Origin of the sequence: Tenacibaculum haliotis (assembly GCF_025215075.1) — a bacterium.
In the GTDB taxonomy this organism is placed as follows: Bacteria; Bacteroidota; Bacteroidia; order Flavobacteriales; family Flavobacteriaceae; genus Polaribacter; species Polaribacter haliotis_B.
Genome location: NZ_JAOBTH010000028.1, coordinates 1 through 230,686, shown reverse-complemented (window position 1 = coordinate 230,686; position 230,686 = coordinate 1). Strand labels below are relative to the sequence as shown.

Below are 230,686 nucleotides of genomic sequence, written 5' to 3'. Positions count from 1 at the left end.
TTCTTTTGGCGCGCGTGTAACGTATAGCAAACATTTTATAGATAATGCAGTGCTGTATGAGTTAGAATCGTATCCGGTGTTTTCAGATAAATTATATAGTTTTATTAATGTGAGTACATCTTCTAAATCAGATTTTTTTCAAAAATTAGGTGTAAGAGCCTCTGTGTATTATACAGTTGTAAAGTGGTTAGAAATAGAAGGAGGTTTTCGTTATTTAAGTTACGAAACAAATGATTTTATTTCATATGTAATTGGAGCCACTTCGTACAGAAATAAGTTTTATTTAAATGTGCGTGCATTTATAGGTCCAAAAATAAAAGATGCCTTTATACAAAATTACCAAGCAAATGTACGCTACTATTATGGTAGTGCCGATGATTATGTGTCTATTAGATTAGGAACAGGAATTTCGCCAGACGAATCATCAAGGTTTGTACAAGTAACATCTAACCCTAATTTAAACTCTTATTATGCAACTATAGGAGCAACAAAATGGTTGAATAATAATTATAATATATCAGCAAGTATTGGGTATTTAACAGAAGAACTTACTAAGAATAGAGATGGAAAACAATTACTTGGAAATATTGGCTTGAAGTATCGTTTTTAAATGTTTTTTATAATTTGTTAAGGTATAGGCTTTTAATGATTCCGTCTGAAAGACCTATTTTTGGAACAAATATTTTACGAGCACCACTCCATTTCATGGCAGAAAGATAAATTTTGGTTGCTGGCACAATTACATCGGCTCTATCAGGGTTTAAACTTAATTCAGATATTCGATCCCTATAACTCATCTTTTTTAAGAATTGATATTGCGCATTTAAGTAAATGTATGAGATTGGTTTACCAATATCTCTTCCCGACATTTTAAATATTTTATTGATATTTCCACCAGATCCAATTAAAGAAATACGTTTGTAACTTTGAGTGTTTTCTTCAACCCATTCTTGTACTTTTTTAAAGATAGCTTTGTTTTCAGATTTTTTATTATTGATCAATCGAACGGTACCTATTTTAAAAGATTTCGATTTAACAATTCTTCCTTTCGAGAACAACGTAAACTCCGTACTACCACCACCAACATCAACATAAAGATAGGTTAAGTCAGATTCTATTAACTCATTTAAATCGGTAGCAAATATAATGGCAGCTTCTTTTTTACCATCAATGATATCAATTTCGATATCTGTTTTCTTTAAAATCGTTTTTATTACTTCTGTTCCGTTTTCGGCTTCTCTCATTGCTGAGGTAGCACAAGCTTTATATTTTTCAACACCATGAACTTTCATGAGTAATTTAAAAGCATTCATAGCATCAATCATTCGATTGGTGTTTTCTTCAGAAATTACCCCTGAAACAAAAGTGTCGGCACCTAAACGAATCGGAACTCGAACTAATGAGGATTTTTTAAATTGAGGTTCTTTATCTTTTTCTTCAATAACATTTGCTATTAAAAGTCTTACAGCATTCGAACCTATATCAATCGCACCGTATTTTTTAATTTTCAAAATATATAGTTTTATCTATGGTTTTTAGGAAATTCAACTAAAGCTGTACTTCCTTTTTTTATATTTTTCCAATGTTTCTCTTCAAACTGAATACCAATAACTCCGCAAGTAGATACGTGAGCGATGGGTTTATCACCAAATTTATTAACAAAACTATTAATACCATGATCGTGGCTAAATATAATAGCACTGTGAAAACTATCATCTAATGCTTTTACTGTTTTAACCAAGTACCCATCACTAAAACTGTATAATTGACGTTTTATTTTCAGGTTAGAAAGTGGATATTTAAAGTTTTCGCAAAAAATAACAGCCGTATGTAAAGCTCTATTTGCACTACTAGACACAAATACATCTGGTCTTTTAATTTTTTTTGATAGATGTTTAGATAAAAAGTGAGCATCTTTAATACCACGTTCTTTTAGCGGTCTATCAATATCATCTACACCTTCGTATTTCCAAGAAGATTTTGCATGACGAACAATATATAGTGTTTTCATTTATTTTTTTAAAGCTTTGTAAATATAAAACTAAGGAGCCAAACGTTCAAGTTTCCAAGAAAAATCTTTTTCTAAAGTATATCGAATTCTATCATGCATTCTATTAGGGCGACCTTGCCAAAATTCAATCGAAATAGGTTTTACTAAAAAACCACCCCAATGTGATGGACGTGTAATTTCTTTTCCTTTAAATTTATCAGTGGTGTTTTTTAATTGTTTGTCAAGTATTTCACGAGACACAACAACTTCACTTTGGTTTGATGCCCAAGCACCAAGCTTACTTCCATCAGGTCTAGATTCAAAATATCCATCAGATAAATTTTCTGATAATTTCTCAGCCTTTCCTTTTATAATTATTTGCTGTTCTAAACCAGCCCAAAAAAAAGAAAGACACACATTATTGTTCTTTAAAATTGCTTTTCCTTTTTCTGAATTATAATTCGTGTAAAAGATAAAGCCTTCCCAAGTATATTTTTTTAATAATACAATCCTACTCTTCGGAAAACCATCTAAACCTATTGATGAAATGGTCATCGCATTAGTTTCATATACCATATCAGAATTATCGGCTATTATAAACCAGTTTCTAAATAATTCAATCGGGTTTTCAGGGCAGTTTTCCTTTAAAAGTTCCTGTTTTTCGTATGATTTTCTATAATCGCTTAAATCGTGTGACATTATGATTTTTTAGACTATGTAAAAATACAGTTTTATGAAATGTTTTAAGCTATTTTGACTTAAAATTTAGCAAGATTTGTAAAGAAGATGGCAAGATTAGGTAAATATAAAAAAGGTGTAGTAATTAATTTTGTGGTAGAAAACAGTTCGTCATTAAATTTATACAGTTGAGTGTGTCTTTTTATGTTAAGTTTTAAAAAGAAAGCAATTTTGTACTATCAAATAACAAAAAAAATGAAACAATTATTATTTATTTTATGCTTACTAATTCAAGGTTATGTGGTTGCGCAAACAATTATTTCAGGAAAAGTAACAGATAAAAAAGGAAATCCGATTGAAGGAGCAAATGTATATTTAGACGGAACTTATGATGGAGCTTCAACAGATATTAAAGGGAATTTTTCTTTTTCAACTTCAAGAAAAGGGATAAAAACGCTAATCGTTTCTTTTATATCTTTCGAAACATTTTCAAAAACAGCAAATGTTTCTTTATTGAATAACTTAAAAATTAAGTTACGAGATGATGTAAATACATTAGATGCGGTAACCATTAACGCAGGAACTTTTGAAGCTGGTGATAATGCAAAAGTAACCGCTTTAAAACCGTTAGATGTGGTAACAACAGCAAGCGCATTGGGCGATTTTGTAGGTGCTTTACAAACTTTACCAGGAACATCAAAAGTAGATGAAGATGGGCGACTTTTTGTACGTGGAGGAGAAGCTGAAGAAACGCAAATTTTTGTAGATGGAATTCGAGTGTTTACACCATATTCACCATCAGCAAATAATATACCTTCTCGCGGACGATTTTCTCCTTTTTTATTTAAAGGAATTACTTTTTCTACAGGAGGTTATTCTGCGGAATACGGACAAGCATTGTCGGGTGTATTGTTGTTAAATACAACAGATGAGGCTGTTGAAGAAAAAACAGATTTGTCTTTTATGACGGTTGGTTTGGGTGTTGGTAATACTCAGATTTTTGGTAAAAACTCTTTAAGTGTAAACGCATCGTATGTAAATTTAGCACCATATCAAGCTGCTTTTCCAGATAGAAATACTTGGCATAAACCAGTGCAAGCCATGAGTGGTGAAGCGGTATATCGTTTTAAGTTTAAAAACGAATCAATGTTAAAAATTTATGGAGCCTTTAGTTATTCTGATTTAGATTTAACGCAAGATGATATAAATTATGCGGATGGTTTGCGCTTTGGATTAACAAACCGAAACTTATATTTTAATACTTCATATAAAAATAATTTTGGTGATGGATGGAAAATTGCAACAGGTGTAAGTTTTACGAACGACCATTCAGATATTAAAATTATAGAAGATAAGGTTACAGATGATGAGAATTCTGCACATTTTAAAGTTGCATTGAAAAAACGTTTTTCGAATCGATTTAAATTAAATTTTGGAGCAGAATATTTTGTTACTGATTTTAATGAAAATTATAAGAGTGTAGGTAATCCGAAGTTAGAGTATGGATTTGATAATAATATTTTAGGAAGCTATGTTGAGGCTGATATATTTTTCTCAAAAGAATTGGCATCTAAAATTGGTGTTCGTGGTGAATACTCTGAATTATTAAATGAGTTTACGATTTCACCAAGAGCTTCTATTGCTTATAAATCAGGAAAAAACGCACAGTTTTCATTTGCTTATGGACGCTTTTTTCAAAATCCTAAAAATGATTATTTAAAATTCAATACTGATTTTAAAGCCGAAAACACGTCGCATTTTATAGCTAATTATCAATATGTAAAAAGCAAACAGATTTTTAGAGTAGAAGCATATTATAAAAAGTATCAAGATTTAGTAAAGTATGATACAAATTTAGCTTTACCAACATCTAATTATTCAAATTTAGGAGCAGGTTTTGCAAAAGGAATAGATGTATTTTGGAGAGATAATAAAAGTATAAAAAACACGGATTATTGGATTTCATATTCGTTTTTAGACACGGAAAGAGATTATAAAAACTATCCAACAAAGACTACTCCAAATTTTGCGTCAGCACATAATTTATCGGTAGTAGCAAAACATTTTATTAAGGATTGGAAAAGTCAGGTAGGGTTGAGTTATAATTTTGCTTCTGGTAGAAATTATACTAATCCTAATAAAGTTGGATTTTTAAATGATAAAACAAAAAATTATAATTCGGTAAGTGTAAACTGGGCGTATTTAATTAGTCAACAAAAAATACTGTACTTCTCAGTAAACAACGTTTTAGGAACCGAAAATGTATTTGGATATAACTATAAAAACACGCCTAATATGAATGGTGTTTTTAATAGACAAGCAATTACACCAAATGCAGATAGATTTTTCTTTGTAGGTTTCTTTTGGACAATTAGTGATAATAAAAAAGATAATCAATTAGATAATTTATAAGCATAACAATTCAGCTGTAAAAAGTTACAACTCGGTTTCCTTTTTTATGGAATACGTTAGAAAGTAGAGATATTTGAAGTATCAATAAAGAGTAAAATAAAAATCAATCAAAAATAAGAAACATGAAAAAAGTAATTACGTTAATCGCATTAGTACTTGCAGTAAATTTATCAGCACAAAGTGAATATGAAAAAGGAATGACCAAAGCTTTTGAATTTTGGAGTGCAAATAAGAGTGCCGAAGCAGGACAGTTATTTGAGCGAATCTCTAATGCTGAAAAAGAAAATTGGTTACCGCCATTTTATGCAGCAACGGTTCAAATATTAGAAAGTTTTCAAATAAAAGATGAAAATAAATTAAAATCAAAATTAACAAAAGCACAAGAGTTTATAGATTTGGCGGCATTAAATTCTCCGAATAACCCTGAAATATTAATTACACAAGCACTTTTAAATACAGCTTATATAGTTTTTGATGGTCAAAAATACGGAATGTCAATGTCTATGAAAAATACAGCTTTGTATGCAAAAGCATTAAAAATAGCGCCTAATAATCCGAGGGTAATATTTAGTAAGGCAGAAAATGACATAGGTGCAGCTCGTTTTTTCGGTCAGTCTATAGCACCTTTTTGTAAAGATGTAAAAAAAGCGATTGCTTTAAGTAAAGAAGAAAAAATGACAGTAAAGTTTTACCCTACATTTTTGCTGAAAAGGGCAGAAGAAGTATTGAAGAAATGCGAGAAAAAATAATAGGGTTCTCTAAAGTCAATTACCTATTTTTGTACGCATAACACAAACTAAAAACAATGGCTTTAAAAGCAGTTTTATTTGATATGGATGGTGTAATTGTAGACACCGAACCGTTACACAAACAAGCATATTTTTTAATGTTTAAAAAAGTAGGTATTAAGGTTTCTCAAGAACAATATAATGCATACACAGGGCAATCTACTATAGATATTTGTAACGATTTAGTAGTTAAATTTAAACTCTCATTAGCCGCAACTGAATTAGTTGCCTATAAAAGAGCTTTTTTTAAAGAACTCTTTTTTTCTGAGGATAACGATTTACAGTTGTTAGATGGGGTTTTAGAATTAATTAAAGATTATTATACAAACGGAGTTACGTTAGTTTTGGCATCGTCGGCATCTATGGTTACGATAAATAATGTTTTTAATAAATTTGATTTGAATCAATATTTTAAAGGCAAAATTAGTGGGGCGGATTTAAAAGCTTCAAAACCGCACCCTGAAATTTTTATAAAAGCAGCTGAAATTGCTGGGTTTGATAAAAAAGAATGTTTGGTGATTGAAGATTCTACAAACGGAATTAAAGCAGCCTACGATGGTGGAATTTATTGTGTAGCTTATAAGAGTGAGCACTCTAAGGCTCAAGATTATTCGTTAGCTCAAAAAGTGATTTCTGATTATGCTGAAATTAAATATAATAAAGTAAAAGATGTTGTTTAATTTTGCTTGATCATAATCTTTTTTAAAATAAGATTAACAACCAAAAAGCCTTAATAAAACAAGTGTTTTTTGGTTGTTTTTACGTTAAATAAGTATCGTTCTTAAGAGGGCTAGAATACCACCTTATCAAAATATCATGCTTATTCAGTTAATGAATTTTTAATATATATTGTCTGTTGAGTATTACTGAGGTCAAAATAAATTTGAACGAAAGCAGCTAATGAAGTTATTGATAATTGTTTGATTATTAAAAATAGTAGTAACTATCTAATAACCTCTAATTATTTTTAAAGAAACTAACCGACTTTTTGCTATACCGAAATACTCCATTTAATTTCCCAACCCAAATGGCATTATTTTTATCTTCATTTATACCAAAAAGCATTCCGTTATCACTAAATATTTGCGTAGCTTTTGGTTTCTTGTTTAATAATGATTTTTTGTTGTAACGAGAAAGTCCAGCTTTTTGATTGTTAGAAGCGCCATGGGTAAACCAAATATTTTCTTTTGTATCTTCGTAAATAGCAGTAATATTTGTTGATGCTAGTTTAGTAAATGAATTACCACTGTAACGCCAAAGTCCATATTGTCCGCCTAACCAAATAGTACCATTTTTATCTTCTAAAATAGCCCAAATATTCTTAAAGGTTTTGCCTTTGTAATCAGTTACTTCTGTAAAAGATACTTTGCCAGAATTAAGTTTAATTAAAGGATTGTATATGGCTAACGTTCCTCTAGTACCAACCCATATTTTACCTGTTTTATCTTCTAGAATTGTATTAATACTGTTGCTTGTAAGTCCATTTTTTACAGTGAAATTACGAGTAATTATTTGTTTGTTAGGAGGTGTTTTTCCGTTGAAATAACTTATTCCTCCTTCAGTACCAACCCAAATTCCACCAGCCATATCTTCGTAAATACACATAGTTCTGTTATGGGCAAGTCCATTTTTTGTGGTAAAATGGTTAAACGATTTTTTATTTGCTTTGAGTACTGTAGATTTAGGATATTGAAATACACCAAAATGAGTGCTAGCAACCCAAATAGTTTCATTTTTATCTTGCCAAACATCAAAAGCATCATAAGAAGCGAAGCTTTCTTGTGTTTTGATATTTGTAAACGAGACTCCATCATATTTAATGATGTTTTTATATGCGGCAAATAATAAATTTCCTTTTAGATCTTTCCTAATTTTGCGTGTAATTTTTGAAGGGGCATTAGTAGATTGTATCGTATCTACTTTTTTAATAGGGTATATGTTGTTAAGAGTAACAATCTCTTTGTTCTTTTTTTTTTAGTTGATCTGTTCGGTTTTGTGTTTTACAAGCGGCAAAAGAAGTGATAACTATAATTATACTATAAATTTGTAAAATTTTCTTCATTTTATACCGTTGCTTATGTTTTATAAATTACATATAAAAAACAATTATTCTACTTCTTTATTATCAACATAAAAATTTTCATCAATTTTAATTGTATTAGAATTAATTGATGTTGTTTGCCATTTTTCAGTCGGATTTAACTGTTGTTTTTTACTATCAACTAAAATAGTTAAAGGCATATTAAAATCAGCAACAACATTGTTCCAACGATAAGAAAGTTGGTTGTTTTTTATTTTATATTCAAAAACCGGGATTTTAACGGTACGTAAATATTGATCAAAAACTTTGGTTAAATCAATTCCGGATTGTTGTGAAATATAGTTTTCAACTTGTTTGGTATTTACTGTTTTGTGATAAAAGACTTTGTTTAATCCGCGTAAAATTTGTCGCCATTTTTTATCATTATCGATTAAAGTTCTAATAGTATGTAGCATGTTTGCGCCTTTGTAATACATATCTCCAGAGCCTTCGCTGTTTACGTTATATTGTCCAATAATAGGAATGTCGTTCTGAATACTTCTACGAGTTCCAATAACATATTCTTTTGATGCTTTTTTACCGTAGTAATAATCTAAAAACAGGTTTTCAGAATAGGCAGTAAAACTTTCATGAATCCACATATCGGCAATGTCAATATTGGTAATATTATTAGCAAACCACTCGTGCCCCGATTCGTGAATAATAATAAAATCGAATTTTAAACCCCAACCAGTTCCAGATAAATCTCTACCTAAGTATCCGTTCATATATTTATTGCCGTAGGTAACAGAACTTTGGTGTTCCATTCCTAAATACGGAGCTTCTACAAGTTTAAATCCGTCTTCATAAAAAGGATATTTTCCAAACCAATGCTCAAAAGCTTTCATCATTTTTGGCGCATCTTTAAATTGCTTTTTTGCTTTTTCTAAATTATCACGCAACACATAATAATCCATATCTAATCCACCATCTTCACCATTATATTTTTCAGAAAAATGTACATAGTCACCAATATTTACATTTACTCCGTAATTATTAATCGGATTATTTACAAACCAATGATACGTTGTAGTGTTGTCTTTATGATGTTCGGTTTTGCGTAATTTTCCGTTAGAAATATTCATTAAATTTTTAGGAACACGCACGCTAATCGCCATACTATCTACTTCGTCATACATGTGGTCTTTATTTGGCCACCAAACACTTGCGCCTAAACCTTGGCAAGAAGTTGCTGCAAAATGATTTCCGTTATTGTCTTTTTTCCATGAAAATCCACCATCCCAAGGAGCGTTTTTTGCAACTTTCGGATGTCCCTCATAATACACATCTAACGAATTTATACTTCCAGTTTTTTGAATTGCTTTTAACTGAATAAAATGAGCATTTCCATCTGAAATTACTTTTAATTTTTTTCCGTTTTGGATGACTTTGGTAATTTTTAAAGGAGCCTGCAAATCAATTTGTAAAACATTATGAGGTTTTAAAACTTTGTACTGCACGGTATTTTTTCCGTTGATAAATTTTTTATCCGGATTTACCGTAATATCTAAATGATAATAGGTTAAATTCCACCAAACTCTTTCAGGAGTAATAGATCCTCGTAAAGAGTCTTGTTTTGTAAAGGTTTTAGAGTGGTCAAACAAAGATGTTTGTGCTAAAAGACTAAAACTAATTAGAAAAAATAAAATACTAAAAATTGATTTCTTACTCATAATGATTGTGTTCTTACAATATATGGCTAATATAAGTGATTAAACTCTTTTTTTATTGCGATGAACTTTAAGATATTTGCTTAAAATTATTTAAAATGTCTAAAGTTATTCTAATAACAGGTGCTTCTTCAGGAATTGGAAAAGCAATTGCTACGTATTTACATGCTAAAAATTACACCGTTTACGGTACAAGTAGAAATCCTGATAAACTTAATTTACCGTTTAATATGGTTGCTTTAGATGTAACAAAACCACAAACCATAGAAAGTGCAGTTGCAGAAGTAATTGAAAAAGAAGGCAGAATAGATGTGTTAATTAATAATGCAGGTAAGGGTATAACAGGGTCGATAGAAGATACTCCAACCGATGAAATGCGAGCTAATTTTAATACGAATTTTTTCGGAGTTATAGATGTAGCTAAAGCTATATTACCACAAATGCGAAAGCAAAATTCGGGAACAATAATAAACGTTACTTCGATAGCGGGTTATATGGGGTTACCTTTTAGAGGAATTTATTCGGCAAGTAAAGGCGCTTTAGAGTTGGTAACTGAAGCCTTAAGTATGGAGGTGAAAAGTTTTGGTGTTAAGATGATAAATGTAGCTCCAGGTGATTTTGCAACCAATATTGCTTCGGGTAGGTATCATACGCCAGTATATGAAGATTCGGCATATAAAGAAAAATATACTGAAAATTTAGCTTTAATGGATGGGCATGTAAGTTCTGGAATGGATCCTTTAGTAATGGCAAAAGCGATGCATCAAATTATAGAAAAAAGTAATCCGAAGATTCATTATAAAATAGGCGGATTTATGGAGAAGTTTTCAGTTGTTTTAAAACGTGTTTTACCAGATAAAACTTACGAAAAGTTATTAATGAATCATTATAAATTGTAAATTTGTACAGTATTTTGCGTTAGGGATTGCAGCATTTGTTTGAGCTCTTTTTAATTATTGAACGTAGTGAAATTATTAAAAAAGCGAGTGCGTAAAGCCCGCTCGAACGCCCAAAAATAAATAACACAACTTCAAAATAAATTATAATAGCATGAAATTTTTTATAGATACAGCTAACTTAGATCAAATTAAAGAGGCGCAAGCTTTAGGTATTTTAGATGGAGTAACTACAAATCCGTCTTTAATGGCAAAGGAAGGAATTACTGGTCAGGCAAACATTATTAACCATTACAAAGCAATTTGTGAGTTGGTTGAGGGTGATGTTTCTGCTGAGGTAATTTCAACAGATTTTGACGGAATGGTAAAAGAAGGGGAAGCTTTAGCTGCATTAAATCCGCAAATTGTGGTAAAATTACCAATGATAAAAGACGGAATTAAAGCGTGTAAATATTTTTCATCAAAAGGAATTAAAACAAACGTAACTTTAGTGTTTTCTGCGGGTCAAGCATTGTTGGCTGCTAAAGCAGGAGCAACGTATGTTTCTCCGTTTATTGGTCGTTTAGATGATATATCAACAGATGGTTTAAACTTAATTTCTGAAATTCGTCAGATTTATGATAACTACATGTTCGAAACACAAATTTTAGCAGCATCGGTACGTCATACCATGCATATTATTGATTGTGCTAAATTAGGTTCTGATGTAATGACAGGCCCTTTAAGCGCTATTGAAGGATTATTAAAACACCCTTTAACAGATATTGGTTTAGCGAAGTTTTTAGAAGATTATAAGAAAGGAAACTAATCAATTTAGTTGGTTTTTGTATAAATAAGTCAGAAAGTAGAAAATGTTTTACTTTCTGATTTTTTTTTGCGTTATAACTTTTTGACTTTGTAACTTTGCAGCCTTGTAATTAAATAGAATGTATCCAAAAAAAGAACTTGCGCAATTAGTTATTTCAGCCTGTAATCAATATAATATTGATACGGTTGTAATTTCTCCAGGTTCAAGAAACGCTCCGTTAACTATAGGATTTTCAAATCATCCAGAGATAGAAACGTTAAGTGTTGTTGATGAGCGTTGTGCTGCTTTTTTTGCAATGGGAATAGCACAGCAAAAGCGCAAACCGGTGGCAATTATTTGTTCATCAGGTTCGGCGTTGTTAAATTATTATCCTGCGATAGCAGAAGCTTTTTATAGCAATATTCCACTAGTTGTAATTTCTGCGGATAGACCTAAGCATTTAATTGATATTGGGGATGGACAAACAATTCGTCAAGAAAATGTGTTTAAAAATCATATTCTGTTTTCTGCAAATTTAGTAGAAGACGAAAATCAATTAGAAAAGAATACTAACTTAATAGTAGAAGCATTACAAACGACGATTGCAAAAAAAGGACCGGTGCATATTAATGTTCCTTTTAATGAGCCGTTGTATGAAACGGTTGATGATTTAAAAGAATTTAATTTTTCTAACGTTATTGCGAACGAAGTGAAGCAATCTGTTAATTATCAAAAACTATCTGAAATTTGGAACTCTTCATCTAAAAAAATGATTTTAGTAGGGAATAATTTTCCTGATGATGAGTTGCAAAAAGTGCTACGTAATTTTACGAATGATGAATCGGTGTTGATTTTAACAGAAACAACGTCTAATTTATATCATCCGAAGTTTATAAACTCGATTGATAAATTAATAGCTCCGTTAACTGAATCGGAATTTTTAGCCTTACAACCAGATGTGTTGGTAACTTTAGGTGGAATGGTGATTTCTAAAAAGATAAAACAGTTTTTAAGAAAATACCAACCAAAGCATCATTGGCATGTTGACTCACTAAAGCCGATGGATACTTACTATTGTTTATCGGAATTTATACAAGAAAAACCAATTAGTTTTTTACAGGAAATTGAAAGTAGAGGAGACACTATAAAGAGTAGTTACCAAAATAATTGGCTAACAAAAAAAGAAGAAAGAGCTAAAAAGCATCAGGGTTATTTAACTGATTGCGTATATTCAGATTTAAAATCTTTTGAGACTATTTTAAATTTTATTCCTGATAATTCTCAGGTGCAAATAAGCAATAGTTCAATAATTAGATATTCTCAATTATTTGATTTGAATGCAACATTTCAGGTGTTTTGTAATAGAGGAACAAGCGGAATAGATGGTAGTACAAGTACAGCAATTGGCGCAGCATTTGCTGATGAAAAACCAACTACCTTTGTTACCGGTGATTTAAGTTTTTTTTACGATTCTAACGCATTGTGGAATACAAATATTCCAAATAGTTTTAGAATTATTATTTTAAATAATGCTGGCGGCGGAATTTTTAGATTCATTCCAGGGCCATCAACTACAAATGCGACTGATTATTTTGAAACACCACATAGTTTAACTGCTGAATATTTAGCAAAAATGTATGGTTTTAATTATACGGCTGTTGCTAATCAAGAAGAATTAAATGTTGAATTGAATGATTTTTATGAAACATCAAGTCAACCAAAAATAATGGAGGTTTTTACTCCAAAAGAAATAAACGACGTAGTTTTAAAGAACTATTTTAAAAACTTATAAAATGGAATTAGAAGACGGATTACAAGAGGATTCACAAAATAGATTACAAGAAGGAGATCAGGTAAATTTAAAAATTATTGAGCAAACTCCACTAGGATATACTGTTTTAATTGATGATGAATTTGATGGTTTGTTGTTTAATAGTGAAGTATACCAAGACATAGAAGAAGGTATGGAAACTTACGGGTATGTTAAAAACATAAGAGAAGACGGGAAGATTGATATTTCTTTGCGACCTCAAGGTTTTAGAAATGTAATTGATACAGATGCAGATGTAATTCTTAGAAAATTAGATGAAAAAGGTTTTTTAATGCTTACCGATAAAAGTTCTCCAGATGCAATTAAATTTCGATTACAAATGAGTAAAAAAGCCTTTAAAAGAGCTATTGGTGGTTTGTATAAAGATAAAAAAATCTTATTAAAAGAAGATAGAATAGAGCTGATAAAGTAAATAAACGAACACAAAATAAAAAACCGCGACTTATTTAATTAAGTCGCGGTTTTTGTTTTAGATATAATACTTTATTTATCGTCCTCTTTTTCCTCTTCATTATCATCCTCTTCAGGAAGGTCTTCAATAATTTCTTCTTTTGGTTGACTTTCTTTTAAGCTAGTTGCACGTTTAATATTTTCGTAAAAAGCATTTGCGTTAGGATCAGAAGGTTCCATTTTACCATAAGCTGCTTTGTAATAAAACTCTGCTTTTTCGTAGTCCTTTCCTTTTTCGTAATACTTTCCTACATAAAAATCACCAATATGAGAATCAGGATATTTAATCATTACAAAATCACCTAAAACACGCAAATAATCGCCATCTAATTTATCAATAACGATTCCTTCAATAGCAAAAATATCATCTAAACGAACATTTAAATTCGATCCATATAAATATTGAATGTCTAGGTATTTTTTTTCAACATATTTAATAGCTTCTAAAGGTCCTAAATCTTTAATATTTGTATCAAATTCGCTTTTCGTTATTTTAGCATACAAGTAAAACATTTTCTCAAAAGCTCTTGGTATTGTTTCTCCAATAACCGACAAGTGATTCGGTGCATTTGTAAATTTATCAAAAGTAATGTGCATGTTTTCTGCATTAAAAGAAGATAAAAATGTGCCTAATTGGCTAAATCGATCGTTTTGTTTAGCAGTAATATATTTCTTGTTGTTACTAGTGTATAAAAAATAAGAGTTATCTATCGAGCCTAATCTACTTAAAGAATAAGATTCTATTCTGCTTGCGCTAAATTCAGTAAATCTTGGAGTGATACATATAAAAGAGTTGAAAATAGGTTCAGCATCCTTTAAGAAATAAGTGATAAAATCAGCACCTTTTCCTTCACTTGCAATAGTCATAAAAGGAGAAGTTCTGTAATTTATTTCCATATGCGGAATTAACTCCTTTTTTATGAAATTCTGGAATTTCTTAGCGCTATTTGTTAAAGCATTGTTAGATGGAATAATCGCAACATCTTTAGTATAGGTTTCTCTCATGTCAATACCAACTACTATTTGTCGAGGTGCTTTGTCTGTATCTGCATATAGTTTCGCATTACCTACATAAAGGTCAAAAAGATATTGATCACCTAAAACAATTGCTACTGGGTAGCTAACAGTTTCGTCTTTGTCATAATTTTTAGGGATGTAAATTTTTACAGTTCTACCTTTAGCAAATTCTGTTGAATTGATCTTTTCGGTAATTATTTTTTGTGAAAAAAGACTGGTACTTAGTAATAAAGTGACTAAAAAATATAGTTGTTTCATAAGATTCGTATTATATCGTTCAAATATAGAAAAGAAAAACAAAGTTATTATGTTATTTTTGCTCTACTTACTAACGTTAATATTTTAAAATTATGATACAACCTCAATGGAAAGTTGCCAAAGAGTATGAAGATATTACTTATAAAAAGTCGCACAATGTAGCGAGAATAGCTTTTAACCGTCCTAATGTGCGTAATGCATTTCGTCCGCATACAACATCAGAATTGTTAGACGCTTTTCAGGATGCACATGAAGATACGAATATCGGAGTGGTATTATTATCTGCGGAAGGGCCATCAACAAAAGATGGAATTTGGAGTTTCTGTTCAGGAGGAGATCAAAACGCACGTGGTGAAAAAGGATATGTGGGAAAAGATGGCTATCATCGTTTGAATATATTAGAAGTACAGCGTTTAATTCGTTTTATGCCAAAAGCAGTGATTTGTGTTGTTCCGGGTTGGGCAGTTGGTGGCGGACATAGTTTACATGTTACTTGTGATTTAACTTTGGCGAGTAAAGAGCACGCTATTTTTAAGCAAACAGATGCAGATGTTACTTCGTTTGATGCAGGGTACGGATCAGCATATTTAGCAAAAATGGTCGGTCAGAAAAGAGCCCGTGAAATTTTCTTTTTAGGAAGAAATTATTCAGCACAAGAAGCCTATGATATGGGAATGGTAAATGCGGTTGTACCTCATGACGAATTAGAACAGACTGCTTTTGATTGGGCGCAAGAGATTTTAGAAAAATCGCCAACATCAATAAAAATGTTAAAGTTTGCAATGAACCTAACGGATGACGGAATGGTAGGGCAGCAAGTATTTGCTGGTGAAGTTACGCGTTTGGCATATATGACAGAAGAGGCTAAAGAAGGTAGAGATGCTTTTCTTGAAAAAAGAAAGCCAAACTTTCCTAAAACATGGATTCCATAGATCTGTGTATATAGTTTGTCAGTTCGAGTGAATTTATGAAGAAAGAATAAATTTATATCGAGAATAATTTAAATATTTAGTTTTTCAATAAAATGAAAATAATTTGTATTGGGCGTAATTACGCCAAGCATATCGAAGAATTAGCAAATGAAAAACCAGAAAATCCTGTTGTTTTTCTGAAACCAGATTCAGCAATCCTTCCGAAGAAAATGCCTTTTTTTATTCCGCCTTTTTCTAATGATATTCATTATGAAGTGGAGGTTTTGGTGAAAATAAATAAAGTAGGAAAACATATTTCTCCTAAATTCGCTCATAAATATTATGATGAAATAGGGTTGGGAATCGATTTTACGGCACGCGACGTGCAAGCAAAATGTAAAGAAAAAGGATTGCCCTGGGAAAAAGCAAAAGCTTTTGATGGTAGTGCCGTTATTGGTGCGTTTTATCCGAAGGAAGATTTTAATTTAGAGAATATTTCTTTTCAGTTGTATAAAAACGAAGAGGTAGTTCAGGATGGTAATTCAACATCGATGTTGTGGAAAATAGATGAATTGATTAGTTATGTGTCGGAATATTTCACTTTAAAAAAAGGAGATGTTATTTTTACAGGTACTCCAGCGGGAGTGGGTAAAGTTGTAGAAAATGATGTGCTAAGTGGAGTTCTTGATGGAAGAGAAGCTTTTAATATTAAAGTGAAATAGGTTTTTAAAAATTGTGAATGAGTATTTTAGGATATATATTGTTGTTTTATATTGGTTTTTATTTTTATAGACTAGCAGAAAATCATAGCAAACATAAATGGCTATATGCTTTTTTGGGAGTTGTTTTTTTCTTCTTAGGTTTATTTACTTATGTATTGTATGTAAGGATTTTTAAAGTTGATGAGATAAACGGATTTGATATTGCAATGATTACCATGAAATCAGTCCTAATAGGTGTTTTATCTTCTTTTATAATGTTTCATTTACTTGATTTTATTTGGAAAAAGAATAAAATCAATAAAAATTAATTTTTACTTATTTCAAAATAATATGAACGCAGAAATAATTACAATAGGAGATGAGATTCTTATAGGTCAAATTGTAGATACAAATTCACAATGGATTGGGCAGGAATTAAATAAAATAGGCGTTTCAGTATATCAAATAACCTCTATTCAAGACGAAAAACAACATATTTTAAATGCTTTAAAAGAAGCAGAAAGTAGGGCAGATATCGTAATTATAACAGGAGGCCTTGGTCCAACAAAAGACGATATTACTAAAAAAACAATCGCCGAATATTTTAAAGACGATGAGTTTGTTGAATATCCAGATGTAATTGAGCACATAAAAGGTTTATTCAAAAAAATAAAGCATCCGTATAAGGAAATTCAAAGGTATCAAGCGCAATTACCATCTAAGGCAACGTTGTTAATGAATCATTTTGGGACCGCGCCAGGTATGTGGTTTTATGAGAATAATACTGTTTTTGTTTCGTTACCAGGTGTGCCTTATGAAATGAAAGGATTAATTACGAATGCGGTATTGCCTAAAATTCAAGAGAAATTTAAATTACCATTTATATCACACACAACAATAATGACGGTTGGTGTTGGTGAAAGTGTTATTGCCGAAAGAATAGAAACGTGGGAAAACAACTTGCCAAACTACATTAAATTAGCATACTTACCGTCGTTTGGTAAAGTAAGATTGCGAATTTCAGCAAAAGGAGCTGATAAAGAATTTATCGAAAAAGAAGTTGCAAAAAGTGTTTTTGAGTTAAATGCTTTAATTTCTGATGTTATTGTAGGCTATGATGAAGAAGCATCTATAGAAAGTAGTGTAGGTGTTTTGTTAAAGAAATTCAATAAAACGGTAAGCGTTGCTGAGAGTTTAACAGGTGGTAGAATAGGAGCCGATTTAGTTTCTGTAGCAGGATCTTCTGCTTATTTTAAAGGAGGTTTTATTACCTATACGGCAGCATTAAAAGGACAATTATTAGGGGTTTCAAAACAGGTAATTGAAGAATTTACAGTGGTAAGTAAAGAAGTTGCTGAAGAAATGGGGATTGGTTGTTTGGAAAGATTAAAAACAGATTATGCAATTGCAGTGACAGGAAATGCAGGACCAACTACTGATCATAATGATAAAAATGTAGGATTGGTTTATATTGCTATTGCTGATAAATACAATGTAGAGGTGCACAAATTTAATTTTGGACAGCCCCGAGAAAAAGTAATAAATAGGACGGTTACTAAAGCATTAGAACTGCTAAGCGAATATGTTTTGAAAAACAATTAAAGACTTGTTTGTTAGTTGTTTAAAGTTTGTTGATAGTTGTTTGCGAGTAAATAATTAAAAACTTATTAGTATAGCGTGTTTTTATTGATATAATTTCGTAAATTTGCCGACTGTTACGATTCCGGTAGGTTAGATGCTTAGCCTCAGTTAGAATATATCAAAAATAATAAGAATTTAAAAGAGAAATTTTTGCGCAATCAATATAAATGCGTAAATTTGCACCTCGTTTAGAAATAATACTAAAAACTGTCAAGAAGATGTCTAGAGTTTGTGAACTTACAGGAAAAAAAGCAATGGTTGGGAACAATGTTTCTCACGCATTAAATAGAACTAAAAGAAAATTTAACGCTAATTTAATGACTAAGCGTTTTTATATACCTGAAGAGGATAAGTGGATTACTTTAAAAGTATCTGCTTCTGCATTAAAAAATATTAATAAAAAAGGAATCTCTGCAGTGATTAAAAATGCTAGAGTAAACGGTTTCTTAACTAAGTAATTCCTTACTAGATAAAATTTTACAGAGATGGCAAAAAAAGGAAACAGAGTTCAGGTTATTTTAGAATGTACTGAACACAAAGCAACTGGTAAACCAGGAACTTCACGTTATATTACTACAAAAAACAAAAAGAACACTCCTGATAGAATGGAATTAAAGAAATTTAATTCTATCTTAAAGAAGATGACAGTTCATAAAGAAATTAAATAATTAAAAGTTTTTTTAAACTTTAAATAACCCATATAACATGGCAAAGAAATCAGTAGCATCGTTACAAACAGGCGCAAAAAGGTTAACTAAAGCAATTAAAATGGTAAAATCTCCAAAAACAGGAGCTTATACATTTGTTGAAGCTATTATGGATCCTTCAAAAGTAAACGATTTTATCGCGAAAAATTAATACTTTTCATACAAAATAAATAAAAGCTACTTTCATAAGAGAGTAGCTTTTTTTTTGTGCTAAAAAACTGTATTTTTGGGCGTTACCCTTCGGGTCAGGCTTTTGGCAGTCGCTCTCTGCGAGGAGCTTCAACAATGCCGCAATCCTTAACGCGAAAGTAATCGTATAATGACAATTTGACTATATAATAAGTTTGGTATAGTTTTTAACCTATATAAACGATTATAAAATATAACTATGAGTTTTTTTAAGAAAATCTTCTCTAAAGAGAAAAAAGAAACATTAGACAAAGGATTAGAAAAAACAAAATCTAGTTTTTTTACGAAGCTTTCTAAAGCTGTTGCAGGAAAAACAACAGTAGATGATGATGTTTTAGATAATTTAGAAGAAGTATTAGTCTCTTCTGATGTTGGTGTAGATACTACGTTAAAAATTATCGAAAGAATTGAAGCAAGGGTTGCTAAAGATAAATATGTAGGAACAGAAGAGTTAAATCAGATTTTAAGAGAAGAAATTGCAGGTTTACTTTCTGAAACAAATACAAAAGACGACACTGAATTTACAATTCCAGCAAACACAAAACCATACGTAATAATGGTGGTGGGAGTAAACGGAGCAGGTAAAACAACTACGATTGGTAAATTAGCAGCTCAGTTTAAAAAGCAAGGTTTAAAAGTTGTTCTTGGAGCAGCAGATACATTTAGAGCAGCTGCAATAGATCAATTACAAGTTTGGGCAGATAGAACAGATGTACCTATCGTTCGTCAAGAAATGGGTTCTGATCCTGCTTCTGTAGCCTTCGATACTGTTAAGTCAGGCGTAACGCAAGATGCAGATGTAATTATTATAGATACTGCAGGGCGTTTGCATAATAAAGTTAACTTAATGAACGAGTTAACGAAGATTAAACGTGTAATGCAAAAAGTTGTGCCAGATGCACCACATGACGTTTTACTAGTGTTAGACGGTTCTACAGGTCAGAATGCGTTTGAGCAAGCAAAACAGTTTACAAAAGCAACTGAAGTTACTTCTTTAGCAGTAACCAAATTAGACGGAACAGCAAAAGGTGGAGTAGTAATTGGTATTTCAGATCAATTTAAAATACCTGTAAAATATATCGGAGTAGGAGAAGGTATAGACGATTTACAAGTGTTTAATAAATACGAATTTGTAGATTCTTTTTTTAAATAGATTTGCATAAGTATAGAATATAAAAAAACTCCTTTTAAGGAGTTTTTTATGCTTTATTGAGTTTTTTTTAATTATGTTTAATAATTAATGAGCGCTTTAAAAGTTGAGTTTAATTTATGTATGTTTAAATTATCATCAAAAGAATTTTTAACTTCCAAAAGTTTATTTTCTAATTCAAATATTTTGTAATCTATTTTACTCGAATCTCCAATGTTTTTACTTTTTAATAAAACATTTTTAAGTGAAAGTTGATAAATAGTAAATATTGATGCATATTCTTTACTTAAAGATTCAATTTCATCTCGAATAAATTTTGCTTGGTTCAATGCGTAGTTTGGGTATATTAACTTGTTGTTTGCAAGATGAGAGCTATATGCTACAGGTTTACTGTTAATTATTTGATCTACTCTTTGTTGTATAATGTTTTTTGTGTAATACTTATTTATTAATTTTGTTAAAGAATTTTTTTTGTCTTTTTCAGATATTGTATTTGGAATCAACGTGTTTGAACGCTCGGTAGTATATTGTGTTAAGAGTAGAACTAATCCTTTTTTTCTAATATCTAAATTCCTTAAATTTTGCTCAAAATTAACTTGAGATTTCGCTAAACCATCATAATGATCTAGGTAAACCTTTAAAGATTTCTTTAATTCGATAATATGATTTATTGATGTTTTTTTGTCTTTTATAGCATTACCGATAACCAGATCGACAATTGATTTAATTGAATTAACTACAGGAATAGAACTTGATAATGTTTTGGTAATTGGTGATTTTAGAATATTATCAACAAAAAGTAAAAATTTTGATTTTTTAATTCCATTAATTTTATTTTTACCTTTAAAAACACTTTTTTCTATAATTATTGATATTTCATTAGATAATGAAAAACCTAAGTCAGAGTTTTCTGGGTTATTTAAATTAGAAATTTGAGTAAGATAGTCGCTAGTGGCATCTAACTGTTTTATAGCATTTAAACTAGCGTTTGAAGCAAAGACAAACTCAGTAGTGTTAATTATTTTTTTTCTTCGCTGGTGAAGTTGTTTTTTTAAACTGAAAAGCTCGGCGTCTGTTAAGCTTTTAATTTTTTTGTTATTAGATTCCATCAATTCTTGAAAATTTTCAACTTTAAGTACAATGGTGTCTAGCTTTTCTTTAGTATTTAATAAGTCAAAGTAATTTTTATAAATAACATTTATTGAATCTTTAAATGTTTGTCCATTCATTTTCGAAGACGAAATAATAATTATAATAAGTAATATTTTTCTCATGCTGATTAACCGTTTCTATTTACGTATAAAATACAAATCTACTGAAAACGAAATTAATAGATTTTATATTAACAGATACTCTTAAATTTTTAATAGTGTAAAGTTTATCAAGGCTTATTTAAACTGTATATTTGCAGTCTATTAAAAAATGAAATGCGTACAAAAACAGTAAAGAAAAATAAAATTAACGTAGTTACTTTAGGATGTTCTAAAAACATTTACGATAGTGAAGTGTTAATGGGGCAATTAAAAGCCAATGGTAAAGACGTGGTTCATGAAGACCCTGAAGATGATGGTAATATTGTTGTAATTAATACTTGTGGTTTTATAGGTAAAGCCAAAGAAGAAAGTATTGATACTATTTTGCATTATGCGCAGCGTAAAGAAGCAGGAGAGATAGACAAAGTTTTTGTTTCTGGTTGTTTAAGTGAGCGTTATAAGCCAGATTTAGAAGCTGAAATTAAAAATGTAGATCAGTATTTTGGTACGCATGAATTACCAGAATTATTAAAAGTATTAGAAGCAGATTATAAACACGAATTAATTGGCGAACGTCTAACAACAACACCAAAACATTATGCGTATTTAAAAATTGCTGAAGGTTGCGATCGCCCTTGTTCTTTTTGTGCAATTCCTTTAATGAGAGGGAAACATAAATCTACACCAATTGAAGAAATTGTTATCGAAGCTACAAAATTAGCCGAGAAAGGAATTAAAGAATTGATGTTAATTGCACAAGATTTAACCTATTACGGATTAGATATTTATAAAAAACGTGCTTTAGCTGATTTATTAAAAGAATTGGTAAAGGTAGACGGAATAGAATGGATTCGTTTGCATTATGCATTTCCTACAGGTTTTCCGATGGATGTATTAGACGTAATGAAAAACGAACCAAAGGTTTGTAATTATTTAGATATTCCGTTACAGCATATAAATACCGAGATTTTAAAATCGATGAAGCGTGGTACAACCCACGAAAAAACAACTTCACTAATTCATAAGTTTAGAGAAGCTGTCCCAAATATGGCAATCCGTACTACTTTAATTGTTGGGTATCCGGGAGAAACGGAAGAACAATTTCAGGAATTAAAAGATTGGGTAGAGGAAATGCGTTTTGAGAGAATGGGTGCTTTTGAATATTCTCATGAAGAAAATACGGGCGCTTTTGTTTTAGAAGATGATGTTCCTGCGGATGTAAAGTTCCGTCGTGTAAATGAAATTATGGAAGTGCAATCTCAAATTTCTTGGGAATTAAATCAGCAAAAAATAGGAAAAACGTTCCGTTGTTTATTTGATAGAAAAGATGGAGAATATTTTTACGGCCGTACAGAATTTGATTCGCCAGATGTAGATAACGATGTAATTGTAGATGCTACGAAACATTATATAAAATTAGGTGAGTTTATTGATATTAAAATAGATGAAGCTGGTGATTTTGACTTGTACGGAACTCCGTTAGTGAAGCAAGAAAAACCAACAAGCTTAAATCAAAAAAGAAAATAAATAATTAAGAGTCTGTTTTAAATTCTAAATAAAGTGTTTTTTTAGATGTAAACGTCATGCTGAATTTATTTCAGCATCGCATAGAACTAAGAACTATAGTAAATTAAGGTGCGAAACCGAAATAAATTCAGTTTGACGGATTTGATTTTTTAGCTTTAGTGATAAAAGGTTTTTAAATGAAATTTAAACAAACTCTAATAAACTTATTTTTAAAATATAAATCCTGCTTTTAGCAGGATTTTTTATGCTTTAAATTCTATAATTTAGCCTTATGAAAAAAGCTTATTTTAATTGGAGTTCAGGAAAAGATTCGGCATTTGCATTGTATAAAGTATTACAGCAAAAAGAATACCATATCGAAAAGTTGATAACGAATGTAAATGAAGATTATCAACGTGTTTCTATGCACGGACTTCATGAAAACTTATTAGAAGCACAGGCAGAAAGTATTGGTATTCCATTAGAAAAAATATATTTTCCTGCGGATGTAACGATGGACTTGTATAATGAGAAAATGTTAGGAAAAACTGCTGAGTTAAAATCATTAGGATTAAATCATGCTGTTTTTGGAGATATATTTTTAGAGGATTTAAGAAAATACAGAGATACAAAATTACAAGAAGTTGGTATTACAGGCGTGTATCCGTTATGGAAACAAGACACGAAAGAATTATTGAGAGCATTTTTGGCGCTCGGTTTTAAAACGATTACCGTTTGTGTAAATGCTAAAAAACTAGGAGAAGAATTTGTTGGTAGAATAATTGATGAAGATTTTATAAATGAATTACCAGAGGATGTTGATGTTTGTGGTGAGAACGGAGAGTTTCATACTTTTTGTTTTGATGGACCAAATTTTAGTAAACCAATTGAATTTGAAATAGGCGAGAAGTTACTAAAATCATATACGTTAAATAAAGATGACTCTCAGAACTGTCATAAAGGCACGTCAGAAAAAGTTAAAAATTACGATACTAGTTTTTGGTATTGCGATTTAATTTTAAAAGAATAAGCGCCTTTTTAAACTTTAAATAAAGTGTTTTTATAGATATAAACGTGATGCTGAATTTATTTCAGCATCACGTAAAACTAATAAACACGGCAAATGAATCCGTAAAACTGAAATGAATTCAGTTTTACGGATTCGGTTTTTTAGCAATAATAGTTTTTTTAAATGTAGCATAAGTTTTTAGCCCCGATTGAAGCATTTGTTTGAGCTCTTTTTTTGATTTTTTTTCAAAAAAAAGCGAGTGCGTAAAGCGGGAAATAGCTTCAAATAAATTATATAAACCTAGCGCTTATTTTGTTTTAAAAGAAGGCTGTTATAAACTTTAAAATCGATATTGCTGGAGTGTTTTCGTAACACGTTTTACAGTTGGTGTACATAAACAAGCAATCTATTAAATCGGTAAGCATGTGTAGTAAAAGACCTATGCCAATTATGCGGTATGATTTTTTAAAGAACAATAAAATAACGTAGCCAATCATGGCGAAGTATGAGTGAAAAAGATGAAAACCAAAGCTGCATCTATTCGGTTGAAATATTGGCGTAGACAATAAATGATCTAAATCGACCAGCATGGTTGCTATTAAAATTAAGTAGACTTTTTTCCAATTATTGTTAAAAAATAAATAGGCAATTATAAGCGGAAATCCGAAGTGTAAGAAGTAGTGAATGAATGTTTGCATCTTAATAAAGTTAAGCAACTTCTCTTTCTAAGGCTAAAAAATGAGTGGTTCCTGATTTAGAAAACAACGGAAAAACATTCAACTCACATTTGTAAGTAGATTTGTCTTTTCTGTAATTAACAATAACTTCTTTAAATGGTTTATTGGCTAATATTTTTTTGCGAATACTACTTTTTGTAGCTTCAGATGTTTCTTTGCCTTGTAAAAAAAATGGTGTTTTTTGCAAAGCATATTCCTTATCATAACCGGTCATTTTTTTAAAGCCATCGCTAACCCAAATTATTTTTTTGTTAGTATTTGTTATCACAAGGGATTCGTATGGATTGTTATTTAAAATTTTAGCAATTTTATTTTTCCAGTTAAAGTTATTAGCAAGTATTTGAAGGTTTTTTATATCTTCTTTGGTTTTGTTATCGTAAAATAAATCTTGTATTCCCCAGCTTAATAAATTAATATTTTGTTTTGGTGATGGCTTTAATAAGGCTTTAACTTCGTTATATTTCTCTTTATTTAAAGAAGATATGTATATATCTAAGCAAATCATATCCGTTAAGTCGTTTTTCATAGAAGTTAAGTTGATTTATATCGTAAAAGTAAGGAATTAAAATTTTTCAAAAATGCCTAACCCAAATAAAGCAAAATCGTATTTTACGGGATCATTTTTATCGAAACTTCGTAAGGTAATATCTAATTCGGTTAAAGCTTTCCAATCATTTTGTTTTCTGGTTAATATTCCCAGTTTTCGAGCAACATTTCCTGAATGTACATCTAACGGACAGTGTAAATGTGCAGGTTTGTGTGTTTTCCAAATGCCTAAATCTACACCAGTATTATCATTACGAACCATCCAGCGTAAAAACATATTTATACGTTTTGATGCTGAGCCTTTCAGCGGGTCAGAAACATGTTTTAATGTTCTTTGTTGGTGTTGAATTTCAAAAAAAACTTGTTTAAAATTATGTATTGCGAGTTGATAATTATCTTTATTTTGGGTTGATAATATTGCTTCTAATCCGTTATGATTTTCATAAATGTTTTTAAGGGATTTTATAAAAAATCTAAAATCATCAGCATTAAAAGTACGATGTACAAATCCGTTAAAATTATCTAAATCATCATTAGTGTGATTCATTACAAAGTCATAGGGCGAATTGCCTAGTAACTCAACCATTCGTAATGAATTTTTGATTATCATTTTACGATTTCCCCAAGCTATAGTTGTCGCTAAAAAACCTGCAATTTCAATATCTTCTTTTAAAGAAAATTGATGCGGAATTTGAATTGGGTCACTATCAATAAAATCTGGATTATTATACGTTGTTACTTTTTCGTCAAGAAATTCTTTAAGTTCAATCTTATTCATAATTATACAAAATCTGAAGCAAAGCTCATTAAAATAAAAAAGGCATTGTAGCTGGCGTGTAAAAGGATACTCCAAATTAAGCCAAAACGGACTCTTATAAATCCTAAATAACCACCTAATATTATTTGCGGTGCGACTAAAATAGGTGCTAGTATAAGTACGTTTGTTGTTATTTCGAAATTAGATAAATGTATGAACCCGAAAATGAAAGCAAAGGCGTAGAAAACCAGTTTAAAATATTTTTTGCGATGAAATAAAGTGATTGGAGCTCTAAAAAACAACTCTTCTAATAAAGGCGCAGCAACAACTACAAATAGAAAAAGCTTGAGTTTAGACATGCTTTTTATTAATTCTTCCATTGCATGCGTATTCATGTCTACGTAACCGAAATGCTCTATTAAAGCAAATAGTGGAGTTATTATAAATGCTGTAAGTATGCTTATAACAAGTAAGTGTAAGAATTTTTTAAATCGATAAGAATTATCTTGATTTGGGTCTTTTTCTAAAACAGGATTTTTTAAATACTTAATCAATTCGTTAAACGTGTTTTTCATGTTTACTTTTATTTATAAGTAATTAAAAAGAGTAGGATGTTACATTAAGCAACTATAACTCCGTCTTTCATAGTTAAAGTACGATCTGCCATTTTAGCTAATTCTTTGTTATGAGTAACAAGTACAAAGGTTTGTCCGAATTTATCACGTAATTCAAAAAATAATTTATGTAAGTTTTCTGCGGATGTTGAATCTAGATTTCCAGAAGGTTCATCTGCAAAAATTACTGAAGGTTCGTTTATTAAAGCTCTTGCAACTGCTACGCGTTGTTGTTCTCCGCCAGAAAGTTCGTTTGGTTTGTGGTTTTCTCTATGTGATAAGCCTAAGAAAGACAATAACTCTTTAGCCCTTTTTTCGGTAGCTATTTTAGATTTGCCACCAATAAAAGCAGGAATACAAACGTTTTCTAACGCTGTAAATTCAGGAAGCAATTGATGAAATTGAAAAATGAATCCGATATGTTTGTTTCTAAAAGAAGAAATTTCTTTATCATTTAGCCCTTTGGTAGAAACGTTATTAAGAGATAACTCATAGTTTTCATTTACTTTGGGTTTATCTAAGGTTCCTAAAATTTGAAGTAACGTAGTTTTTCCTGCCCCCGAAGGACCAACAATAGCTACAATTTCTCCTTTTTTAATATGAAGATTTACACCTTTTAAAATTTCAACTTCCCCATAGTGTTTATGGATGTTTTTAGCAACAATCATAGTTATATATTCAATGTAACGAATGTATAAAAAAGAAATCAGATAACCTTTAAAGGCTATCTGATTTCAAATCATATATAAACACTTTTGTTAAAAAATATTTTTTAAGTTATTATAGTCAATAAAATACACAAAACGAAGTGAAAAAGTATGTCTGTTAGATTCTTCTAAAAGAGAATTTAAGTTCTCTGAAAAATTTTGAGTAGCATTATCACTCGAGTTCGAAATAGAATTTCTGTAAAATGCGATTAATTGACTACCAGGAGCAAATTGCCATAAGTAATTTACATCTAAATTCCATCTATTAAAATTTTTGTGATGAACTTCGTTATAGTTATTTGCTATAAGTTCTCCATTGTTTTTATTTAATGTGTAAAATTGATTTTTATAAGGAACTTTACTCCAATTATGCCTAAAAGATAACGAAAGTGATGACTTTGTGTTGAAACTATATTTACCTGTTAAAGAATTATTATAGGTGGTAAAATCTCTTTGCCCAAAAACAATTTCATTTAATAAAGGAGTCAACGAAGGGTTTTCAGCTACATCATCTTGGTCAATGTCATTAACAAAACCTTGATCGTTATTTGTTTTATTAAACCTAAAACTATAAACTAATGAAAACTGCTTGTTAAAACGATATCTCGGAGAAACTTTAAAGCCATAGCCTTCTTTAGGATTGTCTTTAAAGAAATTATAATACCAATCATAATCGATCGCGAATTTATTTCTGTAATCGGTAGATCCCCAATGGTTAATGTTTATTCTCTGTGGCCTTTTAAAGAAAATACCATTTGTATTACCTTGTCTTGGTTCGTTAAAATCTTTTCGCTCGCTGTTAAAATTAAGGTTAGTACCAAAACCAAAACGATTTTTTGTATCTGCCCTAAAAGAAAGACTTATATTGGTGCCAGTATAAGTACTCGGTTTATGCAAAAAGTTAATATTGTAAGATGTACTTATTCTGTAACTGTTAAATATTCCTTTAGGTTTTAATAAGTGATAGGCAGCAAAACCGTAAATAGCTTGCTCGTTGTTACTAAATAAAATTCCCATATCATTTGGGTTAAAATCTTTGTTTTCGAAATTATAACCAATTTCACCTCGCCAGTTACCAGATTGTTTACCAATACTGGTATCAAAAGTATACCCAGTATTTGGATCTTCTTCATCATTAAAAATATTACTCATTTTAAAAGAACCATCAATATTATACATGCTCTTTTTATCTTCAATATGCCAAAGTAAACCAGAAACATTAGCATCTCTAAAACTACCATTACGAGTAACATTGGTATTAATTAATGTAACCGATGAATTTTGATTAAACTGTTGGTCTAATACCAAAATGTTATAGTTAGAAAGCGGATTGATAACTTCTGTTCTTGTTTCTTTTGTTGAATTATTTCTGATTGTTGCTTCTGTCTTGTCGGTAATAGCATTAAAAAAACCAATTCCTAAACCATTTTTTGTTCTTCCAGATATTTTTATAGCATTTAGCATTTGTACTTTTTCTGGTGAATCTATTAAGGTTTCAATGTTTTCATCTACCGAAGCTGATCTTATAGGAGAACTACCAATTCTACGAGAATAGAATAAACGTCCTTTGGTGAAAAGTTCTGTTCCTTCAGTAAAAAACTGACGTTGTTCAGAGAACTGCTGTTCAAAAGGACCTAAGTTTAAACTTACATCGTCAAAACCTACTTGTCCAAAATCTGGAATTAAAGTAGCATCTAAAGTGAAATTTTCGGTAAGCCCGTATTTTAAATCCATACCAACACTCCAGTCAAAATCAGTTTTTCCTTCAAAAGTTGTTGTGGTTGCAGATGCGTATGGATAAAAATTTAAACGAGTAGGTGGTGTAATGTTTTTAAAACCTTCAATTAAACCATCATATTGTGTCCAACTTCCTTGTGTGTTATCAATAGGATTCCATGTAAAACGAGCATTTAAGTTTTTTACTTCTCTATGAAAATTTACACCCCAAGATTGTACAGGCGTATTTGCAAAACGTAATGCGCGATATGGTATTTTCATTTCTACTGACCAACTATCAGCATTTATTTTAATAGCACTTTTCCAAACAGCGTTCCAATTATAGTCTTCATTACCTGTAGAAACTTTTGAATCAGCCTGAACACCAGAAGCGGTTACAATAAACATGGTAGGGTTTTGACCATCATCATTTGGATTTATCATCAACATAAAAAAATCTGAATTACCAATAATATCTCTACTGTTAAATTCTGCAGGTATTTTAGATGGCGTAGGTGTGTACATTACTGCACTTACATAAATAGCATCATCATCGTAACCTAATTTAACTTCAGTTTTATGGGTATTTGGTTCTTTTTGTCCGTTAGTAGGTCGCATCATTACAAAATCTTTAGCGACTGGAATTTTCGACCATGCAACTTCATCAGTAATTCCGTCAATTTGAGGAGGAAACTCTAAACGAGTAGCATTCATTTTTTTTCTATTCTGATTAATTTCCTGAGCTTTAATTCCTTTAGAAAAAAGTAAAATAACGAATAGTGATGTGGCAATTTTATACATAGTTGATTGATATGGTAAAATAACTTGCAAAAATATTTATGATTTCAATTTTTAAATCATAAATTCATGTTAATTACTCTAAAGACATGTTAAAAAAATAATTGCTGCAGTTAGATAAGTTAAAGAAGTGTAAAAATAAAAATTACAATAAATAGTAATGTATTATAAATTGAATTCGTATTTTTGTTCGACTTTAAAAATTCATATCTAATGAACTTACACGAATATCAAGGTAAAGAAATATTAAACAGTTTTGGGGTTCGTATCCAACGTGGAATCGTTGCAAATACACCAGAAGGAGCTGTTGAAGCAGCAAAGAAATTAACAGAGGAAACAGGTACAGGTTGGCATGTAATTAAGGCACAAGTACACGCAGGTGGTCGTGGAAAAGGTGGTGGAGTTAAGTTGGCTAAAAACTTAGATGATGTAAAAAGTATTTCTAATGATATTTTAGGAATGATGTTAATTACACCTCAAACGTCAGCTGAAGGTAAATTAGTAAACCAAGTTTTAATCTGTGAAGATGTATATTACCCTGGTGCAAGTGAACCAGATGAATATTATATGTCAGTTTTATTAAACCGTGCAACTGGTAGAAACATGGTTATGTATTCTACTGAAGGAGGTATGGATATTGAAACTGTAGCGGAAGAAACTCCACATTTAATTTTTACAGAAGAAATTGATCCAGCTTTAGGATTAATGCCTTTTCAAGCACGTAAAATTGCTTTTAACTTAGGTTTAAGCGGTGCTGCATTAAAAGAAATGACAAAGTTTGTTACTGCTTTATATACTGCGTATGTAAAATCAGATTCGGCAATGTTCGAAATTAACCCAGTATTAAAAACATCTGATGATAAAATAATGGCTGTTGATGCTAAAGTTACTTTAGATGAAAATGCTTTATATCGTCATAAAGATTATGCAGCAATGCGTGATATTCGTGAAGAGAACCCTATTGAGGTTGAAGCGAAGGCTGCAGGTTTAAACTATGTAGATTTAGATGGTAATGTTGGATGTATGGTAAACGGAGCTGGTTTAGCAATGGGAACTATGGATTTAATTAAGCAAGCAGGTGGTGACCCAGCTAACTTTTTAGATGTTGGTGGTACTGCTGATGCTGAACGTGTTGAAAAAGCTTTCGGAATTATCTTAAAAGATAGTAATGTAAAAGCAATTTTAGTAAACATTTTCGGAGGAATCGTTCGTTGTGATCGTGTTGCTCAGGGAGTTGTAGATGCTTATAAGAGTATGGGAGACAAAATTAATGTGCCTATTATTTGTCGTTTACAAGGAACAAATGCTAAAGAAGCAAAAGAATTAATTGATAATAGTGGAATGGAAATTATTTCTGCTACTGAGTTTCAAGAAGCTGCAGATAAAGTTGCAGAAGTTTTAGGAGCTTAATAATTAGTTTTTAGTTAAATATAAAAAAATCCTCACTTTTAAAAGTGAGGATTTTTTGTTTTATCTTGTTGAAATATAAATACTACATAATGAGAAAATTATTAATCCTTATTTTATTACCTTTTCAATTACTAGCACAAGAAAAATCAAATTCTGAATTATTTTGGAATACTTTACAAATTCATTGTGGAAAAGCATTTGAAGGGGAAATTACAGCAGGAGGAAAAGAAGGTGATGGTTTTACAGGAGAGAAATTAGTAATGCATATTCGTTCTTGTGAAAACAACACAATTAGAATTCCGTTTTTTGTAGGTGATGATAAATCTCGTACTTGGGTTTTTACAATGAGTACAGATAAATTAATTAAATTAAAGCACGATCATCGACATAAAGACGGCTCGGAAGATAAAATTACGCAATATGGAGGAACGAACCCTAATATGGGATTGTCTAATATTCAATTTTTTCCTGCGGATAAACATACAGCCAATTTAATTCCGTATGCATCTAATAATATATGGTGGGTTACGATTGATAAAACAAGTTTTACGTATAATTTACGTAGAATAGGAACTGATAGATTGTTTTCTGTAAAGTTCGATTTAACAAAAGAAATAGAGACTCCAAGTGCTCCTTGGGGAAGTGAAGATTAATTTAATAGCGATTTTTTTTAATATTGCATTATTGAGTAGCTTTTTTTTTATTAAAATGATATGTATATATGATGGTAGTTTATTACATATAATTATTAACTATTTTTTTCACTAAACGTATATTTTCCAAGTCTTAATATGCAAAAGAAAACTAATGTAACCGCCTGTAAATTGTAATCTGAATATTGTAAAAATGAATGAGCAATATTATTCCTTAAATTCTTTCCTTTTTGAGTAAAAGTATATTTAAATAGTGCTATATCTTTTGCGGTAAAGTGTTTCTTTGTTGTTGGATTATCCAATAACTCTTCAAGAAGTTGCTCTTTTATTTCTCCTCTTTTCGAAGTGGAAGTGTTCCCTCCAGACAAGCGAATAAAATCTCTTAATGCACCTTCAAATTTGACAGACAATGAATCCATAGCTAATATGAAATTATTAATTTTATTGGTGTTCATTAAAACTGAAAGTTCAAATTGAGCAAATAAATTATGAATTCCAGGTGCAAGCATAGTTAACCAAGATGAATTTTGGTCAATTTCATTGTCGGTCATTCCTCTTTTGAATTTCATTCCATACCAAGTTTGGACTTCTAAAAATTCAAATATTTTATAATAATTTAATTTGCCTGTAATAATTCCATCAACGAATACTTTTAAGAAAAGACTAAAGCATTTAACTCCGTGAGCAATGGTATAGTTTTGAATTATTTCTTTGTCAATTTTCTCCGAATCTTCAAGATTTTTAAAATTGCTATTTATATCAAAAACACTTGTGTTGAATAGATTACTAATAGAGTTTTTTATAGATTTTTTTGCATTTTCCTCATTTTCGATTGGGTCAACTAGAATCTCTTCATTCATTGAAAAGAAAGCGAGAATCTTTTCAGTTGGCATGTCTAAAATGATTTTTGATTTCATATTTAGATATTTGTTAAACATTTCTGTTTCCTTTTCGCCAAGTTCCCAGTTTACTTTTCCTAGTTTAACCGTTTGTTTTAATCTATTATATTCTTTTAGATTCTGTTCAACTTCCTCTGTTTTTCCTGCAAGTCTTAAATATTTGGCTTTTGTTCCAATAGCAGTAAACTTAACAAAATCAGTGTCTTCTTGATGTTGTTCTAAAATTAGATCTTCGTTCTTTGCTAATAATTCATATAGTCCATTTAAAGAAAGCCCAATTGAATTATAAAGTCTAATTCCAGCTTCGAGTTTATTTTTATTTGTGAAATATGAAACAGGTTTGTCATCTTCAATCCATTGAGGTAGTTTAAACGCAATATCATTTAATTCTTCGTTTGAGAGTGTATTATTATCTAAAATAGAGTTAAGGATACCTGGTTTAAACCAATTCGGCAAATCATTTACTAATGTTATAGCTGTCTTTTTAGTTATATCTGTTTTCTTCTTTGATTTTTTTGAGATGTATAATATTGCGGATAGAATTATAGGTAATTCTCGAGTTTCATCTGCCTTAATTCTATTTATTGTTTGGATATAATTGTCAATTGCAATTTCTGCATATTTGTTATGCTTTGTTTTTTGCCATAATAAATGTGAATATCTAGATTTTAACCAAGTATTTTCAGTTTCCTTTAATCTATTCTTTAAATATTCAAGGTCATCTTTGTCTAACTCAAGGTTCGCTATTTGACCTTTTGAATCAGTAACTTGAACATTGGTTATTAACTCTCCTTTATTTAAATTATAGTTTAATGATTTTCTCTCAATAATTAGTTTTTTTTCCCAATCACCTTTGATTTTTTTCGTTGGCTTAAGTTCTCTTTGAATATTCCAAACGTTCAAAGATTTTAGATTTTCAATTGAGTTATAGAATTCTTTTAATTCATCTGGTATTTCATTCATATGAGTTTTGTTAAACTTGTAGCTAATGTTTAGATACCCATTATTTCAAGGAAGAATATCAATCAATAACGAATTTACTTGATTTTAGGATAAGAATCAACCCAAATATTTCTACAAACTCTTCCTTAAAACTGCAATTTCATCACGTAATTGTGCGGCAACCATAAAATCTAAACTTTTGGCAGCTTCTTCCATTTGTTTGCGTTTTGCACGAATACGTTTTTCAATTTCTTCTTTAGGTAAATATTGTAAATCTTGTTCTGCAGCCTTTTGTATCGCGTTATCATACTGATATGTCGCTGTGGTATCTTTAGATAGCGTATTGTCTAATTTCTTATTAATTTGCGTTGGTGTAATTCCGTTTTTAGTATTGTAATTAATCTGTTTTTCACGTCTACGATCGGTTTCATCCATGGTACGTTGCATACTATTGGTAACTTTATCGGCATATAAAATTGCGAGTCCGTTTACATTTCTTGCTGCTCTACCAACAGTTTGTGTAATAGATCTGTGGCTACGTAAAAAACCTTCTTTATCAGCATCTAAAATAGCAACTAATGATACTTCGGGTAAATCTAATCCTTCACGAAGTAAGTTTACACCAATTAAAACATCAAATATTCCTTTACGTAAATCTTGCATTATTTGTACACGCTCTAAGGTATCAACATCCGAATGTATATAACGACATCGAACCTGTATTCTGGTTAAGTACTTAGCCAATTCTTCTGCCATTCGTTTGGTTAAAGTTGTAACCAAAGTACGCTCGTCTTTTTCTACACGAATTTGAATCTCTTCAATTAAATCATCAATCTGATTCAAACTTGGTCGCACTTCTATTACAGGATCTAATAATCCGGTAGGGCGAATTACTTGCTCTACAAATACACCTTCGGTTTTTTGTAATTCATAATCAGCAGGCGTTGCAGAAACATAAATAACTTGATTTTGTAACAATTCAAATTCATCAAACTTTAACGGACGGTTATCCATCGCAGCAGGTAAACGGAATCCGTATTCTACCAAGTTTTCCTTTCTACTTCTATCACCACCATACATGGCGTGTGTTTGCGGAATGGTAACGTGGCTTTCATCAATAACCATTAAATAATCTTCCGGAAAATAATCTAATAAACAGAAAGGACGCGTACCAGGATCTCGACCATCTAAATAACGAGAATAGTTTTCGATACCCGAGCAGTAACCTAATTCACGAATCATTTCTAAATCGAATTCGGTACGTTCTAACAATCGTTTAGCTTCTAGGTGTTTTCCTATTTCTTTAAAATAATCTACCTGTTTAACCATGTCTTCCTGTATTTTATAAATCGCATTTTGCAATACATCAGGCGAGGTAACAAATAAGTTTGCAGGGTAAATGGTTAGTTCGGTTAATTTTTCAATTACTTGATTGTTCTCTATATTAAAAGTTTCAATTTCTTCAATTTCATCACCAAAAAAATGCACACGATAACCGCTATCTCCGTACGACGGATAAATAGTAACAACATCACCTTTTACTTTAAAAGTTCCGCTTTTTATCTCTATTTCAGTTCTAGAATACAAACTGGTAACCAATTGATGTAAGAATTTTGTGCGCGAAATTTGCTGATCTACTTCAATCGGAATTACATTTTTCTTAAACTCATTCGGATTTCCGATACCATACAAACAGGAAACAGAGGCAATTACAATAATATCTCTACGACCCGAAAGTAGGGAAGAGGAAGTGCTAATTCGTAAGCGTTCTATCTCATCATTTATAGATAAATCTTTTTCGATAAAAGTACCTGTAACAGGAATATATGCTTCAGGTTGATAGTAATCATAATAAGAAACAAAATACTCTACAGCATTGTTTGGGAAGAACTGTTTAAACTCAGAATACAATTGTGCAGCCAATGTTTTGTTGTGTGCCAGGACCAAAGTAGGTCGGTTTACTTCGGCAACAACATTGGCAACAGTAAAGGTTTTACCAGAACCAGTAACCCCCAACAATGTTTGGTGTTTCTCGTTGGTATCTAATCCGTTTACTAATTGTTTTATTGCTGTTGGCTGATCGCCAGTAGGTTTAAAATCTGAGTGTAATTCAAAGTCCATACAACAAAAATACGGATAGTTTATGTGAAAAACTATCCGTACTTATTAGATATAAAAGAAGTTTTTTTTATTTTCTTAAAAGAGAAAAATGCCCTTGATGTTGGTGAACTTTACCTTTTCTGTCAACTAAATAAATTTTAAACCAGTAATCATTAGATGGTAATAATTTACCTTTATAGGTTCCGTCCCATCCTTGATTATCAATAGGAATTATAGCTACAATTTTACCATATCGATCAACAATTGTAATGTTACTTGAAGGATAAAAACTAGAATTAGCTCCTTTAATTTTCCAAGTATCATTTTTGCCATCTCCGTTTGGAGTTAAAAATTTGGGATATTCAATAACTGATATTTCTATAGTAGCATCAGGTTGACATCCATTTTTATCTCTAACTAAAACAGTATAAAAACCTCCCGAAATGTTATCAAATAAAGGTTCGTCTTGAAAACCTGTTATATTGTTATCTTCATCAGTAATAGCAAACTCGTAATCACCAATTCCTAAATTTTGATTTTTGGTAATTATTTTGACAGCGTAATTATTTTGCCCATTATTATTTGTGTCGTCAATTATAACAATATCATCACTTGTTAAAGTAGGATTTATAGATTCGTTTACTACAATTTCTCTACTTCTTTTACAACCAGTTCCATCTTGCTTTGTTGCAGTAATTACATAGGTTCCACCTACTGTAACGTCATAAAAAGCATTGGTACTTAAAACAGTAGAGTTGCCTTTTAATGTCCATTCATAACTATAAGTAGCATTAGGGTTTATAGGTTCTAATCTTGTTTGTGGGTTGTTTAAACATACAATAACAGGGCTATATACTATGAAATCAGGTAAAGGTTGTGTCCAAATTGTGAAATTACCCAAGCCTTCGCAGTTGTTATTTGTTTTGTCGATTATCTTAATATATAATGGTTGAGGTGTTATTGCTGGGACATTTTTATTACGATAATTAGTGGTATTTGTAATGTTGTTAATTACGGCATTTCTATCAGTAATAGTTTCAAAAATTAAAACTTCTAAATTAGGCCTTTTAATTAAGGGGAATGTGGCCTTAATATCACTCTCTACAGTACTTAAATCAAAATAAGTAATACCATCAGTGTCGTTGTTATTGATTGTGTTATTACCATCAGGATCTAAATAATCATCGCAATTAGTGAATTGTTTTGTGTAAGTAATATTAGCTTGATAGCCTACTGTAATTTCTATTTTAGATATTTGATAGCAATTTTTATCCGAAATTGTTCTCACCCAAATCATATCTCCATCACTAACCGAATGGGCTGTTTGGTTGGTGATTTCTGAAGTGTCATTTATAGCGTCATTTTCGGTAGGATAATATTTAAATGTTTCGTTTAAATAGTTAGCTGAAATGTTTTTTTCAGCTAATGTTAAGTTGATATCTGTGATTAAATCAGTATCAGTATCACATTGGTTTAGTGTAACAATTGTATTTGCAATTACCGGAAGTGGTAAAAAGTTAATAACAACATCATCAGAACCTTTATTACCTAAATTATCGGTGATTATACTTTTGTATGTTCCTGAGAGGTTGTTGTTAATTGTTAAAGTAGCATTGTTTTCTCCGAGTATGGTTGTAAACCCAGTACCTGTATCTACTTGCCACTCATAATTGGTAACTGTTCCAACGGTAGGCGTACCATCTAAAACAACGGTTGTATCATCACAAGTTTCTTGATCAGGCCCTAGTTCTCCAGAAACAATAGAGCAATCTGTCGTACCTGACCCTGTATTAGTAAAATTGGTTTGCTCTAATTTAATTTTACCAGAGAGATTATCAAAATTTGTTATCAATAAAACATAAAACTCACCTGCTTGTGCATTATTAATAGTAAAATTTTCTCTACTAGATCCAGAATAACTACAATCAATAATATTGGTGTTGTCTAAATTATTGGTATAAAAATTAGGAGATGTAATGTTATCGGGACAGAGGATTGAATTTCCACTACTATCTATACATTCTTTGGCTAAAGACGTACAGTTAGAATTAGAGGTGTTAAATGGCCCCCAGGCAGCAAAATCAACATCAATACTTGTTCCTGTAGGATTACCGTTTGTATCGAAATCGGTAGATTGAATAATTTCAAACTCTAGGTTTCCGGTTGATTCCACTTTAATATAAAACCAAGAAGGGTTAGGGGTTGAATATAAACAAGCAGTACTTCCATTGTCAGGAGTGTTTGTAGTGTTGTTAAATATTTTTACACCACTATTATCTGAGCACATAGGCTCAGAAGTATCACAAGTTGTACCACCGTCTTGAGAGAGAATGATTGAAGGGAATAAAATTAATAATAAAATAATGATTTTTTTCATAGCAAGAAAAATAAAAGTTTTGAGGAGGTAAATATAAGTTTAGTTTCTTAATAGAGAGAAATGACCATTTTTTTTTCGAACTTTACCATTGGTGTTGATTAACTTAGCATTATACCCAATAGTCGTTAGAAGGTAAGGTACTACCATTATATACGCCGTCCCAACCTGTTAAATTTTTATCCGTTATCTCTTTTATTAGCTTTCCAAACCTATTAAATATCTGAACTTTAACAACTGTATAATAACTATTATTAATACCTAAAACATTCCAGGTGTCATTGTAACCATCTTCGTTTGGAGTGAAATGTCGTTGAAAATAAATCGTAGAAATTTTGTTAGAAGATATAATTCCACATCCATTTCGATCTCTGATTGAAATAGCATTTAAACCAGGAGGGGTATTTGTGAAGGTATGAGAAAAGTTTTCTTCTCCTTTTATAAAATCACTAAGATTTGTACTGTTTAAGGCGTATTCATAATCACCAATACCATCTATTGTAATTTTAATTTTATTGTTTTCAGGAATATCGTTGTCATCAGCAGATGTTATTTTGATAACTAAAGCTTGATTAGATTCTTTTACTCTAAAAGTATTATATCCCATGTAAGGTGTGGTGATATTAGGGTGATTTCGATAAGCCTCAACTTTATATAATCCACTAGCAGAAGCATTGTGTATAGCAGATATCTCACCTGGTATTTGAACTCCGTTTAAAAACCATTTGTAAGTATCTGTACCAGTACCAGTATCAGCATTTAAAGAAGTCGTTTGAAGTTGTGGTGTTCTTCTAGGGTTATCAACACATAAAATAATTTCATTTAAATCACCTTGAGGAATTGGTAGCTTTTCGACAAAAATTTGATTCGTTTGTAAAGAAGCGTCTTGAGAAGTGCGATAATACTGAAAATCGTGTGTTGTTACAGAAAGAGCTCCACTTGAATTAAATATTATTTGTTGTGTTTTTTTTGAGAAATCAAAAATACCATTATTAGAGCCAATACTAAATTTAGCAGTTAAATTTATTTCGTTTTCATCCAATTCTGGAATATGTTCATTGGTGTAAGACGTTAAACCAGTAGGGTTTACTTGTAAATTGATTGTAGCAGTTTGATAGCAATTTGTTATCGTATTAGTTGCCCTTACTAATACTGAATGACTCGTTGAAACACTATTTATATAATTTACCTTATTTAAAGGTGAAGAAAAACTACTATCTGATGTTTCAAAGAAATCAAAAGACATATTTGTAGAATCGTTTACTAAATCATTTTCTAAGTTTTGAAGATTAAAGGCAGCAAATCCATCAACAGGATTGCTGTCAAAATCGCATTGAATATAAGTTGATATATTGTTTATAGTAGGTTTGGGTACAAAAGTAATTTGAACCCTTCCTGTAAAAGTTTTTTTACAATCAGATGTCGATTCTATTTTAACTTCATATAAACCACTGCCAAAATTGGTGTTGTCAATTGTTAATATTCTAGAAGTAGTAATTTCTATACCATCTTTAAGCCAAGTGTAGGTATCAGTAGGGTCATTTTTCTCGGGTTCAATTTCATAGGTTTCGCCGATACAAAATACCTGATTTGAATTATTTAAAACTACATTTGTAGTTGTGTTTATTAAATTAACGGGGGCAAAAAAAGACTGTATAAAAGGCGGTAATCCTTGTGAAGATATTGCACCACCTAAATGTGTTTTATCAGGTACGGATGCATAAATTCTTCCATCTGGGCCTAGTTGCAATGCTCCTCGGTAGCCTGTGCCAGACCAAACGTTAGTTTTTGTATTTGGTATGTTTGCTTTTAATAAATCATACTGAAGAATATTAAAAGCATCAGAGCTTTGTGTGTATGTAGAGGTGTATAGCTTTGTTGAATTTTGTGAAAACTCAACTCCATAAGGACTCCCATCAAAAGCCCCATCAGTAAGAAGTAATCCATTTGATGTTATTTTTCCTGAAGCATTATCAAAATCATATAAAACAAATCTACCACTTCCGTCGTTGGTGAAATCAGCTAAAGCTACTTTTGTTCCGTCAGGTGAGGCTTTTAAATAACCTCTTTTATCTTTTAAGGTGTATGAAGATAAAGAGGTAACAGGACTTGTGTTTTTTACACCATCTTTATCAACCTTATAAGCATAAAAAGTGTTTTGTACTATTGAAAGAATCCAAATTTCCGTACAGTCTTTTCCTTGAACAGCTGTTACTTTTTCAGACCAAGTTAAATCTTTTCCGTCGGAAAGGTTTATTGGGCCGTTAGTAATTTCTCCACCGTTACCTTTTGATATATCAATTGTATAAAAATTAAAACCAGGGTTAACAGGGTATACACTTCCATTACCTACATAGTCTGTACCTACAGTAAAAATATAGTAGATATTTTTATCTTCAGGATTCGGGATGATTAAGCCAGATTGCGTACTCGAAGGGTTTCCTTGTAAATTATTTGCAAGACTACCGTTCGAATATTTCATTAACTCATGGTTTTTAGTCCAGACGTTAATTCCGTCAGAATAAAACAGAAGAGCACCATTTTCATCAGCAATAGATGAGCAGCCTTCATCGGTGTTTAATAATCCATTATTTAATGAGGTTACGGTGTTATTATTGAAATCTATCCCTGCATTTCTTCCAAAAAACCAAAAATTAGCTTCTTTTTGACTATATATTGATAAAGAAGTAAAAAAGATAAAAAGTAACAGAGTTCTTCTCATTATTAAAGTAGTTTATTGTTATAGTAAAACAGCTAAACTACTTATTACCCTCTATAAATCTCGTTTTTTTAACAAAAAATATGAAGCATATATAAAAATGGTAGTCCATATTAAAACAATACCAATATTAAGAAGGCCAACAGAATAATCTTTAGTGAAATTTTCCCCTATTTGATTAGCAACAGATTTAACAGCGCCTAGCCTTGTGAATGGTTCTTTTATTAGATTAGCCATTGCTTCTAATGGAAAAAATTGCATAATAGCATCTACGGCAGACTCGGTACCTGTTTTTAGGTCTTTAAATGTCCAATATAAATAGCCTTTAAAAATACTTTCTATAATTAACCATACAATCATTGCTGCAACAGCAAAGGCAGATCGTTTAATTAAGATTCCTAAAAATAATCCGAAAGAAAAGAAACCTACTAGTTTTATAAAGAAAGCAAATAGATAACTTAAATCAGAAAAAATAATAGATAATTCATTGAAGTCTGAATAAATACCTCCTAATATTAAAGAAATAGCAAAAACAAAAATAGTTGATACTACAGCAAATGCAATCACGGTATAAAATTTTGAAAGAATAAATTCTTTTTTACTTAACCCGTCAATTAAATTTTGTTTTAAAGTTTTGTAACTGTATTCATTGGCCATCATAGATACAATTACAAGTAGTAAAAAGAACTTGAAAATAGCAGCCATATAGGTGTTAAAATGCCAGATGTAAGGAAAGTTGAATATGCCTTGATCGGCTAAATGAAATTTTATTGGACCTACATCAAATTTAATTGCTGCAATTAAAGCAACAGATGTTAGTAAGGCAAAATAAATTATTGAAAGAACTTTACTAGCTCTATTGTATCTTAATTTATGGAATTCTATATATAAAAGGCGTAACATATTTGTTGAATTAGTTGTTGTTAGTTAAATCTAAAAATTGTTGTTCTAAGCTAAGTTTACGTTTAACTAAATGCGATACAATTATTCCGTTTTCATATAAGTGTTTGTTTAATTGTGAAGCAGGAATTTCATTTTCTAAACGTGCAGTAACCAAATCACCTTCAACATCAACAGAGGCAACTTCATAATAGTTTTTTAAAACATTTACTAATTTATCAATGTTATCGTCTGTTTTTACTTCTATAACTCCGTTTGAAACAACCATATTATCAACATTACCGCTGTATAGTTTTACCCCGTTTCTTATAATTAGTACGTGTGTACATACCTTTTCAACTTCATCGAGTAGGTGAGAGGCAAGTAAAATTGTGGTTCCGTTTTTGGCAATATCCTTAATTATTTGACGAATTTCATGGATTCCTTGCGGATCTAATCCATTAGTAGGCTCGTCTAAAATTAATATTTCAGGATCATTTAACAATGCTGAAGCAATTGCTAAACGTTGTTTCATTCCTAAAGAGTAGGTTCTGAATTTGCTATTTCTTCTTTCGAAAAGATTAACTACTTTTAATTTTTCATCAATTTTATCAGCAGAAACTTCTTTAATCTTACAAATTAATTGTAAATTTTGAACAGCGGTCATGTATGGATAAAAATTAGGACGCTCAATTATAGCACCTACTTTTTTTAAGGCTTCATGAGTAGAAAGCTTTCCGTCGAACCAACTAAAACTTCCTGAGTTTTCATTTACTACATTTAAAATAATACCTAAAGTAGTTGATTTTCCGCTTCCGTTGGGTCCAAGAATTCCATAAACATTTCCTTTTTGAATATCAAAAGAAAGGTTATTTACTGCATGGACTTTGCCGTATTTTTTATCGAGGTTTTTTATTGATAAAATTGTTTCCAAATTTTTCGATTTTGTTGATTATAAGTATTCGACGAATTACTAAAATTATTGTTACAATTTATAAAAAAGAAAAGACTTCCAGGGAAAAGGAAGTCTTTAAATTCGTAATTTTTAGAATTACTGTTCTATATTTTCTCTAACAGTCTAAATCCTTCTCCATGAATGTTTAAAATCTCAACATTTTCATCACCTTTTAAATACTTACGAAGCTTAGCAATGTACACATCCATACTACGAGAAGTAAAATAATTATCGTCTCTCCATATTTTTGTTAAGGCTAATTCACGTGGCATTAAATCGTTTTTATGCACAGCTAACATTCTTAAAAGTTTGCTTTCTTTAGGTGAAAGTTTTTGCGCTTCAGCACCGTTAAGTGAAAGGTGACGAAGTTTAGAGTTAAAATCAAAACCTCCAATCTTAAACTCAAATTCATCAGTGTCACTCGATTTTTCGTTTTCTTTACGCTGTAAAATTGCTTTTATTTTATGTAATAAAACTTCAGAATCGAAAGGTTTATTTAAATAGTCATCAGCACCTACTTGATATCCTCTTAAAACATCTTCTTTTAATGTTTTAGCTGTTAAGAATACAATCGGAATTTCTTTGTTTGTTACACGGATGTCTTGCGCTAACGAAAAACCATCTTTACGAGGCATCATTACATCTAAAATACATAAATCATAATCTCCGTTTTTAAACATGATTAATCCATCTATACCGTCTTTAGCATGTGTTACATTGTAATCATTTAATGCTAAATAATCTTTAAGAACTGTTCCGAAATTCGGATCGTCTTCTACTAATAATATTCTTTTACTTCCCATTTATTTTATTTTATATTAATGGTATTTTCACAGTAAATAAGCTTCCTTTGCCTTTCTCACTTTCAACATGAACACTACCCTGGTGGCTTTCTATAATTTCTTTAACGTAAGCTAACCCTAAACCATGACCTTTTACGTTATGTATATTCCCTTTATGTTCTCTATAAAATTTATCAAAAACATATTTCTGAGCATTTCTACTCATTCCAATCCCTTCATCTTTTATTTTAAAGATAAAGTATTTATTTGTGTTTTCTGTATAAACATCAATTTTAGGAGCCTCATCTGAATACTTTAAAGCATTTTCTAACATATTTACAATGATGTTCGTTAAATGAAATTGATTTCCAAGAACTTCAGTTGATATCGCTTCAAAATGTGATGTTACACTTCCTTTTTTATCATCTACTAATAATTGAATATGTTCAATAGCTTCCTCTATTGTGTCGTGCATATCGGTAGCATCCTTACTAATTTCAACTTGATTTTTTTCTAATCTAGAAATTCGTAGTACATTTTCTACCTGTCCGTGCATACGTTTATTTTCTTCACGTATCATGCGTACATAGCGCTTTACTTTTTCTTCATCAGATATTATTTTAGGGTTTTTAATAGCATCTAGCGCTAAATTAATAGTAGCAATAGGTGTTTTAAACTCGTGTGTCATATTATTGATAAAATCTGTTTTTATTTCTGATATCTTTTTCTGACGAACCAACTGATATAGTGATGCAGAAAAAGCAGCAATAATTATTCCAATAAATAATAAAGATAAACCTAAAATTTTCATCATTCCAGATAATAAGTTTTTACGCTCATTAGGAAACTTTATATATAGCTTATATTTACTATCTCCATTGTCGTCTTCAAACAACGGGTAATTCGCATCTTTCGGATGTATATTAAAATAACCCGATTTTAATTGTGTAGCTAAACCATCTTCATAAACACCATACTTAAAGTTTTGGGTTATATTCATTTTGGCAAGCTCTTCTTGTATCGTAAAATTCAATTCTTTATTACCAATACGTTGATTAATTGGATATAGCCTATTTCTTTGGCGTAACATATTTTCAATTAATCGCCTATTAAATTTAGGGTAGGTTTTAAAAGTTGAATAACTATTTTCTTCTATAAAAGAATTAAAATCATTATTATCTGATTTAATTACCTGAGAGAAATAAAAATCTTGTTTTCCTGAATAACGTTTAACAACAATAGAATCATTATCAACAAAATCACCAGGCATTTTTATGCTTTCACCCAAAATAGTGGTACCGAATGTAAACTTTCTTTTATTCGTTGTGTCTATTTGTTGAAATAAATACGTGGTTATCTCTGCATCAGAAACAAACTTCTTATCCTTAAGAAATTCTTGATTATCTTGAAGGAATTCAGAGTATTCTCTGTCTTTTATCCTTTCGGATGTTCGTGCCAATGCAATTGTAATGTTGTTGTCGAATTGTTGTTGCTTATTCTTTATAGCATCCTTAATCCAATATACTTGAACTGAGATGATTCCTATTAAAGAAATACTCATTAAAACAACAATAAGAATAAAAATTCTCTTACCCATTATTCAAAAATAAATCAATAAAATGAAGGAGTGTCTGCTTTTAACTTAGATTAACAGAGTTTCTGTAAAATTAAGATAATTTTAAGAAATACTATTGGTAAAACGCAAACTATTTGGTTGTTTTTGTTAAAATATTATGAATATTTAATATTTGGAGTTCAGTTTTTGTAAGTGTATTGTTTTCAATAATATAATGAGATTGTAATGTTTTTTTTGTTTGATTCCATTGATTTTTAATTCTACTCTTAACAGCAGCAATCGTTGAATTATCTCTTTTTAAAACACGCTGAATTCTGATGTTTTCAGGGGCAGTTACCGTAATTATTTTGTCGCAAAAAGCATTGCTGCCATTTTCAAAGAGAATTGCATTTTCATATAAAATGTATTCTTTGTTAACGTTTTGGAGTATAAATTGTTGTAGATGATCATTTACAACAGGATGTACAATGGCATTTAGCGTTTTTAATTTTTCTGGATCATTAAAAACAATGCTCGCTAAATAAGGTCTGTTGAGTTGATTATTACGATATGTTTCTTTTCCGAACTTAGCAATTAGTTGCGTTTTAATTTTATCCGAAGAATTCATTAGTTTTTTAGCCTCATCATCTGCAATGTAAATAGCAATGTTATCGAATTTAGAAAACATTTTTATAACTGTAGATTTTCCGCTGCCAATACCTCCTGTTAAGCCTATTACCATTATTTATGTATTAAGAAATCTATTTTTTCTGGTACGGTTCTTACAAGCGTAATAGCACCTGGAGACTTTATGATTTGTGGCGTTAAGTATGAAGTGCCGTTATTTTTAACTTGATTATAATCGCAGATTACCTCAAATAGATTTGCATTTATTTTATTAAAATTATTTAAACCTACTTTATAAATTATCTTCACTTTTTTAGGGAAAATATTTATTCCTTTTGGGGCATTTTTAACTAAAATCGGAACCTCTATTTCTCCTTCGGTGAATTTATCAATAACAATATTTATTTCAGCAGAAGTGATATCTGTTCTTACGTTTTCAGGAATATTTATTACTGCTTTTATTTTTGTGCTTTCAGAAATATTTTCTAAACTAATATTCTCTAAACTCAAATGTTTTATTTTCTTTAACAACGATTGTTCTCCCGAGATTAGTACTGTAGCGGGTTTTATACTTATAGGAGTAGCTAAATCATGACCAAGTTGAAATGTAATATCTAAGGCTGTTTTTAAAGGAACTTTTTTTGAATGTAATGTACCTACTTTTAACGGAATTGTATCTGTTTTAATACTAATTAACTCAATGCCCGATTTTAATTGATCTTGTATTTCAGACTGTAATTTATTAGTTAAAAAGTAGTAGTCAGTATCTTTTTTGTTGTTGATTTTTTCTAAATCTAACATTATCGGATTATTGGTAAGACTTGTAGTAATTAATTTAAATCCACTTCCTTTTACAAGTAAGGGAATTTCTTTTACAGGAATATCAATAATCGTTTTTTTGATAGGTAAATTGGTATATACCGTGCTAATTGTTATTTCAGTAGTGTATTCCTTAGAAAGGTTTATAAGGAGCCAAATGAATACAGAGGCTAATAAAAAACCAAAAAAGGTTTTGGGTATGTTAAGTTTATTTTTCACAGTTAGTAATATAATGCAATCTACATAAAAAACAAAAAAGAGCGCTAATTAGCGCTCTTTTTTTTGATAAATACTTTAAATTATTTCTTAATCTCAGTATTGTATTTTTTACTTAACTCCATTGAAATAGCAGAACGTTCAAATTTTATTTTCCCAGCACCTGTTTCAACAGTAATGGTATTATCGTTGTCGTTAATTTCAACAATTTTACCGTGAATTCCGCTAGTAGTAATTATTTTAATTCCTTTTTGAACGGTAGTTTGAAATTTCTTTTCGTTTTTTTGACGTTTCATCTGCGGACGAATAATCAAAAAGTAAAATACTCCAATCATTGCAACAAAAGGAAGCATATTCATGATGCTTTCTTGTGTGCTTGCTTGTAAAAAAATGGTTGCAAACATTATATTGCTTTATTTTTAGGAGTTACCATACCTGAAATCTTTAAAATTTCTCTACCTTTTGTTGTGTTGGTAGTTAATGTTATCGATTTAGATTGTTTGTTTGGTTTTCCGTTTGTGTTAAAACTTACTTGTATTTCTCCAGTTTTTCCAGGAGCAATTGCTTCTTTTGGCCAAACAGGTATCGTACAACCGCAAGTTGCTTGTGCATTTGTAATTACTAAATCTCCTTTACCTGTATTTGTTACGATAAAAGTAGTTTTAACAATTTCTCCTTCTTTAACAGTTCCGAAATTATATTCTTCTTTGTCAAAAGAAATAGAAGCTGAACCAGCACTAATAGTAACATCTCTTTTTTCAGCGTTTTCTACGTTTTCTTTTTTTACTTTAGATGCTGCATTTCCTTGTCCACAAGAAACTAACATTCCTGTTGAAAGAACAAATGCAATTGCTACGGCTATTTTCTTCATTTTAATATGTTTTAATTTATTTTTCGTAAAAATAATGATTTTTTATAATAATCCTCTACCAATTTTAACCATCTTATTGTCTGCGAGGTAGTTTTTAGATAATTTATCTAAAACACCATTTATAAAATAACCACTTTTATTGGTAGAATAATCTTTTGCTAATTCGATGTATTCATTGATACTAACTCTGCTTGGTATAGATGGAAAATGTAAAAATTCGGTAATAGACATTTTTATGATAATCATGTCAATATCTGCAATTCTATCAGCTTCCCAGTTAGGTGTTTTTTCAATAATATCTTCTTGATATTTATGTTGATGTAAAACTGTTTTTGTAAATAGATCACCTACAAATTGCTTGTCTTCACTGTCTTTATATAAACTTCCTAAAATAAAAGGATTTTGAGCTTTTTGTTTATTTAAAGATTTCACAATCCAAGTATTTACAAAAGGAATATCATCTACCCATGAAATCATTTTATCTTCAAAATAATCTGCTAGTTTTTCATTAGGAGCAATTATTTCTTTAAAAAAATCGATAATAAAAGTTTTATCAACCTTGTATGAATCTTCAGCAGCATCCATGTATTTTTTATACAAATCACTTTTTTGTAATTCGTCTAAAATAATACGTACATATTCATTGTCAAATTCCCAATAATTAAGATTATTAAGTTCAACATAAGCTTCTAAGCTAGTGCTTTCACTTAGTAAACTGAAAATTTTGTTGTCGATAAATTTCGTATTCGGATTTAAATCGTCCTTAGTAACGAGTATTTTCTTTTTAGAAAGTTGCATTCTCTTATGAGCCAATTTCTGAACTTCAACCAGTAATTGAAGGTTTAGAACATATAAATCATACATCTTTTGAATGCTGTTTTTTAAGAACTTTTCTTCTTTTACAATATCATCACTCTGCGATTGCTGCATTGCATAAACCGACTGCATTACCTTAACTCGAATATGTCTTCTGTTAATCATTTTAAAGAACTTTAAAAAAAAGAGCGATAGAAACTATTTCTAACGCTCTGCAAAAGTAAAACTTTTTTGTTTTTTATCTAGTTATTTTGCTCTTTTTTACGAGCATCAATTCTTGCTTGTGCAATATTAAAAGCAGCTTGGTGTGTTGTGATACTTTCTTTATCAGCTAAGTTGAAAATATCTAAGGTAGTATTGTAGATGTTTTCAGTTCTTTTAATGCTTTCAGCCTTGTCATAACCAACAACTTCTGCATATACATTTATAATTCCACCAGCATTAATTAAGAAATCAGGAGCATAAGCAATTCCTTTTTCTCTTAATAATTTACCGTGTTTTAATTCGTCTGCTAATTGATTATTTGCAGCACCTGCAATAACTTTCGCTTTTAATTGCGCAATACTTTGGTCGTTTACTGTTGCACCTAAAGCACATGGAGCATAAATATCTACATCTAATCCGTAAATATCATTTCCTAAAACTACGTTTGCACCGTATTTTTTACTTAATTCTTCTAAACGAGCTTCGTTTATATCATTTAAGATAACCTTTGCTCCTTCATCAGTAATGTGTTTTACTAAAGTTTCACCAACATGACCAACACCTTGTACTAAAACTTTTTTACCTTCTAAATTGTCTGTTCCAAAACGATATTTTGCAGCTGCTTTCATTCCCATGTAAACACCATAAGCAGTTACAGGAGATGGGTTTCCAGATCCACCTATAGCTTCAGAAACTCCAGTTACGTGTGGTGTAACCTCACGGATAACATCCATATCGCGAGTTTCCATACCAATATCTTCTGCTGTAATATATCTTCCGCTTAAAGAATTAACATACTCTCCAAACTTACGCATTAAAGCGTCGTTTTTTTGAGTTTTAGCATCACCAATAATTACGGCTTTACCACCACCAAGATTTAATCCTGTAATAGCAGATTTATAAGTCATTCCACGAGATAAACGTAATACGTCATTAAGCGCTTCCCATTCATTCGTATATTGCCACATTCTAGTACCTCCTAAAGCAGGTCCTAAAGTTGTATTATGAATACCAATTATTGCCTTTAAACCTGTATCTTCGTCATTACAAAAAACGATTTGTTCGTGATTGTCGAAAGATAACTGACCAAATACTGGGTCGTTCTTAAGGTCTTTAGTATCAATGATTTCTGATGTCATTTGTTTTGATTTTTAATTTGAGAGTGTTTTAAGAATCTCAAAAATTCGAGTACAAAAGTAAGAAATCGTTAAAACATAAGCAAAAAAAGTGGTCTTAATTGTGTTATCTTTAACAACAAAGGGTTATTAGCCCTGAATTTTAACTAAAAAAACATTTTTCACATTGAATTCATTAAAATATCTTAATAAATACTTTATAAAATATAAATGGAGATTATTATTAGGAGTCTTAATTACAGTATTAGCAAAGATTTTAACACTTAAAATTCCCGATTTTGTTGGTGATTCTTTAAATGTCGTTGAAGATTATCAGTTAGGTAAAGTAACAGATTTGTCGGTGGTAAAATCGGTTTTACTAAATAATATATTACTTATTATCGGAGTAACTTTATTGGGAGGATTTTTTACTTTTTTAATGCGACAAACAATTATTGTAATGTCGAGAATGATAGAATTTGACCTGAAAAATGAAATTTATCAGCAATATCAACGCTTATCTATTAACTTTTATAAGAAGAATAGAACGGGTGATTTAATGAATCGTATTAGTGAAGACGTTTCTAAGGTTCGTATGTATTTTGGACCAGCAATTATGTATTCTTTAAACATGTTGGTGTCTCTAGCAATTGGGTTTTCTCAAATGTATGCCATTTCACCAAAGCTTACATTATATACGATGATTCCGTTTCCTATTCTGTCGGTTTCTATTTTTGTGTTAAGTAAACAAATTAATAAACGAAGTACAGTTGTTCAACAATATTTATCAAAATTAACAACATTTAATCAAGAGTTTTTCTCGGGAATTAATGTGGTGAAATCCTATGCGATAGAACAAGAGGTGATTGCGTCGTTTGATGAAATAGCAGATCAGAGCAAGGAAAAGAACATAGAGTTGTATAAAATTCAAGCTTTATTTTTTCCTTTGATGATTTTATTAATTGGGTTAAGTAATATTATTGTATTGTATGTTGGTGGTAAACAATACATCGCAGGCGAAATTCAACTAGGAGCAATTGGGGCATTTGTAATGTATGTAAACATTCTTACTTGGCCTGTAGCGGTAGTTGGTTGGGTAACTTCTATGGTGCAGCAAGCCGAAGCTTCGCAACAACGAATTAATGAGTTTTTAGAAGAGATTCCAGAGATTGTAAATAATACAGATGTAACGACGAAAGTTGAAGGAGAGATTGAATTTAAAGATGTGTCTTTAACGTATGAAGATACTAATATTACAGCTTTAAATAAAGTGAGCTTAGTAATTAAAAAAGGAGAGACTCTAGCTATTTTAGGAAAAACAGGAAGTGGTAAATCAACCATTATTAATTTGATTTCTCGTTTATATGACGTGAATGAAGGAGAAGTTATAATTGATGGTAAAAATATTAAGGATTGTAATTTGTATGATGTAAGAAGTCAAATAGGTTTTGTACCTCAAGATCCGTTTTTGTTTTCTGATACGATTCAGAATAATATAAAGTTCGGGAAGGAAGGTGCTTCTGAGGAAGAAATTATAGCAGCGGCAAAAAATGCGATGATTCATGATAATATAGTCGATTTTAAAGAAGGTTATAAAACTATTTTAGGTGAGAGAGGTGTTACTTTGTCGGGAGGACAAAAGCAACGAACTTCTATTGCAAGAGCTATTATAAAGAATCCTAAAATTTTAATATTTGATGATTGTTTGTCTGCAGTTGATACAGAAACCGAAGAACAAATTCTTTCAAATTTAGAAAAAGTATCAAGCGATAAAACTACAATTATTATTAGTCACAGAGTTTCATCAGCAAAAAACGCGGACAAAATTATTATTTTAGATGAAGGTAAGATTATTCAGCAAGGTGTTCATAATCAATTAATAGAAACAGCAGGTTATTATAAAGAGCTGTACGAACAGCAACTTTTAGAAAAAGAAATGTAAGGTTTCGTATTGCCAAGTCAATTATTTTGTTAGATTTGTTGAGCAATTTTAAGTAAACAATTATTATTTAAGAAACGAATTATGAGTGAGAGAGAGAGAGTAGAGCAAGAAGAAATTTTTTCACAAGTTTTAAGAGCAGGAAGAAGAACCTATTTTTTTGACGTAAGATCTACAAAAGCAGATGACTATTACTTAACAGTAACCGAGAGTAAAAAATTCACCCATGATGATGGTTCTTTTCATTATCAAAAGCATAAAATTTACTTATATAAAGAAGATTTTTCTGACTTTAAAGAGATGCTAAATAAAGCGACTGATTTTATTGTAAACGAAAAAGGATCTGAAGTAATAAGTGAACGTCACCAAAAAGATTACAAAAAAGAAGAAGAAACAGCAGGTGAAGAGCAAGAAGTAGCTTCAGCTGAAAGTTTTACAGACGTTTCTTTCGACGATATTTAAGCAGAAGATAACTGTAAGCAAAAACCTAAATACAAACTATAGTTTGCATTTAAGTTAAAGCTAAAAAAATCAATTCAAATTCAATTTACACATAAGAGCACTAACTGTTAAAGGTTGGTGCTTTTTATTTTTTACAATGCTAATTAACAAGCTCTCTTGTTTTGTTGCTTGTTTTAGATGTTGTTTCAATTAGTTGTTCTTGTGTTAAGATTCTACCAACTTTACTATTAAGTTTATAGTAAAGATTGTTTTTTTTAAGTAATTTTTCTCTCATATAACCAATTTTAATGAGCTTAAATATAGTTGATTATATGGTTATTGTCAATTGGTAAGTTTAAATACAAGGAAAATATTTTTTTTACAGAGTGTTTTTCCTCTATAATATTTTTTTCATTGTTTTTGTTTTCGCAATAGTTTCTTTCCATTCACTTTTAGGGTTGCTTTCTTTGGTAATTCCGCCACCAATAAAAATAAAAGCTGAGCTGTTTTTAATTTCCATACACCTAAGGTTCACAAAAAGTTCAGAAGTGTTTTTGGTATCAATTTTTAAATTCAATTCGCCTAAAAAACCAGTATAATAACTTCGGTTATAGTTTTCGTTTTTTAAAATAAAGGCTTTAGAGGTTTCTAAAGGCAATCCGCAAACAGCCGGAGTGGGATGTAGTTTTTTTATTAAAGTCGAATTTTCTGAATTCATTTCTCCAGAAATTAAAGTTCTTAAGTGTAATAAATTTCCTGCTTTTATAGTTTCTACAGTTTCTTTTGCTGTTTTATTACAAATACTTATAAGTTTATCTGTTATATAATCGGTTACAAATTGTTGTTCTTCAATTTCTTTTGGAGACCAAGAAACATTGGTTGTGTTATTAAAAACTTGTGTTCCTGCTAAAGACATTGTTTTAAAATTGTTATCTTTAATTTGAACTAAAGTTTCTGGCGTTGCACCTAGCCACATTCCAACTTTCGGATGAAACCATATATAAGTAAACGCATTTGGGTAGTTTGCAAGTAGCTTTTTAAATGTTTTAATAGCGTTAAAATCGGTAAGTTTTACTTCTTCTTTTCTTGATAAAACAACTTTTTTAAATTGATTTTCATCAATCGCTTTAATACCTTTTTCAACTAAATGGATATGTGTTTTTTCTGATGAATAATCAGGCTCAAAATTATTTTCATCACTTAAATCAATCTTAAATAAGGCTTCTTCTTCCTGAAAAAGAGAATGTTCTTTAGGAAGTAAAATAGCCGCATTTTTATCATCAAAAGGCGCAAATATAAATCCGCTTTCGGTATACTCTTTCGAAGTATATAAATTATCGTTTTTTTGAAACCATCCTTTTAATAATGTAGTATTTGGTTTTCGATAAACGACAAAAGGAAGCTTGCTTTCGAGAGCTTTTTCTATGCTTAAAAATATAGTCAATCTAATTGATTTAGTAATTGTTGTTTAATTTCTTTAAAGTTGCTCCATATTAATCCATGTCCTGCATTATCAAGAGTAGTTAATTCGAACTGCTCTTTAGGAAATTGATTTTGTAAGAATAAAGAATTTTCATTAGGAACAATCCAATCATTGGTTCCGTGAATACTTAAAATTTTATTAGGAGAAGATTTCCAGTTGCTTTCAAAATGCTGTAAATCTTTTTTATGTGATATTTTCTCTTTAGAAGCCTCTTTCCAAATCGCAGGAATCAACCAACGCGTTACGTTCCATTTGTAAAAATTAATAGCCCAAGGCATCGGTTCTACTTTACTATAAACTGCAGGAGCTAGTAAAATAACTTTCTTTACCTCTTTTTTTACAGCTAAAGCAATTGGTCCGCCATAAGAATAGCCGACTAAAATTGTTTTTTTAGGATGTAAGTTTTTAATAATATCGTGTAGCATATTACGCTCAAAAGCAATGCTTTCTTGTACCGAATTGGCATCTTTATAATTGTAACCAATTCTGTCATAAGAAACCATATTTGTTTTAGTTAACAGCAAACTATCAGTCATATACTCAATAAAATCGGTAGATGAACCAATGGTTCCATGAACAAAAACCAATGTAGGCAATGTAGTATCTTTTTGTATGGTTAGTTTTCTGAATTTATAAGAAGCAAAGGTTTCGTGTGTTATTGTAGGTTTTATACTACTATTAATAAACTTACTAATTACTTTTTTGTCAGATTTTGGTGCAGAGAAACTAGAGAATAAGAAATATATAATTACAAGTGCTAAAAAGAAAAATAGCACTATAATTTTAAAAATTTTCTTAAATAATCTCATTTATTTTTTGTCTAAAACTATGTTAGTTATTTTACATAGAGAAATTAAATTATCCTCTTCATCTACAATTTTAACTTCCCATAAATGCGTTGTTCTTCCTTGGTGAATTGATTTCGCAGTAGCAAAAACTTCTCCTTCTCTTTTACTTTTTAGGTGATTAATACTCAATTCAATCCCTTTTACGATTTTACTTTTATCATTTAAGAAAAAAGCAGAAGCAGAACTACCAACAGTTTCGGCCAAAGCAGCTGTTGCACCGCCGTGTAAAATTCCATAAGGTTGGTGTACTTTTGAATTTACAGGCATTTTTGCAGTTAAAAAATCAGCACCAACATTAACGAACTCAATTTTAAGAGTTTCCATTAAAGTGTCTTTGTTGTAGCTGTTAAGTATATCGAGAGATTCTTGCTTATTCATTTACTAAAATTTTTAGTCAAAAATACGTATTTTTGTGCCGACTAAAAATGATAGAATGTATAAAGTACGTGTAATATTAGATACCAAAAAAGATGTAATTAGAACATTAGTGGTTAATGAAGTAAAATCATTAGAAGATTTACATTTCGATATCGCTAAATCGTTTGGTTTTAACGGACAAGAAATGGCTTCTTTTTATCGTACCGATGAAGATTGGAACCAAGGAGAGGAGATTCCGTTATTTGATATGGCAGAAGCAGGAGAAGAAGCTTCAATGGCTACTTGTATTTTAAAGGAAACACTACCAAATATAAATGATAAACTGATATATGTGTATGATTTTTTACAAATGTGGACGTTTTATGTAGAAGTTGTAGAGCAATCAGACGAAGTAGTTACCGAATCTAAAATTATCCTAACAGTAGGAGAAATACCTGATGAAGCACCAGAAAAAGAATTTAAGGCAGATATTCCTGATGATTTAGATGATGAGTTTACTGATGATTATCCTGGCTTTGAAAATATAGACGATTTCGATTTTGATAAATTTTAAGGCATGGCACAATTCATAAAACTGTATAACGACAACCCGAACCCCAAAGAAATAGCTAAAATTGTAAAAGTTTTACAAAATGGTGGTTTGGTAATTTATCCAACAGATACTGTTTATGGATTAGGCTGTGATATCACCAATACAAAAGCATTAGAAAAAATAGCAAAGATAAAAGGCGTGAAGTTAGAGAAGTCTAACTTCTCGTTTGTTTGTAACAATCTAAGTCATTTATCAGACTATGTAAAACAAATTGACACGGCTACTTATAAAATTTTAAAAAGGGCGTTGCCAGGGCCATATACTTTTATTTTACCCGGAAGTAATTCATTACCAAAAGTATTTAAAAAGCGTAAAACCGTAGGTATTCGCGTGCCAGATAATGCAATTGCTATAGCAATTGTAGAAGCTTTAGGTAACCCAATAGTTTCAACATCTATTCACGATGAAGATGAGGTTATAGAATATACTACCGACCCTGAATTGATTTTCGAGAAGTGGCAAAACATCGTTGATGTTGTTGTAGATGGTGGTTTCGGAGATAATTTCGCCTCTACAGTTATCGATTTAACAAACCATTTACCAGAAGTAATCCGTGAAGGAAAAGGAAGTTTAGATATTCTGTAAATATTTTTTTCAATTACATATATTATTTGAAGCTATTTCCCGCTTTCCGCACTCGCTCTCTGCGAGGAGCTCAAACAAATGCTACAATCGGGGCTACCTCTTTTTATGAATTTTCGAGTATCGTAAACGTCACTCTTAATTTACTTTTGATATTGAATGCCTGTATTATGTGAACCTGAAACAAGTTCAGTTTTACGGATTCAAGAGTATAAAAATTTCAAAGAAAGAAAAAGAACATAGAACATGTTTTTTTAGTCAGGATTTTATTTGTTAACGTCATTCCGAATTTATTTCGAAATCACATCCTGTGAATCACAACTGTTTATTAAATAAGTTTAAAAAATATTTAGGTTGATGTATTCAATACCTAGGAACCATTAAAAAAAAACAGTAAAAAAGAGCTATTTCAGTTTGTTAAAGGTAGTTCTTCCCAGTGCATAACATTGCCAAACAACAGAAGTATGTTTGTTGTAATCCGCTTTTTTTTGTAGCTTTTTTCTTTTTCCTAAAAACTTAAAGAAGTTTGCATAGAAACTAAAATGCGCTTTTACGATAGCAATTGTGTGTTGAGGTTTTAACTCTGTTAAGAATTTTACGCCAGCAATTCCGTCTAAGATCAAACGAGAAAAAACAACGAACAAAAACCATTTTCTAGGTACGTTTTTAACAACGTTTAGTAAGCTGTTTCTAAAGTTTAAGTATGTTTTTTTAGGGTTGATAGCTTCTAATGTAGCTCCGCCAACATGATATACTGTTGAATCCCCCACATACTTTATGTTAAAACCTTCGTTTTTTGCACGCCAACATAAATCGATTTCTTCTTGATGCGCAAAATAATCTTCATCAAAGCCATTTAGTTTATGATACACCTCAGAGCGAATAAATAAACAAGCCCCCGAAGCCCAAAAAATATCAGTCGTATCGTTAAATTGTCCGTTATCGGTTTCTAAATGATTAAAAATACGCCCGCGACAATACGGATAGCCATATAAATCTATAAATCCGCCACCAGCACCCGCATATTCAAATTTCGATTTGTCTTTAAAGTCTAAAATTTTAGGCTGAATAATAGCTGTGTTTGGAGCTGTTTTAAAAGTAGTTAAAATAGGTGTTAACCAGTTTTTAGTAACTTCAATATCTGAATTTACTAAACAATAAATATCGGCATCAATATGTTGTAAAGCATCATTATACCCTTTTGCATAACCGCCGTTAATACTGTTTTTTACAATTTTTACAGTAGGATAATTTTGCTTGATAAATTCAATAGAATCATCAGTAGAAGCATTGTCGGCTACATAAACTTCGGCTTCTTGCGAGCTGAAATTTACGATCGATGGTAAAAACTGTTCTAACAATTTTTTACCATTCCAATTTAATATAACGATTGCTGTTTTCAAGAGAGCGAATTTACAGTTTATGTTCTTGTTTTTTGTAAGATCGAGTGAAATTATTTTTATAGAGAATTAATAAGTAAGACTTTTCGATACATTTTTCATTCTTCAAAAACTACTAGAAGTTATAGTTTGTTATTAATATTTGTCAGTTCGAGTAAAACTCTTTTTTTAGAGTTTTGTATCGAGAACTAATTCGAAATACTTTTACATTCTTCAAAAATGATGTAAAGTCATTGTTTATTTATAATCAGGAATATCTTCTAAAAATATATAGGTTTCATTTTCTTTATCGAGCTTGCAAAAATAATGCTGTAATCCGTTGGTAACAACTAAGTAATTGGCATCTAATTTTAAATTATAGCGTGCAATTTGATCGAAAGTATCTTGTGCTATTTTAATTTTCGGAGCCTTGCATTCTACAATAATATTTGGCGTTCCATCCGAAGAGAAAATAACAATATCAGTACGTTTTTTTAAGTTGTTTATGGTGAGTTGTTTTTCAAGAGCAATTAACGAAACAGGATATTTTTTTTCATCAATTAAAAACTGTACAAAATGTTGACGTACCCATTCTTCTGGAGTTAATACCAAGTATTTTTTTCTCCATTTATCAAAAATAAGCGTCTTATTTTCGTTACTTTTGAGCTTGAATGTATAGTTGGGAAGATTCAATTTTTGCATGTTTCAAATATATGTAAAAATAGAAAGTCATTGCGAGCAAAGCGTGGCAAACTTAAGTTAAAGATTGTATTATTTTCTTCCAAGTAATACCTTACTTAAAGTTATGAACGAAATTAAAAATATTATAGCTGATATAAAAGGAGGAAACATAAAGCCTGTTTATTTCTTAATGGGTGAGGAGCCTTATTATATCGATAAAATTTCTGATTATATAGAAAAAAATGTACTTGATGAGTCTGAGAAAGGATTTAATCAAGTAGTAATGTATGGTCGTGATGTTTCTATTGATGAAATTATTTCGTCAGCAAAACGATACCCGATGATGGCAGATCGCCAGGTGATTATTGTAAAAGAAGCACAAGATTTAAGTCGTACTATTGATAAGATTGAGGCTTATGCTACAAATCCGCAACCAACTACAGTTTTGGTTTTTAATTATAAATACAAAAAGTTAGATAAACGTAAAAAAGCCTATAAAGCAATTGCTAAAAATGGATTGATTTACGAGAGTAAGAAATTATATGAAAATCAAGTTTCTGATTGGATTCGTAGAGTTTTAAGTGGAAAAAAATACAATATAGAACCTAAAGCATCTCAGATGTTAGTTGAGTTTTTAGGAGTTGATTTAAGTAAAATAGCAAACGAATTAGATAAATTAACTTCTGTTTTACCAAAAGATACCATTATAACCGATAAGCATATTGAAGATAATATCGGTATTTCTAAAGATTTTAATAATTTCGAGTTACGTAAATCAATAGGGCAAAGAGATGTGGTTAAGGCAAATAGAATAATCAATTATTTTGCGCAAAACCCGAAAAGTAATCCGTTAGTAATGACTATTTCATTGTTAAATAGTTTTTTTACACAACTATTAATGTATCATGGATTAAAAGATAAATCGAAAGGTTCGGTAGCTAAAAATTTAGGTGTGAATCCGTTTTTTGTAGACGATTATAGCTCGGCTGCAAAAAATTATCCAATGCGAAAAGTATCACAAGTAATCGCTTTATTACGTGAAGCAGATGTAAAAAGTAAAGGGGTAGGAGCTAATCAATCACATAGAGATATTTTAAAGGAATTACTATTTAAAATAATGCATTAAAAACCGCATTTATCAACACGAATAGGTTTTTTCATTATGCTTTTTTTTAATGATAAGATTCAGAAATAAATACGGAATGACTTTGAAAGATAAACTTCGAAAAAGATAATTACCTGTTATCAATTATAAAAATATCCGTCAATCTGAACTTGTTTTAGATTCGCATAATAACTAAATGTTATTCATTGCGTATTATCTCAATATAATTTCCCTTTCTTGTCAATTGGCAAGTTCTATTATAAATAGCTGTAGTATTTTTGACATAAATATTAAAATATGACACCAGATTTACCACTTTATATTTCAATTTCGTTTTTATTAATAACAGCTTATATAATTCTTGCGTTTGTAAAATCGAACAACTTAAAAAAAACAACTTTACCGATAATAATAGGTTGGTCAGTTTTAATTTGCATACTTGCCTATAACGGAGTTTACCATTATACAGAAGGTGATACATATTCTACCTTCCCATTGGTAATGGCGCCACCAGCATTTTTTATCGTATATTTAATTAGGAATAAGTTTTATGAAAATAGAGATATTCGTTGGAGTACCGCAGTGCATATTGTACGTTTTCCGGTGGAATTATTGTTGTTTGAATTAGCAATAAGAGAATTATTACCAATGGAAATGACTTTTAAAGGTTGGAATTTTGATATTATTCCGGGGATTACATCTATTTTATTATTACTTTGGATGAAATACGGAAACGTAAATAAAAAACTTTTATTAGGATGGAATGTCTTAGGATTGATTTTTATTCTTTTCATTTTAACAAACGGATTTTTATCACAAGAATTATTATATAAAAACTTTGGGTATACGGTTCCAAATACTGCGATTACTTATTTCCCTACCATATTATTAGGTGGTGTAATTGTGCCGATTGTAATTTATGCACATATTTCAGATATTATTTTATTAGCAAAAAAATCATAAAAAATGAAAAACATTTTTAACAAAGAAATTACGAACGAAGTAATTAATAGAATAGCGCAATTAACACCAACAAGTCAACCTAGTTGGGGTAAAATGGGCGTTGCTGAAATGTTAGCGCATTGTTGTGTTGCTTATGAAATGATTTATACAAGCAAGCATCCAAGGCCAAATGTTTTTGTTAGAATGATGCTTAAAACATTCGTAAAAAAAGCGGTAGTAAATGAAACACCTTTTGCTAAAAACGGAAGAACTGCTCCGCAATTTATAATTACTGATGAACGAGAATTTGAAACAGAAAAAAAGCGTTTAATCACCTTTATAATAAAAACTCAAGAATTAGGCGAGCAATATTTCGATGGAAAAGAATCACACTCTTTTGGTAAATTATCTACTAAAGAATGGAATAATTCTTTTTACAAACATTTAGAACATCACTTAACGCAATTTGGTGTTTAAAAAAGGGTATCGAATTTAAATGTTAACATAAAATACAACATTCCTATTGTAAACAAAAAATGAAATCCGAAGCCAATATAATTGATCACTTTCACAACGGTTTTACTATAAAAACCGCTGATAGAATAAAGGGCTGCTATTAAAATACAAACTTCTATACCTATTGCAGATAATTCTATAAAACCGAAATTATGTTGTTTTACGTTAAGGTTATCAATGATCCAAAAAATGAAGAAACCAACTACAATAATTGCATTTAAATAAGAAATTATTAAAGTAGTTTTTTGCTTTTTATAGCCAATGAGAATAGCTGCCGTGTGGCAACCTAAAATAAGAATCATTGTGATGCTTGCAACTATATCATTCATAATTATTTGGTAGTTGTATTTTTAAAATTACTGGTACATTCTTTTATGAGTTATATTTTTATAACAGTTTTAGCACTTACAACTACTCTTGTTCAAAAATAACACTTCTTTCCGTTTTTTTCTTGTACATGTTTTTGGTAATCATCTCTTTATTTGCTGTAGCAGCATAGTTTTTGTTATTTGGGTTTAGCGCATATTCGAGTTGATGGTCTATCATTTTTTCGAAAGGAAGCAAAATTTTTTTTGTATCGCATTGTTCTAAATCACTCTTGTTAAGTAAGTTTATTACGGTGTAAACAGACTCAATTGTACTAAGGCAAAGAGATGCTGGTTGTTGCTTAATAATAAACTTCGATTTTATTTTATTATCAAAACTGACCCTTTTTAATTGTTGTAAATTGGTACTTAGTTTAAGCATTTTACGAGCGCAAGGCCAGGTCCCATCAAGAATAAAAATGTGTGGATTATCACCCATAAAATAATTTATTTCAGCACTTTTTCTTGTAGAGAAGTTAAAATTATCTTTTCCTGGGTACAGTAAGAAAGCATTATTTTCTTTATCAGCAAGTATTTCATTTACTCGGCTATTATTCGTGAAATCGACACCAACTATAATTTCTGAATTTTCAAGTTGAAGATTCGTAATATGCCCTGTTCCGCTTTTTTCTTTTCGGTATTCCTTCGGATGCATCAAAATAATAAAACGAGTATTGGTATGAAAAGAATTAAGATGTTTACAAATACATGTGCTAGCAGGGCGCATACATTTGTAACATTTTATTCGTGGATTTTTTATTTCTACTTGCAAGGTGAATATCTGTTTATTTTAATTGGCTAGAATTAGTAATAAATTATAAGTGTTGTAGGCTTTTTTTTATTTTGAATTATTAAAAGTTTTAGTTCCGATTTCAATATAAATTTGAGATTCAGTTTTTTTACTTAATTCTGTAGGGATTTCAAATAAGTCAAGCAACCTTTTTTTCTCACCTCTAATTAAAGGATTTATTTTGTTTCTATTTAAATTAGAGAACCCAATTTCACTGAATTTATGGAAAACAAGATGTTTGCCATTCTTAACTTCTTCTCCTATTATTTTCCACCATTTTTTATCTGTTGCTCCCATAGATAAACCATGAAGACAAATTAAGTCAGCATTTCTAATATCTTGCTCTAACTTTTTATTGATTAAGATATCATATGAATCATTTACAAAAGGTTTAATTAAATGTTCTTGAATTTCAATGTTTTTTGATAATTCTATATTTGATATTTGTGATTCGTCATTAACTCCAAAGATTAACCCATTATCAATTAACCCATGTATATGATTTATATTTTCTAATTGTGTAACTGAATTGAATATGTTTTTTGTGTTTATTTTTAATGGAAAATTAGGAGAGTTAAATATTTGCTCAACAGAGTTTGTATAATTAAAAGTTGAAATATTTAATAATATTTTTTTTTGAGAATGTTTTTTTATAAATGAGATTAGCCTTCTTTTGTCGTTTGGTGATAAGTATTTTTGAGGATTTATAAAGTCATTTATTATTTTATCTTTTAAAGGTTTTGAAATAACAAGATTTGATTGTTCATTTTTTAAATAATTAGAAAGTTCAATTTGCAAGTCATCGTAAATTAAAATGAACTCTTGAGGTTTTTTTATGTGTTTAGTATAGTCGCCTAAATATTCTTCTAGTTTAAACCAAAGTTCAGAGTCACCTTTTAAGGTTGATTTGAATTTTTCAATTATAGGATTATCATTTTTAATATCTCTGTATACATTTACAAATTCTTTATAGGAAGTTTTTAAATTTAAATTTCTATCAAAACCATTTCCAATAATATAATTTATTCTCATAACTCTTTTTCATTCTAATATTTTCCACTCCATTATAACCAAAACCTCATTCCATTCATCCCAATTATAAAAACGGATAGTATAAAGTATTAGCAATTTTTCTTGTAAATATAACAAAATCAATAATTGGTATTCCTTAAAGTTTTTAATAAGTTATGCACAGTTTTTGCTAATTTCGCCATTCAAAATATAGATACATGATTACTGTAGATCAATTAACGGTTGAGTTTAGTGGAAAAACCTTATTTAAAGATGTTTCGTTTGTAATAAACGAAAATGATAAAATAGCTTTAATGGGTAAAAACGGTGCCGGAAAATCAACTATGATGAAAATTATAGCAGGAGTTTCTAAAGCTAGTAAAGGCGGAGTTAGGAGTCCGAAAGATACAGTAGTTGCATACTTGCCACAGCATTTATTAATGGAGGATAATTGTACGGTTCGTGAAGAAGCTTCTAAAGCTTTTGATGCTGTTTTTAAGATGAAATCTGAAATGGAATCATTAAATAAGCAGTTAGAAACACGTACAGATTACGAATCGGAAGAATACATGAAAATTATTGAGCGTGTTACCGATTTAGGCGAAAGTTATTATGCTTTAGAAGAAGTAAATTACGAAGCTGAGGTAGAAAAAGCGCTGAAAGGATTGGGGTTTAAACAAGAAGATTTTGACCGTTTAACAAGCGAATTTAGTGGTGGTTGGCGTATGCGTATTGAATTGGCTAAAATTTTATTACAAAAACCCGATTTAATTTTACTCGATGAACCTACGAATCACGTAGATATCGAATCTGTGATTTGGTTAGAAAACTTTTTGTTAAACAAAGCCAAAGCTGTTGTGGTAATTTCTCACGATAAAGCATTTATCGATAATATAACCAACCGAACTATTGAGGTTACCATGGGGACGATTCACGATTATAAAGCCAATTATTCTCATTATTTAGAGCTTAGAAAAGAACGTCGTTCACATCAAATAAAAGCATATCAAGAACAACAAAAAACAATTGAAGATATTAAAGGCTTTATAGAGCGTTTTAAAGGAACCTATTCAAAAACAAATCAAGTAGCATCGCGTGTGCGAATGTTAGAGAAAATTGTGCCGATTGAAATTGACGAAGTAGATACTACAGCGTTAAAATTGCGTTTTCCACCATCTCCACGGTCTGGAGATTATCCTGTAAAAGTAGAAGGCTTAACAAAAAAATATGGCGATTTAACTGTTTTTGAAGATGCTAATTTTTCAATTGCTCGTGGCGAAAAAGTATCGTTTGTAGGGCGTAATGGAGAAGGGAAATCAACCATGATAAAAGCTATTATGGGCGAAATAGATTTTGATGGTGAATGTGGCTTAGGACACAATGCCAAGGTTGGATATTTTGCACAGAATCAAGCCTCATTATTAGATCCCGAATTAACCGTTTTTCAAACCGTAGATGAGGTTGCAGAAGGTGATGTTCGTACGCAAATAAAAAATATTTTAGGTCGTTTTATGTTTGCTGGTGATGATATTGAAAAGAAAGTAAAAGTGCTTTCTGGTGGAGAGAAAACGCGTTTGGCAATGGTTAAACTGTTGCTAGAACCTGTAAATGTGTTAATTTTAGATGAGCCTACAAACCACTTAGATTTACGATCTAAAGATGTAATTAAGGAAGCATTAATGCATTTCGACGGAACCTTAATTTTAGTATCTCACGATCGTGATTTCTTACAAGGATTATCAGAAAAAGTATTCGAATTTAAAGAGCAGCGTGTTATTGAGCATTTCGAAACTATCGATGCTTTCTTAGAGCGAAATAATATAAAAGCATTAAAAGAAATCGATTTATAAAATTATTTTTTGAAGCAATTTCCCGCTTTCCGCACTCGCTTTTTTTTGAAGAAAAATCAAAAAAAGAGCTCAAACAAATGCTGCAATCGGGGCTAGAAATTTGTGCTAAATTTTATATTTAGAGTTTAAATTTTTATAGAAAGGAAACAGTCAATTGAATCCGTCAAACTGAATTTATTTCAGTTTCTCATCCTAAATTTGCTACAATTTTTTCAATTCGAGTGATTTTAATGACTAAAAGGAATTAAAATTGTATCGAGAATTTGAATCGTTTTATTTTGATATTAAAAAAGTTCTCGATACAATTTTTTGAAGAAAAAAAATCACTCGAACTGACAGTTTGTTTTTAAACAAGCTCTTAAACAAAAAACACCGTTAAATAATTTTAACGGTGTTTTGTATAAATAAATAGGGTTTAAAATAGTTATTCAGTAACTTTTAAACGAGCTTTTGATGTAACTGAAATATCAGAAAAATCATTGTTTAAATATTTTAAATAGCCAGCAATGGCAATCATGGCAGCATTATCAGTCGTATATTCAAATTTAGGAATATAGGTTGTCCATCCCCAATGTTTTTCAGCAAGCTCTAAACGTTTTCTAATTTCTGAATTAGCAGAAACTCCACCTGCAATAGCAATGTGTTTTATATCGGTTTGTTTCACGGTGTTTTTTAATTTATCCATCAATATTTCAACAATCGTATGTTGAATAGAAGCACAAATGTCATGTAAGTTTTCTGCAATAAAATTAGGATTCTCTTTTACATTTTTCTGAATAAAACGTAAAATACCTGTTTTTAATCCGCTAAAACTAAATTGTAAATCGCCCACTTTAGGCTTTGTAAATTGATATGCCTTCGGATTTCCTAACTGCGCATATTTGTCAATTAAAGGACCACCAGGATAAGGTAAGCCTAATATTTTTGCAGACTTATCAAAAGCTTCACCAACAGCATCATCAATTGTTTCACCTAAAATTTCCATCTCAAAATGATTGGTAATTTTTACAATCTGCGTATGTCCGCCACTTATGGTTAAACATACAAAAGGAAAAGGTGGTATTTTACTATCTTCTTCTATAATAAAATGAGCCAAAATATGCGCTTGCATATGATTTATAGCTATTAACGGAATATTTAATCCTAAAGCAAAAGATTTGGCAAAAGAGGTACCTACTAACAATGATCCCATTAAGCCAGGTCCGCGTGTAAAAGCAACGGCATTTAAATCGCGTTTGGTAATATTAGCTTGTTCAATAGCTTGTTGTACTACCGGAACAATATTTTGTTGGTGCGCTCTTGATGCAAGTTCAGGAACAACACCGCCATATTTAGCGTGTATTTCCTGATTGGCAACCACATTACTGATTACTTTTCCGTTGTAAATTACCGAAGCACTTGTATCGTCACAAGAGCTTTCAATACCTAAGATGTAGCTGTTTTTTGTACTCAATGTATCATGTATTAAAGTGCAAAAATATCGATATTGCGTTAGAATTTCGTTAAAATTAATATTTCTTTAAAATAAGGCAACATTTTTGCAGTTTGCTGATTACATTTGTTAGGTGTTTTATGAAAAATATGCTCATTAAAAAAGTAGGTAAAATATTGTGGAGATACTTAAAGTACATGTTGCTTTTTTTAATCTTGCTTATTATTTTGCTATCGCTACCGTTTGTTCAAAGTAAGTTAGCAAAAGAAGCAACAAACTGGCTTAACGAAGAATATAATACGAATATTGTTATAAAAAGAATTGATTTATCGTGGTTAGGAAGTGTTCAGTTAAAAGAAATTGAAATTAGAGACCATCATAAAGACACCCTTATTTTTGTTCAGAATTTAAGTACTTCACTTTTAAATGCCAAACGAGTAATAGAAAACCAAGTTGATTTAGGGGAAGCTTCTTTAAGTGGTACTTATTTTAATATGAGAACTTATAAGGGCGAAAAGAACGATAACATGTCTATCTTTATAGATAGTTTTGAAGATGGCAAACCACGAGATAGTTTATCAAACCCTTTTGTTTTAGGCAGTGATAAAGTTACTATTAAAGATTTAACTTTTAAATTATTCGATGAAAAGGATAAAAAACCATTGCAGTTTGCAGCCTATAATGCAAGCGGAAACCTATTAAATTTTTCAATTGTTGGTCCTAATGTTTCTCTGAAAATGAGAGAAATGAGTTTTACCGAAAACAGAGGCATTAAAGTATCTAATTTTTCTACAGATTTTGTGTACACTAAAAAGTATATGAATTTTGATAAAACACTTATAGAAACTGATAATGAATCAAGAATAGAGGGAGATATAAAGCTCACTTACAATCGTAAAGATTTTGCAAATTTTAATGATAAGGTAAATTTTAAAGCAAAATTATTAAAGAGTGCACTTTCAATTAAAGATTTAAGCAAATTATACACTGAATTAAATGGAAACGATATTCTGTATTTTACAGGAAATATGAATGGTGTTTTAAATAATTTTAGTGCTAATAATATTAGACTTCATTCTAAAAACGGAATGAAAGTTATTGGTGATATGGGGTTTGTAAACGCGGTGAAAAAAAGTAGAGGTTTTGTTTTTGATGCCGAACTAGCCAATGTTACTGCAAATTATATTCAATTAAAAAATGTATTACCTAATTTATTAGGAAAGTCGTTGCCGTCAGAATTTCAGAGGCTTGGTGACTTTTCACTTAATGGAATTGTAAGAGTTACACCAGAACAAATAAATGCAACGCTTTCTGTAAAATCAGAAATAGGAACTATAATGTCTGACCTTCAGTTAACAGAAATAGATAATATTGATGAAGCGGTATATGTTGGTGAAGTAGAATTTGAAAATTTCGATTTAGGAGTCTTTGCAAACGATCCTATACTTGGTAAAATATCATTAAGAGCGGATGTTAACGGTAGTGGATTTAATGTAGATAATATAAATACCATTATTATTGGAAAGGTTAGTAGCCTTGGTTTTAATAATTACGATTACAAAAACCTAAATGTTAATGGTCAGTTTCAAAACAAAAAATTTGATGGATTATTAAGCGCAGAAGACGATAATTTTAAACTAAAGTTTGAAGGATTAGCAGATTTTTCTTCAGTAATAAATAAATTCGATTTTATTGCAGATATCGATAAAATTGATCTTAAAAGAACAAACCTTTTTACTCGTGATAGTATCGCTGAGATAAAAGGAAAAATTCAATTAAATATTTCAGGAAACACCTTTGATGATATTATTGGTAAAGCAACTTTTAAAGATGTTGTATATAGAAATCAGAAGCAAGAATATCCGTTTAAAATATTTGAAATAAATTCATCGGTAAAAGACAGTATTAAAACAATTGAAGTTAACTCAGAAGATATTGTTAAAGGACAATTAAACGGAAAATTTTCTTTTGAAGAATTATTACCAATTACTCAAAATGCTTTAGGAAGTGTTTATACAAATTATAAAGCAAACAAAGTAGCACCAAATCAGTTTATAGATTTCGATTTTACCATTTATAACCAAATTATAGATGTCTTTTTACCAAACATATCTATAGGAAAGAATACAAGGTTAAAAGGAAAAATTAATTCTGATAAAAATGCCTTAAAACTTACGTTTACATCACCAGAAATAGCTATTTATAAAAATGAAATTGAAAATATAGTGTTAAGGTTAGATAATAAAAACAAGCTATACAATACGCATTTAACGGTAAATAAAATTAATACGGAGTATTATAATGTAGAAAAACTGAATCTATTAAACAGAACACAAAATGATACGTTGTATTTTAAATCTGTTTTTAAAGGAGGGAAAGATTATTCAGAAAGTTTTAATCTCGATTTTTATTATACAATTAATGAACTACAAAAATCGGTTGTAGGTCTTCAAAAATCGAAACTTAATTATAAAGGGTTTGATTGGGTTATCAATAAAAAAGAAGATAAAAACCATAAAGTAGCCTTCGATTTAAAAGAAAATAATTTTACGATAAGTCCATTTTTATTTCAATCAGGTGAACAAAAAATCGAATTTAACGGAGTTGTTCGTGATAGTACTTATAAGGATTTAAAAGCTAATTTTAGTAAAGTGAAATTAGGTAGTTTTTTACCTTTAATAGATAATTTAAGTTTAACAGGTGATTTAAGTGGTACTGTTGATTTTAAACAAGAAGGAGAAAAATTAGCGTCAAAAGGAAACTTACTAATAGAAGATTTTCATATCAATGACTTTGTTCAAGGAGATTTAGCGTTGAATGTAACGGGTGATAATTCGTATGAAAAATACCAAGTAAACCTTTCTTTAATTAGTGAAAAGGCTAAAAATATTTCAGCAGTTGGAGGAATAGATTTCTCAGAAAAAAAACCAACAATTGATTTAAATGTATTTTTAAAAGAATATGAAATTGCTGCCTTTAGTCCTTTAGGTGAAGAAGTTTTAAATAAATTAAGAGGAAAAGTAACTGGTGATTTTACAGCTAAAGGATTTTTAGAGAATCCTGATTTTCAGGGAGTATTAAATTTTGAAGAAGCCGGTTTAACTTTTCCGTATTTAAATATCGATTTTGACTTAAAAGGAAATACAAGTATTGTTTTAGATGGTCAACAGTTTATGTTAGATGCTGTTTTACTAGAGGATACAAAACACCAAACCCAAGGTAGTTTATCAGGTTATATTGCGCATCAAAATTTTAAAGATTGGTATTTGAAATTAGATATTGATACAGATAATTTACTAATATTAGATACCAAAGAGAAGGAAGAAACATCCTATTACGGAACTGGTTTTTTAGATGGAAATGCAGAGATTAGAGGACTTACCAATAATTTAGATATTCTTGTAGAAGGTAAAACAAATAAAGGTACCGTATTTGTAATTCCCTTAAATGATGTAAAAACGATAGATAACTACAAGTTAATTCGTTTTAAAACAGGGAAACCTGATGAAGAAAAAATTAACAAAGGAATTAAAGACATAAAAGGGCTCGATTTAAAAATTAATCTAGAAGTAACTAAAGATGCAATTGCCCAGGTGGTAATAGATAAAGTTACTGGAAGTGAGTTGAAAGGAAGTGGAGAAGGTAATTTAAGGATTGATATTAATACCTTGGGGAAATTTAAAATGTACGGTGATTTTGAAATAGACAAAGGCTTGTATAATTTTAAATATCCAGGAATAACAAAACCTTTTATTGTTCAGAAAGGAGGAACTATTGCATGGAATGGGAATCCATATGAAGCAGAATTAGATTTAACAGCAATTTATAAAACTAAAGCAAATCCGGCACAATTGTTAGATAATATCAATTCGAGTCGTAAAATTCCGATTGATTTATATACTAAAATTACAGGAGGTTTATTTAATTCAAAACAAGAGTTTGATATAAAAATTCCGAATGCAAATTCAACAGTAGCATCAGAATTAGAATTTATTTTAAACGGAAATGATTTGAATACTAAAATGCAACACTTCTCATTTTTATTAGCCTTTGGTACTTTTTATAATGAAGATGCTATTGGTACAAGTGCTGCATCAGGATTAACAGGTACGGCATCAGAAATTGCTTCAGGTATTTTAACAGATATGCTAAATAGTGAGGGGAATAAGTTTCAATTAGGACTGGGATATACACAAGGTGATAGGGGAGATGTTAACGATTTAAAGTCCGACGATCAGGTAGATGTATCTATTTCTACTCAATTGAGTGATCGAATTTTAGTAAACGGTAAAGTAGGAGTTCCTGTGGGAGCAAATACACAAACCAGTGTAGTTGGTGAAGTAAAAGTTGAGGTATTGTTAAACGAAGAAGGTAATTTAAGAGGAACTGTTTTTAATAGACAAAACGAAGTACAATATTCAACAGAAGAAGAAGGGTATACACAAGGAGTAGGTATCTCATATCAAGTAAATTTTAATAATTTATCAGATTTAAGTAAAAAAATAGGACTAAAGAAAAAAAGAATAAGAAAAGATACTTTAAAACCTAAAAAGAATAAATTAATTAGATTTAAAACTAAAGAGAAAAAAGAATAATCAAGTTTATATGAACAGAACAAATAAAGATTACTTGGTAATCATGTTAAAAGGAGTTGCTATGGGTGCAGCAGATGTTGTGCCAGGAGTTTCTGGAGGAACAATTGCTTTTATTTCAGGAATATATGAAGAACTGTTAAGCTCAATTAGTAATGTTAATTTAAGTTTGTTAAAAACATTAAAAAACGACGGATTAAAAGCTGCTTGGAAACAATTGAATGGTAACTTTTTAGCATCACTTTTTATAGGAATGTTTATAAGTGTAATTTCTTTAGCTAAAGTGATCTCTTGGCTATTAACCAATCATCCAATTTTATTGTGGTCTTTTTTCTTCGGATTGGTTTTAGCAAGTGTAATTTATATTGCAAAGCAAATTACAAAGTGGAATATTGTAGCTATATTTTTAGTCGTTTTAGGTGCCGTATTAGCATATTATATAACTACTTTAAATCCGATGATATCGGAAAGTTCATCAACACTTTTTATGTTTTTTGCGGGAGCAATTGCTATTTGCGCTATGATTTTACCAGGTATTTCAGGTTCGTTTATATTAGTGCTTTTAGGGGCTTATAAACCTGTATTAGCAGCGGTAAATAATCGTGATTTTACTACGATAGCAGCTATTGGTGCAGGAGCAATTATAGGATTGTTATCATTTTCTAGAGTTTTAAAATATTTATTTTCGAACTATAAAAATTACACGTTAGCTATTTTAACAGGTTTTATAATAGGTTCGTTAAATAAAATTTGGCCATGGAAAGAAGTACTAACATTCAGAACAAATTCCCACGGAGAACAAGTTGCGTTTAATGAACAGTCCATTTTACCATTTTCATATGATGGAGATCCACAATTAATGTATGCATCTCTACTAATCATTATTGGATTTGCATTCATTTTATTACTTGAAAAACTAGCAGTAAAAGAGCAATAGAAAAGAAGTATCTTAGGCAGGTAATAAACTAAAATGTATAAAGAACGTTCACTATCAGAAAAAGCGCTCCTTTTTTTTAAAGGATTGATCATGGGAGGTGCGAATAAAGTACCAGGTGTTTCAGGTGGTATGGTAGCTTTTGTAATGGGGTTTTATGAAGAGCTTATTTTTTCTTTTCAAAGAATAAATGGTAAAGCTTTTATGTTGCTTTTTAAAGGAAGATTTAAAAGTTTTGCAGAGTATACCAATTTGCAATTTTTAGTTTCGGTAATGCTAGGAAGTATGTTTAGTTACTTTAGCGTTTCTTTATTGCTTGATTATTTTTTAAAAAACTACGAATTATATGTTTGGGCTTGGTTTTTTGGAATGATTATAGGGTCTATTTATTTTGTATCAAAAGATTTTAAGGATTGGAAACTTAAAAATTTCTTAGCCTTAGTAATAGGAATGTCTATAGGTATATTTATTAGTTTTATGACGCCTGCAAAAGAAAATGACAATCTTTGGTTTGTTTTTATATGCGGAATTATAGGTGTTTCTGGAATGACATTACCAGGGCTCTCGGGTTCATTTATTCTAATTTTATTAGGTAATTATGTATTGTTGTTGGTTGATAGTGTTAATGTTTTAGGAGGTGTAGTTACAAGCGTTTTGTCAGGAGATTTTGAGGTTTTAAAAGATTCTGTAAAAATTAGGTATTTAAAAATTATAAGCGTTTTTACAGCAGGTTCGGCATTTGGGTTAGTATCTATGTCGCATATATTAGGTTATGTTTTAAAAAGGTGGAATCAGATAGTAACAGCAGTTATTATCGGTTTTATTACGGGGTCTTTAGGTATTGTTTGGCCTTGGAAAAAAACAATATTTAAAGTTAATGATAAAACTTTTTTGTTAGATCAACAAGGAAATAAAATTGTAGAGAATTACGAGCGATTTATACCCGATCTTTCAAGACAAGAAACATGGATTTCGATAGGTTTTATTCTTTTTGGTGTAACCTTAATTTTAATGATAGATTTTTATGGAAAAAAAAGAAAATAGCAATGTTTATGCTTTAGTAGGTAAAAACATTTCATATTCATTTTCAAGAGGATATTTTACAAGTAAATTTGAAGAGTTAAAACTTCAAAATAACGAATATATTAATTTTGATATTCAATCGATAAAAGAGCTTCCTCAAAAAATAAAAGAGCAGCAACATCATTTAAGAGGGTTGAATGTAACCATTCCATATAAATTAGATGTCTTTAATTATCTAGATAAAATAGATAAAACAGCACAAAAGGTAGGAGCCGTTAATACTATAAAAATTTCTAAAAAAGGAAAATTAAAAGGATTTAATACTGATGTTTACGGATTTAAAAAATCGCTAAAACCTTTGATAAAAAAGCACCATAAAAAGGCATTGATTATAGGCACAGGTGGTGCTTCTAAAGCAGTAGCTTACGTACTTAAAAAATTAAATATTAAGTATAAGTTTGTGTCAAGGAACCCTAAAGGTAAAAAAGAAATGTCATACCAAGATTTAACAAAAAAGGTAATTGTATCGCATCATTTAATAATTAACTGTACCCCTTTAGGCACGCATCCTAATATAAATGACTGTCCAGATATTCCATATAAGTTTATAAATGATAAACATTTATTATTTGATTTAATATACAACCCAACAGAAACTACTTTTTTAAGAAAAGGAAAAGAACAGAATGCGGTAATTAAGAATGGGCTAGAGATGTTAGAACAACAAGCAGAAAAAGCTTGGAGAATTTGGAATGATAAATAGCAATAACTACTTTAAAATAAAAGTTGATATTCTATAAGAATCCGTATATTTATAAAATTAATTTAAAGGAACTTAAACATTGTAGATATGTTAGAAAATAACGAAGAAAAATTACAAGAACCAATTACTCAAGAAGAAACTGTAGTAAAGGAGCAAACTGAAAATGCGGTAAACGCTGTTGAGAATGAAGTCGCAAATGAAGCTGAAAAAGTTAATGAAAGGCATGAGATACCAATGCAAGATTATACTTTAATGGAGTTGGATTCTTTGGTTGAGGAGTTAGAAAAGTTATTAAACAACTATCAAATACAACAATTAAAATCAAATATAGACGCTCTTAAAAATGCGTTTAATGCAAAGTTTGGTGCTTTGTTAGCAGAAAAGAAAGAAGCTTTTTTGGCTGAAGGAGGAAATTCAATAGATTTCCAGTTTACTAGTCCTGTAAAATCGGCTTATAATAAATTATTAGGAGAGTATAAAGCGAAACGAGATGCACATTATTCTCAGTTAGATAAGCAATTAAAAGAAAATCTTGATAAAAGGAATAATTTAATTGACGAGCTAAAAGAGTTGATTGTAAATGCTGATGCAAAAACAATGTATAACGATTTTCAAGTTATTCAAAAAAAGTGGAAGACCATTGGGCCAGTACCAAAAACAAAATATAATGATACTTGGAAAATTTACCATCATCATGTTGAACGTTTTTACGATTTATTACATTTAAATAAAGATTTTAGAGAACTTGATTTTAAACATAATTTAGAAGAAAAGCTTAAATTAATTACACGAGCAGAGGCACTAAATGAAGTAATAGATGTAAATGTAGCCTTTAAAGACTTACAAGATTTACATCGTTTATGGAAAGAAGAAATAGGGCCTGTTGGTAAGGAGCATCGAGAAGATGTTTGGGGTAAATTTAGTGAAGCTACTAAAAAAATACATGATAAACGTCACCAGTACTTTAGAGAGTTAAAATCTAAGTATCAAGAAATGATTGACGCTAAGTTAGAAGTAGTATCAGAAATTAATGCACTTGATACTTCTAATAATAAATCACATAATGATTGGCAAAAAAGTATTGTAGAACTTGAAAAACTTCGTAAAAAGTACTTTGATATAGGTAAGTTACCTTACAATAAAAGTGAAGCTGTTTGGCAAGAGTTTAAAAACGCTACTAAGAAATTTAACAGTTCTAAAAATGTATTTTATAAAGGTGAAAAAAGCACTCAAAATGACAATTTAAAAAGTAAAATTGCTTTAATCGAATTAGCTGAGAGTATTAAAGATAGCGATGATTGGGAAGAAGCTACTAACACGATGAAGCGTATTCAGTCTGATTGGAAGAAAATTGGACATGTGCCAAGAAAATTCTCTGATGATATTTGGAAGCGTTTTAAAAACGCATGTAATTTTTATTTTGATAGATTACACGCTCAAAAGGATGAACAAAACAAAGAACAATTAGCTGTTGTAGAAGCTAAAAAAGAGTTTATTGAAGCGATTAAGGTCTCAGAAGGTTTAACATTGGAGAATATTCAAGAAAATATTGTTAAATGGAGGGCATTAGGTACGCTGCCAAGGAATGCACGTCATTTAGATGAGAAATTCAATAAGGCGATAGATGCTCATTTAGGAAGCTTAAATATGAGTAAAGCTGAAATTGAAATGATGAAGTTCGAAAATGCAATTGAAACTTATTTAGCGCAAGAGGATTATAAGAAATTAGATAATGAACAGTATTTTATTCGTAAAAAAATTGATGAAACAGTTCGTGAAATGCAACAATTAGAAAATAATTTAGGCTTCTTTTCGAACGCTAAAGATGATAACCCTTTAGTTTTAAACGTAAGGAAAGGTATTCAGGAGTTCAAAGATCAATTAGATGTTTGGAAATCTAAGCTAAGTTTTATTAAGAAATTAAATTACTAGTGTACTTTGTATCGAAATTAAAAGCACGAATCATATGATTCGTGCTTTTTTTATGTGGTTAAATCATTAGTATTTTAATTTATGAAAAATAACACTTTAAGAGAAAGGGTAAAAAATTGTAAATATTATTTATGGAATTTTACACCTCATGAGGTAATCGGCGTTGGATTTCTAATGAGGCTTGTAAATGGTATAGAAGACAAAATTAAAGAAAGGGAATATAAAATCATTAGTTCTGGCCGATATTGATATAAAAAACAGTCTTAAATAGCCATTTTTGATGTTAAATGAAACTCAAAGTTCAAATAAGTATTTCATTAAATCACATAAAAAAAGCTTCAAATTAATTTGAAGCTTTTTTATGAAGAACTATTTTATTTATTGATTCTGTAATGTAAAGTTAATAGGTATGTAGTACTCAACGTTTACTGGCTTACCGTTTTGTTTACCAGGGGTAAAAGTAGCTAATTTAGTAACCATTCTTTTAGCTTCTTGTTCTAAAAGTTGACCATTTTTAGGTCCTCTCATTTTGATGTTACTAACTTTACCATCTTTACCTATTATGAATCCAACCCAAACTTTACCTTCAATTCCTTGAGCAGATGCAGCTGCTGGGTAATTAAAGTTTCTTTGAATATGGCTAATCATTCTTCTGTTAAAACAATTAACTTTTTCAGCGTCATCAACTTTTAAACAAGCGTTAAATTGAGGTATGCTTTGAACATCTTTAAATTTAATAAAATCTGTAATTAATTTCTCTTTTTTTACTTTAACAGGTTGCTTTCTTGCAATCGTCTTGCTTACTGATTTCTCAGTAGTTTTAGGATTTGGATGCTCAAAAGCAATAGAAATACCATACTTAACTTTTACTGCTTTACCATTATGTTTACCAGGTATAAATGCAGGAAGTTTATTTATAATTCTACTAGCTTCATTTTCTAGAGAAGTACCATTTTTTGGCCCTCTCATCTGAATAGTCCCAACATTACCTTGTTTGTCAATAGTAAATTGTACTGAAACTCTACCAGCAATACCTGCATCAAATGCATCTTGTGGGTATTTGAAGTTTTTTATGATATGCTTATGCATTTGAGTTTCAAAACACTTAGATTGTTTTATTAAAGGAACATTATTACATTTTGAGAATAATGGAATTTCTTCAACAAGATTAAATGGAATTCTTTCGATAGTTTCAGAATTGTCTTCTAATTCAAGTTTACCAACTAATAGAGTATTTTTTTTGATATTAGCAACTTTTTGAGATGCTGTAGTACCACCAATAGCAGAAACGGTTTCGTTCTTTTTACGAACAACACGTCTTCTTGTAGATACTTGAATTGTTAATTGTTTCTTTCCTCCGTCTCCAGTGTCTTCAACAGCACATTTAGTAATACTGTTAGGGTCAGCAATAGATTCATCAGGAGTGTCACAAACTTCTTGTTGCGCAACAGCTATTACAGTCATAAGCATAGCAGCTACTAGTAAGGGGAATTTCTTCATAATCAGACTCTTTTAAGGGGTTAACAAGAGTAGTTAACTTGTTTAAGTCGTAAAAATATAAAAAAATATATAAATAATCAAATATATTTACTTTTTGTTTTTGAGTATAAAGTATTGGTTTTTATTGTTTTAGTATGTAGTAGTAGATAAACAGTAGGTTTAATCAATAATAAGTCACTTATATAAAGAAATTTTAAAAGGGTCTATTTTTTTCAATTCATGGGTGAATTGCTGTTTTAATAACGTGAAAATTAAGGCCTTTTTTCTTGTGACATTTTTTTAAAAAATTTTTAAAAAGCAACATTTATTACTATTTAAATATTATCAATTTAATGTTAAGTTAAGAGGGAAAGAGTAGGTGACAATAACTGGTAATCCTTTTTCTTTTCCAGAGATGAATGGAGGTAACTTATGTAAAATTCTATTTAGTTCTTTGTGGAGTAATTTATTATTCTTCTTGCTTTTTATTTTTGAATTAATAACGTTACCATAAAGATCTACACTAAATTTAATAAAAATCTTATCTTCAATAGTTTCATTATTGAATTTTTCTGCATAGAAATTTTTTGAAAAGTGCTTTTTGATTTTCGTCTTAAAACATTTTATATTATTCTTTCTAGTACTTTTTTTGCAAGACGAAAACATCGGAATTTCTTCTACTAATGTAAATAATACTTCTCTAGAAAGGTTTTTTGATTTGTAACGCGTAGTGTTTTTTGATTTTCTAGGTCGAGAGCTAATTCTTTTCCTTGTGGAGTTCGTTTTTGTTATTTTTCTAGTTCCTTTTTTCTCAGTAATATCACATTTTTTAATTGAAATTTCATTTAAATCAACAATATTCTCTTCTGGAGTTTTACATACTTCTGTTTGGCTATAACAATTAGTTAAATTAAAAGTTAATAGCATAATAAGGGGGAACATTTTCTTCACTTTGTTGTTGTTTTTAAGACACTGTAAAGATGAACAAGTAAGTTCGGTTATACTTTAAGTAAGTGTAATATGTATTTTATCATATGATGTAATAAATGTTAAGAAGGTTAATTTAGGGTAAATAAAAACTCTCTATTTTTCAATAGAGAGTTTTAAAATATTTTAATTAAAATGAAAATTATTTCACATTCATTAATTCAACATCAAAAATTAAAGTAGCATCTGGTGGAATTACACCTCCAGCGCCAGCTGAACCATAAGCTAAGTTAGATGGAATTACAAATCTTGCTTTATCTCCAACTTTTAATAGCTGAATACCTTCATCCCAACCAGCAATTACTTGTCCCATACCGATTGCAAAATCGATTGGTTGCTTACGTTTATAAGAAGAATCAAATACAGTACCATCTAATAACTGGCCTTTATAGTGTACAGAAACATTTGCGCCTTTCGTAGCTTGTTTTCCTTCTCCGTTTTGTAAAATTTTATAACGTAATCCAGATGGAGTTTCATCATAACCTTTTGCAACAGAATCTAACAATTCTTTTTGTTTTGCTTTTTCTTCTGCTTCACGTTTTTCACGAGATCCTTCAAAAGTTCTAAAAGCTTCAACAGCATTAAATTTTTCAGCAGTTTCACCTACACGGATAATTTCAACATCCATAGTATCGTTTTGCTGAATAGCATCTACAACATCTTGTCCTTCAATAACGTTTCCAAAAACAGTATGATTACCATCTAAATGAGGCGTTGGTGTGTGTGTAATGAAAAATTGAGAACCGTTTGTTCCAGGTCCTGCATTTGCCATTGATAATTTACCAGGAGCATCGTGCTTTAAATCAGGATGAAATTCATCATCAAACTTATAACCAGGATTTCCAGTTCCAGTTCCTTGCGGACATCCACCTTGTATCATGAAATCTGCAATTACACGGTGAAATTTTAAACCATTATAATATGGAGTTCCTTGTGGTTTTGCATCATTTTCTAAATTCCCTTCAGCTAAAGCAACAAAGTTACCTACCGTTCCAGGAGTTTTCTCGTATTCTAAATTCACTAAAATAGCGCCTTTTGGCGTTGTGAACTTTGCGTAAATTCCGTTATTCATTTTACTATTATTTACTAATTAAACTTTTATTTTTTTGGGCACTCGAGCGGGCTTTCCGTTATATCTTTTATTCATTCTTCATAAAAGGATGTCACTTCAATCCCTAGCGCAAGCAAGTTATATTTTGTTACTTTACTGATAAAGTAGTAAGGTTATAACTTATACCTATATTAATATTGTTTGATTTTACGTTTCCAAAAGGCGAATAATATTTTCCAGCAGAAGCTAAAATAGCAACACTGTTTGTAATATCGTAGCTTAAACCTAAGTTTGGGCGTACAATAATTCCTTCGTCAGTATCTACACCTGCGCCACCACCAGCACCTGCCATAAATTCAGCAAAACCACGGACTTTAGTATTAAAAAATCGAGGAGAATAAATTCCCCCACCAACTAATCCGTGAGCATAACCACCCGAACGACCATCGTAAGCAAAACTCGCTTCACCAGCAATATACAACCATTTGTTAAGGTCGAAATTTACTTTTAAACCAATTAATTGTAAATCGATTGCTGTAGCATCAAATACATCATCGGTTTTTGCAACATCAAAATACGATTGATTCTGAATTTCAATTCGTAAACCTTGTGTGTAAAAGTTATTGTATTTTTTTTCTTTGGATGTTGTTCCGCCATTTAATCCGAAGTACTTTAAACCAAAACCAACAGTATAGGCCTCTAAATCTCCAGCTATTGCACGGTAATAACCACCATGACCGCTTAGTGCTAATTTATCGGATATTTTTAAATCGATTCCAGCAGATGGATAAATCATTAAGCCACCTTCAGGAGCCACACGACCACCAGCAGCACCAACACCTAATTTTGTAAAAATATTTATGTATTTAGATTGGTATGGATGGTAACCTGCCCCAAAAAATAAATCCATAAAACCAGCACGTAAACCTTTGTAAATAGCATCAGTATGTGCAAATAAAAAGGTGTTTTCTGATAGGTATTTCTGATATTCAAATCCGATTACATATAAAGACTCGTTTAAAGCGTCCCCATTATCTTTTTTTGAATCCCCGAAAGGTTTAAAGAAATCAAAGCGGACTTGTTGTGCGTTTTTTACTACTGGCTTGCTCCAAAAAGCATCCGAAGAAAGATTCGTTGAAGCAAATTTTTGATGTGCTTTATCATAATCCGTAAAACGTAAAACACTTGGAATTTCAACAAAAACAGAAACCGAATTGCTTTTTATTTCTCCTGATAAAAAATTTAGGTGACTGTATTGTACTCCAAAAGAATAGTTGTTTTTTTTGTATTGTAAACCAATATTCGGATTTATAAATCCGCCATCGTTTACCAAATTACGGTATCCGCCACCACCACCAAAATGGAAGTTGGCATCCACATAAATGTTTTTATATAGTTGTTTATTTATGCCTATTTCTGCTCCTAAAGTAAATAAACCACCTTGATCGCCAGTAACCGCAAAATGAAAACCCGCACCACCATACAACCAATCGTTAAACGGTATTTGATAATGTAAACCAGCTAGTCCCATTGTAGGTTTTAAATTCGGAAAATCATCCGTAGGCATTTGAACAGGAATAAAATTCAAACGGACTTTGGTGTGTAGTTCTTTACCTTTTAAATTAGTTAAATCTCTTTGACTATAAATAAGAGAAGAGAAAAGTGAAAAAAGAAGAAAAAGGAATAGGTTATTACGAACGCTGTGAAGTAATCCCTTATTAAATAAGGAGATTGCTTCATTTCTCGCAATAACGTCTTGTTTCTTATTTTTGATTTCTTTCATCTGTCTATTCAAACTCACTCGTTAAGTGTAGTTTAACGGTAGGGTATTTACTTTGTGTCATTTGTAGCGTAAAAGAAGAATCTGCCAAAAAGACCAATTTACCTTGTTTGTCTTTTGCTAAATAACGCTGCTTAACACGTTTAAACTCTTTAAACTCTTCGTTTTTTTCATCTTCAGGTTGTACCCAACAAGCTTTGTGTACAGAAATATTTTCATACGTACATTTTGCACCATATTCATGCTCTAAACGGTACTGAATAACTTCGTATTGTAAGGCACCAACGGTACCAACAATTTTACGTCCGTTCATATCCATAGTAAATAATTGCGCAACACCTTCATCCATCAATTGATCTAAACCTTTGTATAGTTGTTTAGATTTCATTGGATCGGCATTGTTTACGTAACGGAAATGCTCTGGAGAAAAACTCGGAATTCCTTTAAAGTTTAATGCTTCTCCTTCGGTTAAGGTATCACCAATTTTAAAGTTACCGGTGTCATGTACACCAACAATATCACCAGGAAAAGATTCGTCTACAATTTGTTTCTTTTCAGCGAAAAAAGCATTCGGACTCGAAAATTTCATTTTCTTACCGTTACGAACATGTAAATACGGAGAATTTCTTTTAAAGGTTCCTGAAACAATTTTTATAAAAGCAAGTCTGTCTCTGTGTTTAGGATCCATGTTGGCATGAATCTTAAAAACAAAGCCTGTTAGTTTTTCTTCTTTAGAATCTACTAAGCGTTCTTCTGCTTTTTTAGGTTGTGGTTGCGGTGCTATTTCAATAAAAGCATCTAATAATTCTTTTACTCCAAAATTATTTAAAGCCGAACCAAAGAATACTGGTTGTAAATCACCCGCTAAATATTCTTGCTGACTAAATTCAGGATATACTTCGTATACCAATTCAGATTCTTCTCGTAAAGTTTCTGCAGCAGTTTCTCCAATAATTTTATCTAACTCTGGGTTTGATAAGTCATCAAACTGAACACCTTCAGAAATTGTTGTTTTATTATCGCCTGAAAAAAGATTTAATTTCTTTTCCCAAATATTATAAATCCCTTTAAAATCGTATCCCATTCCGATAGGGAAACTCATCGGAGTTACACGTAAGCCAAGTTTTTGTTCCACTTCATCTAATAAATCAAAAGCATCTTTACCTTCACGATCTAATTTATTAATAAATACAAGCATCGGAATTTTACGCATTCTACAAACTTCTACCAGTTTTTCGGTTTGAGGTTCTACACCTTTCGCAACATCAATTACCACAATAACACTATCTACAGCAGTTAAAGTTCTAAAAGTATCTTCCGCAAAATCCTTGTGACCAGGCGTATCAAGAATGTTTATTTTTTTGTCTTTATAGATGAAAGCCAATACCGAAGTAGCAACTGAAATTCCACGCTGACGCTCAATCTCCATAAAATCGGAAGTAGCTCCTTTTTTTATTTTGTTGTTTTTTACGGCTCCTGCTTCTTGAATCGCACCTCCAAATAATAATAACTTTTCAGTTAATGTTGTTTTACCTGCATCGGGGTGAGATATAATTCCGAATGTTCGCCTTTTTTGTATTTCTTCTAAAAAACTCATCTATAAATTTTAAGGCTGCAAAGATACGGTTTAATGCTTAACTGTTCAAAGGTTTAATTGTTGAACTGATATCATTTTTGTAAGTTTGTTTTTCATAAATTTAATAGATGAAAGAACAGGTTATATTAGTAGATGAGCAAGACAATCCGATAGGATTGATGGAGAAAATGGAAGCTCATGAAAAAGCGTTGTTACATAGAGCATTTTCTGTTTTTGTTTTTAATGATAAAAAAGAATTAATGTTACAACAACGAGCTGCTGATAAATACCATTCTCCTTTATTATGGACAAATACTTGTTGTTCGCATCAACGAAGTGGAGAAACAAATTTAGCTGCTGGAAAACGTAGGCTTTATGAAGAAATGGGTTTTGTTTGTGAGTTAAAAGAAGTGTTTTCTTTTATTTATAAAGCACCTTTTGATAATGGGTTAACAGAGCATGAATTAGATCATGTAATGGTTGGAAATTTTAACGAATCGCCAAAAATCAATAAAGAGGAAGTTGAATCTTATAAATGGATGGGTTTAGAAGCTGTTAAAAAAGATATTGAAGAATGTCCTGAAATATATACAGCTTGGTTTAAAATTATATTCAAAGAATCTTACGATACCTTAAAAAATGCCTAGAGTAACTGTACATAGAAAAGCGCATTTTAATGCAGCACATAGATTGTTTAATCCGAAATGGTCTGATGAGAAAAATTTGGAGATTTTTGGTAAATGTAGCAATCCAAATTATCACGGTCATAATTACGATTTAATTGTTTCTTTAACAGGTGAAATAGATGTAGAAACTGGATTTGTTTATGATTTAGGAAAGTTAAAAGATTTGATTAAAACAGAAATAGAAGATGCTTTTGATCATAAGAATTTAAATATTGAAGTAAACGCGTTTAAAAACAAAATTCCAACAGCTGAAAATATATCAGTTGTAATATATAATAAATTACGTGTAAGTATTCCTGAAAAATTAGACTTAGAAATTACGCTATATGAAACACCAAGAAACTACGTAACTTATAGCGGTACATAACCTATGATACATCAATTACTACGATTTGAGCCTATTTTAAAATCTAAAATTTGGGGAGGAGAAAAGCTAGAAACTTTACTTAATAAAAAATCTGATAGAAAAGATATCGGTGAAAGCTGGGAAATTTCAGGTATAGAGGATGATATTTCTGTTGTTAGTAATGGTAATTTAAAAGGGAAAATTTTAAATGAACTGATTAAAGAATTTAAAGAAGAAATTTTAGGAGAAAAGGTATACAGTATATTTCAAGATAAATTTCCGCTACTTATTAAATTTATAGATGCAAAAAAAAAATTAAGTTTACAAGTGCATCCTAATGATGTATTAGCACAAAAAAGACACAACTCTTTAGGTAAAACAGAAATGTGGTATGTTGTTAATTCTGATAAAAAAGCGAAAATAATTGTTGGTTTTTCAGAAGAAACGGATAAGAAAACTTTCTCGAAAACTGTTGAGGCGGGTAATGAATTAGAGTTGTTAAATGTAGATTTTGTAAAAAAAGGAGATACCTTTTTAGTACCAGCAGGAAGAATTCATGCAATTGGTAAAGGTGTTTTGTTAGCAGAAATTCAAGAAACTTCAGATGTTACTTATCGTATTTCTGATTGGAATAGAAAAAATGTAGCAGGAGTACAAAGAGATTTGCATTTAGATTTAGCGTTAGATGCGATTGATTATTCAGCAAAATCTAACTATAAGGCAGAGTATCTAAAGAAAAAAAACAGCCCATCAAATATTGTAGATTGTAAATATTTTACTACAAATTTTTTACATCTAACGAAAAATTACAACTTGAATCATGATGATAAAGATAGTTTTGTAATTTATATGTGTGTAGAAGGAACTGCTATTTTTGAATACGAGAATCAACAAGAAAAATTACAGACAGGAGAAACTATTTTGATTCCGGCTTGTATAAAGAAGGTGAGTGTGTTTACAGAAAAAGTTAAGCTTTTAGAAGTGTATATAAAATAAAACAGACCCAAAGTAAATCGAGTCTGTTAACCAAATCAACTTAACGAATTAAGAAGCTTTTTGTAAATTGTAACCAAATATGGCTTTACATATAATGTCTTTTTTTTCTTTTTTAGATACTGTTATGTTTAAAACAACTTCAGTGTCGCTCAATTTTTTAATATTATTTTTAATGATAAGTTTGTCATTTAAATAAGCGTTTTCTAAAATATCAAATTCAATACTTTTAAAACTTATGTTCGAAGGGTTTTCGTAAAGCGTAAGGGAAGAGTTTACGGTAGATTCAATTTTGTTATATAAAATTGAGGGCTTTAGTATTTTGTTTTTGCTAACTTGTTTTTTGTTAACCGTAAAATGTGATGAGTTATTTTTTGAAGCGATGTAAGTATTCATGTGTTATGGATTTATTGGTGGAAATTTAGATTCTTTTAAAAATAGGTTTTGTACTAAGTACATCATTGTTGTTAAATACCTGCCAATTTGTTTTGTGTTCTTTGCTGTTTTCATAATGCTTAAAATTTAAAATATTAGTAAATAAAAAGAGGTGCTTTTTGTAAAAAGCACCTCTTATAGTTTGTATTAAATATCGATTTTTTAAAACCGCTGTTTAAATTTGTTTTCTGGAGTGTTTTTCTTAATATATAGATACTGTTTATGCATGCGCGTATTGCACATAATCATGTAGACAGTATTTAAAATAATAGTATATGTATGTAAAAGTACTTTCATAATAAACCAAATGTACTCATTTTTTTTAGGAAACAATAAAAAAGGTAAAAACATTAATGTTAAATTTTTAATAAGCTCACTTTGGTGAATTTAATAAACTGTTTAAATATGTATCTTTGATTGATGTAATTATCTTGTTTTTTAAATAATTATTGAAAAAGTACTAGAAAAAGCAAAAACCTTGTTAATAAATGAATAATATTAAAGTAATCGCTTTTGATGCAGATGATACACTGTGGATAAACGAAACTTATTTTAGAGATGCAGAAAATGAATTTGCTAAACTTTTATCAGGTTATGAAACCGAAAACAAAATTCATCAAGAGTTATATAAAAAGGAAATCGATAATCTTAAAATTTACGGGTATGGTGTAAAAGGTTTTGTATTATCGATGGTTGAATGTGCGTTGGAATTGTCGAATTATAAAATCAATCAAAAAATAATAGATAGAATTCTTGAGATTGGTAAAGAAATGCTCGAGCAACCGATTGATTTATTAAATGGAGTAGAAGAGGTTTTACAAAAGTTACAAGGAAAGTATAAATTAATTGTAGCTACAAAAGGCGATTTATTAGATCAGGAACGAAAGTTAGAGAAATCGGGAATATTAAAATACTTTCATCATACAGAGGTGATGAGCGATAAGAAAGAAATAGATTATTTAAAGTTGATAAAACATTTAGATGTCAATCCTTCAGAATTATTGATGATAGGGAATTCATTAAAATCAGATGTTTTACCGTTGATAGCTGTAGGTGCTTCAGCAATTCATGTTCCGTTTCATACTACCTGGGCACATGAAGAAGTTAGTTGTGAACAAGAATCAAACAGTTATAAAACGATTTCAGAAATAACCGAAGTATTAACTTTTTTATAGATGAAGTATTTAGATATTGAAAACTGGAATAGAAAGCAGCATTTTAATCATTTTAGAACTTTAGCAGATCCAACTTTCGGAATTGTAGCTAACGTGGATGTTACTATATGTTATGAATCAGCTAAAACAAAAAAACAATCTTTTTTTGTTCATTATTTGCACGCATGTATGAAGGCAATTAATGCGATTGAAAACTTTAAACTTAGAATAGAAGATGATAAAATTGCTATTTATGATGTAATTAATGCGTCAGCAACCATAGCAAGAGCCGATCATACTTTCGGATTTTCATACATAGATTTTTCAGATGATTTTGAAGTGTTTAGCACAAGTTTTCAAAAAGAAAAAGAACGTATTGTAAATTCAACTGATTTGTTTCCTCCCAAATATTCTTTAGGTTGCATACATTGTTCAGCTTTACCTTGGGTCAATTTCACAGGACATAAAGAGCCGAACTCTGGCAATAAAAACGACAGCGTACCTCAATTGGCTTTTGGTAAAATAAATGTTATTGATACTAAAAAAATGATGCCAGTATCTGTGAATGTAAACCATGCTTTAGTTGATGGATATCACGTAGGGCAATTTTTTGATAAATTTCAAGCAGAATTAGATAAAATCGATTAATTTTGCAAAAAAATAATAATTATGGCAAGCATTAAAAACTTAAAAAAAGATATCGATTATACTTTAGGAGATATTATTGATATCTGTAGATTATCAGCTCAATTAAACCCTGAGATAGATGCAGAAAAGTCAGAAGCTATTGTAGATGAGGTTTTTGAAACGTTTGATGGTTTAATAGCAAAAATAAATGCTAAAAAAGTTGAAAATAAAAAAGCTCACTTTAAAGCAATAAGCTCTGAGTTAGAAGATAAAGCAAACGCTTTAATCGAAAAAGTAAATAGCTTATAATAAACTGTAAGTTAAATGTTTAAAAACCGATACTTTTTAAAAGTATCGGTTTTTTTTTGTGAAATTTTAACATTCATTAAGGAATAAAATGTTGTAAATTACGTTCAGTAATAATAAAACAACTAATCCCCTTTAAGTAACATGGCAAGAGCAATGTACGAATACACTAAAACTGTATTAAAAAAAGTAAGTTTCAATACTGATTTATTTTGTAGAGAGTTAGAAAAAGCATTAAATAGGTTATTACCTTATGAAATAGATGAGTTAACAATTTGGTTAAAAAAATTCACAGCTAACAAACCTGATTTATATGTTTGTTTAGCTTTAGTTAAAAAATAAGAATAAAAAAAGAAGCTAAAAGCTTCTTTTTTTATTCTTATTTTTTTGTTTTTTCTTTGGTGTCTTTTTTTCCCCTATACTTTCGCATAAGTTTACGATTAAACTCGTGTTCAGAAATTTGTAACAGTAATATTTTTTTAAAAGATAATATCTTTGATATTTTATTATGAAAAGATGCTTTCATTTCATATTCCTGTTTGTTTATCGATTGAAATTTCTCTAAAATTTGTTCAGAATCTTTTTCAGAAATATCTTCTATAGCTCCATTATCACTATATATTCTTTTTTTTATAATTTGACGTTTTTCTCTATGAAGTGCCATTTTGTTTTTACTATACGTATTGTAAATAGGCCAAAAACTCTGAGCTTCACCTTCCGTTAAATTTAATTTTTCGGTTAAGAAAGCAATTTTATAAGTGCTAATTTTTTTAGAACTATTTTCTTTTGATTGCGCTTCGCTTGTTAGACTATTAAAAAATGCGATGAGCATTAAAAATAGTAAGAGTATGTTTTTTTTCATTGTTATTGAATTTCGTTTAAAAGTGTTGTGTCATCAATGGTGTTTAGGTAATCTTCTAAATTATCATCATTTATAGAGGTTAAAATATCTTCTTCAAAATCTGAAGAATCTAAAGTAATTGCTAATTCATCATTATTAGTAGTTCCGTATCCATTTTCATACCATGAAGTTACATCAGCTTGCGTAATATCATCAAAAGTAAAAGTGTTGTTTGTATTAAAGTAATTTAAACCAATAAATAATAAAACAGATGCAGCGGCAGTAACCGGAATAAATTTTAGTGCTTTTTGGTATAAAGAAATAACTTTTCCTTTTTTAGGTGTTGCTATATTTAGTTTAGTTAAAATAGTATCTTCAACAGTATTAAAATAGTTTTCAGGTGTTTTGAGAATCTCTTTTTTAGGGAGATTTTTAATGGTTATAGTAGTAAAAAAATTGTCATCCATTTCTTCAAAGTAATTTTCAGGAATAGAAAATCCTGTTTTCTTACCTGTTTTTTGATTTATGAAATCTATTTTATTTTTTAACTCTTTATCCATCTCTATTCTAAGACTTTAATTTTTGTAAAAGGTTTAATTATAATTTTTAATAAAGTGCTCAATCTTTTTTGCAGCAATATGATAAGATGCTTTTAAACCGCCAACAGAAGTTTCTAATATTTCGGAAATTTGCGTGTATTTCATTTCATCAAAATACTTCATATTGAAAACTAATTGTTGTTTTTGGGGTAGAGTAGCAATTGCTTTTTGTAGAATAAGTTGAATCTCGTCGCCTGTAAACCAATTGTCACTATCTAAATTAGAAACTAATTCTTGCTGGTATTCGGTAATATCAACATTCTTTTCTTTTGCTCTTTTATTGATAAATGTAATAGACTCGTTAGTGGCAATTCGATACATCCAAGAATATAGTTTGCTATCTCTTTTAAAAGTATCAATATTTTTAAAAATTTTAATGAAAGTGTTTTGTAAAACATCATCGGCATCGTCATGAGAAACAACAATTTTTCGTATATGCCAATACAAACGCTCTTTATAAAGCGATAGTAATTGTTTAAAAGCTACTTCCTTTGTATTAGGTTCTTGTAGTTGTGTTATAAGAATAAGTTCGTCGGTCAACTAATGTTGTTTAGCTGTTAGACTTTAAAGATAGTAAAAGGTTTAAAATGAAACCAAATTATTTAAACTCGTTTTCTAGAGCAACCAAATAAACGTTTTTCTTTAATGGTTTCTGAAACACCTTCTGGAAGCATTTTTTCCCAACCTTCTTCGTTGTTTTTAATCATCTTTAAAACCTTACGAGAAAATATATGTAAACTTTTCTCATCAATATCTTTAATGTCAATAAGTCTACCATTGTTTTTAAAGAACTTGTAGAGTTCTTTCATTCTAGGATGTACCTTTAAGTTTTCGCTAGTAATAAACTCATCAGTTTGTTCGTCTTTATAAGGGTACATGTATACTTTTAAATCGCGATAAAAAAGTTTACCAAAAGCTTCTAAAATACCACCACTTAAATCACGGTAATATTTTTCATCAAAAATTTGAATAAGATTATTAACTCCCATAGCTAATCCCATTCTTTCTTTAGTAAATTCACTAAAGTAATCTACCAATCTAAAATATTCTTGATAGTTGGTAATCATTACATTCTGTCCGAGTGCACAAAGTAATTCTGCTCTGTCTAAGAAATCACGTTCATTAATTTCACCTTCGGCACGAAGGTTACTTAAGGTGATTTCAAAAATAACTTGTGTTTTTTCTGGATTAACTTTCTTTTCTGCTAAAAATAGTTCTTTCGAGCGCTCGAACATATCCATATTTACTTTCGTAACAGGGCGATAACTTCCGCGAAGCGCTAAAATATTCTTTTTATAAAGTACTTGAGCGGGTAATAAGTTATTTCCATCAGGGCCGAACATTACGGCATTTGTCATGCCATTTTTAACTAACTGTAAACTCATTAGTCGATTATCAACATACATAAATCGAGGGCCAGAAAAATTAATCATGTCAATTTCTAAACGATCGCTGTCAATATTATCATAAAATGACTTTAATAACTCCTTCGGATTATCATTTAAATAGTATGCACCATAAACCAAGTTAACACCTAAAACCCCTAAAGTTTCTTGTTGTTGGCGTGCATCGGTTTCTTTAAAACGAAGGTGTAAAATAATTTCATTGTAGTCCTCAAGTGGATCTAACTGAAAACGAATTCCAACCCAACCATGCCCTTTAAACTTTTTAGAAAAGTTAATGGTTGCAACGGTGTTTGCATAACTAAAAAATAACTTTTCAGGATGTTTTTGACGATCAAGACGTTCTTCAATTAAGTCCATTTCGTGTCTTAACATCTTTTTTAATCGTTTTTCTGTAACATAACGATTGTCGTTTTCAACTCCATAAATGGCATCAGAGAAGTCTTTATCATAAGCACTCATTGCTTTTGCAATTGTACCCGAAGCACCACCAGCTCTAAAAAAATTACGAACAGTTTCTTGACCGGCTCCAATTTCAGCAAATGTTCCATAAATATGGGCATTTAAGTTGATTTTTAAAGCTTTACTGTCAGTTGTAGGTACAGTACTTATTTTCTGATCTCCTTTAAGCGTAATTGCCATTTTGTTATTTTTTATTAGGGATAACAAATGTACTGAAAATAGGAACTATCAGGCAATTTTTGTCGTATTTTTGTGTTAACAATGAAAGAAAAAAAGCAATTAAAAGTCACTTTTTTAGGAACAGGAACTTCAACAGGAGTGCCAATGATTACGAGTAAACACCCTGTAGCACTATCTAAAGACTCACGAGATAAGCGATTGCGCTCTTCAATAGTGATTTCTTGGGATGCTATTAACTATGTAATTGATTGCGGTCCTGATTTTCGTCAGCAAATGATACGTGAAAATGTGGAATCGATAAACGGAATTTTATTTACTCATGAACATGCCGATCATATTGCAGGTTTAGATGAAATAAGACCGTATTGTTTTCAGATGGGAGCAGTGCCTATTTATACGTCAGAAAGAGTTTTAGAAGTTCTTAAGAGAAGGTATGATTATATTTTTGCTACAGAAAACAGGTATCCTAGTGCGCCAAAAGTAGCCCCGAATGTAATATCTCATCAAAACAGTTTTTTTTTAGAGGATGTAAAAGTTATCCCAATTGAAGTACTGCACGGACGATTACCAATTTTAGGATATCGCTTTAACGATGTTGCTTATCTTACAGATATCAAAACAATATCCGCAGAAGAAAAGAAGAAATTATCTAACCTAGATATACTAATTGTAACCGGATTAAGAAAAGAAGCACATGCAACTCATTTTAATTTAGAGGAAGCTTTAGCTTTTATTGCAGCATTAAATCCGAAGAAAGCATATTTAACTCATATAAGCGAATTGCTAGGTTTACATGAAGAAGTTGAAAAAGAATTGCCCGAAAATGTGTTTTTAGCTTATGATGGATTAATAATTTAAGAAGCTATTATTTTTTTTGATAACACGATTGATTTAAAATACTAACTATAAACACATATTTTAAAATAGCTTGCTATTTTTACATTAAATATTAGTTGAATGAAAATTATTATATCTCCAGCAAAGTCATTAGATTTTGAAACCAAAGCAAATACCAATTTATATACTCAGCCACGATTTTTAGAGCAATCAACAAAATTGAATAAAAAATTAAAAACACTTTCTAGAAAAAAGTTAAGTGATTTAATGAAAATTTCTGATGATTTGGCAAGTTTAAATTATGATAGAAATCAAGATTGGCAAACTCCGTTTGAGATCGGGAATTCAAAACAAGCCATTTTTTCTTTTACAGGTGAAGTTTTTAGAGGAATTGATGTAATGACACTTTCAGAAGATAAATTACCTGCTTTACAAGATAAACTCCGAATTTTATCAGGATTGTATGGATTGCTAAAACCATTGGATTTAATTCAGCCGTACCGTTTAGAAATGGGAACGAAATTAAAAGTAGGAAGAACAGAGAACCTATATAAATTTTGGAGCAATGATTTAGCAAATTCTTTAAATGATGAATTAGAAGACAACGAGTTGTTAATTAATTTAGCAAGTACAGAGTATTTTAAAGCATTGCCAAAGCAAATTTTAAAAGTACCAATGATTACCCCTGTCTTTAAAGATTTAAAAAACGGAGAATATAAAACGATTATGACTTTTGCTAAAAAAGCACGCGGTTTAATGGTGCGTTATATTATTGAAAATGATGTTAAAACAATAGCAGAATTAAAAGGGTTTAACGTTGATAATTACAGATTTTCTGAAGAAATGTCTACTGATACAGAATTATTTTTTACTAGGTAAATGAAAAGCACTATTATTAAATATACAAAAAGATTGTTTTTATTAGGACTTTTTTTATTAATTGTAATTTATGCTTGTAATTTTTTAGTTAAAAAAGCGGCTAAAGATAAATTATATACTAATGTAAATAATGTTTCTGTTAATAAGGTGGGACTTGTTTTAGGTACAGTAAAATATTTAGCCAACGGACGTGTTAATTTATATTATAAGTATAGAGTAGATGCAGCAGTATCTTTATATAAATCAAGTAAGGTTTCTTTTATTATTGTAAGTGGTGATAATAGCTCTGAAAAATATGATGAACCAACTAGTTTTAAAAATGATTTGATAAAAGCAGGTATTCCCGCGAGTAGAATTTTCTTAGATTATGCAGGTTTTCGAACATTAGATTCTGTAGTAAGAGTAAAAGAAATATTTGGGCAAACGAATGTTACTATTATCTCTCAAAAATTTCATAATGAAAGAGCTATTTATCTAGCAAATCATTTTGGGATTAATGCGGTTGGTTTTAACGCTAAAGGTGTTTCTCGTAAATACGGGCTAAAAGTTCAATTAAGAGAATATTTAGCCCGAGTAAAAGTATTTGTAGATATTTTATTTAATGTTAAACCTAAATTTTTAGGAAAGCAAATTGAGATAAAGTAGCTTAACAAGCAGCTAAACCAACAGTAATTGCTAAACCACCTTCAGAGGTTTCTTTATAGTTTTTGTGCATATCTTTTGCAGTTTCCCACATGGTATCAATCACTTTGTCTAAAGGAACTAAAGACTCTTTTGGATTTGTTTCTAAAGCTAATTCAGCAGCATTAATAGCTTTAATTGCTCCCATTGCATTACGTTCAATACATGGTATTTGAACTAAACCACCAATAGGGTCACAAGTTAAACCTAAGTGGTGTTCCATGGCTATTTCGGCAGCAACTAAACATTGCCCAGGGCTTCCACCCAAAAGTTCGGTAAGAGCACCTGCAGCCATTGCAGATGAAACACCAATTTCTGCCTGACATCCACCCATTGCGGCAGATATTGTTGCGTTCTTTTTAAAGATACTTCCGATTTCGCCAGCTACTAATAAGAATTTTTTAATATGTTCAAAATCAGCTTCGTGGTTTTCTATAACTAAATAATACATTAAAACAGCAGGAATAACACCTGCACTTCCGTTTGTAGGTGCTGTTACAACTCTACCCAAGGCAGCATTTACTTCATTTACAGATAAAGCCAAACAACTTACCCATTTTAAAATTTCACGAAACTTTACTTCGGTACTTCTAATGGCAGTAATCCATTCTTGTTCGTTGGAGTATGCTGCATCTTTAATTAGTTTCGTATGAGTGCCATATGCTCTACGTTTTACGTTTAATCCACCAGGTAAAATACCTTCTGTATGACAACCAATATACATGCATTCTAGCATGGTTTCCCAAACGCGTTTTAGTTCAGCATCTATTTCATCCGAAGATTTTAAAACTAATTCATTTTGATAAACAATATCAGAAATATTTTTTTGTTCTTTATCGCAATATGCTTCTAATTCGTTTGCCCTATTTATTGGGTATGGAAAGTTTTTTTTATTTATTTCAGTATCTGAAGGTGTTGTTATTTCTTCTTGAATGACAAATCCTCCACCGATAGAATAATAAGTTTCACTAGAGATTTCTTTACCTTTAGAAAACGCTTTAAAAGTTAATCCGTTAGAATGAAATGGTAAAAAATCTTTATTAAAAACAACATTTTCAATAGAGAAAACAATTTGTTTTTCGGCATTTAAATGTAAAGTAGTTGTTTCTTTTATTTTATTGATAATGGCATCTATGTCATCTACAGGAATATATTCTGGATCTGTACCGCTTAAACCTAATAAAACAGCTAAGTCGGTTGCGTGTCCTTTTCCTGTTAAGGATAAAGAACCATATAAATCTATTTTAATCCCATCAACGGTATTAAAAACCTGCGTTTTTTTTAACTTTTCAATCCATTGCTGAGCGGCTCTCCAAGGGCCTAAAGTGTGTGAGCTAGAAGGGCCAACACCAATTTTAAGCATGTCAAAAACACTAATAAACTGCGACATAATTATAGTTTGTTTGTTGATGGCTAAAATAGAAAAAGTCCTGTATTAAAATCAATACAGGACTTTTTTTTATAAAAAATGTATTTTTTACATTCCGTAAACAGCCTCTTTGCCAAATTTTTGAGCTAACATATAGTAAACTACAGCACGATACTTGTTTCTTTCAGATCTTCCTATTTTTTCCATTACACCATCAATAGCCTTGTCTAATTCAGGACTATCAGCTAAACTTAACTTTTTCATTAAGAAATTTTTCTTAACTGTTTCTAATTCCTTAGCGTCAGTACCAGATACTGTTTCAGCATCTTTTTTGTAAATAGAAGGTCCTAATCCTTTAGTTACCGCTTTTAATAAATCAAGATTGCAAGGAAGATTTCTATCATCCATAAATTTCTTATACAATGCTACTTTTTCGTCAAATTTACTCATGATTTTTTTATTTATAATTAGGTGTAAGTTTTGTTGTAAAACTTTAATCCTTCCAAATATAGAAAAATAATTTGTTCTTTCAAATAAGAAAACTGAATAACTAAAATGAGCTTGGTATTGTTAATTAAATTGTTGAAAACAAAAAGAGTTAAAGGTAAATAGGCACTGTTCTTGTAGTAAATTTATATACATTCAAATATGTAGCTTATGTCGATATTGAAATTTGAATCTATGTTGAAAACCAACGATGTATATTTTTTTGACGCCGTTGAGTTTGAAACTATTATTGAACATTATTTAAGTATTGCCAAACACTCATTGGCAAAAAAAGCGGTGAGATTAGGTTTAGAGCAGCATCCTTCTTCAATTCAGTTAAAATTAATGAAGGTTGAGCTTTTAATTTTTGAAGATGAACTGAAGGAAGCAAGTAGAATGCTAAAAGCGATTGAGGCTATTGATGCTTATAATGATGAAGTTTTTATTCAAAAGGCGTTGATTTTATCTAAAAAGAAACAACATATTGAAGCAATAAAAATTTTAAAAGAATCTTTGAGTTTTATAGAAGATCCGTCTGATATTTGGTCGATGTTAGGAATGGAGTATTTGTATTTGGATGATTTTGAAAACGCACGTTTAAATTTTGAAAAATGTGTAGAAGCTGATTATGAAGATTACTCATCTTTGTACAACATTGTATATTGTTTTGATATGCAAGAAAAACATGTAGAGGCAATACAGTTTTTAAAAAAGTATGTAGATCATAACCCGTATTGCGAGGTTGCTTGGCATCAATTAGGAAAAGAATATTCTGAATTAGGTATGCACAAGGAAGCACTTAGAGCTTTCGATTTTTCAGTTTTAATAGACGAGAGTTTTATTGGTGGATATTTAGAAAAAGCCAAAACTTTAGAGGAACTGAATCGTTATGAAGAAGCCATAAATAACTATTTAATTACGTTAGAATTAGACGATCCTACGGCGTTTGCATATATAAGAGTAGGAGAGTGTTATGAAAAATTACAGAATATTCATACTGCTATGCATTTTTATAAAAAGGCGGTTCATGAAGATCCGTTGTTAGATAAAGCATGGATGTTACTCGCAAATGCTTGCTATAATGATGATAATTATCAAAAAGCATTGTATTATGTAAATAAGGCACTACAGATTGATGATACCAATACGCGTTATTGGAAAAAATATGGTGATATTAACTTGAAGCTTAACTTTTATGAAGAAGCTGTAAAAGCTTTTTACACTTGTGTAGCCTTTGGTGATCAGGAAATAGAAATATATACCGCATTGGCAGATATATTATTGTTTTTAGGTGATTTTGAAGATGCTTTAAAAATAGTAATTAAAGCGAAAAAAATATACAAAGAATTTGCCGAGATAGAATATCGTTTGTGTGGTTTATTTATGATTCTTGATAAAGAAGATTATAGTTTAACGCATTTAAGAAATGCAATAGCCATTGACTATGATTATCATTCGATTATTAAAGAATTATATCCTTCGGTTTATGAGAATAAACACATTCAACAAATATTATTGAGTTATAGGAAAGCTATTAATTAATAAAAACCCTTAAAATAATTTTATTTTAAGGGTTTTTACTTTTTTAAGAAATACGTTTCCAAATTTTAAGTAAAATATAAACACATATTAAGGTTAATATCGATAAGCAAGTAGCTAGCAAAGTTTTGCCGTAAATCCAATTACCAGTAGCAAATAAGAAACTATATACTCCAATAGTACCTGTAATAAACCCTACTATTTTTATACCTATATTTTTAAATTTATCTTCTCCGTCGAAAATTAAAGCTTCAAACTTATTAATAGTTTCAGCATTACTAGGTTGTGTTAAAAGAGTTACAGAAACCCATCCGATAGTTGTAATTACAACTCCGATTATTAATTGCCAATACCCTGCAATTTCGAAGAAAGGGTTTTCCATTTTTCCGTTGATAAAAAAGAAAAGAGCAATAACAAATGAAATGGCCATTGCAGCAATTTCACTATATGGGTTTATTCTGCTCCAAAACCAGCGTAAAATAAATAGTAATCCTGTTCCTGCTCCGATTTGTAATAATAAATCGAATACGTCTTTTGCTGATTGTAAATAGAAAGAAAATAGGGCAGCAAGCAGCATTAATAAAACAGTTGATATTCTACCAACTACTACTTTTTGTTTTTCAGAAGCACTTTTGTTTATAAATCGGCTATAAAAATCGTTTACTAAATATGAGCTTCCCCAGTTTAATTGAGTTGAAATGGTGCTCATAAAAGCAGCAATTAAGGATGTTAATACGATTCCTAATAATCCTGCAGGTAAATAAGTCATCATTGCAGCATACCCAACATCGTGTCCTTGCATTTCAGGAGATAAACTTGGGAATGCTTGGTTCATGCTTTCTAAACTTGGAAAAACAACCAAAGAAGCTAATCCAACAATAATCCATGGCCAAGGGCGTAACGCATAATGTGCAAAATTGAAAAACAAAGTTGCCCAAGTGGCATTTTTTTCATCTTTAGCAGCCAACATTCGTTGTGCTATATAACCACCACCACCAGGCTCTGCACCAGGATACCAAGTACTCCACCATTGTACTGCAAACGGAATTATAAATAAGGTAATTAAAGATTCTGTATTAGAAAAATCAGGTAACATTGCTAATTTATCACTCACATTAGGGTGACTTAATAAATTAGATAATCCATTTATTTCTGGGAGATTTATAATGTAAATAGTTGCCCAAACCGAACCAATCATTGCAATTATAAACTGAACAAAATCGGTAAGTAACACTCCTTTTAATCCACCTAAAGAAGAATAAATAACAACAATGATAGATGAGTATAACAACATTTCACCTTGTGAGATACCTAATAAGATATTGGCGATTTTTGCACCTGCTAAACAAACTCCAGCCATGGTAATTATATTAAAAATCACCCCTAAGTATATGGCTCTAAATCCTCTTAAAAAACTTGCCATTTTACCAGAGTACCTTAATTCGTAAAATTCTAAATCGGTACTAATTCCAGATTTTCGCCAAAGTTTTGCGTAAAAAAAAACGGTAAGCATACCAGTAAGTAACATTGCCCACCAAACCCAGTTTCCTGAAACTCCGTTTTTACGAACCAATTCGGTTACTAATCCAGGAGTATCGGCAGCAAATGTAGTTGCAACCATTGAAACACCTAATAACCACCACGGCATGTTTCTGCCAGATAAAAAGAATTCTGCACTACTTTTTCCTGCGGATTTTGAAGCCCAAAGACCTATAAGTAAAGAGAGAATAAAGAATCCGATAATGATTGAAGAATCGAGCAAGCTTAAGTTGATCATTGAATTTATTTTTATTTTAAGATTTTAAATTTAGTTAAGTTGAAGGTTCGTTTGTAAATAAATTCTACTAACAACGTTATTTTTTTGTTAAACAACATCAAATATAATGTTATTGGTCTTATTCATTATTATTCTTTAAAATGATTTGTTTTGTAGTATTTAAATACTTTCTTCCTATAGGTATTCTTTTATTGCTAATATTTAAAGAATTTCCTTCCATATAATTTACTTTATCAGAAGCGATAGTATAAGATCTATGAATTCTTAGGAAATGTTCACTAGGAAGCTCTTCTGTGATACTTGTTAGTGATTTATGTACAACGTAATTACCTTCAGTTGTGGTGACTTTTATGTAATCTTTTAAACTTTCTATATATAAAATATCATTGTGTTTAATTTTTACTAATTTTTTATCAACTTTTAAAAAGATATGTGCATCTTTTACTATTTCTAAATCAGTATTATTACTTTGTATACGTTGTGTTAATTTGTTAATAGTTTTTAAAAATCGCGGAAAAGGAATTGGTTTTACGAGGTAATCTAAAACATCTAAATCATAGCCCTCAATAGCAAATTCGCGATAAGCGGTTGTAATTATAATGTAGGGTTTTATTTTTGTATTTCGTAAAAAATCTAAACCGTTCATTTTAGGCATGTTTATGTCTAAAAAAAGCACATCTATTTTGTTACTTTCAATAGTATGCATTGCTTCTATAGGATTATTGAAAGTATCAATAATTACAATGTTTTTAAAATCTTGTAAATGATTTTTAAGAACATTTATAGCTAAGGGTTCGTCGTCTATAATAACACAATTTATGTTCACTTTTTTGTTTTTAAGTTAAAGGAATTTTAAGATTTACGGTAAATGTTTTCTCTTTCTTTTGAATTTTTAAACTGTATTTATTCTTATAGATGAGATCTAACCTTCTTTTTGTGTTAGAGTTTCCTATACCGCTCTTTAAATTTTTATTTATAAATGTATTGGTAATATCGAAAGAATTTTCGATATTTAGAATAAGAAAGTCATTTGATTTTTTTTCTATTCTGATAAAGATGTAAAAATCACTACTATTTTTGTTACCATGTTTAAAGCAGTTTTCGATATAAGAAAGAAAAATTAAAGGAGGAATTTTTACATCATTAATATTTCCTTCTAGATTGATCGTTATTTTTGAGTTTTTATGACATCGTAAAAGTTCTAAATCAGCGTAATTTTGAATGTATTCAATTTCGTTTAATAATTTCACCTTACTTTTTTTAACATCATAAATAACATATTGCATAATGTCTGACAGTTTTAAAACAACATTGGGTGCAAGGTTAGATTTTTCTAAAGTTAAAGCATATAAATTGTTAAGAGTGTTAAAAAAAAAATGAGGTTGTATTTGAGATTTTAAAAAATTTAATTCACTCTTTAAATGTTCTTTCCTTAATGTTTCTATTCTGTTTTTTTGATTCACCCAGTCTACAGTTAATTTAATAGCCGTTGCTAAGGCGAGTACATATAACTCGCCAATGGTAACTGCAACAATATGATTAAAGGTAAAAGCTTGTTGATACAATTCGGTTTCTGGCCAAATATTTTTGGTAACTAAAATATAATTTAAACCAGTACGAACTGCATAAAGCATACCTAACGCTAACAGCAATAATGTAACATAGGTTTTGTATTTTTTAGTAATTAAGTACTTCGGTATAAAAAAATATACGTTTGTGTAAACTAATAGTATATGTAAAGGAAATTCAACTAAATTTGATTTAAAAGAATACCAATAATCATCAAAATAGCTACCCCACCGTATAACATTAAAAATAAAATAACTTAGCCAAAATACAACATGATATTTCCGTGAAATAGTTCTATTATTCTTTTTACTATAAATTAGTTTATGGGTCATTTAGTTTTAAATATGTTAAAAAAGTAGGAAATTAATTTTTTTTTATCAAAAAACAATAAGAAATTTTATAGAATTATAGTTTTTGTTAAAAAGATGTTGTTTGTTGCCTTTTTTATGTCGTTCGTATATTTTTTTTTAAAGTGTTTTTTTATTTAACCTAAATTTAACAAAACAAATAATTAACTTTTATTTTATGAAAAAAATTAAAAACCTGTTATTCTTTTGTTTTTCATTGATGCTTACATACAATTCGTTAGCACAAGAAAAAACAATTACAGGAACAGTTATGTCAGCTTCTGACAAAGGACCTTTACCAGGTGTAAGTGTAATAATAAGTAATACTGCAATAGGAGCCGAAACAAATTTCGATGGAAAGTATAGTATAAAAGCTACTAAAGGAGATGTTTTAGTATTTTCATTTGTAGGGATGAAAACAAAATCAGTAACAGTAAGTGATGTTAATGTTATTGATGTATCATTAGAAAACGGTAATGTTTTAGACGAGGTAGTTGTAACTGCTTTAGGTGTTAAAAAAGAAAAAAAGGCTTTAGGTTATGCAGTTACTAATGTGAAAAATGATGAATTAGAAAGAGGTAAAGACCCGAATGTTGTAAATTCTTTACAAGGTAAGGTTGCAGGTATAGATATTAACCAAGCATCAGCAGGTGTTGGTGCTGCAAATAGGGTTGTAATTAGAGGTAACTCTTCTATAACTGGTAGTAATCAAGCTCTTTATGTTGTAGATGGAGTTCCTATTTCTAATAATGAAAGTGAAGGTGAAGTAGATGAATGGGGAAATGGTGTTTCACTTGGTAATGGTATTGCCGATATAAACCCAGATGATATTGAGAGTATTTCAGTGTTAAAAGGAGCTAATGCTGCAGCTTTGTATGGTTCTAGAGCAGCAAATGGTGTAATTATGATTACTACTAAAAAAGGGAAAGCAGGGAAAGTATCTTTTGGTTTTAATTCTTCTGTTACTTTCGATGAGATAGCTTACTACGCTGAATTGCAAAATACTTATGGACAAGGTTCTTTTGGTGCAATTCCTTCAGATATAGCAGGTTTACGCTCTAGCAGTAGTTGGGGGCCAAAAATGGATGGTTCTAATCAATTACTTTGGACAGGAGAAACGGGAGCTTATTCAGCACAGCCAGATAATATAAAAAACTTTTATAAAGGAGGTTCTACTATTACTAATTCTTTTTATGTAGAGGGTGGTAGTGAAAAATTAACAGCAAGAGTTTCTTATACAAGAAGTGATATTAGTGGTATTGTACCGAATAACGAATTGCAAAGAAATTCGTTTTCTGTGTATACAAAACTAAATATGGGTAAACTAGATGTAGATTTAAAAGGAAACTATATTAATCAGAATGTAAATAACAGACCAGCTTTGTCTTATTGGACAGATAATACTGTTTTTAGTTTATACTCTATGCCTAGAAATGTTAGTTTATCTGCATTAAAAGCAAATATAGATAATGATTATCTATCCAGTGTATACAATAACCCTTATCATGCTACAGAAAGAGTAGGTACGAACGATAAGAAAAACAGAGTGTTTGGTTTTGTTTCTGCTAAATATAATTTTACAGATAATTTTAAGGCAATGTTTAGAGCCGGTACAGATTATAGTTCTCAAAACTTTCTCTCATACATACCTATTGGGCACATAAGTATAGGTAATGGGCAAGTAACCCAAAATACATATACCAATCAAGAAACAAATATAGATTTTTTATTAACTTACAATCGTAAGTTAAATGAAGACATAGGTATGTCAGTTTCTGCAGGAGGTAATAGGTTAGAAAAAAGGAATACTATAGAAGGAACTATCGGTAGTGGTATAATATTCCCTGGTATTTATAATGTGAGGAATACGGATAGTCGTCAGCCACATGCAGGTACTGGTGAATACACAAGTAAAGTAAATTCTGTTTACGGAACTTTAGACTTTGATTATAAAAACTTTTTGTTTGCTCAATTTACAGCAAGAAATGATTGGTCGTCCGTATTACCTTTAAGTAATAATTCGTTTTTTTATCCTTCAGTTTCTGTAAGTGGTATCTTATCAGATATGTTTGATATTAAAAACGATTCTTTTAATTATTGGAAAGTAAGAGCTTCTTGGGCACAAGTGGGTAGTGATGGAGATATATCTCCTTATGATGTTCACCCAAGATATGTATCAGGTAATCCTTATCTTGGAAATGGAACAGCAACAACTACTACTCTTAAACCAAATCTTAATTTAAAACCGCAAATAACAACTTCTTTAGAATTTGGTACAGACTTACGTTTGTTTAAAAATAAGTTAGACATAGAGTTATCTGTATACAACACAAAAACTGTAGATCAAGTTCTTGAATTAACAGCACCTGTAGATTCTGGATACGAAAGATTTTTAGTTAACGAAGGTGCTATAACTAACAAAGGTATTGAGGTTGATGTGAATTACAAAGTTATAAATAATGAAAATTTCACATGGAAAGTAGGCGCTAATTTTGCTAAAAACGATACAGAAGTGTCAGGTTTAAGTACTAATCAGTTGCCTTTAGCTATAATAACAGGAAATACATCTTTTAATATTTCAGCTATAAATAATGGAGGTTATGGAGAGATAGTAGGAAATGGCTATAGAAGAAATGATCAAGGCCAAATCTTAGTAGGCCCTTCTGGTTTACCATTACAATCTTTAGAACAAAAAAGTTTTGGTAATTTCAATCCTGATTGGACAGGTGGTTTAACAAACACATTTACTTATAAAGATTTTTCATTGAGTTTTTTAATATCTTCTAAAATGGGAGGTAAAATATTGTCAAGAACAGATATGATTTTAGATTTAAATGGTAATAGTAAACGTACTTTAAAAGGCCGTGAAACAGGAATAATAGTGCCAAATAGTGTTGATGAAGTTACTGGAGTAGCCAATACCATTGCAGTTCCCGCGCAAACGTATTACAATACAGTTGCAGGGTCAAATATTATAGAAGATTATGTGTATGATGCAGATTATATTAAATTAAAAGAATTATCTATAGGTTATAAATTCCCTGAAGAGCTTACTAGTAAAATAAAAGTATCAAGTGCTTCTATTCGTTTTATAGCACGTAACCTTTTCTTTTTTGATAGAAGCACAGATAGTTTTGATCCAGAAGTATCAGGTTTTAATACTAGAAACGCACAAGGTATAGAATTACTTTCTTTACCTGGGACAAGAAGTTATGGTGTAAACTTATCAGTTAAATTTTAAATTACAAAAGAAATGAGAATTATTAAATACATTAAGCAAATTACTTTTGTACTAATTCTATCATTAGGATTACATTCTTGTACAAATGATTTTGAAGAAATTAATACAGATCCAAATAGTGTTTCTTCAGAAACTCTTGAAAATATAAATCCTTTATTAGTTCAAGTTCAAAGACATGCCTTTGTAGAAGCTAGGTATAATACTTGGAGAGGTAACATGATTTTGGCAGGTCGTTTTTCAGAACAGGTTTCATTCGGTTTTTCAGGAACCTGGTTTGGTGGTGGTGCAGGCTTAAGATATGATAATGCGGGTTGGAATGATGCAGCATGGGATACACCTATGGGAGAAGTTTCTGCACCTTTATATGAATTATTAGTATTAACAGGGTCAGGAGGTAAACTTGAAGATGAGTGTACAGAAGCTGTTTTAAAAATCATAAAAGGATTTTTCTATCAACGAATGACAGATCAGTTTGGAGCTGTGCCGTATATAGAAGGAGGTAATGGAGGAATCCCTAAATTTGAAACACAAGAAGAAGTATATGGGTTAATTATGCAAGATTTATCTGATGCAATTAATACTTTAAAATCATGTAGCGGAATATTAGATTCTATTGCCGATGGAGATATGGTATATCAAGGAGATGCAGCCAAGTGGTTAGCAGCAGGAAACACCTTGTTATTAAGAATGGCTTTGCGTAGTAAAGAAGCTAATGGAGGAAATCAAAGTATTATTGACGAAGCCTTAACAAATCCATTTATAGCAAGTTCTGCTGATAATTTTAAGATTGAACAAGACCCTTCAAATGCTGATGCTGTTTTTAATGGTTATTATAGTATATGGCACACTTGGGGAGGAACAGGAGCTAAATGGGTAGCATCAGAAACTATAGTAAACTCATTTAAAACGAACAACGATCCTCGTTTATTTGGTTTCACAGAGCCTATTGCAGGAGGTGTAGCAGGTGTATGGGCAGACTATAAAGGAGGTAAAGTAGCAACTAAATCAACTTATTCTGCAGGAGTGCCTTTTGAAAGTCTTTCAAAAGTTAACGCTCGGGTATGGAGTGATGATACTTTTCCATACATAACGATGACGTATGCTGAAGCACAGTTATTACAAGCTGAAGCTAAATATGCAACTAATATTGTAGCAGCTCAAACTCATTTTGAAGAAGCTATTAGAGCAAATGGAGCAGATTGGGAGGCAGATGCTTCGGCTGTAAATACTTATATATCTAACGAACCTTCAGCTCAATTATCTGGGACAACTGCTGATGCCATGCAACAAATAGGTTTAAATAGATGGTATGCAGCATACACTAACGGATATGAAGCTTGGTCTGTAATGAGACGTTTCGATTTAAATATATTTCCAGATAAAACGTATACAGCTCTAAATGAATGGGCTGATACATCAGGGGGTATTAATAATAAAATGGGTAAACGTTTAAATTACTCACAAGCTACTAAACTACAAAACTCATCAGCAGTTCAGTTTGCAGTAAGTGAACAAGGAGCTGATGCTTATTCTACACCACTTTGGTGGGATGTAAACTAGTATTATTAGTATTTAAACAGTAATAATTAAATTTTTTTGAATTAATTTTTAAGCGAGAGTAAAACTATTTTACTCTCGCTTGTTTTTTATGCCTTTTTTTTAGCGTTTAGTCGAAAAAATTAGCGAAAAAAGGAGATAGGTAATAAATTTACTAAAAACAAAAAGATGGTTGGATACGCACAAATAGACACCCCACAAAATATATTATATAAGCCCGCAGGACAATTTGAAGAAACACGTTATGAGAAAAATCATAACATAGTTTTTAATAATTCTTTAGAAGCGTCAAAGATTGTTGCAAATGAAATAGCAGAACTTATTAAGCAAAAAGAAGCAGAAAATAAAAAATGCATTTTAGGTTTAGCAACAGGATCATCACCTATAAAAGTATATGAAGAATTAGTTCGTTTACATGTTGAAGAAGGATTGAGCTTTGCAAACGTAATTACATTTAATTTGGATGAATATTGGTCTATGCAGCCAGATGATGTTCAGAGTTATCACTATTTTATGCATGAGCATTTATTTAATCATGTTGATATTTTACCTGAAAACATTAATGTTCCGGATGGTACTATAAAGGCAGACGAAATTTATCAATACTGTGTAGATTATGAATTGAAAATAAAAGAAGCAGGTGGTTTAGATTTTCAATTGTTAGGTATTGGTAGAACGGGTCATGTTGGTTTTAATGAACCTGGGTCACATTACAATTCAGGTACCAGAAGTATAACATTAGATCATATAACAAGACAAGATGCTGCTTCAAGTTTTTTAGGAATAGACAATGTTCCTAAAAAAGCAATAACTATGGGGATTAATACAATTAGAAATGCAAAAAGAATTGTGTTATTAGCATGGGGTATTAATAAAGCTGAAGTTATAAAGCAAACTATTGAAGGAGAAATAACATCGCAAATTCCGGCAAGTTATTTACAAAATCATAAGAATACCACTTTTATTATAGATGTAGAAGCATCAACAGAATTAACAAGAATTAAAACACCTTGGTTAGTAGCTTCTTGTGTGTGGACTACCGAACTAAAAAAGAAAGCAGTGTTTTGGTTAAGTCAAGAACTTCAAAAACCAATTTTAAAACTTACAGATAAAGATTATAATCAACATGGAATGTCTGGTTTGTTATCAGAAGAAGGAGGAAGTGCTTATGATTTAAATATAAAAATATTTAATAAACTACAGCACACTATTACTGGTTGGCCAGGAGGTAAGCCAAATGCAGATGATAGCAATCGTCCAGAAAGAGCAACACCATCAAAAAAACGTGTACTTATTTTTAGTCCGCACCCAGATGATGACGTGATTTCTATGGGAGGAACATTTGATCGCTTGGTTGAGCAAGGACACGAAGTGCATATAGCCTATCAAACATCAGGTAATATTGCAGTAGCAGACAGTGATGCTTTAAAATTTGCAGAAGTAGCAAAAACATTAACATCAGATCATGAAGGTTTAGATGCTATTATAAAAAGTATCAATAATAAAACATTAAATCATATTGATTCCCCAGAAGTTAGAATGTTAAAAGGAGGAATTAGAAGAGCAGAATCATTAGCAGCAACAAGATATTTAAGTCTTGAAGACTCGAATGTTCATTTTCTAAATCTTCCTTTTTATGAAACAGGAAAGGTGAAAAAAAATAATCTATCAAAAGATGATTTAGATATTATGTGTGCTTTGATAGAAGATATTAAGCCGCATCAAATTTATGCAGCTGGTGATTTGGCTGATCCACATGGTACTCATAAAGTATGTTTAGATGCTTTATTTGAATCAATAGAAATACTTAAAACCCAGGAGTACATGAAAGATTGTTGGGTTTGGCTGTATAGAGGAGCTTGGTTTGAGTGGGGTTCACATGAAATTGAAATGGCAGTACCAATGAGTCCTGATCAAGTGATAAAAAAACGTCACGCAATTTTTTATCATCAATCTCAAAAAGATGGTGTGATGTTTCAGGGTAACGACGCCAGAGAGTTTTGGGTGAGAGCAGAAGATAGAAATAGATTAACTGCAGAAAAGTATCACAAACTAGGGATGGCAAATTATGCGGCTATTGAAGCATTTAAAAGGTATCATTTTTAAAAAAAAATGGTCTTTTAATAGAAAGAGATAAGAAAAGTAATCGTAAAATTTTCAGAAAAAAAATAATAGATGATAAAAATAATAATAAAAAAACTTTATATAGTTTTCTTGCTTTGTTTTTTAGCGGTAAGCAGTCAGCATAAATTATCAAATAATTATAATTTAATGCCTTGGCCACAAGAAATTAAAGAAAATAAAAGTAAGGTAGTTATTGATGAAAATTTTACGGTTAGTTTACATAAAAAGGAAAGTAGAATTTATGAATATGCTACTAATTTTATTAGAAGAGTAACGAATAGAACAGGTGTTTTTATTAACCAAGGTTTTCCTTTAGTAAAGAATGAAAACGCAACTGTAAAAATTACTTTTACAAATATTGGTAAATTAAATTCTGATACAGACGAGTCATATACTTTAAATGTAAAAAATAATCAAATTGAGATAAATGCAAATACGGATATTGGTGCCTTAAGAGGTTTAGAAACCCTATTACAATTAATAACTTTCGATGAAAATTATTTTTATGTAAAAGGTGTTGAGATAAAAGATTCGCCACGTTTTGTATGGAGAGGTTTAATGATTGATGTTGCCAGGCATTTTCAGCCAATAAACGTTATTAAACGAAATTTAAGAGCAATGGCATCTGTGAAATTAAATGTTTTTCATTGGCATTTAACAGATGACCAGGGTTTTAGAGTAGAATCTAAAGTGTACCCTAAATTACAAGAAATTGCTGCTGACGGATTGTTTTATACACAAGAACAAATTAAAGATGTTGTCAATTACGCAGCTAATTTAGGAATTAGAGTAGTACCAGAATTTGATGTTCCTGGGCATGCATCTGCAATATTAGCAGCATATCCAGAATTAGGTAGTAAAGATGGTTATGATTATAATGTTGAACGTTTTTCGGGTGTTTTCGACCCAACTTTAAATCCGTCGAAAGAAGTTACCTATTTATTTTTAGAAACATTATTTAGAGAAATAGCCCCCTTATTTCCTGATGAATACTTTCATATAGGAGGAGATGAAAATGAAGGGAAACATTGGGATGAAAATGTAGAAATTCAAGCATTTAAAAAGAAACATAATTTAAAAACAAATCATGATGTTCAAACTTTTTTTAATATCAAATTAGAAAAAATATTAAAAAAATTAGATAAAAAATTAATGGGATGGGATGAAATATTAACGCCTTCATTACCAACTACAGCAGTGATTCATTCTTGGAGAGGAAAACACGAAGGTTTAAAGCAAAGTACATTAATAGAAGCAGTTAAAAAAGGATACCAAGCAGTACTTTCTAATGGGTATTATATTGACAGAATGTTGTCTGTAGAACATCATTATTCGGTAGATCCAATTGGAGATGCGATATTAACGAAAGAAGAACGGAAAAGAATTTTAGGGGCCGAAGCAACAATGTGGAGTGAGTTAGTAACTCCGTTGACAATAGATTCTCGAATTTGGCCAAGAACAGCTGCTATTGCAGAACGATTTTGGTCTAAAAAAGAAGTTAACGATCTTAAAAATATGCGAGTACGATTAGCGGTTGTAAACTCTAATTTAGAAGAGCTAGGAATAACGCATAAAAAAAATAAAGATGTTATTTTAAGAAATATAGCAAAAACGGATGATGTTGAATCAATTAAAATTTTGACAAATATTTTCGAACCAATAAAAGTATATTCAAGAAACAAAGAAGGTATAGAATATAAAACATTCTCACCGTTTACACTTTTTGCAGATGCTTGTTCAGCCGATGCAATAGATGCGTATAACTTTAATCAAAAAGTAGTTTTATTTACCGCTAAACCAACAGCCAAAAATAAAGAAGAAGTAAAAAAATATTTTAATAAATGGATTTTAGGGTATCGTAAGTTTTTAGAAAAACCTTTAAACGCGAATACAAAACCTTTAAAAGTACACTATAATAAAATAAATGATCTTTCTATTTTATGTTTAAAAATATTAAAAAATAATAAAATAAGTGCTAAAGAAAAAGGTAAAATAAAAGAGTGTATTGCTTTTTTAAAAAAACCAATGGTTGATACAGAACTTATGATTTGTTTCTCATTAGAAAAATTATTGAAAAACTTTAGTTTAAATGAGTAGAATAAAAGTAACAACAAAAAGATTATTTTATTATTTCACATGTATGATATTTCTATTCTTTTCATGTAAAAAAGAGAATTATTATGTGGCATTCGATTTTACAGAAGAACATTTATTTACCAAAGGTATTGAAGGACCTGCGGTTGATAGTAAAGGGAGTCTTTATGCTGTGAATTTTGATAAAGAAGGTACAATAGGTAGAGTAGATGAAAAAGGTAATTCAATCTCATACATTACGCTTCCTAAAAATAGTATTGGTAATGGAATCCGATTTGATAAAGAAGATAATATGTACATAGCTGATTATGTTAATCATAATGTGCTAATTGTTAAAAAAAACTCAATAGTACCAAATATTTATGCTCATAATAAAGAGATGAATCAGCCTAATGATTTAACAATATCTCCTTCAGGAATTATATATTTAAGTGATCCTAATTGGTCAGATAATACAGGGAATTTATGGATGGTGATTAATGAAAAAATGGTATTACTTGAACAAAATATGGGAACAACAAATGGTATAGAAGTAAACCCATCAGGAACAAAATTATATGTTAATGAATCTCATCAAAAGAAAATTTGGGTATATGATATTAATAAAGATGGTACTATTAAAAATAAAAAATTATTTAAAAATTTTATTGATTTTGGTTTAGATGGTATGCGTTGTGACAGTTTAGGTAACCTATATGTTTGTAGGTACGGTAAAGGAACCGTAGTCATATTGTCGCCAAAAGCTGTATTGTTAGAAGAGATATCTCTTAAAGGAAAAAAGCCTACTAATATAACTTTTGGAGGTTTAGAAAAGAAACAATGTTTTATTACAATGTCTGATAGAGGTTGTTTTGAATCTTTTTATACTCAAATAAGCGGAAAATCTTTTTAAAAATGCAAAACACAATAACACTTAAAAATATAGCTTTAGAAACAGGATTTTCAATATCAACAGTTTCAAAAGCCTTAAATGATAGTCATGAAATTAGTAGTGTAACTAAAGAGAAGATTATTAAAATAGCAACTGCATTAAATTATACGCCTAATTTTTTTGCGCGGAATTTAAAGAAGAAAAAAAACTTTATAATAGGTGTTATTATTCCTGATTTTCGAAACGATTTTTTTTACAATTTGGTAAACGGAATAACAGAAGAAACAAGTGAAAATAGTCATCGAGTTATGATATATCAAACTTGTAATAATCCTAATAAAGAAGTAAATTATATTAAGTTATTGTCAGAAGATATTATAGACGGATTAATTGTGTGCACTTCATTTTTTTCTGAAAAATATTTAGATGGTAATAAAAGTTACTATAATATTTCAAAAAGTAATACTCCTTTTACGATTGTAAATAAGAAAAACGTTATCACCGAGGATACTATAGAGTTTACAACGAAATATGGTAAGAAAATAGTAAACGATTTAATCGTTAGAATAAGACAGAATAATGTACAATTAAAAGCTTCTTAACGTGATTTTAATAGCAGACAGTGGGTCTACAAAATGTGATTGGTTTTTGTATGAACTTGTAAATAATAGGGTTATCACAAGGTTAAGAACAGCAGGCGTAAACCCTTCTGTTTTAAAGAAGAAAAGTATTCATGATATTCTTACTAATAGTAAAGAATTAAATGAGTATAAAAATAATATAACCGCTGTCTTTTTTTTTGGTGCAGGTTGCAATAACATAAAAGCCGAAAGAAAAGTAAAAAAAGTGTTCGAGAACTTTTTCCCTAGTTTGTCAAAAATAGTTGTTAAAGAAGATTTAATGTTAGCAGTTTTGTCTGCATCTCAAAAACCATCGGTTGTTGCTATTTTAGGTACGGGCTCTAATTGTTGTTTTTTTAATGGAAAAGAAATAGTTCAAAAAGTAAAAGCAATGGGCTATGTTTTAATGGATGAAGGAAGCGGAAATCATTTAGGAAAAGAAGTTTTAAGAGCCTATTATTATCAAGAACTTCCTGAAGATTTAAAATTTTCGTTAGAGAAAGAATTTAATTTAAATAATGATAAAGTACTTTCTAAGTTATACGGATCTAAAATGCCTAATAAATATTTAGCGAAATATGCTCGATTTTTATTTGAGAATATAGAACACCCGTATGCTAAGAATATAATAACCAATTGTATATCAGAATTTATAGATAAACAACTACTTAAGTATAAAGAAGAATTAACAGAAACACCGCTGTATTTTATAGGGTCTATAGGGTATCATGCAAGAGAAATAATTAACGAGGTATTAGAAAAACGAAAAATAAAAGTGCCAGAAAAATTTATAAGAAGACCATTAATAGCATTTATTGAAGCGATAAAAAAAGAAAATTCTTTTTTAAAAAAGTTAGCATAATTAATGCTTTTTGATAACAATCCTTTGTATTTAAAATGATTTAAAATGAGTAAATTTGATATTCATCTTATGGGAAAAATAAAAAAAATAGCAGTCATGACTTCAGGAGGGGATTCTCCTGGCATGAACGCGGCAATTAGATCGGTGGTAAGAGCATGTGCTTACTATCGTACTGAATGCATGGGAATTTACAGAGGTTATCAAGGTTTAATAGAAGGCGATTTAGTTCCGTTTACAGCACGTAGTGTAAATAATATTATCAATAAAGGCGGTACCATATTAAAATCTGCAAGATCAAAAGATTTCAGAACTAAAGAAGGTCGACTAAAAGCATATGAAAATTTAAAAGAACATAAAGTGGACGCTTTAGTTGTAATTGGAGGAGACGGTTCTTTTACAGGAGGTGTTGTGTTTAATAAGGAATTTAATTTTCCTATTATAGGCATACCAGGTACAATAGATAATGATATTTCTGGTACCACGCACACAATAGGTTACGACACAGCATTAAATACGGCGGTTGAAGCAATTGATAAAATTAGAGATACCGCATCATCACACAATCGATTGTTCTTTGTTGAGGTAATGGGGCGTGATGCAGGTTTCATCGCCTTAAACGCAGGTGTAGGAGCTGGAGCGGAAGAAATACTGATACCAGAAGAAAACTTAGGATTAGAAAGAATGTTAGAATCTTTGAAGAAAAGCCGACGAACCGGAAAATCTTCAAGTATCGTTGTAGTGTCTGAAGGCGATAAGACAGGGAAAAACGTTTTTGAATTGGCTGATTATGTAGAAAAAAACTTACCTGAATATGAAGTAAGAGTTTCGGTTTTAGGACACATGCAAAGAGGAGGTTCACCTACTTGTTTTGATAGAGTTTTAGCAAGTAGATTAGGAGTAAAAGCTGTAGAGCTTTTATTAGATAATCAAACAAATTTAATGGTTGGTTTACAAAATAATAAGGTAGTTGCTACCGATTTAGAAAAAGCAATTAAAGGACAAGATAGTATTGATATCGAGTTATTAAGAGTCTCCGATATCATGACTACATAAATAGATGTTAAAAACAATAAATATGATAAAAATAGGAATTAACGGATTTGGTAGAATAGGTAGAATCGCTTTTAGAGCAGCAATCAACAGAAGTAATGTAGAAGTTGTAGCAATTAACGATTTACTAGATGTAGATTATTTAGCATATTTATTAAAGTATGACTCTGTTCATGGACGTTTTGATGGCGAAGTTGCTGTAAAAGATGGTCAATTAGTTGTAAACGGAAAAAAAATTAGGGTTACAGCAGAAAGAAATCCTGAAAATTTAGAATGGAATCAAGTAGGTGCAGATTATGTAATAGAATCTACAGGTTTCTTTTTAACCAAGGAAAAAGCAAATTTACATATTAAAGGAGGTGCAAAAAAAGTGTTTATTTCAGCACCTTCAAAAGATGCTAAAATGTTTGTAATGGGTGTTAATCATACAGAAATGACAAAAGAAGATATAATTGTTTCTAATGCATCTTGTACAACAAACTGTTTAGCACCTTTGTCTAAAATTTTAAACGAGAAATTCGGAATTGCAGAAGGGTTAATGACAACCATACACGCAGCAACTTCTGGGCAAGGAGTGGTAGATAGTCCAAATGGAGATAGGAGAAGAGGTAGGTCGGTTTTAAATAATTTAATTCCGGCGTCAACAGGAGCAGCAAAAGCGGTAACCAAAGTGATTCCTGAATTAGAAGGTAAGTTAACCGGAATGGCTGTTAGAGTTCCTGTAGCTGATGTTTCTTTAGTTGATTTAACTTTTAGAACTGAAAAAGCAACTTCATTAATAGCAATTAAATCAGCTTTAAAAGAAGCATCCGAAGGAGAATTAAAAGGTATCTTAGGGTATACTGAGGATAAGGTGGTTTCTCAAGACTTTGTGTCTGATACAAGGACTTCAATAGTAGATGCTGATGCTTGTTTAGAGTTAAATAGTAATTTTTATAAAGTGATATCTTGGTATGATAATGAATTTGCTTATGCAACTAAAATTGTTGATTTATTAACGTATTCAGCATCTTTATAAATACTTATTTATTTGAAGAACACAACCTGATAGTTTTAATGATTATCAGGTTTTTTTATTGCGATAATTTTTATATTTGTAGTCCTCCTTTTTTTAGAAAAAGTTTAAGTTTTTCTAAGAAAAACGACTAATAGTATTCAAAATATAAAGAAAATGATCAAGATAGGAATTAATGGGTTTGGAAGGATAGGTAGACTAGCTTTCCGTTCAGCAATCAATAGAACAAATATAGAAGTTGTAGGAATTAACGATTTGTTAGATGTAGATTATTTAGCATATTTATTAAAGTATGATTCTGTTCACGGTCGTTTTGATGGTGATGTAAAAGTAAAAGACGGAAACTTAGTTGTAAACGGAAAAGAAATTAGAGTTACTGCGGATAGAAATCCTGAGAATTTAAAATGGAATGAAGTAGAAGCTGAGTATATTATAGAATCAACAGGTTTTTTTACAAATCAAGATAAAGCTGCCTTACATATTAAAGGCGGTGCTAAAAAAGTAATTATTTCAGCACCTTCTAAAGATGCTAAAATGTATGTGATGGGTGTAAATCATAAAGAATTAACAGCAAACGAAGCTGTTATCTCTAATGCTTCTTGTACCACAAATTGTTTGGCGCCATTGGTAAAAGTTATTAATGATACTTACGGAATGACGGAAGGTTTAATGACAACTGTGCATGCGGCAACATCAACACAAAATACCGTTGATGGACCTAATAAAAAATGGAGAAGAGGGCGTTCTGTAGTGAATAACATTATTCCTACTTCAACGGGAGCTGCAAAGGCGGTAACCAAAGTAATTCCTGAAATGTTAGGGAAATTAACAGGAATGGCTGTAAGAGTTCCTGTAGCTGATGTTTCTTTAGTAGATTTAACATTTAAGACAGCAAAAGCAACATCATTAAAAGAAATTATGGCAACTTTTAAAGCTGCTTCAGAAAACGAATTTAAAGGTGTTATTGGTTATACGGAAGATGAAGTTGTTTCTCAAGATTTTGTTTCTGAAACAAGAACATCTGTGGTTGATGCTGATGCAAGTTTAGAGTTAAATGAAAACTTTTTTAAAGTTATTTCTTGGTACGACAACGAATATGGGTATGCAACGAAAATTGTTGATTTACTGGAGTATTCAGCTTCTTTATAAAAAATAATAATTTTAATTTAATATCAATTCCCGCTATTAGCGGGAATTTTTAGTTAATTTTATAAATATGGAAATAGCAATAATAGCACACGATGGAATGAAAGCTGAAATGGTTCAGTTTTTAAATGAACATAAAACTATTTTACTTCAAAAAAAGATAGCATTAATTTCAACAGGAACTACGGGTTCTAAAGCTGAAAAAGCAGGTTTTAAAGTGACTAAATTCTTATCTGGTCCTTATGGAGGTGATGCTCAAATAGCCGCAAGAGTTGCTGAAGGTAAATGTAATATGGTGTTATTTTTTAGAGATCCGAACGAGAAACATCCACACGAGCCAGATATTACGATGTTGTTACGTTTGTGTGATGTACATGATGTTCCGTTAGCAACAAATCCTGCAACAGCAGAATTATTAATGAAGGCGATATAAACTAAAAAAATCCACTTTTAAAAAGTGGATTTTTTTAGTTTTTTTGAATATTAAAATCGAATTGTGCTAAGATATGTCCATACAATAAAAAGGATTTGTAAAGGGATTCTAAACCACAAATAAATAAGTCCATTTCCATCAAATGTTCCTCTTTGGTAATTTATCTTATTTAGTGAAGCGTATATATTAGCTGGTAACATTAATAGGAGAAAAAAAATTAGTAACCACGCAGATATTATTTGAAATCTAGGAATTAATATACCTATTGCTAAAAGTATTTCAAACATTCCTGTTAAATAAATAATAAATTCTTTAAAAGGAATAAATTTAGGTATCATCATTGACATTCCTTTTGTAAAATAAAAATGTCCAATTGCCGTAAATAATAACATTATTGATATTGCTATTCTGGCTGATAGTGCAAAGTTATATTCTTTTTTTATAAATTTATTGGTAAAAATAGATATTATAAAAGTTAATATAAGGATACTTAAAGGTTTCATGTTTTCCGGATTTTAGAAATACAAATGTCAGGAAAGAATAAAAGAAATAAATGAACCCAAATTAAGTAATGCGTTTTCTAATTCTACTTAATGCTTGTGGAGTAACTCCGATATATGAGGCTATATATTTTAAAGGAATTTGCTGTAATAATATTGGTCTATCAGAAAATAAATCTAAATATCGCTCTTCAGCTGTTTTGTTTAGTAAGGAAATTTCTCTTTTAGACTTTATTAAAAACATTTTTTCAGCCATTTTTCGTCCAATAATATTTCCATTCTTTGTTTTGTCATAAACCTCTTGTAAATCTTTGTTCGAAATTTTCCACAAGGTAGTTTCTGTCAATGTTTCTATTTGATATTCAGACGGACTTTGAGTTAAGAATGAATCATAAGCAGTAACAAATTCATTGTCAAATAGGAAACCGAAAGTTAAGTCTGATTCAACTTTTGGGATGTATAGTCGGATTATTCCTTTAGAAATAAAAGATAAATAATTTTCAGTTTTACCAGCTTTCAATAAAATTGTGTTTTTATTTAATTTTACTTCTTGTAGTTTTGAAGAGAACAATTCCCAGTCAGAATCATTCATTGGAGAAATATTATCAATAAATTTTCTGATTTCGTTCATTTTGTATACATCAATGCTAGTAAAAAATATTAGATTTAATTCTAATAACTACTTAATTGCAATCATGCTAATCTCTACATTTACAAATTTTGGTAAGTTGGCAACTTCTACGGTTTCTCTAGCAGGAGCAGTAGCTTCATTAAAATACTCAGCATAAACGCTATTTATTTTTGAAAAGTTATGCATGTCAGAAATGAAAATAGATGTTTTAACTACGTTTTCAAAAGTCATTTCAGCAGCAGCTAAAACTTCTTTCATATTTTTCATTACCTGCTTTGTTTCAGCTTCAATAGAGTCCATAATTAATTCTCCAGTTTCAGGATTTAAAGCAATTTGACCAGAAGTATATAGTGTATTGCCACTTAAAACTGCTTGATTATAAGGCCCAATAGGAGCAGGAGCTTTACTTGTTGTTATAATTTTTTTCATATGATTAATAAATTAAAAATTGACTCATTATTCTTCATTATTAGAATAGTACTCTATCTGGTGGTTTGTTTTTATCCCATTTTAAATCACTTAAAACAGATGATTTTACACCGATAAAGAAATTATAAGAAGAATTTATACCAAAGGGAGTCCAGTTAAAATTTAAACGCCAACTGTCTAAATCTCTCGAAAAAGAAAGTCTTGTGTATGTAAAAGCATTGTCTTTAACATCATATCCAGAAGAAAAGCCAACTTTCCACTTTGGTGATAACTCTACATCACCGCTAAACATTAAAGAATGACTTCCGATATTACTTTCAAGTCCGCTATCAGTATAATTCATAGCATAAGCTAAATTTAACGTCCAGGGAATTTTAGCTTTGTATAGTTCGGTTTCTTTAGTTTCGTTTTCTTTGTTGTTTTGTTTGCTACCAGGTTGGTTGGCAAATCCATTTGTTGTAGACATATTCTGCCCAAATACATCAGGAGTATCTTGTGCGCCATTCCCCTTGTTTTTAGACGCATCTTTATCTCCTTCTTTTTTTGCTTCGAAGTCTTTACTTGATAAAGAATAGTTGGCAGTAACGCCAAAACGAGTAAGCCTTAAAATATTAGCGTTAAATTGATTTATTCTTTGTCCTTTGTCATTTACTTGATAAGGATCAAAGCTAGCGTTTACATTTAAAGCTAATTTATCTTTAAATAATCGAGTACCAGCATTTGCACTAACAGGGCTCCATCGTAAACTATCAGCAGCAATATTGTAGCTAGTACTGAAATTTAAGTTATTCAGAATGGTAACTTTTTTATCTTCTTCATCACTATCAGGATCTTTAGGAGCTACTTTGGCTTCTAAAACATTATTAACAGAAATACCAATAGAGTTTGATATACCGCTACCAGGAGTACCATACATACCACCTGCAAAAGGAGAATAGGTAAGTAAATCGGTAGGGTCTGAATTTTGTTGTACTTGTAAATCGTGGTTTTGAGCAAAGTTAGGTCTGTACCCGTAAGATATTGAAGGTCTAATAGTATGTCTAATTGCCTTTAATCTTCCTTTCTTGAAGTTAAACGTTCCGTAAATGTTTGTAGATAATGATGCACCAAAATTATATTCGTGAAAACGATTAAAACCACTAATAGTATCGTTAACAGCAGCACCTAAATTACCGTTAGAGTTTAGAGCAGCAGGGTCGTATCGTTTATTAATTTTATCAAAATACCAAACTTCTTTATAATTTACACTTGGCGATAAAGTAAAGTATTTAAAAGCTTTAATGTTTGTGTTTGTACTTAAGTTGTGTTGAACCCCTTTTTTTGCAGTCTGAAACATCTTATCAGTAAAAAACTCATCATCAGTAGTATTTATTTGATATTTACCTTGCATACTATAGTTTAATCCCATTTTTTGAATAGGAGTTCTCTTAACACCATTTTTGCCTGTAAACGGATAAATACGGTCCATATTTAATTGTAAAGACGGCAGTGTCATAGTTATTTGCTCGGTGTTTGTATTTTGGGAATGCGTTGCCGTAACATTTATATTAAAAGGGATACCTACAAATTTTTTGTAATACGAAATTGAAGAACTTAATGTGTTGGTTAAAAACTGAGCATTATTATATTCGTTTAAAGATTGTCTGTAGTAGGTACTACTTCCTAGGTTAACAGAGGCAGAAAAACGAGAATTCGGACTCGATTTTGTATCCTGACTATGACTCCATCTAATATTAAAATTAGAAGATTTACTATAATCACTCAATCCTCTAATTCCTCGAGTTACATCTTCAAAACGTACACTAAAGTTTCCGCTAAATTTATAACGAACATAATAATTAGAATCCGTTCTTAACCCCCAACTTCCATTCGTATATATGTCTGCTAAAACAGTTAAATCAAAATAATCACTTAATGCAAAATAGTATCCACCGTTTTGTAAAAAGAAACCTTGGCTATTACTATCTCCATAAGATGGAATGATAAATCCCGAGGTTCTTTTATTAGTCATCGGAAAATATGCAAAAGGTAAATACACAGGTGTAGGTACATCTGCTAAGACTAAATTACTACCACCCACAATTATTTTTTTACCAGGAACTAGTTTAGCTTTGTTGGTTTGAATGTAATAATCTGGTCTTTTCTTTTGAGAAGTTGTAAAACGCAAACGACGCATATATATGGTAGAGTCATTTACACGTTTTGTTTTTTCAGCATAAGTTATAATTTCACCCTGAACCGTTTTTACGCCATAAACTAACGCTTTTTTTGTTTTGAAATTAAATAAAATAGAGTCTTGTTCAGATTCTTGACCACCTTGTTTAAATACTGGTCGTTGATGATATCCTAAACTATCCTTAATTCCTTTAGCATAAACGGTATTGTTTTTATAATCGAGTACAATTATACCTGATTTTAAATCGATATCAGTATAAAGTACTTGAGCGTTGTTATATAAAGTTACCGTTTTGTTTTTTGCATTCTGAATGGTGTAATCTTCAGCATTATGAGTAATGATGCCTTCAATAACCTCCTTAGGTTTAATAGAGTCGTTAACTATCGAATCTTTTTTTGAGTTCAACAGTTCTTTTCCTTTTAAGTTTGGCAACGTGTCTTTTGAAATGTTTAAAGTCGACTTTTTTTTAGCTTTTTGAGGGCTAATAGTTGTTTTACCAAAATCTTGAGCTACACTTAATTGAAAGCAAAAAAGGTAGAAAATTAAAAGTATGTAAGTTAGATTTGTTCGCAATGTTATAAATACTATTTTTGTGTTATATTTAAAAACTTTGGCGTACTATTTGAATGCCTAAATATAAAATCCAAAAATAGTTAAATTTTATTGATGCAATTCTTAAAATTACGTAAATATAATCACTTGAAAAGTTATTTTTTATTTTTAACCACAATATGTATGTTATTGGGGTTTACAACGACACTTTCCGCACAGAAGAAATATACAATTGTTTTAGATGCAGGTCACGGAGGAAAAGACCCTGGTAATATCGGAAACGGATATAAAGAAGCCAAAGTAGCATTAAGAATTGCTTTGGATGTAGGAAAAGAACTATTAACAGCAAGAGATGTTAATGTTGTGTATACGAGAAAGACTAATGTTTTTGTTGAATTACACAATCGAGCAAAAATAGCAAATGATAAAAAAGCAGATTTATTTGTTTCTATTCATTGTGATGCATTCCATAAGTCAGAACCAAACGGAGCAGGAACATTTGTTTTAGGTTTAAGTGGAAATAAAGAGAATTTAGAGATATCAAAGCGAGAAAATTCTGTAATTTTATTAGAAGATAATTATAAACAAAATTATGACTACGATCCTAATTCACCAGAATCAGTTATTGGTTTATCTGTGCTTCAAGAAGAGAATTTAGATAATAGTTTAGGTATTGCGAGTTTTATTCAGAGTAATTTTGTGTCCTTAAAAAGAGTTAATAGAAAAGTAAAACAAGCTAATTTTTTAGTATTAAGAGAAACGGTTATGCCGAGTGTTTTAATAGAATTAGGTTTTTTAACTAATAAAAAAGAGGGTAAGTTTTTAAATACAAGATCTGGACAAATAAAAATGGCTAAAGCAATTGCTGATGCCATAAAAAAATATGTAAACAGATTAAAACTAAATACAGTTCAAGTAGGTGTTGTTGCAAAAGTAGTAACAAAAAAAATACCTAAGAAAATAGTTAAGAAGCCTACCAATAAGGTAATTAAAAAATCAATACCTACTAAAAAGGTAGTTGCAAAGATTAAGCCACCAGTAAAAAAACCAGTGGTTAAAAAAGTAGTTACAGGTGTTGTTTTTAAAGTTCAAATTGCTGCATCAAAAAAGAAATTGGACGGAAGTAATTTTAATTTCAAAGGGTTAAAGAATACAACGACCATGTTTATTGGCGGTTATCATAAATACTACTACGGTAATTCTTCTAGTTTTTCAGAAATAAAAAAGACTTTAATAACGGTTAGAAATATCGGTTATAAAGATGCTTGGGTTGTTGCTTTTAAAAACGGACAAAAAATTTCTATAAAAGAAGCATTGAAAAACCGTTAATTTAGAGGGGTTCTATATTTATACTGTCAAAATTATTACTATTTTCGTGCTATAATTTTTTTATATGTCGAAAGAACTTAAAACGGGGATTGTTGCAATAGTAATTATTGTCTTATTTATTTGGGGATACAATTTCTTAAAAGGGCAAGATTTGTTTAATGGTAGTAGCAGAAAATTCTTTGTTGAATACAAAAATATTAATGGATTAAATACCGCCAGTTTAGTTACTATAAACGGTTTAAAAGTTGGTAAAATTTCTGATATATCATTCAATTCAACTCCTGAAAAAAAAGGAGTTTTATTAGTCGAAATATCGTTAGACAACGATTTTAAATTCTCTAAAAACAGTATAGCTAAAATTTATTCGGCTAGTTTAATGGGGGGGCAAAACTTAGCAATTGTTCCTAAATATGATGCCGAAACAGCTGTTTCTGGAGATTATTTAAAGGGAGAAGTTGAATCTGATCTTTTTTCATCTGTAGGAGAAAAACTAAATCCTATTCAATCTAAACTAGAAAAAGTATTAGTCGGAGCCGATTCTTTACTAATAGGCTTTAATGAGATTTTAGATAAAAAATCACGTAAAAGTTTAAATAGAAGTATTATTGGTTTAGAAGGTACTATTTATGATGTTCGCAAAACATTATCATCCGTAAATATTTTGTTAGTAAACAATAAAGTAACTATAGATTCAACACTTAATAATGCTAAAAAAATTACAGATAATTTTTCTAAAATATCTAATGATTTAGCAGAAGCTAATTTAGGTGAAACAGTTAAAAAGTTAGAATCAACATTAACAAACGTAAATGGTTTGCTAGCAAATATGAAAGCTGGTAAAGGAACTTTAGGTAAGTTAATGACCGACGATAAAATGTACACAAACTTAACCAGTGCCTCTAAAGAAATGGAAGAGTTGTTACGTGAAATGAAATTAAATCCAAAACGATTTGTTCATTTTTCATTATTTGGTAAAAAAGCAAAACCATATAATGAAGAAAGTAATACTAAAAATGTAAGTACGAAGTAACTTATAATTATTAAAAACTAACAGAACTTAATACTTAAAGAACGATGGAGAAATACCTACCAAATATCTTATTTGCATTTATCTTAATTGCAGGAATTGGATTTTTTGTAATGAATGTTCGAAAACTTGTCCGAAATATAAAATTAGGAAAAGATATAGACAGAACGGATAGAAAACCTGAACGTTGGAAAAACATGGCTAAAATAGCCTTAGGTCAATATAAAATGGTACGTCGCCCAGTTTCTGGAATTTTACACGTAGTTGTTTATGTTGGTTTTATTTTGATTAATATCGAAATGTTAGAAATCGTTATTGACGGTTTGTTTGGTACACATCGTGTTTTTCAACCAATTTTAGGTGACGCTATTTACGGATTTTTAATTGCTAATTTCGAAATTTTAGCAGCCTTAGTTTTTGTAGCAGTTATTATTTTTTGGTTGCGTAGAAATATCGAAAAAGTAAAACGTTTTTGGAGTAAAGAAATGACAGGCTGGCCAAAAAATGATGGAAACATTATTTTATATTTCGAAATGGTTTTAATGTCGTTATTCTTAGTAATGAATGCTACAGATACTACTTTTCAAGAAGCGGGAGCAGGAAATGTCATTTCTCAATTTATAGCTCCTTGGTTTTCTGATTTTTCACCAGAAGCTTTACACACTATAGAAAAATCGGCTTGGTGGGTACATATTATAGGAATTTTAATTTTCTTAAACTATTTATACTACTCTAAGCATTTACATATTTTATTAGCTTTTCCAAATACATTTTTCGCGAATTTAAAGCCAAAAGGACAGTTTAATAACCTAGAAGCTGTTACGAATGAAGTAAAAATGATGATGGATCCAGATGCCGATCCGTATGCAATGCCAGAAGAAGGAGCAGAAGAGGAAGTGCCAGCAAAGTTTGGTGCTTCGGATGTTACCGATTTAAACTGGGTGCAGTTAATGAACGCCTATACGTGTACAGAGTGCGGACGATGTACATCTTCTTGTCCTGCGAACTTAACAGGTAAAGAATTATCGCCTCGTAAAATCATGATGGATACCCGAGATCGTTTAGAAGAGGTAGGGAAAAACATTGATGCAAACAACGGTGTATTTAAAGATGACGGAAAGCAATTATTAAACGATTATATTTCTCCAGAAGAATTATGGGCATGTACAAGTTGTAATGCTTGTGTGCAAGAATGTCCGATTGGTATTGATCCCTTATCTATTATTATGGAAATGCGTCGTTATTTAGTGATGGAAGAATCAGCAGCTCCACAAGAGTTGAATGCAATGATGACCAATATCGAAAATAACGGAGCACCTTGGCAGTATAGCCAACAAGACAGATTAAACTGGAAAGACGAAGATTAATCTAGTAATTGTCAATTCGAGTGATTTTTCTGAAGAATGAAGAAAAATTGTATCGAGAATATTTAGAAAAAAAGCATATCAATTAAAAAACATAAAATTATGAACGTACCAACAATGGCAGATATGATGGCTCAAGGAAAACAACCAGAAGTGTTGTTTTGGGTAGGAGCAGCTGGAAGTTATGATGATAGAGCAAAGAAAATAACCAAATCGTTTGTAAAAATATTAAATACAGCAGGTGTAGATTTTGCTGTGTTAGGTACTGAAGAAAGTTCAACTGGTGATGCTGCTAAGCGTGCAGGAAACGAGTTTTTGTTTCAAATGCAAGCAATGACAAACATCGAAATTTTAAATGCATACGAAGTAAAAACAATAGTTACCTGTGATCCACATTCATTTAATACATTAAAAAATGAATATCCAGGATTGGGAGGTAAATATGAGGTATATCACCACACACAGTTTATTAGTAAATTAATAAGTGATGGTCGTTTAGCTATAGATGACGCTAATTTAAAAGGAAAACGAGTAACCTATCACGATCCTTGTTATTTAGGTCGCGCAAACGATGTATATGAAAGTCCAAGAGACTTAATTCGTAGTTTGGGTGTTAAAATGACAGAGATGAAGCGTAGTAAATCTACCGCTTTATGTTGTGGAGCTGGTGGAGCACAAATGTTTAAGGAGCCAGAAAAAGGAGCCATGGATATTAATTTGCTGCGTACGCAAGATGCTTTAGAAACCAATCCGCAAATCATCGCAACCGGATGTCCTTATTGTAACACAATGATGACAGATGGTGTAAAGTTTAAGATGAAAGAAGATCAAGTAGTTGTAAAAGATATTGCCGAGCTAATTGCAGAAGCAAATAATTTATAAAATAAAGTATAGCAAATAATTCTCGACTGCGCTCGAACAGACACCAAAATAGGTCTTCTCGAGCGCAGTCGAGAGGTTTTAATCAAAATTTAAAATGATAAAAAACTATATAAAAGCAGCACGTTTACGAACCTTACCATTATCTATTTCAGGAATTGTAGTAGGGGCTTTTTTAGCAAATTTTTCAGTCCCTCTTATACAAGAGATTGAATTTGACGGGCTTTTAGATGTTGATTTTTTGAATGAAAAAAACTATTTAATTTTCTGGCTAGCAATCCTAACAACCATCGGTTTTCAGGTTTTATCAAACTTTGCGAATGATTACGGAGATGGTGTAAAAGGAACTGACGATAATAGAGAAGGGGAAGCTCGTATGGTTTCATCGGGCGCAATTACGCCAAAACAAATGAAAACGGCAATGATCGTTACCGGAGCAATAACTTTGGTAATTGCCCTTTTGCTTATTTATGTTTCTTTCGGAGGAGACAATTTTTTATATTCAGTAATTTTCTTCTTGTTAGGAGTCACATCAATCGTTGCAGCAATTAAATACACCGTAGGCAAATCGGCTTATGGTTATAGCGGTTTTGGCGATATTTTTGTGTTCGTTTTCTTCGGGTTATTAGCTGTTGTAGGAACCTATTTTTTATATACAAAGAGTTTAAATTTAATTATTTTTTTACCTGCTATTACAATAGGTTTATTAAGTACAGCGGTTTTAAACTTAAACAATATGCGCGATAGAGTAAATGATGCAAAGGTTGGTAAAAATACCTTGGTTGTTAAAATAGGAGCAAAATCTTCAAAATTGTACCATTACTCTTTAATTATTACCTCATTTTTGTTTGCATTAATATTTGTTGTATTAACATATTATTCACCAATGCAATTCTTATTTTTAATAGCCTATATACCAATAGTAAAACACTTCATATTTGTGTATAAAAATAAAGAAGAAGTACTGTTAGATGGCGAATTAAAAAAAGTAGCATTAAGTACATTCTTATTTGCAATACTATTCGGATTGGGTAATATCTTGTAAACAGAAAAAACAATTTTAAAAGAACAATTATGAAAACAATAAAGATAATTTTAGGAATCGTTTCCGCTTTGGTAATCATGTTTTTACTAACAGGAGTGGTTATTACCGAGGTTACTTATACTGCCGAAATAGAAATAGATAAGCCAATAAATGAAGTTTTCGAAAACGTAGCCAATGTCGATTTAATGAAAAATTGGTTGCCAGATATTAAATCGATAGAGCCAATCGAAGAAAAATCAGGAATGGTAGGAAGCACTTATACTGTTACTGCGATAAATAACGGACAAGAAATAAAAATGATTCAGAAAATCACGGCTTATATTCCGAATCAAAAAATTACCTATAAGTTCGATTCAGATCAAATGATAAAAACAGATGATTTTAACTTTATCGCCAACGGAAACAAAACCAAAATAGTTCAAAATTGTAGTATAAATAGCAAATCATATATGACCGCTTGCTTGTTTCCTTATTTTAAAGGAACCTTTAAAGAATTAAGTTTAGGCTATATGAATCAATTAAAAACAACGCTAGAAAAATAATTTTTTGGGCGTTCGAGCGGGCTTTACATTACAATCTTTTGCTCGTGCCTCACAAAAGGATTTTCATTGCAATCCCTAACGCAAACCAATAATCGGTTAAAATGATAACAGCAACATATCATAAACACATTCTTAATTTTAAACAAGCTAGCGGAACATCTCGCGGTGTTTTAAAAACCAAAGAAAATTGGTTTATAAAGTTATCAAAAGATAACAAACAAGGTTTTGGAGAATGCGGATTGTTTAGAGGATTAAGTATTGATGACACACCAAATTACGAAGAGAAGCTAAAATGGGTTTGTCAAAATATTAATTTGGGTTTAATAAATTTATTGGCAGAAACGATTCATTATCCAAGTATTCAATTCGGATTAGAACAAGCATTTTTATCGTTAGAAGCAAAAAAACCGTTTGAATTATTCCCATCAGATTTTACAAAAGGAAAACAAAATATATCCATCAACGGATTAATTTGGATGGGCGATAAATCTTTTATGCAGCAGCAAATAAAAGATAAATTACAACAAGGATTTTCAACAATAAAAATGAAAATTGGCGCAATCGATTTTGATACAGAAATCAATTTGTTAAAATCTATACGAAATGAGTTTTCATCAAAAGAAATTACTTTGCGCGTAGATGCAAATGGCGGATTTACACCAAAAAATGCTTTAGAGAAATTACACCGATTGTCTGAATTAGATATACATTCAATCGAACAACCTATAAAACAAGGTCAATGGCAAGAAATGGCAGCTTTGTGTGAAAATACACCATTGCCAATTGCATTAGACGAAGAGTTGATAGGTGTTTTTACATCCGAAGAAAAAGAAAAATGCATCCAAACCATACAACCACAATACATTATCTTAAAACCGAGTTTAGTAGGCGGATTTAAAGGCGGTGAAGAGTGGATTTCTATAGCCAAAAAATACAATGCCGATAATTGGATTACGTCAGCATTAGAAAGTAATATTGGGTTAAACGCTATTGCACAATGGACGCATGTTTTAAACACTAAATTGCCACAAGGTTTAGGAACTGGTAGTTTATTTACCAATAACTTCGAGAGCCCGTTAGAAGTTTTAAACGGGAGTTTAGCATACAATCCATTAAAGAAATGGGGATTTAATTTAGACTAACGTTATTCTGAATTTGTTTTAGAATTTCATCATATATCATACTTATAACATATGAATTTTATACAACAAGCATATAAAGGTAGAAACGATTGGGTTTATTATTTAGCAGGTATTTTGTTAGTGCTTTTCGGTTGGCAATTTATAGGTGTTATTCCTTTGTCAGTTGTAGCGGCATTGCATTCGGCTGATTTAGGTGAGTTTTCTCGCGCTGCAAATGATAGCTTTATGAGTTTAGGTATCAATAAGAATTTGTTTTTATTTTTAATGATATCAATGTTTGCTATCGGTTTACTTTTTTTATTCTTAACGATAAAATATATTCATAAAAGAGCTGTAAAAACAGTAATAACAAGTAGAGAAACGATTGATTGGAATCGATTTTGGTTCGGATTTATAACTTGGGGAATTGTAGCGGTAAGTATTACATTATTAGGCATTTTTCTAGAACCTGAAAGTTATACATGGAATTTTAAACCCGTTCCGTTTTTTACTTTAGTAGCTATTTCTTTTTTGTTTTTGCCATTGCAAACAAGTTTCGAAGAATTGTTATTTAGAGGTTATTTTATGCAAGGAATAGGAACTTGGTTTAAAAACAGATGGATGTCTTTAATTATAACGTCAGTTGCTTTTGGTTTGTTACATGGTGCAAATCCTGAAGTTGAAAAATTAGGGTATATTTCAATGGTATTTTATATTGGAACAGGATTCTTTTTCGGAATTACAACTTTAATGGATGAAGGAACTGAATTAGCTTTGGGTTTACATGCCGTAAATAATATTATAGCCGCTTTTTTAGTAACTACCGATTGGATGGTTTTTCAAACAGATGCTTTATTTATTGATACTTCTGAGCCTTCGGTAGGTTCTGAAATGTTTTTATCTGTTTTTGTATTGTATCCGTTGCTGTTATTTTTATTTTCTAAAAAATACGGTTGGACAAACTGGAAAGATAAGTTGGTGGGTAAAATTGAAAAACCATTAGAAATTGAATCGTTATAGTTTATTTGTTATCTTTTCTTGATGATAAATGCAATTCGTCAACCTGAACTTGTTTCAGGTTTTCATAATAAGGAGCTGTTTTTAATTGATGAGATTCCGAAATAAATTCGGAATGACGTATAAAGTATAATTATAACCGGAAAATAAATCCTAACGTCATTACGAGGTCGAAGAACGAAGTAATCATTAACTAGAGATATGGAAAATCAGTTTCACAAAAATTTTAAATTAAACGGAGCATTATTTTCATCCGAAGAAGAATTGATTGCTTTTTCTGAAAACATTTCAAGTTCGGTAACTACTTTTTTAACGGATTGGTTTAATGAAAAGGATTTTGTAATTGTACAAACATCGGGGTCTACAGGAAAGCCAAAACCAATACAGCTGCAAAAAGAGTTTATGAAAAACTCAGCTTTTGCTACAGGAGAATTTTTTGGTTTAAAAGAAAATACAACAGCGTTGTTATGTTTGTCTACAGATTATATTGCGGGTAAAATGATGTTGGTACGCGCTTTAACTTTAGGTTGGCAATTAGATGTTATAAAACCAGATTCGAATCCGTTAAAAGACATAAAAAAGCAGTATAATTTCTCTGCAATGGTTCCGTTACAGTTAAGAAATTCGTTGAATGAATTACATAAAATAGATCAACTAATTGTTGGAGGAGGCGTAGTGTCGAATGATTTAATTGCAGCGATTCAAAATATTTCTACAAAAGTATTTGCTACATACGGAATGACAGAAACGATTACCCATGTTGCTGTTAAAAAATTAAATGATTTGTCATTTCGAGCGGAGTCGAAAAGTCTTTATAAAACACTACCAAATGTTTTAATGAGTCAAGATGACCGAAATTGCTTAATAATTGAAGCTTCAAAAGTATCATCAGAAATAATTAGGACAAATGATGTTGTAAAACTTATTTCTAAAACAGCGTTTGAGTGGTTAGGACGTTACGATAATGTTGTAAATTCTGGCGGAATAAAATTACATCCGGAGAAAATAGAAGAGAAATTATCAGAAATTATCGACCAACGTTTTTTCGTTACAGCAATTAAAGATGAAGTTTTAGGAGAAAAATTAGTTCTTGTTATTGAGGATGTCACTTCGAGCGGAGTCGAGAGTTCTTTGTTATCAAAAATTAAAAAAGAGGCATCACTTTCTAAATTCGAAATACCGAAAGTAGTTTATTTTCTACCTCAGTTTATAGAAACGGAAACAAAAAAAATCCAACGAAAAAAAACGTTGGATTTAGTTAAGTTTTAAACACTATCTATTTATATCATAAAATAAGCCTTTATCAAAGAATCCTTGAATTTCGTTTTTACCCAAACTATAAGGTGGTGTTGTATAGTTTTTAGCTTTGTCAATATCAGAAATTCCTTTCTTTTTATCAGTTTCATAATTATTTTGAATTACAAAAATAGAATCGTTAGTAACCGATTTAATTTTTAAAGTAGAATAATACCCTGTTTCAGTAACTCTAAATTCAATTACATCACCAACAGCAGGTTCTTTAATGTAATTAACTAAATCTTCTTTATGTTTACCAGCTGAATATGCACCAATAGCTATTAAAATGGCAATAATACCCAAGCCAGACCAATACCAAATAGGTGTTTTAGTATTTCGTTTTACATCTAAACCAGCATTTTTAAGTTTCTCGTTCATTTCTTTGTAAGCCTTGGTTGTCTTACAATTTGAACACTCTGAGAATACTTTTTTAGTCATGGGAAAAACAGGAATCCAGTATAAATATGCGTATTTACCATACACAGAAATTGTGTGGTTTGTAATTTCATTACAATGATCACATTTAATAGCCCCTTTTCTTTCGCTATTTAGGTGCGAGCCTTTTGTTCCGTAAAAAATCATATCAATTTTTATTTTTTGCTAAATATATTGAAAATTAACGCAGCTATACTAATTAAATAAACCTCTTTACTTTCTTAAAGTGAGCATTCACTCATTATATGTTTTCTATTGTTACAAATAGCGATAGGTTTATATCAAATTTAAAACCTATAACAACCGATTTTAAAGTAGAAAAGTTAAATGATTTAATTGTTCGGTTGATAAATAAATACACAGGAATATAAAAAACAAAATCTCTCTATTTTATTTCAATAGAGAGATTTGTTTTTGTTATATGTAAGTATGATGGTTACATAATCATACTGTGATATACATTTTGTACATCATCATCTTCTTCTAGTTTTTCTAAAAGCTTTTCAACATCAGCTTGCTGTTCTTCTGAAAGCTTGCTTGTTGTTGTCGGAATTCTTTCAAACCCTGAAGAGATAATTTCAATATTATTTTCTTCAAAATAAGACTGAATAGCGCCAAATTGTTCAAACGGTGCGTAAATAATAATTCCTTCATCGTCGTTAAAAACTTCTTCAACCTCAAAATCGATTAATTCTAGTTCTAATTCCTCTAAATCAACAGTAATATCTTCTTTTTTAACTGTAAAGTTACAAACGCGATCGAACATAAAAATTACTGAACCAGAAGTACCTAAGTTACCATCACATTTATTAAAAATGGCACGCACATTAGCTACAGTTCTGTTATTATTATCGGTTGCTGTTTCTACAACAATTGCAATACCGTGTGGAGCATAACCTTCAAATAAAGCTTCTTTATAATCACTAGTATCTTTATCTGCCGCTTTTTTAATAGCACGCTCTACATTGTCTTTAGGCATGTTTGCAGCCTTTGCATTTTGCATTACAGCTCTTAAACGCGAATTTGTATCGGGATTCGGACCTCCGTCTTTAATTGCCATTACAATATCTTTACCAATTCTGGTAAATGTTTTAGCCATTGCAGACCAACGCTTCATTTTACGTCCTTTTCTAAGTTCGAATGCTCTTCCCATTTTTTAAGTTTTGTTTATGCAACGGCAAATGTAACTATTGCATTATTTAATTACAATTAAAATCTTTTTTTGATAATCAGATTATTTTCTTTTTCGTCGTAAGCTCTCCAGGTACCCGATTTCTTCCCGTTTTTGTAGCTTCCTTTTATTTTTATATTTCCGTTACGGTAATACATTTTATATCTTCCATCTAGTAAACCATCATCTAGTTGTACCTCAAATTTTAGTTTTCCGTCACTATAATATTCCATGTATTCATTCGCACTTAAATCAGAAGGATTTATTTCTTTGATGTTAAAAATAGCATCAGCAGGTTTTATAGAAACACTATCTTTTTTAGGAGCTAATTTTAAAGCTAGCTCTTTTTTTAATTTTTGATTAAGAGCAACTTGTTCTTTCACAAATTTCGGCTCGTTAAAAGTAGTTGTAATATTACTTTTAAAAATATTTCCTTCAGAAGTTAATTGAATACCAAGTTGATTAAAACAGACAAAATAATCTTTGTTTTCCTTTATTTGAAGCTGTGTTTTTTTATCAACAAAACTCATTAAATCATTATAAATATACGGTGTGTTTATATAGGTGAAAATGGTAGATTTGTTATCGAATAGATAATTGAACTCTTTAAATTCTTTTGAAGATGCTAAAGTGTAATTGGTAATATTATTATTTATAATTTCTTTTAAAGTATTCGGATTTGCACTAAAAACAACATAATCATTAATAATGGTAAAATATGGTTTTTCCATTTTTTTAAACATATTACCAGCAACTATTTTAAAGAAACCTTTAAGATCTAAAAAATTAATAGTATGCTTTTTATAGGTGATTTGTTTAAATTGTAAAGGTGTTTTTTCTTTGATTTTTGATAAAATGAAATTCAAGTTTTCAGAAGCGTCATCAATATCGGTAGTTTTAAAAATTGCCGCAACATCTTTTTTGTTTCTAGAAAGCGAAGAATTAAAGTGTATTAAAGCAACCTCATCACCAATCCAACTATACACATTTTCTTTTATATTGATGTCGAGTGTGTTTTCGATTTCTTTAATTTGCTGATTATAAGTTTCGAACTCTTGAGGTTTCTCCTTTTTTAATTCTTCGAAGTTTTCTTGAAAGGTATCAAAACTATCAAAAGCAAAACTTACGTATAGTGCAGTATTTTTTGGAGCAACATTGGCAATAGTTCTTTTACCTTTTCCTGATTTTTGAATAGCAGTTAAGTAGCTTTCTGAATTTTCTTGTACATTGGTAAATCCTTCAGCCTGAATAATAGTTCCTTCAATTAAAGAAACATCAAAACCAGAATAATAAAGAGAGTTTTGAATATTTTCAACAACTTCTTTGTTGGCTTTATTTGTAAAGCAAGAAAGATATTTATGTAAATATTTATATTGAAAAAACACTTTAAAAAAACCATCTTCAGGAGTTTCTTTAGTAATTTCAATAAAATTAACATCTCTACCAATTACTGGTTTTTGATATTGATTTATTGAATTTTCTACTAAAATATGTGTGTACGAAGCTATTAACTGATTTTTGATAAAAGCAATATGCAATGTTTCTCTTTTGCTCTTGTCGTACAGTTCTGTTATTTCGTGGTTTTGAAATATTCTTTTTGTAATTTGAAAACCATCGCCTGTTAGTTGTGATATACTGCTTTTAAAAAAATCGAGTTTCGAAAGTTTCTCTAGATCAATAATATATAAAAAATCGTAATTTTTAGGTTTGTAAACATGTGCCGATATTAATACATCGCGTTCGCCAATAAAATTAAGAATGCTTTTTTGCTCTTTTACAATATTATCGAGTGTGTTTACACTTTTACTAATGTCTTTAAAATATGCGTTCTTTTTAAGGTGTTGCCATATTTCACTAGCATTAATTTCTTCCCAAGTATCAATAGGTCTTTCGGTATCTAAAATAAAAACAGCATCATTAGGTACAAGGTAAATAGGTTTTATATTGTCTTCTTCAGCAAATGTAAAAACATAAGTTTGATACGCTAAAAACCCTAAAAAGGCTAGTAGTACAGTCCATAAAATCTTTTTTCTCATAACTAATGATGTGTGATGTTATAGTTGAATAAGTTTTGTTATATTTTAATTTTGATGAAAAAAATGAATTTGGTGATTCTTTTTTTTATAATTTTCTTTTGAGTTTTTGTGTTGTTCTTCAAAAGTTTTTAAATCTGTTCCTTTACAAATTCCATAAGAGTAATGATATTGTAATAAGGCTAAATCAAAATCAGTTATTTTTTTGTTTTTAGAATAACAGTCAGAAAAATAACTATCACATTTAAACTCGTTAGAAGATTTAAAGTAGCCAAGAGTTTTGAAAAAGTAATTTTTCATGGCATACAATCTTAATTTTTCATTAAAATTATTTTCTGAGTTTATTCTTAAAGCACATTTATATATCTGATTGTATCTATTCCAATACATATAGTAATCTGTGTTTTTTTTATTTTGCATTCTTGACTCGTACTCGAAATCATCCTCGAAATAGATAATGTAATTAGAATCTTCAATTTTTTTTACTTCAGAAATATGTAAAGAATCTGTCTTTTTCGAAAGAAAAGAAGTGAATTTTAAAAATTCCTTTTTTGTGCTTTTTTTGATAGATTTTGAGAAAAATATTTTCACTGGTTTTTTCCAGTATTTCATAGTTGTTTTATAACTTAAATTATCATTTTTGTGGTTAAAGGCTATTTTTTTATACTGTTTTAAAAATGTTTCATCTTTGTATTCGTAAGCAACACTAACGCCTTTTGGTTTCTGATAATTTTCAATTTTTATTAGAGTATCATTATGTATATATACGATATTTAAAGAGTCGGATTTCGATAAAATTATTTTCTTGTTCTTTTTCTTGAAATCTTCAATTTTCATATAGATAACTCTATTTACTTCCTTTTTTTGAGAATATAATGAAACAGTATTTAGGCATATAATGATAATTAAGAGTAAATTTTTTAGTTTCATTTGTTACAATTTTTTTGAGCTAATTTATTTAAATTACTAAAAGTAGTACCGTTAATTTTCTGTGTGTAAATTATTTCATAAAAAGCTTTTATAAAGTTAAAGTCAATATCAGAAATTGTTGCATTATCAGCGTATTTTAAGTTTAAAAGGCTATTTTCTAAAGAACTATAAGAAGTAGTAAAGTTACCTAAAGTTATATAAAATAATTGCTTTAACTTTTTTAGAAGTAAATCATTATTAAATTCATCAGTATTAATTTGTATAGTTCCTGAATAAAATTTCATATTATTATCGGTTTGCAAATTATAGGTTGCGTTGTATAAAAAATAATTTATTTTTTCTTTATCCGATTTAAACTTAATGTTTTTAATATACTTAGTAATTTTACGATTACTTACTTTAATTTGATAGTTGGCTTTTTCTATGTTAGTTGTATAGTGAATTTTTAAATTATTAATAGTATTAAATTCGCTGAAAAAAACTTTAAATTTATTTGTTACTTCTTTAGGTATTTTTTTATCAAAATATACAATTATAGGTGTATTCCATTGTTTCAAATAATAAGCTGTTTTTGAGTTTTTATTAGAGTATCTAAATACTGAATAAGTGAATTTTCGAACTAGCTTTTGATCACATAAAAAATCAAGTTTAATATTTGAGTTACTTATGTTTTTTATAATTGTCGCACCATTTTTTGTGATTGAAATTTCTTTTCTAGGTTGAATAATAGAATCATAACTACTTTGAGAAAGTAAATTATAAGATGCAAATAATAACAATAAAAGATAAATTTTCCTCATAACTAAACTAATGATGTGTGAAATTATACTTGTATAACACCTAAATTAAATTTCTTCTCGATAGGAGCATGATCTGCAGCTTCAATACCCATAGAAATCCATGTTCTGGTATCTAACGGATTAATTACACCGTCTGTCCAGATTCTTGCAGCTGCATAATAAGGTGAAATCTGATTGTCGTAACGAGATTTTATTTTGTCGAATAATTCAGCTTCTTTTTCAGGAGTAATTTCTTCTCCACGTTTTTTTAACGAAGCAGTTTCAATTTGTAATAAAACCTTAGCAGCAGAGTTTCCACTCATTACAGCTAATTCGGCACTTGGCCAAGCAGCAATTAATCTAGGGTCGTAAGCTTTACCACACATAGCGTAGTTTCCTGCTCCGTACGAATTGCCAATAACGATGGTGAATTTAGGAACGACAGAATTACTTAACGCATTTACCATTTTGGCACCGTCTTTTATAATTCCGCCATGTTCAGATTTAGAACCTACCATAAAACCAGTAACATCTTGTAGGAAAACTAACGGTATTTTTTTCTGATTACAGTTAGCGATAAAACGAGTTGCTTTGTCGGCAGAATCGTTATAGATCACTCCACCAAATTGCATTTCGCCTTTTTTAGTTTTTACTAACTTTCGTTGGTTGGCAACAATACCAACAGCCCAACCGTCAATACGACCGTAACCTGTAATAATTGTTTTTCCGTAACCTTCTTTGTATTGCTCAAATTCAGAATTATCAACCAAACGATTGATGATTTCTAGCATATCATATTGCGCATTTCTTTCTTTCGGAAGGATTCCGAAAATGTCTTCTTCGTTTTCTTTTGGAGGAAAAGCTTTTTTACGACTGTATCCAGCTTTATCAGCATCTCCAATTTTATCAACAATAAACTTTATTTTATCTAAAGCATCTTTATCATCTTTAGCTTTGTAGTCGGTAACGCCTGAAATTTCGCAATGTGTAGTTGCTCCACCAAGTGTTTCGTTATCAATACTTTCTCCAATAGCAGCTTTTACTAAATAACTTCCGGCTAAAAAGATACTTGCTGTTTTGTCAACAATTAAAGCTTCATCGCTCATAATTGGCAAATAAGCACCACCAGCAACACAACTTCCCATTACGGCAGAAATTTGAGTGATTCCCATGCTACTCATCACGGCGTTGTTTCTAAAAATACGTCCAAAGTGTTCTTTATCAGGGAAGATTTCATCTTGTAGTGGTAAATAAACACCAGCAGAATCTACTAAGTATATAATTGGTAATTTATTTTCTATTGATATTTCTTGTGCTCTTAAGTTCTTTTTTCCTGTAATAGGAAACCAGGCGCCAGCTTTTACAGTGGCGTCATTGGCAACAACAATGCATTGTTTACCGCTAACATAACCTATTTTTACAACCACACCACCAGAAGGGCATCCACCATGTTCTTTATACATTTCTTCACCTGCAAAAGCTCCGATTTCTATCGATTTAGTATTGTCATCTAAAAGATATTCAATACGCTCTCGTGCGGTTAATTTTCCTTTTTCGTGATGTTTATCAATACGCTTTTGCCCGCCGCCTAATTTTACTTTGGCAAAGCGAGTGCGTAAATCTGATGCTAAAAGTTTATTGTGGTCTTCGTTTTTGTTGAAGTTAAGATCCATTTGTAAGTTATTTGTTTGCGATTGCTAAAGTAAGAAAAACCGTTTATACTACAAGTCGTTTAAGTGTATGATTGAATGATGTTTTCTATGGTTTTTGCAATTTCATTGTTTCTAGATTGTTTGTTTAAAATACGCGGTTCAGCTACACGTTCTTCACAGTTTTTAATAGCGCAGGTTTCACAAGTAACACCTACTGTTTTTTTTGTGAAAGTATCGTCTTTAAAAAACTGAATTTTTTTCTTTAAATGAGGTGAAAGTAACATGCCAATACTTACACTTCGATTATTTTTTCCTTTAAAAGGATCGGAAGTTGCGGCAGATAATACTAGGTATTCGTTTTTGGTGTTTTCGTAAGAGGAAATTTGTATTCCGTAAGATGAGTTTTTATCGATTGTTTTTTCTAAATCTTGAATTGTTTTTATAGAAACCCATCTTCTGCAATAATGCTCGTTATTTCTGTTGGCATGCGGTGCTTGTTGCTGCGTAATGTGTAATTCTTTTGATAGCTTAAAAACAGGTGAGTTTTCTTCATGTGTAAACCGTAAGAAGAACAGGTTTTTTATATTAAAATGCTTCGGTAAAATATTAGTTAATCGCTGATAAAATGTTTCGTCAGAGCAATTATAATTTTTAGTTATTTTATGTAATTGTAGCGGTTGCCATTCTTTTAATGAGAAAAAATGAGTTAAGTTTTCTATTAAATTGTCTTTTGGTATTATTAAAGCACCAGCAAAATAAGAAGCTATAAAATTATGTAAAACCTGATCGAAACTCTCGAATTTTATCCAAGGGAAAGTATATAAACGATTCTCTATTTTTAGATAATTGTAAGCTAATTCTTTTGCGTAAATAAATGTTTTTTGAGCTTCGCTTATATCGTTATATATAAGTAATGTTTTGTTTTTAGGGATATAAATAGTTCTTATTTCTGATAGTTTTTGATGTTTAGAAAGTTCTTCGTTATTAATAGTGTAGCCGTATTCTTCAGTTAAAATATCTTCTAAATCTTTAGAATGAATAGGTTTGTTTAGGTTGATATGATATGCTTTGGCAAAAGCGACAACACTATTTTCGATATCTTCAAAATAATTATTATGTGCTTCTTGGTAAGAACGTAAAGAAGCTAAGAAGAAATTTTCTCGAGTTAAATTATAGTTCTGAGATATTTTTATAATAGTACTAATAAATGCATTTACTTTAGCAGGAGCATTTGCTACAATGTCTATTAAGTTACTTTCTTTAATTCCGAATAAATCTAACGGAATTTCTTTTAAAATTTTAGATTGTAAAATCTCACCAATTGGAGCTAGGTTTTTATCAAGTTTTAAAGAAACTAAATGGTCGTACGAAACTTCTAGCTTTTCTGAAAGAATAACAATTTTATCTGTTTTAGGATATTTTTTTCCTTTTTCAATCTCGTTTAAATAAGATTTTGATAAGCCTGTAAGTTTTGCTAATCCGAAGAGAGATAGTTTTTTATCCGTACGTATTTGTTTTAGTTTTAATCCAAAAACAAGTCTAATGTATTCTTCTTCCAAAGTTTTTTATTAAAAGATTCGTAATTCAAAGGTATTAAAATTAGCGAATTAATAAAAATTAGAATATTTAATATGTTTAGCGAACGTTCGCTATTTGTTTTAGTTTATTTTTTATATCATTGAACTATCAATAAAAAAATAAGTAGTTATGAGTCAGGATGTTTTGGTAAAAGGAATTCAGTATGTAGGTTTTAATGGGGCTAATTATAAAAGTGTTTTAACAGATGATGCAAAACTGTTTTTAACTCATCTTCATGAAAAATTTAACAAAAAGCGATTACAGTTATTAGAGGAAAGAGAAATTGATCAGGCTTATTTTAATATGGGAAATTACCCTTCTTTTCCTTCAGAAACAAAAGCTATTAGAGAAGATGATTGGGTGTGTGCAGAATTGCCACACGATTTATTAGATAGAAGGGTTGAGATTACTGGACCGGTAGATCGTAAAATGATTATTAATGCTTTGAATTCTGGAGCTAAAACTTTTATGGCAGATTTTGAAGATAGTAATTCTCCTAATATCTCAAATAATTTAGAAGGTCAGATTAACTTAAGAGATGCAAACAACAAAACAATCTCGTTCTATAACGAGAAAAATAATAAAAAATATTCACTGAACAATCAAACTGCAACTTTGTTGGTAAGACCAAGAGGGTTGCATTTAAATGAAAAACATTTTATTATAGATGGACAAGAAATGTCTGGTTCTTTGGTTGATTTCGGATTGTATTTTTTTCATAATATTAAAACCTTACAAGAACAAAACTCAGCAACTTATTTTTACCTGCCAAAATTAGAACATTACAATGAAGCTAGATGGTGGAATGATGTTTTTGTGTTTGCGCAAGACTATTTAAATATTCCGCAGAAAACAATAAAAGCAACGGTGTTGATTGAAACAATTACGGCTAGTTTTCAGTTAGATGAAATTATATATGAGTTAAAAGATCATATGGCTGGTTTAAACTGTGGTCGTTGGGATTATATTTTCTCATATATCAAAAAGTTTAGAAATCACAGGAATTTTATGGTTCCAAATAGAGATCAGGTAACAATGAAAACTCCGTTTATGGAAGCATATTCATTGCGTGTAATTCAAACATGCCATAAAAGAAAAGTACATGCAATGGGAGGTATGGCAGCTCAAATTCCGATTAAAAATGATGAAAAAGCTAACGATGCTGCCTTTGCGAAAGTATTTGCAGATAAGGAGCAAGAGGTAAAGAATGGACATGATGGTACGTGGGTTGCACATCCGGGCTTAGTAAAAGTAGCAATGGATGTTTTTAATGAAAATATGACTACTAAAAACCAAATACATGTTTCTAGAGATGATATAAAAATTTCTGAAGCTGACTTAGTTGAAATGCCAAAAGGAACTATTACTGAAGAGGGAATTAGAAAAAACATAAATGTTGGTATCTTATATCTCGAAAGTTGGTTGCGCGGAAACGGAGCGGCAGCTTTGTATAACTTGATGGAAGATGCTGCTACTGCAGAAATTTCAAGAACTCAGGTTTGGTTGTGGTTACATCGTAATGTAAAGATTGAAGATGGTAGAAATTTTAATCTTTTGATGTATCAGTCATTAAAGAAAGAAGAGTTAGAAAAAATTAAAAATTTAGTAGGAGAAAGTAATTTTACAAATGGAAAATTTACACTAGCAATTGAGCTGTTTGATGAATTAGTTGTATCAAAAGAATACAAAGAGTTTTTAACGCTTTCGGCATACAAACATATATAAAAAAAAGTGTCTCGCAACTACGGCAATAGTTTGCGAGACGGAATTATCAAAATCTAGAAAACTTTAATAATTAAAAAACAAACTTATGAAAAATTTAGCGCAAGGAAGTTATAATTCGGCATTAGAAACCGTAAAATCTCTTAAGAAAAAATACGGTAGTACTTGGGATTCTATTACTTCTGAAAATGCAGCTAGAATGATTACACAAAATCGTTTTAAAACAGGTTTAGAAATTGCCAAATACACAGCAGGTATCATGAGAAAAGATATGGCTGAGTATGATGCAGATTCATCAAAATATACGCAGTCTTTAGGTTGTTGGCACGGATTTGTGGCGCAGCAAAAAATGATAGCAGTAAAAAAACATCATCAAACAACTAGTAAAAGGTATTTGTATTTATCGGGTTGGATGGTAGCAGCGTTACGATCTGAATTTGGACCACTTCCAGATCAATCAATGCACGAAAAAACAGCTGTTTCTTCATTAATTAGTGAGATTTATGATTTTCTACGTCAAGCAGATGCAATTGAGTTAAATGATTTATTTAGAAGATTAGAAAACGGTGAAGATGTACAAGATCAAATAGATAATTTCGAAACCCATATTGTACCAATTATAGCAGATATTGATGCAGGTTTTGGTAATGAAGAAGCAACATATTTATTAGCAAAACAAATGATTCAGGCGGGAGCTTGTGCTATTCAGATAGAAAATCAAGTTTCTGATGCAAAGCAATGTGGTCATCAAGACGGAAAAGTAACGGTTCCTCACGAAGATTTTATTGCGAAGTTAAATGCAATTAGATATGCTTTTTTAGAGTTAGGTATTGAAGACGGAGTTATAGTGGCGCGTACCGATTCTGAAGGAGCAGGTTTAACCCAAAAATTACCAGTAAGTCAAGAACCAGGAGATTTAGCATCGCAATATTTAGCTTTTGTAGAAGCTGAAGAAATTGGAATTGATGAAGCTAAAGAGGATGATGTTTTATTGAAGAGAGGCGGAAAATTAGTGCGCCCGGTAAGATTGGCAAACGGATTGTATAAATTTAAGGAAGGTTCTAATATTGATAGAGTAGTGTTAGATTGTATTACGAGTTTACAAAATGGTGCCGATTTATTATGGATCGAAACGCCAACTCCGCATGTAGGACAAATTGCAAATATGGTTAATAAGGTAAGAGAAGTGGTACCTAATGCAAAATTAGTATATAATAATTCGCCTTCTTTTAATTGGACATTAAATTTTCGTAATCAAGTATATGATACAATGTTTATTGAGGGAAAAGACATGTCTTTTTATGATAAAAACAATTTAATGGATGTTATATATGATGGCTCTGAATTATGTAGGATAGCTGATGAGAAAATCAGAACTTTTCAAGCAGATAGTGCGCGTGAAGCAGGTATTTTTCATCATTTAATAACGTTACCAACATATCATACAACAGCGCTTCATATGAATGATTTAACGGAAGGTTATTTTGGAGAGGACGGAATGTTAGCATATGTAAAAGGAGTACAGAGACAAGAAATCAGAAAAGGAGTTTCGTGTGTGAAGCATCAAAGAATGGCAGGATCTAATTTGGGTGATGATCATAAAACTTTTTTTGCTGGTGATAATGCTTTAAAAGCAGGAGGTGAGAAAAACACATCTAATCAGTTTGAATTAAATCAGCAAGAAATCAGAAAAATTGAAGTTGCAGTATAGATAATTTTAATAAACTAAAAGTGTATAATTAGTTAATTGTATATTTTATTTTGAAGTGAAAACTCCAGAGAAATCTGGAGTTTTTTAATTATTTAGATGTAATTTCATTTTAATATTACATCTTTCATAAGGACAGTTTTCTTCAACAGGAATTTCTATAAATCCATATTTTTTATAGATGTAAATAGCGTTTTCTAAGGCGGTATTAGAATATAAAATTAAGTTGTTCAACTGTAAATCAGTTTTAGCAAAATTTATACAATGCTGCATTAATTTTTGTCCGATTTTAAAACCTCTGTGTTTTGGTGAAACGGCCATTTTCGTTAACTCGAAAGTAGTTCCTTTTGGCATTAAAGCAACTGTACCAACAATTTCATTATTTAATTTTGCGAAAAATATATGTCCGCCTTTATTAATAATATATGTAGTAGGATTGCTTAAAACTTCTTCATCAAAAGGTTCAACATAAAAAAAGGTTTTCAGCCATTCTATATTCAAGTCATAAAAATGAGTAGAATATTGCGTTTTAAAATTTTCTATTTCTATTGTATTCATTTTACAAAAGTATAAAATACTATTGTTTTATTATAATAACTTACCTAGAAATTAAATTCCATGGAAATTAAATTTATTTTTTGTACATTTGCATTGAAATTAAAACGAATCAAGATGAAAAGAGATAAAATTATTTTTTATGTGACTACAGGTTTATTAACCGTAATGATGCTGATGTCTGCAGGAATGTACTTTTTTAATAATGCAGAAGTATCAACAATGTTTGAAGGGTTTGGTTATCCATCTTATATTATTTATCCATACGGAGTTGTAAAAATTTTAGGGCTAATAGCTTTGTGGTTTTTTAGAGGTAAATTTTTAAACGAATGGGCATATGCAGGTTTTTTCTTTGCTTTTATTCTTGCCTTTTTTGCGCATTTTATGATTGGAGATGGGGAGCAATTTGGTGCAGGAATAGCAATGGTTTTATTAATAACTTCGTATGTGTATAGTAAAAAAATATAAATGGCAAGTAAAGTATCTTCAGAAACCATATTAACAACTGATAATTATTATGCAGAGGCGACTATGCGAAATTATAAGGCAGTAATTGATGTACCAACAAATAAAGGAGGTAATAATAAAGGACCAACGCCTGTAGAGTATTTATTAACAGCAATTGGTAGTTGTGTGTCAATTACATTACGAATGTATGCAGAGCGTAAAAACTGGAATGTTGGTAAAATAACGGTCAACGTAACTCAGAAAGAAGAGTTAACATCCGAAGGAATTAAAAAAACATTAACAGAAGAAATATCTTTTGAAAAAGAAGTTACAGAGTCGCAAAGAATTAAGTTGTTAGAAATGGCAGGGAAATGTCCTGTTGCTAAAATGGTAAAAGGTGAAACACCAATAACTTCTAAAATAATTTAAGCATGAAAAAAATAATAGCATTTGCAGGTGGCAATAGTAAAAAATCAATTAATAAAGAATTAGCAATTTATGCTGCTAGTTTAGTTGATGGAGCAGAAGTAAATATCTTAGATTTAAATGATTTTTCGTTACCTGTGTATGGAGTTGATGAGGAAACCATAAATGGAATCCCTGAAAGTGCTCAGAAGTTTTTTGATTTAATTCAAAATGCAGACGGAATTATTTTATCCTTAGCAGAACATAATGGAAACTTTACGGTTGCCTTTAAAAATATGTATGATTGGATGTCTCGTATTAATCAGAAATTATGGAATAACATTCCGATGTTATTAATGGCAACATCTCCAGGAGGAAGAGGCGGAGCATCTGTTTTATCAATAGCTAAAAATGGATTCGCTCACATGGGTGGAAACGTAGTTGCTGATTTTTCATTACCTAGTTTTTATGATAATTATAAAGAAGGAAGTATTGTAAATGAAGAATTAAATGAGCAGTTAAAAAAATCGGCTGCCATATTTAAAAACTCATTATAAGTTGTTAAATGAGTTGACTTTATATTCCTTGGGATTAAAAAGTGTTTTTTTGTAAATTTGTATTCAGAAAAGAAGTGAAAAAATGAAGATTATTATATACGGTAGAAAAGGACATGCGCACACAGTAGCTTTTAAAAATTATTTACGAATAGCAGACATTCCGTTTGAATATAAAGATGTAGCTACTGATGAAAAAGCTAAAGAACACACAAAAGAATTGTACGATGGCGTTTTAAAATACCCAACATTATTTATTAATGATGAGGTGTATTTAACACCAACTTCTGATGAGTTTAATAAAATATTACAGGAAGCTAGCCTAAAGGGATAAGTTGATTTTATACTAATTACGATTAATTAAAAATGGGAGATATATCAAAAGACATAAAATCTAAATTTCCAAGTAATAAAGTAAAAGCATTAATAAATATTAAATATACTGCAAATTGGTTAAGTAGTAATGAAAATGAGTTTTTTAAACCTTACGGAATTTCACCACAGCAATTTAATATTCTAAGAATTTTACGAGGCGCCGGAGAAGCTATAAAAGTGCAGGTTATTAAAGACAGAATGATAGAACGAGCTCCTAACGCAACTCGTTTAATGGATAAGTTATGTGATAAAAAATTCATAGAAAGAATTCGTTGTGATCATGATAGAAGAGTCGTTTATATTAATATCTCTAAACAAGGATTAGAATTATTAAAAGAGATTGATACATCATTGAATTTAGATTATTTAGGTAATTTAACAGAAAAAGAAGCTGCTCAGCTGAGTGATTTATTAGATAAAATTAGATAAAATATTTATTAGTTATAGGGTTAAAATTGACTAATTACGTAAAGATATTTTCCATGGAGATTATTTAGCGTTAAATCAATAAAAATGAAGAAACTAAAAACAATACAACATAAAGTAGCGAGTCCTTTAGTTAACATGGGGCCAATAAAACTACGCCAACCATTACCAACAGAAGACATCGAAAATGTAGATCCTTTTTTGTTGTTGCACCATTACGGACCGTATGCTATTAGTGAATTTAACAATCCGTTTGATTTAGGGCCGCATCCACATCGTGGTTTTGAACCTATTACATTGTTATTTAAAGGCGAACAATTACATAGAGATTCTTTAGGAAATGAAATGATTGTAAAAGCTGGTGATGTACAATGGACAACAGCTGGTAGAGGAATTATTCATGCAGAAGGTCCATCAAAAGAATTTATTAAAAAAGGAGGTGATTTAGAAGGGATTCAATTGTGGTTAAACTTACCAGCGTCAAAAAAAATGATGCCAGCGAATTATCAACATTTAAAAAGTGAATATATCCCTGTAATTGAAAACGATGATGAAACTATTCAGTTAAAAGTTATTGCCGGAGAGCAGGCTGGTAAAAAAGGTTTGATAAAAACGCAAACAGCAGTGAATGTTTTTACTGTAAAGACAAAAGAAAATGGTAAAATGGATATAAAGCTTCCAGAAAATCATCAATCTTTAGTTTATTTGTTAGATGGTGAAGTTTTGATTAATAATGTAGCAACCTTAAAAAAGGGAGCAACACAAATGCTAACTTTTAATCAAGATGGTGATTGTATTGAATTTGAAGCTAAAAAAGAAAGTACTTTACTTGTATTGTCAGGAGAGGAAATTAAAGAAAAAGTAACGCAATATGGTCCTTATGTTATGAATACACAAACCGAAATTATGGAAGCTATGCGTGATTATCAAAAAGGAAAAATGGGTTATTTATATTAATGTTTTTAAAAAACAGTTTTGGCTCTAACAGTTGCCATTATATATACTTTATGAATGCGATAAATATTTAAAACGATGAAAAAAATAATTCACAGAGCAGCCTCTAGAGGTTATGCAGATCATGGTTGGTTAAAGTCTAATCACACGTTTAGTTTTGGAAGTTATCAGGATTTTGAAAGAATGAATTTCGGAATGCTCCGTGTTTTAAATGATGATATTGTACAACCAAAAATGGGCTTTGGTACGCATCCTCATAAGAACATGGAAATTATTTCTATTCCGATTTCAGGTGCATTGTCTCATAAAGATAGTATGGATAACAAACGATCGATAGAAGTAGGAGAAGTGCAGGTGATGAGTGCCGGAACAGGAGTAACACATTCTGAATTTAATGATAGTAAAACAGAAGAAGTTAATTTTTTACAACTTTGGATTATTCCAGAAATAGAAAATGTAACGCCATATTACAATCAAAAAATGTTTGATAAAGTGGAAAGGAAAAACAAATTTCAAACATTAGTATCCCCAAGAAATAAGCAAATAGCAAACTCTTTACCTATAAATCAACAAGGTTATATAGCAATGATTGATTTAGATAAAGGTATAGAAGTTACATATCAAATAAAAAGTGCAGCTTATTTTTTCTTGATAGACGGATCGATTGATGTAGAAAATGACACATTAGAAACAAGAGATGCAATAGGTATTTATGATGTAGATGTCGTAACTATTACTGGTAACAAAAACAGTAAATTATTGGTTATTGATGTACCCATGAATATGTGATAATAATTGAATTTATTTATTCAAAAACCTTAGCCTATAAAATTCGTAGTTCTCTTTTGTAGTATTTTTATCAGATGAAAAAAAATATCAATACTTCAGTTATAATTAAGCTAAAACTTATTTGATACTTAATTTATCTTACTTAACAGATATTAATATCATAAGAATTACTTATTAATATTTTATGATTTTGTAATTAGTTGTTTTACTTTTTAAGTTCAAAAAATAAACATATATTGCAAAGTATTATGCGTGCATAATACTTTTAAATATTCAATTCATGAAATACAAACATATATTTGAGCCATTAGATTTAGGTTTTACAACCTTAAGAAATCGTATTCTGATGGGATCTATGCATACTGGTTTAGAAGAAGAAAAAAATGGAACAGAAAGACTTGCAGCATATTATGCAGAGCGTGCTAAAGGAGGAATAGGATTAATTATTACAGGTGGAATATCACCAAATATTCAAGGATGGACGGCTCCATTTTCTGCTCGAATGAGCACTAAAAAACATGCAAGAGAACATAAAGTAGTTACAGATGCAGTGCATAAAGAAGGAGGTAAAATTTGTATGCAAATTTTACACTCTGGTCGTTATGGATATCACCCAGTAACAGTAGCACCGTCAAAAATACAAGCCCCAATAAATCCGTTTAAACCGTTTGCTCTAAAACAATCAGGAATTCGTAGAACCGTAAAAGACTTTGTGAACTGTGCAAAGCTAGCACAAGAAGCTGGTTATGACGGGGTAGAAATTATGGGTTCAGAAGGGTATTTGATTAATGAGTTTATTGTCAAAAAAACAAACAAAAGAACCGATAATTATGGAGGAAGTTATGAAAATAGAATCCGTTTAGCAATTGAGTTAGTCCATAAAATTCGTAAAAGTGTAGGTGAAAATTTTATTATTATTTACCGATTATCAATGTTAGATTTAGTTGAACAAGGAAGCTCATGGGAAGAAGTTGTTCAATTAGGAAAAGAGATTGAAAAAGCAGGAGCTACTATAATTAATACAGGTATTGGTTGGCACGAATCACGAATTCCTACTATTGCAACATCGGTACCAAGAGCCGCGTTTACTTGGGTGACACAAAAAATGAAAGAAGAATTATCAATTCCGTTAATAACTTCTAATCGTATAAATATGCCAGAAACGGCAGAGAAAGTATTAGCAGAAGGACATGCAGATATGGTTTCTATGGCACGTCCTTTTTTAGCAGATCCTGAATGGGTAAATAAAGCTAGAGAAGAAAAGGATGATGAAATAAACACTTGTATTGCATGTAATCAAGCATGTTTAGATCATGCTTTTCAGAAAAAAGTAGCCAGCTGTTTGGTAAATCCGAGAGCTTGTCATGAAACAGAATTCAATTACAATCCAGCAGAAAAAAAGAAAAAAATTGCAGTTGTAGGTGCAGGACCCGCAGGTTTGGCAGCTTCAACCATTGCTGCTCAAAGAGGACATGAAGTTACACTTTTTGATGCCGATAAAGAAACAGGAGGTCAGTTTAATATCGCAAAACAAATCCCCGGTAAAGAAGAATTTTATGAAACAATCCGTTATTTTAATAAGCAATTAGAATTACATGATGTAACAGTAAAGTTAAATACTAGAGTATCTGCTGATGATTTAGCGAAAGGTAATTTTGATGAGGTTGTAATAGCAACAGGAATTAAACCTAGAGAGTTAAAAATTAACGGAATTGATCACGAAAAAGTATTAAGTTATATTGATGTCGTTAAGTTCAAAAAATCAGTAGGTAAAAGAGTCGCCGTTATTGGAGCAGGAGGTATTGGTTTTGATGTTTCAGAATATTTAGCACACGAAGGAGAAAGCACCGCTTTAAATATTGATGCTTGGCTAAAAGAATGGGGAATTGATAAAACACTTAAGTCAAGAAGTGGGATTGAAGGAGTAAAAGCAGCAATACATCCATCACCAAGAGAAATTTTTATGTTCAAACGAAGTAAAGGAAAGTTTGGAGCGAATCTTGGAAAAACAACAGGTTGGATTCATCGTGCAACTTTAAAGAAGAAAAAAGTACAATTCATTAATGAAGTGCAATACACTAAGATTGATGATGAAGGATTGCATTACACTCAAAATGAAGAACAAAAAATATTAGCAGTTGATAATGTAATTATTTGTGCAGGTCAAGTTCCGTTAAAAGAATTACTAGCGCCTCTAGAAGCCAAAGGAATAAAAACCCATGTAATTGGAGGTGCAGATTTTGCTTCAGAATTGGATGCGAAAAGAGCTATTAATCAAGGAAGTAGATTGGCAGCTGGAATTTAAAAATATAAGACCCTCGAATATTAAAAGTCCTGCTTTTTTGCAGGACTTTTTTTGTTAGATAATTAAATAGTATTTTTAGCAAACTAACTACAAAAAACCAAGATGAAATCATTTACAATAAAAGAAATTAATTCATTATTAAACGGAGAATTAATAGGGAATTGTTCTGAAGAAATTACCGCTCCAGAGCAAATAGAAAAAGCAAAAAAAGGTCAAATTACTTTTATTGGAAATAAGAAATTCGCGCGTTTATGGGATAGTTCTAATGCAAGTGCAGCAATTATAGATGCTAAAATAGAAATTGAACCAGGAGTTGATAAAGCATTTATAAAAGTAACAAATGCCGATCTAGCAATGGCAAAATTATTGGAAGCATTTCAAGAAAATGGGCCTCATTTCGAAACTGATATTCATTCAACGGCAGTAATTGATAAAACAGCAAAAATAGGTGTCGGTTCTAAGGTTGGTGCTAACACGTATGTTGGTAAAAATGTGGTTATTGGAGATGGTGTTATTTTGTACCCGAACGTTTCAATTTTTGATGATACGACTATTGGAAACAATACTGTAGTTTGGTCGGGTACCGTAATTAGAGAAAGAAGTATTGTAGGAAATGATTGTATTTTTCACGCTAATGTGAGTATTGGGGCAGACGGATTTGGTTACAGACCAAGTGAAAAAGGGTTGACTAAGATTCCGCATATAGGAAATGTTGTAATTGGTAATCAAGTTGAGGTAGGCGCAAATTCATGTATAGATAGAGGTAAGTTTAGCTCTACTATTTTAGGCGATGGATGTAAGATTGATAATTTGGTTCAAATCGGTCATAATTCGGTATTAGGTAGATTTTGTATTATGGCAGGAAATAGTGGATTAGCAGGGTCAGTTACCTTAGGTGATGGTGTTGTTATTGGCGGAAGTGCTTCTATAAAAGATCATACAACAATTCATTCAGGCGCAAAAGTAGGTGCAGGATCTGGAGTAATAGCAGATGTTGCGGCAGGAAAGACAGTAGTTGGTTACCCAGCTGCAGAAGCTCGTGAAATGATGAAACAATGGGTAGCTTTACGTAAGTTAGCTAGAGGATAAAAATAGCATAAAAAAATCTTACTATTTAGTGAGATTTTTTTTATGCGAATTATTTAAAGAGAGAATAAATCCCGATATTTGCAATTCACATTTTTTATAAAAAGTAAATTATGGCAATGAATAAAAATACTGTCCTAGCTTGGGCAACGTTTATAATGATTTTAATAGGTCTTTTACTGGTATGTTTAGGAGCTTTTAGATACGATGAAGTAGCTGGCTATGGATTTGCAGCAGTAGGTTTAGGTTTCTTTGCAAATGCATGGGTTTTTAATGCATTAAAAGGAAGAGTTTAATTAATAAAAAAACAATAAAATGTCAGACGATAAGAAGGTCATTTTTTCAATGAATAAGGTTTCAAAGACCTTTCAAAGTACTAATAAACAAGTTTTAAAAGATATTTATTTAAGTTTCTTCTACGGAGCTAAAATTGGTATTTTAGGTTTGAACGGATCGGGTAAATCTACCTTATTAAAAATCATCGCAGGAGTTGAGAAAAATTTTCAAGGAGATGTAACTTTTTCACCAGGATATAAAGTTGGTTATTTAGAGCAAGAGCCTAAATTAGATGATAGTAAAACAGTTATCGAAATCGTAAAAGAAGGAGTTGCTGAAACTGTAGCTATTTTAGAAGAATACAATAAAATCAACGATATGTTTGGTTTAGAAGAAGTGTATTCTGATGCAGATAAGATGGATAAGTTAATGGCACAACAAGCAGAGCTTCAAGATAAAATTGACGCTTCTAATGCTTGGGAACTAGATACGAAGTTAGAAATTGCTATGGATGCTTTACGTACTCCAGATGGTGATACGCCAATTAAAAACTTATCAGGAGGGGAAAGAAGAAGAGTTGCTTTATGTAGACTTTTATTACAAGAACCTGAAATTTTATTATTAGATGAGCCAACTAACCATTTAGATGCAGAATCTGTTCACTGGTTAGAGCACCATTTAGCGCAATATAAAGGAACTGTAATTGCAGTAACACACGATAGATATTTCTTAGACAATGTTGCAGGTTGGATTTTAGAATTAGACAGAGGTGAAGGAATTCCTTGGAAAGGGAATTACTCTTCTTGGTTAGATCAAAAATCTCAAAGAATGGCACAAGAAAGCAAAACAGCTTCTAAGCGTCAAAAAACATTAGAACGAGAATTAGAATGGGTTCGTCAAGGAGCAAAAGGTCGTCAAACAAAGCAAAAAGCACGTTTGAAGAACTATGATAAATTGATGAGTCAAGATCAAAAACAAACTGATGAGAAATTAGAAATTTATATTCCTAACGGACCACGTTTAGGAACCAATGTTATTGAAGCGAGTGGCGTTTCGAAAGCATTTGGTGATAAATTATTATATGATAATTTAGAGTTTAATCTTCCGCAAGCGGGAATTGTTGGAATTATCGGGCCAAACGGTGCAGGTAAAACCACCATTTTTAAAATGATTATGGGAGAAGAAACTCCTGATGGCGGAAATTTTAAAGTAGGTGAAACTGCTAAAATTGCCTATGTAGATCAAGCACACTCTAATATCGATCAAGATAAATCTATTTGGGAAAACTTTTCTGAAGGACAAGATTTAGTAATGATGGGAGGAAAGCAAGTAAATTCTCGTGCATATTTAAGTCGTTTTAATTTCGGAGGAAGTGAGCAAAACAAAAAAGTATCTACACTTTCTGGTGGTGAGCGTAACCGTTTGCATTTAGCGATGACTTTAAAGGAAGAAGGAAACGTTTTATTATTAGATGAGCCAACAAACGATTTAGATGTAAATACATTAAGAGCCTTAGAAGAAGGTTTAGAAAACTTTGCAGGTTGTGCGGTTGTTATTAGTCACGATAGATGGTTTTTAGATAGAATTTGTACACATATTTTAGCTTTTGAAGGAAATAGTGAAGTGTATTTCTTTGAAGGAGGTTTCTCTGAATATGAAGAAAATAAGAAGAAACGTTTAGGTGGAGATTTAATGCCAAAACGTATTAAATATAGAAAATTAATTAGATAATTAGTTACCATATATTACAATAAAAAACAAAAACTCGAAGCTAGCATACTTCGAGTTTTTTCTTTCCTTTTCATTTAACAATTCTCCCACCAATAATTAAAACTGTTTAGTAGATAGTTTTTCATAGTTTGTGATTTGTGTTAAAGCATTGTTAAATGCAATAAGTGTGCCGAAACCATAATTAAATATTGTTTTTATTAAGTATTTGATAATTAATTTGTTTTTAAATATCAATTAGCTAGTAATTTGTTAGTTTTGTGTGTTTTATGATAAAATAAAAATAAGTTTAAAATACTCAATTTAATGGAGCTTCATAATAAGCTAAGTTGATTAATTATAGAAATAAAAAAAACCGAAGCAAGCTGCTTCGGTTTTTTTTATTTCTATAAATTGTGTAAGTCTTTAACTATGAAAAGCAGCATTATGTGCTAAATCTCCAGCACAACTTTTACATTTACCAGCAGCATCTCCGCCTCCTGCGCAACCATTAGTACAAGTATAGTGGTATTGGCCTGCAGCATTTGGTCCGGCAGCAGGTGGTGCTACAGGAGTTGATATTGGTGTTGTAGTAGGTGTTTGCGGTGTATTATGAAAACCTTGGTTATGTGCAAGTGCTGTTTTACAAACGGGACAAGCGCCTTTAACACCAGAAATTCCTCCTTTACATTTTTTTGGACAGATATAATGTGCGCCACCTACAACACTAGTTGCAAGATTATTATTGTTTGGAAGTGTAGGAATTGGGCGTTCGTTAAAAGGAACGTTTAATGGGTGTGTAGCTGCTTTTTTTTCTTCTGTTTTACAAGAATAAAAACATACAATTAATAAAGCGAATATTGGGATTAATTTTTTCATGCTCAAAGATATAAAAAAAACCTCGCCCAATAAATAGGCGAGGTTTCAATTATATAAATTTTTAAGAGTCTTATAAGTGAATCACTTCATCATAAGCATCAGCAACAGCTTCCATAACCGCTTCACTCATTGTTGGGTGAGGGTGAATTGTTTTTAATACTTCATGACCTGTAGTTTCTAATTTACGACCTAAAACAGCTTCAGCAATCATGTCGGTAACACCAGCACCAATCATATGGCAACCTAACCATTCACCGTATTTAGCATCAAAAATTACTTTTACAAAACCATCAGGAGTTCCAGCTGCAGTAGCTTTACCAGAGGCAGAGAAAGGAAATTTACCAACTTTTAATTCGTAACCAGCTTCTTTTGCTTGTTCTTCAGTTAAACCAACAGATGCAATTTCTGGAGTAGCGTATGTACAACCAGGAATGTTTCCGTAATCGATAGCTTCAGTATGTACACCAGCTAATTTTTCAACCAAAGTAATTCCTTCGGCAGAAGCAACGTGTGCTAATGCAGGTCCAGGAGTAACATCTCCAATAGCAAAATATCCAGGAATGTTAGTTTGGTACCAGTCGTTTACTAAAATTTTGTCTCTATCAGTTATAATTCCAACATCTTCTAAACCGATGTTTTCAATATTCGTTTTAATTCCAACAGCCGATAATAAAATATCTGCCTCTAAAGTTACTTCTCCTTTTTTGGTTTTTACAATAGCTTTTACACCATCACCAGAAGTATCAACAGACTCTACAGAAGAACTTGTCATTACTTTAATTCCCGCTTTCTTAAAAGAACGCTCCATTTGCTTAGAAACATCTTTATCTTCAACAGGAACAATATTCGGCATAAACTCTACAACAGTAACATCAGTTCCCATTGAATTGTAAAAATGCGCAAATTCAACACCAATAGCACCAGAACCTACAACTATCATAGATTTCGGTTGGCTTGGTAAGCTCATTGCTTCACGATAACCGATTACTTTTTTACCATCTTGTGGTAAATTTGGTAATACTCTAGAGCGAGCACCTGTTGCTATAATAATATTATCTGCACTATATTCAGTTACCTTTCCGTCTTCGGCAGTAACATCAACTTTTTTACCAGTTTTAATTTTACCAAAACCGTTAATAATATCAATTTTGTTTTTCTTCATTAAAAAAGAAACACCTTTGCTCATTCCTTCAGCAACACCACGACTACGTTTAATAACCGCTTCGAAATCTTTATCGATTGCTTCTGCCTTTAAACCATATTGATCAACATGTTTTAAGTAATCGTAAACTTGAGCAGATTTTAATAATGCTTTTGTAGGAATACAACCCCAGTTTAAGCAAATTCCACCTAAATTTTCTTTTTCAATTACTCCAACCTTAAATCCTAATTGAGATGCTCTAATTGCAGTTACATATCCTCCAGGACCACTTCCGATTATTAATACGTCGTATTTCATGTGTATGTTTTTATTGTTGTTTGTTTATTCTTATTATTTATGTCACTTCGACTGATTTCATTTTCAGAATCATATCGATAATTTGGGCGTTCGAGCGGGCTTTCACTACTCGCTTTTTTAGTTTTGTTCTCGATACAAATTTATTCATTCTTCATAAATTTACTCGAACTGACAACTAAAAAGAGCTCAAACACATCGTTCAATCCCTAACGCTTGTACTTGTTAAGTATCTACATTCTCTCAGGAACCTGAATTCCTAACAATCCAAATGCTGATTTTATAGTATCGGCTACCTTTTTAGATAACTGAACTCTAAATACTTTTTTATCTTGATTCTCTTCTCCTAAAATATGTACGTTTTGATAAAATGAATTAAATTCTTTTACCAACTCATACGTGTAATTTGCAATTACTGCAGGTGAATAATTCTTCGCTGCTTGCTGAATTATCTCAGGATATAACTCTAATTGTTTTATTAATTCTTTTTCTTTAGCATGCAATTCAATTGTAACTTCTTTTGAAGAGTCAAAATCTGCTTTTCTTAAAATAGATTGAATCCTAGCATAGGTATATTGAATAAAAGGACCTGTATTTCCTTGAAAATCTACTGATGCTTTTGGGTCAAACAAAATTCTCTTTTTAGGATCTACTTTTAATATAAAATATTTTAAAGCACCTAATCCGATAATTCTATATAGTTCTTCTTTATCTTCATCAGAATAACCTTCTAACTTTCCTAATTCTTGAGAAATCGTACGCGCAGTATTTGTCATTTCATCCATTAAGTCATCAGCGTCAACAACTGTTCCTTCACGAGACTTCATTTTTCCAGAAGGTAAATCTACCATTCCGTAACTTAAATGATGCAATTGCTCTGCCCAAGAATAACCTAATTTCTTTAAAATTAAGAATAATACTTTAAAGTGATAATCTTGCTCGTTACCAACCGTATAAACCATTCCGCCAACATCTGGCATGTCTTTAGAGCGTTGAATAGCGGTACCAATATCTTGAGTCATATAAACTGCTGTTCCGTCTGAACGTAACACCAATTTTTCGTCTAAACCTTCGTCAGTTAAATCGCACCAAACCGAGCCGTCTTCTTTTTTAAAGAAAACACCACTTTTTAAGCCTTCATCAATAACATCTTTCCCTAATAAGTAGGTGTTACTTTCGTAGTACAATTTGTCAAAATCTACTCCAATACTCTTATAAGTAACATCAAAACCTTTATAAACCCAAGAGTTCATTGTTTCCCAGAGGGTAACAACTTGTTCGTCTCCAGCTTCCCATTTACGTAACATTTGTTGTGCTTCAATAAATAAAGGAGCTTGCTTTTTAGCATCATCTTCAGAAATTCCTGAAGCTATTAAAGTCGCAATTTCTTTTTTATATTCTTGATCGAACTTTACATAGTAATTACCAACTAATTTATCACCTTTTAAACCTGTTGATTCTGGAGTTTCTCCTTCTCCAAACTTTTGCCAAGCCAACATCGATTTACAAATATGAATACCACGATCGTTAATAATCTGTGTTTTGTATACTTTTTTACCTGAAGCTTTTAAAATTTCAGCAACCGAATATCCTAATAACACATTACGAACATGTCCTAAGTGTAAAGGTTTATTGGTGTTTGGCGATGAATACTCTACCATACGAGAAGAATCATCCGCCGAAGGCGAAATAAATCCGTAAGTAGTATCTGTAGCTATTTTATTAAAGAAATCAGTATAAAAACTATTTTCAATTACTAAGTTTAAGAAACCTTTTACCACATTAAAATTAGTGATTTCAGTAACGTTTTCAACTAAATAAGCGCCTAAATCGTTACCTATTTGAACTGGATTTCCTTTTTTATACCTTAAAAGAGGAAAAACCACTACGGTGATATCTCCTTCAAAATCTTTACGAGTTGCTTGAAATTCTACACTAGGAATTTCAATATTATATAAGGCTAAAAATCCTTCTTTTACTTTGGTTTCTATTAAGGTTTGTATGCTCATTAGTTGTTGAAAATTGAAGTGCAAAATTACATAATTTATTTGGATGATATTTAAACTGATTCTAACAATTTATATGGTTAGTTTTGCAGTAAGTTTTGTCTTTAATATTTCTGAATATTATTTCAGGTAATTATGCGTTAATTAATAGCATCGAAACTTCTTCTTAAAATAAAAATTATGGATAAAGATTTAGAGAATTTAGAAAAGTTAGCAGCAGACGTAGAAAAGCAAAATAAAAAATACTTTGCCACTATAAAAAAGCGAGTTCCTAAAAATTTTGATGTTGTAGTACAAGATATACATGAGAAGGAATTTGCAAAAACTGATTGTTTAGATTGTGGTAACTGTTGTAAAACTACGAGTCCGATTTTTACAGATAAAGATATCGAGCGTATTTCTAAGCATTTAAAAATGAAAGTTCGTGATTTTGAAGCACAATATTTAGAGCGTGATTCTGATAATTTTATGGTGTTAAAAACAGCACCATGTTCATTTTTAGATGAAAGTGATAATTCTTGTTTTATTTATGATGTGCGCCCGAAAGCATGTTCAGAATATCCGCATACAAATCGTAAGAAATTTATTCAAATAGCAGATTTAACAATAGCAAATACGGCTATTTGTCCTGCAACATACAGAATTGTAGAAGAGCTTAAAAAGCGTTTGCCAGTTAGATCTAACGAGAAAATAAAAAGATTAGGTTAATATTATATTTGTTTTAGCTGTAAAAAGCATTGAATTTTTACAGTTAAAACAAATGATATAATTTTTAATGCTTGCTATTAACTGTTAAAAATAACAAGATTCATGTTGTAGCCATCGACCTTTTCTTTTTAAGTCAAAATCAATATGAAGTACAATTTCGTGAGAATTAAAATTATTACTTAATCCTGTTAATTTAGTGTCGTAAGCATATCCTATTCGGTATTTTTCATCAATAATTAATGCAAACATTACGCTTACAGAATCGTCATAACGATACGAAATACCTGCTTCTAAAAAATTGTCGTAAAGGAAGTTAGTATTAAAATCGATAGAGACAGGAAGGTTTTTAACATATTTTACCATGGTAGATGGTTTAAATAAAATATTATCTGTTAATTCTAATCGCACTCCACCTGTCATAAAATAACTCATGTTACTAGAAAGCTCTCCAGTTGATGAATTTTGTTGTATTTGAAATTGAGGAGTTTTTAATAAGTATGGTATTGAAAAACCGACAAAGTATTTTTTAGTATAATAATAGGCACCAAATCCAATGTTAGGATAATTTCCGTTTGTTGAATTATAAGTTTCATTGTCTGGTGTGATTCCTTCAGATAAGTTATCATTAAAAAAAGTAATACCTCCTTTTAATCCAAAAGAAAGCCTTGTATATCTCGACATTATTAAGGTGTATGAGGCATCTACATTTATATTGGTGCTTTCTGATAAACCTACTTTATCATTTATAACAGTTGTTCCTATGCCCAAACCATTATTTGTTCGTCCGTTAATAGAAAAAGTATTAGTCGTTGGTGCACCTTCTACACCAGCCCATTGTTGGCGGGTTAATAAAGACATATTTAAATCTGACCTTGCACCAACGGTAGCAGGGTTTATAATTTGCATATTGTATAAATATTGCGTGTAGTGTGGTGTTTGTTGAGCCGCACAGATAATACTATAACAAACAGTAAATACGGTTAAGAATGCTTTTTTTGTAAATATCATCTTATAAGTTGTATAAAGTTTGTTTTAACTTTTGCTTTACCATCATTAAAATCTAACGTGTAATAATAAACCCCAGCTGGTACAGGTTTTCCATTGTAGTTTCCATTCCACCAAAGAGGTGTTGTTCTTCCATTATTATTGTAGTTATATATTTCACTTCCCCAACGATCATAAATTATGAGTTTAAAGTTTGGGAAACCTTCAATTCCAGAAATTTTAAAGGTGTCACTTTTTCCATCGCCGTTAGGTGAAAACAGATTAGGGACATCATTATCTTTAATAGTACCTGTATTTAGTATAATATTAGATGGATTTGATATATTTAAACTTGTTATTGTTGTTTGTAATAACATTGTTTCTATATTTTCATTTAATCTATCATCAATCGTAGGAATAATTATTGTTGTTGAACTTGTATTTGCAGATATATTTTTAGAGGTTATTAATGTTTGATAATCTAATGTCCCGTTTGCTGTTACATCAAAAGTTTCTATATTAAAATTTAGAGGTAAGTGGTTTAACATTGGTTCTAAACTAGCATTTAATAGTTGTGCTGTAAAAACTAAAGGTTCACCTTCGGTTACTATTACGTCATCTATCTGTATTATAGGGTCTGGATCAATATCAATAATACTGGCTGTTTTATCTAAATCTTGGGTGCTTATATTATTGCTTATTACAATACCATTTACGAGTAAATCTTCTGTGTCTGGTTCGTTTAAATTATCAATTATTGTAGGGATATTAAAAGAAACAGATGTATTTGCATTGCTAGGGTTTACAGTTCCTCTAATTGTAAAAGTGGCGTTAATACTTGTGTAATCATTAGGGCTTATAGCAACATCATCAGTTGTGTTTATAGCTATATTTATAGGAGTTGATGATGGGTGGCTAATGGTAATTGTATGCATTAAATCAACACCTTCGTTTTCCATAGAATTGTTCATGGTGATTGATGGTGGTACTTCATTATCAATAATGGTTGCAACTCCTGAAATAGTTGTATTAACGGTATTATTTGAGGTTATGGTTCCGTTAATAGTAAAAAGTTCGTCAAGTTCATGAATAGTGTCTTCTATTGAAGTAACATTGAGAGTTGTTGTTTCTTGAAAGGCAGGAATACTTATTGTTGAAGCATTTATTTGATTGTAATCATACGGAGTTATAGCTATAGTGTATTGGGTAGTTGTAGCTGTTCCGTCACTGCTTGAAAAATTAATATTTATTATTGAGGCACTTTGAGTTAAAACAGCATGGTCGTTTTTTGTTACTAATGAAATAGTAAAAAGGAGAGGATCGCCTTCATTAGCAGTTACATTGTTGATGAGTACAAAGATAGCATTAGTTTCTCGCCAATCTTTTTCAGGATTATCAGTATTATCGATATCAGGAAAACTTGATGGAGTTTGGTTGTTTGTAGGATTTACAAGGTTGTTGTCTTGATCGTAAGCATCATCTAACCCGTCATTATCAGCATCAGAATTTGAAGTTATTGTTTCGGGTGTTCCATCATTATTAAAGTCCCATCCTTCAATGTAGTCATCACGGATATCGTTGTCTGAGTTTAAATCTATATAATCAGGAATAAGATCACCATCAGTATCTGTAGGGGTTAATCCGTTTGGGTAAGCTGTGTCAACTCCATTGATTTGGTAGGTGTTGTTTGGCGGTATATAGCTGTTGGTTGGTTGTGCTTCTATATTATCTACAATTCCATCATTATCTGCATCAATGTCTATATAATCAGGATTTCCTGCAGTATCGGTATTTCGAATTGTGTAAGTTATTGAGGCTGCTAAAGTATCATTGTTTTCAATTGTATTATGAAGTCCATTTAAGCCTACATTCATGTCAGTTTTTCCTTCAGAAGTAAGATTTAAATGACCATTTCCAGCTTCTACAATATCAAAAATACCGTCATTATCACTATCTAAATCAAAATGGTTGGGTATTCCGTCATTATCAAAGTCAAAAACATCAACAACCCCATCATTATTGGCGTCAATATTAAAATCGGTGTCTTTATAATTAGGTATAAAATCGCCGTCATGATCATCTAACGGATCTAAACCATTGTACTCTTCAATATCTGGAATGGTATCATTGTCATCATCAATATCTATTTCGTTATTTATTGTATCATTGTCTGTATCTGTAGAAACATTTAGGGCTATTGCTCCTGTTGAATTTGCGTTATTATTTAATGGGTCAATAGCTGTAAATTGAGCAACATTATCACCGATACATTCTTCTTCAAAAAGAACAGAAAATTGGATAGTAATGGTTTCATTGGCTTCTAAAATCCCAGAATTACCATCAAAAAAATTAATATCAGAAGTACCATTGTAAGATGGATTTAATACGGGATTTGTAGTTGCTGTAGAGTTTTGAAAAAATGGAGTGCTAACTGAAAGAATATTTCCTCCACAAATAGCATTTAAGTCATCTTGTAATTGTAATTGTTCAATTTGAACAGCGCTACTGGTATTGGTTATAGTAATTTGAAAAGTAAGTTCTTGGTGTTCTAAAATTCCATTAGGTTGTTCATCAATCAAAGAAATAATTTTTTTGGTTGATGACGAAGCACTAAATGAAAATCGCATACTAGTAGTAGTACATGTACATTGAGAAGCAGATGAAGCGACTCCTGTTGGAGAGGAAGTAGTATAGTAACGATCTAAATGATTTCCTAAACTATCTGACCAAGTGGTGTATGAATATCTTCTAGAGTTTGTTAAAATGGTTTCATCAAAATCGTCTAAATTACCTTGTGTTTGTGATATTTCTAACTGATCAAAAGAATTGGCATTTGAAGATGAAATAGGGGCTATATGATAAAATATTTCTAAAATTATAGTTTCTCCTGCTGCTAATGAATTGTTAGTGGTTAATAAGAAGGAATCTGTATCTCCGTTATAATTAGGGTTGATGGTTACGGTTGGACCAGAAATTTGAGAAACAACGATATTGTTAAAATTGATTCCGTTATCAATAAAATTACCTAAGCCCATGTTATAATTTACATTTGTAGCAGTTCCAGCTCCTTCATTGGTAATAATTACTCGGTTGTTATAATCAAATGTACCATCAGAGTTTACGATAGGATTGGTTTCAGGTACATGTAATGCAGCAGCAATAATAGCTTCTGTTGTATGAAAATCTGATATAGAAAGATTTTCAGTAGCATTTCCAATAGACGAACTAACATTAAAAATTGTATTAAAATCAATACCAGATCCTGAAGGTGTAGGATTAGGGCGTCCGTTACAAAACGGATTAATTGTAACACAAAATCTAATATTTATAGATTGTCTTGGGTATAAAACAGCGTTATTAATCGTAGCGCTATCAAAAATTGCACTTGATGTTAGGTTTAAAAAATTGGGATTTACATTTGTTGTGCCGTATTCTAAAGGATATGGATTGTTTACGTAATCTACGGTTCCTGATGTGGTTATCTCCATTTCACTAATTTCGGTAACACAACCATTACCAAAAATAGCTTGTAAATTATTTGTTAAATTAATATTACGAATAAGATTTGAAGCATGATAATCTCTAGCGGTACTTGTATTTGTTATCGACATTTCATAGAGTATTCTATATTCATCATTAACAGTATAGCCTTGATTACAACTCTCTATATTACTTATCTCAATTAAATCGGTTATGTTTTCAACAGTTAAATATAAATCAGCAGTAGTTGTATAAGTACCATCAGAAATAGTGTAGGTAATAGTATCAACATTACCTGTGTAATTAGTGTTAGGCGTAAAATTATAACTACCATCTGTATTTAGAGTAATACTACCTTGACTAAAATTGGCTGTTTGACCAGCAACAAAATTAATACCATTAATAGTAAAAGAAGTAACTGTTAAAACATTGTTATCAGCATCTGTATCATTATCCAGTACACCAGGAGCATTTACAGATAAAAGCGTATTTACTTCAGCGGTGTCATAATCATTAAAAGCTTCGGGTTCATTTTCATTTTCAACTGTTATTTGCAGGTCTGCAGTAGCAGAAAACGTACCATCAAAAAGGGTATATGTAATAACGCTTACCATACCAATATAATTGGTGTTAGGAACAAAATTATAACTACCATTAGCATTTATCGTAATGGTACCTTCACTGAAAATGGCTGTTTGTCCTGCGGTAAAATTAATACCGTTAATGGTAAATAAAGTAATAGTTAAAGGGTCGTTTTCTAAATCAGTATCATTGTCTAGTAATCCAGGAGCAGTTACATTTAAAACGGCGTTAATATCAATTGTATTAAAGTCATTTATACCATTAGGAGGTGTTTGTGCTCTGCTAAATTGAGAAAATAGTAAGCAAAAGATTAAAATAGTATAACAGCCTTTTAGCATAATTTTTGAAATGAGTGGGTAAATAATAATTGCAATTTATGATAATTAAAATAATTATTCATCATAATTTATAGACAACTGTTTGTTTAGTAAAAATTTATTTTTGTAACTTGTTTCCTAATTATTTGATAAACATTTTACATTGGAAACCCTTATTCATTATTTTGAGACGATTCCGTCTAGTCACCGAAGTTTAATTTTAGTTGGCGGAATTACTTTTTTTTGGTTATTAGAAAGCGCAGTACCATTATTTAGTTTTAAATATAATAAATGGAAACATGCTTTTCCGAATTTGTTTTTTACAGCAACTACCATTGTCATCAATTTTACATTAGCTTTTTTATTATTAAAAACAGCAGATTGGGTGCAAGTAAATAATTTCGGATTGATTAATTGGCTTCCGGAAATGCCATTGTGGTTATATGTAGTTTTAGGTGTGTTGTTTTTAGATTTCTTCGGAGCATATTTAGCACATTTTACCGAACATAAAATTCCAAAACTTTGGATGGTACATTTGGTGCATCATACCGATCATGAGGTAGATACAACTACAGCAAATCGTCATCATCCTTTAGAAAGTATTATTCGTTTTACGTTCACATTAATAGGTGTTTTGTTAGTGGGTACGCCAATTGCAATTATAATGCTGTATCAATCAATGTCGTTAATTTTTACACAGTTAACACACGCAAATATAAAAATGCCTAAAAAGTTAGATAAGGTGTTGAGTTATATAATTGTATCGCCAGATATGCACAAAATACATCACCATAATATGTTACCATACACGGATTCTAACTACGGAAATATTTTTTCTATTTGGGATAGAATTTTCGGAACTTATATGGAGTTTGATAGAGAAAAAATTGTGTATGGTGTAGATACTTTTCCGGATGCGGAAAAAAATGCCAGTTTAAAAGAGTTATTAAAACAACCTTTTGTTGGTTATAGGAAACCAACTAATTTAGATGAGTTGGATTAAGATTGTAAAACGAGTTTTAAAAGCTCGTTTTTTGTTTTTCAATCATTTCTAAAATATATTTTCCGCGAGCTTTACAGCCTTTACTTTCGTGAATGATTTTTGTTTCAATAAGGTGTTTTAATTCAGGATGCACCCAGTCTTTTTGTAATCCGAATAAATATAAGAAAGTCATAGTATAAGCTCTAACGGCTATTTTTTGATCCGTAATTAACCAATCAAATCCAGTTTCAATAATCGCATCAATATGACTTTGTGTTAAAGTAGTTTTAGTTTTATTGCCTTTTTTTGAAGTAAAAGCATTAGCTAAGTGTTCGCAAATTTTAGCGCAAGGACGCACAGCACTATCAAAACGAACGATTGAAATATTTGTAGTAAAACGATCTAAATAAGGTAAAATATGTTCAATTCCGTGATGCGTACAAATCCATTCTAATACCCAAGCAGCCTTAATTGAGAGCTTAACATTTACATTAAAAGTTAAATCAACTAAGTGTTTTATTAAATTTGGTTGTGCTAATACAATATTAGCAGCATTATCTCTGTTTACCCTAGCAGGGTTTTTCATGTCATTTAAAACAGAAATTAAAAAATCGATACTCATATTGGTACGGTTTGTGTATTTTTGATTTTAGTAAATTATCAAATTAAATAAAAAAACTATCAATGCTAAATATAAAGAGGATATTTTCAACAGTACTTTTATTATCAGTTTTTTTTATGGTTTCTATAGAAGCTCAGAAATTAAACAAATTAGATGCGAATGGAAAAAGAACTGGAGTTTGGAAAAAGAATTATGATAATGGAAAAATTCGTTATTCAGGTACTTTTAAAGATGGTAAAGAAGTTGGCGTTTTTAAATTTTATAATATTACATCGTCTACCATACCAACAATTGTAAAAACATTTGTTAAAGATACTGCATCGGTTAAGTTTTACAATGAATTAGGTACGCTTAAAAGTAAAGGTAAAATGATAGGGAAAAACCGCATCGGTAAATGGATTTATTATTTTTCGAACGGAAAAACTTTTTCTGAAGAAGAATATAAAGATGGGAAACTAGATGGAACTCTTAAAAATTATTACCCGAACGGAAATATAACTCAAGAAACATCTTATAAAGACGGTAAAAAGAATGGAGTCTCTAAAACATTTACAGATTCTGCAATTTTAATTGAAGACGTATTTTATGTAAACGGAAAGTTAGAAGGAGAAGGTAAATACTACGATTTAAAAGGAGGTATAAAGGAAAAAGGTATCTACAAAAACGGAAAAAGAGTTGGAAAGTGGGAGTTTTATATGGATGGTGAAATTGTTGATAAAAGAAAAAAAGAAAAACTATCTGACTTAAAAAACGGTAATTAATAGCAATCAATTAAATTGATGATTCTATTAGTTTTATCCATTATAAAAACAGAAACTTATTCGTAAATTTGCAGCTTACAAAAGTATAGAATGAAAAGAGTAGTAGTAGGACTTTCGGGAGGTGTAGATAGTAGTGTAACCGCTTATTTATTAAAAGAACAAGGATACGAAGTAATCGGTTTGTTTATGAAAAACTGGCACGATGATTCGGTAACGATATCTGATGAATGCCCTTGGTTAGAAGATAGCAACGATGCAATGATTGTTGCTGATAAATTAGGAATTCCTTTTCAAACGGTAGATTTAAGCGATCAATATAAAGAACGTATTGTAGATTATATGTTTAATGAATACGAAAAAGGACGTACACCAAATCCAGATGTTTTATGTAATAGAGAAATAAAGTTTGATGTTTTTATGGACATCGCTTTAAGTCTTGGTGCCGATTATGTAGCAACGGGTCATTATTGTAGAAAAGAGGAAGAAGTTATTGATGGAAATGCTGTTTATAAACTTTTAGCAGGAAAAGATAACAATAAAGATCAATCGTATTTTTTATGTCAATTATCGCAAGAACAATTATCTAAAGCAATGTTTCCTATAGGTGAATTAACAAAGCCAGAAGTTAGAGAAATTGCAAAAAAAGCAGATTTAATTACTGCGGATAAAAAAGATTCTCAAGGATTATGTTTTATAGGTAAAGTTCGATTGCCAGATTTTTTACAACAAAAATTACAAACTAAAGAAGGAGTAATTGTACAAATTCCTTCAGATTTTGAACAATATACGCGTCCAATTCCGAAGTTTGAAAACAAAGAAGCTGAACTAAGTTATTTTTCAACAAAATTCTCTTATAACAAAGAAGACGGAAAAATAGTAGGTAAGCATCAAGGAGCGCATTATTTTACAAAAGGGCAACGAAAAGGATTAAATGTAGGAGGAACCAAAGAAGCCTTGTATGTTATTGAAACGGATGTAAACGAAAATGTAATTTATACAGGTGAAGGTAAAAATCACCAAGGTTTATATCGAAATGTATTATTTGTATCTAACGAAGAGTTGCATTGGGTTCGTGAAGATTTAGGATTAAAATATGGCGAAACAATGAAAGTTGAAGCTCGAATTCGTTACCGTCAACAATTAGAGAAAGCAACCCTTCATAAAGTTGAAAACGGATTGTATGTTGAATTTGAAAATCCGCAATCTGCTATTCAAGAAGGGCAATTTGTAGCTTGGTATATAAACGAAGAACTTTTAGGTTCGGGAGTAATATCATAGATTGCAAATAAGAAAAGAAAAATATGAAAAAGGTATTGCTATTATTAATCTTATTAGTGAGTTTTAAAGGTTACTCACAAAAAGATTCTATTGTGAATTTTTTAGATAAAAAAGGAAAGATTACAAAAGATAAATCAAAAGCAAGGTCTTTTGAAATAATAACAAAGAAGTCAGACTCTTTGTGGTTTGTTAGAAAGTTTCTAAGAAGTGGGAAATTGTATAATTATACCCATTATAAATCAAAAGATAAAAGAAATAAAATTGGCGAGTCGGTTAATTTTAACAAGTATGGAAAAATGACTTCTTTATTATATTACAATGATAAAGGAGAAAAACATGGAAAAGAAACACGTTGGTTTGACAATGGAAATAAGAATATAGAGGCCTTATATTTAAAAGGAAATAAAGAAGGGGTTTGGAAATTATATCATTATAATGGATCAATTGCCAGTAGAGGTGTTTTTAAGAAGGATTCCCTATTAAAATCTACTTTCTATAATTTGCAAGGAAATAAAATTGATTTTAAATATGATGATTTTAAGATTAAAAAACCAAAATTTAAAGGTGGGAATAAAAAATATATTGATAAACTAAAAAAGTTAATAAGAAATATAGACTTTAAGGTTAAAGGAAAAGTGAACGTTTATTATGTAATAGATACTAAAGGAAGGATTAAAGATGTTACTATAGACGAGGAACTTCCCACCAAATTAAAGAAACAAATAACCATTTTTTTTGAAAATATAGAAGGTTGGATTCCTGCCACACATTTAAATAGAACAATTCCATTTAATTTTTCTCAACCATTAAACTTTAGAGGGTAATGCAAAACAAAATCACACAACTTTTTAATATTAAATATCCAATTATTCAAGGAGGAATGATTTGGGTTTCTGGATGGAAACTAGCGTCAGCAGTTTCTAATGCAGGCGGATTAGGTTTAATCGGCGCAGGGTCTATGTATCCTGATGTATTGCGTGAACATATTCAGAAATGCAAAAAAGCAACCGACAAGCCTTTCGGCGTAAATGTACCAATGTTATATCCTGATATTGAAAAAATCATGGATATCATTATTGAAGAGGACGTTAAAATTGTTTTTACATCCGCAGGAAACCCTAAAACTTGGACCTCTCATTTAAAAGAAAAAGGTATTACAGTTGTACATGTTGTAAGTTCAGTAAAGTTTGCTTTAAAATCCGAAGCTGCAGGTGTAGATGCTGTGGTTTGTGAAGGTTTTGAAGCAGGAGGACACAACGGACGTGAAGAAACTACTACGCTTACCTTAATACCAATGGTAAAGCAAGAGGTTAAAATACCTGTGATCTCTGCTGGAGGAATAGGATCGGGTAGAGGAATGCTAGCGGCGATGATTTTAGGCGCAGACGGAGTGCAAATTGGTAGTCGTTTTGCAGCTACTATAGAGTCTTCTGCTCACGATAACTTTAAGAAAACAATTGTAGCTGTTAAAGATGGTGGAACACAATTAACATTAAAGGAATTAGCACCAGTTCGCTTGGTTAAAAATAAGTTTTATAATGAAGTTCAAGAGTTGTATCAAACGAATCCATCGATAGAAGATATTAAAGAATTGTTAGGGCGCGCAAGAGCCAAAAAAGGAATGTTTGAAGGCGATTTAGAAGATGGAGAGCTTGAAATTGGACAAATAGCAGGAATTATAAATGACATAAAATCAGCTAAAGAAGTTATCGAAGAGATAGTAACAGAATACGAAGAGGTTAAATTATCAGTAGCTAATTTATAATTAGTGAAATTTATAAAATAAAAAAGGAAGCCCTAGAGCTTCCTTTTTTATTTTGTAAAATGTATGTTTTAGTAATTTACGTAGTCTACAATTTCTAATCCGTAACCAATCATACCAACACGTTTGGTTTGTTTTGTGTTAGAAACTAAACGTAATTTATGTAAGTGTAAATCGTGTAATATTTGTGCTCCAATACCAAAATCTTTATTGTCCATCACAACATTAGGAGCCTTCATTTCTCCGTTTGCTTGGTTTTCTTTTAAACCTCTTAACCGGTTTAATAAGTTTAAAGCTTGATTTTCTTGATTGATAAAAACAATAGCTCCTTTACCTTCTTCATTGATGACATTAAACATTTGGTCTAGTTTTTTGTCAGCATTGTTGGTTAAAGTACCAAGAATATCATTGTTAATTAAAGTTGAATTAATTCGAGTTAAAACAGCATCATCTTTTGTCCAATTACCTTTAGTTAAAGCGATATGGATTTGTTTATTTGTAGTTTGTTGGTAAGCTCTTAAACGAAAGTCACCAAAACGAGTTTTTATATTAAAATCTTCTTTCTTTTCAATTAAAGAATCATGCTCCATTCTATAGGCAACTAAATCTTCAATAGAAACAATTTTAAGATCGAATTTTTTTGCAACTTTTAATAACTGCGGTAAACGAGCCATGGTACCATCTTCATTCATGATTTCTACAATAACACCTGCCGGTTTTAAACCTGCTAAACGAGCAAAATCAATAGCAGCTTCCGTATGACCAGTTCTTCTTAAAACACCTCCGTTTTTTGCTTTTAAAGGAAAAATATGACCAGGACGAGCAAGGTCGAAAGGCTTTGTTTCTGAATCAACCAATGCTTGAATTGTTTTAGATCGATCAGCAGCAGAAATTCCTGTAGTAACACCTTTCCCTCTTAAATCAACAGAAACAGTAAAAGCGGTTTCCATAGGGTCAGTATTATTATGAACCATCATATTTAGTTCTAATTCTTTACATCGATCTTCGGTAAGCGGAGTACATATTAAACCTCTACCATGCGTTGCCATAAAGTTAACCATTTCAGGAGTTGTTTTTTCTGCAGCTGCTAAAAAATCTCCTTCATTCTCGCGATCTTCATCATCTACAACAATTATAACTTTTCCGTCTTTAATGTCTTGTATAGCTTCTTCAATAGTATTTAATTGAACTTTAGTTGCTGTTTGTGTTGCCATTGTTATGTTGTTTTCTCTTTTTTAGAGAATATGTTTTTAAATGTATTGATAATTGAGGTAAAAAAACTTTTAAAATCGAATAAACCTTTGTCTTTACTAGCTCTAATAGTTAATGTTATAGCCAAAGGTAGCATTAATAATACACTTAGCCAAGAACCAAAAATAGCTGTAACCGAGCTTTCTTCTGCTAAATTCCTACCAAAAGTGTTGGTGAAAAAATAGAGTACATAGACCGCTATTGCAAGAATCATAGGTAAACCCATTCCACCTTTTCTAATTATAGATCCTAATGGAGCTCCTATAAAGAAAAGTAATAAGCAAGAAAGTGAAAAAGCAACTCTGTTATAAAATTCAATATCGTATAAATTTAGGTACTTTCGTTTTCTCTTGATAGTTTCTTTATTTGACTTGATATTATTTAAAGTACGGTCAATTTTAGAAATCGAACTTCTTAAAATAATTTTTACTTCTCTTGGGTTAAAATTTTCAAGAGTATTTAATGAAAGCTCTTTGTTTATTATAGAATCAGGATATGAATGTAAATCGTCTACATCAATACTTAAAAATAAGTTTTTAGCTCTGCTAGAAATATGGCTGTCATAATTTTTCTTCATCACAGGTATCGTATCTTTAAGTTGATTTAAACTCAACATATTGTATTGTGTTTTATACCTTTCTTTTTCTAAATCATCACCACTTAAAGAAGAAATATCAATGTTAATAGTATACTCGTCAAAATAAGCATGTGAGGCAGGCATTTTTTGTTTCTCTTTAATGGGTGCTCCATTTTTTATATGATGTTCAAAATAATAACCATCTTCTAAAATTAATGTCATGTATCGACTGCCTTCATCAGAAATTATTTTTCCTTTTTTTGCGGTTATAATTTTATTGTTTCCTTTTCTATCAGAAAGATCGTAAATAATAACTTTTTTAAGAAGATTGTTTTCTTCACCGTATTTTTCATCAAACTTAATTTGAAAGTTAGGTAATTCCGTATTAAAACTTCCAGCAACCAAGGCAATTGAAGGTTGTTTCTTTTTAATATTAACTTTCATGTTTAGCTGTTTTAACATTGCATACGGGTATACATTGTTTAAAAAAACAAAGTTTACAGCACTTAAAATAATTGTTAAAATAATTAAAGGACGAACCATTCTTGGTAGTGAAATACCAGCAGATTTTGTTGCCGCAAATTCATAATTTTCAGATAAACCACCTAAAGTCATGATTGAGGAGAGTAAAACACCGATAGGCAATGCTTGGGGCGCCATAAGAAGCATGGTGTACCAAAGAAATTTTAAGATAATAACAAGGCTTATTCCTTTACCAGCAAAGCTATCAAAAGCAAGCCAAAGTACTTGCATTACTAAAACGAATAGTATGATTAAGAATGTTGCGAAAAAAGGCTGTAAGAAGCTTTTTAAAATATATTTGTCTAATGTTTTCACAGTAGCAAAGGTAGTGGGTTAAATGGATAAAAGAATAAAAGTTTTGTTAATGATTTTTAGTACTATTAACAAAACGTATATTTTAAAACTTAATCGATAAAATATCCTTTTTTTAGATACTTTTCCTTATCAAAAGAAAATAGATTTTTAGAAATAGGTTGATTACTTTTAAATTTGGTAATCGTAAACGTTGTTTCAGCTCCATTAGCTCCTATTTGTACTAATTTATAGATGTGTTTTGTTTTCGCATCAATACCTAATTGAACTTTTACAATATCAGAATTACTGTCGATAGGTGTTAAATTAATAAATTGTATTTTTCGACCATTACTATTATTAAGCTTCCCCATAGAGTAATTATAACCTTCTTTGTAAAAAGTTAATAATTTAGATGGGTAAATAAAACCATCTTCCTCATCTAAGTTTCCGTTTGAAATATTTACTTCCTTTTCTTCTTGATTAATTACAACTAGTTTTTTACCATCAAAAACAAAATTGTTGCCTAAATAATCTAAGTTATATTTTTCGCCAGAAAGAGTTATTTCTCCTCTTATTGGTGGATCGTTAGTAATACCAGCTTCTCTGTTGATTAGAGAAGAATTAAAGCCAATAAGCATGTTATTGTAAGCCCCCATTTTACTAGAAACTTCATCTAATAACTGTTTAGCTTGTGCAGAAGTGTTTTGACCGATAGCGGTTACACTAATAAATAATCCAATAAATAATAATGCTAGTTTTCTCATTTTATACTTTTTTCCGTTACGGGAATATTTTTATAACTATTAATTTTTTTCGTTTTCTAGTAATTGTTCTAAAGCAACAAAATCAGGAACTAGAACTTGTCTTGCTTTACTTCCTTCAAAAGGGCCTACAATACCAGCAGCTTCTAATTGATCAATTATTCTACCAGCTCTATTGTATCCTAATTTTAATTTACGTTGCAATAAAGATGCCGAACCTTGTTGAGCTGTAACAATAACTTCAGCAGCACTTTTAAACAATTTATCCCTGTCTGCAATGTCTATATCAACATTTGTGCCACCTTCTTCACCAACATATTCTGGTAATAAATGAGCATCAGGATAAGCACGTTGAGAGCCAATAAAATCTGTTATTTTTTCAACTTCAGGTGTATCTACAAAAGCACACTGAATTCGGTTTAAATCATTTCCAGCCGTATATAATAAATCTCCACGACCTATTAATTGATCTGCTCCACCCGCATCTAAAATTGTTCTAGAATCTATTTTAGAAGTTACTCTAAAAGCGATTCTTGCAGGGAAATTAGCTTTAATAATACCTGTAATTACATTTACAGAAGGTCTTTGGGTAGCTACAATTAAATGAATTCCGATGGCACGAGCTAATTGCGCTAAACGAGCAATAGGTGTTTCTACCTCCTTACCCGCAGTCATAATTAAATCGGCAAATTCATCAATTACTAAAACAATATATGGTAAAAATTGATGTCCGTCATTCGGATTTAATTTACGAGCTTTAAATTTAGTATTGTATTCTTTAATATTACGAACCATGGCATTCTTAAGCAAGTCGTAACGATTGTCCATCTCTATACATAAAGAATTCAATGTGTTTACAACTTTGGCAGTGTCCGTAATAATTGCATCTTCACTATCAGGTAATTTAGCCAAATAATGACGCTCAATTTTATTAAACAATGTCAATTCTACTTTCTTCGGATCTACCAAAACAAATTTAACCTCCGCAGGGTGTTTTTTGTATAATAAAGAAGTTAAAACAGCATTTAAACCGACAGATTTTCCTTGACCCGTTGCACCTGCCATTAATAAGTGTGGCATTTTAGCTAAATCAACCACAAAGGTTTCATTAGAAATTGTTTTACCCAAAGCAATAGGAAGCTCCATTTGAGATTCTTGAAATTTCTTTGAAGCAATAACAGAATGCATAGAAACAATCGTTGATTTTTTATTGGGAACCTCAATACCAATAGTTCCTTTACCAGGAATAGGTGCGATGATACGAATACCTAAGGCAGAAAGAGATAAGGCAATATCATCTTCTAAATTCTTTATTTTTGAAATTCGAATACCAGCTTCAGGAACAATTTCATATAATGTAATTGTTGGTCCTACAGTTGCTTTAATTTGAGCAATACCAATTTTATAGTTTTTAAGTGTTTCTACAATTCGGTTTTTATTAGCCTCAAGTTCTTCCGGATCTATAGAAATAGTTTCGTTATACTCTTTTAATAAATTGAAAGTTGGGAATTTGAAGTTTCCTAGATCCAAGGTAGGATCAAATTCACCAAAATCTTTAACTAACTTATCAGATAAGTTTTCAGCAACACTTTTTTCCTCAGAATTTTGTTCAATAGCAATTTCAATCTCTTTTTTTGTTTCTTCGGATACTTTTACTAAAGGCTCGCTTTTTAAATCGACATTTAGAGTAATTTCTTCCTCTTTTGGTTCCGTAGCGGTTTTTACTTCAGAATGTTTTGAAATAGTAGGTTGTAAATTTTCTACAGATAATTCAAATCCAGATTTTGATTCTGAATCTTTTTCCTTAACAGGTGCTACAACAGTTTCTTCATTAGGGATTGCTATGTCTACTACTTTGTTTTCTTTAGCTGTTTTTACTTTTTCGCTAATTTTTTCTGGAGTAATACTAAAACGAATAATTAAATAAGCAATTAAAAAGAAAAATAATAAAATAATTAATCCTGTTTTTCCTAAAAATGTTTGTAAGTATTCGTTTAATTCAAAACCAATAATACCAGACAAAAGGGCATTCTTTTTTTCAACAAACCCTAGTGAAATAGATAACCAAAGCATTATTAATAAACCCCAGTTCCATGAAATTACGATTCTTTTTAAATTGGTTTGAAGTAAAATTCTTGCTCCCGTTAAAAATAACGTAATTGGTATAATAAAAGCACCGAATCCAAAACCTTTGTAAATAAGAAAGTTACTTAATATAGCGCCAATTTTTCCTAATAAATTTTTACTAGGAATTGCTTTGTTAGAGAATTGCGATAAAGCACTTTGATCTTCTTGCCATGAAAAGAAAAAAGAGATAAATGCAACAGTTAAAAATATTGAAAAAAGCACCAAAAAAGCACCTAAAATAGTTTGATTGTGTTTGTTAGAAAAAAAAGAATAAACTTTTTTTAACGAATTATTTTTAGGTTGTTTCTTTTGAGTGGTTGTCTTTTTTTTTGCCATGTATTTAGGTTAGAAATAAATTGAATGTTACAATATAGCTATTATTTTAGGAAGATAAATTATACCTGCAATAATCAATGAGGTAAAGGCTGCAAAAGCGGGTGCGCCAGCGGCAATATCTTTTATAAAACCTATTTTTTCATGATAGTCAGGATGTACAAAATCAGCTACTTTTTCAACAGCAGTATTTAATGCTTCAGCCACTAAAACCATTCCGATAACTAAAGTTTGAAGCATCCATTCATTCATAGAAATATTAAAACAGAAACCTAAAATAGTAGCAATAAAGCCAAAAAAAAGTTGTGCTTTAATGCTGTCTTCAGTGGTAATTAATAACCACATTCCTTTTAAAGCAAAGGTCATACTACGCAACCTTCCTTTAATAAAACCATCATTAGGATTTTTCATGAAATATTATAAAGCTTTTAAAGCTGTTTCATAATTTGGTTCATCAACAACCTCACTTACTTGTTCTGTATATATAACGTTTCCTTCTTCATTAATTATAACAATACAACGAGAGTGTAAGTTAGCCAAAGGACCATTTGTAATTTCTAAACCATAATCTTTACCGAATTTTCCAGTAGCAAAATCAGATAACATAATTACATTTTCAATTCCTTCAGCACCACAAAAACGACCTTGTGCAAAAGGTAAATCTCTAGAAATACATAAAACTTTTGTATTGTCTAAACCGGCAACTTTTTTGTTGAATTCTCTAACAGATGCTGCACATGTTCCAGTATCTACACTAGGAAAAATATTTAAAATTAATCTACTACCAGAAAAATCATTTAAATTTTTAATTGATAAATCTGTTGCAATTAATGAAAAGTCAGTTGCTTTACTACCGTTTTCTGGTAAATTTCCTGTTGTATTTATTGAATTTCCTTTTAATGTTATTGTAGCCATTTTCTGTTTGTTTTATAAAAATCAAAGGTAATTAAATTAATTAAAAAATGAAGAAGATAAAGATAGCGGACTATTAAAAAAGTTATCTTCGCATTTTGAAATACAATACCTTTTGAACTTACAACAATACACATCAGAATTTAAATACAACCTAAAGCTTGCAGCCCCAGTAATGTTAGGAATGTTAGGGCATACCTTTGTAAGTTTTGTAGATAATATTATGGTAGGGCAATTAGGAACGGCAGAGTTAGCAGCTGTTTCTTTAGGAAACAGTTTTATGTTTATTGCCATGTCTTTAGGAATCGGATTTTCTACAGCAATTACACCTTTAATTGCCGAAGCAGATTCTTCTAATAATTTTAAAGAAGCAAAATCTACCTTTAAACACGGTTTGTTTTTATGTACCACTATAGGTATTTTAATGTTTCTATTGGTTTTCTTATCAAAACCTTTAATGTATTTAATGAAGCAACCTGTTGAAGTTGTTGAATTAGCAATTCCGTATTTAGATTTGGTGGCTTTTTCTTTAATTCCGATGATTGTTTTTCAGGCATTCAAACAATTTAGTGATGGTTTGTCTATGACACGTTACCCAATGTATGCTACAATTTTAGCGAATGTTTTAAATGTAATTTTAAATTATTTGTTGATTTTCGGAAAATTCGGCTTTCCAGAAATGGGAATTGTAGGTGCTGCATACGGAACCTTATTTTCTCGATTTGTAATGGTCTTTCACCTTTGGTGGATTTTAAAAAGAAAAGAACGCTCAAAGTTACTGGTAACTAATATCAAATTATTTGTACTCGATAAATTAATGCTTCGTAAAATAATAAATTTAGGTGCACCAAGTGCTATGCAAATGTTTTTTGAAGTCGCTATTTTTACGGCAGCCATTTGGTTAAGCGGATTGTTAGGTAAAAATGCACAAGCAGCAAATCAAATAGCCTTAAACTTGTCCTCAATGACATTTATGGTCGCTATGGGATTAGGAGTTGCCTCTATGATTAGAGTAGGAAATCAAAAAGGATTAAAAAACTTTACAGCGCTTAGAAGAATCGCTTTTTCTATCTTTTTATTAGGGATAATATTAGCAATAGGATTCGCAACCATATTTTACCTATTTCATAAATCGCTACCTAATTTATATGTAGATTTAAGTGATGCTGAAAACTATGCGGATAATATGGAAGTTATGAAAATTGCAGCAAATTTATTAATTGCGGCAGCTATTTTTCAAATATCAGATAGTATTCAAGTTGTAATATTAGGAGCGTTAAGAGGGTTACAAGATGTTAAAATACCAACAATAATTACTTTTATATCATATTGGATTGTAGGTTTTCCTATCAGTTATTTTTTAGGAACTGAAGAAACTTATGGTAGTTTTGGTATTTGGTTAGGGTTATTAGCGGGTTTAACAACAGCATCTATTTTACTTTTTATTAGATTTAATAGATTAACTTTAAAATTGATTGAAAGAAACCCCGTTATTGGGGATAAATAAAATATAAATAATACGTTTTTTATGAATTTACCTAAATTTTTATTAGCAGATAATAGCAATCATCCAGAAGATATTTTTGTATTACATACAGAATTTCCACGTTTTTTAATCAACTTAAAAGACGATGAAGTAGAATGGTTTGAAGATTTAACAGGAGAAACAGAAGAAGATATTACTACCGAATTAGCCGGTTTAATGGATAAGGCAGGAGAGTTTTATGATAAAGAAATGGAAGGTTTAGAATAAGTTTTAGCTAGCAATTTTTGTTTAGTAATAAGTTAAGAGAAAATAGTTAAAATAAGTTTTTGGTAACTTTAATTATTTAGTGAGAGGTTTTTAAGTCATTAAATAAATGAGTTAGCAAAGTTCGTTTTTTTTAATAATAAATCAAGATAAAATAAGCTACTTTTTTGCTCGTTCTACCAACTCTAACTGTTCTAGTTTCGCTTTGGTAGTAAATACACCATAATTGATAAAAACAGTTTTCTTTTCAATTTTATCAATAGTACCAACAGAATTACCGTCAATTAAGCGAACACGATCATTTATTTTATATATGTAAGCAGCTTTTTCGATTGCTATTTTTTTAGCTTCTTCTTTCTTTTCAGCTCTTACTATTACTACTTTTTGAAGCACTTCTTTTTCTACTTTTTTGATAGCTTCTTGTTGCTTCTGAGTAGTAATTTTATCTTGCTTTTTTTCTAGCTTCGTAAGTTTTTTAAGTGGCGCTTTTTTTATGCGTTTTGTTTTTTCGGCAGCAACCCATTTAAAAAAATCGGCAGATAACTCCTTTTTATTATTGGTTTGAAAATACTTATTCAACAATTCATTTGTTTTTCTACCTAAAGTAAGCATTCGTTGGTTGTTGTCATACAATTCTTGAAAACCAGAAAGTTTACTTTGTAATTTGTCTTCTTTTTCTTGTAAACTGTCTATGTGTTCTTGCCCTTTAGATTTCTGCTTAACCAAGCTTTCAGATGTTTTTTGTAAACGATTACGCTCTTTCTGAAGCTTAGAAATGGTTTTGTCTAATCTAATTTTTTCTGTTTCTACTCTTTTCTTGGCTCTGTTAATTAAGCTATACGGAATTCCGTTTTTCTGAGCAACTTCAAAAGTAAAAGAACTTCCTGCTTGCCCTATAAATAATTTATATAAAGGCTCTAAAGTACGTTCATCAAACTGCATATTTGCATTAGTAACATTATCTAGTTCGTTAGCTAATACCTTTAAATTAGCATAATGCGTTGTAATAATTCCGAATGCTTTTCTTTCATAAAATTCCTCTAAGAAAATCTCAGCCAAGGCACCACCTAATTCAGGATCAGAACCAGTACCAAATTCATCAATTAAAAACAAGGTATTGTCGTCGCATTTTTTCAAGAACGAACGCATATTTTTTAATCGATAACTATAAGTACTTAGTTGGTTTTCTATGGATTGGTTATCTCCAATATCCGTTAATATGGTATTAAATAATGTTGTTTCACTGCGCTCGTGAACAGGAATCAATAATCCGCTTTGTAACATCAACTGTAATAAACCAATTGTTTTTAAAGTAATACTCTTTCCACCTGCATTGGGACCAGAAATAACAATAATTTGTTGTCTCTCGTCTAATCGAATTGTTTGAGGAAATGTTTTTTTATTTTGATCTTTATTTTTTTTCCATAATACAGGGTGATAAGCATCTTTAAAAAGAATCTTTTTCTCTTTGGTAATTTTAGGTAATAGCCCGTTAATGCTTTTCGCGTACTTAGCTTTAGCAGCAACCGCATCTAAATGTGTTAAAAAAACAATGTATTCGTTTAATAAAGGTGTAAAAGGGTGAATTTTACTAGCCAAGGCTCTTAATATTTTAACAACCTCTTGCTTTTCTTCATAAATGAGGTTTTGCAATTCTCTACTATAAGTTAAGGTGGCTTGTGGTGCGATGTAGACAATATTTCCTGATTTAGAAGCACCTAATAAACTTCCTTTAACTTTTCGGCGATGCATTGCTGTAACAGCCAAAACACGCTGATTATCTATAATAGTTTCTTTAATATCATCTAAATAACCACTAGCAATATTTCTGCTTAAAGCATGTGTAAAGCTTTCCGATATTTTTCCGCGTACGTTATTAATATCTTTTCTTATTTGTTTTAAAACAGGCGAAGCGTTATCTGCAACTTTACCGTAAGAAGTAATAATTTCTTTTATACTGTCAGATACAAAAGTAGTAAGCTCTATCTGATCACTTAAAGTAAATAAAGTAGGGTAGTAGGTTTTAAATTTTTTTAAAAACTTTTTCATTTCGTTTACAGTTTCTGTAACTGTAGCAACTCTTAAAAAAGCTTCGGTTTCTAAAAAACTATTTTCTATGGCTAATCGTTTAGTTTCTTCAGTAATATCTTCAAAAAAGTGATTCGGAAGTCTGTTTTCGTTTTCAAAAGAAGACAAGTATTCGTTTACTAAATTTAACTCGAAAAATAATTTTCTTTTATTTGATATAGGCTGAACTACAAGTGTTTTTTCTTTACCTAAATTTGTAATACAATGTTCTGCAACTTGTTCTAAAACTGTTGTGAATTCTAAATCTTGAAGTGTCTTTTCTGAAATGTTTTTAGTCAAAAAAAAAGTTTTTATGTAGAGAACAAATCTATAAATTCTTTTCGTTTTGTTTTAGAAACAGGAACTCTTTTTTTATTATCTAATAAAATATAACCTTCATTTTCAAAAGCACGTACTTTTTGTAAGTTTATAATGTGTGATTTATGACATTTATAAAAATTATCATTAAGTATTTTTTCATACTTCCCTATATTATAGGAGCTTATTATTTCAGAAGTGTTAATAGTATGTATTTTGGTGTAGCCTTCATATCCTTCAATATGTAAAATTTCATTGTAAGGAACAAAAAGTAATCCTTTATTTGTGGGTATAATTAACTTATTTGCATTTGATGTTGTGTTAATTAACCTGTTTAATAAGGTTTCATTTTTATGTAAAGCCTTTTTTTGATTAACGCCCTTAATAGCATTCTGAATAGTCGTTTTAAGTTCATCATTATCTATGGGCTTTAAAATATAACCAATCGCGCAATGTTGAAAAGCTTCTACAGCATAATTATTATATGCGGTAACAAAAATAATTTCGAAATTAGGTTTTTTAATTAAAGATAACACGTCAAAACCATTAATAACAGGCATTTCTACATCTAAAAAAAGAATGTCAAGAGTGTTTGTGTTTATGAAGTTTACGGCTTCTTGTGGGTTTTGAAATGCTTTTAAAATTTCAATTTCAGGAAAAAATTGTTTAACTTTCAATAATAACCCTTCTAAAGCTTTTTCTTCATCATCAACTAATATAGCTTTTATCATGTTTAATTTTTTTAAAGGTTAACAATACTAAAGTACCAGAACTTTTTTCTCTAGATAAATCAATAACTTCTTGAGAAATATGCCATTGTAAAGATTGATTGATCAATTTAATTTTATCTGCAATTATTAGGGTAGATTTTGAAGTATGTTTTTTTATTGATTTTTTCTGTATCTCTTTTGATTTTAAAAAACCAACTCCATCATCTCTTATAGCAATAATAAATTCATTTTTAAAGGTTGAGTTTTTTAAAGAAATATTAATAAGTCCTTTTCCTTTTTTATGAAATAACCCATGGTTTACGGCGTTTTCTACAATGGGTTGTAATAACATTGTGGGTATTTTAGTTTCTAAATTAAGTGTTTTATCAACATTAAAACTAAATTTAAAATCATCTCCAAATCTCATTTTTTCTATTTCTAGATAACTTTTTAAAAGTAATAGCTCTTGTTCTAGAGTTATGTTTTTTTGTCTAGAAAAATCAAAAAACATGCGTATCAAACGAGAGAATTTCACTAAGTATTTCTCGGATAATTCAACCTCATTTTTAGTCATGTAATACTGAATTGCATTTAATGAATTGAAAACAAAATGAGGGTTCATTTGCGAACGTAATGCGTAAAGTTCATATTCAATATCTTTTTGTTTTTTTAAAATATTTTTACGTGTGTTTGCTTTAACTTTTTTTGTAGCCCATTTATTAAATAAATAAAAAAAACCAATTACTAATAAAAAAAAACCAATTTTAAACCATAAAGTCTGATACCATAATGGAGTAATTGTAATATAAATAGTTTTTCTTTTTTCTTCTTTATGATGGTTACTTACTTTTAATTGTAAAAAATAGGTATTTGGTTTTAGATCTGTAAAATTAATATAAGGTGTCGTTGTTGTTATCCAATTACTTTGAAGAGGTTCCAATTTATATTGATAGCTTAAGTTTTGTTGATTGCTAAAGTTAATTGTACCAAAAGAGGTAGAAAAAACACCGTTTTTTTTATAAGAAGCAATTATCGTATCTCCTGTATAAGAGGTTTCGTTTATAATTATTGATTTTACATAGATTTTTTGTAATTGATTTACAGGTTCTTTCTGTAAATAAATTATAGAAAGGCCAATATCTGTACCCGTGTATAAAGAATCGTTTTTTACAACAACACTATTTATGTTATTAGAAATTAACCCGTCAGATTCATAAAAAGATTGTGTAATTACATAGTTATTATTTTGTTTATTTGCTTTATGAACTCCTTTAGCTGTAGCTAACCAAATATTGTTGTTAAGATCAACAAAAATATCTTGAATACTTAAATTATTTGTCTTTTTAATAAATGAAACTGTTTTCCCATTAGTTATATAAGCTCCATTACCTTCAGTACCTATAATTACTTTTTTTTGTGTATAATTAGCTTGGGTTAATACAGGTTGATTAAATAACTTATTAGATTGTAGTTTTAATATACTATCGTTTTTTAAGATAAATAAACCAGACTGATTTGCAAAAAAAAGATTGGTATTTGTACTTGAGAAAGAGTTAACTCCATACAACGGATATTTTTTAATTATACTAAAGTTAATAGGGTTTATTTTAAAAATGCCAAAAGCATTATTAACATATAAAAAATCTTTATGATTTATGATTTTTTTTGCGAAATCATTTTTAAAAGAGTTTTTTTTAGATGTTTTAATTATTGATGTTTTTTTATTTTTATAAGCATATAAAAAATCTTCAGAAGAAAAAATAAAAGTATTTATGTCTTTAAAAAATGAAATAGAATGTTGAAAATTATTATTTTTTATAATAGGTTCTAAAGAGTTATTTATTTTAAAAAAACCTTCTTTGTAAATACCTGCATATATATTATTGTTTATCAATTTTAATTGCTGTATTTTTTTATTTTTAGCTAATATTTTAGTTGATTTCTTCTCTTTTGGAAGTAAAAAAATACCTTTATTAAACGTAGCAGACCATATATTACCTGTATTGTCTATAAAAGAAAAATGAGTATTTAATTTTTTAGGAATGTGAATTATATTTTTTAATGTTCCGTTTTCTCCTAAATAACTTACAAAATCCATCCCTGTTAACTGAATATGATTATTCACATTATGATACCTGAAATATTTTAAGTTTTTTGGTAAATTTTGTGAAGCATAAGAAATTAAGTGAACTTTTTTTGAATTAAAATTTTCAATTATATAATACTGCTTGGCTGTACTAATATATAGGCTATCATTTGCTTGTCCATGCTCTGAAATAGTTTGAAAAATGCCTTTTTTAATAAAAAAAGATTTTTTACTATTTTTATTAAAAAAATAAATACTGTCTTTAATTAAAGCATGAAAGTTAATTAATGGGTGTATTACTTTTTGTTTTGTTAAATTACTATCTTCCAAAAGATAGTTAGAAGAGGCTCGCCAAATACTGTCTTTTAAAGAATAATAAAAAGAACCATCATTAAAATTAATGATGTTTTTAGACTGTAATATTGTTCTCGGATACAAAACTTTTTTTCTAAAAGAACCAAAAGAATATACTTTGTCGTTAGAAATATAGCCAAGTTTACTTGACTTAGAGAAAAACCAAATTTTATTATCAGGTGTAATTCTTATGTGCCAAATGTCATTAGACGGTAAGCCATCTTCGATAGCGAAATTTTTAAAATTTTTGCCGTCGAATTTAGAAATTCCTTTATCAGTAATTAACCAAATAAAACCTCTATTGTCTTGTGTAATTCGATATACATGATTACTTGGTAAACCATTTTTTATAGAGTAATTTGTATACTGTTGTGAAAAAGACAAACTCCATACTATTAGTGCAACTAGTGTAATATGAAGTTTTCTTTGTTTCACAGATGTTGTTTTATTAACGTTTTTTATATACTTGTTTTTTGTATTGTAATTTTTTATGAATTACGTTATCTAATTTAGGTAAATTTACAATTTTTATGATGGTTTTTTCTTTTAAAACTATTTTACTTTTTTTAGCTTTTAAATTAATAAACTGCAATAATTCTTGGCCACAAGTAATTTTATTTATAACAATATTACTACTCACAATTTCAATGGTTCTTCCTATATATTCTTTTGGAGGTGTAATTATTAAATAGTTTCCATGAGTGGCATTTTCTCCTAAAAATATTTCACCCCAACCTGTGTCTGAATTTCCTCCTCCGTTTGGTGGTGTACCAGCTAATCCAAAATTTATAGTAAATTTCCCTCCAAATTCCCACTTTCCATTATATTTAAAATTTCCAGAAAATGAACAGCAATTTTTTATAATACTTGCTTTTTTAATTTCTTTTTTTGGCTTTTCAGAGGTGTTTGCAAAAGCAATTGTGCAAATTGTTAATGTTGCAATCAATAAAATATTTTTTACTCTCATAATATATAGTTTTTTATATTATAAAGTTATCATATAAGTAGTGTAGAAGCATGTATTATTAAAGCAAGTGTTTGTTTGATAAGATGAATGTTGTCTTATAAATAATTATCCAATTTTTGAATAACAGCAAATAGATCCATTAAAAATGCAACTCCCATATGAATGATGATTCCGCCAATTATAGAACGACTATGTAGTGAAACAATACCTAGTATATAACCACCAAAAACTGAACCGATAATTTCACCTGTTGGTTTTCCTATATGAAAAAAAGCATATAAAACAACCATTGGTAAAACAGCTTTTGAGCCTAAGTATTTAACTGTTCCTAGTATTAAAAAACCTCTAAAAAACCATTCAATAGCAATAAAATCAATTAAGTAAATAGGTTCGTAAATAGCTAAAGCTGTCCATTTATTTATGGCAGATCCAACATTTCCAAGCATGGGATATTGTTTTAAAAAACTAGGTTGAAAAGATGCTACAATAATAAAAGGAAGTACAAATAAGAGTAATAAAAAATAAGATTTCCAATGTGTGTTTTTAGTTGATAATCCATAATAATTAGTGTTGTTTTTTTCAAATAAGTAATAGAAAAAAAGAATTCCGAAGGTAAATATTATAAAACGAGTACTTCTAGCAATGGCCTTTATATAGAAGTGAGCTTTTTGAGGATCTATGTTTTTTTGTATCCAATTCAAAAATTCTAAAAAGCCAAAACGAAAGCTAATTAATAGAATAGCAATAATACTTGTAAACCAAAAATAAAATGATTTTGTAAAACTCCAATCAGATTTTGTAATTGCTGTTATTATGATTGTAGTATAATAAGCAAAACCGAAAAACAAAAAATAGTATATGTAGGTAGTTACTCCTTTTTGATGGTTCTTAAAAAAGAGAGTAGGGAGGTTTGTGGTATGGTTCACATAAATAAAGAGTCCTAAAAATAAAAAAACAAGTATATAAGTTAACGCTTTAAAATCTTGCTTAAAATGTGTTCTTATATATGATATTATGGTGAGCATATAAAGGATAAATTAAAAACGAGTGTTAAGATTAACACTCGTTTGTTTAACTAATTTTTTAAATAAGTTAGTTAGCTTTGAACTTAAAATATATTTTAGGAATTCCGTTATTCGTTACAGGTCCACCTCCTGTACTAGAACTATCTACAAAATTAGAACTTAAAAAAGTAATGTAACCACTAGTGTATGGAAAAGTGGCTGTAGAAGTATGTCCTGTAGAAGAGTTTAAGCCATCTCCACCAGTTCTTCTAAGAGTATAGGTTACTCCAGGAAGTATTTCAAAAGAGCCACCAATAGTTTTATATTCTATCATAGATGAAGAAAAGGTATTAGTAATAGAAGGCCCTCCTACTATCTCTATAGTGTAGTTAATTGAAGTGTTATTGATAGCAAAAGGGGTTGTTTGTTGTAAACTTTGATAACCAATTTCACAAATACTTCCAGTAACACTAGTTTCAAAAGTGTATTCGTGTATTTGCAAATCCATAGAGTTTGTTGGTAAAGCACTTAGTGCAGTTTCTATTGTTGTTTCAGCGTCGCTACATTCGTTACTAGGATCTATACTTGGCGATAGTCCATCTCCACAGCCAGAACCTATTATCGCTATTGCGATGATTAATAGAATTGTAGGTAAAACTGTTTTTAAAATTGATTTTTTCATAATAAGATAAATTTAATTAATACTCTTTTTTTTGTTCAATTTGATATAGAAATAACTGATGATAATAATAAGGCAAGCGGCAATGAATTGAGAATGAGAAAGAAAACCTTCAATAATAAAACCTCTATTATCACCTCTAAAAACTTCTAAAAAACTCCTAACAATACCATATAAAACAACGTAGCATATAAATATTTGACCGTTAAATCTTTTCCTTTTTTTGATAATTAAAAGCAGATTCATAATAACCAGAATAGCAAAAACCTCATAAAGTTGTGTAGGGTGTACAGTAGTTAATCCAGTATTAGAAAAAGTAATTCCGAAAATAGAATTAGTCTCTTTTCCGTAACAGCATCCTGCAAAAAAACAACCTAAACGACCTATAGAGTGTACAATTGTTGTTGTGAGTGCTAAAATATCTAACATAGGTAAAACAAGAATTTTATGTTTTTTTAAATACCAAATAATGGTTATTGTAATACATATAAAAGAGCCATAAAAAACAAAGCCACCAGAAAAAACAGTAAAAACACTTTGTGGATTCTGTATGTAGTACAAAGGTTTTTCAAAAAATAAAAATATTTTACCTCCAATAAAACCAGCTATAAATACAATATAGAAAAAGGAGTTTTTTAAATTTATATCAAGTGTTTTTTTGGCCTGCCACTTAGTGTATACTACAGCTAGTAGTGTACCAAATGCAATGCAAATGGCGTAGGTGTAAATAGTAATGTTTTGATATTCTAGTAATTTTGGAAACATAATTAACTATTTTATTGATCACTTTCTCTTTTCATTCTTCCAGTACCTGTTATTGTACCTGTAATGCTAGGATCTGTAATATGCGTATAGTTTCCTGTAAATGTGAATTCTAAATATTCTCCAACATTAAAAGCATGCGTGATTATTGTGCAGTTTATAGGACTTGAATTGTATTCATTATGCGGGAAAAACTTAAATCCATCTTCAGAAAAAAGTTCAGAAAAATAAAAATTAGTAATTATTGGTGTTGAAGGAATTCCCCAAGGTATGCTAGAGGCAGCTGTGAAACTAGCATAGTTTAAAAAAGTAAAATTACCATCTACATAAACACTACTACCATTTGTAGTATTTGCTGAAGCTCTAAAATAGAATCTCTTATAATTAGTACTGGGGTTAGTAACAAAATATGCTGTCATACTTTTGTCAAATACTCTTTCTGTATTATTGTTTAATGTATATTTAAAATATTCATCAGTATTTAGTATTGGTGTAATTGTATCGTTGTTAGAGCAACTATTAAAAGTTAAAAGAGTTATTGATAAAAATAGATAGAATAAGGTAAATTGACTTTTCTGTTTCATTTTTTTTAACAAAACTACGTTGCGATTTTAAAAAAATAGTACCCTTATTTAAGTAACAGGTTGTTTGGGTAAAGGAACAGTTCTTTTTATTATTAGAAATAGACAAAATACTATCTTTGATTTTTAAATTAAATAATAATGGAATTGAATATTACTAATGGCTGGAAGAATATTTTAAATTTAGAATTTGAGAAATCTTATTTTAAGAAATTGCAAAATTTCATAAAATTAGAATATAATAGCTACAAATGTTTTCCAGAGAAAGAAACTATTTTTGCGGCTTTTAATTATTGTTCCTTTAATGATTTAAAAGTAGTTATTATTGGACAAGACCCATATCACGGTATTGGGCAAGCAAACGGGCTATGTTTTTCAGTTCATGATAAAATTAAGCATCCGCCGTCATTAAAAAATATTTTTAAAGAAATTGAAACTGATTTAGAAATACCATCTCCTATTTCAGGAGATTTGTCTCGCTGGGCAAAACAAGGTGTTTTATTGTTAAACGCAACTTTAACAGTTAGGGAAGGAGAAGCAGGAAGCCATCAACAACAAGGTTGGGAAACTTTTACCGATAGCGTGATTAAACAAATATCTGAAAAAAAAGAGGATGTGGTATTTTTACTTTGGGGGAAATTTGCAGAAAAAAAAGGAAATGTTATTGATATTAAAAAGCATACAATTTTTAAAGCCCCGCACCCATCTCCGTTAGGTGCGTGGCGAGGCTGGTTTGGTAGTAAGCATTTTTCTAAAACAAATACTTTTTTAAAAGATAAAGGAAAGGAGATTATCCAATGGTAATTTCGGCCAAATCTATTTGTTGATTGTCATAATATGGTAAAATAATAGCATCTAATATATCTTCTGTAATATCAGGGTAATTAACCTTAACTGATTGTTTAGTGTTTACCCATGAAGATATTTTAGAAACTTGGTTTTTGTTAAATTTCTTTAAAACAGGGATTCCCATTTGTTTTAAAGATAAAGCATTACACTGTTGTTCGTATTGATTTTTCATAGGAACTACCAGTAATTTTTTTTGTAAAAACAATGCTTCAGCAGGTGTTTCAAAACCAGCACCACATATAACTCCTTTACAAGAGCTAATGCTTTTAATAAAATTATGACCATTTATTGGTTTTATAATAACATTATTTTTAAATATATGCTCGGAAGTGTTTTTTGAAAAAACCTCCCATTTTACGTTTGTTATTTGTGAGAGTACTTTAATAATTTTTTTATCACTATAAGCAGGAAGATAAACGGTATAATGACCTTTATTTGTATTATTACTGTATCTTATTTTTTTACGTATTATTGGTGTAAAAATGGCAGAGGAATAGGTGTTAAAATGAAAACCAAATTTTGTTCTTATAGGGGCATAATATTTTAAAATTAAACGCTCTACTCTATAGGTTCCGTATTTTGGTGCATTAGGATCTAAAACGGCATTTTGATGACTTAATGATATAATTTGAGTGTTTTTAAATTTAGCTGCCCAAGCTGTAATAGGTTCAAAGTCATTAATAACCAAATCATAATCTTCAATAGGAACAGATTTAATTTCGTTTATTAGTTTTTTAATTTTAACTTTTTTAATTGTTTCCCAAAAATTAATTCCTCCTTTTTTTCCAAAAATAAAACTCAATCCGTAATATTTGTACTTTACTTTAAAGGGAAGTTTTAATTCACATTGATAGCCACTAATTAATATATCAACCTCACCTTTTTGCTGTAAATAAGGTATTATTTCTGTAGCTCTGCTTGCGTGTCCGTTTCCTGTACCTTGAAAAGCGTATAAAATTTTCATATTTTTAGTGAATGTTAAATTCTTTTAAAAGTTCTTCAAAAAGTTTTTGATTACTACTTTCAGCATTTACATACTCGGTATCATTAATTGAAATGTTTTTATGAATATTTTTGGCAACGTTGTCTTTTTCATACTCGTATAAAGACCAAGATTTGTTTGAATATTCTAATGATGTTAAGTTTTCAACCCAATCACCAGAATTCAGATATGTTGTTGTTCCTTTTTCTATTTCAATTTGTTTTATTTCAGGCTGATGTATATGTCCACAAACGACATAATCATAGTTTTTTGAAATAGCGATTTCTGATACTGTTTTTTCAAAATTATTAATAAATTTCACAGCACTTTTAACACTGTTTTTTATTTTTTTAGAAAAAGATAATCTTCCATAGCCTAATTTATTACTAGTCCAGTTTACAGCAGTATTTATCATAATTAAAGTGTCGTATCCAATACTACCAAGTTTAGCTAACCATTTAGAGTGTTGCATTGTTACATCAAAAACATCTCCGTGAAAAAACCACCCTTTTTTACCATCAATATCTAGTATTAATTTGTTTACAATTTCAAAACTCCCAAGACGAAATCCTTTAAATTTACGTAACATTTCATCGTGATTTCCAGTAATGTAGTATACTTTTGTGCCAGAAGTGATATAAGACATTAACTGTTTTATAATTTTCATATGTGGCTTAGGAAAGTATCTTTTTTTAAATTGCCAGATATCAATAATATCGCCATTTAAAATTAATATTTTAGGGTTTATTGTTTTTAAGTAATTGTGCAATTCACTAGCTCTACAACCATAAGTACCTAAGTGGACATCAGAAATAACAGCAATATCTAATTTTCGTCTTTTCATTTTAAAGTATGCTAAATTTATTTTAGTAAATATACTTTTTGAATGTGTTTTTAAGTTAAATTAAATGTAAAGTGTTGGTAGTTATAGTTTTACTATATAGTAAAGTGTATGTTTTTTTAACGTAAAAAGCTCGGTATATACCGAGCTTTTACTTTTTATAATAGATAAAATGAAGTTAGTTATTGTATAATACCCAAGTTCCTTTTTCTAATAAAGAGATGGCTTGTTTGTATTTAACTTCTTTCTCTTCGCCAGACATTACATTTTTGATGGTAACTTTTTCGTTACGACCAATTTTTGGCTGCTCACGAACAATTGTTTCAACAACTTGCTCTTCTTGAGTTTGCTGATTACGAGCCCTGTTTATAGCTTGTTGAGAAGAATTTTGAACATCGTCTTTACGAGTGTCTAATTGTTCTCTTTTTTGTTCGGTAGCTTCTGATACTTGTGAGGCATCTTGACTAGGTAGATGTCCTTTAAATAAGAAAGATAAAACTTCTTTATTTACTTTGTCTACTGTTTTTTGAAACAATTCAAAAGCTTCAAACTTATAAACCAATAATGGATCTTTTTGTTCGTACGAAGCATTCTGAACAGTTTGTTTTAACTCGTCCATTTTACGTAAATGATCTTTCCAGTTTTCATCAATAATAGATAAAGTAATATTTTTTTCAAAATCGTTTACTAATGATTTTCCTTCAGATTCGTATGCTTCTTTTAAATTGGTAACTACTTGTAATGTTTTTACACCATCGGTAAAAGGGACTACGATACGTTCGTAACGATCACCTTCGTTTTCAAAAACATTTTTAATTACAGGAAAAGCACTATCAGCATGTCTTTCTGTATCATTTTTATAATGAGCAGAAACAATTACGTATAACTTGTCAGTTAATTCTTCTTCTGTTAATTTGTTAAATTCTTCTTCAGAGAAAGGAGAAGTCATTGATGAAAAACGAATTAATTCGAACTCGAAATTCTTATAATCGTTATTTACTTTGTTTTGCTTAACAATTGAGCTACAAGTATCGTAAATCATGTTTGCAATGTCAATTTGTAAACGCTGCCCATCTAATGCATGACGACGACGTTTGTAAACAAACTCACGTTGTGCATTCATAATATCATCGTATTCTAATAAACGCTTACGAATACCAAAGTTGTTTTCTTCAACCTTTTTTTGTGCTCTTTCAATAGATTTAGATATCATAGAATGCTGAATTACTTCGCCTTCTTTTAATCCCATTCTGTCCATCATTTTTGCAATTCTTTCAGAACCAAATAAACGCATTAAATTATCGTCTAAAGCAACATAAAATTGTGTTGAACCAACATCTCCTTGACGACCTGCACGACCACGTAACTGACGGTCTACACGACGAGAATCATGACGCTCTGTACCTACAATTGCTAAACCACCAGCTTCTTTTACTTCGTTAGATAATTTAATATCGGTACCACGACCTGCCATGTTTGTTGCAATTGTTACTACACCAGCGTTACCTGCTTCTGCAACAACATCTGCTTCACGTTTGTGTAATTTTGCGTTTAATATATTATGAGGAATTTTACGCATTTGTAACATTCTTCCTAATAATTCTGATATTTCTACAGATGTTGTTCCGATAAGAACCGGACGACCTTGGTTAGATAGCTCTACAACATCATCAATAACAGCGTTGTATTTTTCGCGCGTAGTTTTGTAAACTAAATCTTCTTTATCATCCCTTTGAATAGGTCTGTTTGTAGGAATTTCTACAACATCTAATTTGTAGATTTCCCAAAATTCACCTGCTTCAGTAATTGCTGTACCTGTCATACCAGATAACTTACGATACATTCTAAAGTAGTTTTGTAAAGTAACTGTTGCAAATGTTTGTGTTGCATCTTCAATATTTACAGCTTCTTTAGCTTCTAATGCTTGGTGTAATCCGTCAGAGTAACGACGACCGTCCATAATACGACCAGTTTGCTCATCAACAATCATTACTTTATTATCCATGACCACATACTCAACATCTTTTTCAAAAACAGTATAGGCTTTTAAAAGTTGATTCATGGTATGAATACGTTCGCTTTTTACGCTAAAATCGCGATATAATTCTTCTTTTTTACTTGCTTTCTCTTCTGGAGTTTCTTCACTGTTATCAATCTGACCAACGATAACACTAATATCTGGTAAAACGAAAAAAGTATCGTTTTGTGTTTTATCTGATAAATGTGCAATACCTCTATCAGTTAAATCAATTTGATTATTTTTTTCTTCAACAGTAAACCATAATTCAGCATCAACCTCTGGCATTAACTTGTTATTGTCTTGCATATAAAAGTTTTCTGTCTTTTGAAGAATTTGCTTGATTCCTTCTTGAGATAAAAACTTAATTAAGGCTTTGTTTTTTGGTAAACCTCTGTAAACTCTTAATAATAAGAAACCACCATCTTTAGTGTTTCCTTCTTTTAATAATGCTTTTGTTTCTGCTAAAACACCTACTAAGTATTTGTTTTGAAGTGAAACTAAATCGGCAACTAAAGGTTTTAATTCATTAAACTCATGACGATCTCCTTGTGGTACTGGACCAGAAATAATTAAAGGCGTACGAGCATCATCAACTAAAACAGAATCTACTTCATCAATAATTGCATAATTAGGCGCTCTTTGAACTAAGTCGTTTTTAGAGCTTGCCATGTTATCACGTAAATAATCGAAACCAAATTCGTTATTTGTTCCGTAAGTAATATCGGCATTATAGGCTTTTCTACGTTCTTCTGAATTAGGTTGGTGAAAGTCGATACAATCGGTACTTAAACCATGAAATTCGAAAATTGGCGCCATCCAAGCGCGGTCACGCTTTGCTAAGTAATCATTTACGGTTACTACATGCACACCATTACCAGTTAAGGCATTTAAGAAAACAGGTAGGGTAGATACTAGTGTTTTACCTTCACCAGTCATCATTTCAGCAATTTTACCATTGTGTAAAACCGAACCACCAATTAACTGTACATCATAATGAATCATATCCCAGGTTACTTCTTTACCAGCAGCATCCCATGAACTTGCCCAATAAGCTTTGTCATTTTCTAAGGTAATATGTTCTCTTGTAGCAGATAATTCTCTATCAAAAGAAGTAGCAGTTACTTCTATATTATCGTTATTCGTAAAACGTTTTGCAGTTTCTTTAACTAAGGCAAAAGCTTCTGCCATAATATCTAATAAAACAGCTTCTGATGTTTTGTACGATTCGTCTTTTAAACGATCAACTTCAGTGTATATTTCTTCCTGACGATCAATATCTGCAGTTAAAGCCTCTTCTTCTAACTTTACAATTGTTTCAGTAAAAGTTTTTGTAGCTTCTTTTATCTTCGATTTAAATTCGATTGTCTTTGCTCGTAGACCGTCATTAGATAAACTATTTAATGAATCTTCGAAAGATCGTACTTTTTCAACAATCGGTTGTAGAGATTTTAGGTCTTTTTGTTGTTTATCACCAACAAAAATTTTTAGAATCGAATTTAAAACGCTCATTTGTAAAATATTGTTTTATAGCTAGTTAACGTTTTGTTAGTAGCGTTTGTTATATAATTATGTTTATTTGCTTAAAAGTAAGCAAAAAAAAAGCCTCTTAAATTAGAGACTTTTTATGATTGTATTTTTAGTATTCGTCTTCGTTCCAAAGATAATCTTCTTCGGTCGGATAGTCTGGCCATATTTCGATTATCGAATCATATGAATCTCCTTCATCTTCAATATCTTGTAAATTTTCAACCACTTCCAAAGGCGCTCCTGTACGAATAGCGTAATCAATTAGTTCGTCTTTGGTAGCAGGCCAAGGTGCATCTGCTAAATATGATGCTAGTTCAAGTGTCCAATACATTTATTTATCTGTTTAATAAGATTCTCGCAAAAATAATTTTTTTTTGGAGAAAGTCAAGTTTTTTTTAAAAAAATGTGAAATCAATAAAAAAAGAACTTAGTTACAGTTTTTCAGGAATCCATTTAACTTCCTCTGCGTTTAAATCTTGGGTCAACTTTCGTGCCAGCACAAAAAGATAGTCAGAAAGTCGGTTTAAATACATTAAAACGGCATTGTTAATCTCTTCTTCTTCATTTAAAGCGACAGCTAAGCGCTCTGCTCTACGACATACGCAACGCGCTATGTGACAAAATGACACGGTTTCGTGTCCGCCAGGTAAAATAAAATGAGTCATTTGCGGTAAGCTTGTGTTCATGAAATCCATCTGATCTTCTAAAAACTTAATAGAAGCGTCTGTTATTTTGTTTATATTTAAACGCTCTTTGCCATTTTTTAAGGTTTCTTTTTCTGGTGGAGTTGCAAGCATTGCACCAAGTGTAAATAATTCACTTTGAATTTTAGTAAGCGATTTTCTTAATAATTCATCGGTGTTTTTATCTCTTATCAAGCCTATATATGAATTTAATTCATCAACAGTACCATAGCTTTCAATTCGTAAATGGTGTTTCGGAACTCTAGTTCCGCCAAAAAGAGCAGTCGTACCTTTGTCACCAGTTTTGGTATATATTTTCATTAATGATTATTTTTTTATTGTTTATGTAAAGTTAGTTTTTCTAAAACATATTGGGGACAACGTATCGGTTTTTTTGTTTTCATGTTAACAAAAGCTAAAATAGTGTTGCCTGTGCAAATTAGTTCATTGTTTTGATTGATGATTTCGTAGTCAAATTCAATCTTAACATTAGGTGTTTTTTTTAAGGTAGTTATAATTGTTATTTCATCATCATATAAAGCCGGTTTTTTAAAATTAGCGGATAATGAAATTACAGGTAGCATTACGCCATTATTTTCCATATATTTGTATGTAATGCCTGTAGAGCGTAACAACTCTGTACGACCTATCTCAAAGTATTGCGCGTAATTACCGTGATATACAACACCCATTTGATCCGTTTCAGCATATCGAATACGAATTGTAATTGTATTTTTTTGCAAAATGAATTTTAAATTTAAGTTGCACTAACGATACGTAAAAAATAATTAAGAATCAATAGGAGATTGATTTTTTTATACTGAATTTTATTCACACTTTTGTTCGCTCATACAGGTAGCACTGTACCCCCTTAAAAACGAATAAAAATTAACAACTAAAATAGTTTTTAACTAAAATGACTAAAACTGCCGATTCAGTTTGGAATGAATGTTTATCTTTTATAAATGATAATATTAAACCCCAAGCGTATAAAACTTGGTTTGAGCCAATTAAGCCAATTAAATTGGCAGGGGGAGCTCTTACTGTTCAGGTACCAAGTAAATTTTTTTACGAATGGTTAGAAGAACATTACATTAAATTATTAAGGGTTGCTTTAGTTAGAGAATTAGGAAGTGATGCAAAGCTAATTTATGATGTGCGTATGGAAAATACGTATAGTAGTAATAGTCCGCAAACAGTAAAAATTCCGAGTTCAAATCGTAATCCATTAAAACCTCAAAAAGTAACAGTTCCTTTAGAATCTAAAAGAGAGTTAAAAAATCCTTTTATTATTCCTGGGTTACAAAAGGTTAAAATAGAATCTCAATTAAACCCGAATTATAATTTTAATAATTTTGTTGAAGGTGATGCTAACCGATTAGCAAGATCTGCTGGTATGGCAGTAGCAAATAAACCAGGAGGAACTTCATTTAATCCATTATTAATTTATGGAGGAGTTGGTTTAGGGAAAACACATTTAGCACACGCCATAGGGGTAGAGATAAAAGATAAATATGCTGATAAAACAGTTTTGTATATTTCTTCAGAAAAATTTACACAACAATTTATCGATTCTGTAAAATCGAATACTAGAAATGATTTTATTCATTTTTATCAAATGGTTGATGTTTTAATTATTGATGATGTTCAGTTCTTATCAGGAAAAACAGGTACACAAGATGTGTTCTTTCATATTTTTAATCATTTACATCAAAATGGAAAGCAAGTAATTTTAACTTCTGATAAAGCGCCTGTAGATATGCAAGACATAGAACAGCGTTTGTTATCTCGTTTTAAATGGGGATTATCAGCAGAATTACAAGCGCCAGATTTTGAAACACGTGTTTCTATTCTTCAAAATAAGTTATACAGAGATGGTGTTGAAATGCCAGAAGAAATTGTAGATTATATAGCTAAGAATATAAAATCGAATGTTCGTGAATTAGAAGGTGTTATTATTTCGATGATCGCACAAGCTTCTTTTAATAGAAAAGAATTTACGGTTGAGTTAGCGAAAGAGATTGTAGATAAATTCGTTAAGAATACAAAGAAAGAAGTTTCTGTCGATTATATTCAAAAAGTAGTATCGAAGTATTTTGATATGGACGTTGCTACTTTACAATCTAAAACACGTAAAAGACACATTGTTCAAGCACGTCAGTTAGCGATGTTTTTTGCAAAACGTATGACCAAATCTTCATTAGCAAGTATTGGAAGTCAGATTGGTAAAAGAGATCATGCTACCGTATTACATGCTTGTAAAACTGTTGATAATTTAACTGAAACTGATAAGCAATTTAAAAAATACGTTGAAGATTTAACTAAAAAGTTAACCTTGTAATTATGAAAAAAATACTGATGGTTTGTTTGGGAAACATTTGTCGTTCACCATTGGCCGAAGGTATTTTACAATCAAAATTAACAAGCGAATTTTTTAAAGTTGATTCAGCAGGCACTGCTGGTTATCATGTTGGTGAATTACCAGATGAAAGATCTATTGAAGTAGCTAAAAAATACGGAATAGATATAACAAACCAACGCTCAAGAAAATTTGTGAAATCAGATTTTAAGGAGTTTGATTTAATTTATGCAATGGATGAAAGTAATTATCACAATATTCTTTCTATAATTGATGATAATGAAGATGCTCGAAAAGTAAAAATGATTTTAAACGAGCAATATCCAACAGAAAATAGAAATGTTCCAGATCCATATTACGGAGGTAATCAAGGTTTTGAAAATGTATATAAAATGTTAGATGAAGCTTGTGAAATTATAGCTTCAAAATTAATAAACTAATGAAAGGTAAATTATACTTAATACCAACAACTTTAGGCGAAACCGAACCATTAGAGGTAATGCCTATATCAGTTAAAAAAGTAATAGAGCATCTTGATCATTTTATTGTAGAAAATGAAAAATCAGCAAGAAGATTCATAAAAAGAATTACTCCAAATAAAGCACAGCCATCATTAGAGTTATTATTATTAGATAAATATTCGAATGATATTGAAATTCGAAATTATTTAGATGTATGCGATAAAGGAATATCAATTGGTTTATTATCAGATGCAGGTGTTCCTGCGGTTGCAGATCCTGGTGCAAGTATTGTAAAATTGGCACATGAAAGAGGTGTTCAGGTAGTGCCTTTAGTAGGGCCTTCATCAATATTAATGGCAATGATGGGTTCTGGTATGAATGGACAGAATTTTGCTTTTAACGGTTATTTACCTATCGATAAATCGGATAGAAAAAGAACGATAAAAGAATTAGAAAAAATATCTAGAGATAAAAATCAATCTCAAATTTTTATTGAAACTCCGTATCGAAATGAAAAAATGTTAGATGATTTACGTGCAATTTTATCATCTGAAACGCGTGTATGTGTAGCTTGTGATATCACGTTACCATCAGAATATATAAAAACACATACCATTAAGGAGTGGAAAAATATAAAAACGGATTTACACAAACGACCTACTATTTTTATACTTCATAAAACATAAAAAAAATCGCATCTTAGTAAGATGCGATTTTTTTTATGTTTTATAATTTTAGCGTTTTAAACGCTGGCTTTTTTATTTGGTTTGATATTAGAAACATCATAACCAGCGAATTTTTTCATGTATGATTTTATAGATGTTCCAAAAGCATCATTAAATCTAATCGATCCGTTTGATCGCAAGTATTTTTTAACGTTACCAGCGCCACTTAAATGTGCTGCAGCCAAAATACCAGATTCGGTAATTTTAGTACCATTAATAGTTTTACCTACACTTCTTCTAATATCTTTTCTTAAAATCCATTTATTTACTTTACAATAAGCTACGAATGCTTTTTCTTGTAATTCAGGAGTTTTAAGGAAATTTTGAGTGTTGTAAATTCTAAATCTTTTTAAGGTTTCTCTTCCAAACTGATATTTACCTAAATAGCCTAGTTTGTTTACAACTCGGTATTTACCTTGAGATTCTTTAAAAGCTAAGGCTTCTTTAAAGCCAACAAAGTCTTTTAATAAAAATGGAATGTTAACATTTTCAGCATAGTATGCTGTTATAATTGGTGTAGATGTTATTTTATCTTTCTTAACCTCTGGAGTTGTAAAACTTACTAGCGCTACAAAACCTATTAATAAAAATACTATATACTTGATAATTAGTTACTTTCTGTTTAGCGGTGCAAAGGTACATTAATTAACTTAAAGTATTGGTAGTCAATTCGTTAAGTTTTGTTCTGAATGTGAATATTGCTAATAATCATTAGTTTTGTTGTTTAAAAGATAATAAAAGCTGAATTAAATTATCTGTTTTGTAATATTATAGAGGTTTGATTGAAAATAAAATTTTGTTAAAATTATCTGTTTATTCCACGTTGTGTAATCCATCTTTGATATTTAGCAGCGTTTCTGTTGTGTTGTGCTAAAGAGTTAGCAAAATCATGAAAACCTATTTTATCAACACTAGCACACATATAAAAGTAGTTGTGTTTTTTGAAGTTTAAAACTGCATCTATAGATGATACATCTGGCATTGCAATAAGTGATGGAGGTAAACCTGTATTTTGGTACGTATTATACGGAGATTTTATTTTAAGATCTTTATTTAAAACACGTTTTACAACAAAATCTTGTCCTTTAAGTTGTTTAATTGCATATATAACTGTTGGATCTGCTTGTAAAGGCCAACCGTCTCTTAATCTATTTAAATACAAGCCAGCTACAATTGGTCGTTCGCTTTTTTGCGCAGTTTCTTTTTGAACGATAGAAGCTAGTGTAGTAACTTCTTTTTTCGTTAAATTTAATTTTTTAGCTTTTTCTAAACGTAATGAACTCCAAAAACGATTATATTCTGTAAGCATTTTATTACGGAATTTCTCTGCGGATGTATTCCAATAAAATTCATAACTATTAGGAATATACATACCTAAAGCATTTTTTTGATTGAAACTGTTTTTAACTAAAAAGTCATTCTCTCTCATTACTTTTATTAAAGAAATAGAATCAGTTTCAATTTGCTGAGCAATCCTTCCTGCGAGCTTTTCTAATGAATCTTGGTTGTTGAAAGAAAGTTTTATAGGTGTTTGGTTTCCACTTCGAAGTAAGTTTACCACATCGTTTAAACTCATTCCTTTTTTAAGAATGTATTTACCTCCTTTCGGTTTTGTAAATTTTTTCTTTTCGGCAACCCAAATAAAGTTTTCAGGTTTATCGATGTAATTAGATAACTGTTTTTTTAATCTATCAAAAGTATCATCAGATTTTATATAAATAGCGCCGTTTTTAGTAACCGCTTGGCTAAATATTTTTTGATAAAAATTAAACCCAATAATTCCGCCAATTAAAAATATAATGGCAATAGCTGTGTATATTATTTTCTTATTCATTTATCAATTGAAATAAAATTTCGTCTTTATATATATTGTTGTTTAGAATCCAATCTTTTTTAATACCGATTTCTTTAAAATCGTGTTTTGTAAAAAGGTGAATACTGTTTTTATTATCGCTAGTAATATTAGCGTATAGCTGATGTATTTGCAAGTGTGTAAAGCAATAGTTAATTAAGAGTTGTAACGCTTCAGAAGCAAATCCGTTTTGCTGATAATCAGGATGAATTAATATTCCAATACCTGCTCTTTTATGCTGCGGATTAAAATCAAAAAGATCAATCATTCCAATTGTGTTTAAAGAATTTTTATCTTCAATAACCAATCGCAATTGTTTTGCTTCATAAATATCTAAATGTGCGTTTTCTAAATATTGTTTTAAAAGGAATTTAGAAAACGGAGCCTGCGTATGGCTAACTTCCCAAAAAGATTCGTTGTTTTCTATTTTAAATAGAAAGGCTAAATCTTCAGGTTCTAGTGCTCTTAAATTTATATGTGTACCTTTTAATGTATTCATTATAATTCAATTTCGCCTTTAAATACACAAACGGCAGGACCTTTTAAAAATATATTGGTGTAATTCCCTTTTTTTTCTTCAAAACTCACTTCAAGTAAACCTCCTTCAACAGGTAATTTAATTGAGGTTTCAGTAGTTTTTCTAGTTGCATACATTGAAAGTGCAACAGCGGTTACTCCTGTTCCGCATGCTAAAGTCTCGTCTTCTACGCCTCTTTCGTAGGTTCTAACCTTAAAAGTATTTGCATTTAATTGCTCTACAAAATTTACATTACTTCCTTCTTTGCCATAGATATTGTTACGAATCTCTCTTCCTTTTTCAAAAACAGGATAATCGACTAAATTTTTTACTATTTCAACATGATGTAGTGTACCTGTATTAGCAAAAGTATATCCGTTATTTATAATTACTTCATCAACATCTATCATTTGTAATGAAATTATATTGTTCTTTATTTCAGCATAATGGGCACCATCAAAAGCAGTAAAAGTTGTTTTAATATTGATAATATTTAAGTGTTTTGCAAAAGCAACTGCACATCTTGCTCCGTTACCACACATGGCTTGACTACCATCAGTATTAAAATAAATCATTTTAAAATCGGTAGTAACATCATTTTCTATCAAAATTAATCCATCAGCACCAATACCAAAATGGCGATCACATAATTTAGTAACTAAATTGCTGTCGTTTTTAGGAAAAATTGCTGTACGATTATCAATAATGATAAAATCGTTTCCAGTTCCTTGGTATTTATAAAAATTCAAAATCATAGAAAGCAAAGATACATATTTTATCAGCGAAGCAGAAGTGTTAAATAGGGGTTAAAGTCAGTTAAAACAAAGTTAAACAGATTTATTGAGAATGTTAAAATACTATATTTGATATATTAAATATGGTAAGCAGATGAAAAAAATACTTAAAACCTTAGGAATAGCAATAATTGGAGGTGTAATAGCACTTGCAGGATATAAAATAGTAATAGAAAAACCAGAAGTAATTGTAGAGAGAAATGTAGAACCTACTTTACAAACTATAAAAGCAAATTATACACCAACAGTTATAAATTCGTTAGCTGCCCCAACCGATTTTACAGCAGCAGCAGATAAAACAGTCCATGCGGTAGTACACGTTAAGAACACAGCCGTAAGAACACAACAAAATCCGTATGCACAACTTTTTGGAAGAAAAGGGGGGCGAAAATATGAACAAATAGGTACGGGGAGTGGTGTAATAATTTCTGCGGATGGTTATATCGTTACAAATAATCATGTAATAGCAGGAGCAAGTGAAATTGAAATTACATTAAATAATCGTAAAAAGTTAAAAGCGGTTTTAATAGGAACCGATAAAAATAATGATATCGCTTTGTTAAAAGTAACTACTGATGAGGATTTACCGTATTTACCTTTCGGAAACTCTGATAATGCAAAAATAGGAGAATGGGTTTTGGCAGTAGGAAATCCTTATAACTTAACATCAACAGTAACAGCAGGTATTGTAAGCGCAAAAGGAAGAGATTTAGATGGAAATAGAAATATTGAAGCTTTTATTCAAACAGATGCAGCAGTGAACCCAGGTAATAGTGGTGGAGCTCTGGTAAACACTCGTGGAGAGTTAATTGGTATTAATACAGCTATTTCATCTAAAACTGGTTCTTTTATTGGGTATTCATTTGCAGTGCCATCTAACATTGCTAAAAAAGTAGTTGATGATTTATTAGAATTTGGTTCGGTACAACAAGCTTTAATAGGTTTTGTTCCTTATGATGATAAAGAAGGAGTGATTGAAGGTGTAAAGGTTGATGAAATAGAATCGGATAGTGAGGCTTTAAAAGCAGGCTTGCATGAAGGAGATATTATTAAAAAAGTAAATGATGTTAAAATCACTAAATTTTCTGATTTAAAAGGACAGTTAACAGCAAAAAGACCAGGAGAATATGTTGCTGTGACAGTGAATAGAGATGGTAAAGATTTAATAAAAACGATTAAATTAAGTAAAAAAAGTACGTTTACTTCGTTTTCTTTCGGAGTACAATTAAAAGATTTAACAGCAGCAGATAGAGAAAAATACAACTTAACAGGAGGGGCAAAAATTACAGCAGCAAATAACAAAGGATTTCAGTATTATAAAGTAGGTGCAGGGTATGTTTTAACTAAAATAAATGGTAAAAAGGTTCTTAATGCATCAGAAGCTGTTGCGGCTTTAGATACCTATACTGGAAATCAACAAATGATATTAGAGTTGATAAGTCCTAGTGGTAAAAAAGAATATTTTAGATTTTAAAATTGATGATAAAGGGTATAAATGTCGTTGAAAATTATTTTTTCAGCGACATTTTTATATGATAAAACCGATACGAAATCGTTTGAAATTCCTATTTTTGTAGCAAATTTTTTAAAATTTAGTTAACACACAACTATGTCAACAATAACAAATTACGAAAATGAAGTAGTAAGTCAAGCGCAAGTAAGACGAGCTACGGTTGAGTTTATTAATATCGTTAATGATTTATGGTACGATAAATCGATAGAATTAGTTTTATTTAGAAATCCATTAGTAGATAAAAGAGCTAGTGAGGTTTTAAATTTAATAGACTATGCTAAAGAATTCGTAGCAAAACCAATTTCAATTAACGACGCTTTAGAAATAGCAAAAGCAATACAATCGATCGATTTACCAGCATCAAAATTAGATATCGGTAAATTAGCCTATGAATATCATTTGCAAGATGATAACAATGCAGATAAATTAGCTTTTGTTCAAAATCAATTAAAAGACGCAACTGAGGCAGAAGCTATTCAGCCTAAAGATGTTGTTTTATATGGTTTTGGTCGTATCGGTCGTTTATTAGCACGTGAGTTAATGAGTAAAATGGGTAAAGGTTCTCAATTAAGATTAAGAGCAGTTGTTACTCGTGGCGAAATTAACGAAGCTGTATTAGAAAAAAGAGCGTCATTATTAAGTATCGATTCAGTACATGGAGATTTCTTAGGAACTGTTCAGGTTGATGTAGATAACAATGCATTAATTATCAATGGAACTACTGTATATATGATTTCTGCTGGTAAACCAGAAGATATCGATTATACTAAATACGGAATCAACGATGCATTAATTATAGATAACACAGGTGCTTTTAAAGATAAAGAAGCATTAAGTCGCCATTTAGTGCCAAACGGAGCAAGTAAAGTTTTATTAACTGCGCCAGGAAAAGGAATTCCGAATATTGTACACGGAGTAAATCATTCAGAAAACAATCCTGATAATGTAGATATTTTCTCTGCAGCTTCATGTACAACCAATGCTATTACACCAGTATTAAAAGTATTAGAAGATAACTTCGGAATTAAAAAAGGACATTTAGAAACGATTCATGCCTATACTAACGATCAAAACTTAGTAGATAACATGCATAGTAAGTACCGTAGAGGTAGAGCAGCAGCTTTAAACATGGTAATTACTGAAACAGGTGCAGGTAAAGCAGTTGCAAAAGCATTGCCAGCTTTAGAAGGTAAATTAACATCAAGTGCCATTCGTGTACCGGTACCAAATGGATCTTTAGCTATTTTAAACTTACAGTTAAATTCTAATACTACAGTAGAGGCTGTAAATGCAATAATGAAGCAATATGCTTTAGAAGGTGATTTGGTAGAGCAAATACAGTATTCATTAAACAATGAATTAGTATCTTCAGATATCGTAGGTACAACAGCTCCTTCAATTTTCGATAGTAAAGCAACTATTGCAGATGGTGATACGATTGTAATTTATGTGTGGTATGATAATGAGTATGGATATTCACATCAAGTAATGCGTTTAGCAAAGCATATAGCAAAAGTACGTCGTTATACATATTATTAACATAGTATAATATTTTGTAAAAAAAAAGCCAAAACATTTTTTTGTTTTGGCTTTTTTAATTAAATTTGAATGTATTAAACCCCTAACCCCCTAATTATGAGAAAAGTATTCCCTGTACTTTTATTGTTACTGAGTGTAACAGTATCGTCTTTTTCACAAGAAATTAATGAAGTAGAATTTTTAACATCAGGTAAATGGCAAGTAGAGTCAGTACAAATTGGTGAAGAAATTCAAGAGTTTTCAGAAAACAACAGCTGGATGGTTTTTCATGCTGATGGAAAGTATGAGGTTGTAATGAGTAATAATGAAAAAAATGGTAACTGGAAGTTTGAAGAAGCAACTAAAGTAATTAAGTTCGAAGAAGATGAGAACTTAGCAAATGGTTTAAAAATTGAACTATTAACTAAAAAAGAATTATTATTCTCTGCAACAGAAGGAGATGTAGTATATACGATGAAATTAAGAAGATAGTATATAAAAAATAAAAGAGTATGTAAAAACCGAAGCTTTGGCTTCGGTTTTTATGTTTAAAAAAATAGGTGTTACTTGTTTAGTCTTCTAACTTATGTTTTTTTTAGGACGATTTCTTTCTTTTAGGGATAAAAAATATTTTTAGGAGATTAATTAAAGTCATTTATACAGAAATTAGTGTCATTTATACATTAGTAGTTTTGTATAACGAATTTATATCGCATATTTGTACTATAATACACAAGGGAAATCATATTGGTAAATTGGGGGATTAATCAATAATGAAACTTTTTTTTAAAAAAACATCACTTTCTAAAAGCGATGTTTTTTTGTTTTAAATAGTATATGAAGTGTTAGGGGTATCAAAAGAGACGTGATTTTAAAATTACACTGCAACTTTTGATATTGGCCGCTTAATACCTGAAAGTTTTTCTTAAATTAGCTTTAAACTTTTTAAAAATGAAAACACTTTTTTCTTTTCTTATAATTACATTGATGACAACAATAGTTAATTCACAATCAAAATTACCTTATTGTGAAATTCCAGAATCAGCAACAGAATTTACAGCTGGTGCTGTTGCAAGTAGAATGGTAGACGGATTAGGTTTTAGGTATTATTGGGCTACAGAAGGATTAATAGAGAAAGATTTAGGCTTTAAACCGAATAAAGAATCAAGAACAACATTAGAAACAATCGATCATATTTTAGGATTGTCTCAGGTAACTCTAAATGCAGTTTTAAATAAACCGAATGGAGAAAAGCAGCCAGAAATGACATTTGCTGAAAAACGTAAGAAAACATTAGAAAATTTACAAAAAGCAAGCGAAATTTTAAGAGTAAGTAAAGATGTATCTCAGTATAAAATTATATTTGGCGAAAAAGAATTCCCGTTTTGGAATGCTATCAACGGACCAATTGCTGATGCAACTTGGCATGTTGGTCAAATAGTTTCTTTTCGTCGTTCTTCGGGGAACCCAATATCAAAAGGAATTCAGTTTTTAACAGGAACAGTAAAAAAGTAATAAATTGTTAGCGCTATTATTTTAATGACAATTCAACAAAAAATACAATTGCTTCGCGAGGAGCTAAATCAACACAATTATAATTATTATGTGTTAGATAATGCAACTATTTCAGATTATAACTTTGATATAAAACTAAAAGAATTAGAGCAATTAGAAATAGAAAATCCTCAGTTTTTCAACTCAAATTCACCAACACAAAGAGTAGGAGGAGAAATCACTAAAAATTTTGAAACAGTTACTCACAAAAACCGAATGTATTCTTTAGATAATTCATATTCTAAAGACGATTTATTAGATTGGGAGAAACGTATTCAAAAAATGTTAGGTTCTGACGATATTGAATATACTTGTGAACTTAAATATGATGGAGCTTCGATAAATTTAACATTTGAAAATGGTCAGTTTGTAAAAGCTGTAACACGAGGAGATGGTTTTCAGGGAGATGATGTAACTACTAATATTCGTACCATAAAATCAATTCCATTAATAACTAATGGAGATTTCGTTTCAGATTTTGAGATGCGAGGAGAAATCATTCTACCTCTTGATGGGTTCCGTAAAATGAATGAAGAAAGAATAGAGAACGAGGAAGAGGAGTATAAAAATCCAAGAAATACCGCTAGCGGAAGTTTAAAGTTACAAGACAGTGCTGAGGTTGCTAAACGCCCGTTAGATTGTTTGTTGTATCAGGTAGTTACAGAAGAACGAAAATATAAAACCCATTATGAGAATTTAGAGAATGCACGAAAAGTAGGTTTTAAAGTACCAAAAACAATCGCTTTAGCAAAAACTATTGATGCTGTTTTTGATTTCGTAGAAGATTGGGATCTTAAACGTCATGATTTGCCTTATGAAACAGATGGAGTTGTAATTAAAGTAAACAATTTACAGCAGCAAGATGAGCTTGGTTATACGGCAAAAGCACCACGTTGGGCAATTGCATATAAATTTAAAGCGGAGCAGGTTTCAACAGTTTTAGAAGAAATAACATATCAAGTTGGGCGAACAGGAGCCATAACGCCAGTTGCAAATTTAAAACCTGTTCAATTGGCAGGTACTACAGTAAAAAGAGCTTCGCTACATAATGCAGATCAGATTGAAAAGTTAGATATTCGAATTAATGATACTGTTTTTGTTGAAAAAGGAGGTGAGATTATTCCGAAAATTATTGCGGTAGATATATCAAAAAGACCCCGTAATTCTGAACCTACACAATACGCAACCAATTGTCCTGTATGCAATACCGAGCTTGTAAGAAGTGAAGGAGATGCCAAACATTATTGCCCGAATGAGTTTGGTTGTGCGCCACAAATAACAGGAAGAATCCAGCATTTTATCAGTAGAAAAGCCATGGATATTGATGGTTTAGGAGGCGAAACGGTAGATTTGTTACGTAAAGAAGGATTAATTCAAAATTATGCAGATTTATATGATTTAACAGTCGAGCAAGTAATTCCGTTAGAAAGAATGGCTGAAAAATCTGCTCAGAATATGGTAGCAGGAATAGAGAAGTCAAAAAAGATTCCGTTCGAAAAAGTGTTGTTTGCTTTAGGAATTCGATTTGTTGGTGAAACCGTGGCAAAAAAACTAGCAAAGCATTTTAAATCAATAGATAATTTATTAGCGGCCGATTTAGAAACGCTAGTTTCTGTAGATGAAATAGGTAGTAGAATTGCCCAGAGTATTATTGATTTCTCGGATGGTTTAGGAAATATTCAGTTGATTGATCGATTAAAAGTACATGGAATTCAATTAGAAGTTTCTGTAGAAAGTTTAAAAGGACAAACAAATAAACTAGCAGAGAAAGTGTTTGTAGTTTCTGGCGTTTTTTATCAAATGAGTAGAAATGAACTTAAAAAAGCAATTGAAGATAACGGCGGAAAAGTAAGTTCGTCAATATCTAAAAAAACAAGTTTTATTGTGGCTGGTGATAATATGGGGCCAAGTAAGTTGGTGAAAGCAGAAAGTTTAGAAATACCAATTATTTCGGAACAAGATTTTATTGATATGATTAACTAGATTTTTTTTAAAAAAACATAAATTTATACAAACTAATAACGAAATATGAATAAAAAACTAAAAATAATCATAGCATCACTCGTATTTTTATTAGTTGCAATTATAGATGTGTATGCGGTAGTAGTTCAAAATAAAAATTTAGAAATAATTTTTAAACCGTTATTAATGACAACATTGGTAATTGTTTATTTGTTATCGGTTAAAAAAGCTAATTTCTGGTTTGTTTCAGCCTTGTTTTTTTCGTTTTGGGGTGATGTATTTTTATTAGATAAAACAAACTATTTTGTATTTGGATTAGCATCATTTTTAATAGCGCATATTATGTATATAAAAATGACTTCTCAGTTTTTAAAAAAACAACTTTTTACGAAAGCAATAAGAGCCGCAATTATTTTTATTACCTTATTTACAGGTGTGCTGTTTTTAATAAAAGATAATTTAGGAGAAATGTTAGTGCCTGTAATTGTTTACGGAATTGCAATTTCTGCATTTGGTACTTGTGCTTTATTAAATTATCAACAAGACAAAACAATAGCAAATTTATGGTTATTATTAGGTGCTATTCTATTTATAGCATCTGATAGTTTAATAGCGTTGAATAATTTTTATCAACCAACACATTTGTTTAATGTTTTAATAATTGTTTTATATGTTGTGTCTCAGTATTTAATAGTAAATTCAATGCTTAAACATAACAAGTAGTATGCGTGATTTTTTTAATGTCGTACTAGTTGACAGTTGAATTATTTTGTTAAAAAAAAAGATAAAAATAGTAGTAGTAATTTATATAAAAAACTATATTGCTACAATCTGAAAGAAAAATTAAAAAGCTAAAAAAAAAGAAACTATTAAAATTATTTTAAATAAAATCATATAAGATAAGTATGACAAAAAAAACTAAAATAGTAATAGCAACTATATTATTTTTTATTGTTTCGATAGCTGATATTTTTGCTGTAGTTTTTCAGAATAAAACAATGGAAATTGTTTTTAAACCATTACTAATGATTACGTTATTAGTAGTGTATTTTATTTCGACGAAAAAAGTTAATTGGTGGTTGGTCTTAGGACTATTTTTTGCTTTTTTAGGAGATGTTCTTTTGTTAGCTGACCAAAGTTATTTTGTTTTTGGAGTAGCTTCTTTTTTAGTAACTCACGTATTATATATAAAAATAATAGTAGGTTTTCTTGAAAAGAAATCATTTACAAGAATAGTCCTTTCTACAATTCCATACATGTCATATTTTTTAACAATCATGTATGTCGTTTTTGATAACTTAAAAGACATGTTAATTCCTGTTGCTGAATATGGACTTGTGGTGTCGATATATGGAGCGGTTACATTTTTAAATTATCAGCAAGAAAAATCAAAAGGAAATTTGTTATTGTTTTTTAGTGCAATATTTTTTGTTATTGCTGATGGCTTTATTATTTTAAATATATACTATGAGTATAATAAAATACTTGACTTTTTTGTGATTTTATTATATATCATAGCACAATATTTAACCGTAAAAGGATTAATTGTAAGAGAAAAAGCTAATAAATTTTAAAAATGAAAATAATAAGATTACTAATTATTGCTTTGTGTTTTGTGTCTTGTAAAAAAGAAAAATTACAACTGCATTTTTTAAACGAATATATAGTTAAAGGTTCTTTATTGATAGATAACACTATCATAGGCGGTATTTCTGGAATCGATTTTAGTAACAACCAATATTATATGGTTGTTGATGATGCTAAAAATCCTAGAATTTTACTAGGTAATATTCAAATTGAAAAAGACTCAATAAAAACGATAAATTTTAAAAGAGTAATAGAAATAGATACTACAAGTAAGTTTTATAAAGATAATGCGTTAGATTTAGAATCGATTTTTATTACTTCCGATAATAAAATTAACTTAGTAAGTGAAGGAGCTATCCATTACGGTAAAAACCCAACAATTTTTACAGTAGATAGTGTGGGTTTTTTTAAAGAAAAAATAAATACTCCAGCTTATTTTAATGCAAATTCGAAGGCAAAACCAAAACACAATGCTGCTTTCGAAAGTTCTTCAAAAAGTATAGATAAAAAAGGTTTTTGGGCGGCAATGGAGGCGCCATTAAAAGCTGATGGAGAAGAACCTACATTTCATAAAACACAGTCGCCAATAAGAATTACATATTTTGATAATCAGACAAAAAAAGCGACGAAGCAGTTTGCATATCAATTAGAAAAAATTGATAAGCCAGCAAAAGGGAAAGTGAACTTAAATGGTGTAACCGCTATCTTAGAATATCAAAAGAATCATTTTTTTATTGTTGAAAGAATTTATCAAAGTGGATATGGAACTTTAGGAAATACCATCAGGATTTTTAAAGCAACAATTAAAGAGGAATCAACAAATACATTAGAGGTTCAATCCCTAAAGGAAGAGGCGTATATTCCATTAAAGAAAGAATTATTATTTGATTTTAAATCAATTCAAGAGCAATTAACAGACTCGATTATAGATAATATTGAAGGAATTACTTTCGGCCCCAGGTTATCTAACGGTAATCGTTCTTTAATATTAGTATCTGATGATAATTTTCAGGTATATGGTAAGCAATTAAATCAATTTTTATTGTTAGAAATTGAAGAGAAGTAAAACGTATTAAGGTTAGTAATTAGTAAGAATGATAAGTAGACTAAAGCAAAAATCAATTCAAAAAATTTACAATAAAACTATTGTAAAAAACGAAGCTAAAAATCATAAAGAAAGAAAAGTTAAAAAAGTCGCTATTTTATTAGATAATGAATCGCTGGAGAACATTGTATTAGCCAATTTAACAAATAAACTACCTTTCGAAAAAGAAAATATTACTATTTTAATTTATAGAGAATTTTCTAAAAAAGAAGAAGTTTTGCCTAAGTTTTTTACATATAAAGATATTGGTATGAAAGCGAGTTTAAAATCAGACAATTTAAAAAACTTCGTTAAAAACGATTACGATTTGCTTATAAGCTATGTGAAAACGCCAAATTTATATACGAATATGGTAACTTTGTTGTCGCAAGCAAGTTTAAAAACTGGTTTTGCTGGAGTTGATGATAGATTGTATGATCTTGTTATTTCTGATGAAGGATTTAATGAGGCAGTTTTAAATCAAGAATTAAAAAAATACTTAACGATATTAAATAAAATATAATGCAAAAATTTGTTGGTACCGGAGTCGCATTAGTAACTCCTTTTAACGAAGATTTAAGTGTAGATTTTAATGCACTTAAAAAACTAGTGAATTATAATATTGATAACGGAACAAATTACTTAGTTATTAACGGAACCACAGCCGAAAGTGGAACGATAACAGCAAAAGAAAAAGAAGAAATAATAAAGGTAATAGCACAAGAAAATAATGGGCGATTACCGTTAGTTTTAGGTGTTGGTGGTAATAATACACAAACAGTAATTGAGGAGTTAAATTCGTTAGATTTATCAAGTATTGATGGTGTTTTATCAGTAGCTCCTTATTATAGCAAGCCAACGCAAGAAGGTTTTTATCAGCATTTTAAAGCAATTTCATTAGCCAGTCCAAAGCCAATTATTTTATATAATGTACCAGGGAGAACGGCTAAAAATATGGAGCCAGCAACAATTTTACGTTTAGCAAATGATTTTAAGAATATTGTAGGTGTTAAAGAAGCTGGTAATATTCAACAACAATATTTAGAGTTGTTGAAAAATAAACCAAAAGATTTTTTAATTATTTCAGGAGATGATGATTTAGCTTTAGGTGTTGTTTTGGCAGGAGCATCGGGAGTAATATCTGTAATAGGGCAAGGTTTACCTAAAGAATTTTCGAAAATGATTCAATTAGGCTTGGAAGGAAAAAATAAAGAAGCGTACGAGATTCATTACAAATTAATGGATATTGTAGCTTATATTTTTGAAGAAAACAATCCAGCGGGAATTAAATCTGTTTTGCTAAAAAAAGGAATTTGTTTGGATGAAGTTCGTTTGCCTTTGGTAAAAGCAACAGAAGAGTTACAAACAAAAATATCAGATTTTATAGACAATCTATAATTTGTCTAAACAAAAATACACGTTATAAAAGGCTACAGTTTTTTAATTGTAGTCTTTTTTTAGCATCTTTGTTTAATAATTTATCCTTCCAGTTAAAAGAAGAGTAAATATAATTTTCAAAAAATAAAAATATGTTATCAAAAGTAATAGAAGAAGCTTTAAATCAGCAAATAAAAATAGAAGCAGAATCATCACAAGTATACTTGTCAATGGCATGTTGGGCAGAAACTCAAGGTTTTGAAGGAGTTGCACAATTTATGTACGCACATTCTGATGAAGAACGTATGCACATGTTAAAACTAGTAAAGTTTGTAAATGAAAGAGGAGGACATGCAAGAGTTTCTGATTTAGCAGCACCACCGGCAGAATTTGGTTCTTTTAAAGACATGTTTCAAACCTTATTTGATCATGAAGTAATGGTGTCAAAATCAATAAACGATTTAGTACATATTACTTTAGAAGAAAGAGATTACGCAACACATAACTTTTTACAATGGTATGTTTCTGAACAAATAGAAGAAGAGGCATTAGCTAGAAACATTTTAGATAAAATTAATTTAATTGGCGATGACAAAGGAGGTTTGTATTTATTTGATAATGATGTAAAGCAAATAGTAGCTCAAGACGCTGCTAACACTGCTGTGTAAGATTAACAAACATTTAGGAACTGTATATAGTTTTTATAACAAATTTAATGGTTTATTGCAATACTCTATTCAGAGTACAAAAATCGTTTTAATAATCCATATTTAATCACTAATTTTGCCAAATGCAAAAAATGAAAAATTTAGCGTATTTAGTTGTAATGCTTTTGATATTATCTTCATGCGGAGAATATAACAAAGTATTAAATAAAGGAACTATACAAGAACAATACAAAATGGCTACAAAAATGTACGAAACACAAAAGTACAGTAAAGCCTTACGATTGTTTGAGAAAATAACCCCTTCATACCGAGGGAAACCACAAATGGAACGTATTCAATATATGGTTTCTCAATCTAACTTTAATGAAAAGGATTATAGTTTAGCAGGGTATTACTTTAATAGGTTTACAAAAAACTACCCTAAAAGTTCAAAAAGAGAAGAGGCGGCATTTTTATCAGCATTAAGTTATTACAAGGCAGCGCCAAAATTTAGCTTAGATCCAACAGATACAAATAAAGCATTAGCATCTTTTCAATCTTTTATTGATAAATATCCAAATTCAGATAAACAAGAAGAAGCTAATAAATATTATACTGAATTACGTAATAAGCTAGAGAAAAAGGCTTTTGAAATAGCTAAAACATATTACAATACAGCAGGGTATGACTCTAGAAATTATAGCGCAGCAATAGCTGCGTTCGATAATTTATTAGAAGATTATTTAGGTACTAAATATAAAGAAGAAGCGTTATATTTTCGTTTAAAAGCAGCACACGATTTTGTATTGAAAAGTACACAACGTAGAAAAGCTGAAAGAATTGAAACGGCAGTAAAAGCGTATGATAAGCTAAAGAGAAGCTTTCCTGAATCTAAATTCATGAAAGAATCTAATGAAATGTTAGCAACATTAAACAAAGAACAAGAACAATTAGTTAAAAGTTAAAAAATGGATTATAAAGAAACGAAAGCGCCGTTAAGTACTATTACTTATAACAAAGAAGCTATCGAAGCTCCAACAGAAAATATTTACGAAGCTATTTCAGTTATCGCTAAAAGAGCAAATCAAATTAATTCTGATTTAAAGAAAGAATTAGTTGATAAGTTAGATGAATTTGCTACTTACAATGACAGTTTAGAAGAAGTTTTTGAAAATAAAGAACAAATTGAAGTTTCTAAATTTTACGAACGTTTACCAAAACCACACGCTATTGCTGTAGATGAGTGGTTAAACGGAAAAGTATATCATAGAACTCCAGACGCAGAATAATATGTCTGTATTAAGCGGTAAAAAAGTATTACTTGGTGTTACAGCTGGTATTGCCGCATACAAAACAGCGAACTTAGTTCGTCTATTTATAAAATCGGGCGCAGAAGTCAAAGTAGTTATGACTCCTGCGTCTAAAGATTTCATAACTCCACTTACTCTTTCCACCTTATCAAAAAATCCTGTTCATTCTACTTTTTATGAAAAAGAAGATGAAAACGAACTATGGAACAATCATGTTGATTTAGGACTTTGGGCAGATATTATAATTATAGCTCCTGCTACCGCAAATACCTTGTCTAAAATGACAAACGGTACTTGCGATAACTTATTATTAGCAACATATTTATCAGCAAAATGCCCTGTGTACTTTGCTCCAGCAATGGATTTAGATATGTATCAACATCCATCAACAAAAAAGAGTTTAGATACATTACAAAGTTTTGGTAATATATTAATTCCCGCTACTTCTGGTGAATTAGCAAGTGGATTAGTAGGAGAAGGTCGTATGGCCGAACCAGAAGACATTGTTTCTTTTATTGAAAAAGATGTTGTGTCTAAATTACCACTTCGTGGGAAGAAAATTTTAATTACAGCAGGTCCCACGTATGAAGCAATAGATCCTGTACGTTTTATAGGAAATCATTCTTCAGGTAAAATGGGATTTGAAATTGCAAAAACAGCCGCTAATTTAGGTGCGGAAGTTTTTTTAGTATCAGGGCCATCACATCAAAAAGTAAATCATTCTTTTATTCATAGAGTTGATGTAAAATCAGCAGAAGAAATGTACAAAGCTTGTCATAAATATTATGGCGAAGTAGACATTGCTATTTTATCGGCAGCTGTGGCAGATTATCGACCAAAAAATGTGGCTACTCAGAAAATAAAAAAGAAAGATTCAGCGTTAGTAATTGAATTGGCGCCAACAAAAGACATTTTAAGGTCTTTAGGAACAGTTAAAAAGAATCAATTATTAGTAGGGTTTGCGTTAGAAACAAATAATGAAGTTGAAAATGCAAAGAGTAAAATAACTAAAAAGAATTTAGATTTAATTATCTTAAATTCGCTTCAAGATAAAGGAGCAGGTTTTGCTACTGATACAAATAAGATTACTATTATTGATGCTGATTTTAATGAGAAATCATTTGAATTAAAATCCAAAAAAGCAGTATCAGTAGATATAATTGAAGAAATTATCAATAAAATTAAATAATAATTATATTGTCTTCTCGAGTATTATTGAAAAGTAAAATATTTTTACTTTGAAGATACAAACGCAGTTTTTTCGAGGAGTTTTAATAGGTTTCGACTGCGCTCAACCTGATAAAAATAAAGTGTAATAGATGCGTAAAATTTTCTTTTTAATTTTTGTTTTATCATTCGTTTTTACAATCCAGTCGCAAGAGTTAAACGCTTTGGTAACTATAAATGCAGATAAAGTTCAGAGTAGTAATAAGCAAGTTTTTGAAACGCTTCAAAAATCACTAACTGAGTTTATTAATGATAAACAATGGACAAACAAAAACTTTAAACAACAAGAACGAATTAATTGTGCTTTTACCATTGTTGTAAATGAACAAAGTGGCAATAATTTTAGAGCAAGTATACAAGTACAAGCTACCCGACCTGTTTATAACTCAAGTTACGCAACACCTGTTTTAAATATTAATGACACGAATTTTAACTTTCGTTATAATGAGTTTGATCCGTTAATTTTTAATCCGAATACATACGATTCTAATTTGGTTTCATTAATCGCATTTTATGCATATGCTATTATAGGATTAGATGCAGATACCTTTGCTTTAAAAGGCGGTACTGATTATTTAAAGTCAGCAGAAAATGTAATGCTTCAAGCACAATCTAACGGAGAGTTAGGATGGCAAAATCAAGTAGGTAAACAAAACCGTTTTGTTTTTATAGATAATTTATTGTCTTCAAAATTTAGCCCACTCCGAACTATTTATTACGAGTATCATAGAAAAGGATTTGATAATTTTTCAGAGAATAAGGAATTAGCTAAGCAAACAATAGCGAAAAACATAATTGCGTTAGATAAATTATACAATGTAGCTATTGGTAATTATATGATTCGTGTTTTTTTAGATGCTAAAGGAGATGAGATTTCAAATGTTTTTTCTGATGGCAAACCAACAAAAAACACTCAAAAAATGTTGAGTGTTTTAAATAAAATTGCTCCTACTTATAAAGATAAATGGAAGAAGATTAACTAAAATGAAAAAGGCTAGAATAGTTTTTCTTTCAATTATTATGTTGTATGTAATTTCAATGGGAATTATAAATGATAGCTTAAGTAAACTAGAAAGTTTTTTACTCGCTTTTGTGCTCTTATCAATGGTGATTGACAACTTATTGTCAAGTAGAAAAAAACAATAAACTTCCCTACTTTTTAAAGTGCTATAATTCAATCAAAATTTGTATTTTTATTCTTTTAAAGAATAGAATTTGCTTATACAATTATCCATACATAATTATGCGTTAATCAATCAATTATCGATTGATTTTACAAGAGGTTTATCAATCATAACAGGTGAAACCGGAGCAGGAAAATCCATCTTATTAGGAGCCTTAGGCTTGGTAATGGGAAACCGTGCCGATTTATCATCTTTAAAAAACACGGAAAAAAAGTGTGTTATTGAAGCTAAATTTGCTGTTGAAGGTTATGATTTACAACGTTTATTTGAAAAATTAGATGTAGACTATGAAGCCGAAACGATTATTCGAAGAGAAATTCTTCCTTCAGGTAAGTCGAGAGCTTTTGTAAATGATACACCTGTAAATTTATCAGTTTTAACGGCTTTAAAAACAAAACTGATTGATATTCATTCGCAACATCAAACATCACAACTTTCTGATGTTAGCTTTCAATTTTCAGTACTAGATGCTTTGGCTAAAAACCAACCCAAAATAGCATCTTATAAAAGAGGATTAAAAAAGTATTCAACATTAAATAAAGAGCTTAAAATTCTTCAACAAGAAACTGAAAAATCAAATGAACAGCATGAGTATAATTTGCATTTATTTAACGAGTTAGAAGAAGCAAATTTAAAAAGTGATGAACAAGAGGCTTTAGAGGAAAAACTTGGGCGATTAAATAACATAGAAGAAATAAAACTGAGTTTATCAGAATCTTTAGAGATATCAGTAAATGAAGAAATAGGCTTACAAAACTTATTGTATTCGCTAGAAAATAGTTTGCAAAAAATAAGCGGATACTCTAAAAAATACGAGGAAATTTCTAACAGAGTTACGAGCATTAAATTAGAGTTAGATGATGTTGTTTCTGAACTAGAAAATGAGAATGAAGCGGTAGATTTTAATCCGAATGAAATAGAAGAATTAAATGATAGGTTGCAATTAATATACAACCTCCAGAAAAAACACTCGGTAGATTCTATTAAAGAATTACAGGTTATCCACGAAACATTATCAGAAAAAGTATCGCAAGTAGCCAATGCAGGAACGTTAATTGAAGCAAAAAATGCAGAGATAAATGAAGTTGCTAAAAAGTTAGATGATGTTGCAGTAATGATAACAAAATCGAGAAACAAGGCAATTCCTAAATTACAAAAAGCCTTAGAGTTTTTGTTAACAGAATTAGGGATGCCAAATGCACGTTTTTCTATAAAATTATCAGCATCGAAAGAGTATTTTACAAACGGAAAAGATGTATTAACTTTTTTATTTTCTGCAAATAAAGGAGGTAATTTCGGAGAACTTAAAAAAGTAGCTTCTGGAGGTGAATTATCAAGAATTATGCTTTCAATAAAAAAAATATTATCAGAAAATATACAATTACCAACCATTATTTTTGATGAGATTGATACCGGAGTTTCGGGTGAAGTTTCTAATAAAATAGCAAAAATAATGCAAGATATGGGTACAAGTATGCAAGTAATTACTATTACGCATTTACCACAAATTGCAGCAAAAGGCTTACAACATTACAAAGTGTACAAAGGCGAAGAAAACGGAGTTACAACTTCTAATTTAAAACTGTTATCTAAAGAAGAACGTATTGTTGAAATTGCTGAAATGTTAAGCGGAAAAGACATTTCTGAAAGCGCATTAACACACGCAAAAGAATTACTAAATTAAAACTATATTTGTTTAACAAACCAACAACTATAGATTAAAACACGTAAATATGTACAATTTATTAAAAGGAAAAAAAGGAATTATTTTTGGAGCTTTAGATGAAAATTCTATTGCTTGGAAAGTAGCAGAACGTGCACATGAAGAAGGTGCCGAATTTGTGTTAACCAATGCGCCAATAGCAATGCGTATGGGAAAAATTAAAGATTTAGCTGAAAAAACAGGATCAGAAATTATACCTGCTGATGCAACTTCAATGGAAGATTTAACCAATTTGGTTGAAAAATCGATGGAAATTTTAGGAGGAAAAATCGATTTTGTTTTACACTCAATCGGTATGTCTGTAAACGTTCGTAAAGGACGTCATTATACCGATTCTAAATACGATTTTACGACCAAAGGTTGGGATGTTTCTGCGGTATCTTTTCATAAAGTAATGAATGTTTTATACAATAAAGAGGCCATGAACGAGTGGGGAAGTATCGTTGCATTAACCTACATGGCAGCGCAACGCGTTTTTCCAGATTACAACGATATGGCTGATAATAAAGCGTACTTAGAGTCGATTGCGCGTAGTTTTGGATACTTCTTTGGTCGCGATCAAAAAGTGCGTGTAAATACCATTTCGCAATCGCCAACGCCAACTACGGCAGGACAGGGTGTTAAAGGGTTTGACGGATTTATTTCATATGCCGAAAAAATGTCTCCACTAGGAAATGCAACAGCTTTAGAGTGTGCAGATTATACTATTTCAATGTTTTCTGATTTAACAAAAAAAGTAACATTACAAAATTTATTTCACGATGGTGGATTCTCTAATATGGGAGTGAGTGAAGCCGTAATGGAAAAGTTCGAATAATTTTATACGAAGCTATTTCCTGCTTTCGCTACTCGCTTTTTTTACTGCTGTTCTCGATATAAATTTGTTCATACTTCACAAATTCACTCGAACTGACAGCAAAAAAGAGCTCAAACAAACCGCTCAATCAGGGCTAAACCTGTTTGCCGTTTTAAAGAGTATCCTAAAAAGAATATTACCATATTAAAAGTTGAAAGTTTTTTAAAATAAGAACTTTCAACTTTTTTATTTTCTTATTTTTGATAAACTTCAAAAACATACATTATTAAACTAAATTTTTCCATCATAATTCCCGTTTACAATCGTCCGCAAGAAATAGACGAACTGTTAGAAAGTCTTACAAAACAAGATTTTCAGGAAACTTTTGAAGTTGTAATTATTGAAGATGGTTCAGAAAAATCATCCGAAGAAATTGTAGAAAAGTATGAGAGTCAACTTGATTTAAAATATTTTTATAAAGAAAATAGCGGAGCAGGAGCAAGTAGAAATTACGGAATGCAACAAGCTACAGGTAATTATTTTATCATTTTAGATAGTGATGTTATTGTTCCTCCCCAATATGTATCCGAAGTAAAAAAAGCCTTAAAAAATAATTTTACAGATGCCTTTGGTGGTCCAGATGCTGCGCATAAAAGTTTTACCGATTTACAGAAAGCGATTAATTATTCGATGACGTCCGTTTTAACCACAGGCGGAATTAGAGGTAAGAAAAAAGGTGTTGGTAAGTTTCAACCACGTAGTTTTAATTTAGGATTGTCGGAAGTAGCTTTTAGTAAAACAAACGGATTTTCTAAAATGAAAACGGGAGAAGATATCGACTTAACATTTCGTTTATGGAAAAACGGTTTTGAAACACAATTAATTGAAAAAGCTTTTGTGTATCATAAGCGAAGAAGTACGATTCGTCAATTTTTTAAACAAACATATTCATTCGGAACAGCAAGGCCAATTTTAAATAAAAAGTATCCAGAAACAGCTAAAATTACCTATTGGTTTCCTAGTTTATTTATTATCGGATTTGATATCAGTATTCTTTTTGCAATTTTTGGTTATTGGCAGTTAGTTGCTTTCTACGGATTTTACTTTACGTTATTATTTATAGATACATTAATTCAGAATAAAAATATAAAAGTTGCTTTTTTAAGCATTATTACCTCATTTACGCAGTTTATAGGTTATGGTTTGGGTTTTTTAAAATCGAAGTTTTTTGCTAAAAAATAAATTTACGTCATTCCGAAGTTATTTCGGAAACCTGTATTCTTCTGAAATAGGTTGACTAAAAAATAAATCATTCTTTTTAGTTTTTACCGTAAGTTTGTGTAACAAATTTCATAAATCGATAATGACAACTTTATTTATAAATATCAAGGAATTAATTCAGATTAGAGAGGCTAGTATTAAGAAAGTTTCTGGAAAAGAAATGAGTATTTTACCCACTATAAAAAATGCTTTTCTATTAATTAAAGATGATAAAATCCTGGATTTTGGTACGATGAATAATCTATCTACTAAAGCAGATAAAACTATCGATTGTACCGGTAAAATGATTCTTCCTACTTGGTGTGACTCTCATACTCATATTGTGTATGCTGGTAATAGAGAACAAGAATTTGTTGATAGAATTAACGGATTAACCTACGAAGAAATAGCAAATAATGGTGGTGGAATTTTAAATTCAGCAAAAAAACTGCAAGAAACTTCTGAGCAAGATTTGTATAAACAATCAGCAGTTCGTTTAGAAGAAGTTATGAAACTTGGTACTGGTGCTGTTGAAATAAAATCAGGATACGGTTTAACTGTTGATGCTGAATTAAAAATGTTACGTGTTATTAAAAAACTAGGCGAAAATTATAATCTGCCTATCAAAGCTACTTTTTTAGGAGCTCACGCTTTTCCGAAAGAATACAAAGATGATAAAAATGGCTATATCGATTTGATTATTAATGAAATGCTACCAAAAATAGCTAAAGAAAAATTGGCAGAGTTTATAGATGCTTTTTGTGAAACTGGTTATTTTTCAGTTGAAGATACCGATCGAATTTTAGAAGCTGGTAAAAAATATGGATTAATACCAAAAGTACATGTAAATCAATTTACAACTATTGGAGGTGTTCAAGTAAGTGTAAAACATAAAGCTTTATCTGTAGATCATTTAGAAATTATGAATTCTGATGATATTAATACCTTAAAAGGAACCGATACCATGCCTGTTGCTTTACCATCGTGTTCCTATTTTTTAAGTATTCCCTATACACCTGCTAGAAATATTATAAATGCAGGATTACCTTTGGCTTTGGCTACTGATTTTAATCCTGGCTCAACACCTTCTGGTAACATGAACTTTGTAGTTGCTACTGCCTGTATTAAAATGAAAATGACTCCTGAAGAAGCTATAAATGCAGCAACTATAAACGGTGCCTATGCCATGAATTTATCTGATAAAGTTGGAAGTATTACAAAAGGTAAGAAAGCTAATTTTATCGTTACAAAAGAAATTTTAAGTTACGGTGCGATTCCTTATAACTTTGGTTCTGTTTTAATTGATACAGTTTTTATTAACGGAAAATCAATTTAATATGTTACAATTATTTAGTCAAAAAAACATTACTAATTTTGTTAATCTCCGAGAGGGAGAAGCAAAATTAGGGCAATATATACAAACTATTTTGGCAATTGAAGAACTTAAAAATTCAACTGCTAAATTTGTAATTATTGGAGTGCCAGAAGATATTGGTGTAAAAATGAATTATGGAAATGGTGGTGCACATACTGCCTTTATTCCTGCTTTAAAATCGTTTTTAAACACGCAAGAGAATCAATTTATAAAAGGAGAAGATATTCTTGTTTTAGGCTATTTAGATTATCTTGATGAAGTTTCAACCTTTGATGGTTCTGATAGAGAAAAAGGTGATTTTCTTGTTAAGGCTATTGATAAAGAATTATCATCTATTATTAAAAGAATTATTGAAGCTGATAAAACTCCGATTATAATCGGTGGAGGGCACAACAATTCTTATGGTAATTTAAAAGGTTTATCCGAAGGAAAAAATCAATCAATAAATGTAATTAATTTAGATGCCCACACCGATTTGCGTCGTTTAGAAGAACGCCATAGTGGTAATGGATTTTCTTATGCTATTGAGCATCAGTATTTAGATAAATATTTTATGTTCGGTTTACATGAAAATTATACTCCACAGTATGTTTTTGATATTATTCATAGCAACATAAATATCGATTACAATACATATGAAGAGTTAGAAGTTTACAAATCTATTCCGTTTGAAAACGAATTATTACGCGCTAAGAACTTCATTCAAGATAAACCTTTTGGTATTGAGATAGATTTAGATTGTATTCAAAATTTTCCGAGTAGTGCAATGACTCCGAGTGGATTTACAACACTACAAACTAGAGAATTTGTTCATTATTTCGCTAAAAATGAAAACGCTAGTTATATTCATATTTGTGAAGGTGCTCCTGCTATAATGCAAGATACTTCTGCTATAAATCAAGTAGGTAAATTTATAAGTTATTTAATTTCTGATTTTATAAAAGCGAAAGAATAGTTATCGTTTAATCAATCCAGTTTTTAAAGTCTTTTACACGCTCTCTGCTTACTATTATTTCGGTATCTGTATAAGAATGTAATACTAACTGCAAACGAGAGTTTGTATATGAAACAATATCTTTTATGGCATTTATATGCACAATAAAAGTTCTGTTTACTCTAAAAAAATGTTCAGGATTTAATTGCTCTTGCCAATGCTCTAAAGAATCATCAATTAAATAATTACGGTTAGAGTTTGTGTGAATATAAGTGGCTTTATTTTCTGAATAAAAGCATTCAATTTCATCAACATGTATAATTTTTATATGTTGACCTACTTTTATTGTAAATCGCTTTTTAAACTTTCTATCAACCGGATTTATCAGTAGTTTACGAATATCATCAATATTAACTTTTACTTCAGATTTTTGGGTTTGATTTTCTTTAAACTTGTTTACCGCAACAGCTAATTCATCTTCATCAAGTGGTTTTAATAAATAATCTATTGAGTTTAATTTGAATGCTTTTAACGCATATTCATCATAAGCAGTTGTAAAAATAATGGCCGATTTCACCTCTATTTCTTCAAATATTTCAAACGACAATCCGTCTGACAACTGAATATCAAGAAAAATTAAATCTGGATGTTTATTGTTTTGAAACCAATTTATTGATTCTTCTACAGAATGCAACATCGTTTTAACCTGAATATCTAATACAAATAACATTCTGTTTAATCGCCTTGCTGCTGGTTTTTCATCCTCAATAATAATAACATTCATAGTTCTTATTTATTATTTTTCATCCATGTATTCTTTTATCTTTCGCTCTTCCCAATTTTTACTAAACAGGTTTTGTTTGCTATACACTTTTACACCGTGTATTACCAAAATAATTCCCCACCAAAAGAAAAAACGATAATTATCTATATCAAAAAAAGCTTCTTCAAGTGAATCACCCAATTTAATGTCTTTATAGATTCGGCGTGCTATAAAAAATAAATTTACGAGTATATATACAGATAAGTGCTTATAAAATTGTTTAAGCTCTTCAACTTTTTTTTGAGCTACTAGGTATTTTTCTGAGTAGTTATTAGTTTCCATCTTCTTATTTTTTTTCATTCATAAACTCGTTTACTTTTTTGTTTTCCCAGGCATCAAGAAAAGTAATTTTATTCTTAAAAGCATATAAAGCATGAATTAAAACTCCGCCTCCCCACAATAAAGAATTTATCCAAACATTTGCTCTCGCCCATTTTAAGGTTCCTGGGTTTTGAATATGGTTTTCAAAAAAAGTAAATATTGTATTTGAAAAAATAGCCAACACAAGCATCATAATTACAAAAATTTGCAAATGATTATAAAAATTCTTGATTTTTTTTACTCTTTTCTCTGCTTGATCATAAAGTTTATCTGTTTCCATAATTAAAATTTATTATCGTCCATATATTGTTCTATCTTTTTTTTCTCCCAATCTTTTCCGAAGAATAAATTAGAACCAAAAACCCCTAACCAATGAAAAAATAATCCTATCCCCCAAAATAACCAAGTTGAATAAGTTCCGAAATGAGTAAGTGCTTCTACAAAACTATATTGATCTTCACTCGTTAATCCAAATATAATAATTCCTGATATAAAAATATTTACCAATACATAAACAACTAAATGAATATAAAATCCTTTAATTTTTTCTACTCTCTTTTTCGCAAGTATATATTTTTGTTCTTCTGAATAATCTCTTTCCATTTTATTTATAGTTTTTATCTGCTTTAATTATTTCTTTAATCTTACGCTCTTCCCAGTTTTTAGTTAAACTTTTATTATTGAATACGAAAATATTTAAAAAATGAAAAAAAACTCCTGTTCCCCAACCTATTAACGAAAACCAAAACCAATGAAAATGAGGTTCGAATTTTAGATTTACAAAAATTATTACTGGTATAACAATACAATAAATTGTTAAGTGTGTGTAAAAACCTTTAATTCTTTTAACTCTTTTCTTTGCTAGAATGTATTGCTGTTGTTCTCTTTCCATCTTATTTATAATTTTTATCGTCTTTCATCATTTCGTTAATCTTACGCTCTTCCCAATTTTTCCCTAAGAAAATATTATAATTATTTACTTCTAAGAAATGAAAAGTTAATCCAACTCCCCATCCAAAAATAGGGAACCAAAACCAATGAAATTGTGGTGAAAATTTTAAATTGATAAATATTAAAAAAGGAATCACCATACAATAAGATGCTAAGTTTTGATAAAATTCTTTTAATTTCTCTACCTTTTCTACAGCTCTTACATACTTGCTGTTTTCTATATTATTTGAATTATATGACATGTTATTTGTTTTTGTTAACAGCGGTAAACTCACTGTAAATGTTTTGTTATTATTTTTAATTTCTACCCGTTCATCAGTTATTAAACCATAACGATCTGCAATATTTCTTAATCCTACCTTTGTACTTTTGCCAATTGCTTCTTTAGGATTAACCGTATTTTGAATTTGTAAAAAACCATCTTCTTCAAAAATGTGAATTTGTAAAGGTTTAGCTGATGAAACGACATTGTGTTTTACTGCATTTTCGAGTAATAATTGTAAAGACAATGGCACTATTTTTAAATCGGAGTTACTTACCGTAGTTGGAATATTAAATTGTACCGCATCTTCAAATCGCATTTGTAATAGCTCCATATATGTTTTAGCAAACCTTAATTCTTCTTCTAACGGAATTAACTCTTTATTTCGCTGCTCTAAAACATACCGATATACTTTTGATAATTTTGTGGTAAATCTTTCCGCTTGCTTCGGATTTTCGCCTATTAAAGAGGTTAAAACGTTTAAACTATTGAATAAAAAATGTGGATCTAACTGACTTTTTAAGGTTTCAAACTTTGCGGTTTCTGTTTTTGCTACTATTTCATGTTGTGTTGTTTCTTGTTTTAATGACGCTTTCCAATTAATCATAAAACTACGAGCATGAAAAAAACTTGCAATTCCTAAAGAAATTATAATCGCAAATAAATGAGACCAAAATAATTTTCCATCAAAAAAATCTGAAAAATCATGCTGAAAAATTAGTACATATTGTATATAATGAATTAATAAAACAGCTATAATAGTGTAACAAATAGTTGCTATTACTCCAGCCCAAACTCTTTCGTTTGTTTGAGTAGCCCAGTTCCACCTAGTATTTAAATAGTTATTAATTATTCCGTTTCCTAAGCCCAATATAAAAGAATACATTGCTGAAAATAAAAATACAACTGCAGCTCCTTTAATGGTAAATTGTTGATTTATGATTGTAAAAATTACACCAAAGACTATCGTTAGTTTTAAACATATTAAAAAATCTTTTTTTAAACTTGTAAATGTATTGGATGTATATTTTTCCATTGTTACTTTCTTGCTAAAATTTAATTTTTAAAGATACATTTTTATCAGCAATCATAAATTTTGACTGTTCATATTGCGGTGGTCCGTAAGGATTAATTACATTGTTTGAAGAACCGTAATCCTCTAATGGCATTCCGTTTGGTTTAAAATCCATTTTACCATTATTATTTTTATCATGAAAACAAATAATCGCATACTCTCCTAATGGTACATCTTTAAAAACAACAGTGCTTTTACCTTCTTTTATTATAGTTGATGCTACTTTTATTGGTTTTTTTCTGAAATTGTCTTTCGTATATAAAGCATAACTTATTTTACCTAAGTCTGATGTAGCATTTACAACTGTTACTTGTATTTCTTTGTTCTGAGCTGTTAACTCTGCTACTATAAAGAGTTGAATTAATATTAATATTGCTGTTAAAAATTTCATGATTCTTCTTTTTTACTGATTAATTACACTACAAATATGCTGCTGTTCTATCGTTTTTAAAACTAAAAACAACTGAACTGTATTTATTTTAGGATGAACTGTAACAATTCGTATTTTTGAGCTACTTATAACCAATCAACGATATTAAACTTAGTGAACAAAGAGTTAGAAAATAAATTTTTATCTGATTTTGAAGCCAATCAAAACATTGTGCATAAAATTTGTAGGCTTTATACTACAAACCAAGATGCTCATAACGATTTGTTTCAGGAGGTAACAATTCAACTCTGGAAAAACTACAGTAAGTTTAGAGGAGAAGCTAAATTTAGTACATGGATGTATCGAGTGGCTTTAAACACCGCTATTTCTTTATACAGAAAATCTACTAGAACTGTAAAGACACAAGATATTACTGACTATGCTTTTAAAATTAAAGCTGTTGATTATGACGAGACAGAGGAATTACAATTAAAAGCACTTTACAATGCCATTAGAAAACTAAATGACATTGACAAAGCACTAATATTTTTATATCTAGAAGATAAGCCTTACAAAGAGATATCTGTAACCTTAGGTATCAGTGAAGTAAACGCTCGTGTAAAAATGAACAGAGCAAAGGATAAATTAAAAAAAGTATTAAACCCATAATAAATGGATTTAGATAAATATAAAAAAGCATGGGATAATCAACCAGAAGAAATAGATACAGTTTCTAAAGTTGATATCTATAAAATGGCGCATTCAAGGTCATCATCAATTGTAAAATGGATTTTTATTATTGGAATATTAGAGTTTATACTCTTAAACTCCATGTATTTTTTCGTTGATATGGACCAAGCTAATAAAGAATATGAAAAAATAGGTTTAGGTGATTTTGTATTTTATTCTCAGATAATAGCTTATGTGATATTATTTTATTTTTTAATTAAATTTTATTTAAACTATAAGCGTATTTCAGTTACTGATTCTACAAAAGAATTGATGACTAAAATTGTAAACACTAGAAAAACGGTTAAGTATTACGTTTTATTTAACTTATCTTATTTATTTATAATTACAGTTGCTGTTGTGGTTGCGACAGTAAAATCTCATCCTGAATTCACCAATGCAAAAACATTTGTTTTTATTATAGTTACAGCTGTTATTTCTTCAATAATGTTAGTATTGTTATGGTTGTTTTACCAGTTAATTTATGGTATTCTGTTACGTAAACTAAATAAAAACTATAAAGAATTATCTAAATTTGATAATTTGAATTAAGTCCTTAAAAAAGAGATTGTTTTACTACAATCTCTTTTTCATTTTAACCAATTAAATTGTTATTTTTACCCAAATTATATTAAATACTTTCATGAAAAAAATCATTACTCTTTCTTTGTTTTTACTATCAATAAGTTTATTTTCTCAAGAATCTGATTTTTGGAACAACACACGTTTTGGTGGTAGTTTTGGTTTTAGTTTTGGTAGTAACACAACTACACTTTCTATATCGCCAAGTGCGGTTTATGATTTTAACGAAGAGTTCTCTTTTGGAGGTAGTTTTGGTTACCTATATAATAAAAGTAGTGACTATAGTGCAAACATGTATTCTGCTAGTGTTATAGCTTTATATAGGCCAATACCTGAAATAGAGTTCTCTAGCGAACTTTTACAATCTTATGTTAGCAAAAAAATAGGTAATATTAAAGACAACTATAGTTATCCCTCTTTAAATATTGGTATCGCTTATATTACAGGTAAAGTTACTTTTGGCGTTCAGTACGATGTATTATACAAAGAAGACAAAAGCATTTATGCAAATGCTTTCTCTCCTTTTATTAGAATCTTTTTCTAAAAAATTTTAAGTTCTTTTAATAAAACAATTAACATTTCATTCGTGAAATTTAAATGCGTAACAATTCGTATTTTACCTTCCCCCATAGAGATTAACAAAATACCTTTTGATGCCATTTTATTGATGAAATCCATCGGATCAATCTTATCATCTACATAAAAGATAATAATATTAGTTTGAATAGGTTCTACCTTTGTTACATATAAGCATTCTTCTAAAACAGTACCTATCTGTTGCGCTTTTTGATGATCTTCAGCTAAACGCTCAACATTATTATCTAACGCATAAATTGCCGCTGCTGCTAAAAAACCAGCCTGTCGCATTCCGCCTCCAAATAATTTACGAACACGTAATGCTTTTTCCATATGTTGTTTAGTTCCTACTAAAATAGAACCTACAGGTGCTCCTAATCCTTTAGATAAACAAATAGAAATCGTATCAAACAACTCTCCATATTGTTGCGGGGTTTCATTTTTTGCTACCAAAGCATTAAACAAACGAGCACCATCTAAATGAAAAGCTAAACTATTTTCTTTAGCTATTTTTTGTGTTTTCTGTAACTCGTTAAAATCCCAACAAGCTCCACCGCCTTTATTAGTGGTGTTTTCTATACAAACTAAACGACTATAAGGAGCATGAATATCTGCTCTACCAGAAACCGCTTCCTTTAATTGATTGGCTGTAAACATACCTCTATCTCCATCAATCAAATGAGAAGTAACTCCCGAATTAAATGCAGCTCCACCACCTTCAAAATTATATACATGTGCCCATTTATCACAAAACATTCTATCTCCTGGCTGCGTATGAATTTTTATAGCAGTTTGATTTGCCATCGTACCTGAAGGAAAAAACAATGCTGCTTCCATATTAAATATTTTAGCAACCTTCTCTTGCAATACGTTTACCGTCGGATCAGCACCAAAAACATCATCACCAACCTTTGCGTTCATCATCGCTTCTAACATTCCTTTTGTTGGCTTCGTAACAGTATCACTTATTAAGTTTATTTCCATTTTTATCTACGGTTTTAAAATGTATTTTTGTTGTATGATTACACACGAACAGTTGAAAGATATTACTGAACGAATTGGCAAGTTAAAAGGTTATTTAGAAATTGACAAGAAGTTGATTGAAATAAATAATGAGGAAGAAAAAACTGCTGACCCTAACTTTTGGAGCAATCCAAAAGAAGCTGAAATTTTAATGAAATCCCTTCGATTTAAAAAGAAATGGGTGAGTGATTACAATTCGGTAATTACAATGAACGAAGATCTTAGTGTTTTATATGATTTTTATAAAGAAGATGCTGTTGATGAAACTGAAGTTATAGAACAGTTCGAAAAAACGGCTACTTTTCTAGAAGATATTGAGTTTAAAAACATGCTTTCTGAAGAAGGCGATAATTTAAGTGCAACCATTCAAATTACTGCAGGTGCTGGCGGTACCGAAAGTTGTGATTGGGTAGAAATGTTAATGCGAATGTATACCATGTGGGCAGAAAAGCAAGGTTTTAAATTAAAAACTCTCAATTACCAAGCTGGTGATGTTGCGGGTGTAAAAACAGTTACCATAGAGATTGATGGCGATTATGCCTTCGGATGGTTAAAAGGTGAAAATGGCGTACATCGTTTGGTTCGTATTTCTCCTTTTGATAGTAACGGAAAACGACACACCACATTCGGATCTGTATATGTGTTCCCGGTTGCTGATGATACTATTGAAATAGAAATTAACCCTGCTGATATCGAAATTGTTACCGCACGTTCTAGTGGTGCTGGTGGACAAAATGTAAACAAAGTGGAGACCAAGGTTCAGTTGACTCATAAACCAAGCGGAATTCAAATTCAATGTTCTAACTCACGTTCTCAACACGATAACAGAGCAACTGCTTTAAAAATGTTAAAATCGCAATTGTATGAAATTGAATTACAAAAACGTTTAGCTACAAGAGAAAATATTGAAGCAGGAAAGCTAAAAACCGAATGGGGAAGTCAAATTCGTAATTATGTAATGCACCCTTATAAATTAGTGAAAGATGTACGTACAGCGCATGAAACGGGAAATGTAGATGCTGTTATGGATGGAAACATCAATCCTTTTTTAAAATCGTACTTAATGTTAAACGGACAAAAAGAAAAGTAAATTGTACTGTCACATCGAGTGAATTTGTGAAGAATGAGCAAATTTGTATCGAGATAATATATTAAAAACGTTGAAACTTAAATAATAATGATAAAAATATTTCACAATAATAGATGTAGTAAATCGCGTTGCGGATTAGAAATTTTAGAAAAATCAGGTAAGAAATTTGAAGTTGTAAAATACTTAGAGGATATCCCTACAGAAACAGAATTGAAAGAAATTGTTTCTTTATTAAATATTACTCCTATTCAATTAGTTCGTAAGAATGAAAAAGTTTGGAAAGAAGAATTTAAAGGTAAAGAATTATCTGATACTGAAATTATACAAGCAATGGTAAACAACCCTAAACTGATTGAAAGGCCAATTGTTATTAATGGTAATAAAGCAGTTATTGGGCGTCCGACAGAAAGTATTTTAGATATTATTTAATGTATTGTCCTAATATAGATAGCCCCTTTTTTAGCCGTTTAGAAGGTAAAAAATATTTTGAACTATGTTTGTTTTTAAATTGTTAGTTCAGTCAAATCTACATTATTTTTTCGATACGGTTTGTATATGAAAAGTAGCAGATTAATGTGTGACAATTTTCGGTTTAAAAACAAAGATAGCAGAAAAGAACCAAGCTTTCAGTTAAACACTCCCCCTTATTACTTATACACTTTGTTGGCGGTAGTTTTTTACTTTATAATTAAGTATCATTATTTAAATGCATCATAATAACGTACATTTTCATCAAGTTTATTTGCTGTTGTTTTTGCATCATGTATTGTCCTGATATAGGTTGACCTTTTTTCAGGTTAATTTATACCGTTCAAACTATTTTTTTAGCCGTTTAGAAGGCAAAAACTATTTTGAACTATGTTTGTTTTTAAATTGTTAGTTCAGTCAAATTTACATTATTTTTTCGATACGATTTGTATTTGATGTTTGGATTTATATGTACTTCTGCTGGTTTTCTTAAATCAAGGCTAAAATGAGTTCTTAAATTGTTGTAACTACCGCCTGTTTAGCTAACTTTTGAGCAATAGGAGTGTTCTTAAGACAGTTTTTAAGTCCATGTTCATATTTTAACGTTCTATTAATTCTCTCCGCAATAGCGTTCTCATACGGATCATATTGCTCTGTCATACTCATTGTTATTCCATTATTTTCAGCAAACTGAGTATATTCAGGACAACAATATTGCATACCTCTATCAGAATGATGAATCAATTTTTTCGATGGATATTTTCTGTTTTTTATAGCCATTTTTAAAGCGTCCTTACAGAGTGATACTTTCATATGGTTATCTAGTTTATATCCCATAATTTTCTTTGAATATGCATCCGTTACAATAGCTAAATAATTGTGTCCATTTTCTGTTTTAATGTATGTAATATCGCTTACCCAAAGTTGTTCGGGCCTAGTAGGTATTTTGTTTTGAATGAGGTTTTTATACTTTTTAAATAAATGATTAGAGTTTGTGGTAGTTATGTAGTTTTTGAGTTTAGGAACCAGTAAATTATGTAGTCTTAATACATCAAAAAATTTATCTCTACCGATTTTAATATCTTGTTGGATCAACTGATTTTTAAGTTCTTTATATAGTTTTTTACCTCCAGTTCTGGAGCTTACTTTTTTACGATATTCTTTGACCATCGTAATTATTTTAATGTCGTTTATAGCTTTGCTTTGTTTTACTTTTTCTCTTTTGTAAAAGGCTTGTTTACTAATCCCAAAACATTGATAGAACCATTTTCTTTTAAACGGTTTTTCTTTTTTAGTGCTATCTCTTTTGCTAATGTTTTGGGTAATGACTTTTTTGACATATCAACACCTGTGATGATTTCCATATCAGCAATAATATCTTGCTGAAAGTCCTTTACAAACTCCAGTTCTTCAATACGTTCCTTTAATTTTTTAATTTCATCTAATTTACTCATACCAGTATTTTGTTGTACTAAAGTACTATATTTTTTGACCCAATAGGCAATTGTAGTCCTTGGAACGACATATTTTTTGGAAGCTTGGTTGTTGGATAGCTGACCATTTAAGATTTGGTCAACAACTAAAAGTTTGGTCTCTAAATTTACTTTTTGATAGCTTTTTTTTCGCCAGTGATCATTTTGTGTTTTCATAAGTGACTATAATTAAATGTTTAATTTTTAGTCAACCTATTTCAGGACGATTCATCGTTTTATATGTTGCACAACGTTCGGGCTAAGATTAGTACGGAATTAAAAAGAAATTAATTTCTGATTAAGCACTTAGTCAAAACTTTTTATTTTGTTTTATCTTTTTCTGTTCTAAAGTCAAATCAAAAGATTTGGCTGACATTATAAAAATACACTAAACTTTGGATTAAGCACCAAAACCCGTATTAATTTTAGCCATTGTTATGTGTAGTTTTTTATTTAATCACAGAGTCAATTTTAACACCATTTTCAACAATTACTGTTTTGATTAATTTTCCTTGTTTATTATAATGTAGGTTCTCTCCGTCGAATAAATCATCTTTCATAGTTGCGCTGAAAGATAATTCACCATTTTCATAATACTCTTTAAATTTCCCTTGTTTAATTTTACCAAATAAGTTACATTCTTGTTTTAATACACCACTTTCATAATAGATTTTTACTTTACCGTTAGCTTTATAATCTTTTGCTTCAGTTTCCATTTTAAGTTTTCCACTTTCATAATAAAAATAGGCTTTTCCGTATGATTTAAGACTGACTGTGTCCAACTTATATATTTCCAATTTCTTTATATTTCCATTTGGATAGTAAGTTCTACAAGTATCTAAAGTTTTGTTATTCCAGTAATTACAATGTTTTTTTAATGTTTTGTCAACGTAATAAGTTTTGTATTCACCGTGAAGTTTTTCATTAAATCTATTATTTGATTCCTCTAAGTTTCCATTTTGATAATAAAAAAAACCTTTTCCTGATTGTATTCCTGAATTCCAAAAAGCAGATGATTTTAAATTTCCATTTTTCCAATAATTTTTCCTTTTCCCGTGAGGTTTTCCGTTTTTGAAGTTGATAATTTCTTTTATGTTTCCATTGTAATTACCACTCTCACTCCAATATCTTTTCCATAAGCCTTGTTCTAAATTATTTTGAACTAAACCCTCTTCTATTATTATTTGAGCTTTGTTCGAATAAAAATGTTTGTGATAGCCGTTTTCATAAACTCTTTTATATTCTAAGTTATCTTTAACCCATATTGTGTTAATCAATTCACCAGTTTCTCTATTATAAAATTTCTCAATTCTATTATTGATATTATCTAATACTTCTATTTCACCAAACTTATTTCCATTATCATAATAATTCGTTAATTGACCTTTATTATACTTGAAATCGGATTTTTTACTTATTCTTTGCCAATATCCGTTTTGTCCATCTTCTTTATAAAAAATATAGTTTGAATTCCTATATTTGGAGTCATTTATATCACCTTTTTCCTGACAAGAATAAAAGGTTAGAATAAATAAGATTAAGTAATATATTTTCAATTTACAGGCTTGGATTCAACGTTGTAACGCAACAAATCGTTATTAATTTTTGATGTTACTAAGCTACGTTTTTTAGCTCAATATTGATCATTTCTTGGGGTGTTTTATAACCAATAATTTTTCGAGGTCTATTGTTTAGTTTTTGCTGAATAATTTGCAGCTGATTTTCCATTTCAATTCCGTTGTCGTAAGTCATAGATTTTTTAAATTTAGCGTTTAATTGATTTAACATTTTAGAAAATACATCAGCAACTTCATCTGCTTTTTTGGAGTTTAATTTTAATATTAAAGTGAACCTTGTTTTACGTTCTACGATGGTTCCTATAGCACTTTTATTGTCTTTTC

Annotated in this window: 220 protein-coding genes (1 of these 220 cut by a window edge); 114 read left to right on the top strand and 106 right to left on the bottom strand. The window is 30.3% G+C overall.

Annotation, left to right across the window (positions count from 1 at the left end; translation table 11 throughout):
• On the top strand, positions 1–610 hold the final stretch of the coding sequence (locus N2251_RS10650) for a YaiO family outer membrane beta-barrel protein (RefSeq protein WP_260586705.1). Its footprint begins 686 nt before the window's first position; the window shows 610 of its 1,296 coding nt (coding positions 687–1,296); the start codon falls outside the window, past its left edge; its stop codon occupies positions 608–610.
• 7 nt (positions 611–617) lie between these two features.
• Here N2251_RS10650 and N2251_RS10645 read toward each other — a convergent pair whose 3' ends face one another.
• Genes N2251_RS10645 through pdxH form a run of 3 tightly spaced genes read right to left on the bottom strand, consistent with a single transcriptional unit; the run spans position 618 to position 2,689 of the window.
• The gene (locus tag N2251_RS10645; protein ID WP_260586894.1) at positions 618–1,514 is read right to left on the bottom strand and encodes a Ppx/GppA phosphatase family protein; all 897 of its coding nucleotides are present in this window, start codon (positions 1,512–1,514) and stop codon (positions 618–620) included.
• 8 nt (positions 1,515–1,522) lie between these two features.
• Positions 1,523–2,011: a SixA phosphatase family protein gene (locus N2251_RS10640; RefSeq protein ID WP_260586704.1), complete on the bottom strand. Its 489-nt coding sequence runs from the start codon at positions 2,009–2,011 to the stop codon at positions 1,523–1,525.
• Positions 2,012–2,041: 30 nt separating this feature from the next.
• Positions 2,042–2,689 (bottom strand): pyridoxamine 5'-phosphate oxidase, encoded by a 648-nt coding sequence (pdxH, locus tag N2251_RS10635; protein ID WP_260586703.1) that lies wholly within the window; start codon positions 2,687–2,689, stop codon positions 2,042–2,044.
• Between the two features lie 234 nt (positions 2,690–2,923).
• Between pdxH and N2251_RS10630 the strand changes: the two genes are divergently transcribed.
• From N2251_RS10630 to N2251_RS10620, 3 genes are all read left to right on the top strand, one after another.
• Entirely contained in the window at positions 2,924–5,080 is a 2,157-nt protein-coding gene (locus tag N2251_RS10630; protein ID WP_260586702.1) for a TonB-dependent receptor, read from the top strand.
• Positions 5,081–5,202: 122 nt separating this feature from the next.
• Positions 5,203–5,829: a hypothetical protein gene (locus tag N2251_RS10625; RefSeq protein ID WP_260586701.1), complete on the top strand. Its 627-nt coding sequence runs from the start codon at positions 5,203–5,205 to the stop codon at positions 5,827–5,829.
• Positions 5,830–5,885: 56 nt separating this feature from the next.
• Entirely contained in the window at positions 5,886–6,548 is a 663-nt protein-coding gene (locus tag N2251_RS10620) for an HAD family hydrolase (RefSeq protein ID WP_260586700.1), read from the top strand.
• Between the two features lie 277 nt (positions 6,549–6,825).
• On the opposite strand, the gene N2251_RS10615 is transcribed toward N2251_RS10620, so the two are convergent.
• Together N2251_RS10615 and N2251_RS10610 are read right to left on the bottom strand one after the other, a co-directional pair.
• Positions 6,826–7,593 (bottom strand): ligand-binding sensor domain-containing protein, encoded by a 768-nt coding sequence (locus N2251_RS10615; RefSeq protein WP_260586893.1) that lies wholly within the window; start codon positions 7,591–7,593, stop codon positions 6,826–6,828.
• Between the two features lie 381 nt (positions 7,594–7,974).
• Positions 7,975–9,621: a M1 family metallopeptidase gene (locus N2251_RS10610; protein WP_260586699.1), complete on the bottom strand. Its 1,647-nt coding sequence runs from the start codon at positions 9,619–9,621 to the stop codon at positions 7,975–7,977.
• 95 nt (positions 9,622–9,716) lie between these two features.
• Between N2251_RS10610 and N2251_RS10605 the strand changes: the two genes are divergently transcribed.
• From N2251_RS10605 to N2251_RS10590, 4 genes are all read left to right on the top strand, one after another.
• On the top strand, positions 9,717–10,517 hold the full coding sequence (locus N2251_RS10605) for an SDR family oxidoreductase (RefSeq protein ID WP_260586698.1): 801 nt from the start codon (positions 9,717–9,719) through the stop codon (positions 10,515–10,517).
• A 151-nt stretch (positions 10,518–10,668) separates the two neighbouring features.
• Positions 10,669–11,322, top strand: coding sequence for a fructose-6-phosphate aldolase (fsa, locus tag N2251_RS10600; RefSeq protein WP_260586697.1), 654 nt, complete (start codon positions 10,669–10,671; stop codon positions 11,320–11,322).
• 118 nt (positions 11,323–11,440) lie between these two features.
• Positions 11,441–13,093: a 2-succinyl-5-enolpyruvyl-6-hydroxy-3-cyclohexene-1-carboxylic-acid synthase gene (menD, locus tag N2251_RS10595; RefSeq protein WP_260586696.1), complete on the top strand. Its 1,653-nt coding sequence runs from the start codon at positions 11,441–11,443 to the stop codon at positions 13,091–13,093.
• Position 13,094: 1 nt separating this feature from the next.
• Entirely contained in the window at positions 13,095–13,544 is a 450-nt protein-coding gene (locus N2251_RS10590) for a S1 RNA-binding domain-containing protein (RefSeq protein ID WP_260586695.1), read from the top strand.
• Between the two features lie 71 nt (positions 13,545–13,615).
• Here the strand turns inward: N2251_RS10590 and N2251_RS10585 are convergent, their stop codons facing one another.
• Positions 13,616–14,857 carry an alpha/beta hydrolase-fold protein gene (locus tag N2251_RS10585; RefSeq protein WP_260586694.1) on the bottom strand — a complete coding sequence of 414 codons (1,242 nt, stop codon included), beginning with the start codon at positions 14,855–14,857 and terminating at the stop codon, positions 13,616–13,618.
• Positions 14,858–14,949: 92 nt separating this feature from the next.
• On the opposite strand from N2251_RS10585, the gene N2251_RS10580 reads away from it, so the two are divergent.
• The 8 genes from N2251_RS10580 to ftsY all read left to right on the top strand — a co-directional run bounded on the left by N2251_RS10580 (position 14,950) and on the right by ftsY (position 20,159).
• The gene (locus N2251_RS10580; RefSeq protein WP_028887396.1) at positions 14,950–15,789 is read left to right on the top strand and encodes a 1,4-dihydroxy-2-naphthoyl-CoA synthase; all 840 of its coding nucleotides are present in this window, start codon (positions 14,950–14,952) and stop codon (positions 15,787–15,789) included.
• 92 nt (positions 15,790–15,881) lie between these two features.
• The gene (locus N2251_RS10575) at positions 15,882–16,490 is read left to right on the top strand and encodes a fumarylacetoacetate hydrolase family protein (protein WP_260586693.1); all 609 of its coding nucleotides are present in this window, start codon (positions 15,882–15,884) and stop codon (positions 16,488–16,490) included.
• Positions 16,491–16,507: 17 nt separating this feature from the next.
• Complete coding sequence (locus N2251_RS10570; protein ID WP_260586692.1) at positions 16,508–16,798, top strand: hypothetical protein; 291 nt, start codon at positions 16,508–16,510, stop codon at positions 16,796–16,798.
• A 22-nt stretch (positions 16,799–16,820) separates the two neighbouring features.
• Positions 16,821–18,071: a competence/damage-inducible protein A gene (locus N2251_RS10565; RefSeq protein WP_260586691.1), complete on the top strand. Its 1,251-nt coding sequence runs from the start codon at positions 16,821–16,823 to the stop codon at positions 18,069–18,071.
• 257 nt (positions 18,072–18,328) lie between these two features.
• The gene (gene rpmB / locus N2251_RS10560; RefSeq protein WP_260586690.1) at positions 18,329–18,568 is read left to right on the top strand and encodes a 50S ribosomal protein L28; all 240 of its coding nucleotides are present in this window, start codon (positions 18,329–18,331) and stop codon (positions 18,566–18,568) included.
• A 27-nt stretch (positions 18,569–18,595) separates the two neighbouring features.
• On the top strand, positions 18,596–18,778 hold the full coding sequence (rpmG, locus tag N2251_RS10555) for a 50S ribosomal protein L33 (protein WP_028887391.1): 183 nt from the start codon (positions 18,596–18,598) through the stop codon (positions 18,776–18,778).
• A gap of 37 nt (positions 18,779–18,815) precedes the next feature.
• Positions 18,816–18,968, top strand: coding sequence for a DUF4295 domain-containing protein (locus N2251_RS10550; protein ID WP_068704382.1), 153 nt, complete (start codon positions 18,816–18,818; stop codon positions 18,966–18,968).
• A 237-nt stretch (positions 18,969–19,205) separates the two neighbouring features.
• Positions 19,206–20,159, top strand: coding sequence for a signal recognition particle-docking protein FtsY (gene ftsY, locus N2251_RS10545; RefSeq protein WP_260586689.1), 954 nt, complete (start codon positions 19,206–19,208; stop codon positions 20,157–20,159).
• Positions 20,160–20,236: 77 nt separating this feature from the next.
• On the opposite strand, the gene N2251_RS10540 is transcribed toward ftsY, so the two are convergent.
• Entirely contained in the window at positions 20,237–21,430 is a 1,194-nt protein-coding gene (locus N2251_RS10540; protein ID WP_260586688.1) for a hypothetical protein, read from the bottom strand.
• Positions 21,431–21,583: 153 nt separating this feature from the next.
• On the opposite strand from N2251_RS10540, the gene rimO reads away from it, so the two are divergent.
• Positions 21,584–22,936, top strand: a complete 1,353-nt coding sequence (gene rimO, locus N2251_RS10535; protein WP_260586687.1) for a 30S ribosomal protein S12 methylthiotransferase RimO — start codon at positions 21,584–21,586, stop codon at positions 22,934–22,936.
• Positions 22,937–23,207: 271 nt separating this feature from the next.
• Positions 23,208–23,945 (top strand): Dph6-related ATP pyrophosphatase, encoded by a 738-nt coding sequence (locus N2251_RS10530; RefSeq protein WP_260586686.1) that lies wholly within the window; start codon positions 23,208–23,210, stop codon positions 23,943–23,945.
• A 296-nt stretch (positions 23,946–24,241) separates the two neighbouring features.
• Here the strand turns inward: N2251_RS10530 and N2251_RS10525 are convergent, their stop codons facing one another.
• The 6 genes from N2251_RS10525 to N2251_RS10500 all read right to left on the bottom strand — a co-directional run bounded on the left by N2251_RS10525 (position 24,242) and on the right by N2251_RS10500 (position 29,802).
• Positions 24,242–24,622, bottom strand: a complete 381-nt coding sequence (locus N2251_RS10525; protein WP_260586685.1) for a DUF6122 family protein — start codon at positions 24,620–24,622, stop codon at positions 24,242–24,244.
• A 10-nt stretch (positions 24,623–24,632) separates the two neighbouring features.
• Positions 24,633–25,187, bottom strand: coding sequence for a PAS domain-containing protein (locus tag N2251_RS10520; RefSeq protein ID WP_260586684.1), 555 nt, complete (start codon positions 25,185–25,187; stop codon positions 24,633–24,635).
• A 36-nt stretch (positions 25,188–25,223) separates the two neighbouring features.
• Positions 25,224–25,985: a TIGR02757 family protein gene (locus N2251_RS10515; RefSeq protein WP_260586683.1), complete on the bottom strand. Its 762-nt coding sequence runs from the start codon at positions 25,983–25,985 to the stop codon at positions 25,224–25,226.
• 2 nt (positions 25,986–25,987) lie between these two features.
• The gene (locus N2251_RS10510; protein ID WP_260586682.1) at positions 25,988–26,539 is read right to left on the bottom strand and encodes a CPBP family intramembrane glutamic endopeptidase; all 552 of its coding nucleotides are present in this window, start codon (positions 26,537–26,539) and stop codon (positions 25,988–25,990) included.
• A gap of 44 nt (positions 26,540–26,583) precedes the next feature.
• Positions 26,584–27,246 (bottom strand): ABC transporter ATP-binding protein, encoded by a 663-nt coding sequence (locus tag N2251_RS10505; RefSeq protein WP_260586681.1) that lies wholly within the window; start codon positions 27,244–27,246, stop codon positions 26,584–26,586.
• A gap of 90 nt (positions 27,247–27,336) precedes the next feature.
• Positions 27,337–29,802, bottom strand: coding sequence for a DUF5916 domain-containing protein (locus tag N2251_RS10500; RefSeq protein ID WP_260586680.1), 2,466 nt, complete (start codon positions 29,800–29,802; stop codon positions 27,337–27,339).
• Between the two features lie 210 nt (positions 29,803–30,012).
• Here N2251_RS10500 and sucC point away from each other — a divergent pair, with 210 nt between their 5' ends.
• Positions 30,013–31,209, top strand: coding sequence for an ADP-forming succinate--CoA ligase subunit beta (gene sucC / locus N2251_RS10495; RefSeq protein WP_260586679.1), 1,197 nt, complete (start codon positions 30,013–30,015; stop codon positions 31,207–31,209).
• 89 nt (positions 31,210–31,298) lie between these two features.
• Complete coding sequence (locus tag N2251_RS10490) at positions 31,299–31,862, top strand: hypothetical protein (protein ID WP_260586678.1); 564 nt, start codon at positions 31,299–31,301, stop codon at positions 31,860–31,862.
• A gap of 95 nt (positions 31,863–31,957) precedes the next feature.
• Here the strand turns inward: N2251_RS10490 and N2251_RS10485 are convergent, their stop codons facing one another.
• From N2251_RS10485 to N2251_RS10420, 14 genes are all read right to left on the bottom strand, one after another.
• The gene (locus N2251_RS10485; RefSeq protein WP_260586677.1) at positions 31,958–33,724 is read right to left on the bottom strand and encodes a DUF7380 domain-containing protein; all 1,767 of its coding nucleotides are present in this window, start codon (positions 33,722–33,724) and stop codon (positions 31,958–31,960) included.
• Between the two features lie 111 nt (positions 33,725–33,835).
• A complete protein-coding gene (gene uvrB, locus N2251_RS10480; RefSeq protein ID WP_260586676.1) occupies positions 33,836–35,824 on the bottom strand; it encodes an excinuclease ABC subunit UvrB in 1,989 nt (662 codons plus the stop codon).
• A gap of 67 nt (positions 35,825–35,891) precedes the next feature.
• On the bottom strand, positions 35,892–38,180 hold the full coding sequence (locus N2251_RS10475; RefSeq protein WP_260586675.1) for a T9SS type B sorting domain-containing protein: 2,289 nt from the start codon (positions 38,178–38,180) through the stop codon (positions 35,892–35,894).
• A gap of 109 nt (positions 38,181–38,289) precedes the next feature.
• Positions 38,290–40,899: a T9SS type B sorting domain-containing protein gene (locus tag N2251_RS10470; RefSeq protein ID WP_260586674.1), complete on the bottom strand. Its 2,610-nt coding sequence runs from the start codon at positions 40,897–40,899 to the stop codon at positions 38,290–38,292.
• Between the two features lie 51 nt (positions 40,900–40,950).
• Positions 40,951–41,799, bottom strand: a complete 849-nt coding sequence (locus N2251_RS10465) for an ABC transporter permease (protein ID WP_260586673.1) — start codon at positions 41,797–41,799, stop codon at positions 40,951–40,953.
• Between the two features lie 10 nt (positions 41,800–41,809).
• On the bottom strand, positions 41,810–42,709 hold the full coding sequence (locus N2251_RS10460; protein WP_260586672.1) for an ABC transporter ATP-binding protein: 900 nt from the start codon (positions 42,707–42,709) through the stop codon (positions 41,810–41,812).
• 125 nt (positions 42,710–42,834) lie between these two features.
• A complete protein-coding gene (locus tag N2251_RS10455; protein WP_260586671.1) occupies positions 42,835–43,533 on the bottom strand; it encodes a response regulator transcription factor in 699 nt (232 codons plus the stop codon).
• Positions 43,534–43,543: 10 nt separating this feature from the next.
• A complete protein-coding gene (locus N2251_RS10450; RefSeq protein WP_260586670.1) occupies positions 43,544–45,109 on the bottom strand; it encodes a sensor histidine kinase in 1,566 nt (521 codons plus the stop codon).
• Positions 45,110–45,218: 109 nt separating this feature from the next.
• Positions 45,219–45,809, bottom strand: a complete 591-nt coding sequence (gene coaE, locus N2251_RS10445; RefSeq protein ID WP_312025114.1) for a dephospho-CoA kinase — start codon at positions 45,807–45,809, stop codon at positions 45,219–45,221.
• Positions 45,809–46,732 carry a CdaR family protein gene (locus N2251_RS10440; RefSeq protein WP_260586669.1) on the bottom strand — a complete coding sequence of 308 codons (924 nt, stop codon included), beginning with the start codon at positions 46,730–46,732 and terminating at the stop codon, positions 45,809–45,811. The genes coaE and N2251_RS10440 overlap by 1 nt, the downstream gene beginning before the upstream one ends.
• 80 nt (positions 46,733–46,812) lie before the next feature.
• Positions 46,813–47,133, bottom strand: coding sequence for a preprotein translocase subunit YajC (gene yajC / locus N2251_RS10435; protein ID WP_260586668.1), 321 nt, complete (start codon positions 47,131–47,133; stop codon positions 46,813–46,815).
• Positions 47,133–47,600 carry a DUF1573 domain-containing protein gene (locus tag N2251_RS10430; RefSeq protein WP_260586667.1) on the bottom strand — a complete coding sequence of 156 codons (468 nt, stop codon included), beginning with the start codon at positions 47,598–47,600 and terminating at the stop codon, positions 47,133–47,135. The genes yajC and N2251_RS10430 overlap by 1 nt, the downstream gene beginning before the upstream one ends.
• Before the next feature lie 42 nt (positions 47,601–47,642).
• Positions 47,643–48,581 carry a transcription antitermination factor NusB gene (nusB, locus tag N2251_RS10425; protein WP_260586666.1) on the bottom strand — a complete coding sequence of 313 codons (939 nt, stop codon included), beginning with the start codon at positions 48,579–48,581 and terminating at the stop codon, positions 47,643–47,645.
• 77 nt (positions 48,582–48,658) lie between these two features.
• Complete coding sequence (locus N2251_RS10420; protein ID WP_260586665.1) at positions 48,659–49,759, bottom strand: Glu/Leu/Phe/Val family dehydrogenase; 1,101 nt, start codon at positions 49,757–49,759, stop codon at positions 48,659–48,661.
• A 163-nt stretch (positions 49,760–49,922) separates the two neighbouring features.
• On the opposite strand from N2251_RS10420, the gene N2251_RS10415 reads away from it, so the two are divergent.
• Both N2251_RS10415 and N2251_RS10410 read left to right on the top strand, forming a co-directional pair.
• Entirely contained in the window at positions 49,923–51,677 is a 1,755-nt protein-coding gene (locus N2251_RS10415) for an ABC transporter ATP-binding protein (RefSeq protein ID WP_260586664.1), read from the top strand.
• Between the two features lie 81 nt (positions 51,678–51,758).
• Complete coding sequence (locus N2251_RS10410) at positions 51,759–52,136, top strand: PUR family DNA/RNA-binding protein (RefSeq protein WP_260586663.1); 378 nt, start codon at positions 51,759–51,761, stop codon at positions 52,134–52,136.
• A 139-nt stretch (positions 52,137–52,275) separates the two neighbouring features.
• Here N2251_RS10410 and N2251_RS10405 read toward each other — a convergent pair whose 3' ends face one another.
• From N2251_RS10405 to N2251_RS10390, 4 genes are all read right to left on the bottom strand, one after another.
• A complete protein-coding gene (locus tag N2251_RS10405) occupies positions 52,276–52,410 on the bottom strand; it encodes a hypothetical protein (RefSeq protein WP_260586662.1) in 135 nt (44 codons plus the stop codon).
• A gap of 102 nt (positions 52,411–52,512) precedes the next feature.
• Complete coding sequence (locus N2251_RS10400; RefSeq protein WP_260586661.1) at positions 52,513–53,559, bottom strand: isochorismate synthase; 1,047 nt, start codon at positions 53,557–53,559, stop codon at positions 52,513–52,515.
• Entirely contained in the window at positions 53,556–54,407 is an 852-nt protein-coding gene (locus N2251_RS10395; protein ID WP_260586660.1) for an alpha/beta fold hydrolase, read from the bottom strand. The genes N2251_RS10400 and N2251_RS10395 overlap by 4 nt, the downstream gene beginning before the upstream one ends.
• A complete protein-coding gene (locus N2251_RS10390; protein ID WP_260586659.1) occupies positions 54,408–54,824 on the bottom strand; it encodes a PaaI family thioesterase in 417 nt (138 codons plus the stop codon).
• A 55-nt stretch (positions 54,825–54,879) separates the two neighbouring features.
• Here N2251_RS10390 and N2251_RS10385 point away from each other — a divergent pair, with 55 nt between their 5' ends.
• Positions 54,880–55,377, top strand: coding sequence for an IS1096 element passenger TnpR family protein (locus N2251_RS10385; RefSeq protein ID WP_260586658.1), 498 nt, complete (start codon positions 54,880–54,882; stop codon positions 55,375–55,377).
• 3 nt (positions 55,378–55,380) lie between these two features.
• Positions 55,381–56,001 (top strand): L-threonylcarbamoyladenylate synthase, encoded by a 621-nt coding sequence (locus tag N2251_RS10380; RefSeq protein WP_260586657.1) that lies wholly within the window; start codon positions 55,381–55,383, stop codon positions 55,999–56,001.
• Positions 56,002–56,402: 401 nt separating this feature from the next.
• Here N2251_RS10380 and N2251_RS10375 read toward each other — a convergent pair whose 3' ends face one another.
• Positions 56,403–57,401 (bottom strand): glycosyltransferase family 2 protein, encoded by a 999-nt coding sequence (locus N2251_RS10375; RefSeq protein ID WP_260586656.1) that lies wholly within the window; start codon positions 57,399–57,401, stop codon positions 56,403–56,405.
• 234 nt (positions 57,402–57,635) lie between these two features.
• Entirely contained in the window at positions 57,636–58,079 is a 444-nt protein-coding gene (locus tag N2251_RS10370; protein ID WP_260586655.1) for a type I restriction enzyme HsdR N-terminal domain-containing protein, read from the bottom strand.
• Positions 58,080–58,182: 103 nt separating this feature from the next.
• On the opposite strand from N2251_RS10370, the gene holA reads away from it, so the two are divergent.
• From holA to N2251_RS10355, 3 genes are all read left to right on the top strand, one after another.
• Positions 58,183–59,184: a DNA polymerase III subunit delta gene (gene holA / locus N2251_RS10365; RefSeq protein WP_260586654.1), complete on the top strand. Its 1,002-nt coding sequence runs from the start codon at positions 58,183–58,185 to the stop codon at positions 59,182–59,184.
• A gap of 276 nt (positions 59,185–59,460) precedes the next feature.
• Entirely contained in the window at positions 59,461–60,126 is a 666-nt protein-coding gene (locus N2251_RS10360) for a DUF8737 domain-containing protein (RefSeq protein WP_260586653.1), read from the top strand.
• Between the two features lie 3 nt (positions 60,127–60,129).
• Complete coding sequence (locus N2251_RS10355) at positions 60,130–60,582, top strand: DUF1569 domain-containing protein (RefSeq protein ID WP_260586652.1); 453 nt, start codon at positions 60,130–60,132, stop codon at positions 60,580–60,582.
• Here N2251_RS10355 and N2251_RS10350 read toward each other — a convergent pair.
• The 3 genes from N2251_RS10350 to N2251_RS10340 form a co-directional block, all read right to left on the bottom strand.
• The gene (locus tag N2251_RS10350) at positions 60,579–60,950 is read right to left on the bottom strand and encodes a hypothetical protein (protein WP_260586651.1); all 372 of its coding nucleotides are present in this window, start codon (positions 60,948–60,950) and stop codon (positions 60,579–60,581) included. The two genes, N2251_RS10355 and N2251_RS10350, sit on opposite strands and share 4 nt — an antisense overlap.
• A gap of 82 nt (positions 60,951–61,032) precedes the next feature.
• Complete coding sequence (locus N2251_RS10345) at positions 61,033–61,758, bottom strand: tRNA-uridine aminocarboxypropyltransferase (protein WP_260586650.1); 726 nt, start codon at positions 61,756–61,758, stop codon at positions 61,033–61,035.
• 66 nt (positions 61,759–61,824) lie between these two features.
• Positions 61,825–62,808 (bottom strand): AbiH family protein, encoded by a 984-nt coding sequence (locus N2251_RS10340; protein ID WP_260586649.1) that lies wholly within the window; start codon positions 62,806–62,808, stop codon positions 61,825–61,827.
• 197 nt (positions 62,809–63,005) lie between these two features.
• On the opposite strand from N2251_RS10340, the gene N2251_RS10335 reads away from it, so the two are divergent.
• On the top strand, positions 63,006–64,637 hold the full coding sequence (locus tag N2251_RS10335) for an ABC-F family ATP-binding cassette domain-containing protein (protein WP_260586648.1): 1,632 nt from the start codon (positions 63,006–63,008) through the stop codon (positions 64,635–64,637).
• A gap of 424 nt (positions 64,638–65,061) precedes the next feature.
• Here N2251_RS10335 and tsaD read toward each other — a convergent pair whose 3' ends face one another.
• A complete protein-coding gene (tsaD, locus tag N2251_RS10330; RefSeq protein ID WP_260586647.1) occupies positions 65,062–66,090 on the bottom strand; it encodes a tRNA (adenosine(37)-N6)-threonylcarbamoyltransferase complex transferase subunit TsaD in 1,029 nt (342 codons plus the stop codon).
• A 128-nt stretch (positions 66,091–66,218) separates the two neighbouring features.
• Here tsaD and N2251_RS10325 point away from each other — a divergent pair, with 128 nt between their 5' ends.
• From N2251_RS10325 to N2251_RS10305, 5 genes are all read left to right on the top strand, one after another.
• On the top strand, positions 66,219–70,664 hold the full coding sequence (locus N2251_RS10325; RefSeq protein WP_260586646.1) for a translocation/assembly module TamB domain-containing protein: 4,446 nt from the start codon (positions 66,219–66,221) through the stop codon (positions 70,662–70,664).
• Between the two features lie 10 nt (positions 70,665–70,674).
• Positions 70,675–71,598 (top strand): polyprenyl-phosphate transporter, encoded by a 924-nt coding sequence (locus N2251_RS10320; RefSeq protein WP_260586645.1) that lies wholly within the window; start codon positions 70,675–70,677, stop codon positions 71,596–71,598.
• Between the two features lie 33 nt (positions 71,599–71,631).
• Entirely contained in the window at positions 71,632–72,639 is a 1,008-nt protein-coding gene (locus N2251_RS10315) for a DUF368 domain-containing protein (protein ID WP_260586644.1), read from the top strand.
• Positions 72,620–73,381 (top strand): shikimate dehydrogenase family protein, encoded by a 762-nt coding sequence (locus N2251_RS10310; RefSeq protein WP_260586643.1) that lies wholly within the window; start codon positions 72,620–72,622, stop codon positions 73,379–73,381. The genes N2251_RS10315 and N2251_RS10310 overlap by 20 nt, the downstream gene beginning before the upstream one ends.
• An 87-nt stretch (positions 73,382–73,468) precedes the next feature.
• Positions 73,469–75,313, top strand: a complete 1,845-nt coding sequence (locus N2251_RS10305; RefSeq protein ID WP_260586642.1) for a DUF349 domain-containing protein — start codon at positions 73,469–73,471, stop codon at positions 75,311–75,313.
• A gap of 378 nt (positions 75,314–75,691) precedes the next feature.
• On the opposite strand, the gene N2251_RS10300 is transcribed toward N2251_RS10305, so the two are convergent.
• From N2251_RS10300 to N2251_RS10280, 5 genes are all read right to left on the bottom strand, one after another.
• A complete protein-coding gene (locus tag N2251_RS10300) occupies positions 75,692–76,813 on the bottom strand; it encodes an energy transducer TonB (RefSeq protein WP_260586641.1) in 1,122 nt (373 codons plus the stop codon).
• A gap of 324 nt (positions 76,814–77,137) precedes the next feature.
• Positions 77,138–77,734 carry a hypothetical protein gene (locus N2251_RS10295; protein WP_260586640.1) on the bottom strand — a complete coding sequence of 199 codons (597 nt, stop codon included), beginning with the start codon at positions 77,732–77,734 and terminating at the stop codon, positions 77,138–77,140.
• 187 nt (positions 77,735–77,921) lie between these two features.
• A complete protein-coding gene (locus N2251_RS10290) occupies positions 77,922–78,851 on the bottom strand; it encodes a peptidylprolyl isomerase (protein WP_260586639.1) in 930 nt (309 codons plus the stop codon).
• A gap of 127 nt (positions 78,852–78,978) precedes the next feature.
• Complete coding sequence (locus N2251_RS10285) at positions 78,979–80,613, bottom strand: hypothetical protein (protein WP_260586638.1); 1,635 nt, start codon at positions 80,611–80,613, stop codon at positions 78,979–78,981.
• A gap of 4 nt (positions 80,614–80,617) precedes the next feature.
• Entirely contained in the window at positions 80,618–82,207 is a 1,590-nt protein-coding gene (locus tag N2251_RS10280) for a peptide chain release factor 3 (RefSeq protein ID WP_260586637.1), read from the bottom strand.
• Positions 82,208–82,314: 107 nt separating this feature from the next.
• On the opposite strand from N2251_RS10280, the gene idi reads away from it, so the two are divergent.
• The 3 genes from idi to N2251_RS10265 are packed head-to-tail and all read left to right on the top strand — an operon-like array spanning position 82,315 to position 84,214.
• Entirely contained in the window at positions 82,315–82,833 is a 519-nt protein-coding gene (gene idi, locus N2251_RS10275; protein WP_260586636.1) for an isopentenyl-diphosphate Delta-isomerase, read from the top strand.
• On the top strand, positions 82,826–83,239 hold the full coding sequence (locus tag N2251_RS10270) for a 6-pyruvoyl trahydropterin synthase family protein (protein WP_260586635.1): 414 nt from the start codon (positions 82,826–82,828) through the stop codon (positions 83,237–83,239). The genes idi and N2251_RS10270 overlap by 8 nt, the downstream gene beginning before the upstream one ends.
• A 3-nt stretch (positions 83,240–83,242) precedes the next feature.
• The gene (locus tag N2251_RS10265; RefSeq protein WP_260586634.1) at positions 83,243–84,214 is read left to right on the top strand and encodes a type I phosphomannose isomerase catalytic subunit; all 972 of its coding nucleotides are present in this window, start codon (positions 83,243–83,245) and stop codon (positions 84,212–84,214) included.
• A 48-nt stretch (positions 84,215–84,262) separates the two neighbouring features.
• Here N2251_RS10265 and N2251_RS10260 read toward each other — a convergent pair whose 3' ends face one another.
• Positions 84,263–84,607, bottom strand: coding sequence for a hypothetical protein (locus tag N2251_RS10260; protein WP_260586633.1), 345 nt, complete (start codon positions 84,605–84,607; stop codon positions 84,263–84,265).
• 527 nt (positions 84,608–85,134) lie between these two features.
• Between N2251_RS10260 and N2251_RS10255 the strand changes: the two genes are divergently transcribed.
• The 4 genes from N2251_RS10255 (at position 85,135) to N2251_RS10240 (ending at position 87,075) form a co-directional block, all read left to right on the top strand.
• A complete protein-coding gene (locus N2251_RS10255) occupies positions 85,135–85,821 on the top strand; it encodes an HAD family hydrolase (RefSeq protein WP_260586632.1) in 687 nt (228 codons plus the stop codon).
• Positions 85,822–86,448 (top strand): chloramphenicol acetyltransferase, encoded by a 627-nt coding sequence (locus N2251_RS10250; RefSeq protein WP_260586631.1) that lies wholly within the window; start codon positions 85,822–85,824, stop codon positions 86,446–86,448. It begins immediately after the preceding gene.
• A gap of 21 nt (positions 86,449–86,469) precedes the next feature.
• Positions 86,470–86,736 carry a hypothetical protein gene (locus N2251_RS10245; RefSeq protein ID WP_260586630.1) on the top strand — a complete coding sequence of 89 codons (267 nt, stop codon included), beginning with the start codon at positions 86,470–86,472 and terminating at the stop codon, positions 86,734–86,736.
• A 141-nt stretch (positions 86,737–86,877) separates the two neighbouring features.
• Positions 86,878–87,075: a hypothetical protein gene (locus N2251_RS10240; protein ID WP_260586629.1), complete on the top strand. Its 198-nt coding sequence runs from the start codon at positions 86,878–86,880 to the stop codon at positions 87,073–87,075.
• A 37-nt stretch (positions 87,076–87,112) separates the two neighbouring features.
• On the opposite strand, the gene N2251_RS10235 is transcribed toward N2251_RS10240, so the two are convergent.
• From N2251_RS10235 to N2251_RS10220, 4 genes are all read right to left on the bottom strand, one after another.
• Entirely contained in the window at positions 87,113–87,595 is a 483-nt protein-coding gene (locus N2251_RS10235; protein WP_260586628.1) for a sensor of ECF-type sigma factor, read from the bottom strand.
• Positions 87,596–87,597: 2 nt separating this feature from the next.
• Positions 87,598–88,134: a hypothetical protein gene (locus N2251_RS10230; RefSeq protein ID WP_260586627.1), complete on the bottom strand. Its 537-nt coding sequence runs from the start codon at positions 88,132–88,134 to the stop codon at positions 87,598–87,600.
• Between the two features lie 33 nt (positions 88,135–88,167).
• Positions 88,168–88,713 carry an RNA polymerase sigma factor gene (locus tag N2251_RS10225; RefSeq protein WP_260586626.1) on the bottom strand — a complete coding sequence of 182 codons (546 nt, stop codon included), beginning with the start codon at positions 88,711–88,713 and terminating at the stop codon, positions 88,168–88,170.
• A gap of 62 nt (positions 88,714–88,775) precedes the next feature.
• A complete protein-coding gene (locus tag N2251_RS10220; protein WP_260586625.1) occupies positions 88,776–90,218 on the bottom strand; it encodes a TonB-dependent receptor in 1,443 nt (480 codons plus the stop codon).
• A gap of 81 nt (positions 90,219–90,299) precedes the next feature.
• Here N2251_RS10220 and N2251_RS10215 point away from each other — a divergent pair, with 81 nt between their 5' ends.
• The 3 genes from N2251_RS10215 to N2251_RS10205 all read left to right on the top strand — a co-directional run bounded on the left by N2251_RS10215 (position 90,300) and on the right by N2251_RS10205 (position 92,579).
• Complete coding sequence (locus N2251_RS10215; RefSeq protein WP_260586624.1) at positions 90,300–91,076, top strand: MBL fold metallo-hydrolase; 777 nt, start codon at positions 90,300–90,302, stop codon at positions 91,074–91,076.
• 99 nt (positions 91,077–91,175) lie between these two features.
• Entirely contained in the window at positions 91,176–91,934 is a 759-nt protein-coding gene (gene yaaA / locus N2251_RS10210; RefSeq protein ID WP_260586623.1) for a peroxide stress protein YaaA, read from the top strand.
• On the top strand, positions 91,935–92,579 hold the full coding sequence (locus N2251_RS10205; protein WP_260586622.1) for a SanA/YdcF family protein: 645 nt from the start codon (positions 91,935–91,937) through the stop codon (positions 92,577–92,579).
• Position 92,580: 1 nt separating this feature from the next.
• Here N2251_RS10205 and N2251_RS10200 read toward each other — a convergent pair whose 3' ends face one another.
• Together N2251_RS10200 and N2251_RS10195 are read right to left on the bottom strand one after the other, a co-directional pair.
• Complete coding sequence (locus tag N2251_RS10200; RefSeq protein ID WP_260586621.1) at positions 92,581–94,005, bottom strand: L-serine ammonia-lyase; 1,425 nt, start codon at positions 94,003–94,005, stop codon at positions 92,581–92,583.
• Between the two features lie 87 nt (positions 94,006–94,092).
• Positions 94,093–94,434 carry a DUF2853 family protein gene (locus N2251_RS10195; protein ID WP_260586620.1) on the bottom strand — a complete coding sequence of 114 codons (342 nt, stop codon included), beginning with the start codon at positions 94,432–94,434 and terminating at the stop codon, positions 94,093–94,095.
• A gap of 207 nt (positions 94,435–94,641) precedes the next feature.
• Here N2251_RS10195 and N2251_RS10190 point away from each other — a divergent pair, with 207 nt between their 5' ends.
• Entirely contained in the window at positions 94,642–96,012 is a 1,371-nt protein-coding gene (locus N2251_RS10190) for a tetratricopeptide repeat protein (RefSeq protein ID WP_260586619.1), read from the top strand.
• Positions 96,013–96,055: 43 nt separating this feature from the next.
• Here N2251_RS10190 and N2251_RS10185 read toward each other — a convergent pair whose 3' ends face one another.
• From N2251_RS10185 to N2251_RS10175, 3 genes are all read right to left on the bottom strand, one after another.
• On the bottom strand, positions 96,056–97,786 hold the full coding sequence (locus tag N2251_RS10185) for a sodium:solute symporter family protein (RefSeq protein WP_260586618.1): 1,731 nt from the start codon (positions 97,784–97,786) through the stop codon (positions 96,056–96,058).
• Positions 97,787–97,904: 118 nt separating this feature from the next.
• On the bottom strand, positions 97,905–98,612 hold the full coding sequence (locus N2251_RS10180; RefSeq protein ID WP_260586617.1) for a LytR/AlgR family response regulator transcription factor: 708 nt from the start codon (positions 98,610–98,612) through the stop codon (positions 97,905–97,907).
• Between the two features lie 10 nt (positions 98,613–98,622).
• Positions 98,623–99,687: a sensor histidine kinase gene (locus N2251_RS10175; protein ID WP_260586616.1), complete on the bottom strand. Its 1,065-nt coding sequence runs from the start codon at positions 99,685–99,687 to the stop codon at positions 98,623–98,625.
• Between the two features lie 193 nt (positions 99,688–99,880).
• On the opposite strand from N2251_RS10175, the gene N2251_RS10170 reads away from it, so the two are divergent.
• The 11 genes from N2251_RS10170 (at position 99,881) to N2251_RS10120 (ending at position 114,715) form a co-directional block, all read left to right on the top strand.
• Positions 99,881–102,943, top strand: coding sequence for a SusC/RagA family TonB-linked outer membrane protein (locus tag N2251_RS10170; protein WP_260586615.1), 3,063 nt, complete (start codon positions 99,881–99,883; stop codon positions 102,941–102,943).
• A 12-nt stretch (positions 102,944–102,955) separates the two neighbouring features.
• The gene (locus N2251_RS10165; protein ID WP_260586614.1) at positions 102,956–104,503 is read left to right on the top strand and encodes a SusD/RagB family nutrient-binding outer membrane lipoprotein; all 1,548 of its coding nucleotides are present in this window, start codon (positions 102,956–102,958) and stop codon (positions 104,501–104,503) included.
• Between the two features lie 165 nt (positions 104,504–104,668).
• A complete protein-coding gene (nagB, locus tag N2251_RS10160; RefSeq protein ID WP_260586613.1) occupies positions 104,669–106,606 on the top strand; it encodes a glucosamine-6-phosphate deaminase in 1,938 nt (645 codons plus the stop codon).
• Positions 106,607–106,675: 69 nt separating this feature from the next.
• On the top strand, positions 106,676–108,721 hold the full coding sequence (locus N2251_RS10155; protein ID WP_260586612.1) for a beta-N-acetylhexosaminidase: 2,046 nt from the start codon (positions 106,676–106,678) through the stop codon (positions 108,719–108,721).
• Positions 108,714–109,610: an SMP-30/gluconolactonase/LRE family protein gene (locus N2251_RS10150; protein WP_260586611.1), complete on the top strand. Its 897-nt coding sequence runs from the start codon at positions 108,714–108,716 to the stop codon at positions 109,608–109,610. Before N2251_RS10155 ends, N2251_RS10150 begins: the two co-directional genes overlap by 8 nt.
• Positions 109,611–109,612: 2 nt before the next feature.
• Entirely contained in the window at positions 109,613–110,191 is a 579-nt protein-coding gene (locus N2251_RS10145; protein ID WP_260586610.1) for a LacI family DNA-binding transcriptional regulator, read from the top strand.
• A 1-nt stretch (position 110,192) separates the two neighbouring features.
• Positions 110,193–111,071: an N-acetylglucosamine kinase gene (locus N2251_RS10140; RefSeq protein ID WP_260586609.1), complete on the top strand. Its 879-nt coding sequence runs from the start codon at positions 110,193–110,195 to the stop codon at positions 111,069–111,071.
• A gap of 69 nt (positions 111,072–111,140) precedes the next feature.
• Positions 111,141–112,124: a 6-phosphofructokinase gene (pfkA, locus tag N2251_RS10135; protein WP_260586891.1), complete on the top strand. Its 984-nt coding sequence runs from the start codon at positions 111,141–111,143 to the stop codon at positions 112,122–112,124.
• Positions 112,125–112,146: 22 nt separating this feature from the next.
• Positions 112,147–113,139 (top strand): type I glyceraldehyde-3-phosphate dehydrogenase, encoded by a 993-nt coding sequence (gene gap, locus N2251_RS10130; protein ID WP_260586608.1) that lies wholly within the window; start codon positions 112,147–112,149, stop codon positions 113,137–113,139.
• Positions 113,140–113,292: 153 nt separating this feature from the next.
• Positions 113,293–114,285 carry a type I glyceraldehyde-3-phosphate dehydrogenase gene (gene gap, locus N2251_RS10125; RefSeq protein ID WP_260586607.1) on the top strand — a complete coding sequence of 331 codons (993 nt, stop codon included), beginning with the start codon at positions 113,293–113,295 and terminating at the stop codon, positions 114,283–114,285.
• 67 nt (positions 114,286–114,352) lie between these two features.
• Positions 114,353–114,715, top strand: coding sequence for a methylglyoxal synthase (locus N2251_RS10120; protein WP_260586606.1), 363 nt, complete (start codon positions 114,353–114,355; stop codon positions 114,713–114,715).
• Positions 114,716–114,765: 50 nt separating this feature from the next.
• Here N2251_RS10120 and N2251_RS10115 read toward each other — a convergent pair whose 3' ends face one another.
• The 4 genes from N2251_RS10115 to N2251_RS10100 form a co-directional block, all read right to left on the bottom strand.
• Entirely contained in the window at positions 114,766–115,218 is a 453-nt protein-coding gene (locus tag N2251_RS10115; RefSeq protein ID WP_260586605.1) for a DoxX family protein, read from the bottom strand.
• Between the two features lie 61 nt (positions 115,219–115,279).
• On the bottom strand, positions 115,280–115,846 hold the full coding sequence (locus N2251_RS10110) for a Crp/Fnr family transcriptional regulator (RefSeq protein ID WP_260586604.1): 567 nt from the start codon (positions 115,844–115,846) through the stop codon (positions 115,280–115,282).
• 48 nt (positions 115,847–115,894) lie between these two features.
• A complete protein-coding gene (locus N2251_RS10105) occupies positions 115,895–116,275 on the bottom strand; it encodes a Rid family detoxifying hydrolase (protein WP_260586603.1) in 381 nt (126 codons plus the stop codon).
• Between the two features lie 40 nt (positions 116,276–116,315).
• The gene (locus tag N2251_RS10100) at positions 116,316–118,856 is read right to left on the bottom strand and encodes a putative LPS assembly protein LptD (RefSeq protein WP_260586602.1); all 2,541 of its coding nucleotides are present in this window, start codon (positions 118,854–118,856) and stop codon (positions 116,316–116,318) included.
• A gap of 294 nt (positions 118,857–119,150) precedes the next feature.
• Here N2251_RS10100 and N2251_RS10095 point away from each other — a divergent pair, with 294 nt between their 5' ends.
• The 9 genes from N2251_RS10095 to N2251_RS10055 all read left to right on the top strand — a co-directional run bounded on the left by N2251_RS10095 (position 119,151) and on the right by N2251_RS10055 (position 128,596).
• The gene (locus tag N2251_RS10095; protein WP_260586601.1) at positions 119,151–120,332 is read left to right on the top strand and encodes an N-acetylmuramoyl-L-alanine amidase family protein; all 1,182 of its coding nucleotides are present in this window, start codon (positions 119,151–119,153) and stop codon (positions 120,330–120,332) included.
• A gap of 64 nt (positions 120,333–120,396) precedes the next feature.
• Positions 120,397–121,362, top strand: coding sequence for an MlaD family protein (locus tag N2251_RS10090; protein WP_260586600.1), 966 nt, complete (start codon positions 120,397–120,399; stop codon positions 121,360–121,362).
• 44 nt (positions 121,363–121,406) lie between these two features.
• On the top strand, positions 121,407–122,726 hold the full coding sequence (locus N2251_RS10085; protein WP_260586599.1) for a 4Fe-4S dicluster domain-containing protein: 1,320 nt from the start codon (positions 121,407–121,409) through the stop codon (positions 122,724–122,726).
• Positions 122,727–122,825: 99 nt separating this feature from the next.
• Positions 122,826–123,605: a (Fe-S)-binding protein gene (locus tag N2251_RS10080; RefSeq protein ID WP_260586598.1), complete on the top strand. Its 780-nt coding sequence runs from the start codon at positions 122,826–122,828 to the stop codon at positions 123,603–123,605.
• Positions 123,606–123,699: 94 nt separating this feature from the next.
• On the top strand, positions 123,700–124,647 hold the full coding sequence (gene menA / locus N2251_RS10075; RefSeq protein ID WP_260586597.1) for a 1,4-dihydroxy-2-naphthoate octaprenyltransferase: 948 nt from the start codon (positions 123,700–123,702) through the stop codon (positions 124,645–124,647).
• Positions 124,648–124,676: 29 nt separating this feature from the next.
• On the top strand, positions 124,677–125,189 hold the full coding sequence (locus tag N2251_RS10070) for an SRPBCC family protein (RefSeq protein ID WP_260586596.1): 513 nt from the start codon (positions 124,677–124,679) through the stop codon (positions 125,187–125,189).
• A gap of 101 nt (positions 125,190–125,290) precedes the next feature.
• Complete coding sequence (locus tag N2251_RS10065; protein WP_260586595.1) at positions 125,291–126,331, top strand: o-succinylbenzoate synthase; 1,041 nt, start codon at positions 125,291–125,293, stop codon at positions 126,329–126,331.
• 51 nt (positions 126,332–126,382) lie between these two features.
• Positions 126,383–127,330, top strand: a complete 948-nt coding sequence (locus N2251_RS10060; protein ID WP_260586594.1) for a CPBP family intramembrane glutamic endopeptidase — start codon at positions 126,383–126,385, stop codon at positions 127,328–127,330.
• Between the two features lie 198 nt (positions 127,331–127,528).
• Positions 127,529–128,596, top strand: coding sequence for an AMP-binding protein (locus N2251_RS10055; RefSeq protein WP_260586593.1), 1,068 nt, complete (start codon positions 127,529–127,531; stop codon positions 128,594–128,596).
• Between the two features lie 3 nt (positions 128,597–128,599).
• Here the strand turns inward: N2251_RS10055 and N2251_RS10050 are convergent, their stop codons facing one another.
• The 7 genes from N2251_RS10050 to N2251_RS10020 form a co-directional block, all read right to left on the bottom strand.
• Entirely contained in the window at positions 128,600–129,205 is a 606-nt protein-coding gene (locus N2251_RS10050; RefSeq protein ID WP_260586592.1) for a zinc-ribbon domain-containing protein, read from the bottom strand.
• Positions 129,206–129,494: 289 nt separating this feature from the next.
• On the bottom strand, positions 129,495–130,211 hold the full coding sequence (locus N2251_RS10045) for a YebC/PmpR family DNA-binding transcriptional regulator (RefSeq protein WP_260586591.1): 717 nt from the start codon (positions 130,209–130,211) through the stop codon (positions 129,495–129,497).
• A 56-nt stretch (positions 130,212–130,267) separates the two neighbouring features.
• Entirely contained in the window at positions 130,268–132,265 is a 1,998-nt protein-coding gene (locus N2251_RS10040) for a DUF3352 domain-containing protein (RefSeq protein WP_260586590.1), read from the bottom strand.
• A gap of 45 nt (positions 132,266–132,310) precedes the next feature.
• Positions 132,311–133,192 (bottom strand): hypothetical protein, encoded by an 882-nt coding sequence (locus N2251_RS10035; RefSeq protein ID WP_260586589.1) that lies wholly within the window; start codon positions 133,190–133,192, stop codon positions 132,311–132,313.
• Positions 133,189–133,992 carry a hypothetical protein gene (locus N2251_RS10030; RefSeq protein ID WP_260586588.1) on the bottom strand — a complete coding sequence of 268 codons (804 nt, stop codon included), beginning with the start codon at positions 133,990–133,992 and terminating at the stop codon, positions 133,189–133,191. Before N2251_RS10030 ends, N2251_RS10035 begins: the two co-directional genes overlap by 4 nt.
• Positions 133,993–134,015: 23 nt before the next feature.
• Entirely contained in the window at positions 134,016–135,644 is a 1,629-nt protein-coding gene (locus tag N2251_RS10025) for an acyl-CoA carboxylase subunit beta (protein WP_260586587.1), read from the bottom strand.
• Positions 135,645–135,703: 59 nt separating this feature from the next.
• Entirely contained in the window at positions 135,704–137,182 is a 1,479-nt protein-coding gene (locus N2251_RS10020; protein ID WP_260586586.1) for a helix-turn-helix domain-containing protein, read from the bottom strand.
• Positions 137,183–137,330: 148 nt separating this feature from the next.
• Here N2251_RS10020 and aceB point away from each other — a divergent pair, with 148 nt between their 5' ends.
• Together aceB and N2251_RS10010 are read left to right on the top strand one after the other, a co-directional pair.
• Positions 137,331–138,926, top strand: coding sequence for a malate synthase A (gene aceB / locus N2251_RS10015; RefSeq protein WP_260586585.1), 1,596 nt, complete (start codon positions 137,331–137,333; stop codon positions 138,924–138,926).
• An 85-nt stretch (positions 138,927–139,011) separates the two neighbouring features.
• A complete protein-coding gene (locus N2251_RS10010) occupies positions 139,012–140,634 on the top strand; it encodes an isocitrate lyase (RefSeq protein WP_260586584.1) in 1,623 nt (540 codons plus the stop codon).
• An 84-nt stretch (positions 140,635–140,718) separates the two neighbouring features.
• On the opposite strand, the gene N2251_RS10005 is transcribed toward N2251_RS10010, so the two are convergent.
• A complete protein-coding gene (locus N2251_RS10005; RefSeq protein WP_260586583.1) occupies positions 140,719–141,189 on the bottom strand; it encodes a GNAT family N-acetyltransferase in 471 nt (156 codons plus the stop codon).
• Positions 141,190–141,303: 114 nt separating this feature from the next.
• Between N2251_RS10005 and N2251_RS10000 the strand changes: the two genes are divergently transcribed.
• The 11 genes from N2251_RS10000 to ettA all read left to right on the top strand — a co-directional run bounded on the left by N2251_RS10000 (position 141,304) and on the right by ettA (position 150,534).
• Positions 141,304–141,654, top strand: a complete 351-nt coding sequence (locus N2251_RS10000) for a DoxX family protein (protein ID WP_260586582.1) — start codon at positions 141,304–141,306, stop codon at positions 141,652–141,654.
• A complete protein-coding gene (locus N2251_RS09995; RefSeq protein ID WP_260586581.1) occupies positions 141,655–142,062 on the top strand; it encodes an OsmC family protein in 408 nt (135 codons plus the stop codon).
• Positions 142,063–142,064: 2 nt separating this feature from the next.
• Positions 142,065–142,595 carry an NADPH-dependent FMN reductase gene (locus tag N2251_RS09990; protein ID WP_260586580.1) on the top strand — a complete coding sequence of 177 codons (531 nt, stop codon included), beginning with the start codon at positions 142,065–142,067 and terminating at the stop codon, positions 142,593–142,595.
• An 82-nt stretch (positions 142,596–142,677) separates the two neighbouring features.
• Entirely contained in the window at positions 142,678–142,926 is a 249-nt protein-coding gene (locus N2251_RS09985; RefSeq protein WP_260586579.1) for a glutaredoxin family protein, read from the top strand.
• A 32-nt stretch (positions 142,927–142,958) separates the two neighbouring features.
• The gene (locus tag N2251_RS09980) at positions 142,959–143,396 is read left to right on the top strand and encodes a MarR family winged helix-turn-helix transcriptional regulator (protein WP_260586578.1); all 438 of its coding nucleotides are present in this window, start codon (positions 142,959–142,961) and stop codon (positions 143,394–143,396) included.
• 84 nt (positions 143,397–143,480) lie between these two features.
• Positions 143,481–144,350, top strand: coding sequence for a pirin family protein (locus tag N2251_RS09975; RefSeq protein WP_260586577.1), 870 nt, complete (start codon positions 143,481–143,483; stop codon positions 144,348–144,350).
• 75 nt (positions 144,351–144,425) lie between these two features.
• Complete coding sequence (locus N2251_RS09970) at positions 144,426–145,136, top strand: pirin family protein (protein ID WP_260586576.1); 711 nt, start codon at positions 144,426–144,428, stop codon at positions 145,134–145,136.
• Positions 145,137–145,416: 280 nt separating this feature from the next.
• Positions 145,417–147,441, top strand: coding sequence for an NADPH-dependent 2,4-dienoyl-CoA reductase (locus N2251_RS09965; RefSeq protein ID WP_260586575.1), 2,025 nt, complete (start codon positions 145,417–145,419; stop codon positions 147,439–147,441).
• A gap of 102 nt (positions 147,442–147,543) precedes the next feature.
• Positions 147,544–148,530, top strand: coding sequence for a UDP-3-O-(3-hydroxymyristoyl)glucosamine N-acyltransferase (gene lpxD, locus N2251_RS09960; RefSeq protein ID WP_260586574.1), 987 nt, complete (start codon positions 147,544–147,546; stop codon positions 148,528–148,530).
• 116 nt (positions 148,531–148,646) lie between these two features.
• Positions 148,647–148,823 carry a CAL67264 family membrane protein gene (locus N2251_RS09955; RefSeq protein WP_260586890.1) on the top strand — a complete coding sequence of 59 codons (177 nt, stop codon included), beginning with the start codon at positions 148,647–148,649 and terminating at the stop codon, positions 148,821–148,823.
• 19 nt (positions 148,824–148,842) lie between these two features.
• Complete coding sequence (ettA, locus tag N2251_RS09950) at positions 148,843–150,534, top strand: energy-dependent translational throttle protein EttA (RefSeq protein WP_260586573.1); 1,692 nt, start codon at positions 148,843–148,845, stop codon at positions 150,532–150,534.
• Between the two features lie 402 nt (positions 150,535–150,936).
• Here the strand turns inward: ettA and N2251_RS09945 are convergent, their stop codons facing one another.
• The 3 genes from N2251_RS09945 to argS form a co-directional block, all read right to left on the bottom strand.
• Entirely contained in the window at positions 150,937–151,389 is a 453-nt protein-coding gene (locus N2251_RS09945) for a heavy metal-binding domain-containing protein (RefSeq protein WP_260586572.1), read from the bottom strand.
• 70 nt (positions 151,390–151,459) lie between these two features.
• Complete coding sequence (gene lpdA, locus N2251_RS09940) at positions 151,460–152,848, bottom strand: dihydrolipoyl dehydrogenase (RefSeq protein WP_260586571.1); 1,389 nt, start codon at positions 152,846–152,848, stop codon at positions 151,460–151,462.
• 230 nt (positions 152,849–153,078) lie between these two features.
• Positions 153,079–154,854: an arginine--tRNA ligase gene (gene argS / locus N2251_RS09935; protein ID WP_260586570.1), complete on the bottom strand. Its 1,776-nt coding sequence runs from the start codon at positions 154,852–154,854 to the stop codon at positions 153,079–153,081.
• A gap of 177 nt (positions 154,855–155,031) precedes the next feature.
• Here argS and N2251_RS09930 point away from each other — a divergent pair, with 177 nt between their 5' ends.
• The gene (locus tag N2251_RS09930; RefSeq protein ID WP_260586569.1) at positions 155,032–155,559 is read left to right on the top strand and encodes a YkgJ family cysteine cluster protein; all 528 of its coding nucleotides are present in this window, start codon (positions 155,032–155,034) and stop codon (positions 155,557–155,559) included.
• Positions 155,560–155,643: 84 nt separating this feature from the next.
• On the opposite strand, the gene N2251_RS09925 is transcribed toward N2251_RS09930, so the two are convergent.
• Together N2251_RS09925 and N2251_RS09920 are read right to left on the bottom strand one after the other, a co-directional pair.
• On the bottom strand, positions 155,644–156,567 hold the full coding sequence (locus N2251_RS09925) for a PorP/SprF family type IX secretion system membrane protein (RefSeq protein ID WP_260586568.1): 924 nt from the start codon (positions 156,565–156,567) through the stop codon (positions 155,644–155,646).
• Positions 156,564–160,943, bottom strand: coding sequence for a T9SS type B sorting domain-containing protein (locus N2251_RS09920; RefSeq protein ID WP_260586567.1), 4,380 nt, complete (start codon positions 160,941–160,943; stop codon positions 156,564–156,566). The genes N2251_RS09925 and N2251_RS09920 overlap by 4 nt, the downstream gene beginning before the upstream one ends.
• A gap of 142 nt (positions 160,944–161,085) precedes the next feature.
• On the opposite strand from N2251_RS09920, the gene N2251_RS09915 reads away from it, so the two are divergent.
• On the top strand, positions 161,086–161,925 hold the full coding sequence (locus tag N2251_RS09915; RefSeq protein ID WP_260586566.1) for a sterol desaturase family protein: 840 nt from the start codon (positions 161,086–161,088) through the stop codon (positions 161,923–161,925).
• A gap of 16 nt (positions 161,926–161,941) precedes the next feature.
• Here N2251_RS09915 and N2251_RS09910 read toward each other — a convergent pair whose 3' ends face one another.
• Complete coding sequence (locus N2251_RS09910) at positions 161,942–162,526, bottom strand: adenylosuccinate lyase (RefSeq protein ID WP_260586565.1); 585 nt, start codon at positions 162,524–162,526, stop codon at positions 161,942–161,944.
• 62 nt (positions 162,527–162,588) lie between these two features.
• Between N2251_RS09910 and N2251_RS09905 the strand changes: the two genes are divergently transcribed.
• From N2251_RS09905 to N2251_RS09890, 4 genes are all read left to right on the top strand, one after another.
• Positions 162,589–163,287 carry a toxin-antitoxin system YwqK family antitoxin gene (locus tag N2251_RS09905; protein WP_260586564.1) on the top strand — a complete coding sequence of 233 codons (699 nt, stop codon included), beginning with the start codon at positions 162,589–162,591 and terminating at the stop codon, positions 163,285–163,287.
• Between the two features lie 66 nt (positions 163,288–163,353).
• Entirely contained in the window at positions 163,354–164,565 is a 1,212-nt protein-coding gene (gene mnmA / locus N2251_RS09900) for a tRNA 2-thiouridine(34) synthase MnmA (protein WP_260586889.1), read from the top strand.
• Positions 164,566–164,588: 23 nt separating this feature from the next.
• Positions 164,589–165,389 carry a toxin-antitoxin system YwqK family antitoxin gene (locus tag N2251_RS09895; RefSeq protein ID WP_260586563.1) on the top strand — a complete coding sequence of 267 codons (801 nt, stop codon included), beginning with the start codon at positions 164,589–164,591 and terminating at the stop codon, positions 165,387–165,389.
• Entirely contained in the window at positions 165,389–166,330 is a 942-nt protein-coding gene (locus tag N2251_RS09890; RefSeq protein WP_260586562.1) for an NAD(P)H-dependent flavin oxidoreductase, read from the top strand. The genes N2251_RS09895 and N2251_RS09890 overlap by 1 nt, the downstream gene beginning before the upstream one ends.
• A gap of 68 nt (positions 166,331–166,398) precedes the next feature.
• Here the strand turns inward: N2251_RS09890 and ribB are convergent, their stop codons facing one another.
• From ribB to tpx, 6 genes are all read right to left on the bottom strand, one after another.
• Entirely contained in the window at positions 166,399–167,541 is a 1,143-nt protein-coding gene (gene ribB, locus N2251_RS09885) for a 3,4-dihydroxy-2-butanone-4-phosphate synthase (protein WP_260586561.1), read from the bottom strand.
• Positions 167,542–167,543: 2 nt separating this feature from the next.
• Complete coding sequence (locus N2251_RS09880) at positions 167,544–168,992, bottom strand: LptF/LptG family permease (protein WP_260586560.1); 1,449 nt, start codon at positions 168,990–168,992, stop codon at positions 167,544–167,546.
• An 89-nt stretch (positions 168,993–169,081) separates the two neighbouring features.
• Positions 169,082–169,735 carry an outer membrane lipoprotein periplasmic chaperone LolA1 gene (lolA1, locus tag N2251_RS09875; protein WP_260586559.1) on the bottom strand — a complete coding sequence of 218 codons (654 nt, stop codon included), beginning with the start codon at positions 169,733–169,735 and terminating at the stop codon, positions 169,082–169,084.
• Between the two features lie 39 nt (positions 169,736–169,774).
• Entirely contained in the window at positions 169,775–172,195 is a 2,421-nt protein-coding gene (locus tag N2251_RS09870; protein WP_260586558.1) for a DNA translocase FtsK, read from the bottom strand.
• Positions 172,196–172,222: 27 nt separating this feature from the next.
• Positions 172,223–172,603 carry a diacylglycerol kinase family protein gene (locus N2251_RS09865; protein ID WP_260586557.1) on the bottom strand — a complete coding sequence of 127 codons (381 nt, stop codon included), beginning with the start codon at positions 172,601–172,603 and terminating at the stop codon, positions 172,223–172,225.
• Positions 172,604–172,609: 6 nt separating this feature from the next.
• On the bottom strand, positions 172,610–173,107 hold the full coding sequence (tpx, locus tag N2251_RS09860) for a thiol peroxidase (protein ID WP_260586556.1): 498 nt from the start codon (positions 173,105–173,107) through the stop codon (positions 172,610–172,612).
• 112 nt (positions 173,108–173,219) lie between these two features.
• On the opposite strand from tpx, the gene N2251_RS09855 reads away from it, so the two are divergent.
• Together N2251_RS09855 and N2251_RS09850 are read left to right on the top strand one after the other, a co-directional pair.
• Positions 173,220–174,611, top strand: coding sequence for an MATE family efflux transporter (locus N2251_RS09855; RefSeq protein WP_260586555.1), 1,392 nt, complete (start codon positions 173,220–173,222; stop codon positions 174,609–174,611).
• A 21-nt stretch (positions 174,612–174,632) separates the two neighbouring features.
• Complete coding sequence (locus tag N2251_RS09850; RefSeq protein ID WP_218772832.1) at positions 174,633–174,857, top strand: DUF8828 family protein; 225 nt, start codon at positions 174,633–174,635, stop codon at positions 174,855–174,857.
• 156 nt (positions 174,858–175,013) lie between these two features.
• On the opposite strand, the gene N2251_RS09845 is transcribed toward N2251_RS09850, so the two are convergent.
• From N2251_RS09845 to N2251_RS09810, 8 genes are all read right to left on the bottom strand, one after another.
• The gene (locus tag N2251_RS09845; protein ID WP_260586554.1) at positions 175,014–177,221 is read right to left on the bottom strand and encodes an endonuclease MutS2; all 2,208 of its coding nucleotides are present in this window, start codon (positions 177,219–177,221) and stop codon (positions 175,014–175,016) included.
• 11 nt (positions 177,222–177,232) lie between these two features.
• The gene (locus tag N2251_RS09840; RefSeq protein WP_260586553.1) at positions 177,233–177,970 is read right to left on the bottom strand and encodes a LytR/AlgR family response regulator transcription factor; all 738 of its coding nucleotides are present in this window, start codon (positions 177,968–177,970) and stop codon (positions 177,233–177,235) included.
• Positions 177,948–180,824: a sensor histidine kinase gene (locus tag N2251_RS09835; RefSeq protein ID WP_260586552.1), complete on the bottom strand. Its 2,877-nt coding sequence runs from the start codon at positions 180,822–180,824 to the stop codon at positions 177,948–177,950. Before N2251_RS09835 ends, N2251_RS09840 begins: the two co-directional genes overlap by 23 nt.
• A gap of 13 nt (positions 180,825–180,837) precedes the next feature.
• Positions 180,838–181,356, bottom strand: a complete 519-nt coding sequence (locus N2251_RS09830; RefSeq protein ID WP_260586551.1) for a hypothetical protein — start codon at positions 181,354–181,356, stop codon at positions 180,838–180,840.
• Between the two features lie 95 nt (positions 181,357–181,451).
• Positions 181,452–182,381, bottom strand: coding sequence for a CPBP family glutamic-type intramembrane protease (locus tag N2251_RS09825; protein WP_260586550.1), 930 nt, complete (start codon positions 182,379–182,381; stop codon positions 181,452–181,454).
• Positions 182,382–182,448: 67 nt separating this feature from the next.
• Positions 182,449–183,042, bottom strand: a complete 594-nt coding sequence (locus N2251_RS09820; protein WP_260586549.1) for a hypothetical protein — start codon at positions 183,040–183,042, stop codon at positions 182,449–182,451.
• Between the two features lie 12 nt (positions 183,043–183,054).
• The gene (locus N2251_RS09815; RefSeq protein WP_260586548.1) at positions 183,055–183,804 is read right to left on the bottom strand and encodes a prolipoprotein diacylglyceryl transferase; all 750 of its coding nucleotides are present in this window, start codon (positions 183,802–183,804) and stop codon (positions 183,055–183,057) included.
• An 11-nt stretch (positions 183,805–183,815) separates the two neighbouring features.
• Positions 183,816–184,385 carry a hypothetical protein gene (locus tag N2251_RS09810; RefSeq protein ID WP_260586547.1) on the bottom strand — a complete coding sequence of 190 codons (570 nt, stop codon included), beginning with the start codon at positions 184,383–184,385 and terminating at the stop codon, positions 183,816–183,818.
• Positions 184,386–184,523: 138 nt separating this feature from the next.
• Between N2251_RS09810 and N2251_RS09805 the strand changes: the two genes are divergently transcribed.
• On the top strand, positions 184,524–185,186 hold the full coding sequence (locus N2251_RS09805) for a uracil-DNA glycosylase (RefSeq protein WP_260586546.1): 663 nt from the start codon (positions 184,524–184,526) through the stop codon (positions 185,184–185,186).
• Here N2251_RS09805 and N2251_RS09800 read toward each other — a convergent pair.
• From N2251_RS09800 to N2251_RS09775, 6 genes are all read right to left on the bottom strand, one after another.
• Positions 185,173–186,195 (bottom strand): glycosyltransferase family protein, encoded by a 1,023-nt coding sequence (locus tag N2251_RS09800; protein ID WP_260586545.1) that lies wholly within the window; start codon positions 186,193–186,195, stop codon positions 185,173–185,175. The two genes, N2251_RS09805 and N2251_RS09800, sit on opposite strands and share 14 nt — an antisense overlap.
• Positions 186,196–186,199: 4 nt before the next feature.
• The gene (locus tag N2251_RS09795; RefSeq protein WP_260586544.1) at positions 186,200–187,057 is read right to left on the bottom strand and encodes a UDP-2,3-diacylglucosamine diphosphatase; all 858 of its coding nucleotides are present in this window, start codon (positions 187,055–187,057) and stop codon (positions 186,200–186,202) included.
• A gap of 175 nt (positions 187,058–187,232) precedes the next feature.
• Positions 187,233–190,583: a preprotein translocase subunit SecA gene (secA, locus tag N2251_RS09790; protein WP_260586543.1), complete on the bottom strand. Its 3,351-nt coding sequence runs from the start codon at positions 190,581–190,583 to the stop codon at positions 187,233–187,235.
• Between the two features lie 127 nt (positions 190,584–190,710).
• A complete protein-coding gene (locus N2251_RS09785) occupies positions 190,711–190,932 on the bottom strand; it encodes a DUF2795 domain-containing protein (protein ID WP_028889331.1) in 222 nt (73 codons plus the stop codon).
• A 100-nt stretch (positions 190,933–191,032) separates the two neighbouring features.
• A complete protein-coding gene (locus tag N2251_RS09780; protein ID WP_260586542.1) occupies positions 191,033–191,605 on the bottom strand; it encodes a cob(I)yrinic acid a,c-diamide adenosyltransferase in 573 nt (190 codons plus the stop codon).
• 14 nt (positions 191,606–191,619) lie between these two features.
• Positions 191,620–192,027, bottom strand: coding sequence for an acyl-CoA thioesterase (locus N2251_RS09775; protein WP_260586541.1), 408 nt, complete (start codon positions 192,025–192,027; stop codon positions 191,620–191,622).
• A 173-nt stretch (positions 192,028–192,200) separates the two neighbouring features.
• Here N2251_RS09775 and dnaA point away from each other — a divergent pair, with 173 nt between their 5' ends.
• From dnaA to N2251_RS09760, 3 genes are read left to right on the top strand one after another with little or no spacing between them, the layout of a single operon-like run.
• Complete coding sequence (gene dnaA / locus N2251_RS09770) at positions 192,201–193,625, top strand: chromosomal replication initiator protein DnaA (RefSeq protein WP_260586540.1); 1,425 nt, start codon at positions 192,201–192,203, stop codon at positions 193,623–193,625.
• 2 nt (positions 193,626–193,627) lie between these two features.
• Complete coding sequence (locus N2251_RS09765) at positions 193,628–194,083, top strand: low molecular weight protein-tyrosine-phosphatase (protein ID WP_260586539.1); 456 nt, start codon at positions 193,628–193,630, stop codon at positions 194,081–194,083.
• Complete coding sequence (locus tag N2251_RS09760) at positions 194,083–194,790, top strand: SAM-dependent methyltransferase (RefSeq protein ID WP_260586538.1); 708 nt, start codon at positions 194,083–194,085, stop codon at positions 194,788–194,790. Before N2251_RS09765 ends, N2251_RS09760 begins: the two co-directional genes overlap by 1 nt.
• Before the next feature lie 56 nt (positions 194,791–194,846).
• Here the strand turns inward: N2251_RS09760 and N2251_RS09755 are convergent, their stop codons facing one another.
• The 4 genes from N2251_RS09755 to dapF form a co-directional block, all read right to left on the bottom strand.
• Positions 194,847–195,437: a peptidoglycan-binding protein LysM gene (locus tag N2251_RS09755; protein WP_260586887.1), complete on the bottom strand. Its 591-nt coding sequence runs from the start codon at positions 195,435–195,437 to the stop codon at positions 194,847–194,849.
• 197 nt (positions 195,438–195,634) lie between these two features.
• Positions 195,635–196,663 carry an endolytic transglycosylase MltG gene (mltG, locus tag N2251_RS09750; protein WP_260586537.1) on the bottom strand — a complete coding sequence of 343 codons (1,029 nt, stop codon included), beginning with the start codon at positions 196,661–196,663 and terminating at the stop codon, positions 195,635–195,637.
• On the bottom strand, positions 196,656–197,180 hold the full coding sequence (locus tag N2251_RS09745) for a GNAT family N-acetyltransferase (RefSeq protein ID WP_260586536.1): 525 nt from the start codon (positions 197,178–197,180) through the stop codon (positions 196,656–196,658). Before N2251_RS09745 ends, mltG begins: the two co-directional genes overlap by 8 nt.
• The gene (dapF, locus tag N2251_RS09740) at positions 197,180–197,953 is read right to left on the bottom strand and encodes a diaminopimelate epimerase (protein ID WP_260586535.1); all 774 of its coding nucleotides are present in this window, start codon (positions 197,951–197,953) and stop codon (positions 197,180–197,182) included. Before dapF ends, N2251_RS09745 begins: the two co-directional genes overlap by 1 nt.
• Before the next feature lie 133 nt (positions 197,954–198,086).
• On the opposite strand from dapF, the gene N2251_RS09735 reads away from it, so the two are divergent.
• The 20 genes from N2251_RS09735 to N2251_RS09640 all read left to right on the top strand — a co-directional run bounded on the left by N2251_RS09735 (position 198,087) and on the right by N2251_RS09640 (position 219,064).
• The gene (locus tag N2251_RS09735; RefSeq protein WP_260586534.1) at positions 198,087–199,466 is read left to right on the top strand and encodes a trypsin-like peptidase domain-containing protein; all 1,380 of its coding nucleotides are present in this window, start codon (positions 198,087–198,089) and stop codon (positions 199,464–199,466) included.
• Positions 199,467–199,601: 135 nt separating this feature from the next.
• On the top strand, positions 199,602–201,044 hold the full coding sequence (locus N2251_RS09730) for a glyceraldehyde-3-phosphate dehydrogenase (RefSeq protein ID WP_260586533.1): 1,443 nt from the start codon (positions 199,602–199,604) through the stop codon (positions 201,042–201,044).
• A 96-nt stretch (positions 201,045–201,140) separates the two neighbouring features.
• Positions 201,141–201,515, top strand: a complete 375-nt coding sequence (locus N2251_RS09725; protein ID WP_260586532.1) for a hypothetical protein — start codon at positions 201,141–201,143, stop codon at positions 201,513–201,515.
• 459 nt (positions 201,516–201,974) lie between these two features.
• Positions 201,975–202,538, top strand: a complete 564-nt coding sequence (locus tag N2251_RS09720; RefSeq protein ID WP_260586531.1) for a DinB family protein — start codon at positions 201,975–201,977, stop codon at positions 202,536–202,538.
• A 24-nt stretch (positions 202,539–202,562) separates the two neighbouring features.
• Positions 202,563–204,560, top strand: coding sequence for an NAD-dependent DNA ligase LigA (gene ligA, locus N2251_RS09715; protein WP_260586530.1), 1,998 nt, complete (start codon positions 202,563–202,565; stop codon positions 204,558–204,560).
• A 45-nt stretch (positions 204,561–204,605) separates the two neighbouring features.
• A complete protein-coding gene (locus N2251_RS09710) occupies positions 204,606–205,262 on the top strand; it encodes a lysoplasmalogenase (protein WP_260586529.1) in 657 nt (218 codons plus the stop codon).
• A 182-nt stretch (positions 205,263–205,444) separates the two neighbouring features.
• On the top strand, positions 205,445–206,113 hold the full coding sequence (locus N2251_RS09705) for a lysoplasmalogenase (protein WP_260586528.1): 669 nt from the start codon (positions 205,445–205,447) through the stop codon (positions 206,111–206,113).
• Positions 206,114–206,115: 2 nt separating this feature from the next.
• The gene (locus N2251_RS09700; RefSeq protein ID WP_260586527.1) at positions 206,116–207,192 is read left to right on the top strand and encodes an esterase-like activity of phytase family protein; all 1,077 of its coding nucleotides are present in this window, start codon (positions 206,116–206,118) and stop codon (positions 207,190–207,192) included.
• 28 nt (positions 207,193–207,220) lie between these two features.
• Positions 207,221–207,733, top strand: coding sequence for a DUF6913 domain-containing protein (locus tag N2251_RS09695; RefSeq protein ID WP_260586526.1), 513 nt, complete (start codon positions 207,221–207,223; stop codon positions 207,731–207,733).
• Entirely contained in the window at positions 207,733–208,608 is an 876-nt protein-coding gene (gene dapA / locus N2251_RS09690; RefSeq protein WP_260586525.1) for a 4-hydroxy-tetrahydrodipicolinate synthase, read from the top strand. Before N2251_RS09695 ends, dapA begins: the two co-directional genes overlap by 1 nt.
• Before the next feature lie 131 nt (positions 208,609–208,739).
• A complete protein-coding gene (locus N2251_RS09685) occupies positions 208,740–209,255 on the top strand; it encodes a ferritin (protein ID WP_260586524.1) in 516 nt (171 codons plus the stop codon).
• 131 nt (positions 209,256–209,386) lie between these two features.
• Positions 209,387–210,199, top strand: coding sequence for an outer membrane protein assembly factor BamD (locus N2251_RS09680; protein ID WP_260586523.1), 813 nt, complete (start codon positions 209,387–209,389; stop codon positions 210,197–210,199).
• Positions 210,200–210,202: 3 nt separating this feature from the next.
• Positions 210,203–210,523: a DNA-directed RNA polymerase subunit omega gene (locus N2251_RS09675; RefSeq protein WP_260586522.1), complete on the top strand. Its 321-nt coding sequence runs from the start codon at positions 210,203–210,205 to the stop codon at positions 210,521–210,523.
• A gap of 1 nt (position 210,524) precedes the next feature.
• Entirely contained in the window at positions 210,525–211,733 is a 1,209-nt protein-coding gene (coaBC, locus tag N2251_RS09670; RefSeq protein ID WP_260586521.1) for a bifunctional phosphopantothenoylcysteine decarboxylase/phosphopantothenate--cysteine ligase CoaBC, read from the top strand.
• A 130-nt stretch (positions 211,734–211,863) separates the two neighbouring features.
• A complete protein-coding gene (gene porD, locus N2251_RS09665) occupies positions 211,864–212,754 on the top strand; it encodes a type IX secretion system protein PorD (protein WP_260586520.1) in 891 nt (296 codons plus the stop codon).
• Between the two features lie 232 nt (positions 212,755–212,986).
• Positions 212,987–214,639, top strand: coding sequence for a DNA repair protein RecN (recN, locus tag N2251_RS09660; protein WP_260586519.1), 1,653 nt, complete (start codon positions 212,987–212,989; stop codon positions 214,637–214,639).
• Positions 214,640–214,688: 49 nt separating this feature from the next.
• Positions 214,689–215,495 (top strand): enoyl-ACP reductase FabI, encoded by an 807-nt coding sequence (locus N2251_RS09655; protein WP_260586518.1) that lies wholly within the window; start codon positions 214,689–214,691, stop codon positions 215,493–215,495.
• 264 nt (positions 215,496–215,759) lie between these two features.
• Complete coding sequence (locus N2251_RS09650; protein ID WP_260586886.1) at positions 215,760–216,716, top strand: glycosyltransferase family 2 protein; 957 nt, start codon at positions 215,760–215,762, stop codon at positions 216,714–216,716.
• 121 nt (positions 216,717–216,837) lie between these two features.
• Positions 216,838–218,070, top strand: coding sequence for an imidazolonepropionase (gene hutI / locus N2251_RS09645; RefSeq protein WP_260586517.1), 1,233 nt, complete (start codon positions 216,838–216,840; stop codon positions 218,068–218,070).
• Between the two features lies 1 nt (position 218,071).
• Positions 218,072–219,064, top strand: coding sequence for a formimidoylglutamase (locus N2251_RS09640; protein ID WP_260586516.1), 993 nt, complete (start codon positions 218,072–218,074; stop codon positions 219,062–219,064).
• Positions 219,065–219,071: 7 nt separating this feature from the next.
• Here the strand turns inward: N2251_RS09640 and N2251_RS09635 are convergent, their stop codons facing one another.
• Genes N2251_RS09635 through N2251_RS09605 form a run of 7 tightly spaced genes read right to left on the bottom strand, consistent with a single transcriptional unit; the run spans position 219,072 to position 222,866 of the window.
• Positions 219,072–219,827: a LytR/AlgR family response regulator transcription factor gene (locus tag N2251_RS09635; protein ID WP_260586515.1), complete on the bottom strand. Its 756-nt coding sequence runs from the start codon at positions 219,825–219,827 to the stop codon at positions 219,072–219,074.
• A 12-nt stretch (positions 219,828–219,839) separates the two neighbouring features.
• The gene (locus N2251_RS09630) at positions 219,840–220,166 is read right to left on the bottom strand and encodes a 2TM domain-containing protein (RefSeq protein WP_260586514.1); all 327 of its coding nucleotides are present in this window, start codon (positions 220,164–220,166) and stop codon (positions 219,840–219,842) included.
• On the bottom strand, positions 220,153–220,467 hold the full coding sequence (locus N2251_RS09625; RefSeq protein WP_260586513.1) for a 2TM domain-containing protein: 315 nt from the start codon (positions 220,465–220,467) through the stop codon (positions 220,153–220,155). The genes N2251_RS09630 and N2251_RS09625 overlap by 14 nt, the downstream gene beginning before the upstream one ends.
• A 2-nt stretch (positions 220,468–220,469) precedes the next feature.
• Positions 220,470–220,790, bottom strand: coding sequence for a 2TM domain-containing protein (locus tag N2251_RS09620; RefSeq protein WP_260586512.1), 321 nt, complete (start codon positions 220,788–220,790; stop codon positions 220,470–220,472).
• Position 220,791: 1 nt separating this feature from the next.
• Entirely contained in the window at positions 220,792–221,079 is a 288-nt protein-coding gene (locus N2251_RS09615) for a 2TM domain-containing protein (protein ID WP_260586511.1), read from the bottom strand.
• 1 nt (position 221,080) lies between these two features.
• A complete protein-coding gene (locus N2251_RS09610) occupies positions 221,081–222,436 on the bottom strand; it encodes a 2TM domain-containing protein (RefSeq protein WP_260586510.1) in 1,356 nt (451 codons plus the stop codon).
• A 13-nt stretch (positions 222,437–222,449) separates the two neighbouring features.
• Complete coding sequence (locus N2251_RS09605; RefSeq protein WP_260586509.1) at positions 222,450–222,866, bottom strand: DUF2141 domain-containing protein; 417 nt, start codon at positions 222,864–222,866, stop codon at positions 222,450–222,452.
• A 153-nt stretch (positions 222,867–223,019) separates the two neighbouring features.
• Here N2251_RS09605 and N2251_RS09600 point away from each other — a divergent pair, with 153 nt between their 5' ends.
• The 3 genes from N2251_RS09600 to N2251_RS09590 all read left to right on the top strand — a co-directional run bounded on the left by N2251_RS09600 (position 223,020) and on the right by N2251_RS09590 (position 224,700).
• Positions 223,020–223,514: an RNA polymerase sigma factor gene (locus N2251_RS09600; protein WP_260586508.1), complete on the top strand. Its 495-nt coding sequence runs from the start codon at positions 223,020–223,022 to the stop codon at positions 223,512–223,514.
• 3 nt (positions 223,515–223,517) lie between these two features.
• Positions 223,518–224,126, top strand: a complete 609-nt coding sequence (locus tag N2251_RS09595) for a DUF8845 family protein (protein WP_260586507.1) — start codon at positions 223,518–223,520, stop codon at positions 224,124–224,126.
• 91 nt (positions 224,127–224,217) lie between these two features.
• Positions 224,218–224,700 carry a hypothetical protein gene (locus N2251_RS09590; protein WP_260586506.1) on the top strand — a complete coding sequence of 161 codons (483 nt, stop codon included), beginning with the start codon at positions 224,218–224,220 and terminating at the stop codon, positions 224,698–224,700.
• Here N2251_RS09590 and N2251_RS09585 read toward each other — a convergent pair.
• Positions 224,697–225,716, bottom strand: a complete 1,020-nt coding sequence (locus N2251_RS09585; RefSeq protein ID WP_260586505.1) for a threonine aldolase family protein — start codon at positions 225,714–225,716, stop codon at positions 224,697–224,699. The two genes, N2251_RS09590 and N2251_RS09585, sit on opposite strands and share 4 nt — an antisense overlap.
• 34 nt (positions 225,717–225,750) lie before the next feature.
• Here N2251_RS09585 and prfB point away from each other — a divergent pair, with 34 nt between their 5' ends.
• Positions 225,751–226,845, top strand: coding sequence for a peptide chain release factor 2 (prfB, locus tag N2251_RS09580; RefSeq protein ID WP_260586504.1), 1,095 nt, complete (start codon positions 225,751–225,753; stop codon positions 226,843–226,845).
• 87 nt (positions 226,846–226,932) lie between these two features.
• Positions 226,933–227,274 carry an arsenate reductase (glutaredoxin) gene (gene arsC / locus N2251_RS09575; RefSeq protein ID WP_260586503.1) on the top strand — a complete coding sequence of 114 codons (342 nt, stop codon included), beginning with the start codon at positions 226,933–226,935 and terminating at the stop codon, positions 227,272–227,274.
• A 552-nt stretch (positions 227,275–227,826) separates the two neighbouring features.
• Here arsC and N2251_RS09570 read toward each other — a convergent pair.
• The 4 genes from N2251_RS09570 to N2251_RS09555 all read right to left on the bottom strand — a co-directional run.
• Positions 227,827–228,558, bottom strand: a complete 732-nt coding sequence (locus tag N2251_RS09570; protein WP_260586885.1) for an IS3 family transposase — start codon at positions 228,556–228,558, stop codon at positions 227,827–227,829.
• On the bottom strand, positions 228,522–228,962 hold the full coding sequence (locus N2251_RS09565) for a helix-turn-helix domain-containing protein (protein WP_260586502.1): 441 nt from the start codon (positions 228,960–228,962) through the stop codon (positions 228,522–228,524). The genes N2251_RS09570 and N2251_RS09565 overlap by 37 nt, the downstream gene beginning before the upstream one ends.
• Before the next feature lie 272 nt (positions 228,963–229,234).
• Positions 229,235–230,341: a toxin-antitoxin system YwqK family antitoxin gene (locus tag N2251_RS09560; protein ID WP_260586501.1), complete on the bottom strand. Its 1,107-nt coding sequence runs from the start codon at positions 230,339–230,341 to the stop codon at positions 229,235–229,237.
• Between the two features lie 58 nt (positions 230,342–230,399).
• Positions 230,400–230,686 (bottom strand): transposase (locus N2251_RS09555; RefSeq protein ID WP_376741004.1); only part of this gene is annotated, 287 nt, incomplete at its 5' end.

Coding starts and splice junctions, on each gene's coding strand:
- N2251_RS10640 (WP_260586704.1), bottom strand. CDS start 2,011: ATGAAAACACTATATATTGTTCGTCATGCAAAATCTTCTTGGAAATAC.
- pdxH (WP_260586703.1), bottom strand. CDS start 2,689: ATGTCACACGATTTAAGCGATTATAGAAAATCATACGAAAAACAGGAA.
- N2251_RS10630 (WP_260586702.1), top strand. CDS start 2,924: ATGAAACAATTATTATTTATTTTATGCTTACTAATTCAAGGTTATGTG.
- N2251_RS10625 (WP_260586701.1), top strand. CDS start 5,203: ATGAAAAAAGTAATTACGTTAATCGCATTAGTACTTGCAGTAAATTTA.
- N2251_RS10620 (WP_260586700.1), top strand. CDS start 5,886: ATGGCTTTAAAAGCAGTTTTATTTGATATGGATGGTGTAATTGTAGAC.
- N2251_RS10610 (WP_260586699.1), bottom strand. CDS start 9,621: ATGAGTAAGAAATCAATTTTTAGTATTTTATTTTTTCTAATTAGTTTT.
- N2251_RS10605 (WP_260586698.1), top strand. CDS start 9,717: ATGTCTAAAGTTATTCTAATAACAGGTGCTTCTTCAGGAATTGGAAAA.
- fsa (WP_260586697.1), top strand. CDS start 10,669: ATGAAATTTTTTATAGATACAGCTAACTTAGATCAAATTAAAGAGGCG.
- menD (WP_260586696.1), top strand. CDS start 11,441: ATGTATCCAAAAAAAGAACTTGCGCAATTAGTTATTTCAGCCTGTAAT.
- N2251_RS10590 (WP_260586695.1), top strand. CDS start 13,095: ATGGAATTAGAAGACGGATTACAAGAGGATTCACAAAATAGATTACAA.
- N2251_RS10585 (WP_260586694.1), bottom strand. CDS start 14,857: ATGAAACAACTATATTTTTTAGTCACTTTATTACTAAGTACCAGTCTT.
- N2251_RS10580 (WP_028887396.1), top strand. CDS start 14,950: ATGATACAACCTCAATGGAAAGTTGCCAAAGAGTATGAAGATATTACT.
- N2251_RS10575 (WP_260586693.1), top strand. CDS start 15,882: ATGAAAATAATTTGTATTGGGCGTAATTACGCCAAGCATATCGAAGAA.
- N2251_RS10570 (WP_260586692.1), top strand. CDS start 16,508: ATGAGTATTTTAGGATATATATTGTTGTTTTATATTGGTTTTTATTTT.
- N2251_RS10565 (WP_260586691.1), top strand. CDS start 16,821: ATGAACGCAGAAATAATTACAATAGGAGATGAGATTCTTATAGGTCAA.
- rpmB (WP_260586690.1), top strand. CDS start 18,329: ATGTCTAGAGTTTGTGAACTTACAGGAAAAAAAGCAATGGTTGGGAAC.
- rpmG (WP_028887391.1), top strand. CDS start 18,596: ATGGCAAAAAAAGGAAACAGAGTTCAGGTTATTTTAGAATGTACTGAA.
- N2251_RS10550 (WP_068704382.1), top strand. CDS start 18,816: ATGGCAAAGAAATCAGTAGCATCGTTACAAACAGGCGCAAAAAGGTTA.
- ftsY (WP_260586689.1), top strand. CDS start 19,206: ATGAGTTTTTTTAAGAAAATCTTCTCTAAAGAGAAAAAAGAAACATTA.
- N2251_RS10540 (WP_260586688.1), bottom strand. CDS start 21,430: ATGAGAAAAATATTACTTATTATAATTATTATTTCGTCTTCGAAAATG.
- rimO (WP_260586687.1), top strand. CDS start 21,584: ATGCGTACAAAAACAGTAAAGAAAAATAAAATTAACGTAGTTACTTTA.
- N2251_RS10530 (WP_260586686.1), top strand. CDS start 23,208: ATGAAAAAAGCTTATTTTAATTGGAGTTCAGGAAAAGATTCGGCATTT.
- N2251_RS10525 (WP_260586685.1), bottom strand. CDS start 24,622: ATGCAAACATTCATTCACTACTTCTTACACTTCGGATTTCCGCTTATA.
- N2251_RS10520 (WP_260586684.1), bottom strand. CDS start 25,187: ATGAAAAACGACTTAACGGATATGATTTGCTTAGATATATACATATCT.
- N2251_RS10515 (WP_260586683.1), bottom strand. CDS start 25,985: ATGAATAAGATTGAACTTAAAGAATTTCTTGACGAAAAAGTAACAACG.
- N2251_RS10510 (WP_260586682.1), bottom strand. CDS start 26,539: ATGAAAAACACGTTTAACGAATTGATTAAGTATTTAAAAAATCCTGTT.
- N2251_RS10505 (WP_260586681.1), bottom strand. CDS start 27,246: ATGATTGTTGCTAAAAACATCCATAAACACTATGGGGAAGTTGAAATT.
- N2251_RS10500 (WP_260586680.1), bottom strand. CDS start 29,802: ATGTATAAAATTGCCACATCACTATTCGTTATTTTACTTTTTTCTAAA.
- sucC (WP_260586679.1), top strand. CDS start 30,013: ATGAACTTACACGAATATCAAGGTAAAGAAATATTAAACAGTTTTGGG.
- N2251_RS10490 (WP_260586678.1), top strand. CDS start 31,299: ATGAGAAAATTATTAATCCTTATTTTATTACCTTTTCAATTACTAGCA.
- N2251_RS10485 (WP_260586677.1), bottom strand. CDS start 33,724: ATGAATGAAATACCAGATGAATTAAAAGAATTCTATAACTCAATTGAA.
- uvrB (WP_260586676.1), bottom strand. CDS start 35,824: ATGGACTTTGAATTACACTCAGATTTTAAACCTACTGGCGATCAGCCA.
- N2251_RS10475 (WP_260586675.1), bottom strand. CDS start 38,180: ATGAAAAAAATCATTATTTTATTATTAATTTTATTCCCTTCAATCATT.
- N2251_RS10470 (WP_260586674.1), bottom strand. CDS start 40,899: ATGAGAAGAACTCTGTTACTTTTTATCTTTTTTACTTCTTTATCAATA.
- N2251_RS10465 (WP_260586673.1), bottom strand. CDS start 41,799: ATGTTACGCCTTTTATATATAGAATTCCATAAATTAAGATACAATAGA.
- N2251_RS10455 (WP_260586671.1), bottom strand. CDS start 43,533: ATGGGAAGTAAAAGAATATTATTAGTAGAAGACGATCCGAATTTCGGA.
- N2251_RS10450 (WP_260586670.1), bottom strand. CDS start 45,109: ATGGGTAAGAGAATTTTTATTCTTATTGTTGTTTTAATGAGTATTTCT.
- coaE (WP_312025114.1), bottom strand. CDS start 45,809: ATGGTAATAGGCTTAACAGGAGGTATTGGCAGCGGAAAATCTACAGTT.
- yajC (WP_260586668.1), bottom strand. CDS start 47,133: ATGTTTGCAACCATTTTTTTACAAGCAAGCACACAAGAAAGCATCATG.
- N2251_RS10430 (WP_260586667.1), bottom strand. CDS start 47,600: ATGAAGAAAATAGCCGTAGCAATTGCATTTGTTCTTTCAACAGGAATG.
- nusB (WP_260586666.1), bottom strand. CDS start 48,581: ATGATTAACAGAAGACATATTCGAGTTAAGGTAATGCAGTCGGTTTAT.
- N2251_RS10420 (WP_260586665.1), bottom strand. CDS start 49,759: ATGACATCAGAAATCATTGATACTAAAGACCTTAAGAACGACCCAGTA.
- N2251_RS10410 (WP_260586663.1), top strand. CDS start 51,759: ATGAGTGAGAGAGAGAGAGTAGAGCAAGAAGAAATTTTTTCACAAGTT.
- N2251_RS10405 (WP_260586662.1), bottom strand. CDS start 52,410: ATGAGAGAAAAATTACTTAAAAAAAACAATCTTTACTATAAACTTAAT.
- N2251_RS10395 (WP_260586660.1), bottom strand. CDS start 54,407: ATGAGATTATTTAAGAAAATTTTTAAAATTATAGTGCTATTTTTCTTT.
- N2251_RS10390 (WP_260586659.1), bottom strand. CDS start 54,824: ATGAATAAGCAAGAATCTCTCGATATACTTAACAGCTACAACAAAGAC.
- N2251_RS10385 (WP_260586658.1), top strand. CDS start 54,880: ATGTATAAAGTACGTGTAATATTAGATACCAAAAAAGATGTAATTAGA.
- N2251_RS10380 (WP_260586657.1), top strand. CDS start 55,381: ATGGCACAATTCATAAAACTGTATAACGACAACCCGAACCCCAAAGAA.
- N2251_RS10370 (WP_260586655.1), bottom strand. CDS start 58,079: ATGCAAAAATTGAATCTTCCCAACTATACATTCAAGCTCAAAAGTAAC.
- holA (WP_260586654.1), top strand. CDS start 58,183: ATGAACGAAATTAAAAATATTATAGCTGATATAAAAGGAGGAAACATA.
- N2251_RS10360 (WP_260586653.1), top strand. CDS start 59,461: ATGACACCAGATTTACCACTTTATATTTCAATTTCGTTTTTATTAATA.
- N2251_RS10355 (WP_260586652.1), top strand. CDS start 60,130: ATGAAAAACATTTTTAACAAAGAAATTACGAACGAAGTAATTAATAGA.
- N2251_RS10350 (WP_260586651.1), bottom strand. CDS start 60,950: ATGAATGATATAGTTGCAAGCATCACAATGATTCTTATTTTAGGTTGC.
- N2251_RS10340 (WP_260586649.1), bottom strand. CDS start 62,808: ATGAGAATAAATTATATTATTGGAAATGGTTTTGATAGAAATTTAAAT.
- N2251_RS10335 (WP_260586648.1), top strand. CDS start 63,006: ATGATTACTGTAGATCAATTAACGGTTGAGTTTAGTGGAAAAACCTTA.
- N2251_RS10325 (WP_260586646.1), top strand. CDS start 66,219: ATGCTCATTAAAAAAGTAGGTAAAATATTGTGGAGATACTTAAAGTAC.
- N2251_RS10320 (WP_260586645.1), top strand. CDS start 70,675: ATGAACAGAACAAATAAAGATTACTTGGTAATCATGTTAAAAGGAGTT.
- N2251_RS10315 (WP_260586644.1), top strand. CDS start 71,632: ATGTATAAAGAACGTTCACTATCAGAAAAAGCGCTCCTTTTTTTTAAA.
- N2251_RS10310 (WP_260586643.1), top strand. CDS start 72,620: ATGGAAAAAAAAGAAAATAGCAATGTTTATGCTTTAGTAGGTAAAAAC.
- N2251_RS10305 (WP_260586642.1), top strand. CDS start 73,469: ATGTTAGAAAATAACGAAGAAAAATTACAAGAACCAATTACTCAAGAA.
- N2251_RS10300 (WP_260586641.1), bottom strand. CDS start 76,813: ATGAAGAAATTCCCCTTACTAGTAGCTGCTATGCTTATGACTGTAATA.
- N2251_RS10295 (WP_260586640.1), bottom strand. CDS start 77,734: ATGTTCCCCCTTATTATGCTATTAACTTTTAATTTAACTAATTGTTAT.
- N2251_RS10290 (WP_260586639.1), bottom strand. CDS start 78,851: ATGAATAACGGAATTTACGCAAAGTTCACAACGCCAAAAGGCGCTATT.
- N2251_RS10285 (WP_260586638.1), bottom strand. CDS start 80,613: ATGAAAGAAATCAAAAATAAGAAACAAGACGTTATTGCGAGAAATGAA.
- N2251_RS10280 (WP_260586637.1), bottom strand. CDS start 82,207: ATGAGTTTTTTAGAAGAAATACAAAAAAGGCGAACATTCGGAATTATA.
- idi (WP_260586636.1), top strand. CDS start 82,315: ATGAAAGAACAGGTTATATTAGTAGATGAGCAAGACAATCCGATAGGA.
- N2251_RS10270 (WP_260586635.1), top strand. CDS start 82,826: ATGCCTAGAGTAACTGTACATAGAAAAGCGCATTTTAATGCAGCACAT.
- N2251_RS10265 (WP_260586634.1), top strand. CDS start 83,243: ATGATACATCAATTACTACGATTTGAGCCTATTTTAAAATCTAAAATT.
- N2251_RS10260 (WP_260586633.1), bottom strand. CDS start 84,607: ATGAATACTTACATCGCTTCAAAAAATAACTCATCACATTTTACGGTT.
- N2251_RS10255 (WP_260586632.1), top strand. CDS start 85,135: ATGAATAATATTAAAGTAATCGCTTTTGATGCAGATGATACACTGTGG.
- N2251_RS10250 (WP_260586631.1), top strand. CDS start 85,822: ATGAAGTATTTAGATATTGAAAACTGGAATAGAAAGCAGCATTTTAAT.
- N2251_RS10245 (WP_260586630.1), top strand. CDS start 86,470: ATGGCAAGCATTAAAAACTTAAAAAAAGATATCGATTATACTTTAGGA.
- N2251_RS10240 (WP_260586629.1), top strand. CDS start 86,878: ATGGCAAGAGCAATGTACGAATACACTAAAACTGTATTAAAAAAAGTA.
- N2251_RS10235 (WP_260586628.1), bottom strand. CDS start 87,595: ATGAAAAAAAACATACTCTTACTATTTTTAATGCTCATCGCATTTTTT.
- N2251_RS10230 (WP_260586627.1), bottom strand. CDS start 88,134: ATGGATAAAGAGTTAAAAAATAAAATAGATTTCATAAATCAAAAAACA.
- N2251_RS10220 (WP_260586625.1), bottom strand. CDS start 90,218: ATGGCAATTACGCTTAAAGGAGATCAGAAAATAAGTACTGTACCTACA.
- N2251_RS10215 (WP_260586624.1), top strand. CDS start 90,300: ATGAAAGAAAAAAAGCAATTAAAAGTCACTTTTTTAGGAACAGGAACT.
- yaaA (WP_260586623.1), top strand. CDS start 91,176: ATGAAAATTATTATATCTCCAGCAAAGTCATTAGATTTTGAAACCAAA.
- N2251_RS10205 (WP_260586622.1), top strand. CDS start 91,935: ATGAAAAGCACTATTATTAAATATACAAAAAGATTGTTTTTATTAGGA.
- N2251_RS10200 (WP_260586621.1), bottom strand. CDS start 94,005: ATGTCGCAGTTTATTAGTGTTTTTGACATGCTTAAAATTGGTGTTGGC.
- N2251_RS10195 (WP_260586620.1), bottom strand. CDS start 94,434: ATGAGTAAATTTGACGAAAAAGTAGCATTGTATAAGAAATTTATGGAT.
- N2251_RS10190 (WP_260586619.1), top strand. CDS start 94,642: ATGTCGATATTGAAATTTGAATCTATGTTGAAAACCAACGATGTATAT.
- N2251_RS10185 (WP_260586618.1), bottom strand. CDS start 97,786: ATGATCAACTTAAGCTTGCTCGATTCTTCAATCATTATCGGATTCTTT.
- N2251_RS10175 (WP_260586616.1), bottom strand. CDS start 99,687: ATGACCCATAAACTAATTTATAGTAAAAAGAATAATAGAACTATTTCA.
- N2251_RS10170 (WP_260586615.1), top strand. CDS start 99,881: ATGAAAAAAATTAAAAACCTGTTATTCTTTTGTTTTTCATTGATGCTT.
- N2251_RS10165 (WP_260586614.1), top strand. CDS start 102,956: ATGAGAATTATTAAATACATTAAGCAAATTACTTTTGTACTAATTCTA.
- nagB (WP_260586613.1), top strand. CDS start 104,669: ATGGTTGGATACGCACAAATAGACACCCCACAAAATATATTATATAAG.
- N2251_RS10155 (WP_260586612.1), top strand. CDS start 106,676: ATGATAAAAATAATAATAAAAAAACTTTATATAGTTTTCTTGCTTTGT.
- N2251_RS10150 (WP_260586611.1), top strand. CDS start 108,714: ATGAGTAGAATAAAAGTAACAACAAAAAGATTATTTTATTATTTCACA.
- N2251_RS10145 (WP_260586610.1), top strand. CDS start 109,613: ATGCAAAACACAATAACACTTAAAAATATAGCTTTAGAAACAGGATTT.
- pfkA (WP_260586891.1), top strand. CDS start 111,141: ATGGGAAAAATAAAAAAAATAGCAGTCATGACTTCAGGAGGGGATTCT.
- gap (WP_260586608.1), top strand. CDS start 112,147: ATGATAAAAATAGGAATTAACGGATTTGGTAGAATAGGTAGAATCGCT.
- gap (WP_260586607.1), top strand. CDS start 113,293: ATGATCAAGATAGGAATTAATGGGTTTGGAAGGATAGGTAGACTAGCT.
- N2251_RS10120 (WP_260586606.1), top strand. CDS start 114,353: ATGGAAATAGCAATAATAGCACACGATGGAATGAAAGCTGAAATGGTT.
- N2251_RS10115 (WP_260586605.1), bottom strand. CDS start 115,218: ATGAAACCTTTAAGTATCCTTATATTAACTTTTATAATATCTATTTTT.
- N2251_RS10110 (WP_260586604.1), bottom strand. CDS start 115,846: ATGAACGAAATCAGAAAATTTATTGATAATATTTCTCCAATGAATGAT.
- N2251_RS10105 (WP_260586603.1), bottom strand. CDS start 116,275: ATGAAAAAAATTATAACAACAAGTAAAGCTCCTGCTCCTATTGGGCCT.
- N2251_RS10090 (WP_260586600.1), top strand. CDS start 120,397: ATGTCGAAAGAACTTAAAACGGGGATTGTTGCAATAGTAATTATTGTC.
- N2251_RS10085 (WP_260586599.1), top strand. CDS start 121,407: ATGGAGAAATACCTACCAAATATCTTATTTGCATTTATCTTAATTGCA.
- N2251_RS10080 (WP_260586598.1), top strand. CDS start 122,826: ATGAACGTACCAACAATGGCAGATATGATGGCTCAAGGAAAACAACCA.
- menA (WP_260586597.1), top strand. CDS start 123,700: ATGATAAAAAACTATATAAAAGCAGCACGTTTACGAACCTTACCATTA.
- N2251_RS10070 (WP_260586596.1), top strand. CDS start 124,677: ATGAAAACAATAAAGATAATTTTAGGAATCGTTTCCGCTTTGGTAATC.
- N2251_RS10065 (WP_260586595.1), top strand. CDS start 125,291: ATGATAACAGCAACATATCATAAACACATTCTTAATTTTAAACAAGCT.
- N2251_RS10060 (WP_260586594.1), top strand. CDS start 126,383: ATGAATTTTATACAACAAGCATATAAAGGTAGAAACGATTGGGTTTAT.
- N2251_RS10055 (WP_260586593.1), top strand. CDS start 127,529: ATGGAAAATCAGTTTCACAAAAATTTTAAATTAAACGGAGCATTATTT.
- N2251_RS10050 (WP_260586592.1), bottom strand. CDS start 129,205: ATGATTTTTTACGGAACAAAAGGCTCGCACCTAAATAGCGAAAGAAAA.
- N2251_RS10045 (WP_260586591.1), bottom strand. CDS start 130,211: ATGGGAAGAGCATTCGAACTTAGAAAAGGACGTAAAATGAAGCGTTGG.
- N2251_RS10040 (WP_260586590.1), bottom strand. CDS start 132,265: ATGAGAAAAAAGATTTTATGGACTGTACTACTAGCCTTTTTAGGGTTT.
- N2251_RS10035 (WP_260586589.1), bottom strand. CDS start 133,192: ATGAAACTAAAAAATTTACTCTTAATTATCATTATATGCCTAAATACT.
- N2251_RS10030 (WP_260586588.1), bottom strand. CDS start 133,992: ATGAGGAAAATTTATCTTTTATTGTTATTATTTGCATCTTATAATTTA.
- N2251_RS10025 (WP_260586587.1), bottom strand. CDS start 135,644: ATGGATCTTAACTTCAACAAAAACGAAGACCACAATAAACTTTTAGCA.
- aceB (WP_260586585.1), top strand. CDS start 137,331: ATGAGTCAGGATGTTTTGGTAAAAGGAATTCAGTATGTAGGTTTTAAT.
- N2251_RS10010 (WP_260586584.1), top strand. CDS start 139,012: ATGAAAAATTTAGCGCAAGGAAGTTATAATTCGGCATTAGAAACCGTA.
- N2251_RS10005 (WP_260586583.1), bottom strand. CDS start 141,189: ATGAATACAATAGAAATAGAAAATTTTAAAACGCAATATTCTACTCAT.
- N2251_RS10000 (WP_260586582.1), top strand. CDS start 141,304: ATGAAAAGAGATAAAATTATTTTTTATGTGACTACAGGTTTATTAACC.
- N2251_RS09995 (WP_260586581.1), top strand. CDS start 141,655: ATGGCAAGTAAAGTATCTTCAGAAACCATATTAACAACTGATAATTAT.
- N2251_RS09990 (WP_260586580.1), top strand. CDS start 142,065: ATGAAAAAAATAATAGCATTTGCAGGTGGCAATAGTAAAAAATCAATT.
- N2251_RS09985 (WP_260586579.1), top strand. CDS start 142,678: ATGAAGATTATTATATACGGTAGAAAAGGACATGCGCACACAGTAGCT.
- N2251_RS09980 (WP_260586578.1), top strand. CDS start 142,959: ATGGGAGATATATCAAAAGACATAAAATCTAAATTTCCAAGTAATAAA.
- N2251_RS09975 (WP_260586577.1), top strand. CDS start 143,481: ATGAAGAAACTAAAAACAATACAACATAAAGTAGCGAGTCCTTTAGTT.
- N2251_RS09970 (WP_260586576.1), top strand. CDS start 144,426: ATGAAAAAAATAATTCACAGAGCAGCCTCTAGAGGTTATGCAGATCAT.
- N2251_RS09965 (WP_260586575.1), top strand. CDS start 145,417: ATGAAATACAAACATATATTTGAGCCATTAGATTTAGGTTTTACAACC.
- lpxD (WP_260586574.1), top strand. CDS start 147,544: ATGAAATCATTTACAATAAAAGAAATTAATTCATTATTAAACGGAGAA.
- N2251_RS09955 (WP_260586890.1), top strand. CDS start 148,647: ATGAATAAAAATACTGTCCTAGCTTGGGCAACGTTTATAATGATTTTA.
- ettA (WP_260586573.1), top strand. CDS start 148,843: ATGTCAGACGATAAGAAGGTCATTTTTTCAATGAATAAGGTTTCAAAG.
- N2251_RS09945 (WP_260586572.1), bottom strand. CDS start 151,389: ATGAAAAAATTAATCCCAATATTCGCTTTATTAATTGTATGTTTTTAT.
- lpdA (WP_260586571.1), bottom strand. CDS start 152,848: ATGAAATACGACGTATTAATAATCGGAAGTGGTCCTGGAGGATATGTA.
- argS (WP_260586570.1), bottom strand. CDS start 154,854: ATGAGCATACAAACCTTAATAGAAACCAAAGTAAAAGAAGGATTTTTA.
- N2251_RS09930 (WP_260586569.1), top strand. CDS start 155,032: ATGGATAAAGATTTAGAGAATTTAGAAAAGTTAGCAGCAGACGTAGAA.
- N2251_RS09925 (WP_260586568.1), bottom strand. CDS start 156,567: ATGATATTTACAAAAAAAGCATTCTTAACCGTATTTACTGTTTGTTAT.
- N2251_RS09920 (WP_260586567.1), bottom strand. CDS start 160,943: ATGCTAAAAGGCTGTTATACTATTTTAATCTTTTGCTTACTATTTTCT.
- N2251_RS09910 (WP_260586565.1), bottom strand. CDS start 162,526: ATGAGTATCGATTTTTTAATTTCTGTTTTAAATGACATGAAAAACCCT.
- N2251_RS09905 (WP_260586564.1), top strand. CDS start 162,589: ATGCTAAATATAAAGAGGATATTTTCAACAGTACTTTTATTATCAGTT.
- N2251_RS09895 (WP_260586563.1), top strand. CDS start 164,589: ATGAAAAAGGTATTGCTATTATTAATCTTATTAGTGAGTTTTAAAGGT.
- N2251_RS09890 (WP_260586562.1), top strand. CDS start 165,389: ATGCAAAACAAAATCACACAACTTTTTAATATTAAATATCCAATTATT.
- ribB (WP_260586561.1), bottom strand. CDS start 167,541: ATGGCAACACAAACAGCAACTAAAGTTCAATTAAATACTATTGAAGAA.
- lolA1 (WP_260586559.1), bottom strand. CDS start 169,735: ATGAGAAAACTAGCATTATTATTTATTGGATTATTTATTAGTGTAACC.
- N2251_RS09870 (WP_260586558.1), bottom strand. CDS start 172,195: ATGGCAAAAAAAAAGACAACCACTCAAAAGAAACAACCTAAAAATAAT.
- N2251_RS09865 (WP_260586557.1), bottom strand. CDS start 172,603: ATGAAAAATCCTAATGATGGTTTTATTAAAGGAAGGTTGCGTAGTATG.
- tpx (WP_260586556.1), bottom strand. CDS start 173,107: ATGGCTACAATAACATTAAAAGGAAATTCAATAAATACAACAGGAAAT.
- N2251_RS09850 (WP_218772832.1), top strand. CDS start 174,633: ATGAATTTACCTAAATTTTTATTAGCAGATAATAGCAATCATCCAGAA.
- N2251_RS09840 (WP_260586553.1), bottom strand. CDS start 177,970: ATGATAAAAGCTATATTAGTTGATGATGAAGAAAAAGCTTTAGAAGGG.
- N2251_RS09830 (WP_260586551.1), bottom strand. CDS start 181,356: ATGAGAGTAAAAAATATTTTATTGATTGCAACATTAACAATTTGCACA.
- N2251_RS09825 (WP_260586550.1), bottom strand. CDS start 182,381: ATGCTCACCATAATATCATATATAAGAACACATTTTAAGCAAGATTTT.
- N2251_RS09820 (WP_260586549.1), bottom strand. CDS start 183,042: ATGAAAAAATCAATTTTAAAAACAGTTTTACCTACAATTCTATTAATC.
- N2251_RS09815 (WP_260586548.1), bottom strand. CDS start 183,804: ATGTTTCCAAAATTACTAGAATATCAAAACATTACTATTTACACCTAC.
- N2251_RS09810 (WP_260586547.1), bottom strand. CDS start 184,385: ATGAAACAGAAAAGTCAATTTACCTTATTCTATCTATTTTTATCAATA.
- N2251_RS09805 (WP_260586546.1), top strand. CDS start 184,524: ATGGAATTGAATATTACTAATGGCTGGAAGAATATTTTAAATTTAGAA.
- N2251_RS09800 (WP_260586545.1), bottom strand. CDS start 186,195: ATGAAAATTTTATACGCTTTTCAAGGTACAGGAAACGGACACGCAAGC.
- N2251_RS09795 (WP_260586544.1), bottom strand. CDS start 187,057: ATGAAAAGACGAAAATTAGATATTGCTGTTATTTCTGATGTCCACTTA.
- secA (WP_260586543.1), bottom strand. CDS start 190,583: ATGAGCGTTTTAAATTCGATTCTAAAAATTTTTGTTGGTGATAAACAA.
- N2251_RS09785 (WP_028889331.1), bottom strand. CDS start 190,932: ATGTATTGGACACTTGAACTAGCATCATATTTAGCAGATGCACCTTGG.
- N2251_RS09780 (WP_260586542.1), bottom strand. CDS start 191,605: ATGAAAATATATACCAAAACTGGTGACAAAGGTACGACTGCTCTTTTT.
- dnaA (WP_260586540.1), top strand. CDS start 192,201: ATGACTAAAACTGCCGATTCAGTTTGGAATGAATGTTTATCTTTTATA.
- N2251_RS09765 (WP_260586539.1), top strand. CDS start 193,628: ATGAAAAAAATACTGATGGTTTGTTTGGGAAACATTTGTCGTTCACCA.
- N2251_RS09760 (WP_260586538.1), top strand. CDS start 194,083: ATGAAAGGTAAATTATACTTAATACCAACAACTTTAGGCGAAACCGAA.
- mltG (WP_260586537.1), bottom strand. CDS start 196,663: ATGAATAAGAAAATAATATACACAGCTATTGCCATTATATTTTTAATT.
- N2251_RS09745 (WP_260586536.1), bottom strand. CDS start 197,180: ATGAATACATTAAAAGGTACACATATAAATTTAAGAGCACTAGAACCT.
- dapF (WP_260586535.1), bottom strand. CDS start 197,953: ATGATTTTGAATTTTTATAAATACCAAGGAACTGGAAACGATTTTATC.
- N2251_RS09735 (WP_260586534.1), top strand. CDS start 198,087: ATGAAAAAAATACTTAAAACCTTAGGAATAGCAATAATTGGAGGTGTA.
- N2251_RS09730 (WP_260586533.1), top strand. CDS start 199,602: ATGTCAACAATAACAAATTACGAAAATGAAGTAGTAAGTCAAGCGCAA.
- N2251_RS09725 (WP_260586532.1), top strand. CDS start 201,141: ATGAGAAAAGTATTCCCTGTACTTTTATTGTTACTGAGTGTAACAGTA.
- N2251_RS09720 (WP_260586531.1), top strand. CDS start 201,975: ATGAAAACACTTTTTTCTTTTCTTATAATTACATTGATGACAACAATA.
- ligA (WP_260586530.1), top strand. CDS start 202,563: ATGACAATTCAACAAAAAATACAATTGCTTCGCGAGGAGCTAAATCAA.
- N2251_RS09710 (WP_260586529.1), top strand. CDS start 204,606: ATGAATAAAAAACTAAAAATAATCATAGCATCACTCGTATTTTTATTA.
- N2251_RS09705 (WP_260586528.1), top strand. CDS start 205,445: ATGACAAAAAAAACTAAAATAGTAATAGCAACTATATTATTTTTTATT.
- N2251_RS09700 (WP_260586527.1), top strand. CDS start 206,116: ATGAAAATAATAAGATTACTAATTATTGCTTTGTGTTTTGTGTCTTGT.
- N2251_RS09695 (WP_260586526.1), top strand. CDS start 207,221: ATGATAAGTAGACTAAAGCAAAAATCAATTCAAAAAATTTACAATAAA.
- dapA (WP_260586525.1), top strand. CDS start 207,733: ATGCAAAAATTTGTTGGTACCGGAGTCGCATTAGTAACTCCTTTTAAC.
- N2251_RS09685 (WP_260586524.1), top strand. CDS start 208,740: ATGTTATCAAAAGTAATAGAAGAAGCTTTAAATCAGCAAATAAAAATA.
- N2251_RS09680 (WP_260586523.1), top strand. CDS start 209,387: ATGAAAAATTTAGCGTATTTAGTTGTAATGCTTTTGATATTATCTTCA.
- N2251_RS09675 (WP_260586522.1), top strand. CDS start 210,203: ATGGATTATAAAGAAACGAAAGCGCCGTTAAGTACTATTACTTATAAC.
- coaBC (WP_260586521.1), top strand. CDS start 210,525: ATGTCTGTATTAAGCGGTAAAAAAGTATTACTTGGTGTTACAGCTGGT.
- porD (WP_260586520.1), top strand. CDS start 211,864: ATGCGTAAAATTTTCTTTTTAATTTTTGTTTTATCATTCGTTTTTACA.
- N2251_RS09655 (WP_260586518.1), top strand. CDS start 214,689: ATGTACAATTTATTAAAAGGAAAAAAAGGAATTATTTTTGGAGCTTTA.
- hutI (WP_260586517.1), top strand. CDS start 216,838: ATGACAACTTTATTTATAAATATCAAGGAATTAATTCAGATTAGAGAG.
- N2251_RS09640 (WP_260586516.1), top strand. CDS start 218,072: ATGTTACAATTATTTAGTCAAAAAAACATTACTAATTTTGTTAATCTC.
- N2251_RS09635 (WP_260586515.1), bottom strand. CDS start 219,827: ATGAATGTTATTATTATTGAGGATGAAAAACCAGCAGCAAGGCGATTA.
- N2251_RS09630 (WP_260586514.1), bottom strand. CDS start 220,166: ATGAAAAAAAATAAGAAGATGGAAACTAATAACTACTCAGAAAAATAC.
- N2251_RS09625 (WP_260586513.1), bottom strand. CDS start 220,467: ATGGAAACAGATAAACTTTATGATCAAGCAGAGAAAAGAGTAAAAAAA.
- N2251_RS09620 (WP_260586512.1), bottom strand. CDS start 220,790: ATGGAAAGAGATTATTCAGAAGAACAAAAATATATACTTGCGAAAAAG.
- N2251_RS09615 (WP_260586511.1), bottom strand. CDS start 221,079: ATGGAAAGAGAACAACAGCAATACATTCTAGCAAAGAAAAGAGTTAAA.
- N2251_RS09610 (WP_260586510.1), bottom strand. CDS start 222,436: ATGGAAAAATATACATCCAATACATTTACAAGTTTAAAAAAAGATTTT.
- N2251_RS09605 (WP_260586509.1), bottom strand. CDS start 222,866: ATGAAATTTTTAACAGCAATATTAATATTAATTCAACTCTTTATAGTA.
- N2251_RS09595 (WP_260586507.1), top strand. CDS start 223,518: ATGGATTTAGATAAATATAAAAAAGCATGGGATAATCAACCAGAAGAA.
- N2251_RS09590 (WP_260586506.1), top strand. CDS start 224,218: ATGAAAAAAATCATTACTCTTTCTTTGTTTTTACTATCAATAAGTTTA.
- N2251_RS09585 (WP_260586505.1), bottom strand. CDS start 225,716: ATGGAAATAAACTTAATAAGTGATACTGTTACGAAGCCAACAAAAGGA.
- prfB (WP_260586504.1), top strand. CDS start 225,751: ATGATTACACACGAACAGTTGAAAGATATTACTGAACGAATTGGCAAG.
- arsC (WP_260586503.1), top strand. CDS start 226,933: ATGATAAAAATATTTCACAATAATAGATGTAGTAAATCGCGTTGCGGA.
- N2251_RS09565 (WP_260586502.1), bottom strand. CDS start 228,962: ATGAAAACACAAAATGATCACTGGCGAAAAAAAAGCTATCAAAAAGTA.